227 protein-coding genes, 1 tRNA gene, 1 other RNA gene, 4 pseudogenes and 1 riboswitch (1 of these 234 cut by a window edge) are annotated in these 221,854 nt (G+C 53.1%); of the genes and pseudogenes, 126 read left to right on the top strand and 107 right to left on the bottom strand.

The annotated features are described in order from the left end of the window. The 3 genes and pseudogenes from AB9F27_RS07580 to gloB form a co-directional block, all read right to left on the bottom strand. Positions 1 to 465 (bottom strand): annotated as a pseudogene (locus tag AB9F27_RS07580) (IS3 family transposase) (it extends 640 nt beyond the left edge of the window). 837 nt (positions 466 to 1,302) lie between these two features. After that, entirely contained in the window at positions 1,303 to 3,624 is a 2,322-nt protein-coding gene (gene clpA, locus AB9F27_RS07575) for an ATP-dependent Clp protease ATP-binding subunit ClpA (RefSeq protein WP_039004406.1), read from the bottom strand. A gap of 273 nt (positions 3,625 to 3,897) precedes the next feature. Then, positions 3,898 to 4,662 carry a hydroxyacylglutathione hydrolase gene (gene gloB / locus AB9F27_RS07570; RefSeq protein WP_335586076.1) on the bottom strand — a complete coding sequence of 255 codons (765 nt, stop codon included), beginning with the start codon at positions 4,660 to 4,662 and terminating at the stop codon, positions 3,898 to 3,900. A gap of 74 nt (positions 4,663 to 4,736) precedes the next feature. Here gloB and AB9F27_RS07565 point away from each other — a divergent pair, with 74 nt between their 5' ends. The 9 genes from AB9F27_RS07565 (at position 4,737) to AB9F27_RS07525 (ending at position 12,771) form a co-directional block, all read left to right on the top strand. Then, positions 4,737 to 5,495 carry a methyltransferase domain-containing protein gene (locus tag AB9F27_RS07565; RefSeq protein ID WP_335586077.1) on the top strand — a complete coding sequence of 253 codons (759 nt, stop codon included), beginning with the start codon at positions 4,737 to 4,739 and terminating at the stop codon, positions 5,493 to 5,495. A gap of 348 nt (positions 5,496 to 5,843) precedes the next feature. Beyond that, positions 5,844 to 6,404: a F0F1 ATP synthase subunit delta gene (locus AB9F27_RS07560; RefSeq protein ID WP_039004539.1), complete on the top strand. Its 561-nt coding sequence runs from the start codon at positions 5,844 to 5,846 to the stop codon at positions 6,402 to 6,404. Further along, complete coding sequence (atpA, locus tag AB9F27_RS07555) at positions 6,404 to 7,942, top strand: F0F1 ATP synthase subunit alpha (protein ID WP_039004403.1); 1,539 nt, start codon at positions 6,404 to 6,406, stop codon at positions 7,940 to 7,942. The genes AB9F27_RS07560 and atpA overlap by 1 nt, the downstream gene beginning before the upstream one ends. 29 nt (positions 7,943 to 7,971) lie before the next feature. After that, positions 7,972 to 8,841 (top strand): F0F1 ATP synthase subunit gamma, encoded by an 870-nt coding sequence (locus tag AB9F27_RS07550; RefSeq protein ID WP_039004402.1) that lies wholly within the window; start codon positions 7,972 to 7,974, stop codon positions 8,839 to 8,841. Between the two features lie 17 nt (positions 8,842 to 8,858). Then, the gene (atpD, locus tag AB9F27_RS07545) at positions 8,859 to 10,289 is read left to right on the top strand and encodes a F0F1 ATP synthase subunit beta (protein WP_335586078.1); all 1,431 of its coding nucleotides are present in this window, start codon (positions 8,859 to 8,861) and stop codon (positions 10,287 to 10,289) included. Between the two features lie 56 nt (positions 10,290 to 10,345). Further along, positions 10,346 to 10,750: a F0F1 ATP synthase subunit epsilon gene (locus AB9F27_RS07540; RefSeq protein ID WP_039004400.1), complete on the top strand. Its 405-nt coding sequence runs from the start codon at positions 10,346 to 10,348 to the stop codon at positions 10,748 to 10,750. 105 nt (positions 10,751 to 10,855) lie between these two features. After that, positions 10,856 to 11,206 carry an H-type lectin domain-containing protein gene (locus AB9F27_RS07535; RefSeq protein ID WP_039004399.1) on the top strand — a complete coding sequence of 117 codons (351 nt, stop codon included), beginning with the start codon at positions 10,856 to 10,858 and terminating at the stop codon, positions 11,204 to 11,206. Between the two features lie 48 nt (positions 11,207 to 11,254). Then, on the top strand, positions 11,255 to 11,725 hold the full coding sequence (locus AB9F27_RS07530) for a YcgN family cysteine cluster protein (RefSeq protein ID WP_039004398.1): 471 nt from the start codon (positions 11,255 to 11,257) through the stop codon (positions 11,723 to 11,725). After that, a complete protein-coding gene (locus AB9F27_RS07525; RefSeq protein WP_369757633.1) occupies positions 11,725 to 12,771 on the top strand; it encodes a low specificity L-threonine aldolase in 1,047 nt (348 codons plus the stop codon). The genes AB9F27_RS07530 and AB9F27_RS07525 overlap by 1 nt, the downstream gene beginning before the upstream one ends. Here the strand turns inward: AB9F27_RS07525 and AB9F27_RS07520 are convergent. After that, complete coding sequence (locus tag AB9F27_RS07520) at positions 12,768 to 13,361, bottom strand: 2-hydroxychromene-2-carboxylate isomerase (RefSeq protein ID WP_335586080.1); 594 nt, start codon at positions 13,359 to 13,361, stop codon at positions 12,768 to 12,770. The two genes, AB9F27_RS07525 and AB9F27_RS07520, sit on opposite strands and share 4 nt — an antisense overlap. 105 nt (positions 13,362 to 13,466) lie before the next feature. Between AB9F27_RS07520 and AB9F27_RS07515 the strand changes: the two genes are divergently transcribed. After that, entirely contained in the window at positions 13,467 to 14,483 is a 1,017-nt protein-coding gene (locus AB9F27_RS07515; protein ID WP_039004395.1) for a ribose-phosphate pyrophosphokinase, read from the top strand. Positions 14,484 to 14,492: 9 nt separating this feature from the next. Here the strand turns inward: AB9F27_RS07515 and AB9F27_RS07510 are convergent, their stop codons facing one another. Then, entirely contained in the window at positions 14,493 to 15,425 is a 933-nt protein-coding gene (locus AB9F27_RS07510) for a bifunctional riboflavin kinase/FAD synthetase (protein ID WP_335586081.1), read from the bottom strand. Positions 15,426 to 15,614: 189 nt separating this feature from the next. On the opposite strand from AB9F27_RS07510, the gene AB9F27_RS07505 reads away from it, so the two are divergent. Then, the gene (locus tag AB9F27_RS07505) at positions 15,615 to 16,727 is read left to right on the top strand and encodes a porin (RefSeq protein WP_369757632.1); all 1,113 of its coding nucleotides are present in this window, start codon (positions 15,615 to 15,617) and stop codon (positions 16,725 to 16,727) included. A 19-nt stretch (positions 16,728 to 16,746) separates the two neighbouring features. Here the strand turns inward: AB9F27_RS07505 and AB9F27_RS07500 are convergent, their stop codons facing one another. From AB9F27_RS07500 to AB9F27_RS07490, 3 genes are all read right to left on the bottom strand, one after another. After that, on the bottom strand, positions 16,747 to 17,190 hold the full coding sequence (locus tag AB9F27_RS07500) for a MaoC family dehydratase (protein ID WP_369757631.1): 444 nt from the start codon (positions 17,188 to 17,190) through the stop codon (positions 16,747 to 16,749). 96 nt (positions 17,191 to 17,286) lie between these two features. Then, complete coding sequence (locus tag AB9F27_RS07495) at positions 17,287 to 18,162, bottom strand: TIGR01459 family HAD-type hydrolase (RefSeq protein ID WP_369757630.1); 876 nt, start codon at positions 18,160 to 18,162, stop codon at positions 17,287 to 17,289. Positions 18,163 to 18,226: 64 nt separating this feature from the next. Then, a complete protein-coding gene (locus tag AB9F27_RS07490) occupies positions 18,227 to 19,147 on the bottom strand; it encodes a manganese-dependent inorganic pyrophosphatase (RefSeq protein ID WP_335586086.1) in 921 nt (306 codons plus the stop codon). A 49-nt stretch (positions 19,148 to 19,196) separates the two neighbouring features. On the opposite strand from AB9F27_RS07490, the gene AB9F27_RS07485 reads away from it, so the two are divergent. After that, on the top strand, positions 19,197 to 19,958 hold the full coding sequence (locus tag AB9F27_RS07485; protein ID WP_335586087.1) for a DUF2161 family putative PD-(D/E)XK-type phosphodiesterase: 762 nt from the start codon (positions 19,197 to 19,199) through the stop codon (positions 19,956 to 19,958). A gap of 1 nt (position 19,959) precedes the next feature. On the opposite strand, the gene AB9F27_RS07480 is transcribed toward AB9F27_RS07485, so the two are convergent. Continuing rightward, positions 19,960 to 20,952 (bottom strand): TraB/GumN family protein, encoded by a 993-nt coding sequence (locus AB9F27_RS07480; RefSeq protein ID WP_335586088.1) that lies wholly within the window; start codon positions 20,950 to 20,952, stop codon positions 19,960 to 19,962. Positions 20,953 to 21,140: 188 nt separating this feature from the next. Between AB9F27_RS07480 and AB9F27_RS07475 the strand changes: the two genes are divergently transcribed. The 4 genes from AB9F27_RS07475 to AB9F27_RS07460 all read left to right on the top strand — a co-directional run bounded on the left by AB9F27_RS07475 (position 21,141) and on the right by AB9F27_RS07460 (position 24,911). Continuing rightward, positions 21,141 to 21,428, top strand: a complete 288-nt coding sequence (locus AB9F27_RS07475; RefSeq protein ID WP_039004535.1) for a co-chaperone GroES — start codon at positions 21,141 to 21,143, stop codon at positions 21,426 to 21,428. A gap of 40 nt (positions 21,429 to 21,468) precedes the next feature. Then, on the top strand, positions 21,469 to 23,106 hold the full coding sequence (groL, locus tag AB9F27_RS07470; protein WP_335586089.1) for a chaperonin GroEL: 1,638 nt from the start codon (positions 21,469 to 21,471) through the stop codon (positions 23,104 to 23,106). Positions 23,107 to 23,257: 151 nt separating this feature from the next. Beyond that, positions 23,258 to 24,097, top strand: coding sequence for a DMT family transporter (locus AB9F27_RS07465; RefSeq protein WP_335586090.1), 840 nt, complete (start codon positions 23,258 to 23,260; stop codon positions 24,095 to 24,097). 61 nt (positions 24,098 to 24,158) lie between these two features. Next, positions 24,159 to 24,911 (top strand): alpha/beta fold hydrolase, encoded by a 753-nt coding sequence (locus AB9F27_RS07460; protein ID WP_335586114.1) that lies wholly within the window; start codon positions 24,159 to 24,161, stop codon positions 24,909 to 24,911. On the opposite strand, the gene AB9F27_RS07455 is transcribed toward AB9F27_RS07460, so the two are convergent. From AB9F27_RS07455 to AB9F27_RS07445, 3 genes are all read right to left on the bottom strand, one after another. Next, positions 24,908 to 25,996: a 5-(carboxyamino)imidazole ribonucleotide synthase gene (locus tag AB9F27_RS07455; protein WP_335586091.1), complete on the bottom strand. Its 1,089-nt coding sequence runs from the start codon at positions 25,994 to 25,996 to the stop codon at positions 24,908 to 24,910. The two genes, AB9F27_RS07460 and AB9F27_RS07455, sit on opposite strands and share 4 nt — an antisense overlap. Then, on the bottom strand, positions 25,989 to 26,477 hold the full coding sequence (gene purE / locus AB9F27_RS07450) for a 5-(carboxyamino)imidazole ribonucleotide mutase (protein ID WP_335586092.1): 489 nt from the start codon (positions 26,475 to 26,477) through the stop codon (positions 25,989 to 25,991). The genes AB9F27_RS07455 and purE overlap by 8 nt, the downstream gene beginning before the upstream one ends. A 78-nt stretch (positions 26,478 to 26,555) precedes the next feature. After that, positions 26,556 to 26,777 carry a YdcH family protein gene (locus AB9F27_RS07445; protein WP_039004387.1) on the bottom strand — a complete coding sequence of 74 codons (222 nt, stop codon included), beginning with the start codon at positions 26,775 to 26,777 and terminating at the stop codon, positions 26,556 to 26,558. Between the two features lie 199 nt (positions 26,778 to 26,976). Here AB9F27_RS07445 and AB9F27_RS07440 point away from each other — a divergent pair, with 199 nt between their 5' ends. Continuing rightward, entirely contained in the window at positions 26,977 to 27,390 is a 414-nt protein-coding gene (locus AB9F27_RS07440) for an Hsp20 family protein (RefSeq protein ID WP_335586093.1), read from the top strand. Between the two features lie 22 nt (positions 27,391 to 27,412). After that, on the top strand, positions 27,413 to 27,637 hold the full coding sequence (locus tag AB9F27_RS07435; RefSeq protein WP_039004385.1) for a DUF1150 family protein: 225 nt from the start codon (positions 27,413 to 27,415) through the stop codon (positions 27,635 to 27,637). 99 nt (positions 27,638 to 27,736) lie between these two features. Here the strand turns inward: AB9F27_RS07435 and AB9F27_RS07430 are convergent, their stop codons facing one another. Next, entirely contained in the window at positions 27,737 to 29,443 is a 1,707-nt protein-coding gene (locus AB9F27_RS07430) for a bifunctional sulfate adenylyltransferase/adenylylsulfate kinase (RefSeq protein WP_335586094.1), read from the bottom strand. Positions 29,444 to 29,690: 247 nt separating this feature from the next. Beyond that, on the bottom strand, positions 29,691 to 30,629 hold the full coding sequence (trxB, locus tag AB9F27_RS07425) for a thioredoxin-disulfide reductase (RefSeq protein WP_335586095.1): 939 nt from the start codon (positions 30,627 to 30,629) through the stop codon (positions 29,691 to 29,693). A 236-nt stretch (positions 30,630 to 30,865) separates the two neighbouring features. Between trxB and AB9F27_RS07420 the strand changes: the two genes are divergently transcribed. Then, positions 30,866 to 31,366 (top strand): Lrp/AsnC family transcriptional regulator, encoded by a 501-nt coding sequence (locus tag AB9F27_RS07420; protein WP_039004382.1) that lies wholly within the window; start codon positions 30,866 to 30,868, stop codon positions 31,364 to 31,366. Here AB9F27_RS07420 and AB9F27_RS07415 read toward each other — a convergent pair. The 5 genes from AB9F27_RS07415 to lgt all read right to left on the bottom strand — a co-directional run bounded on the left by AB9F27_RS07415 (position 31,363) and on the right by lgt (position 35,683). After that, positions 31,363 to 32,154 carry a Hint domain-containing protein gene (locus AB9F27_RS07415; protein ID WP_335586096.1) on the bottom strand — a complete coding sequence of 264 codons (792 nt, stop codon included), beginning with the start codon at positions 32,152 to 32,154 and terminating at the stop codon, positions 31,363 to 31,365. The genes AB9F27_RS07420 and AB9F27_RS07415 overlap by 4 nt on opposite strands. Before the next feature lie 369 nt (positions 32,155 to 32,523). After that, positions 32,524 to 32,673: a hypothetical protein gene (locus tag AB9F27_RS07410; RefSeq protein WP_335586097.1), complete on the bottom strand. Its 150-nt coding sequence runs from the start codon at positions 32,671 to 32,673 to the stop codon at positions 32,524 to 32,526. A 270-nt stretch (positions 32,674 to 32,943) separates the two neighbouring features. Continuing rightward, on the bottom strand, positions 32,944 to 33,699 hold the full coding sequence (pgeF, locus tag AB9F27_RS07405; protein WP_335586099.1) for a peptidoglycan editing factor PgeF: 756 nt from the start codon (positions 33,697 to 33,699) through the stop codon (positions 32,944 to 32,946). A gap of 12 nt (positions 33,700 to 33,711) precedes the next feature. Further along, on the bottom strand, positions 33,712 to 34,776 hold the full coding sequence (locus AB9F27_RS07400) for an SAM-dependent methyltransferase (RefSeq protein WP_335586100.1): 1,065 nt from the start codon (positions 34,774 to 34,776) through the stop codon (positions 33,712 to 33,714). Continuing rightward, positions 34,769 to 35,683, bottom strand: coding sequence for a prolipoprotein diacylglyceryl transferase (gene lgt / locus AB9F27_RS07395; RefSeq protein ID WP_335586101.1), 915 nt, complete (start codon positions 35,681 to 35,683; stop codon positions 34,769 to 34,771). Before lgt ends, AB9F27_RS07400 begins: the two co-directional genes overlap by 8 nt. A 102-nt stretch (positions 35,684 to 35,785) precedes the next feature. On the opposite strand from lgt, the gene AB9F27_RS07390 reads away from it, so the two are divergent. The 5 genes from AB9F27_RS07390 to AB9F27_RS07370 all read left to right on the top strand — a co-directional run bounded on the left by AB9F27_RS07390 (position 35,786) and on the right by AB9F27_RS07370 (position 39,035). Beyond that, entirely contained in the window at positions 35,786 to 36,076 is a 291-nt protein-coding gene (locus AB9F27_RS07390) for an accessory factor UbiK family protein (RefSeq protein ID WP_335586102.1), read from the top strand. 308 nt (positions 36,077 to 36,384) lie between these two features. Further along, positions 36,385 to 36,888 (top strand): YbjN domain-containing protein, encoded by a 504-nt coding sequence (locus tag AB9F27_RS07385; protein ID WP_335586103.1) that lies wholly within the window; start codon positions 36,385 to 36,387, stop codon positions 36,886 to 36,888. Between the two features lie 32 nt (positions 36,889 to 36,920). Next, positions 36,921 to 37,727 (top strand): pyrroline-5-carboxylate reductase, encoded by an 807-nt coding sequence (gene proC / locus AB9F27_RS07380; RefSeq protein ID WP_335586104.1) that lies wholly within the window; start codon positions 36,921 to 36,923, stop codon positions 37,725 to 37,727. Continuing rightward, the gene (locus AB9F27_RS07375) at positions 37,724 to 38,065 is read left to right on the top strand and encodes a tRNA-binding protein (RefSeq protein WP_335586105.1); all 342 of its coding nucleotides are present in this window, start codon (positions 37,724 to 37,726) and stop codon (positions 38,063 to 38,065) included. Before proC ends, AB9F27_RS07375 begins: the two co-directional genes overlap by 4 nt. Before the next feature lie 13 nt (positions 38,066 to 38,078). Beyond that, positions 38,079 to 39,035 (top strand): D-glycerate dehydrogenase, encoded by a 957-nt coding sequence (locus AB9F27_RS07370; protein ID WP_335586106.1) that lies wholly within the window; start codon positions 38,079 to 38,081, stop codon positions 39,033 to 39,035. Here the strand turns inward: AB9F27_RS07370 and AB9F27_RS07365 are convergent. From AB9F27_RS07365 to AB9F27_RS07350, 4 genes are all read right to left on the bottom strand, one after another. Then, a complete protein-coding gene (locus AB9F27_RS07365) occupies positions 39,032 to 39,643 on the bottom strand; it encodes a thymidine kinase (protein ID WP_335586107.1) in 612 nt (203 codons plus the stop codon). The two genes, AB9F27_RS07370 and AB9F27_RS07365, sit on opposite strands and share 4 nt — an antisense overlap. A gap of 59 nt (positions 39,644 to 39,702) precedes the next feature. Next, the gene (locus AB9F27_RS07360; RefSeq protein WP_335586108.1) at positions 39,703 to 40,824 is read right to left on the bottom strand and encodes a beta-ketoacyl-ACP synthase III; all 1,122 of its coding nucleotides are present in this window, start codon (positions 40,822 to 40,824) and stop codon (positions 39,703 to 39,705) included. A gap of 117 nt (positions 40,825 to 40,941) precedes the next feature. Further along, positions 40,942 to 44,211 carry a carbamoyl-phosphate synthase large subunit gene (gene carB / locus AB9F27_RS07355; RefSeq protein WP_335586109.1) on the bottom strand — a complete coding sequence of 1,090 codons (3,270 nt, stop codon included), beginning with the start codon at positions 44,209 to 44,211 and terminating at the stop codon, positions 40,942 to 40,944. Positions 44,212 to 44,283: 72 nt separating this feature from the next. Beyond that, entirely contained in the window at positions 44,284 to 45,618 is a 1,335-nt protein-coding gene (locus tag AB9F27_RS07350) for a glycosyltransferase family 87 protein (protein ID WP_335586110.1), read from the bottom strand. A 248-nt stretch (positions 45,619 to 45,866) separates the two neighbouring features. Between AB9F27_RS07350 and aspS the strand changes: the two genes are divergently transcribed. The 3 genes and pseudogenes from aspS (at position 45,867) to AB9F27_RS07335 (ending at position 50,372) form a co-directional block, all read left to right on the top strand. Next, positions 45,867 to 47,642 carry an aspartate--tRNA ligase gene (gene aspS, locus AB9F27_RS07345; RefSeq protein WP_335586111.1) on the top strand — a complete coding sequence of 592 codons (1,776 nt, stop codon included), beginning with the start codon at positions 45,867 to 45,869 and terminating at the stop codon, positions 47,640 to 47,642. Positions 47,643 to 47,752: 110 nt separating this feature from the next. Continuing rightward, a pseudogene (locus AB9F27_RS07340) lies at positions 47,753 to 49,147 on the top strand (DUF1800 family protein). Between the two features lie 4 nt (positions 49,148 to 49,151). Beyond that, on the top strand, positions 49,152 to 50,372 hold the full coding sequence (locus AB9F27_RS07335; RefSeq protein ID WP_335586112.1) for a DUF1501 domain-containing protein: 1,221 nt from the start codon (positions 49,152 to 49,154) through the stop codon (positions 50,370 to 50,372). Between the two features lie 3 nt (positions 50,373 to 50,375). Here the strand turns inward: AB9F27_RS07335 and AB9F27_RS07330 are convergent, their stop codons facing one another. After that, complete coding sequence (locus AB9F27_RS07330) at positions 50,376 to 50,555, bottom strand: hypothetical protein (RefSeq protein WP_039004366.1); 180 nt, start codon at positions 50,553 to 50,555, stop codon at positions 50,376 to 50,378. Between the two features lie 184 nt (positions 50,556 to 50,739). On the opposite strand from AB9F27_RS07330, the gene AB9F27_RS07325 reads away from it, so the two are divergent. Beyond that, positions 50,740 to 51,456 (top strand): GNAT family protein, encoded by a 717-nt coding sequence (locus tag AB9F27_RS07325; RefSeq protein ID WP_335586113.1) that lies wholly within the window; start codon positions 50,740 to 50,742, stop codon positions 51,454 to 51,456. A 4-nt stretch (positions 51,457 to 51,460) separates the two neighbouring features. On the opposite strand, the gene AB9F27_RS07320 is transcribed toward AB9F27_RS07325, so the two are convergent. After that, on the bottom strand, positions 51,461 to 52,177 hold the full coding sequence (locus AB9F27_RS07320) for a response regulator (protein WP_335586380.1): 717 nt from the start codon (positions 52,175 to 52,177) through the stop codon (positions 51,461 to 51,463). A gap of 199 nt (positions 52,178 to 52,376) precedes the next feature. Here AB9F27_RS07320 and mce point away from each other — a divergent pair, with 199 nt between their 5' ends. Then, positions 52,377 to 52,781, top strand: a complete 405-nt coding sequence (gene mce / locus AB9F27_RS07315; protein WP_335586381.1) for a methylmalonyl-CoA epimerase — start codon at positions 52,377 to 52,379, stop codon at positions 52,779 to 52,781. Then, the gene (locus AB9F27_RS07310) at positions 52,781 to 53,065 is read left to right on the top strand and encodes a DUF1467 family protein (protein ID WP_039004363.1); all 285 of its coding nucleotides are present in this window, start codon (positions 52,781 to 52,783) and stop codon (positions 53,063 to 53,065) included. Before mce ends, AB9F27_RS07310 begins: the two co-directional genes overlap by 1 nt. Here the strand turns inward: AB9F27_RS07310 and AB9F27_RS07305 are convergent. Then, positions 53,062 to 53,748 carry an EI24 domain-containing protein gene (locus tag AB9F27_RS07305; RefSeq protein ID WP_335586382.1) on the bottom strand — a complete coding sequence of 229 codons (687 nt, stop codon included), beginning with the start codon at positions 53,746 to 53,748 and terminating at the stop codon, positions 53,062 to 53,064. The two genes, AB9F27_RS07310 and AB9F27_RS07305, sit on opposite strands and share 4 nt — an antisense overlap. Beyond that, the gene (locus AB9F27_RS07300) at positions 53,745 to 54,323 is read right to left on the bottom strand and encodes a nitroreductase (RefSeq protein ID WP_335586383.1); all 579 of its coding nucleotides are present in this window, start codon (positions 54,321 to 54,323) and stop codon (positions 53,745 to 53,747) included. The genes AB9F27_RS07305 and AB9F27_RS07300 overlap by 4 nt, the downstream gene beginning before the upstream one ends. Positions 54,324 to 54,472: 149 nt before the next feature. Here AB9F27_RS07300 and AB9F27_RS07295 point away from each other — a divergent pair, with 149 nt between their 5' ends. After that, positions 54,473 to 54,721, top strand: a complete 249-nt coding sequence (locus AB9F27_RS07295) for a DUF167 domain-containing protein (RefSeq protein WP_039004360.1) — start codon at positions 54,473 to 54,475, stop codon at positions 54,719 to 54,721. 1 nt (position 54,722) lies between these two features. Here AB9F27_RS07295 and AB9F27_RS07290 read toward each other — a convergent pair whose 3' ends face one another. After that, a complete protein-coding gene (locus AB9F27_RS07290; RefSeq protein ID WP_039004359.1) occupies positions 54,723 to 54,962 on the bottom strand; it encodes a hypothetical protein in 240 nt (79 codons plus the stop codon). Between the two features lie 104 nt (positions 54,963 to 55,066). Here AB9F27_RS07290 and AB9F27_RS07285 point away from each other — a divergent pair, with 104 nt between their 5' ends. The 8 genes from AB9F27_RS07285 (at position 55,067) to rnpB (ending at position 60,159) form a co-directional block, all read left to right on the top strand. Further along, the gene (locus tag AB9F27_RS07285; protein ID WP_335586384.1) at positions 55,067 to 55,780 is read left to right on the top strand and encodes a M48 family metalloprotease; all 714 of its coding nucleotides are present in this window, start codon (positions 55,067 to 55,069) and stop codon (positions 55,778 to 55,780) included. After that, positions 55,780 to 56,136, top strand: a complete 357-nt coding sequence (locus tag AB9F27_RS07280; RefSeq protein ID WP_335586385.1) for a YigZ family protein — start codon at positions 55,780 to 55,782, stop codon at positions 56,134 to 56,136. The genes AB9F27_RS07285 and AB9F27_RS07280 overlap by 1 nt, the downstream gene beginning before the upstream one ends. Next, positions 56,133 to 56,486: a diacylglycerol kinase gene (locus AB9F27_RS07275; RefSeq protein ID WP_335586386.1), complete on the top strand. Its 354-nt coding sequence runs from the start codon at positions 56,133 to 56,135 to the stop codon at positions 56,484 to 56,486. Before AB9F27_RS07280 ends, AB9F27_RS07275 begins: the two co-directional genes overlap by 4 nt. Before the next feature lie 82 nt (positions 56,487 to 56,568). Further along, the gene (gatC, locus tag AB9F27_RS07270; protein ID WP_039000214.1) at positions 56,569 to 56,856 is read left to right on the top strand and encodes an Asp-tRNA(Asn)/Glu-tRNA(Gln) amidotransferase subunit GatC; all 288 of its coding nucleotides are present in this window, start codon (positions 56,569 to 56,571) and stop codon (positions 56,854 to 56,856) included. Beyond that, complete coding sequence (gatA, locus tag AB9F27_RS07265; protein ID WP_335586387.1) at positions 56,856 to 58,343, top strand: Asp-tRNA(Asn)/Glu-tRNA(Gln) amidotransferase subunit GatA; 1,488 nt, start codon at positions 56,856 to 56,858, stop codon at positions 58,341 to 58,343. Before gatC ends, gatA begins: the two co-directional genes overlap by 1 nt. A 29-nt stretch (positions 58,344 to 58,372) precedes the next feature. Beyond that, positions 58,373 to 59,035, top strand: coding sequence for a hypothetical protein (locus tag AB9F27_RS07260; protein ID WP_335586388.1), 663 nt, complete (start codon positions 58,373 to 58,375; stop codon positions 59,033 to 59,035). 8 nt (positions 59,036 to 59,043) lie between these two features. After that, positions 59,044 to 59,748 (top strand): N-acetylmuramoyl-L-alanine amidase, encoded by a 705-nt coding sequence (locus AB9F27_RS07255; RefSeq protein ID WP_335586405.1) that lies wholly within the window; start codon positions 59,044 to 59,046, stop codon positions 59,746 to 59,748. Between the two features lie 12 nt (positions 59,749 to 59,760). Then, an RNA gene (gene rnpB, locus AB9F27_RS07250) (RNase P RNA component class A) lies at positions 59,761 to 60,159 on the top strand. Here the strand turns inward: rnpB and AB9F27_RS07245 are convergent. From AB9F27_RS07245 to AB9F27_RS07220, 6 genes are read right to left on the bottom strand one after another with little or no spacing between them, the layout of a single operon-like run. After that, positions 60,160 to 61,170 carry an AbrB family transcriptional regulator gene (locus tag AB9F27_RS07245; RefSeq protein ID WP_335586389.1) on the bottom strand — a complete coding sequence of 337 codons (1,011 nt, stop codon included), beginning with the start codon at positions 61,168 to 61,170 and terminating at the stop codon, positions 60,160 to 60,162. A 13-nt stretch (positions 61,171 to 61,183) separates the two neighbouring features. Next, on the bottom strand, positions 61,184 to 61,486 hold the full coding sequence (locus tag AB9F27_RS07240; protein ID WP_039000208.1) for a DUF4387 family protein: 303 nt from the start codon (positions 61,484 to 61,486) through the stop codon (positions 61,184 to 61,186). Beyond that, positions 61,479 to 62,834 (bottom strand): acyclic terpene utilization AtuA family protein, encoded by a 1,356-nt coding sequence (locus AB9F27_RS07235; RefSeq protein ID WP_369757629.1) that lies wholly within the window; start codon positions 62,832 to 62,834, stop codon positions 61,479 to 61,481. Before AB9F27_RS07235 ends, AB9F27_RS07240 begins: the two co-directional genes overlap by 8 nt. After that, a complete protein-coding gene (locus tag AB9F27_RS07230; RefSeq protein WP_039000205.1) occupies positions 62,834 to 64,339 on the bottom strand; it encodes a tripartite tricarboxylate transporter permease in 1,506 nt (501 codons plus the stop codon). Before AB9F27_RS07230 ends, AB9F27_RS07235 begins: the two co-directional genes overlap by 1 nt. 12 nt (positions 64,340 to 64,351) lie before the next feature. Beyond that, on the bottom strand, positions 64,352 to 64,792 hold the full coding sequence (locus AB9F27_RS07225; protein WP_039000203.1) for a tripartite tricarboxylate transporter TctB family protein: 441 nt from the start codon (positions 64,790 to 64,792) through the stop codon (positions 64,352 to 64,354). After that, the gene (locus tag AB9F27_RS07220) at positions 64,792 to 65,760 is read right to left on the bottom strand and encodes a tripartite tricarboxylate transporter substrate binding protein (RefSeq protein WP_335586391.1); all 969 of its coding nucleotides are present in this window, start codon (positions 65,758 to 65,760) and stop codon (positions 64,792 to 64,794) included. The genes AB9F27_RS07225 and AB9F27_RS07220 overlap by 1 nt, the downstream gene beginning before the upstream one ends. Positions 65,761 to 65,872: 112 nt before the next feature. Between AB9F27_RS07220 and AB9F27_RS07215 the strand changes: the two genes are divergently transcribed. The 4 genes from AB9F27_RS07215 to rpmG all read left to right on the top strand — a co-directional run bounded on the left by AB9F27_RS07215 (position 65,873) and on the right by rpmG (position 69,201). Next, positions 65,873 to 66,541, top strand: coding sequence for a response regulator transcription factor (locus AB9F27_RS07215; RefSeq protein ID WP_335586392.1), 669 nt, complete (start codon positions 65,873 to 65,875; stop codon positions 66,539 to 66,541). Continuing rightward, positions 66,538 to 67,908 (top strand): sensor histidine kinase, encoded by a 1,371-nt coding sequence (locus AB9F27_RS07210; protein WP_335586393.1) that lies wholly within the window; start codon positions 66,538 to 66,540, stop codon positions 67,906 to 67,908. The genes AB9F27_RS07215 and AB9F27_RS07210 overlap by 4 nt, the downstream gene beginning before the upstream one ends. Further along, entirely contained in the window at positions 67,878 to 68,909 is a 1,032-nt protein-coding gene (locus tag AB9F27_RS07205; protein ID WP_335586394.1) for an extracellular solute-binding protein, read from the top strand. Before AB9F27_RS07210 ends, AB9F27_RS07205 begins: the two co-directional genes overlap by 31 nt. Before the next feature lie 124 nt (positions 68,910 to 69,033). Next, a complete protein-coding gene (rpmG, locus tag AB9F27_RS07200; RefSeq protein WP_039000195.1) occupies positions 69,034 to 69,201 on the top strand; it encodes a 50S ribosomal protein L33 in 168 nt (55 codons plus the stop codon). A 168-nt stretch (positions 69,202 to 69,369) separates the two neighbouring features. Here the strand turns inward: rpmG and AB9F27_RS07195 are convergent, their stop codons facing one another. Together AB9F27_RS07195 and AB9F27_RS07190 are read right to left on the bottom strand one after the other, a co-directional pair. Continuing rightward, positions 69,370 to 70,146, bottom strand: a complete 777-nt coding sequence (locus AB9F27_RS07195; protein WP_335586395.1) for a Bax inhibitor-1/YccA family protein — start codon at positions 70,144 to 70,146, stop codon at positions 69,370 to 69,372. Between the two features lie 149 nt (positions 70,147 to 70,295). Further along, complete coding sequence (locus tag AB9F27_RS07190) at positions 70,296 to 70,511, bottom strand: DUF1127 domain-containing protein (protein WP_335586396.1); 216 nt, start codon at positions 70,509 to 70,511, stop codon at positions 70,296 to 70,298. 124 nt (positions 70,512 to 70,635) lie between these two features. Here AB9F27_RS07190 and AB9F27_RS07185 point away from each other — a divergent pair, with 124 nt between their 5' ends. Then, positions 70,636 to 71,562, top strand: coding sequence for a LysR family transcriptional regulator (locus AB9F27_RS07185; RefSeq protein WP_082802149.1), 927 nt, complete (start codon positions 70,636 to 70,638; stop codon positions 71,560 to 71,562). Here AB9F27_RS07185 and AB9F27_RS07180 read toward each other — a convergent pair. Next, on the bottom strand, positions 71,502 to 72,458 hold the full coding sequence (locus tag AB9F27_RS07180; RefSeq protein ID WP_335586397.1) for an NADPH:quinone oxidoreductase family protein: 957 nt from the start codon (positions 72,456 to 72,458) through the stop codon (positions 71,502 to 71,504). The genes AB9F27_RS07185 and AB9F27_RS07180 overlap by 61 nt on opposite strands. Positions 72,459 to 72,797: 339 nt before the next feature. On the opposite strand from AB9F27_RS07180, the gene AB9F27_RS07175 reads away from it, so the two are divergent. The 4 genes from AB9F27_RS07175 (at position 72,798) to AB9F27_RS07160 (ending at position 76,105) form a co-directional block, all read left to right on the top strand. Further along, on the top strand, positions 72,798 to 73,166 hold the full coding sequence (locus tag AB9F27_RS07175) for a helix-turn-helix domain-containing protein (RefSeq protein WP_039000192.1): 369 nt from the start codon (positions 72,798 to 72,800) through the stop codon (positions 73,164 to 73,166). 124 nt (positions 73,167 to 73,290) lie between these two features. Then, positions 73,291 to 74,091 carry a histidinol-phosphatase gene (hisN, locus tag AB9F27_RS07170; protein ID WP_335586398.1) on the top strand — a complete coding sequence of 267 codons (801 nt, stop codon included), beginning with the start codon at positions 73,291 to 73,293 and terminating at the stop codon, positions 74,089 to 74,091. A 143-nt stretch (positions 74,092 to 74,234) separates the two neighbouring features. After that, positions 74,235 to 75,590 carry an 8-oxoguanine deaminase gene (locus AB9F27_RS07165; RefSeq protein ID WP_335586399.1) on the top strand — a complete coding sequence of 452 codons (1,356 nt, stop codon included), beginning with the start codon at positions 74,235 to 74,237 and terminating at the stop codon, positions 75,588 to 75,590. A gap of 47 nt (positions 75,591 to 75,637) precedes the next feature. Next, a complete protein-coding gene (locus AB9F27_RS07160; RefSeq protein ID WP_335586400.1) occupies positions 75,638 to 76,105 on the top strand; it encodes a CAP domain-containing protein in 468 nt (155 codons plus the stop codon). Here the strand turns inward: AB9F27_RS07160 and guaD are convergent. Beyond that, complete coding sequence (gene guaD, locus AB9F27_RS07155) at positions 76,102 to 77,388, bottom strand: guanine deaminase (protein WP_335586406.1); 1,287 nt, start codon at positions 77,386 to 77,388, stop codon at positions 76,102 to 76,104. The genes AB9F27_RS07160 and guaD overlap by 4 nt on opposite strands. A gap of 122 nt (positions 77,389 to 77,510) precedes the next feature. Between guaD and mgtE the strand changes: the two genes are divergently transcribed. From mgtE to AB9F27_RS07125, 6 genes are all read left to right on the top strand, one after another. After that, entirely contained in the window at positions 77,511 to 78,893 is a 1,383-nt protein-coding gene (gene mgtE, locus AB9F27_RS07150; protein WP_335586401.1) for a magnesium transporter, read from the top strand. After that, positions 78,893 to 79,447: a 5-formyltetrahydrofolate cyclo-ligase gene (locus tag AB9F27_RS07145; protein ID WP_369757628.1), complete on the top strand. Its 555-nt coding sequence runs from the start codon at positions 78,893 to 78,895 to the stop codon at positions 79,445 to 79,447. Before mgtE ends, AB9F27_RS07145 begins: the two co-directional genes overlap by 1 nt. A 59-nt stretch (positions 79,448 to 79,506) precedes the next feature. Further along, complete coding sequence (locus tag AB9F27_RS07140; RefSeq protein ID WP_039000188.1) at positions 79,507 to 80,325, top strand: TIGR00282 family metallophosphoesterase; 819 nt, start codon at positions 79,507 to 79,509, stop codon at positions 80,323 to 80,325. Positions 80,326 to 80,328: 3 nt separating this feature from the next. Next, positions 80,329 to 81,279, top strand: a complete 951-nt coding sequence (locus AB9F27_RS07135) for a DMT family transporter (RefSeq protein ID WP_335586402.1) — start codon at positions 80,329 to 80,331, stop codon at positions 81,277 to 81,279. Continuing rightward, positions 81,276 to 83,054 carry an SLC13 family permease gene (locus AB9F27_RS07130; protein WP_335586403.1) on the top strand — a complete coding sequence of 593 codons (1,779 nt, stop codon included), beginning with the start codon at positions 81,276 to 81,278 and terminating at the stop codon, positions 83,052 to 83,054. Before AB9F27_RS07135 ends, AB9F27_RS07130 begins: the two co-directional genes overlap by 4 nt. 83 nt (positions 83,055 to 83,137) lie before the next feature. Next, positions 83,138 to 83,878 carry a YebC/PmpR family DNA-binding transcriptional regulator gene (locus tag AB9F27_RS07125; protein WP_335586404.1) on the top strand — a complete coding sequence of 247 codons (741 nt, stop codon included), beginning with the start codon at positions 83,138 to 83,140 and terminating at the stop codon, positions 83,876 to 83,878. A 366-nt stretch (positions 83,879 to 84,244) separates the two neighbouring features. Here the strand turns inward: AB9F27_RS07125 and AB9F27_RS07120 are convergent, their stop codons facing one another. Continuing rightward, positions 84,245 to 84,586, bottom strand: a complete 342-nt coding sequence (locus AB9F27_RS07120) for a hypothetical protein (RefSeq protein WP_369757627.1) — start codon at positions 84,584 to 84,586, stop codon at positions 84,245 to 84,247. A 33-nt stretch (positions 84,587 to 84,619) separates the two neighbouring features. After that, positions 84,620 to 84,817 (bottom strand): LysR family transcriptional regulator, encoded by a 198-nt coding sequence (locus AB9F27_RS07115; protein WP_335586794.1) that lies wholly within the window; start codon positions 84,815 to 84,817, stop codon positions 84,620 to 84,622. An 87-nt stretch (positions 84,818 to 84,904) separates the two neighbouring features. Between AB9F27_RS07115 and AB9F27_RS07110 the strand changes: the two genes are divergently transcribed. Further along, a complete protein-coding gene (locus AB9F27_RS07110; protein WP_335586795.1) occupies positions 84,905 to 85,534 on the top strand; it encodes a LysE/ArgO family amino acid transporter in 630 nt (209 codons plus the stop codon). 51 nt (positions 85,535 to 85,585) lie between these two features. Next, positions 85,586 to 86,491, top strand: coding sequence for a DMT family transporter (locus tag AB9F27_RS07105; protein ID WP_039000182.1), 906 nt, complete (start codon positions 85,586 to 85,588; stop codon positions 86,489 to 86,491). Between the two features lies 1 nt (position 86,492). On the opposite strand, the gene choV is transcribed toward AB9F27_RS07105, so the two are convergent. From choV to choX, 3 genes are all read right to left on the bottom strand, one after another. After that, complete coding sequence (choV, locus tag AB9F27_RS07100) at positions 86,493 to 87,533, bottom strand: choline ABC transporter ATP-binding protein (RefSeq protein ID WP_335586796.1); 1,041 nt, start codon at positions 87,531 to 87,533, stop codon at positions 86,493 to 86,495. After that, a complete protein-coding gene (gene choW / locus AB9F27_RS07095; protein ID WP_335586797.1) occupies positions 87,530 to 88,363 on the bottom strand; it encodes a choline ABC transporter permease subunit in 834 nt (277 codons plus the stop codon). Before choW ends, choV begins: the two co-directional genes overlap by 4 nt. Positions 88,364 to 88,447: 84 nt before the next feature. Then, entirely contained in the window at positions 88,448 to 89,332 is an 885-nt protein-coding gene (choX, locus tag AB9F27_RS07090) for a choline ABC transporter substrate-binding protein (RefSeq protein ID WP_369754419.1), read from the bottom strand. Between the two features lie 148 nt (positions 89,333 to 89,480). Here choX and betI point away from each other — a divergent pair, with 148 nt between their 5' ends. The 4 genes from betI to AB9F27_RS07070 all read left to right on the top strand — a co-directional run bounded on the left by betI (position 89,481) and on the right by AB9F27_RS07070 (position 93,523). Next, complete coding sequence (gene betI, locus AB9F27_RS07085; RefSeq protein ID WP_335586799.1) at positions 89,481 to 90,065, top strand: transcriptional regulator BetI; 585 nt, start codon at positions 89,481 to 89,483, stop codon at positions 90,063 to 90,065. After that, a complete protein-coding gene (gene betB / locus AB9F27_RS07080; RefSeq protein WP_335586800.1) occupies positions 90,062 to 91,507 on the top strand; it encodes a betaine-aldehyde dehydrogenase in 1,446 nt (481 codons plus the stop codon). The genes betI and betB overlap by 4 nt, the downstream gene beginning before the upstream one ends. A 41-nt stretch (positions 91,508 to 91,548) precedes the next feature. After that, a complete protein-coding gene (gene betA / locus AB9F27_RS07075) occupies positions 91,549 to 93,207 on the top strand; it encodes a choline dehydrogenase (protein WP_335586801.1) in 1,659 nt (552 codons plus the stop codon). A gap of 79 nt (positions 93,208 to 93,286) precedes the next feature. Beyond that, on the top strand, positions 93,287 to 93,523 hold the full coding sequence (locus AB9F27_RS07070) for a DUF465 domain-containing protein (protein ID WP_335586802.1): 237 nt from the start codon (positions 93,287 to 93,289) through the stop codon (positions 93,521 to 93,523). Positions 93,524 to 93,551: 28 nt separating this feature from the next. Here the strand turns inward: AB9F27_RS07070 and AB9F27_RS07065 are convergent, their stop codons facing one another. From AB9F27_RS07065 to AB9F27_RS07055, 3 genes are read right to left on the bottom strand one after another with little or no spacing between them, the layout of a single operon-like run. Further along, positions 93,552 to 94,001: a carbon monoxide dehydrogenase subunit G gene (locus AB9F27_RS07065; protein ID WP_335586803.1), complete on the bottom strand. Its 450-nt coding sequence runs from the start codon at positions 93,999 to 94,001 to the stop codon at positions 93,552 to 93,554. Positions 94,002 to 94,030: 29 nt separating this feature from the next. Then, a complete protein-coding gene (locus tag AB9F27_RS07060) occupies positions 94,031 to 95,431 on the bottom strand; it encodes a short-chain fatty acyl-CoA regulator family protein (protein ID WP_369757626.1) in 1,401 nt (466 codons plus the stop codon). 58 nt (positions 95,432 to 95,489) lie between these two features. After that, positions 95,490 to 96,701: a multidrug effflux MFS transporter gene (locus tag AB9F27_RS07055; RefSeq protein WP_039000219.1), complete on the bottom strand. Its 1,212-nt coding sequence runs from the start codon at positions 96,699 to 96,701 to the stop codon at positions 95,490 to 95,492. Positions 96,702 to 96,890: 189 nt separating this feature from the next. On the opposite strand from AB9F27_RS07055, the gene AB9F27_RS07050 reads away from it, so the two are divergent. The 6 genes from AB9F27_RS07050 to AB9F27_RS07025 all read left to right on the top strand — a co-directional run bounded on the left by AB9F27_RS07050 (position 96,891) and on the right by AB9F27_RS07025 (position 102,456). Then, complete coding sequence (locus AB9F27_RS07050; protein WP_369757625.1) at positions 96,891 to 98,423, top strand: acyl-CoA carboxylase subunit beta; 1,533 nt, start codon at positions 96,891 to 96,893, stop codon at positions 98,421 to 98,423. Positions 98,424 to 98,466: 43 nt separating this feature from the next. Further along, the gene (locus tag AB9F27_RS07045; protein ID WP_369757624.1) at positions 98,467 to 98,826 is read left to right on the top strand and encodes a hypothetical protein; all 360 of its coding nucleotides are present in this window, start codon (positions 98,467 to 98,469) and stop codon (positions 98,824 to 98,826) included. Then, positions 98,823 to 99,212, top strand: a complete 390-nt coding sequence (locus AB9F27_RS07040; protein WP_369757623.1) for a DUF6497 family protein — start codon at positions 98,823 to 98,825, stop codon at positions 99,210 to 99,212. Before AB9F27_RS07045 ends, AB9F27_RS07040 begins: the two co-directional genes overlap by 4 nt. Positions 99,213 to 99,417: 205 nt before the next feature. Continuing rightward, a complete protein-coding gene (locus AB9F27_RS07035; RefSeq protein ID WP_169798703.1) occupies positions 99,418 to 99,555 on the top strand; it encodes a hypothetical protein in 138 nt (45 codons plus the stop codon). Between the two features lie 186 nt (positions 99,556 to 99,741). Further along, positions 99,742 to 100,122: a hypothetical protein gene (locus tag AB9F27_RS07030; protein WP_039000167.1), complete on the top strand. Its 381-nt coding sequence runs from the start codon at positions 99,742 to 99,744 to the stop codon at positions 100,120 to 100,122. Between the two features lie 333 nt (positions 100,123 to 100,455). Continuing rightward, positions 100,456 to 102,456 (top strand): acetyl/propionyl/methylcrotonyl-CoA carboxylase subunit alpha, encoded by a 2,001-nt coding sequence (locus AB9F27_RS07025; protein WP_335586256.1) that lies wholly within the window; start codon positions 100,456 to 100,458, stop codon positions 102,454 to 102,456. A 12-nt stretch (positions 102,457 to 102,468) separates the two neighbouring features. On the opposite strand, the gene AB9F27_RS07020 is transcribed toward AB9F27_RS07025, so the two are convergent. Then, positions 102,469 to 102,921, bottom strand: a complete 453-nt coding sequence (locus tag AB9F27_RS07020; protein WP_335586257.1) for a DUF4174 domain-containing protein — start codon at positions 102,919 to 102,921, stop codon at positions 102,469 to 102,471. A 180-nt stretch (positions 102,922 to 103,101) separates the two neighbouring features. On the opposite strand from AB9F27_RS07020, the gene AB9F27_RS07015 reads away from it, so the two are divergent. From AB9F27_RS07015 to AB9F27_RS06985, 7 genes are read left to right on the top strand one after another with little or no spacing between them, the layout of a single operon-like run. Then, positions 103,102 to 104,055 (top strand): hypothetical protein, encoded by a 954-nt coding sequence (locus tag AB9F27_RS07015; RefSeq protein ID WP_335586258.1) that lies wholly within the window; start codon positions 103,102 to 103,104, stop codon positions 104,053 to 104,055. Then, the gene (gene scpA / locus AB9F27_RS07010; protein ID WP_335586259.1) at positions 104,027 to 106,150 is read left to right on the top strand and encodes a methylmalonyl-CoA mutase; all 2,124 of its coding nucleotides are present in this window, start codon (positions 104,027 to 104,029) and stop codon (positions 106,148 to 106,150) included. The genes AB9F27_RS07015 and scpA overlap by 29 nt, the downstream gene beginning before the upstream one ends. Before the next feature lie 58 nt (positions 106,151 to 106,208). Further along, on the top strand, positions 106,209 to 106,829 hold the full coding sequence (locus AB9F27_RS07005) for a VOC family protein (RefSeq protein ID WP_335586260.1): 621 nt from the start codon (positions 106,209 to 106,211) through the stop codon (positions 106,827 to 106,829). Further along, entirely contained in the window at positions 106,826 to 107,311 is a 486-nt protein-coding gene (locus tag AB9F27_RS07000) for an N-acetyltransferase family protein (RefSeq protein ID WP_335586261.1), read from the top strand. Before AB9F27_RS07005 ends, AB9F27_RS07000 begins: the two co-directional genes overlap by 4 nt. A 38-nt stretch (positions 107,312 to 107,349) precedes the next feature. Continuing rightward, positions 107,350 to 108,030, top strand: coding sequence for a molecular chaperone DjiA (locus tag AB9F27_RS06995; protein WP_335586262.1), 681 nt, complete (start codon positions 107,350 to 107,352; stop codon positions 108,028 to 108,030). Beyond that, positions 108,030 to 109,040, top strand: a complete 1,011-nt coding sequence (locus AB9F27_RS06990) for an endonuclease/exonuclease/phosphatase family protein (protein WP_335586263.1) — start codon at positions 108,030 to 108,032, stop codon at positions 109,038 to 109,040. The genes AB9F27_RS06995 and AB9F27_RS06990 overlap by 1 nt, the downstream gene beginning before the upstream one ends. A gap of 38 nt (positions 109,041 to 109,078) precedes the next feature. Next, entirely contained in the window at positions 109,079 to 109,393 is a 315-nt protein-coding gene (locus AB9F27_RS06985) for an AAA+ family ATPase (RefSeq protein ID WP_335586264.1), read from the top strand. On the opposite strand, the gene AB9F27_RS06980 is transcribed toward AB9F27_RS06985, so the two are convergent. The 4 genes from AB9F27_RS06980 to AB9F27_RS06965 are packed head-to-tail and all read right to left on the bottom strand — an operon-like array spanning position 109,390 to position 114,960. Beyond that, on the bottom strand, positions 109,390 to 110,931 hold the full coding sequence (locus AB9F27_RS06980; protein WP_039000155.1) for a Ppx/GppA family phosphatase: 1,542 nt from the start codon (positions 110,929 to 110,931) through the stop codon (positions 109,390 to 109,392). The two genes, AB9F27_RS06985 and AB9F27_RS06980, sit on opposite strands and share 4 nt — an antisense overlap. 50 nt (positions 110,932 to 110,981) lie before the next feature. Continuing rightward, positions 110,982 to 113,156 carry an RNA degradosome polyphosphate kinase gene (locus AB9F27_RS06975; protein WP_335586265.1) on the bottom strand — a complete coding sequence of 725 codons (2,175 nt, stop codon included), beginning with the start codon at positions 113,154 to 113,156 and terminating at the stop codon, positions 110,982 to 110,984. Between the two features lie 39 nt (positions 113,157 to 113,195). Beyond that, the gene (locus AB9F27_RS06970) at positions 113,196 to 113,888 is read right to left on the bottom strand and encodes an HdaA/DnaA family protein (protein ID WP_335586266.1); all 693 of its coding nucleotides are present in this window, start codon (positions 113,886 to 113,888) and stop codon (positions 113,196 to 113,198) included. Continuing rightward, entirely contained in the window at positions 113,866 to 114,960 is a 1,095-nt protein-coding gene (locus tag AB9F27_RS06965) for an AI-2E family transporter (protein ID WP_335586267.1), read from the bottom strand. Before AB9F27_RS06965 ends, AB9F27_RS06970 begins: the two co-directional genes overlap by 23 nt. A 175-nt stretch (positions 114,961 to 115,135) precedes the next feature. Here AB9F27_RS06965 and proS point away from each other — a divergent pair, with 175 nt between their 5' ends. The 4 genes from proS to AB9F27_RS06945 all read left to right on the top strand — a co-directional run bounded on the left by proS (position 115,136) and on the right by AB9F27_RS06945 (position 119,169). Continuing rightward, the gene (gene proS / locus AB9F27_RS06960) at positions 115,136 to 116,473 is read left to right on the top strand and encodes a proline--tRNA ligase (protein ID WP_335586268.1); all 1,338 of its coding nucleotides are present in this window, start codon (positions 115,136 to 115,138) and stop codon (positions 116,471 to 116,473) included. Positions 116,474 to 116,652: 179 nt separating this feature from the next. After that, positions 116,653 to 117,900 carry a lipoprotein-releasing ABC transporter permease subunit gene (locus tag AB9F27_RS06955; protein WP_335586291.1) on the top strand — a complete coding sequence of 416 codons (1,248 nt, stop codon included), beginning with the start codon at positions 116,653 to 116,655 and terminating at the stop codon, positions 117,898 to 117,900. Beyond that, entirely contained in the window at positions 117,893 to 118,567 is a 675-nt protein-coding gene (locus tag AB9F27_RS06950) for an ABC transporter ATP-binding protein (protein ID WP_335586269.1), read from the top strand. The genes AB9F27_RS06955 and AB9F27_RS06950 overlap by 8 nt, the downstream gene beginning before the upstream one ends. 284 nt (positions 118,568 to 118,851) lie before the next feature. Then, entirely contained in the window at positions 118,852 to 119,169 is a 318-nt protein-coding gene (locus tag AB9F27_RS06945; RefSeq protein ID WP_335586270.1) for a hypothetical protein, read from the top strand. A 36-nt stretch (positions 119,170 to 119,205) separates the two neighbouring features. Here the strand turns inward: AB9F27_RS06945 and AB9F27_RS06940 are convergent, their stop codons facing one another. The 3 genes from AB9F27_RS06940 to AB9F27_RS06930 all read right to left on the bottom strand — a co-directional run bounded on the left by AB9F27_RS06940 (position 119,206) and on the right by AB9F27_RS06930 (position 122,175). After that, positions 119,206 to 119,634, bottom strand: coding sequence for a hypothetical protein (locus AB9F27_RS06940; RefSeq protein ID WP_335586271.1), 429 nt, complete (start codon positions 119,632 to 119,634; stop codon positions 119,206 to 119,208). 42 nt (positions 119,635 to 119,676) lie between these two features. Then, positions 119,677 to 121,638: a DNA topoisomerase IV subunit B gene (gene parE, locus AB9F27_RS06935; RefSeq protein WP_335586272.1), complete on the bottom strand. Its 1,962-nt coding sequence runs from the start codon at positions 121,636 to 121,638 to the stop codon at positions 119,677 to 119,679. A gap of 150 nt (positions 121,639 to 121,788) precedes the next feature. After that, positions 121,789 to 122,175: a DUF1761 domain-containing protein gene (locus AB9F27_RS06930; protein WP_335586273.1), complete on the bottom strand. Its 387-nt coding sequence runs from the start codon at positions 122,173 to 122,175 to the stop codon at positions 121,789 to 121,791. A gap of 166 nt (positions 122,176 to 122,341) precedes the next feature. On the opposite strand from AB9F27_RS06930, the gene AB9F27_RS06925 reads away from it, so the two are divergent. Then, entirely contained in the window at positions 122,342 to 123,697 is a 1,356-nt protein-coding gene (locus AB9F27_RS06925; RefSeq protein ID WP_335586274.1) for an MATE family efflux transporter, read from the top strand. Between the two features lie 6 nt (positions 123,698 to 123,703). Here AB9F27_RS06925 and AB9F27_RS06920 read toward each other — a convergent pair whose 3' ends face one another. After that, the gene (locus AB9F27_RS06920) at positions 123,704 to 124,111 is read right to left on the bottom strand and encodes a hypothetical protein (protein WP_039003311.1); all 408 of its coding nucleotides are present in this window, start codon (positions 124,109 to 124,111) and stop codon (positions 123,704 to 123,706) included. Positions 124,112 to 124,142: 31 nt separating this feature from the next. Next, positions 124,143 to 125,360: a pyridoxal phosphate-dependent aminotransferase gene (locus AB9F27_RS06915; RefSeq protein WP_335586275.1), complete on the bottom strand. Its 1,218-nt coding sequence runs from the start codon at positions 125,358 to 125,360 to the stop codon at positions 124,143 to 124,145. A 77-nt stretch (positions 125,361 to 125,437) separates the two neighbouring features. Between AB9F27_RS06915 and AB9F27_RS06910 the strand changes: the two genes are divergently transcribed. Beyond that, positions 125,438 to 125,713, top strand: coding sequence for a succinate dehydrogenase assembly factor 2 (locus AB9F27_RS06910; protein ID WP_335586276.1), 276 nt, complete (start codon positions 125,438 to 125,440; stop codon positions 125,711 to 125,713). Positions 125,714 to 125,803: 90 nt separating this feature from the next. After that, positions 125,804 to 126,301, top strand: coding sequence for a MarR family winged helix-turn-helix transcriptional regulator (locus AB9F27_RS06905; RefSeq protein ID WP_369754368.1), 498 nt, complete (start codon positions 125,804 to 125,806; stop codon positions 126,299 to 126,301). A 63-nt stretch (positions 126,302 to 126,364) separates the two neighbouring features. On the opposite strand, the gene AB9F27_RS06900 is transcribed toward AB9F27_RS06905, so the two are convergent. The 3 genes from AB9F27_RS06900 to AB9F27_RS06890 form a co-directional block, all read right to left on the bottom strand. Further along, positions 126,365 to 126,793, bottom strand: coding sequence for a VOC family protein (locus AB9F27_RS06900; RefSeq protein WP_039003313.1), 429 nt, complete (start codon positions 126,791 to 126,793; stop codon positions 126,365 to 126,367). 78 nt (positions 126,794 to 126,871) lie between these two features. Continuing rightward, on the bottom strand, positions 126,872 to 128,242 hold the full coding sequence (locus tag AB9F27_RS06895; protein ID WP_335586277.1) for a surface lipoprotein assembly modifier: 1,371 nt from the start codon (positions 128,240 to 128,242) through the stop codon (positions 126,872 to 126,874). Between the two features lie 5 nt (positions 128,243 to 128,247). Beyond that, complete coding sequence (locus tag AB9F27_RS06890) at positions 128,248 to 129,132, bottom strand: hypothetical protein (RefSeq protein ID WP_335586278.1); 885 nt, start codon at positions 129,130 to 129,132, stop codon at positions 128,248 to 128,250. Positions 129,133 to 129,356: 224 nt separating this feature from the next. Here AB9F27_RS06890 and thyX point away from each other — a divergent pair, with 224 nt between their 5' ends. Together thyX and AB9F27_RS06880 are read left to right on the top strand one after the other, a co-directional pair. Then, positions 129,357 to 130,265: an FAD-dependent thymidylate synthase gene (gene thyX, locus AB9F27_RS06885; protein WP_335586279.1), complete on the top strand. Its 909-nt coding sequence runs from the start codon at positions 129,357 to 129,359 to the stop codon at positions 130,263 to 130,265. Then, complete coding sequence (locus AB9F27_RS06880; protein WP_335586280.1) at positions 130,262 to 131,104, top strand: AbiJ-NTD4 domain-containing protein; 843 nt, start codon at positions 130,262 to 130,264, stop codon at positions 131,102 to 131,104. Before thyX ends, AB9F27_RS06880 begins: the two co-directional genes overlap by 4 nt. 21 nt (positions 131,105 to 131,125) lie before the next feature. Here the strand turns inward: AB9F27_RS06880 and AB9F27_RS06875 are convergent, their stop codons facing one another. The 3 genes from AB9F27_RS06875 to AB9F27_RS06865 form a co-directional block, all read right to left on the bottom strand. Next, complete coding sequence (locus AB9F27_RS06875) at positions 131,126 to 131,758, bottom strand: GDSL-type esterase/lipase family protein (RefSeq protein ID WP_335586281.1); 633 nt, start codon at positions 131,756 to 131,758, stop codon at positions 131,126 to 131,128. A gap of 111 nt (positions 131,759 to 131,869) precedes the next feature. Beyond that, entirely contained in the window at positions 131,870 to 132,079 is a 210-nt protein-coding gene (locus AB9F27_RS06870; protein WP_039000949.1) for a cold-shock protein, read from the bottom strand. 250 nt (positions 132,080 to 132,329) lie between these two features. Continuing rightward, positions 132,330 to 132,539 (bottom strand): cold-shock protein, encoded by a 210-nt coding sequence (locus AB9F27_RS06865; RefSeq protein WP_039000950.1) that lies wholly within the window; start codon positions 132,537 to 132,539, stop codon positions 132,330 to 132,332. A 220-nt stretch (positions 132,540 to 132,759) separates the two neighbouring features. Here AB9F27_RS06865 and AB9F27_RS06860 point away from each other — a divergent pair, with 220 nt between their 5' ends. After that, positions 132,760 to 133,092, top strand: coding sequence for an ArsC/Spx/MgsR family protein (locus AB9F27_RS06860; protein WP_335586282.1), 333 nt, complete (start codon positions 132,760 to 132,762; stop codon positions 133,090 to 133,092). Between the two features lie 44 nt (positions 133,093 to 133,136). On the opposite strand, the gene AB9F27_RS06855 is transcribed toward AB9F27_RS06860, so the two are convergent. The 5 genes from AB9F27_RS06855 to thrS form a co-directional block, all read right to left on the bottom strand. Then, on the bottom strand, positions 133,137 to 133,700 hold the full coding sequence (locus AB9F27_RS06855) for a DoxX family protein (RefSeq protein WP_335586283.1): 564 nt from the start codon (positions 133,698 to 133,700) through the stop codon (positions 133,137 to 133,139). A gap of 8 nt (positions 133,701 to 133,708) precedes the next feature. Beyond that, positions 133,709 to 134,461, bottom strand: a complete 753-nt coding sequence (locus tag AB9F27_RS06850; RefSeq protein WP_335586284.1) for a DNA-binding domain-containing protein — start codon at positions 134,459 to 134,461, stop codon at positions 133,709 to 133,711. Then, positions 134,461 to 135,321 (bottom strand): DUF692 domain-containing protein, encoded by an 861-nt coding sequence (locus AB9F27_RS06845; RefSeq protein WP_335586285.1) that lies wholly within the window; start codon positions 135,319 to 135,321, stop codon positions 134,461 to 134,463. Before AB9F27_RS06845 ends, AB9F27_RS06850 begins: the two co-directional genes overlap by 1 nt. A 115-nt stretch (positions 135,322 to 135,436) precedes the next feature. Beyond that, on the bottom strand, positions 135,437 to 135,727 hold the full coding sequence (locus tag AB9F27_RS06840; RefSeq protein ID WP_335586286.1) for a DUF2282 domain-containing protein: 291 nt from the start codon (positions 135,725 to 135,727) through the stop codon (positions 135,437 to 135,439). Between the two features lie 395 nt (positions 135,728 to 136,122). After that, positions 136,123 to 138,072: a threonine--tRNA ligase gene (gene thrS / locus AB9F27_RS06835; protein WP_335586287.1), complete on the bottom strand. Its 1,950-nt coding sequence runs from the start codon at positions 138,070 to 138,072 to the stop codon at positions 136,123 to 136,125. Between the two features lie 224 nt (positions 138,073 to 138,296). Between thrS and AB9F27_RS06830 the strand changes: the two genes are divergently transcribed. From AB9F27_RS06830 to AB9F27_RS06820, 3 genes are read left to right on the top strand one after another with little or no spacing between them, the layout of a single operon-like run. After that, positions 138,297 to 139,055 (top strand): alpha/beta hydrolase, encoded by a 759-nt coding sequence (locus AB9F27_RS06830; RefSeq protein ID WP_335586288.1) that lies wholly within the window; start codon positions 138,297 to 138,299, stop codon positions 139,053 to 139,055. Positions 139,056 to 139,067: 12 nt separating this feature from the next. After that, positions 139,068 to 139,499, top strand: coding sequence for a VOC family protein (locus AB9F27_RS06825; protein ID WP_335586289.1), 432 nt, complete (start codon positions 139,068 to 139,070; stop codon positions 139,497 to 139,499). Next, positions 139,500 to 140,138 carry a hypothetical protein gene (locus AB9F27_RS06820; protein ID WP_335586290.1) on the top strand — a complete coding sequence of 213 codons (639 nt, stop codon included), beginning with the start codon at positions 139,500 to 139,502 and terminating at the stop codon, positions 140,136 to 140,138. On the opposite strand, the gene phaZ is transcribed toward AB9F27_RS06820, so the two are convergent. Beyond that, positions 140,135 to 141,433, bottom strand: coding sequence for a polyhydroxyalkanoate depolymerase (phaZ, locus tag AB9F27_RS06815; protein WP_369757622.1), 1,299 nt, complete (start codon positions 141,431 to 141,433; stop codon positions 140,135 to 140,137). The genes AB9F27_RS06820 and phaZ overlap by 4 nt on opposite strands. Before the next feature lie 106 nt (positions 141,434 to 141,539). On the opposite strand from phaZ, the gene AB9F27_RS06810 reads away from it, so the two are divergent. From AB9F27_RS06810 to phaR, 3 genes are all read left to right on the top strand, one after another. Beyond that, positions 141,540 to 143,360: a class I poly(R)-hydroxyalkanoic acid synthase gene (locus tag AB9F27_RS06810; protein WP_335585843.1), complete on the top strand. Its 1,821-nt coding sequence runs from the start codon at positions 141,540 to 141,542 to the stop codon at positions 143,358 to 143,360. 129 nt (positions 143,361 to 143,489) lie between these two features. Then, complete coding sequence (locus tag AB9F27_RS06805; protein WP_039000961.1) at positions 143,490 to 143,930, top strand: phasin family protein; 441 nt, start codon at positions 143,490 to 143,492, stop codon at positions 143,928 to 143,930. Positions 143,931 to 144,075: 145 nt separating this feature from the next. Further along, positions 144,076 to 144,621 (top strand): polyhydroxyalkanoate synthesis repressor PhaR, encoded by a 546-nt coding sequence (gene phaR / locus AB9F27_RS06800; RefSeq protein ID WP_335585842.1) that lies wholly within the window; start codon positions 144,076 to 144,078, stop codon positions 144,619 to 144,621. Between the two features lie 70 nt (positions 144,622 to 144,691). Here phaR and AB9F27_RS06795 read toward each other — a convergent pair whose 3' ends face one another. The 9 genes from AB9F27_RS06795 to secG form a co-directional block, all read right to left on the bottom strand. Further along, entirely contained in the window at positions 144,692 to 145,531 is an 840-nt protein-coding gene (locus AB9F27_RS06795) for an amino acid ABC transporter permease (RefSeq protein ID WP_335585841.1), read from the bottom strand. Beyond that, positions 145,528 to 146,412 carry an ABC transporter permease subunit gene (locus AB9F27_RS06790; protein WP_335585847.1) on the bottom strand — a complete coding sequence of 295 codons (885 nt, stop codon included), beginning with the start codon at positions 146,410 to 146,412 and terminating at the stop codon, positions 145,528 to 145,530. Before AB9F27_RS06790 ends, AB9F27_RS06795 begins: the two co-directional genes overlap by 4 nt. Before the next feature lie 75 nt (positions 146,413 to 146,487). After that, entirely contained in the window at positions 146,488 to 147,210 is a 723-nt protein-coding gene (locus tag AB9F27_RS06785; protein ID WP_335585840.1) for a transporter substrate-binding domain-containing protein, read from the bottom strand. Between the two features lie 21 nt (positions 147,211 to 147,231). Further along, on the bottom strand, positions 147,232 to 147,402 hold the full coding sequence (locus AB9F27_RS06780) for a hypothetical protein (protein WP_335585839.1): 171 nt from the start codon (positions 147,400 to 147,402) through the stop codon (positions 147,232 to 147,234). Further along, on the bottom strand, positions 147,402 to 148,196 hold the full coding sequence (locus tag AB9F27_RS06775; protein ID WP_039003331.1) for an ABC transporter ATP-binding protein: 795 nt from the start codon (positions 148,194 to 148,196) through the stop codon (positions 147,402 to 147,404). Before AB9F27_RS06775 ends, AB9F27_RS06780 begins: the two co-directional genes overlap by 1 nt. 144 nt (positions 148,197 to 148,340) lie before the next feature. Then, positions 148,341 to 148,775: a TerB family tellurite resistance protein gene (locus AB9F27_RS06770; protein WP_335585838.1), complete on the bottom strand. Its 435-nt coding sequence runs from the start codon at positions 148,773 to 148,775 to the stop codon at positions 148,341 to 148,343. A 5-nt stretch (positions 148,776 to 148,780) separates the two neighbouring features. Beyond that, complete coding sequence (locus tag AB9F27_RS06765) at positions 148,781 to 148,906, bottom strand: DUF1330 domain-containing protein (RefSeq protein ID WP_335585837.1); 126 nt, start codon at positions 148,904 to 148,906, stop codon at positions 148,781 to 148,783. A 42-nt stretch (positions 148,907 to 148,948) separates the two neighbouring features. Further along, complete coding sequence (locus AB9F27_RS06760) at positions 148,949 to 150,592, bottom strand: CTP synthase (RefSeq protein WP_369754383.1); 1,644 nt, start codon at positions 150,590 to 150,592, stop codon at positions 148,949 to 148,951. A 156-nt stretch (positions 150,593 to 150,748) separates the two neighbouring features. Beyond that, positions 150,749 to 151,114 (bottom strand): preprotein translocase subunit SecG, encoded by a 366-nt coding sequence (secG, locus tag AB9F27_RS06755; RefSeq protein WP_335585835.1) that lies wholly within the window; start codon positions 151,112 to 151,114, stop codon positions 150,749 to 150,751. Positions 151,115 to 151,356: 242 nt separating this feature from the next. Here secG and AB9F27_RS06750 point away from each other — a divergent pair, with 242 nt between their 5' ends. After that, positions 151,357 to 152,649 carry an adenylosuccinate synthase gene (locus AB9F27_RS06750; RefSeq protein WP_039003326.1) on the top strand — a complete coding sequence of 431 codons (1,293 nt, stop codon included), beginning with the start codon at positions 151,357 to 151,359 and terminating at the stop codon, positions 152,647 to 152,649. 2 nt (positions 152,650 to 152,651) lie between these two features. After that, positions 152,652 to 152,867, top strand: coding sequence for a DUF2842 domain-containing protein (locus AB9F27_RS06745; RefSeq protein WP_039003325.1), 216 nt, complete (start codon positions 152,652 to 152,654; stop codon positions 152,865 to 152,867). A gap of 76 nt (positions 152,868 to 152,943) precedes the next feature. Here AB9F27_RS06745 and AB9F27_RS06740 read toward each other — a convergent pair whose 3' ends face one another. After that, the gene (locus AB9F27_RS06740) at positions 152,944 to 155,259 is read right to left on the bottom strand and encodes a hypothetical protein (RefSeq protein ID WP_335585834.1); all 2,316 of its coding nucleotides are present in this window, start codon (positions 155,257 to 155,259) and stop codon (positions 152,944 to 152,946) included. Between the two features lie 140 nt (positions 155,260 to 155,399). Here AB9F27_RS06740 and AB9F27_RS06735 point away from each other — a divergent pair, with 140 nt between their 5' ends. Further along, a complete protein-coding gene (locus tag AB9F27_RS06735) occupies positions 155,400 to 156,065 on the top strand; it encodes a thiamine diphosphokinase (RefSeq protein WP_335585833.1) in 666 nt (221 codons plus the stop codon). Here AB9F27_RS06735 and AB9F27_RS06730 read toward each other — a convergent pair. Both AB9F27_RS06730 and AB9F27_RS06725 read right to left on the bottom strand, forming a co-directional pair. Further along, positions 156,050 to 156,958: a DMT family transporter gene (locus tag AB9F27_RS06730; RefSeq protein WP_335585832.1), complete on the bottom strand. Its 909-nt coding sequence runs from the start codon at positions 156,956 to 156,958 to the stop codon at positions 156,050 to 156,052. The two genes, AB9F27_RS06735 and AB9F27_RS06730, sit on opposite strands and share 16 nt — an antisense overlap. A 49-nt stretch (positions 156,959 to 157,007) precedes the next feature. Continuing rightward, positions 157,008 to 157,460, bottom strand: a complete 453-nt coding sequence (locus AB9F27_RS06725) for an Lrp/AsnC family transcriptional regulator (protein ID WP_335585831.1) — start codon at positions 157,458 to 157,460, stop codon at positions 157,008 to 157,010. A 72-nt stretch (positions 157,461 to 157,532) separates the two neighbouring features. Here AB9F27_RS06725 and AB9F27_RS06720 point away from each other — a divergent pair, with 72 nt between their 5' ends. Beyond that, positions 157,533 to 158,132, top strand: coding sequence for a LysE family translocator (locus AB9F27_RS06720; RefSeq protein WP_335585830.1), 600 nt, complete (start codon positions 157,533 to 157,535; stop codon positions 158,130 to 158,132). Between the two features lies 1 nt (position 158,133). Here the strand turns inward: AB9F27_RS06720 and AB9F27_RS06715 are convergent, their stop codons facing one another. Then, the gene (locus AB9F27_RS06715; protein ID WP_335585846.1) at positions 158,134 to 159,507 is read right to left on the bottom strand and encodes an L-serine ammonia-lyase; all 1,374 of its coding nucleotides are present in this window, start codon (positions 159,505 to 159,507) and stop codon (positions 158,134 to 158,136) included. Between the two features lie 175 nt (positions 159,508 to 159,682). Here AB9F27_RS06715 and rpiA point away from each other — a divergent pair, with 175 nt between their 5' ends. The 5 genes from rpiA (at position 159,683) to AB9F27_RS06690 (ending at position 165,706) form a co-directional block, all read left to right on the top strand. Then, entirely contained in the window at positions 159,683 to 160,471 is a 789-nt protein-coding gene (gene rpiA, locus AB9F27_RS06710; RefSeq protein ID WP_039002597.1) for a ribose-5-phosphate isomerase RpiA, read from the top strand. Between the two features lie 3 nt (positions 160,472 to 160,474). Next, entirely contained in the window at positions 160,475 to 161,860 is a 1,386-nt protein-coding gene (gor, locus tag AB9F27_RS06705) for a glutathione-disulfide reductase (RefSeq protein WP_335585829.1), read from the top strand. 62 nt (positions 161,861 to 161,922) lie between these two features. Further along, positions 161,923 to 163,056: an FtsH protease activity modulator HflK gene (gene hflK / locus AB9F27_RS06700; RefSeq protein ID WP_335585828.1), complete on the top strand. Its 1,134-nt coding sequence runs from the start codon at positions 161,923 to 161,925 to the stop codon at positions 163,054 to 163,056. Next, positions 163,056 to 163,937: a protease modulator HflC gene (locus AB9F27_RS06695; RefSeq protein WP_335585827.1), complete on the top strand. Its 882-nt coding sequence runs from the start codon at positions 163,056 to 163,058 to the stop codon at positions 163,935 to 163,937. The genes hflK and AB9F27_RS06695 overlap by 1 nt, the downstream gene beginning before the upstream one ends. A gap of 341 nt (positions 163,938 to 164,278) precedes the next feature. Next, positions 164,279 to 165,706, top strand: a complete 1,428-nt coding sequence (locus AB9F27_RS06690; protein WP_335585845.1) for a DegQ family serine endoprotease — start codon at positions 164,279 to 164,281, stop codon at positions 165,704 to 165,706. Between the two features lie 56 nt (positions 165,707 to 165,762). Here AB9F27_RS06690 and AB9F27_RS06685 read toward each other — a convergent pair whose 3' ends face one another. Then, positions 165,763 to 166,323 carry a peptidoglycan-binding domain-containing protein gene (locus AB9F27_RS06685; protein WP_335585826.1) on the bottom strand — a complete coding sequence of 187 codons (561 nt, stop codon included), beginning with the start codon at positions 166,321 to 166,323 and terminating at the stop codon, positions 165,763 to 165,765. A 47-nt stretch (positions 166,324 to 166,370) separates the two neighbouring features. Further along, on the bottom strand, positions 166,371 to 166,802 hold the full coding sequence (locus AB9F27_RS06680; RefSeq protein WP_335585825.1) for an OB-fold nucleic acid binding domain-containing protein: 432 nt from the start codon (positions 166,800 to 166,802) through the stop codon (positions 166,371 to 166,373). Positions 166,803 to 166,922: 120 nt separating this feature from the next. On the opposite strand from AB9F27_RS06680, the gene AB9F27_RS06675 reads away from it, so the two are divergent. Both AB9F27_RS06675 and AB9F27_RS06670 read left to right on the top strand, forming a co-directional pair. Further along, positions 166,923 to 167,246, top strand: coding sequence for a 2Fe-2S iron-sulfur cluster-binding protein (locus AB9F27_RS06675; protein WP_039002592.1), 324 nt, complete (start codon positions 166,923 to 166,925; stop codon positions 167,244 to 167,246). Continuing rightward, positions 167,246 to 167,944 carry an FG-GAP repeat domain-containing protein gene (locus AB9F27_RS06670; RefSeq protein ID WP_369757621.1) on the top strand — a complete coding sequence of 233 codons (699 nt, stop codon included), beginning with the start codon at positions 167,246 to 167,248 and terminating at the stop codon, positions 167,942 to 167,944. The genes AB9F27_RS06675 and AB9F27_RS06670 overlap by 1 nt, the downstream gene beginning before the upstream one ends. Here the strand turns inward: AB9F27_RS06670 and purD are convergent, their stop codons facing one another. Continuing rightward, positions 167,945 to 169,207, bottom strand: a complete 1,263-nt coding sequence (gene purD, locus AB9F27_RS06665) for a phosphoribosylamine--glycine ligase (RefSeq protein WP_335585823.1) — start codon at positions 169,205 to 169,207, stop codon at positions 167,945 to 167,947. 70 nt (positions 169,208 to 169,277) lie between these two features. Between purD and xseA the strand changes: the two genes are divergently transcribed. Beyond that, the gene (gene xseA / locus AB9F27_RS06660; protein WP_335585822.1) at positions 169,278 to 170,855 is read left to right on the top strand and encodes an exodeoxyribonuclease VII large subunit; all 1,578 of its coding nucleotides are present in this window, start codon (positions 169,278 to 169,280) and stop codon (positions 170,853 to 170,855) included. 6 nt (positions 170,856 to 170,861) lie between these two features. Here xseA and AB9F27_RS06655 read toward each other — a convergent pair whose 3' ends face one another. After that, positions 170,862 to 171,278: a hypothetical protein gene (locus AB9F27_RS06655; protein ID WP_335585821.1), complete on the bottom strand. Its 417-nt coding sequence runs from the start codon at positions 171,276 to 171,278 to the stop codon at positions 170,862 to 170,864. Between the two features lie 204 nt (positions 171,279 to 171,482). Here AB9F27_RS06655 and AB9F27_RS06650 point away from each other — a divergent pair, with 204 nt between their 5' ends. From AB9F27_RS06650 to AB9F27_RS06635, 4 genes are all read left to right on the top strand, one after another. Continuing rightward, positions 171,483 to 173,162: an NAD(P)H-dependent oxidoreductase subunit E gene (locus AB9F27_RS06650; protein ID WP_335585820.1), complete on the top strand. Its 1,680-nt coding sequence runs from the start codon at positions 171,483 to 171,485 to the stop codon at positions 173,160 to 173,162. A 106-nt stretch (positions 173,163 to 173,268) separates the two neighbouring features. Further along, entirely contained in the window at positions 173,269 to 174,348 is a 1,080-nt protein-coding gene (gene ftsY / locus AB9F27_RS06645) for a signal recognition particle-docking protein FtsY (protein ID WP_335585819.1), read from the top strand. 1 nt (position 174,349) lies between these two features. Then, positions 174,350 to 175,252 carry an EamA family transporter gene (locus AB9F27_RS06640; RefSeq protein WP_039002585.1) on the top strand — a complete coding sequence of 301 codons (903 nt, stop codon included), beginning with the start codon at positions 174,350 to 174,352 and terminating at the stop codon, positions 175,250 to 175,252. Between the two features lie 8 nt (positions 175,253 to 175,260). After that, a complete protein-coding gene (locus tag AB9F27_RS06635) occupies positions 175,261 to 175,869 on the top strand; it encodes an inner membrane-spanning protein YciB (RefSeq protein ID WP_039002584.1) in 609 nt (202 codons plus the stop codon). 20 nt (positions 175,870 to 175,889) lie between these two features. Here AB9F27_RS06635 and AB9F27_RS06630 read toward each other — a convergent pair whose 3' ends face one another. Further along, complete coding sequence (locus AB9F27_RS06630; protein ID WP_335585818.1) at positions 175,890 to 176,597, bottom strand: glutathione S-transferase N-terminal domain-containing protein; 708 nt, start codon at positions 176,595 to 176,597, stop codon at positions 175,890 to 175,892. Positions 176,598 to 176,625: 28 nt separating this feature from the next. Then, complete coding sequence (locus tag AB9F27_RS06625) at positions 176,626 to 177,552, bottom strand: alpha/beta fold hydrolase (protein WP_335585817.1); 927 nt, start codon at positions 177,550 to 177,552, stop codon at positions 176,626 to 176,628. A 112-nt stretch (positions 177,553 to 177,664) separates the two neighbouring features. After that, positions 177,665 to 177,743, top strand: a riboswitch (SAM riboswitch). Between the two features lie 71 nt (positions 177,744 to 177,814). Between AB9F27_RS06625 and metZ the strand changes: the two genes are divergently transcribed. Together metZ and folE2 are read left to right on the top strand one after the other, a co-directional pair. Further along, a complete protein-coding gene (metZ, locus tag AB9F27_RS06620; protein ID WP_335585816.1) occupies positions 177,815 to 178,996 on the top strand; it encodes an O-succinylhomoserine sulfhydrylase in 1,182 nt (393 codons plus the stop codon). 80 nt (positions 178,997 to 179,076) lie between these two features. After that, complete coding sequence (gene folE2 / locus AB9F27_RS06615) at positions 179,077 to 180,174, top strand: GTP cyclohydrolase FolE2 (RefSeq protein ID WP_335585815.1); 1,098 nt, start codon at positions 179,077 to 179,079, stop codon at positions 180,172 to 180,174. Positions 180,175 to 180,247: 73 nt separating this feature from the next. Here folE2 and AB9F27_RS06610 read toward each other — a convergent pair whose 3' ends face one another. Further along, a complete protein-coding gene (locus AB9F27_RS06610) occupies positions 180,248 to 182,023 on the bottom strand; it encodes a trypsin-like peptidase domain-containing protein (protein WP_335585814.1) in 1,776 nt (591 codons plus the stop codon). Positions 182,024 to 182,165: 142 nt separating this feature from the next. On the opposite strand from AB9F27_RS06610, the gene AB9F27_RS06605 reads away from it, so the two are divergent. From AB9F27_RS06605 to glmM, 8 genes are all read left to right on the top strand, one after another. Further along, positions 182,166 to 183,122, top strand: a complete 957-nt coding sequence (locus AB9F27_RS06605; RefSeq protein ID WP_335585813.1) for a glycine--tRNA ligase subunit alpha — start codon at positions 182,166 to 182,168, stop codon at positions 183,120 to 183,122. Next, positions 183,119 to 183,652: a DUF6446 family protein gene (locus AB9F27_RS06600; protein ID WP_335585812.1), complete on the top strand. Its 534-nt coding sequence runs from the start codon at positions 183,119 to 183,121 to the stop codon at positions 183,650 to 183,652. Before AB9F27_RS06605 ends, AB9F27_RS06600 begins: the two co-directional genes overlap by 4 nt. A gap of 3 nt (positions 183,653 to 183,655) precedes the next feature. Next, on the top strand, positions 183,656 to 185,743 hold the full coding sequence (gene glyS, locus AB9F27_RS06595) for a glycine--tRNA ligase subunit beta (RefSeq protein ID WP_335585811.1): 2,088 nt from the start codon (positions 183,656 to 183,658) through the stop codon (positions 185,741 to 185,743). A gap of 88 nt (positions 185,744 to 185,831) precedes the next feature. Then, positions 185,832 to 188,423, top strand: a complete 2,592-nt coding sequence (gene ppdK, locus AB9F27_RS06590; RefSeq protein ID WP_335585810.1) for a pyruvate, phosphate dikinase — start codon at positions 185,832 to 185,834, stop codon at positions 188,421 to 188,423. Positions 188,424 to 188,633: 210 nt separating this feature from the next. Continuing rightward, positions 188,634 to 189,341, top strand: coding sequence for a cell wall hydrolase (locus tag AB9F27_RS06585; RefSeq protein ID WP_369757620.1), 708 nt, complete (start codon positions 188,634 to 188,636; stop codon positions 189,339 to 189,341). 87 nt (positions 189,342 to 189,428) lie between these two features. Then, a complete protein-coding gene (locus AB9F27_RS06580; protein WP_335585809.1) occupies positions 189,429 to 190,313 on the top strand; it encodes a dihydroneopterin aldolase in 885 nt (294 codons plus the stop codon). Then, positions 190,310 to 191,305, top strand: a complete 996-nt coding sequence (gene folP, locus AB9F27_RS06575) for a dihydropteroate synthase (protein ID WP_335585808.1) — start codon at positions 190,310 to 190,312, stop codon at positions 191,303 to 191,305. Before AB9F27_RS06580 ends, folP begins: the two co-directional genes overlap by 4 nt. A gap of 15 nt (positions 191,306 to 191,320) precedes the next feature. Then, positions 191,321 to 192,661 carry a phosphoglucosamine mutase gene (gene glmM, locus AB9F27_RS06570; protein ID WP_335585807.1) on the top strand — a complete coding sequence of 447 codons (1,341 nt, stop codon included), beginning with the start codon at positions 191,321 to 191,323 and terminating at the stop codon, positions 192,659 to 192,661. Here the strand turns inward: glmM and AB9F27_RS06565 are convergent. Together AB9F27_RS06565 and ilvC are read right to left on the bottom strand one after the other, a co-directional pair. Then, the gene (locus AB9F27_RS06565; RefSeq protein ID WP_335585806.1) at positions 192,658 to 193,557 is read right to left on the bottom strand and encodes a DMT family transporter; all 900 of its coding nucleotides are present in this window, start codon (positions 193,555 to 193,557) and stop codon (positions 192,658 to 192,660) included. The genes glmM and AB9F27_RS06565 overlap by 4 nt on opposite strands. Positions 193,558 to 193,620: 63 nt before the next feature. Next, positions 193,621 to 194,643 (bottom strand): ketol-acid reductoisomerase, encoded by a 1,023-nt coding sequence (ilvC, locus tag AB9F27_RS06560; RefSeq protein WP_335585805.1) that lies wholly within the window; start codon positions 194,641 to 194,643, stop codon positions 193,621 to 193,623. A gap of 138 nt (positions 194,644 to 194,781) precedes the next feature. Here ilvC and AB9F27_RS06555 point away from each other — a divergent pair, with 138 nt between their 5' ends. Both AB9F27_RS06555 and AB9F27_RS06550 read left to right on the top strand, forming a co-directional pair. Beyond that, positions 194,782 to 195,240 (top strand): Lrp/AsnC family transcriptional regulator, encoded by a 459-nt coding sequence (locus tag AB9F27_RS06555; protein WP_335585804.1) that lies wholly within the window; start codon positions 194,782 to 194,784, stop codon positions 195,238 to 195,240. After that, positions 195,237 to 195,695: an Lrp/AsnC family transcriptional regulator gene (locus tag AB9F27_RS06550; protein WP_039002568.1), complete on the top strand. Its 459-nt coding sequence runs from the start codon at positions 195,237 to 195,239 to the stop codon at positions 195,693 to 195,695. The genes AB9F27_RS06555 and AB9F27_RS06550 overlap by 4 nt, the downstream gene beginning before the upstream one ends. 1 nt (position 195,696) lies before the next feature. On the opposite strand, the gene AB9F27_RS06545 is transcribed toward AB9F27_RS06550, so the two are convergent. Then, positions 195,697 to 196,896 carry a UbiH/UbiF family hydroxylase gene (locus AB9F27_RS06545; RefSeq protein ID WP_335585803.1) on the bottom strand — a complete coding sequence of 400 codons (1,200 nt, stop codon included), beginning with the start codon at positions 196,894 to 196,896 and terminating at the stop codon, positions 195,697 to 195,699. Between the two features lie 41 nt (positions 196,897 to 196,937). Continuing rightward, positions 196,938 to 197,576, bottom strand: coding sequence for a pyrimidine 5'-nucleotidase (locus AB9F27_RS06540; protein WP_335585802.1), 639 nt, complete (start codon positions 197,574 to 197,576; stop codon positions 196,938 to 196,940). A gap of 116 nt (positions 197,577 to 197,692) precedes the next feature. On the opposite strand from AB9F27_RS06540, the gene AB9F27_RS06535 reads away from it, so the two are divergent. After that, complete coding sequence (locus tag AB9F27_RS06535) at positions 197,693 to 198,340, top strand: GntR family transcriptional regulator (protein WP_335585801.1); 648 nt, start codon at positions 197,693 to 197,695, stop codon at positions 198,338 to 198,340. Between the two features lie 14 nt (positions 198,341 to 198,354). On the opposite strand, the gene AB9F27_RS06530 is transcribed toward AB9F27_RS06535, so the two are convergent. Next, positions 198,355 to 200,268, bottom strand: coding sequence for a glycosyltransferase (locus AB9F27_RS06530; RefSeq protein WP_335585800.1), 1,914 nt, complete (start codon positions 200,266 to 200,268; stop codon positions 198,355 to 198,357). Between the two features lie 80 nt (positions 200,269 to 200,348). Next, positions 200,349 to 201,515: a glutamine-hydrolyzing carbamoyl-phosphate synthase small subunit gene (carA, locus tag AB9F27_RS06525; protein WP_335585799.1), complete on the bottom strand. Its 1,167-nt coding sequence runs from the start codon at positions 201,513 to 201,515 to the stop codon at positions 200,349 to 200,351. Between the two features lie 195 nt (positions 201,516 to 201,710). Here carA and AB9F27_RS06520 point away from each other — a divergent pair, with 195 nt between their 5' ends. Further along, the gene (locus AB9F27_RS06520; protein ID WP_039002563.1) at positions 201,711 to 202,169 is read left to right on the top strand and encodes a GatB/YqeY domain-containing protein; all 459 of its coding nucleotides are present in this window, start codon (positions 201,711 to 201,713) and stop codon (positions 202,167 to 202,169) included. A 113-nt stretch (positions 202,170 to 202,282) separates the two neighbouring features. On the opposite strand, the gene AB9F27_RS06515 is transcribed toward AB9F27_RS06520, so the two are convergent. Then, positions 202,283 to 202,795, bottom strand: a complete 513-nt coding sequence (locus tag AB9F27_RS06515; protein WP_335585798.1) for a hypothetical protein — start codon at positions 202,793 to 202,795, stop codon at positions 202,283 to 202,285. A gap of 227 nt (positions 202,796 to 203,022) precedes the next feature. Between AB9F27_RS06515 and AB9F27_RS06510 the strand changes: the two genes are divergently transcribed. Beyond that, positions 203,023 to 203,403 carry a hypothetical protein gene (locus AB9F27_RS06510; protein WP_335585797.1) on the top strand — a complete coding sequence of 127 codons (381 nt, stop codon included), beginning with the start codon at positions 203,023 to 203,025 and terminating at the stop codon, positions 203,401 to 203,403. A 167-nt stretch (positions 203,404 to 203,570) separates the two neighbouring features. Here the strand turns inward: AB9F27_RS06510 and AB9F27_RS06505 are convergent, their stop codons facing one another. The 3 genes and pseudogenes from AB9F27_RS06505 to lipB all read right to left on the bottom strand — a co-directional run. After that, complete coding sequence (locus AB9F27_RS06505; protein ID WP_335585796.1) at positions 203,571 to 205,244, bottom strand: cytochrome c oxidase subunit 1; 1,674 nt, start codon at positions 205,242 to 205,244, stop codon at positions 203,571 to 203,573. A gap of 153 nt (positions 205,245 to 205,397) precedes the next feature. Next, positions 205,398 to 205,820, bottom strand: coding sequence for a cytochrome C (locus tag AB9F27_RS06500; RefSeq protein WP_335585795.1), 423 nt, complete (start codon positions 205,818 to 205,820; stop codon positions 205,398 to 205,400). 127 nt (positions 205,821 to 205,947) lie between these two features. Beyond that, positions 205,948 to 206,616, bottom strand: a pseudogene (gene lipB, locus AB9F27_RS06495) (lipoyl(octanoyl) transferase LipB); the annotation flags it as partial. A gap of 317 nt (positions 206,617 to 206,933) precedes the next feature. On the opposite strand from lipB, the gene AB9F27_RS06490 reads away from it, so the two are divergent. Together AB9F27_RS06490 and AB9F27_RS06485 are read left to right on the top strand one after the other, a co-directional pair. Further along, positions 206,934 to 207,019 (top strand) — tRNA-Leu (locus AB9F27_RS06490). Between the two features lie 151 nt (positions 207,020 to 207,170). Then, on the top strand, positions 207,171 to 207,836 hold the full coding sequence (locus AB9F27_RS06485; protein WP_369757619.1) for a hypothetical protein: 666 nt from the start codon (positions 207,171 to 207,173) through the stop codon (positions 207,834 to 207,836). A gap of 547 nt (positions 207,837 to 208,383) precedes the next feature. Here AB9F27_RS06485 and AB9F27_RS06480 read toward each other — a convergent pair. After that, the gene (locus AB9F27_RS06480) at positions 208,384 to 209,271 is read right to left on the bottom strand and encodes a LysR substrate-binding domain-containing protein (RefSeq protein ID WP_335586656.1); all 888 of its coding nucleotides are present in this window, start codon (positions 209,269 to 209,271) and stop codon (positions 208,384 to 208,386) included. Positions 209,272 to 209,385: 114 nt separating this feature from the next. Between AB9F27_RS06480 and AB9F27_RS06475 the strand changes: the two genes are divergently transcribed. Further along, complete coding sequence (locus tag AB9F27_RS06475) at positions 209,386 to 210,330, top strand: homocysteine S-methyltransferase family protein (RefSeq protein WP_335586657.1); 945 nt, start codon at positions 209,386 to 209,388, stop codon at positions 210,328 to 210,330. A gap of 293 nt (positions 210,331 to 210,623) precedes the next feature. On the opposite strand, the gene AB9F27_RS06470 is transcribed toward AB9F27_RS06475, so the two are convergent. Together AB9F27_RS06470 and AB9F27_RS06465 are read right to left on the bottom strand one after the other, a co-directional pair. Further along, entirely contained in the window at positions 210,624 to 211,229 is a 606-nt protein-coding gene (locus AB9F27_RS06470; RefSeq protein ID WP_335586658.1) for a hypothetical protein, read from the bottom strand. 53 nt (positions 211,230 to 211,282) lie between these two features. After that, positions 211,283 to 212,185, bottom strand: coding sequence for an oxidoreductase (locus tag AB9F27_RS06465; RefSeq protein WP_335586659.1), 903 nt, complete (start codon positions 212,183 to 212,185; stop codon positions 211,283 to 211,285). Between the two features lie 586 nt (positions 212,186 to 212,771). Between AB9F27_RS06465 and AB9F27_RS06460 the strand changes: the two genes are divergently transcribed. Next, a complete protein-coding gene (locus AB9F27_RS06460; RefSeq protein ID WP_335586660.1) occupies positions 212,772 to 213,221 on the top strand; it encodes a hypothetical protein in 450 nt (149 codons plus the stop codon). Between the two features lie 459 nt (positions 213,222 to 213,680). On the opposite strand, the gene AB9F27_RS06455 is transcribed toward AB9F27_RS06460, so the two are convergent. Further along, on the bottom strand, positions 213,681 to 214,799 hold the full coding sequence (locus AB9F27_RS06455; RefSeq protein ID WP_369757618.1) for a hypothetical protein: 1,119 nt from the start codon (positions 214,797 to 214,799) through the stop codon (positions 213,681 to 213,683). Between the two features lie 5 nt (positions 214,800 to 214,804). Next, entirely contained in the window at positions 214,805 to 216,043 is a 1,239-nt protein-coding gene (locus tag AB9F27_RS06450) for a hypothetical protein (protein WP_369757617.1), read from the bottom strand. A gap of 114 nt (positions 216,044 to 216,157) precedes the next feature. Between AB9F27_RS06450 and AB9F27_RS06445 the strand changes: the two genes are divergently transcribed. Then, complete coding sequence (locus AB9F27_RS06445; protein WP_369757616.1) at positions 216,158 to 216,790, top strand: TetR/AcrR family transcriptional regulator; 633 nt, start codon at positions 216,158 to 216,160, stop codon at positions 216,788 to 216,790. A 497-nt stretch (positions 216,791 to 217,287) separates the two neighbouring features. Here the strand turns inward: AB9F27_RS06445 and AB9F27_RS06440 are convergent, their stop codons facing one another. Together AB9F27_RS06440 and AB9F27_RS06435 are read right to left on the bottom strand one after the other, a co-directional pair. After that, a complete protein-coding gene (locus tag AB9F27_RS06440; RefSeq protein ID WP_369757615.1) occupies positions 217,288 to 219,120 on the bottom strand; it encodes an amidohydrolase in 1,833 nt (610 codons plus the stop codon). Between the two features lie 489 nt (positions 219,121 to 219,609). Continuing rightward, the gene (locus AB9F27_RS06435) at positions 219,610 to 220,164 is read right to left on the bottom strand and encodes a hypothetical protein (protein WP_335586672.1); all 555 of its coding nucleotides are present in this window, start codon (positions 220,162 to 220,164) and stop codon (positions 219,610 to 219,612) included. 80 nt (positions 220,165 to 220,244) lie between these two features. Here AB9F27_RS06435 and AB9F27_RS06430 point away from each other — a divergent pair, with 80 nt between their 5' ends. Continuing rightward, positions 220,245 to 220,829 (top strand): hypothetical protein, encoded by a 585-nt coding sequence (locus tag AB9F27_RS06430; RefSeq protein WP_335586673.1) that lies wholly within the window; start codon positions 220,245 to 220,247, stop codon positions 220,827 to 220,829. 34 nt (positions 220,830 to 220,863) lie between these two features. On the opposite strand, the pseudogene AB9F27_RS06425 reads toward AB9F27_RS06430, so the two are convergent. Both AB9F27_RS06425 and AB9F27_RS06420 read right to left on the bottom strand, forming a co-directional pair. Further along, positions 220,864 to 221,316, bottom strand: a pseudogene (locus AB9F27_RS06425) (IS30 family transposase); the annotation flags it as partial. Positions 221,317 to 221,571: 255 nt separating this feature from the next. Beyond that, the coding region (locus AB9F27_RS06420) for a transposase (protein ID WP_369757614.1) at positions 221,572 to 221,854 on the bottom strand (283 nt) is incomplete at its 5' end.

Below are 221,854 nucleotides of genomic sequence, written 5' to 3'. Positions count from 1 at the left end.
GCCGCACGCGATGGCGACCCGAATGGAACCCATTTCTCGGCAAGTAGGCCGCGATCTGCCGGTTGCCGAAGAACGGATATTTCGTGAACACGCGGTCGATTTCATTCTTCAGCTCCAATGTCGCTGCATTCACCCCGACTGGGGCATAATACAGGGATGACCGGCTGACTTTTAGCAGCTTGCGCTGCTTTGTCAGGCTCAAATCTGTGCGGTCTCTGTTGATCATTTCTCAGCGTTCACTCGGGCTCATCGCTTCAGTCCTTGTGAAAAAAAATCATTTTCGACCGCCAGCTTCCCGATCTTCGCATGAAGTTCTTTGACCTCGGCCTCATTTTCTTCCGCTTTCTTGATCTTGTCCGAGAACGCCCCTAGTCAGGCCATCTATTGCGCCGTCCTGTCTCCATGCAGCGCCTCAAGCGCCACCGTAGCTTTGAACTTGTCCGAAAAACTGCGTCTTTTCGTCATTTTTGTATCCTATCGGCGTTGTTGGATACACCTTAGCACACTGTCCGAATTTGCCGGACAACTTCAATCTGATCCAAAAACGATATGGCTGCAAACGGCAACGGGCCTTGGCCCTTTCAGTGCAATGGCCAAGATCCGATGGGCGGTAAAAGAAACAAGCAGCTAAAGGACACATGACTTGAGCAGATGTGAGAAAGACACCGAGACCGTAAGAACAAATGATCGACTAGATCAAAGCATGGAAAACCAGTGTGGAGCTAAGAGTATCTAATTCGCAGTATTGATTCGCACCTAATCTCCGCATCACCATACTGGCCCGCGGCATGCGAAACGCCGCAAACTGAGGTCTGACACATTACCGTACCCGATAACATGTTCAAACCGTCGGAATATCTCTTGCATCAAACGAGGCATCCACACCAGATTATCAGATATGGCTGCCAAAATGCATGGCTTCGAAGTCTCCCCTCCCGTGCAGGTAAGCATGCGAGAAAGGGGAGTTGATGAGTGGCAAAGGCAATTGTAATGGGAAATCCATGGTTGAGACGTTCTTCAAATAGCTCAAGCCAGAATGATTTGGTTCAAACGCTGGGAAACCAGACGCCAAGCCGAAGGCGCAATCTTTCTACGCACCAATAGTTTTTTAAACCCCAACAAGACAGTACGCTGCACTGGGGGGGGGAAAGCGCATTGGCTTTCGAAGGAAAGGCCGCATAAGGCGTTGGGAGTCTGGAATGTAAACGCGACCGGTCCAAGCTACGCAAAAATTATCTAGACTGCTCCTCAACCATCACGGGGATGGCTGAGGATTAGAGAATTAACCTTTAAAGGACTGCATTATTCTGCTGTAAGAAGCGGCGGCTTTTTAGAGGAAAGTTTAGGGGCTTCGGGCTTGAAAACCTGAAGATCAATTTTTCCATTTTTAATTCCGACTTTCACCAAACCGCCTTTGACCAGCTTTCCAAAGAGCAATTCCTCGGCCAATGGTTTCTTGATGTGCTCTTGAATCACGCGACCTAGTGGCCGTGCTCCCATTTTGTCGTCATAGCCAGCTTCGGCGAGCCATTCTGCAGCAGGGCGCGTGAGTTCGATTGCAACGTTTCGATCCAAGAGTTGGGCCTCAAGTTGTAGAACGAATTTTTCGACCACTTGCAGGATGATCTCTTTGCCCAACGGCGCAAAGCTGACAATGGCATCAAGACGGTTGCGGAATTCTGGAGTGAACATGCGTTCAATCGCAGCGGTATCCTCGCCTTCTCGTCGGTCACGGCCAAATCCAATGGCAGCTTTGGCTTGATCAGCGGCCCCAGCATTTGAGGTCATAATTAGGATCACGTTGCGGAAATCCACCGCGCGACCGTTGTGGTCAGTCAGTTTGCCGTGGTCCATCACTTGAAGCAGGATGTTGAAGACATCCGGATGCGCCTTTTCGATCTCATCAAGAAGCAAGACACAATGCGGGTGTTGGTCCACACCATCCGTGAGCATGCCGCCTTGATCGAAGCCGACATATCCGGGAGGGGCGCCGATTAGACGGGAAACCGCGTGTTTCTCCATATATTCGGACATGTCGAACCGAAGGAGTTCAACACCAAGGATATCCGCAAGTTGGTTGGCAACTTCGGTTTTACCCACACCCGTTGGACCTGAAAACAGGTAGTTCCCGATGGGCTTGTCTGGTTCGCGCAGTCCCGCCCGAGACAATTTAATCGCGGACGCGAGCGTTTCAATGGCTGGATCTTGGCCAAAGACAACCCGTTTTAGTCCCTTTTCAAGATCGCGCAGAATTTCGGCGTCATCTTTGGACACATTTTTGGCGGGAATGCGGGCGATTTTTGCCACAACCGCTTCGATTTCCTTGACGCCAATTGTTTTGCGACGACGACTTTCTGGAATCAGATGCTGTGCGGCACCCGCTTCATCGATCACGTCGATTGCTTTGTCCGGAAGCTTGCGATCGGCCATATAGCGCGACGAAAGTTCGACTGCAGTTTTGATCGCGTCCGAGGTGAAGCGCACATCGTGATGTTCTTCAAAATAGGGCTTCAACCCTTGCAAGATTTTGATCGCATCTGGAACTGTTGGCTCGTTTACGTCGATCTTTTGGAACCGACGTGAAAGCGCGCGGTCCTTATCAAAGTGTTGACGGAACTCTTTGAAGGTGGTCGACCCCATGCAGCGCAATTTTCCGCCCTGCAACGCAGGTTTAAGCAAATTGCTCGCGTCCATAGCGCCGCCAGACGTCGCTCCAGCCCCGATGATTGTGTGGATTTCATCGATGAATAGAATTGCGTCTGGATGGTTTTCCATTTCGGTCATGACGGCTTTGAGGCGCTCTTCAAAGTCGCCGCGGTAGCGAGTGCCGGCCAAGAGCGCGCCCATGTCGAGCGAATAAATAGTAGCGTTCGCCAAAACTGCGGGCGTTTCACCTTTGACAATCTTGCGGGCCAAACCTTCGGCAATCGCTGTTTTACCCACGCCAGGATCGCCAACCAAAAGCGGGTTGTTCTTGCGACGGCGGCACAACACTTGGATGCAACGTTCGACTTCATGAGCACGACCGATCAGAGGGTCGACTTCGCCCTTGGCTGCTTTCGCATTCAAGTCGACACAATATTTGGCAAGTGCGCTGTCTTTGGAATCGCCTTCCTCCGCGAGCGGGATGTCCTCATCGGTCTCAGGGGAGCCAGTAACGGGCCGTGCTTCGCCGTAGGCGGGGTTTTTAGCTACACCATGCGCGATGTAATTTACGGCGTCATAGCGAGTCATGTCTTGTTCTTGAAGGAAGTAGGCCGCATTAGATTCGCGCTCGGCGAAAATCGCAACAAGGACATTGGCCCCTGTCACTTCGGTGCGACCCGAAGATTGAACATGGATGGCCGCGCGCTGAATGACGCGTTGGAAGGCCGCCGTTGGGACGGCTTCGGAGCCTTCGACGCTTGTTTCTAACGAAGAAAGGTCGTCTTCGATGAATTCAAGCAATGTGGCGCGCAGTATATCGAGATCAACATTACAGGCGCGCATCACCTGAATGGCGTCAGGCTCATCAAGAAGCGCAAGGAGCAAATGCTCCAATGTCGCTAATTCGTGCTTACGTTCGTTTGCTAAACCAAGAGCGCTGTGGATCGCGGCTTCGAGCGTATTGGAAAATGAGGGCATTCCACTTTCCTTTCTTTGAGATTGCAAACACCAGTATCGGTGTCCTGTTCTTATAGATTTCGGTTTTCTGACGCAGTCTTCAAGAGCAAACACCAAACTTCCCGAATATTTCTCAGTTTCACACCGAGTTGTTACCTTTCAGCTAAGAAAAAGCGTGATTTTTGATATCACATCACCTTTTTTCGATTTCCACGGGGACAACAAGTTTGGCCTCGCACAAGCGCGAGTCGTAAGTTGAGGTCACCGCAGGGGTAGTAAGCACTGAGTTGGGACCTAGAAACCGTTTCTCCGCGTACGGAGTTCGGCGAAAACCTCGACGTTCGAGGCCTCCTGTAAGTTGAGCGTAGCGCGAATGTGGGCGTCTTCATATCGTAAAAATGGATTGGTCGCACGTTCTTGACCCAAAGTTGAGGGAATCGTGGGCAATCCCGCGTCCCGCGCCGCTGAAATCTCGGTGATACGGGTGATCAGGGCGGTGTTTTCGGGATCAACCGTTAGTGCGAAATTTGCATTGTGGGCGGTATATTCGTGTCCCGAATAAAGAAGAGTCGTATCTGGCATTTTGGCAAACTTTTCCATGGAGCCGAGCATCATTTCCGGCGACCCTTCAAACAAACGCCCACATCCCATCACCATCAGGCTGTCGGCGGTAAATATCGCGCCGGTCTTGCGAAAATAAAATGCGATATGTCCGATTGTGTGCCCGGACACGTCGAGAATTTGAACGCTTTCGCCGCATATCGTTAAGACACTGCTGTCCTCGACCGCCAAGGTGAGTGGGGGGAGGCGGTGAGCGTCGGCTTTGGCGCCGATAATGCGCGCCTTCCCGACAGAAAGCGCCTCAAGCCCGTCAATATGGTCCCAATGATGATGCGTGATCAGAACATCCGTCAGCGTCCATCCCTTTTGCGCGAGCACAGCCTCAATGGGCGCAGCCTCCGGAATGTCCACTAAAGCGGTCTCGCCAGTTTCGCTATTGTGAATTAAATAAGCGTAGTTATCTTTCAAGCAAGGGATCGTGACAATCTCGAGGGGCATGGCGTTTTGTGCTCGCTTTGATATGGTTCACGTCAGCTTTGCCGATTTTGGCCGCCGTTCCTAGGGGAAAAGATATGCACCTTGATGTGCGCGACCTGAAAACGTTCTACTACCGAAGCGCTCTGGGGCGGGCGGCGCAAAAGGCGATCCGCGATCAGGTGGTAGAGTATTGGCCCGAAGCCAAAGGGCAAACTGTGGTGGGTTATGGTTTTGCGGTGCCTCTTTTGCGGCCTTACTTGGGCGATGCTCGGCGCATTGTCGGTTTGATGCCGGGGCCACAGGGCGTGATGCCGTGGCCTGCAGGGCAAAAAAACGTCTCGGTTCTGAGCGAAGAAGTGAACTGGCCACTGGATACAGGATCGGTCGACAAGCTCGTCCTCCTTCACGGGCTTGAAACCAGCGAGCATCCGACCGCATTGCTTGAGGAGTGCTTTCGCGTTTTAGGGCCGGGGGGCAAGGCGCTCTTTATCGTGCCCAATCGCGCGGGGCTTTGGTCTCGTAGTGATCGCACGCCTTTTGGGTTTGGGCGTCCCTATTCGTTGATGCAGCTCGAATCACAACTCAAAATGCATCACTTTCTACCTGAGCGACACAGGGCGGCCCTCTTTGCCCCTCCCTCAAGCAAACGTTTTTGGCTCAGAACCGCGCCTGTCTGGGAAAAGACGGGCCGAAAAATTTCATCCTATTTAGCTGGAGGGGTCTTAATCGTCGAAGCAACAAAGCAAATCCAAGCACCAACGCGTCCCGGCCTGCCTGTCGCATTTAAGAGGCCGTTGGGGGTTTTTGAAGGTATCAGAAAGCCCGCAGGGCGACCTGTTGGCGAGGGAATTTAAGGGATTTTCGGGACTCTCCCCTATTTTTCGGAATGTACGGGGCCAAATGACGCAGCCACCGTCAAGCGCGCCGATTCATGGAATCAGATAAAGGGCTTGGAAAACTGACAAATCACAGTCCCAATGTTAGAAAAAAAGCGAAGATTTCTGTCGCTGTCAGCGCACAGCCCTGTTTCACGGGCCAATTGATATAGAGCAAACGCGTATAGAGTGTTGCGACGTGGCAATTGCTCTGCTACATCACAGCCGATTTCAACGCGTGTGTGAACATGCGTTACTTAGGCTGCCTCACTAAGTCCTGCATAACGCGGGGTACCGAAGGAGGCCCAGACTAGCGGAAGGGTGGACGTGTCCGAACCAGCTTCGATCTCCTCTGGCATTGCTACGCGCTATGCCACGGCCGTCTTTGACTTGGCCAAAGAAGGCAAAAAACTCCCAGCCCTTGAGGCTGATTGTAACGCGTTGGAAAGCGCACTTAGTGACAGCGACGATTTTGTGACTTTGATTTCTTCACCCGTGTTATCGCGTGACGAGCAAAGCAACGCTGTGACTGCTATTGCCAAAGCAATGAAACTCTCGCCTATCGTGTCTAACACGCTGGGTCTGATGGCCGAAAAGCGTCGCCTTTTCGTGCTGCCCCAATTGATCACGGCTCTGCGTACGCGGATTGCCGATGAGAAGGGGGAAGTCACCGCCGAAGTGACGGCAGCTAAGAAGCTGACCAAAGCTCAGGCAGACGCGCTTGCCAAAACGCTTAAGGCGTCAGTTGGCAAAGATGTCATCGTGAATGTTGCCGTGGATGAATCCCTCATCGGCGGCCTTATCGTTAAGATGGGCTCAAAGATGATCGACACGTCGATCTCCTCTAAGCTCGCTAACCTCCAGAACGCAATGAAAGAGGTCGGATAATGGCTATCCAAGCTGCCGAAATTTCTGCGATCCTTAAGGACCAGATCAAAAACTTTGGCCAAGACGCCGAAGTGGCCGAAGTCGGCCGAGTATTGAGCGTTGGCGATGGTATCGCTCGCGTGTACGGGCTTGATAATGTTCAAGCTGGTGAAATGGTTGAGTTCCCTGGCGGTATCGTCGGGATGGCTCTGAACCTTGAAGCTGACAACGTTGGTGTTGTTATCTTCGGGTCTGACCGTGACATCAAAGAGGGTGACCTCGTTAAGCGGACAAACTCCATCGTGGACGTTCCTTACGGCGATGAGTTGCTCGGACGTGTTGTTGACGGTCTGGGTAACCCGATCGACGGCAAAGGCCCGATCAAAACAAAAAATCGCGCTGTTGCGGACTCCAAGGCTCCGGGCATTATTCCCCGTAAGTCTGTCCACGAGCCAATGGCGACTGGTTTGAAATCTGTTGACTCGATGATCCCCGTTGGCCGTGGCCAGCGCGAATTGATCATTGGTGACCGTCAAACAGGTAAAACAGCGATCGCGCTCGACACGATCCTGAACCAAAAATCTTACAATGAGGCCGCTGGCGACGACGAGAGCAAAAAGCTCTACTGCGTTTACGTTGCGATCGGTCAAAAGCGCTCCACAGTTGCTCAGCTTGTTAAAAAGCTCGAAGAAACTGGCGCGATCAAATACACAATCGTTGTGGCTGCGACGGCTTCGGATCCTGCCCCTATGCAGTTCCTTGCGCCATATGCTGCGACTGCGATGGCGGAATTCTTCCGTGACAATGGCCGCCACGCTTTGATCGTTTATGATGATCTTTCCAAGCAAGCCGTGTCCTACCGTCAAATGTCCCTCTTACTTCGCCGCCCACCCGGACGTGAAGCTTACCCAGGCGATGTTTTCTATCTTCACTCCAGACTTTTGGAACGGTCTTCGAAATTAAACGAAGATAACGGTTCTGGTTCTTTGACGGCGCTGCCGATCATTGAAACTCAAGGTGGCGACGTTTCTGCGTTTATTCCAACCAACGTGATTTCGATCACCGACGGTCAGATCTTCTTGGAAACTGAATTGTTCTACCAAGGTATCCGTCCCGCTGTGAACACAGGTCTTTCGGTTTCGCGTGTTGGCTCTTCCGCTCAAACAAACTCGATGAAATCTGTTGCTGGTCCGGTTAAGCTTGAGCTTGCTCAGTACCGTGAGATGGCTGCTTTCGCACAGTTTGGTTCCGATCTTGATGCTGCAACTCAGCAATTGCTGAACCGTGGTGCGCGTCTGACCGAATTGATGAAGCAGGCTCAGTATTCGCCCCTTACAAACGCTGAAATCGTTTGTTTGATCTTGGCGGGTACAAAAGGGTATCTGGACAAAATCGCGGTGAAAGACGTGGGACGTTTTGAGGCGGGACTTTTGTCTCACCTACACAGCAAACACGCTGACATCTTGAAATGGATTGCTGATGAGGACCCCAAAATTAAGGGGGACGCAGAAGCCAAGATTCGTGTCGCACTCGATGAGTTCGCTGCTAATTTCGCCTAGTATTTTCGCCTTAGGATAGGATTGGATACATGCCAAACCTGAAAGACCTAAAAAACCGGATCGAAAGTGTCAAATCGACACGTAAGATCACCAAAGCCATGCAGATGGTTGCCGCGGCGAAACTTCGCCGCGCGCAAGATGCTGCAGAAGCTGGTCGCCCTTATGCAGAACGGATGAATTCCGTTCTGGGTGGCCTAGCTGCGGCGGTTGGTGGCTCGTCCTCCGGTCCGAAGCTGCTCACGGGTACGGGTTCAGATCAAGTTCACCTTTTGGTGGTCATGACGTCTGAACGCGGTCTCTGTGGGGGTTTCAACTCTTCTATTGCCAAGCTGGCCCGCGCAAAAGCTCAGGAGCTTCAAGCGGCTGGTAAGACGGTCAAAATCTTGACTGTTGGCAAAAAAGGGCGTGACCAGCTCAAACGCGATTTCGCGGGCTCCATGATCAGCCACGTTGATCTGTCCGATGTTAAACGTGTTGGCTATGTCAATGCTCACAAGATCGCGACCCAAGTTCTTGACCGCTTTAATGTCGGTGAATTTGATGTCGCAACGATCTTTTATAGCCGCTTTGTAAACGTGGTGACCCAAGTGCCAACAGCACAACAGGTGATCCCGGCCTCGTTTGAAGAAACGAGCGAAGCATCAACGCTCTATGATTATGAACCCAGCGAAGAGGCGATCCTTGCGGATCTCTTGCCGCGTGGTGTGGCCACACAGATTTTCGCCGCTCTCCTCGAGAATGGCGCATCTGAGCAAGGTGCTCGGATGTCTGCAATGGACAACGCAACACGCAACGCGGGTGAAATGATTGAAGACCTGACCATTGTGTACAACCGCTCGCGTCAGGCCGTCATCACCAATGAGCTTATCGAAATCATTTCGGGCGCTGAAGCGCTCTAAAGGACCGGAGAAACAAAATGGCAAAAGCGAAAGCTACTGGCAAAATCACAGCTGTGATTGGCGCCGTTGTAGACGTTAAATTCGAGGGCGACTTGCCCAAGATTTTGAACGCTCTTGAGACAGTAAATAACGGCAACAAGCTGATCCTTGAAGTGGCTCAGCACCTTGGCGAAAACACTGTACGGACAATTGCGATGGACGGAACAGAGGGCCTCGTTCGCGGCGCTCCTGTGACGGACCTTGGCGAGCCGATTTCGGTTCCCGTTGGCCCCGCAACACTTGGTCGTATCCTGAACGTCACCGGCGATCCCGTTGATGAAAAAGGTCCGGTCAAAACGAAAGAGCGTCGCGCGATTCACCAGCCTGCGCCTTCTTTTGATGAGCAGGCGACGTCTTCCGAGATGCTCGTAACAGGCATCAAGGTTATCGACCTTCTCGCGCCTTACACTAAAGGTGGCAAAATTGGCCTCTTCGGTGGTGCGGGTGTTGGTAAGACAGTTTTGATCATGGAATTGATCAACAACATCGCCAAAGTGCACTCTGGCCTCTCCGTATTTGCGGGTGTTGGTGAGCGGACACGTGAAGGCAATGACCTTTACCACGAGATGATCGAATCCGGCGTTATCGTTCCAGATGACCTCGAAAAATCGAAAATCGCGCTGGTTTACGGCCAAATGAACGAGCCTCCCGGTGCGCGTATGCGTGTCGCTTTGTCCGGTCTCACAATTGCTGAGCAGTTCCGTGATGAAACAGGTTCCGATGTTTTGTTCTTCGTGGACAACATCTTCCGCTTTACGCAAGCGGGTTCCGAGGTTTCGGCCCTTCTAGGTCGTATTCCTTCCGCTGTGGGCTACCAGCCAACATTGGCGACCGACATGGGCGCGATGCAAGAGCGTATTACATCGACCAAAGCTGGTTCGATTACGTCGGTGCAAGCCGTATACGTTCCTGCGGATGACTTGACTGACCCTGCGCCAGCCACGTCGTTTGCTCACCTTGATGCGACAACGGTTCTTGACCGTTCGATCTCGGAAAAAGGCATCTACCCTGCGGTGGATCCCCTTGGTTCGACATCGCGCTTGCTTGACCCGCTCGTTATTGGCGAAGAGCACTATAAAGTTGCGACAGAGGTTCAGCAGATCCTTCAGCGCTATAAATCGCTGCAAGACATCATCGCGATTCTCGGCATGGACGAGCTTTCTGAAGAAGATAAGCAAACCGTTGCTCGGGCGCGTAAAATTGAACGCTTCTTGTCACAACCTTTCGACGTTGCGAAAATCTTCACCGGTGCCGACGGCAAACAGGTTCCTCTCGAAGATACAGTGTCTTCGTTTAAAGCTGTTGTCGCTGGCGAGTACGATCACCTCCCAGAGGGCGCTTTCTACATGGTTGGCGGCATCGAAGAAGTGATTGCAAAAGCCGAGAAAATGGCCGCTGACGCTGCTTAATGTAACGGGTTTTTGGCGGGTTCCGGCCCGCCAAACAAACTCTGAAGGAGGCCGATATGGCTGAGAAACTGCAGTTTGATCTGGTAACGCCTGAGCGTAGCTTGGCATCGTATGAAGCAACCGAGGTACAAATCCCGGCGGCCGACGGCGATCTCACAGCTTTGGCAAACCACGCGCCTTTGATCACAACGCTGCGCCCTGGTATCCTAAAAGTTGCCAGTGAAACAGGCACGCAAGAGTATCTTGTTACGGGTGGCTTTGCCGAAATTTCGGACAAGTCGACTTCGGTTTTGGCCGAAAAAGCCGCACCCGCATCAGAAGCGACCCAAGAGATGATCGATGAAATCGTTGCCGACGCCAAAAGGGCTCTCGATAACGCACCCGCCGACCAGATCGACATTCTTGCAAAACAGATTGCTGACATCGTTTCTTTGGCGAACCAGCTTGGCCTACGGGCTTAAATTAACTTATTTTGAATTTTAGAGGCCCTGCAAGGATTTGTGGGGCCTTTTGCCTTTTCTTGGCCTTTTTTCTCAATAAACTACCGAGAAGTTTGAGGAACATTCATGCGGCGTTTTCAAAATCACCAACTCGGAATTGATCAAGGCTCCCTTGTGCTGTTTTCGGATTTTCAGCACGATGGAAATATGTGGACGGGCGAGGGCCAACGCGAGCATCGCGAGGCGGTTTCTTTCAGCACCGCCTTCCGCACGCCACCCGTCGTTCAAATTTCGATATCCATGTGGGATTTTGATAGTGCAACCAATCAACGTGGGGATTTAACGACTGAAAAAGTGTCCACTGAGGGGTTCGTCGCTGTGTTTAAAACTTGGGGCGACACCCGCATTGCACGCATTCGCGTCGACTGGACGGCGGTGGGGGAGTTGGAAAATGAGGACGACTGGGATGTTCATTAAGATTTTGGGGCTCTTTCCACGGGCTCCAACTTTCCCTAGAAGGGGCCTATGAACAACAAAATTGATCGATCCGGATTGCGGCCCAATTTTTGGGAATCCATCCCCCTCACGAAAATGAATTCCCGCGAATGGGAAGCGCTTTGTGATGGCTGTGGGAAATGCTGCCTCAACAAGCTCGAAGACGAGGACACAGGGGAAGTGGCCTTTACACGGGTTGCATGCCGTCTTTTGGACGACGACAGTTGCCAATGTGGTCAGTATGAAATTCGCAAACAATTCGTGCCTGAATGTGTCTCCTTGAAGCCCGAAACGATCAAGGATGTCGCCTATTGGTTGCCCGCAACATGCGCGTACCGCTTGCTTCACGAGGGTAAGCCATTAAACGACTGGCACCCCCTTGTTTCGGGCGATCCACAAACCGTGCATACGGCCGGAATCTCTGTGCGTGGCTGGACAATTCCCGAATTTGAAGTCGCCGAAGAAGACTGGGAAGACTATATCATTGAGGACTTGAGTTAATGTTTTTTGCATCAGACAACGCCGGAATGGCCCACCCCGAAGTGATGCAAGCCTTGCTCGACGCTAATACGGGCTTTGCCATGCCCTATGGTGCCGACGCGATCATGGCCGAAGTGACCTCCAAAATCCGCACCATCTTCGAAGCACCCGAAGCCGTCGTGCATCTTGTGGCCACAGGGACGGCGGCCAATTCTCTTATTCTCGCCTGCCTAGCGCGACCGTTTGACACGATTTTTTGCAGTGATGTAGCCCATATCCATGAGGACGAATGCAACGCGCCGGAGTTTTATACGGGCGGCGCCAAGCTCACTTTGATTCCGACGACTGATGGAAAAATGTCCCCGCAATTTCTGGGAAGTGCCATTCGGGGCGAAGGCAATCGCGGCGTGCACGGACCACAGCGCGGCCCGATTTCAATCACCCAGCTCACGGAAGCGGGCACAATATACAGCTTGGACGAAATTGCAGCCATTACGGGCTTGGCCAAATCCTATGGGCTCAAGACCCACATGGACGGCGCACGTTTTGCGAATGCGATAGCCGCATTGGGATGCACACCCGCAGAAATGACATGGCGAGTTGGGGTCAAGGCGCTGTCCTTCGGCGGGACCAAAAACGGATTACTTGGCGTTGAGGCTGCTATCTTTTTTGACCCTAGCGATGCGGCCGAATTTGAGTTGCGCCGAAAGCGCGGCGCACATTTGTTCTCAAAAAACCGTTTCCTTGCGGCGCAAATGTTGGCGTATCTTACTGATAACTTGTGGCTTTCGTCCGCCACTTCCGCCAATGAAAACACAGCGTATCTGGCGGAGGGGCTTGCAAAAGCGGGAGCCGAATTCGTTGGACCTGTAGATGCCAATATTCTTTTCGCGTCCCTTCCTCGCGCTGCGCATCAAAAACTCAAAGAGGCGGGAGCCGTCTATCACATCATGGTCGGCGACCTAGACGGGGAGAATCCAGAGGAGCCTCTCATTGCACGGTTTGTTTGTGACTGGTCGATCAGCCATGAGATGATCGACCAATTCCTTGATATTTTGCGAACTTAAAGTTTGCCCGCGAGGTGGAGATCAAGGTCGTCTAAACGGTCTTGACCCCAAAAAACTTCCCTGTCAGCAACATAGGTAGGGGCGCCAAAAGCACCCGCTTCTACGGCATCCTCAAGGTTGCGAGCATATGTTTCTGCACCACTTAGGAGGCCTGAGTTCACCAACTCAGGGTCGAACCCATTTGCAGCGAGGAGGGCGCGGATGACCCCCTCATCGGCCACGTCTTTTTCCTCGGCCCAACAGGCGCGGGTAAACGCGTGGGCAAGCGCGCCGACATCGCCGCCGGTGTTTTGGGCCGCAATGATTGCATAAGCCGAAGGGGCCATATTTGTGGGCCAATGCGCGGGTTTTATATTCGTGGGCAGGCCCGTGCGCGCGGCTTGGCGACGGATTTCCTGCAGGCGATATGCCATGCGATTTGGATGGCGATCCTTTGGAGGGGTGCCGCCCGTGCGTGCAAAAAGCGCCATAATGTCGAGCGGCTTATAGGTGACCTGCGCCGCGTGTTTTTTCGCGATTTCCTCAAGGCGTGCGCCTGCTAAATAGGTGAAAGGGGAAATCGTCGCGAAATAGTAGTCTATTTTAGTCATATATGGTCTCCAAGGCGGCATTTTCTTTGGCACGACGGTAGCGAGATGTTAAGCCGTGTCAACGTCATGATTCTGATACTGACTTTCAATAGGGACCCCCCTGCCATGTCCACCAAATCTGCTCCCAAACTTATCTCCGGAAATGCGAACCGTCCGCTCGCAACCGCCATTGCACGCCGTATGTCGCTGCATCGTGGTGTGAGCGTCGGCCTTGTCGACGCACGCGTTGAACGCTTTAACGACCAAGAGATTTTCGTCGAAGTTTATGAAAATGTTCGTGGCGAGGATATGTTTATCATCCAATCTACGTCAAATCCGGCGAACGATAATCTGATGGAATTGTTGATTATCGCAGATGCACTGCGGCGCTCGTCCGCAGCGCGGATCACGGCCGTCATTCCCTATTTTGGCTACGCCCGTCAAGACCGCCGCACCAAGGCGCGCACCCCTATTTCGGCGAAACTTGTTGCAAACCTCATTACCCAAGCCGGTATCGAACGGGTTCTTACGCTGGACCTTCACGCCACTCAAATCCAAGGGTTTTTCGATATTCCCGTGGACAACCTCTATGCCTCACCCGTGTTTGCGCTTGATATTGAGCATGAATTCAAGGGCCGCATGGATGAATTGATGGTCGTGTCTCCGGATGTGGGCGGGGTTGCACGCGCGCGCGAATTGGCCAAACGGATCAATGCGCCGCTTTCCATTGTTGATAAACGTCGCGAAAAAGCGGGCGAAATCGCAGAAATGAAAGTGATCGGGGATGTGACGGGCAAAACCTGTATCATCGTGGACGACATGGTGGATACCGCAGGAACCCTTTGCAAGGCCGCAGAAGTCCTGATGGAAAGCGGAGCTAAGGAAGTCCATTCCTACATCACACACGGCGTCATGTCTGGGCCAGCCGTCGAGCGCGTTGCCAATTCGGTGATGAAATCTTTGGTGATTACCGATTCCATTCAGCCTACGAAGCCTGTTGTCGATGCGACAAACATTCGGATTGTTCCGACCGCTCCGATGTTTGCCCAAGCGATTCAGAACACATGGAATGGCACTTCGGTTTCGTCTTTGTTTGACGCTGACACGCTCGGGCCAATTTACGAAGGCACTTATACAACCTGAAAGTTTTGATTAAAGCGCGGCGAGTATTTGCCGCGCTTTAACACAGTCCGCGTCCATTTGCGCGATGAGGGCTTCAAGCCCGTCAAACTTTTCCTCAGGGCGCAAGTATTGAATTAGCGCGACGGAAATATTTTCCCCATAGATATCCCCCTTGAAATCAAAGAGGTAGCTTTCCAAGTTGGGTAGGTTTTCTCCAAACATTGGGCGCACCCCCATTGAGGCCGCGCCACTATATGTTCCCGCATACGGGCCAGTAAGAATATCCACCCGTACAACATAGACGCCGAATTTCGGAGGATGTAGGCCGGCGATTGACATATTAGCAGTGGGATACCCCAGCTCGCGGCCACGTTGATCGCCACGAATGACTTGCCCCTCGATACGATGATAATGGCCCAACATGCGGGCGGCAACTTCGGGTTGCCCAGCGGTTAGCGCCGCACGAATTGCGGAGGAGGAAACTTCATCGCCCCCGTCCGCAACCAGTTCTACGACCGTGACGCCAAAGCCAAACTCTTTTCCAAACGCGATCAAATCGATGGCGTTCCCTGTGCGCCCTTTTCCAAAACGAAAATCCTCGCCGACGGTGACATGACGGGCGCCAATGCCTTCGGACAGGATTTCTTGTGCGAAGGTGCGCGCCGAAAAGTTGGAGAGGGAGGCGTTGAAGTTTAACTCGTACAGCCTTTCAACACCCAGCTTTTCCAAGCGGTGGGCGCGGGCGGTCGCATTCATCAGGCGAAAAGACTCGCCTTTGGTGGCGAAGTATTGGCGCGGGTGGGGTTCGAACGTGAGAATTCCAAGGGGGGCCGTGGGGGCTGCAGCACGTGCAATATCGATAACTTTTTGGTGGCCGCGATGCACGCCATCAAAGTTTCCAATCGCAATGCTCGCGCCTCGGTACTTGGGGTCAATGAAGGTGTGATCACGGAAAATATGCATGCTTGGCACATATCCTCGGACGTTCGCCCGTGCAAGCATTTGTGAGGATTACTAGGGCAACTTACGTTAATGCGAGCTTGATATGGTGTGTTCGAAATACACTTATAGCAAGCTGAAAATTCCCGATATATCGCCATTTTTGGGAACTTGAGTTAGGATAGATCCCAAAGCCAAAATGGATGTAACTTCATGATTTCAAACCTGAAAACTCCACTATTCTCCGCAACTGTACTGTTTGCACTGGTTCTCGCAGGGACGGCAATTGCCCAAGATACCACGATGGACACGGGAGGTGCGTTTGATTTTTACGGCCAAGTAAGTCAGGGATATCTGGGGTATGATGACGGCGAGATTTCACAAAGTTACTTCCCCGTTGACAACGACAACTCTGGTTCCCGTATTGGAGTGAGATATGAAAACACCCTTGGGGCTGGATGGGGCATTGGTGGTCGTTTTGAAGTGGGGATTACTCCAAACTCCACATCGTCTGTAAATTTGAACACGCCGGTGGGGAGTGGGTATACAATCGACAAAACAAATATCCGCCACTTGGAGGTGGAATTTGAAAACGACCTTGTGGGCAACTTCGCGTTTGGTCAAGGATCAATGGCGACAGATGGCATCACGGGAATCGATTTCTCCAACACAACTGTGGTTGCAGGTGTCTCGGTCAAGGATTCTGCGGCGAGCCAATTGTTGCGGAGCGTTGACGGCACCCTCAGTGGAGAAATGATTGCGGACTACTACAAAAATCTGGACGGCAGACGTTTGTTCCGCGTGCGCTACGATACGCCGGATTTCAATGGATTTATGTTCTCGGTGGCGCACGGTCAAGATGTCCTTCACGACGATGATGACAATGTCTATTCCGATTTGGCGGGGCGCTATGAAGGGGAGACGGACACTTATCGCTTTATGGCGGGTGTCGGGGTGAGTTGGATTGGCGAGACCTTCGAAAACCTCGCGGGGTCTGCATCCGTTTTACACAAATCCTCCGGCCTCAATCTGACGGTGGCAAGCGGCACAACGAAGGACATTGGCGACTACAATTACGTCAAAGCAGGTGTTTTGCGTGATTTTTTTGACGCGGGCACAACGGCATTCTCGCTTGATTACTACTTGGGTGCGGATATCCCTGCGGATGGATCATCAAGCAAGTCCGTGGGTTTGGCTGTTGTCCAAAACTTTGACAGGCAAAATTTGCAACTCTACGCCACGTACCGTCGCTACGACACCCAAGGGGTGGCCGTGTCCTATCTAGATAGTGAAGCTTTCTTGGCTGGTTTTCGGTACAGTTTCTAGACTTCATGGGGCGTTGTATTTAGTCGAATTTTTTGGAGGGCGCGAGGACTATTGCCTCGCCTTTCAGTACGGGTTTTCCGTCGATAAGGCATAGACAATCAAGCGTCACACGTCTTTTGGAGTAGTCGATCTGCGCGACGGTAACTTCTGCACGGACGATGTCGTTTGGGCGCACTGGGGCAAGAAACTTGAGGCTTTGGCTTAGGTAAATTGTCCCATGGCCAGGGAGTTGTTCGCCGATCACCGCAGATACTAAACCCGCTGTCAGCATGCCATGCGCAATGCGACCCTCAAAAATGGTGTCCTGCGCATAGGCATCGTCGAGATGGACAGGGTTACGGTCAGTCGACACTTCGGCAAAAAGCTCGATGTCCCGATCTGTGATGGCCTTCTCAACATGCCGCGACATGCCGACTTCCAAGTCCTCGATACAGACGGTGCCTCGGTAAAAGTTGTCCAACATTTGCGTCATCCCTAAACCTATCGCGAAATAAAAATACCAACAGATTGCCTCTGTTGGTATTTTATTACTTTGCTGATGCAGAAAATCAAGTGTTTTTTAACGCAGGAACCCGATGGAATATGTTGGCTGAAAGCCAGAAACATCAAGATATGTCTTTAAACGCTTGGGGTTGGGCTGATCTGTTGTCCCAGTTTCTGCAGCTGCGAGGCCGCCAGTGATGAACAAAGAATCTATGTCTTCCCCCACGGCGCCTTGGATATCGGTGTGAATACCGTCGCCAATGGCCAAAATACGGTCATCCGGAATGCCGCTGTCGATTTCCGCGAGTCGGCGGCGGGCTAGATCATAGATGGGCGGATGTGGTTTGCCGAAATACATACTCTCACCCCCCATTTCGGTATAGAGCGCGGCGAGCGCACCTGCGCACCATTCGCGGCGCTCCCCGCGGTCGACGACAATATCAGGGTTGGCGCACAGAAGTTTTAAGCCGCGTGTTTTGGCGGCAAGAAATGTGGGGCGGTTTACGGCAGGGTCGGCGAGGGAATCTTTGGGGCCGCAGCACACAATGCCTTCCGCCTCCGCTAGGGGAACCGCTGTGATTTCGCGTGCGTCCTTGACGACGGCGATAGGGCGAAAGAAGGCAGCCTTTTCGTCTTCAGTTCCCATGAAATAGACTTTTTCTCCGACAGCGCCGCGAAACATCGCCGAGCGCGCGGAATCGCCCGAGGTAGCGATGGCGTCCCATGCGTCGCGGGGCACGCCAAAGCCATCGAGTTGAATCTCAACCGAAGCGCGGGGGCGGGGCGAGTTGGTGACCAAAATGACTTTTCCGCCACGTTTACGGTACGCTTGCAGGGCTGCCACAGCGTCGGGGATCGCCGCGATTCCATCGTGTACACATCCCCAAAGGTCGACAAAAAGTGCGTCGTATGTTTCGGAAATTTCAGCGAGAGAAGAGACAATGCGCGACATAGAAACATTCCTTTTGATCAAAAAGGGGGCGCACATGGCACCCCCTTAAAAATTGTGAACTAACTCAAACTTTAAGGTTTGGGATGATCTGTTTTTTGCGGCTCATGATACCGGGAAGGACCACGCTGTCGCCAGAAACGGGCACACCGAAGCTTTTTTCTGCGACCGCTTTGACGGTGTCGTTTTGGATAAGCAGGGTGGCTTCTTCGGCGAGAATGTCGACAACAAACAAGAGAACGTGGTCAACATTATCCTCGGCGGCGACGGTCCCACACGAAGTCAAAAGGCTCGCCTTGCGGTCGAGTACGATTGCCGGAGCGGTGGTCTCAAGGACGGACACGCGGAATTTTACGTTGTCCACAGTGAATTCCTTGCTGTCCATACGCAGAAGCTCGGCGTCAGAGAAGCGTGAGATATCGGATTTCGCTGCGAACATTTCGGCGGCATACGTCGGAATGTCGAGGTCCAGTTCACCAGCCAATTTTTCCGCAAGGGCGCGATCTTGGTCGGTTGTGGTCGGGGAGCGGAATTCAAGCGTATCCGAAAGGATGCACGACAGCACGAGGCCCTTGATTGGGGCTGTCATATTCGCCGCGTTGTCGCCCATCAGATTGTGCATGATTGTGGCCGTACATGCGAGGGGGCGGATTGTGATCGAGATTGGGCCGCTTGTTTCAAGGCCGCCAACCAATTTGTGGTGGTCGATGATGGCTTTGATATCCGCGTTATTAATATTTGCAGGAAGTTCGGCTGGGTTGTTGGTATCGACGATCACAACGGGCGCGCCATCGGCAACATCCGTAATGATTTCAGGAGTTTCAAAGCCCCAGCGTTGCAGAACGAAAGCGGCTTCGGTGTTGGGAGTTCCGAGCAAAACGGCCTTGGCCGCCGTTGATTTCACGTCATTCAAGTACCAAGCCCAAATGAGGGCGGAACCGGCGCTATCGGTGTCGGGGGCTTTGTGGCCGAAAACGAGTGTTGTCATGAGATATGTCCAATTTCAAAGGGATTTGAGCGCGTTATAGGGGGAGTCGATGGGCTTGTCACGCATTGGTGGCGCGGATAACGTCACAGTTTTTACGCACGTGGCTTTAGGTCGCGCTCCTTGGAACCTGAAACTGGGAAACACTGTGGCCAAACCGAATGTAAAACCACGCGAAACAGATTTGTATCCGCCAGTGAAAGCCTATCTAGAGGCGCAGGGCTACGAGGTGAAGGCGGAAATCGGGGCGGTTGATGTTGTCGCTGTGCGCGGGGACGAGGCGCCGGTTCTGGTTGAGTTGAAGCTTGGGTTTACGCTCACGCTTTTGCACCAAGGTGTGGCGCGGCAAGCCATAAGTGATGATGTTTATCTGGCGGTGCCGCGCGGCAAAGGGAAACCTTTTTTGACGGCCCTCAAGGGGCATTTAAGTCTGTGTCGACGTTTGGGGTTGGGGCTTATTACTGTGCGTTTGAAGGATGAGTTCGTCGAAGTCCATTTAGACCCCGCGCCCTTTACACCCAGAAAATCCAAAACGCGCCAAACGCGATTGTTGCGGGAGTTTGCGCGGCGGGTTGGTGACCCCAATGCGGGCGGGCAAACGCGGGTTGGTCTTGTGACCGCCTATCGACAAGACGCCACCAAAATCGCCGCATTTTTGGCCAAGAATGGCCCGTCAAAAGGCGCGGTGGTGGCCAAGGCGACGGGTGTTGAGGTAGCGACGCGGATGATGGCGGATGATCACTATGGCTGGTTTGAGCGCGTCGGATTGGGGGTCTATGCGCTTACTCCCAAAGGGGAGCAGGCACACGCCTAGGCTAGTCGATCGGAAACAGGGTGTACCCCTCATTTGCCAGCAGATTCAAAATGCCTGTCTCTCCCGTTAAATGGGCCGCCCCGACAGCGATGAAAAGCCGTTTATCCTTTGCTTCCTCCAAAATGACGGGAATCCAAGCGGCGTTGCGATTAACAAGGGTGACGCGCTCTAGTTTGGCGAAATCCTGTTTTAGCAAGTCTGGATCAAGCCCAGGTGTTGAGAGGGCTGTGCGTCGGCTAAATTCCCAAATCGCACCGTGGTCACCGCGAAAATATCCTTCGCGCAGGGTAATAAAACTGTTCGTGGCGTCGGTTGTCATGGCGATCCCAATGCGCAAAGCTTCCATCGGGTCACCCTCTTCTAGGAGGTTGAAAATGCCAATCGCTGTGTCAAAAGGCTCAAGGCCTTTGGTCGCAACCCGTTTGTCGCGGGTATAGTTTTGAATAAGGGTATCCAAGCCCGCAGGCGCGTCTCCAGAGACGAAATCCATCGCACAAGGCGGGATGCCAAGCATCATCGTGGCATAGCCCGGCCTAAATTTGCTGGCCATGAACGACGGAATTCCCCGCACCCCCATTTCCTTGGAAAACTGTTGCCAAAGGTCTTCGGGAAGTTGGTCGGGAAGGGTTGGTCCGTCTTGAATGAACAAGATTTCCGGATTTTGGGCCATGTAGGTTTTAAGTTTTTTCACGTCGTTCCGCGTGGCTTCGAGCAGCACGAGGTCGGCAGAATCCAGATAGGCCGCGATTTTGAGCATGGTTGCATCGTGACGCGGATCGCCCATATGGAATGTGCCAAATAGGAAAACCTCTTGGTCGCCTTTTTGTGCGCGCCAGAAATTCCCGCTGGGAAATGGCTGCGCATTAACGACGGCGTCAAATGCCGCGCGTTCTTCCGATGGCATCGTCTGGATGAGGTCTTTCCCCTCACAGGTGGCGTGTGCTGGCAAAGAAGCGCCGAAGAAAAGTGCAATAAAATAGATAAAACGCCGCATAAAATCTCCTGTTATCTTAATAGATAGGGATTGATACCCCGCATGGAAATAGGGCGCGCGCGAATAGTGGAAAAATTTGCATAGTTGGCGGTTGACACCTTCGTGAGCGATACATAGGTTCCAGTCGTTATCACTCGACCGTGTTGAGTGACAAAGAATTGAAACCTCGAATGAAGGAGCGTTCTGAGATGGCATTTACACCGTTACATGACCGTGTACTCGTTCGTCGCGTTGAAAGCGACGAAAAGACTGCTGGCGGCCTATTTATCCCCGAAAGCGCAAAAGAAAAACCGGCTGAAGCTGAAGTTATTGCAGTGGGCGAAGGCGCACGCAAAGACAGCGGCGAGCTTATCCCAATGTCCGTAAAAGCAGGCGACAAAGTCCTGTTTGGCAAATGGTCCGGCACCGAAGTCACCGTTGACGGCGAAGAGCTGCTCATCATGAAAGAAAGCGATATCCTCGGCCTTCTCGGCTAAGCGATCCTTTCCCAACATTAATTTTCTGTAGGAGTGTCAAATGGCTAAAGAAGTCCGTTTTAACACAGACGCCCGCAATCGTATGCTTGCTGGTGTGAATATTTTGGCCGATGCGGTTAAAGTAACTTTGGGCCCTAAAGGCCGCAACGTTGTGATTGAAAAATCCTTCGGCGCACCCCGTATCACCAAAGACGGTGTGACGGTTGCCAAAGAGATCGAACTTGAAGACAAGTTTGAGAACATGGGCGCACAAATGGTTAAGGAAGTTGCTTCCCGTACCAATGACGAAGCTGGCGACGGTACAACAACCGCGACAGTTTTGGCTCAAGCCATCGTTAAAGAAGGCTTGAAATCAGTTGCTGCTGGGATGAACCCAATGGACCTGAAACGCGGAATCGACTTGGCTGTTTCCAAAGTTGTTGAAGCGATCAAAGCGTCTTCCCGTCCTGTAAAAGACAGCGACGAAGTTGCGCAAGTAGGCACAATCTCCGCCAATGGCGAAGCTGAAATCGGTCGTCAAATCGCAGACGCGATGCAAAAAGTTGGCAACGAAGGCGTTATCACTGTTGAAGAGAACAAAGGTCTGGAAACAGAAACCGATGTTGTTGAAGGCATGCAGTTCGACCGCGGCTTCCTTTCCCCTTACTTCGTGACAAACCCAGACAAGATGCTCGCTCAACTTGACGACTGTCTTATCTTGCTTCACGAGAAAAAGCTTTCTTCGCTTCAGCCAATGGTTCCTTTGCTTGAAACAGTGATCCAATCCGGTAAACCACTTTTGATCATCGCAGAAGATGTTGAAGGCGAAGCGCTTGCAACTCTCGTTGTGAACAAACTTCGTGGCGGCTTGAAAATTGCGGCTGTTAAAGCTCCTGGTTTCGGCGATCGTCGTAAAGCCATGTTGCAAGACATCGCGGTTCTTACGGGTGGTCAAGTGATCTCCGAAGACCTCGGCATGAAGCTTGAGTCTGTCACAATCGACATGCTTGGTTCTGCGAAAAACATCACCATCACCAAAGACGAAACAACAATCGTTGACGGCGCTGGCGTAAAAGCAGAAATCGAAGCACGCGTTTCCCAGATCCGTACACAGATCGAAGAAACAACTTCCGATTATGACCGTGAAAAACTTCAAGAACGCGTAGCCAAATTGGCTGGTGGTGTTGCTGTTATCCGCGTTGGCGGCATGACAGAAACTGAAGTTAAAGAGCGCAAAGATCGCGTTGACGATGCATTGAACGCAACACGTGCTGCGGTTCAAGAAGGCGTTATCGTTGGTGGTGGTGTTGCTCTTATTCAAGCAGCTAAGTCTCTTATCGGCATGACAGCAGCGAACGCTGATCAAGAAGCGGGCATAGCTATTGTTATGCGTGCTCTTGAAGCGCCTCTGCGTCAAATCGCAGAAAACGCTGGTGTTGACGGTGCAGTTGTTGCGGGCAAAATCCGCGAAAGCAACGACCCAACTTTCGGCTTTAACGCTCAAACAGAAGAATATGGCGACATGTTCAAATTTGGTGTTATCGATCCTGCGAAAGTTACACGCACAGCGCTTGAAGATGCGGCCTCTATTGCTGGTCTCTTGATCACAACAGAATGCATGATCGCCGAGAAACCAGCTCCTGCTGGCGGTTCCGGTGGCGGCATGCCCGACATGGGCGGCATGGGCGGCATGATGTAAGCTTTTAGCTTCATCAGAAAATTTGAAAGGGCCTGCGGAAACGTGGGCCCTTTTCCGTTGCGGCATATGAAAATCGACAGTTTTAAAATTGTTAAAGTTTTTAAAAACTCAATGCTCTTGCCCTAAAAGGCTGATGACGTCAAAAGGCGGTATGCGTCTTTTATTTCTAGTTGCCTTAGTAATGGTGGCCTTTGCTGCTAATTCTGTCCTCAATCGATTGGCCCTTGCGCAGATGGCCATTGATCCCGCAGGCTTCGCTGCTGTGCGTCTATTGTCAGGTGGTGTTTTTCTTTGGGTCGTGGTCCTGATTCGGGGACGCAAACTTGAGTCGGGCGGCGTGGGCGGCGTTGTCTCTCTTGCGGTGTATATGGTCGGGTTTTCCTTTGCTTACATCACTTTAGGCACGGGAGTAGGGGCGCTTATTCTGTTTGGCGGCGTTCAGATCACCATGTTTGTAGGCGCAATTCTCGCGCGCGAAAGCCTTCCAAACGCGCGGTGGATTGGGGCGGCTGTTGCCTTTGCGGGGCTAATGTACCTGCTTTGGCCCTCAGACGAAGCCACGGCTCAAATCTCGTTTTCGGGAGCAGCAATGATGTCTGCCGCTGCAATCGGATGGGGAATTTATTCACTTATCGGGCGTCACGCGGTTGATCCATTGGCGACCACCGCTGGAAATTTCGTTTTCGCGATCCCCCTGTCGCTTTTGGTCGTGTTGTTGAACGCTTCCACGGCCGCATATACCCCCACGGGCATTGCCTTGGCCATAATTTCTGGGGTCGTCACGTCGGGAATGGGCTATGCGGTTTGGTACGCAGTTTTGCCCAAACTCCCTTCTACGGTTGCGGCAATTTCCATGCTGACTGTCCCGATTATCGCGTCCATCGGCGGAGTTTTGATCCTGAATGAACCGCTGACCGTTAGACTCATGGTCGCCACGGCACTGGTTTTGGCGGGTGTTTTGATTTCCCTCAAGCGTCCTTCCGCAGGGTGATCCTCACAGGTCAGGAATTCCCCTCGTATTTTTGCACAACGAGTCTTATATTTTGGCAATGATGAAACGTTTTTTAGTAGCCCTCTTTTTGTTAGTGCCCGCATCTGCCTCGGCTGAATGCGTCATTTTTCTACATGGATTGGCGCGTGGATCGAACTCCCTGTTTGCCCTTGAGCATTATTTGGTGTCAGAGGGTTATAAGGTTGTGAATCAAGGCTACCCTTCAACAAAAATGAAGGTACAGGATCTCGTTGAAATAACCTTCCCACCCGCCGTGGCAGCTTGTGGTGACGAGAAAATTAACTTTGTTACCCACTCTATGGGCGGGATTCTGGTGCGTGTTTGGGTCGCCGAAACCGAACCAGAAAATTTGGGCCGTGTGGTTATGCTTGCACCACCAAATCACGGTTCGGAACTGGTGGATATCTTGGGGGACTTGGAGCCGTTTGAGTGGGTCAATGGACCTGCGGGGCTTCAATTGGGTACTGAAGCCGACGATATGATCGCACGCATTCAAAAGTCGCAATTTGAGCTCGGTGTTATTGCGGGGGATCAAAGCCTAAATCCAATCTACTCGGCCCTGATTGAAGGGCCCGATGATGGCAAGGTCTCTGTTGCCTCGACGCGCCTCGAGTGGGCGGCGGACCATATCGTTTTGCCTGTAAATCATACGTTTATGATGAATAACGCTTTGGTCATTCGACAGGTTTACACCTTCCTTGAGGAAGGAAAATTCGACCACAATCTAACGTGGACACAGGCGGTCGAGGATCTCCTTTTGACCCAAGACCTCCTGCCTGATTTTCTGCGTTAAGGTTTCGCGGTTTTTTTAGGGACGAGGCGGTTAACGTGGCCCATTTTGCGGCCAGATTTTACATCCGCTTTTCCGTACAAATGAAGCGCGGCATTCCCTTCGTCGGCCAAGGTTGAAACGCGGTCCATATCGGTGCCAATCAGGTTGTGCATTTCTACGTCTGCATGGCGGGAACCATCCCCAAGGGGCCAGCCGACCACCGCGCGGATGTGTTGTTCGAACTGGTCGATCACACAGCCGTTTTGCGTCCAATGGCCCGAATTGTGGACGCGTGGCGCGATCTCGTTGACGATTAAACCTTCGGATGTCACGAAAAGTTCGACCCCCATGACGCCAACATAATCCAATGCATTGAGGATGTTTGCTGTCAGTAGAACCGCCTCCATCCGTTGGCTTGATGTTAGGCGGGCAGGGACGGTCGTTGTGTGTAAAATCCCGTTGCGATGGACGTTCTCGCCGGGGTCATAACAGGACACCTGACCATCTATCGAGCGGGCTCCAATGACCGAGACTTCATGCGTAAAGTTGATGAAGCCTTCGAGCACGCTCGGCGCACCCGCCATGTCGGCGAAGGCCGACGGGGCATCAACGGGCGCCATAATCCGAGCTTGCCCCTTGCCGTCATAGCCAAAACGGCGCGTTTTTAGGATGGCTGGCGTGCCGATTGTTGCAAGAGAATCTGTCAGAGCTTCGAGTGTATCAACCGCTGCGTAAGGAGCTGTTTTCAAACCAAGACCGACAAGGAAGTCCTTTTCGGTGATCCTGTCTTGTGAGACGCGAAGGGCCTCGCGGCCCGGGCGAATTGGGCACAGAGACTCGAGGTGATCGAGGGCTTCGGTTGGGATGTTTTCAAATTCGTAAGTTATGACATCTACGCTTTTGGCAAAAGCTGTGAGAGCCGCCAAATCGTCGTAATTGGCCGTTGTGACCTTGGCTGCCACGTCGCCCGCCGGAGGGTTCACTCCAGGTTCAAAAATGTGACAGGCAAAGCCCAGACGCGAGGCGGCGACCGACAGCATTCTTCCAAGCTGCCCCCCGCCCAAAATTCCAATCGTCGCACCGGTTTTTAGCATTGCTTCACTCATCACTTGGTTCTTCCGGAATGGAGGCTGCGAGGTCCTCGCGCCACTGGTCTAATCGCGCGGCAAGGTCAGGATCATTATTGGCCAGAATCCCAGCGGCCATGAGGCCCGCATTGGCAGCCCCTGCAGCGCCAATCGCCATCGTCGCGACGGGAAAGCCCTTAGGCATTTGGACGATGGAATAAAGGCTATCCACACCAGAAAGTGCGCGGGTCTGGATCGGCACGCCAACTACAGGAACACGGGTTTTACTCGCCATCATTCCGGGCAAATGCGCGGCACCACCGGCACCTGCAATAATAACCTGAAGGCCGCGCGACACGGCTGTTTTGCCGTAAGCCCAAAGGCGGTCCGGCGTGCGGTGCGCGGATACAATTTTGGTCTCATAAGGCACGCCCAATTCGTCCAGAATTTCAGCGGCGAGTTTCATTGTTGGCCAGTCGCTTTGGCTGCCCATAATGATCCCAACTTTAACATCTATCATAACATGCCCATTTCAGGGTTTGGGCCCAGTCTTTTGGGCCGAGTGCAATGGAAGCGGCACTATAGCTAACCTGAGCGGCTAGGCAATGATATCGGGCGTCAGCTCGTCTTGGATTGCCGAAATTCGGTCTTTTAGCGACAGTTTTTTGGTTTTCATCCGCCGAAGTTGCAGCTGATCGGCCAAACGAGACTCCTCCAACGCATGAATCGCAAGATCTAGGTCGCGGTGCTCCTGAGTCAAAACGGATAGTTTTACCCGCAGAACGTCGTCTCGGGGCATTTCATTCGCAGTATCCGACATGGGTTTATTAACTTTCGACTCGCATTGATTTTGCCTGAAAATAGCCTGTTTTACCGCCAGCGGGGAAAAATATGTTACCTAAAGACAACGATAAATTAACGCCCCTTGCGACTCACCTCCCGCGTGCCCATATTTAACCTAAGCGGTCGCCGCAAAGCGGGGCCATAAATAGACAGTCGCTTTTGAGAAGGACGCGTCGATGACGAAACTTACACTCGGGTCTCACCCATTTTTATTGGGGTTTGATCAACTTGAGCGCCTTGTTGAACGGACAGTCAAGTCCGGAAATGAGGGCTATCCTCCGTACAACATTGAACAAACCAGCGAAAACAGTTATCGAATATCTCTTGCTGTGGCGGGATTCGATGAGAAAGATCTGTCAATCACAGTTGAGAATAAACAACTGGTGGTTCGGGGGCGTCAATCTGAAGAAAGCGACGGTCGTGTGTATCTTCATCGTGGAATCGCCGGACGACAGTTCCAAAAGAGCTTTGTGCTGGCGGAAGGGGTGGAGGTTGGACATGCGAAAACCGAGAATGGCTTGTTGCACATCGATCTGACGCGCGCTGTACCTGATGTTGTGGTGCAAACAATTGAAATAAATAAGAAATAATCAATCGAGATTGGGGCTGGATATGAATACGAAAATGAAACTACCAAATGACGACAGCCGGATCGTTTACGTACGTCCTGTTGAGGTGGCCTCACTGCCAATGGATATTCGACTGGAAATTCCAGAGCTTACGCGCGTTTATTCGGTACATAAGGCTAATGGAGAACAGGTGGCATTGGTGAATGACCGCCAAACTGCGTTTCACTTAGCGCTGGAAAATGATTTTGTACCGATGACGGTGCACTAATAAGTCCTATGCGCGCAAGGTTTTGTGCGATTCACGTAGGTTATAAAGGAAAATACCCCGGTCGCAAAACCGGGGTATTTTTTTGCTTAGAATAAAAGCTTATGCTGTAATTAGGCCCATGCTTTCAAGTTTAAGAATGACCTGATGCGCACAGTTATCGACATCAACGTTCTCTGTTTCCACAGACAGTTCTGGTGTTAGAGGAACGTCGTAGGGGTCTGAAATTCCAGTAAACTCTTTGATCTTCCCTTCGCGCGCAAGTTTGTACAGGCCTTTGCGATCCCGACGTTCACATTCTTCGATCGACGTGGCGACGTGGACTTCAATGAAGGCCCCGAATTGATCAACTTCTTCACGTACGGCGCGGCGGGTCGTTGCATAGGGCGCGATTGGCGCACAAATGGCGATGCCACCATTTTTGGTGATTTCGCTCGCAACATATCCGATGCGGCGGATGTTTAGGTCGCGGTGTTCTTTGCTAAACCCAAGCTCAGAGCTGAGGTTTTTGCGCACGATATCACCATCAAGAAGCGTCACCGGACGGCCACCCATCTCCATGAGTTTTACCATTAAAGCATTAGCAATGGTCGATTTTCCTGAGCCAGAGAACCCAGTGAAAAAGACGGTAAACCCTTGTTTTGCGCGGGCTGGACGTGTTTTGCGTAATTCTTCTACAACGGTTGGGAAGCTAAACCATTCAGGAATTTCAAGCCCTTCCGAAAGGCGGCGGCGAAGCTCGGTGCCTGAGATGTTAAGAACAGTTACGCCCTCTTCGATCTCGTCCGCAGGTTCGTATTGGGCGCGTTCTTGCACATAGACCATGTGTTTGAAATCGACCATTTCGATGCCCATTTCCTCTTGGTGCACGCGGAATAAATCCTGCGCTTCATAGGGGCCATAGAAATCTTCGCCTTGGCTGTTTTTGCCGGGGCCTGCGTGGTCGCGACCAACGATAAAGTGGGTTACACCGTGGTTTTTGCGGATCAATCCGTGCCAAACAGCTTCGCGTGGACCTGCCATGCGCATGGCAAGGTTGAGGAGACTCATAGACGTTGTGGACGATGGATATTGGTCCAAGACGGCTTCATAACACCGCACGCGCGTGAAGTGGTCAATGTCACCGGGTTTGGTGAGGCCAACAACAGGGTGAATTAGCAAGTTGGCTTGCACTTCTTTGGCGGCACGGAATGTCAGTTCTTGGTGGGCACGATGCAGCGGGTTACGCGTTTGAAACGCGACAACTTTACGCCAGCCCATTTTGCGGAAATAGGCGCGCAACTCGTTTGGGGTGTCGCGACGGGCGCGGAAATCATAGTGCACAGGTTGTTGGATGCCCGTAATTGGACCGCCGAGGTAAATTTTTCCGGCTTGGTTGTGCAAATAATTTACTGCAGGGTGCGCATCGTCATCGGCTCCGAAAACCTTCGCGGCTTCGATGGATTTATTGGGTTCCCAACGGTCTGTCACGGTCAAGGTTGCTAGAATAACGCCTTCTTGGTCGCGCAGGGCGATATCCTGGCCCAATTCGAGGGCTTCAGCAAAGGCTTCGCCAACGTCGAGCGTGATTGGCATTGGCCAAAGCGTGCCATCTGCAAGACGCATGTTTTCAACGACGCCATTATAGTCGTCCTCGCCCAAGAAACCTTTGAGCGGATTGAATCCACCATTCATTAAGAGTTCTAGGTCGCAAATTTGACGCGGTGTAAGGTCCCACGAAACAAGGTCGGCGGCTTCTAGTTTCAATTTCTGCGCGGATTCATAGGAGACAAAAAGCTCTGGGATCGGGGCGAGGCTGGATACGGGCATAGGGTTACTCAATTCCAAAAAGGTAAATGCCCGTCATTCATGGGCGAAGAAGATTGCCGCGAAATAACGCGTTTAAGGTGTGAAATTCAAGCCAGCATCGGCCAGGTTTGCGAGTTGAGGCCAAAAACACATGGATTCGGTTGATTTTGGACGAATTTTCCAAATTTGGATGGTGGAGGGCAAAAATGGTTTCTATTTTGAAGTGGATAGGGCCGCCAGAGGGACAGGTTTCTGGCGGACCCCGTTTTTATTCGCCTGCGAGGAATCGCTCGGCTTCGAGAGCGGCCATGCACCCCATGCCAGCCGATGTCACGGCTTGGCGGTATTTATGGTCCGTTAAGTCGCCGGCGGCGAAAATGCCTGCAATGGATGTTTCGGTGGAGTCCGGTTTGGTCACAACATAGCCCCCCATGTGGGTTTCGAGGACGTCTTTCACCAATTCGTTGCTTGGCGAATGCCCGATGGCCACAAAAACACCCTTGCAAGGGATCTCGGTGATTTCGCCTGTCTTAACATTCTTTGTCCGAACACCCGTAACGCCAGTTGGGTTGTTGTCGCCAACAACTTCGACCAATTCGTTATACCAGAGCGGGAATATTTTCTCATTCTTTTCAAGACGATCAATAAGAATTCTTTCCGCCCGAAGCTCGTCGCGGCGGTGAACAAGTGTAACTTTTGATGCGAATTTTGTTAAAAACAACGCTTCTTCGACAGCTGTGTTGCCGCCACCTATGACAACAATTTCGTCACCGCGGTAAAAGAATCCGTCGCAGGTGGCACATGCCGAAACGCCAAAGCCTTTAAACTTCTCTTCACTCTCAAGGCCAAGCCATTTGGCCCGCGCACCGGTAGCGAGGATCACGGCATCGGCGGTGTAGATCGTGCCGCAGTCACCAACGGCGGTAAACGGACGCTTGGAAGTGTCGAGTGAGGTGATTATGTCGCTAATCACCTCGGTACCCACGGCGCGCGCATGGGCCTCCATGTTAATCATGAGATCAGGCCCCTGAATTTCCGTGTGGCCAGGCCAGTTTTCGACTTCGGTTGTTGTCGTCAATTGGCCGCCGGGTTCGATGCCCTGAACTAGAATCGGTTCAAGCATGGCACGGCTTGCATAGACCGCAGCAGTATACCCAGCAGGCCCAGATCCAATTATCAAAACTTTTGTGTGACGCGTTTCGGCCATTTGGCCCCCCAAATTTCTAGAAATTGCAAAGTTGCCCTAGATATAGACAGTCAATTGGCCCACGGAAACCCTTGGCCGCAGAATTGTTTGACCTGTCGCGCTATGAACTGGAAGTTCCATTTGTTGCGCAGTTGTGAAATATTATTGCGTGTGGGATGGATGTTAAGTACAATCGCGAAAATCCAAGAGTACTTAGGGTGCATTTGGCAAAAATCAAAAGAACAAGAGGAAAACTTATGCCGATAGCCAAGCTCGACCCCATTGACCGCAAAATCCTTGCTGAGCTTCAGGCTGACGGCCGCATGACCAACGTTGAACTGGCGAAACGAGTCGGTATTTCGGCTCCGCCTTGTTTGCGTCGGGTGCGTACCCTCGAAGAATCGGGCTTTATTCGCGGTTATCATGCGGATGTGAATTCGCGTGCCCTTGGTTTTGAGGTTTTGGTTTTTGCCATGGTCGGTTTGCAATCACAGGCGGAGGTTGATCTCTCGGCGTTTGAGGCGCTGTGTCAAGGTTGGCCGTTGGTCAGAGAGTGCCACATGCTCAATGGAGAGGTGGATTTCATCCTAAAGTGCGCGGCGCCAGATCTGTCGACATTTCAATCTTTTCTGACGGGCGATCTTTTGACCGCCCGCAATGTTGCGAGCGTAAAAACATCTTTGGTCATCCGCGGCGCTAAGGACGAACCTGGCGTACCTTTCGAGGTCTTGGAGCAGCGGTTAGCGCAGACTTCCTAAGCGGCAAACCCCGCAAAAATCTGTTCGAGGGCGTCGTCTTCCTCTATTCTGGGAAGACACAAGGTGCCAAAATCATCGACCGTTTCGCAATGGGGGAAAAGCCCCATGAACAAAGGTAGCATTTCGCGGCTGAGGCTCATTTCGGCTGAGTTTCCAGGATGATAGCTTTCGATTTCCAACCCATTAACCCGCAGAATTTGATGTGTTTCAAAAGCCAAATGGTAAACACGTACGGGCGTAAATGGAGTGACGGAAAATACGGTCTCGCCGTTTTGCATGGTCGCGACAGGTGCCAAAACTTGGCCTTTGGTTCGATGTCGCACCGTAAGGCGCGCTTTTGGGCCAAGAATGAGATCTGGCATGGGACGACCGAGCCCGAAACTATCGGCCGCAATACGAGTTAGAAAACCCATCTCAGGCGACTGGCCGCGCGCTCCTGCGAGGGAATCAGGAACCAATGTCGTACTGCCTATCCATAACAGCGTTTGAAAACCGTTTTCGGTGGTTTGCAAACGCATACCGGGCAGGAGATCTTCAACAGCAGTCAGTCCCGCTTCGGTGGAAAAAAGAGATCCACGGGCAATAGCCGCAAAAGCATCTTCAAAAATGGGGAGGGACGGAGCGATTTGCGAGAACTCTTCGACGTCGCCAAAAGAGTTCAGATGGGCGACCTCGTATTTCCGCATCAGAGGCATTGCGCGGAGAGGGCGCCCATTTGAACGAGCAACACGGGTCTTAGGGTCCCGTGGATTCGTCGCGAGGCTGGCGACGGGTTGGTGGGAGTGCATGTAATAGTCCTTTCGGTGCATTACATCTGCATTGGCCCCACCATTGCAGAAATTCTTATGCTCCTAAAATGGTCCAAAATTCAGTCTATTGTCAAAGGTTTGGTTCATTTGAGGTCCGGAGCGTGCGCAATGCCCCTCAAGATCATAGATTGTTTCCGAAGGCGGGACGTTTTCGCCTTAATTGAATTTTTAACGGCGGTATCACCCTGAAAATGCCAAGATTCGGCAGGCCTTCAAGTGTGGGTTGGAAATAGAGCCGGCGCAAAAAGAAAACCACCACAGCCGAGGCCATGGTGGTTAAAAAAGTGCAATAAATCCACTCAAGGGGTCGCTACGCGAAGGGAAAAACGCGCAGTCTAGGGATATAACCTAGGCGCGAACCTGTTTTACTGCCTCTGCTGCACGCAGGCGGCGAGCGATCATTGCGGCGCGACGGTTGCCACGCTCCCATGGCATTGCTGGCTGTGCTTTAGCACTTTCAGCGATTACAGCTTTCATCCAGCGGTTCTCTTTAGCCATGGGGTCTGCTCCTTGTTTAATTCGGTGTTTAACTCGGTGGGCGATGCGCCCGTTGTAATTTCTGACCTCAATATGCGGAGCAAAGTGGCCCTAGGTTGGGACAAATTGTGGAAAACTCGCGCCATTCGGCATTAATCCGGTTGGGTTTTGTTGAAACCGATGTTCCGCCCGTAAAACAAGGGAGTTTGTCGCCAAAAGATATTCCAATTGGTCGTTATGTGCAGGATTGTTTCCGTTATTGCGGCAAAAATGGGGCGCGATTCTCGGTTTTCAGAGCCGGATACAGGAAATGAGGCGCCCATAGTCGGCCTCTTTTTTGTGGACCGAGCGTCGGTAGGAATAGAATCGCTCTGAATCCGAGTAAGTGCAGTGATTTGTATATTCAGCAAAGCCGATTCCTGCCGTGCGCAAAATATGCAAACCGTAAGATGGCAGGTCGAAATGCATGCGATCGCCGACGCCTCCGCTAAAGAAACGACTAAGGCTGTCGTCTTGAAGTATAAACGTGTCAAAAAATTCGGGTCCGACTTCGTAAGCCGCTTGGCTGATGCTCGGACCAATAACGGAGGTCGTGTTTTCGCGCGCCGCTCCGAGGTCCTCCATGGCGTCCAAAGTGGCCTCTAATACACCGTTCATCGCACCCTTCCAGCCGGCGTGTGCGGCACCAATCACTCCCGCCGAATAATCCGCGAATAGGACAGGTTGGCAGTCTGCTGTCAAGATTGCGAGAGCAAGGTTCGGGGTTGCAGTAACGATTGCATCGGCTTGGACCGCTGGCTCATCTGGTCCTTTAGCCACATGCACTTTTGCAGAGTGGACTTGATGTACGCCGCAAAGGTGGTTTGGCGCAACTTGCATCGCTTGGGCGACACGATCGCGATTAACATGGACGGCTTCGCTTTGGTCGGAGGAACCGAATCCACAATTGAGGCCAGAGAAAATTCCCGACGACGCACCGCCTTTACGCGTAAAAAAGCCGTGCCGAAAAGGCGTGAGGCTATCTGCGGTGAGGATTTCAAGGGTCATGGCTAGTTCGCTTTACTCAAGTCCAGGAGGTGCCGCCTGTCCGCGAGGGGTGAGAGAGAGCACTTTGAAGAGGTTCCCCATTTCTTTGGGGTGGGTCAAGCGCCGATGTGCAGCAACATGGCTGGTAAGGGCGGGCCCCGCGAGATTTAGGGCAAGTTTGCGCGCGCGGGGCGTAATGCCGAGCCGTTCCAAAAACACGCCTTGCGGGATCATTTTCGAAACCGTGCATCCCTTTGCCGCTTCGCTTAGCGCCTCAAAATCGACATGTGCGGTCAAGTCCGCTTGTCCGGGTGTCGTGAGGGGCGACACTTTTTCATGCGCGCTGATGGCTTGGAATGTGTCGCCAAGGCTGCGCCAATCACCATAGTCGATGAACAGGGCTGCACCGCCATAAGCCGAAATGCGTGTGGCAATCTCTTGGGTGATCGACGTGGCTGCGGCGCAAATTTCCACCATATCTCCGGTTTTGGTGTCTGCGAGACGCCCCGCGAGGGATTCGATTTCTTGCGGGTCATTCAGGCCAAAGCGCAGGGTTTCATCCTGCCAGCCGATCCGGCGTTCGCACCATGTAGCGCCCTTGGAGCGGATGAATTGGCGGATTGGTAGCGCATCGAAAAACTCGTTTGCGACTAAATATAAGGGTCGGTCGGGGAGGGAGGTGACCTGACGGTGCCACGTCACGTCATACTCCGCCAAGGCATCCGCTTGACGCGCGCGCAGCGGTTCGGAGGCCTCAATCAAATGGATTTTCAGGGCGGAATGAAACCCGTCTATGGATTTGGTTGATCGCAGGATATCGTTCATCAGCGTCCCACGTCCGGGGCCAAGCTCTGCGAGAAGTATTTGATCTGGCTCACCTTGTGACATCCAAGTTTGAGCGAGGCAAAGACCGATCATTTCCCCGAACATTTGGCTGATTTCTGGCGAGGTGGTGAAGTCTCCTGCTTCGCCCAAAGGGTCGCGTGTTGTGTAATACCCTTGGGTTGGGTGCAGCAAACATTCGGCCATATAATCGGCAACCGTGAGGGGGCCGTCAGCGGCGATCCGGGCTTTAAGGTGTTGGGATAGATCAGACATATTTTTTCTTAGCATGGTGGCGTGCCCAAAAGATGAATCCCAATCCGACAGCGATCATGGGCAGGGAAAGTAGCTGCCCTTTTGATACGCCCCAGTCACCAAAGCGCACAGCATATCCAAGTGGATTGTCGGGCGTGATATAGATTGCGTCTGCCTGACGAAAGAATTCTACAAAGAACCGCGCCGTGCCGTAGCCTGCAAAGAAAAGGCCCATCGTTTGCCCCGGTATTTTGAGCCAGTCGCGCTTGAAAACCAGAAAGATCAGGATAGAACCGAGCAAAAGCCCCTCTAGACCCGCTTCATAAAGCTGGCTTGGGTGGCGTGCGCAAAGCCCATCGCCCACCAATCCGGCTGGGCCAAGGCAGTACTGTGCGTCTGTGCCCGGGAAAATAACGGCCCAAGGCACATCACTGGGATGGCCCCAAAGTTCCGCGTTAATGAAATTCGCGAGACGCCCAAGGAGGAGACCAACAGGCGCGGACATGGCGATAACGTCGCCAAGACTTAAACGCGCGATGCCGTTGCGGGTGGCGTAAATCCATGCGGCAACCACCACGCCAAGAAAGCCTCCGTGAAAGGACATTCCACCTTGCCATACGAACAGGATTTCGCTGGGGTGGCTGAAGTAATAGTCGCTGGCGTAAAAGAATACATACCCCAAGCGGCCCCCAAGGACGACGCCCAGGATCGACCACGTTAACAAATCTTCAACCCGCGCAGGCTCCATTATGGGGGTGTTGTCCGGCCAAAGCGTCGGGCGACGCAGGGCCGCAACCACGAGTCGCCATGCAATGAGAATCCCCACAATATATGCAAGGGCGTACCAGCGCAGGGCAAAGCTGAAACCACCAAGATTTAGGGTGAAAATTTCGGGCGAAATTTCGGGGAAGGGGAGGGACGCTATCATGCGCCTATCTGCCTCAGAAAAAACAGGCAAGTCAAGGTTGCGATTGTTCTGAATAAACCCCATATACTAGATGTTATACATCCTTCGACGTTGGAGTGCGTTATGCAAACCCGAAACAAGATCCTAGACGATATTTCGCAACTCATGAGCAATGCCGCCGGAGTTGCGCAGGGCGCGAAAAGCGAAGCCGAGACCGCAATGAAGGGGTTTGTGGATCGTTGGATGGCGGACCGCGATTTTGTGTCCCGCGATGAATTTGATGCGGTGCGCGCGATGGCGCAAAAGGCGCGTGAAGAAAACGAAGTGTTGAAAGTCCGTCTTGATGCGTTGGAAGCAAACCCTGCACCTGCCAAGAAGGCACCTGCCAAGAAGGCCGCGCCCAAAAAGGTGTAATATACCTTTAGAGATTCGAAATTTAGGGCGCATTTAGCGCCCTTTTTACATTTTTAGGCCAAATCTGTGGTTGGGTCGTGCGCGACTTGGGGCTTCAGAAAGCCACGCGCCCCCTAGATGTAGCGCAATTTTCTCTAATTTGACGGCTTATCCACAACTTATTGGGAGTTGGGGTTAAATATTGCTTTACAGGTCGCTTTGTATCCCACACCATATTTTGTGTATTCAATCGACGATCTGCCTTTAATTGGTGTGATCCCCTAAGTTCTTGTGGGTCTTTCTACAAGAAACAACATCTGAGGCCGAGCATGTCCCTATCTGAACAATTTTATCTAGAAGACGATGCGCACCCGATTGATATGGTTGAATCGCTGGCCCAGCATCATGCATGGGAGTTCGAACGGGTTGCGGATGATCAGATCGCGATGGCGGTTGAAGGACAATGGCGGACGTATTCGATAACGCTCGCGTGGTCTGCGCAAGACGAAACATTGCGCTTGATTTGTACGTTTGAGATGGAGCCTCCTGCTGATAAGTTGCCGAAACTGTTCGAAACGCTCAACCTTGTGAATGACGCGTGTTGGACGGGGGCGTTTACATATTGGCACGAACAACGCTTGATGGTCTATCGCTATGGATTGGTGCTGACTGGCGGCCAGCAGGCGGGGCCAGAACAGATCAACACGTTGATCAATGCGGCGGTTAGCTCCTCTGAGCGGTATTATCCCGCGTTCCAATTGTCGAACTGGGGCGATCAATCCCCCGAAGATGCGCTACAAGTTGCCATTGCAGAGGCCTACGGTCGCGCATAACCTTCGCTAAATCAAATTAGGGAATTGAGCGAATGGAAGATATTAAAGCGCGCGGACTTGTCCTTTTGGGCTGTGGTAAAATGGGGTCTGCTATGTTGGCAGGCTGGATCGCAAAAGGTCTTCCCGCAACGTCGGTCTGGATTCTTGATCCGTTTCCGTCGGATTGGCTGAAATCCCTCGGCGTTCACCTCAACGAAGATTTGCCCGCAAATCCTGCAATCGTAATTGTGGCCGTTAAGCCGCAAATGATGGACGAAGCTTTGCCAATTTTAACACCGCACGGCAATGGCGAGACACTGTTTTTGTCGGTTGTGGCGGGACGCCCAATCAAGAGTTTTGAGGCGGCGCTGGGCGCAAATACACCAGTGATCCGCTCCGTGCCCAATACACCCGCCGCCATATCGCACGGGATCACGGCGATTTTTGGCAACGATCATACCAGCCAAGCGCAAATGCAACAGGCCGAGACTCTCTTGTCTGCGGTCGGGCAGGTGGTGCGCCTGGAAAACGAAGGGCAATTGGATGCGGTGACAGCTGTTTCGGGGTCTGGTCCTGCTTATGTTTTCCACTTGATCGAAACACTGGCCGCAGCCGGAGAAGCGCAAGGTTTACCCGCCGATCTGGCCATGCAACTGGCTAAGGCAACAGTCGGTGGCGCGGGTCATCTGGCGGAAATGGCCGACGAAGATCCAACACAGTTGCGGATCAATGTCACGAGCCCCGCGGGAACCACTGCGGCGGCCCTTGCGGTTTTGATGGACCCAGAAACAGGTTTTCCGCCTCTGTTGCAGCGCGCCGTAAAAGCCGCGACAGAGCGGTCCCGTGAGTTGGCCAAATGAGCGAGGTAATCGACTTTGACGCCTTCCTAAAGGTGGATATCCGCAAAGGGACAGTGGTGCGGGCCGAACCATATCCCGAGGCCCGCAAACCAGCGATCAAGCTTTGGATCGATTTTGGCGGCGACATTGGCATTAAGAAAACCTCCGCCCAAATCACTAAGCACTACACGCCCGAAAAATTGGTCGACACCCAAGTCCTAGCCGTTGTCAATTTTCCGCCCCGTCAAGTTGGCAAATTTATGTCGGAGGTACTGGTGCTGGGTCTAGGTGACGAGAATGACGATATTGTCCTTATTCGGCCGGAAATTACCGTTCCGAATGGGGCTAGAATGCACTAAACGCTGAGGCTTCATGCAAAAAATCCTGATTACCCGAACACTAGCTGACCGCGTTCTTGACGCTGCAAAAGCGCGATTTGACGTCACATTGCGCGAGGCGGACGTCCCAATGACCGTGGCCGAGGCCGCACAGGCGCTCAGTGATTACGACGGGATTTTGCCGACATTAGGAGACGCGTTTTCGGCCGATTGCTTTGCGCTCACTCCTGCGCCGCGGTGCAAAATCCTCGCGAATTTCGGTGTGGGTTATAACCACATCGATGTGGGTGCGGCGGCCAAGGTCGGCGTTTTGGTGAGCAACACCCCCGGGGCGGTCACCGACGCGACTGCAGACATCGCTATGACCCTACTTTTGATGGCGGCACGCCGTGCAGGCGAGGGCGAGCGGATGGTGCGCGCGGGCAAATGGCAAGGCTGGGGACCAGTCCAAAATCTGGGAACCCATGTGACGGGAAAAACCGTGGCAATTCTTGGGATGGGGCGGATTGGCAAAGCTATCGCCCGTCGCTGCCACTTTGGTTTTGAGATGGATGTCGTGTTTTTCAATCGATCGTTCGTAGATAATATCGGCCTCCCAGCCGTTCAAAAGCCAACGATTGAAGAGGCGGTTTCCGGTGCAGATTTCGTGATCACGGCGGTTCCAGGGTCACCGGAAACGTATCATTTTATTGATAAGAACATCTTTGCGGCGATGAAGTCCTCGGCCATTTTCGTGAATATTTCGCGTGGCGATGTTGTAGATGAGGCGGCCCTTATTGCGGCCCTTCAAAATGGCGAAATCGCGGGGGCTGGGCTCGATGTTTATGAACAGGAACCTTTTGTGCCAGAAGCTCTGAGGGCGCTCGATAACGCGACGCTCTTGCCGCATTTAGGGACCGCCGCTTTGGAAGTTCGCGAGGCAATGGGTATGATGGCGTTAGAAAACCTATGCGCGGTCGCCGACGGAAACGCTCCGCCAAACAAGGTTTAAGCGACTGATTTCACGTGTTTTCGCGAGATGTCTTCGCCCATGGCCGCGCGCCAGTGACGGCGGCATAGGGACACGTAGGTTTCGTTGCCGCCGATCTGAACTTGGGCGCCTTCCTTGAGCACATTCCCCTGATCATCTTGGCGGATAACCATGGTTGCCTTTTTACCGCAATAACAGATGGTACGTGCTTCGCGCATTTCGTCCGCGAGAGCCAAGAGCGCCGCCGATCCGGGGAACAGTTCGCCTTGAAAATCGACACGCAGACCGTAACACATAATCGGAATTCGCAAGTCATCAACGGCACGGGCCAATTGCCAGACTTGTTCTTTCTCTAGGAATTGCGACTCGTCGATAAACACACAGGCACAGGGGTCGCTTAGCATACGCGCTTGAATTTTCGCAAAGAGATCTTCGCCTGTCTCAAACGTATCCGCATCTTCACCAATGCCAATTCGCGAGGCAATGCGCCCTTCGCCCGCGCGCTTGTCAAACCGCGCAGTCAGCAGATAGGTGTCCATGCCGCGCTCGCGATAATTATGCGCAGCCTGCAGCAGGATCGTCGATTTCCCAGCGTTCATGGTGGAAAAGTGAAAATAGAGTTTTGCCATGGGCGGAAACTATATTGCCGCCCGATTAGGATCAAGTATTAGACCGTTGAAAATGCGATTTAAGCGCGTTCCAAAATGACGGATCCCACGGAATATCCCGCGCCAAACGAGCAGATTATGCCCTTGTCGCCGACCGCCAAGTCGTCTGAGTTTTGGCTAAAAGCAATGATCGACCCCGCCGAAGACGTGTTTGCATAGTCTTGCAGAATATTTGGCTGCTCACTTGCTTCGGGGGTACGCCCAAGCACCTTTTTGCCAATGAAATCAAACATGGCTTTGTTGGCCTGATGCAGCCACATACGCTTTAGGTCGCTAACGTCGATATTTTTGTCCGCTAGGTGGGTCGACATATGTTCGGAGACCATCGGCAGAACTTCCTTAAACACTTTCCGCCCGTTTTGCATGAACTGCATGTCGCGCCGATCCGCAACGCCATCAGGGCGGGAACGGCGCAAAAAGCCATTATTATTCCGAATATTATTGGAGAATTGAGTGGCGCAGCGCGTCGAGAGGATTTTGAAATGCGGCCCCGTTGCCAATTCTTCGCGCTCTAATAATGTTGCCGTTGCAACGTCGCCAAAAATGAAATGACAATCGCGGTCCCGCCACTCAAGGTGACCTGAACAGATTTCAGGATTTACAACAAGGATCGCGCGGGCCGAGCCAGAGCGGATCATATCTGCCGCTGCTTGAATGCCGAAGGTCGCGCTGGAGCAGGCGACATTCATATCAAAACCAAAGCCCTGAATTCCAAGAAGGTCTTGAATTTCAACGGCAATTGCGGGATAGGCGCGTTCCATATTTGACGCGGCACAAATAACGGCATCTACGTCCGCCGCCGTTTTCCCCGCTTGAGCGAGTGCTTTTTTACAAGCATCAACCGCCATTTCCGCCATGATTGCGGGCTCCTCGTCGGAGCGCTGACGAAGCGTGGGGTGCAGAATTTTGGGGTCCAAAACGCCCGTTTTATCCATGACAAAACGGTTTTCAATTCCCGAGGCCCTGACGATGAACTCGCTGCTTGAATGTGATTTGGCTTTGAGGGTCCCCGCTTCGATTTGCGCGGCGTTTTCAGCATTGAATAGGTCGACGTAAGCGTTAAACGCAACGACCAATTCATCGTTTGTTATGACGTTTTCAGGGGTGAAAACACCCGTTCCTGTAATCGCAACATTATACATAACGGCCCCTTATTTACAAAGAGAGTAGGCTGGATTTTGCGCCAGTGGTCAAGGGGCCGCGAGGGCCGCCACACATCCGAGCCCTTGCGGGCTCAGATGTTCAATGGCGAAAACGGCTTATCGCTCTTGCAAGGAACGCACTTCAAGTTCCCCGTCGCGGCGGCTTTGCATCGCAAATGTCACAGCATGGGCGGCTGCGGCTGTGGTGAAATAGGGGATTTTGTCATAGAGCGCCACTGATCGAATTTCACGAGAGTCTTCAACCGCTTGCGTGCCTTCGGTGGTGTTCATGACCAGAGAGATTTCGCCGTCTTTCATGCTGTCCACAATGTTGGGACGGCCTTCGTAGACTTTGTTCGTCAGCTCAAACGGGACGTTGTTTTCCGCCAACCAAGCGCCCGTGCCACGGGTTGCGACAATTTCAAAACCCATTTCGACGAGGGCCACGCAGGCCTCCAGCATCATGTTGGTTTTGTCCATGTCTTTGATCGAAAGGAACACGCGACCTTCGGTTGGCAATTCAACGCCTGCGCCCATTTGCGCCTTAAGGAACGCGCGGTGGAAACTAGCGTCCGAGCCCATAACTTCGCCAGTCGAGCGCATTTCTGGTCCAAGGATCGTATCGACACCCGGGAACCGCGCGAATGGAAGAACAGCTTCTTTTACGGCGAAGGTTTTGATGTTTGGATCAACTAAGTCAAACGCTGACAGCTTCTCGCCTGCCATAACACGCGCGGCGATTGCGGCGATTGGGCTGTTCACGGCCTTGGCCACGAAGGGCACCGTGCGCGAGGCACGGGGATTTACTTCGATCAAGTAGATGTCCCCGTCTTTTTCGGCGAACTGAATGTTCATCAAGCCAACAACGTTCAGCGCAAGCGCCAATTGGCGTGTTTGCACCGCGAGGGTCGCCATTGTTTCTTTGGAGAGCGAGTAGGGGGGGAGCGAGCACGCGCTGTCGCCAGAGTGTACCCCAGCTTCTTCGATGTGCTGCATGATACCCGCGATATGAACATCGGTTCCATCGCAAATCGCATCGACATCGATTTCAATCGCGCCCGAAAGATAGCTGTCGAGCAGGACGGGGCTGTCACCGGACACAACCACCGCTTCCGATATATACCGCTCAAGTTGCGCCATATCCCGCACGATTTCCATGGCCCGGCCGCCCAAAACATAGGAGGGGCGAATGACCAATGGAAAGCCGATTTTAGCCGCGATCATAATCGCCTCTGCATCCGTCGAGGCAATGCCATTATTGGGTTGCAGTAGGCCAAGACGGTTCACAAGCGCTTGGAAACGTTCGCGATCCTCGGCGAGGTCGATGGCATCAGGTGAGGTTCCCAGAATAGGGATCCCTTCGGCTTCAAGGGCGTTGGCAAGCTTGAGCGGAGTCTGGCCACCAAATTGCACGATCACGCCATGCAGGGTGCCGTTCTCCTGCTCAACCCGCAGGATTTCCATCACGTGTTCAAACGTCAAAGGCTCAAAATACAGGCGATCCGAAGTGTCGTAATCTGTTGAAACTGTTTCAGGATTACAGTTGATCATGATCGTCTCGTAGCCCTGTTCGGTAAGGGCATAACAGGCATGACAACAGCAATAATCGAACTCGATTCCTTGGCCGATCCGGTTGGGACCACCGCCGAGAATGACGACTTTTTTCTTGTCACTTGGACGCGCTTCGCACTCGACGTCGCCCATCGCGGGCGCTTCGTAGGTGGAGTACATATAAGGGGTCTGTGCTTCAAATTCGGCGGCACAGGTGTCGATGCGTTTGAAAACAGCCGTTACACCCAAGTTAATCCGTGCGCGGCGAACATTTGCTTCATCGCGGCCCGTAAGAGTCGCGAGGCGTGCATCCGTGAAGCCCATCATTTTCAGGCGGCGCAAGCCCTTCTCGGTGACGGGCAAGCCGCCAGCGCGCACCTCTGCTTCGACATCCACGATTTCGCGGATCCGTGCGAGGAACCACGGATCAAACATTGTGATTTCGTGGATTTCTTCATCTGACAGGCCGTGGCGCATGGCTTGTGCGATCGTCCGCATACGGTCTGGCGTTTGCTTGCCGATTGCTTTGATGACAGCTGATTTTTCGGGGGCGCCCTCGATGATGATTTCATCAAATCCAGTGAGGTCATTTTCCATGCTCGCGAGCGCTTTTTGCAAGCTTTCGTGGATGGTACGACCCACGGCCATAACCTCGCCGACGGATTTCATCGCAGTGGTCAGGTAAGGTTCAGCACCGGGGAATTTTTCAAAGGCGAAGCGCGGGATTTTTGTGACAACATAGTCGATCGTTGGCTCAAAACTCGCAGGGGTCACGCCGGTGATGTCGTTGTCGAGTTCATCCAATGTGAAGCCCACGGCAAGTTTGGCCGCGATCTTCGCGATCGGGAAACCTGTTGCTTTGGAGGCAAGGGCGGAGGAGCGCGACACGCGGGGGTTCATCTCGATCACGACCATACGACCGTCGGCGGGGTTTACAGCCCACTGAACGTTCGAGCCGCCCGTTTCCACGCCGATTTCGCGCAGAACGTTGATCGAGTGCGTCCGCATTATTTGGTATTCTTTGTCCGTCAACGTGAGGGCAGGGGCCACAGTGATGGAATCACCTGTGTGCACCCCCATTGGGTCGACGTTCTCAATGGCGCAAACGATGATGGCGTTGTCGGCGGTGTCGCGCACAACTTCCATCTCAAACTCTTTCCAACCCAGAAGCGACTCATCCACGAGGATTTGGTTCACGGGCGAGGCGTCCATGCCGGTACGGCAGAAATGTTCAAAATCTTCACGGTTGTACGCTACGCCGCCGCCTGTACCACCAAGGGTAAATGCGGGGCGGATGATGGCGGGAAGGCCAATGTCTTCGAGGCTCTCAAGCGCGATGCGCACGCCTTCGTTGAGGTCGGCTTTGCCGTTGGGTAGCTTTGGCGCGGTCACAATGGTCGCGCGTGGGTTTTCAATACCCAAACGATCCATGGCTTCGCGGAACAATTTGCGATCCTCGGCCATTTCGATGGCCTCACGTTTGGCTCCGATCATTTCGACGTTGAATTTCTTTAGAACGCCCATTTCCTCAAGCGCGAGCGAGGTGTTGAGGCCCGTTTGACCGCCCATTGTAGGCAGGAGCGCATCGGGGCGCTCTTTTTCGATGATTTTGGCAACAATTTCGGGGGTGATAGGTTCAATATATGTGGCATCCGCGAGGGTCGGATCGGTCATGATCGTCGCTGGATTTGAGTTCACAAGGATGACGCGATAGCCCTCTTCGCGCAGCGCTTTACACGCCTGTGCACCAGAGTAGTCAAATTCGCAGGCTTGCCCAATAACGATAGGCCCCGCTCCAATGATCATGATGGATTTGATATCGGTTCTTTTTGGCATGGTGCGCCCCCAGACAACAGGTTCAAGCAAATTGTCGTGGGTTATAGACATGGGGCGCGTGGGCGCAAGCCCTTAAGCGGGAATCGCGCTGTCTTTGGCGGAGGCTTGTTGGGTTAAGGCGACGGGGTGTCGATCTTTTGCCAAGAGATAGGCCCAAACCGCGCAATAGGTAGCTAAGCAACTAAAGCCAACCAATTGAGGGACGTTCATAGAATTCGATAGGCCCTCGTAGGTCGGCAACAACCCCATCGCCAAAGGAATAAAGCAAATCGCCAATGTGCGAAGTCCGACACGAAAACCCAAAAAGGCCAAAATCGCGGGGGCAAAGCTGGCGGCGGGCAAAAAATGATAGCCCCATGCGAGAGGGCTCATGAGGGATACAAGGGTCAACGCAAAAGGCCAAAGGGCGAGCGGATTACGATCTCGGGTTTTGTAGGCGACAAGCGCGAGGGTAATTGCTGACAACAGTATTACAAGTTGGCTCAAAATCATCCAGATTGCTGGTTTGGCCATCGCCAGTTGACCGATTTGAATTCCATTTAGAGCATCAGCATCGAGTTCGCTTGCCGCTGATGTGCTGAAAACGAGTTGTTCTTGGAAAAACACATTCGCGATAGAGGTCTCAAGCGCGTAGTTTGTTTTGTTTAAAAATACACCGTTTGAAATGACCCGAACTTGCTCAAGGAAGACCTCGTGCAAGGGCCAGCCAGAAATGAAGATCGACAAAAGGCCAATAGCACCGCCACCAATTATAAAGGACGCCGCGGCGCGATTCTTGCCCTGCGCAAGCCAAAAAATGGCAAAGAAAACGGGGTATAGCTTAATCGCTGCCGCCAAGCCCATGGCGAAACCGCCGATAATAGGCGCGTTCGCCCGTTCACGTTCAAGGCCAAGGAGTATGAGAAAACTGACAAGGATTTGGACTTGGTTCTGAAAAAGCCCGATTGTTCCAAGGGTCGTTGTCATCAAAATAATCATCACGAGCGCCACGTAAACGGGTGCGCGGATTCCCTTCATTCCGGCCAAACAACAAAAACGCCACGCCAAGAATGCCATCCCCCCCATCAGGATCGGATTTATGACGCCCGCAATGGTGGATAACGTGTGAAACGTCGTGAGTGTTGTCAGTTTTGCGAATAATGCCGCCCAAATGGGGGGGTAAATATAAGAGTAAACTGGCGTCGTTTGGCCCTGTGCCGCAACATGAGCGATCCACTCAGGCGAGGGCTTGCTGGTGAAGTATTCGGTGTCTGGGGGGTAGATTTGGTCGAATGCGCCCGCCTGGTAAAACTCTCCGGCCACCCAAAGCGCTTGAAAATCGGCGGCGACATCTGGATTAAACGTCGTGACGGATATGATCGTGGCAATAGAAATCACCAACACGACCCATAAAAAATCGGATTTCATACCCACTACTCCTGCTCGCACGTGCCATTTTTTTGGGCCCAAATAGGATAATGTCCCCGTGGCTTTTGCGGATCACGATAGGTCGCGCGCCCAGTTAAGACCATGTATTCAGGTTGATGGCGGGTTAAAACGGGCAACTGTGTGATGTTTGCACCTTAATCCCGTGCGCTTCTATTGACTTTTCCACCCTAAAACGGTGTATCGGCATTCGAACCACTTCACTTCGTCGTCTTTCAAAGGAAAACGCCATGCACGCCTATCGCAGCCATACTTGCGCCGTTCTGACCAGCGCCAATGTAGGAGACACTGTTCGTCTCTCTGGCTGGGTACATCGCGTGCGAGATCACGGTGGCCTTTTGTTTATCGACTTGCGCGATCATTATGGCATCACTCAGGTTATCGCCGACCCCGACAGCCCCGTTTTTGCTGCCCTCGAAAAAGTGCGCTCTGAATGGTGTATTCGCATTGATGGTACCGTTATGGCGCGCGACGCGGGCCTTGTGAATAAAGCTATTCCGACGGGCGAAATCGAAGTTTTTGTACGTGATCTTGAAGTTTTGGGCCAGTCCGAGGAACTTCCGCTGATGGTCTTTGGCGATCAAGAATACCCTGAAGAAACCCGCCTGAAGTATCGCTACCTCGACCTGCGTCGTGAAAAACTTCAGAAAAACATGAAGTTGCGCTCGGATGTAGTGGCCTCCATGCGTCGTCGCATGTGGGATGGCGGCTTTCGCGAATATCAAACGCCGATCATCACAGCCTCAAGCCCAGAAGGCGCACGCGACTTTCTTGTGCCGTCGCGCCAACATCCCGGAAAATTCTACGCGCTGCCACAGGCTCCGCAGCAATTCAAACAGCTGATTATGGTCTCGGGTTTCGACAAGTATTTCCAAATCGCGCCTTGTTTCCGCGACGAAGATCCACGCGCCGATCGCTCACCCACCGATTTCTACCAACTCGATCTTGAGATGTCTTTCGTGAGCCAGCAAGACGTGTTTGACACAATCCAGCCCGTCCTCACTGGTATTTTTGAGGAGTTCGGCGGCGACAAAAAAGTCGACCAAACGTGGGAGCAAATCTCCTATCGCGACGCAGCGCTTTGGTATGGCTCCGACAAGCCCGACTTACGTAACCCGATTAAAATGCAGGTTGTGTCCGAGCATTTCCGCGGTTCTGGTTTTGCGATCTTTGCTAAAATGCTGGAAAACGAGGGCACCGAAGTGCGCGCCATTCCTGCACCTAAAGGTGGCTCGCGCAAATTCTGTGACCGTATGAACAGCTTCGCTCAGGCTGAAGGTCTTCCGGGCATGGGCTATATTTTCTGGCGTGATCAGGGTGAAGGCCTTGAAGCGGCAGGCCCCTTGGCCAAAAACATCGGCCCAGAACGTACAGAGGCAATCCGCCAGCAACTTGGCCTCGGCCTTGGCGACGCGGCGTTCTTCCTCGCAGGTAAACCAAAAGCGTTCGAAGCTGTTGCGGGCCGTGCGCGCAACGTGATTGGGGAAGAGCTCAAACTCACCGATCCAAACCGGTTTGCCTTTGCGTGGATCGTCGATTTCCCAATCTACGAAGCCGACGAAGAAACCGGAAAAATCGATTTTGAACACAACCCGTTCTCGATGCCACAAGGCGGTATGGACGCGCTAAATGGCAATCCTCTAGAGGTCTTGGGCTTCCAATATGACCTTGCCTGTAACGGCTATGAGCTCCTATCCGGCGCGATCCGGAACCACCGTCCTGAGATCATGTACAAAGCGTTTGAAATCGCGGGGTATGGCGCCGAAGAAGTTAATAAACGCTTTGGCGGCATGGTCAGCGCGTTCAAATATGGCGCTCCTCCCCACGGTGGTTGCGCCGCAGGGATCGACCGGATCGTGATGTTGTTGGCTGAAGAAGCCAACATTCGCGAAGTCATCATGTTCCCAATGAATCAACGTGCCGAAGATGTGATGATGAGCGCCCCGAGCGAACCCATGAGTGAACAGCTTATGGAGCTTGGTTTGCGCGTTATTCCACAGGACTAAATCTGAAACCCTCCGCCTGTTCTATGAATGGGCGGAGGATTCCAAAGAGGATGGCATCACGGCAATTGTTGGTGTTATCCTAAGGCATCGCGCAATCGGGATGCCCTAAAATGGCCTTTGATCCAGAAATAGCTGCTATTCGGTTTGGCACCGGACTTTCCCTTCGGTTTGTACCACCACACTCCCTTGACGCCGTTTTTGCTGAACTTACTGGGCCAGATGTGTTGGCAAAGCAATTTCCCATCGCATCGTTTGAGAGCCAAAGAGCCATGATCCTTGATCTGAAAAGGCTCAGCAAACTCAAAAAGAAAAACAGAGGCACGGAGCTTGAAAAAGAGGCGCAAGCACAATTTTCCAAGCGGCGTAAGTCTATGGCGCGCGCTAACACTCGTTGGTTTAACGCGAGTCTCGCGCGCTATATAGCGTCCCCACATGGGTTTCGCGAACGTTTGGTGCGGTTTTGGGCGGATCACTTCACCGTAGTTGGGAACGACCGATACTACCGACATTTAGTGACACCATTTGTTGAGGATGCCATTCGGCCGAATATTAACGGTCGCTTTTCCGATCTCCTGATCGCATCTTCTCTGCACCCCCTCATGTTGCACTATCTTGATCAAAATCAATCTATTGGACCAAACAGTTACGTGTCGCGCAAACGTAAAAACGTGGGACTTAACGAGAATTTGGCTCGAGAAATTCTTGAACTTCATACATTGGGCGTCGGTGGGGGGTATTCGCAAAAAGATGTGCGGCAATTCGCGGAACTTTTGGCGGGAACGCGCTTTACCTTTGCGGATGGGATGAAATTTATACCCTAACGTGCAGAGCCAGGAACCGAAGAAATTCTTGGGAAAACCTACAGAGGGCCACGCGCGAGTCTTAAATCCATTCATCACGCCCTCGAAGATTTTGCGCGACGGCCCGAAACGGCATCACATCTTGCGCAAAAAATGGCGGTGCATTTTGTGTCGGACACCCCCGATCCTGCACTTGTTGGCGATATCCGAGGCGCCTATCTGGCGTCGGATGGCGAATTGCTCGCCTGTTATCAAGCTATGTTGTCCCATCCCGCAGCGTGGGGAAAAAAATTCACCAAGGCAATGCAACCGTTTGATTTTGTTGCGACATCGTTGCGTGCGCTGGATGTCGATGTGAAGGTTATAACGAGGTTAAACGACAGGCTCACGAATTTGTCTTTTCAAAGTCCGCTCTCACTTATGGGGCAACCTTGGGAACGGCCCAATGGCCCCGACGGGTGGCCCGAAAATGCCAAACAATGGTTTACGCCTCAAGGTTTGGCGGCGCGCATTCAATGGGCGATGATGGTACCTCAGGCATTTGCGGGGTCGCTTGCAAACAGCGAGATTACTCCACTTCAAGTAGCGCAAAATGCTCTTGGTGACCGACTCACGCCTACCGTACAATTTGTTGCAAATTCTGCCGAAACCAAATGGGAGGGGATTGGACTCGTCCTTGCCTCGCCTGACTTTCAGCGGAGATAGAAATATGTCAGCTAAGGACTTCACGCGACGCAAATTTCTGGTTCATTCTTCATTTCTGGGATGCTCTCTTGCTGCCAGTCCTCTGATTACGCCAATTTCCCTCGCTTCGACTCCGAGCGATCATCGGCTGGTTGTCATTATTTTGAGGGGCGGTCTGGACGGTCTGGATGTGGTTGGTCCTTTTGAAAATAAAGAGTATTCTACACTTCGTCCGTCTCTATTGCCGCAACCCAGCTCCGCGATCCCGTTAAACGGTATGTTTTTCATGCATCCCGACCTCTTGGCGCTGCAACCTCTATGGGAGGCAGGAGAACTCGGTTTCGCACATGCTGTTTCCACACCTTACCGAGATAAGCGAAGCCATTTTGACGGGCAGGATGTTTTGGAAGCAGGGATGGTGAATTCTGATGGCCAAATGTTTCGCGATGGCTGGCTCAACCGCCTGCTGCAACACATGCCAAAATCACACGCGCAAACGGCTTTTACTGTTGGACGCTATGAAATGCTTTTGGCCAAAGGGGAGGCCGAGATTTCGAATTGGGCGCCTGATACTCGATTGGATTTGACCGAGCAGGCGAAACGATTGTTGGAAATCTCTTATCAAAACGACCCGTTGTTTCGCAATAATTTGGCCGAAGCGATCGCGTTGACTTCGCCTATGGCGGCGATATCCGAAAGCCTAGACCCTTTGGAAGCCATGCAGAAGGTGGCAAAGGAAGCTCGCAACCTAAGTGGATATGAAAACATTGCCGCGTTTGCGGCCGCACGTTTGCTAGAGGAAACGCGGATCGCGTCTTTTTCGATCAATGGGTGGGATACGCACCGCAATCAAAAAGGCGCTCTGAAGCGCGCGCTTAGAAATCTGTCGGATGTTATTTTGCGGTTAAAGAATGATTTAGGACCCATTTGGGAAAAGACGGCGATTGTCGCAATGACAGAATTTGGGAGAACTGCCCACGAAAACGGGACCAAGGGAACGGACCACGGCACCGGAGGTTTGTCCATTCTGGTGGGTGGTGCCCTGAAAGGTAAGCAAGTGTACGGGGATTGGCCGGGTTTGCGGGAACAAGATTTATACCAAGGGCGTGATTTGAATCCGACGCAAGATGTGCGTGCTTATGCGGCGATGGCTATTCGGGGAATGTTTGGAACAAACGTCGAAACGCTTGAAAAACACATTTTCCCTGGGCTAGACCTTAGCGGTGCAACCCAGATAATTCGGTAATCCTTACAAACTGGCGAGTGTTTCACCGTTCAAATGGGCACCTGCATTTTGGGTCTCGCCATCCCCCATGATTGTCATGGCTATCGCAAATACAAGACTGACCATCCCACCTGCAAACACGCTCCAATCAAAGGCTTTGACAACCTTTGGATTGCTAAAAGCATTCTGGGTATACTCAATCATGATGTTTTCCTAAATTTCCCGACTTACCTCAAAATCGCGTTGGAATGCGGCAGCAGTGGGGCAAAATCGGGTAATTACTGCGATAGATTGCGATGAAAATGAGGTGTTTTGGGTAGAAGAGACGCGCTGGACAGTCGTTGGATTATTGTCAATTGTGGCGAAAACGAAAGAAGGGCCGATAGCGATGACGGAAAATAAGAGGTTTGGTGACGATGTCGGCGGCTGGACGGTTCCTCCACGTCCCGAACCGTTTGAAATGAAGGGTGATTTTGTTGCGCTAGAGCGGCTTAATGCCGATCTCCATGCCGCGGACCTTCATGGGGCGAACTCGGTGGACGACGCTCTTTGGGACTATTTACCGTATGGGCCATTTCCTTCCGCCGCTGATTATCTGCGTTGGGCCCGAAGCGTTGAAGAAAAAGATGACCCATACTTTTATGCAGTGCGAGACCTCAAGAATGGTCACGTTTGCGGTGTTTTGAGCTTTCTGCGGATTTCGCCAGAGGCTGGCGGAATCGAGATTGGGCATATTAATTTTGCGCCCGAACTCCAAAAAACACGTGCGGCCACTGAAGCTTTTTACTTGGCCATGGAGTGGGCCTTTGAGGCGGGGTACCGTCGTTTCGAATGGAAATGCGATGCCAACAACATACCTTCGCGCCGTGCGGCACAACGATTAGGTCTGAGCTATGAAGGCGTTTTTCGGCAAGCCGCGATCGTAAAAGGCAAAAATCGTGACACCGTCTGGTTTGCGGCAATCGATAAGGAATGGCCGGCTCTAAGAGAGGCGTACAAAACGTGGCTAGCTCCGCAGAACTTCAGCGAATCCGGTGCTCAAATTATAAGCCTTAAAGATCTTACAGGCATTGTGCGCGCGTCTTCCGACCCCGTTTTGAAATGAGGACTTAAATGGAGGTGCGTTCCTCTAGGCGTGCGCGTAGCATTGACGATATCCGCTCGACGTCTGTGCGCGTTGAGCGGCCTTGTGCGCGATCATGTGCCAAAGCATTTGCTGCTTCGATCAATTGACCGTCCTGCGCCGTTTGGGCGATTCCGGAAATGAAATGCGCCAGATAGTCCAGCGTGTCCCCATCGGTATTTTGGGCGAGGACCTCTTCTACGTGAGCGAAATCGTCGCGAAGAGCGAGTTTGTCTATGACAATCTGTTCGTTATTGAGGAGGCGCGGCCCAGGGGGGTGATCTTCGGTGGGCAAATGCGCTAGGATTGCATTCTGGAATTGCGCCAAATTGTTTACGGGTTTGGACAAAAAGCCCACCGCTCCAGCGGCAATTGCTTCCTCTTCCAAGCCTGAATCTCCTGAGGTCGCCAGAAGAACTGAAATTGGGGAAGCAGTCTGACTTAATTCAGCCAATAATTCTGCACCGGAGCCGTCAGGCAACCCCATATCAACGATAACAACTGTTGGATTGAAGACTTGAAGGTGCTTTCGCGCAGACCGCAGACAATCGGCGCGTCGAATTCGGGCGCCAGAACGCAAACACAACATGCGCATGGCTTCACTGGCGTACCGGCTATCTTCGACCACCAATACGGTAACTCCAAGTAAGGGGCGCGTGGGTGTTGGCGGTGGGCTGTTCATGAATTTACTAAGATCGTCCATTTCCTTTTCCATTCTAAGTTTGTCTGCGTGGTTTATGCAGAAAGAGCTGGGTGCAGAATCGTATTAAACAAGATTAAGGGATAACGACTCGTTAAAACGGCCGACCCTTTCGTCGTTTTTCTGTCGCACTTGCCCCTATCCCATTGCACGCGGAAGCGCCCTATAGGATAGTGAGACACCTTGAATATGGGAGAAACACATGATTGGTCGCTTAAACCACGTTGCGATTGCCGTGCCGGATTTGGACGCCGCTGTTGCACAATATCGCGACACACTCGGGGCGAGTGTTGGTGCGCCTCAGGACGAACCAGATCATGGGGTGACGGTTGTATTTATTGACCTGCCTAATACAAAAATAGAACTGTTGTTTCCCTTAGGCGAGGATAGTCCGATTAACGGTTTTCTGGCAAAGAATCCGTCCGGTGGGATTCACCATATCTGTTACGAAGTTGATGATATCCTGACCGCGCGCGACCATCTTTTAACAAAAGGCGCACGTATTTTGGGAACGGGGGAGCCGAAGATCGGTGCGCATGGCAAGCCTGTGTTATTCCTGCATCCCAAGGATTTCAACGGAACCCTCATTGAATTGGAGCAAATATAATGGCTATTACTTCCGCGATCGTTCTTTATTCTGTCCTCTGGTTTATGACGCTTTTTGTGGTATTGCCCATTCGGCTTAAATCACAGCAAGACATGGGCGAAGTTGTACCGGGTACGCCGTCGTCTGCGCCCGTGGATCCCCAGCTTAAAAAGCGGGCCATCATTGTGACCCTGATTACCACTGTACTTTGGGCGATCATTTTCACGATTATCGTGACAGACACAATTACCGTGCGCGATATTGATTGGATGAATCGCCTTCCCCCAGAGGTTCCTGCGTCTTAAGGCCTAAGGCGCTGAAACATGTGGGTGAATGTTGCTGCGGCAAGGACGGGTACAAACAGATTGACGAATGGGATGAGCAGGGGGAGAGCCATGAGCGCGCCTGCGATCCAGATTTCGCCTCGGTTTTTTGACATTAATGCACGGCCTTGAACACGGCCTAATCGGCGCATCGCTGCCATTTGGAAATACTCGCGGCCAAGTAAAAAACCGTTCAGTCCTAGGAACATTATGGGGGCGAGGGGGCCAAAAAACGGGAAGACGACAAGACCAACGATATTTAGTCCCACAATGAGACCAAGAAAATTGACCGTATCCACGACCGTATCAGCGAACGGCATTTTGGGGGCGGGGGGGAGCTGCGGATAGTGCTTGTCCTCCACGGCCTCGGCAACTTCATCAAGAAAAAAACCTGTGAAAGCGCTGGCGACGGGGATCATCAAAAACATCGAAAGCAGGATCATCAAGAGGATCGAGGCCCAGCTGAAAATACTTTTCAGGACCGTGATATTTCCAACCCACGGCAAGGTCACAGACTCAGGAACGAACCAATTGATACCCGTCACGAACACGACGTAAATACCAAACAGCAGCAGGAAGGAAAGGCCTACACCCTTCCAGAGGACGAGGCGAAAGCTGCGATCCGAAAGCTGTGCAAGGGATTTGAAAAAATCGCCAAATATCATTCTGTTACCCAAGTGGTGATGGCCGCAAGATCAGGGCGGGGACGGTCCGGAGGCGTAGAAGTTTCGGTGCCTAGATGGATGAAGCCTGCAACGGTTTCTCCCTCTCCAAGCCCAAGCCCCTCTGTGAGGATTTCGGGGTCATAGGCCATCCAGCCCGTGAGCCAATTTGCCCCCCAACCAGAGGCAAGGGCCGCGTTCACAAGTGCTAAACATACGGCACCCGCCGAATAGACCTGCTCCAAATATGGCACTTTTTCAGACGATTTTGGCGAAGACACAACCGCAACGACAAGTCCCGCGTTGGCGAATTGAGCTTTTGATTTCGCTCGTTTTTCATCATCAAGTCCCAGGGCCGCCCCACGTTGATCGGTGAGTTCGGCAAGGCGAGGAAGGGCCGCATCCGCGAGGACGATGAATCTCCAGGGCTCGAGCTTCCCATGGTCCGGTGTGCGCGCAGCTGCCGTTAGGATTGGGTGCAAATCTTGCGCTGATGGGATGGGGAACGTAAGAGTTTTAGCAGGTCGGGAGCGCCGAGATAACAGGAATTCCATTGCGGCAGGATTTGGTTTGGGCATAAGTCCTCGTCGGTGTTTTCTAGCATGTCGGAGTTTTATCCTCAGCTTTCAAGGCGTAACATACGCAGATGTGCCGCAAACACATGGTGCTGGCAAGGCTGCACGCCAAAGTTTCGCATCAAACAGGGGCAGAGAGTGGAGGGCGTTCATTGGATTTAAAGCATCTCGCCATCAGGGGAGCCGAAATTGCAATCGTTGCAACACCTAAAGCCAGCCGAAATCGAATTGTCGAAACGCAGACGGGGTTGCGGGTCTATGTCACGGTGGTCGCCGAGGGCGGGAAGGCGAATGCTGCGATTGTAAAGCTTCTGTCCAAGGCGATGGGCGTTCCCAAAACACGTCTTGTTTTGCTGCGCGGGGAAACGTCAAGAAATAAGGTTTTCCGTGTGATGGAATGATCTATTCGGGGTCTTCGGCCACTCGATAGCTGCCTTCAGGAAGGTTGAGAGCCGATTGTAATTCCTGAAGTTGGGTCATTGAAATGGTGATACGTTGAAGGCGATCTGTTTGCGGATCGACCTGCTCAACCGTGATACAGTCCTGGAACGCATTTATGGTGATGTCGCCCTGAAGAAAGGGGGTGCCCTCGTCGATCAGGGTGATAATAGTGGCTTCAAAATCATGCTCTATTGTAAACATACATTCAGTTTAGCTTTTGACCGAATAATTGCAACAGCAACACAGTGTGGGCTGGAAAAAGACCGTCAACATGTTAAAAAGACGGGATGTTGAAGGTGTTTTCAGTGAAAGTTTTACGAGGTTTAGCGCTTCTTGCGGGTGTTGCGGGATGTGTTTCAACGACCGCTTCGCAAAATGTTCAACCAATTGAGAGGGTTGAACACTTTGGGACTATCCACACCAATGGCAAGGGAATGAGTGAGCAAGACTTTTTGCGTGTCGCGGGGCGTATTGAAATTGTTGCAGAGTCCTTTTGCCATGAGGCCCGAACGCGTGGAAATTGCGATTTCCTGATCGTCATGGACGACCGCGCACACCAACCATCGAATGCCTATCAGTTTCTGAGTGAGAATGGCCGGCCGGTTTTGGCCGTGACAATTTCGCTTTTGGATGAAGTGCAAAATGATGATGAATTAGCCTTTGTTATAGGCCATGAGGCGGCCCACCATGTGGCGGGGCACTTAGAGCAACAGATGGCTATGGCCAGTCAGGGTGCAATGTTGGGGAGTTTCACGGCCACAATTTTGGGGGCCGATCCAGAAGCAATCGAAACCGCACGCGACATCGGTGCCTTTGTTGGGTCGCGTCAATTTTCCAAACAGCATGAACTCGAAGCGGATCAATTAGGTGCCTTGATTGCCTTAGAAGCCGGTTTCGATCCTGAAGTTGGGGTCGCTTATTTTACCCGCATCCCTGACCCTGGTGAAGAGTTCCTTGGATCACATCCCTCTAATGCGGACCGGATCGAAACCGTGCGCTCTGCGGTTTATGGTGCGTAATGTTGCAAATTGAAGGTTTTTTGACAGATCGAGGCAGTAAATATGCGGTAACAGGTGGGGAAATCACAAGTCGCGATGAGGCGCTCGCCTTCCTGAAAACACTCAAAAAGCAAAAGAAATTCGCCAAAGCAAGCCATAATACATGGGCGGTTTTGCTAGAGGATGGTCCTATAAAGGCCGACGACGGCGAGAGTGGCGCTGGGTCAATTATTCTGCGCATGCTGGAGCGGGAAGAGATTCAAAACCATATCATCGTCGTGACGCGGTGGTATGGCGGCACTAAATTGGGGGGCGACCGTTTTCGACGCGTTCAGGATTGCGTCCGTCACTATCTTGAAAATCGGAGTGCAAAATGATTGTTGAGCAATGGAAACGATTTTCGGACCGCGCGAAGTGGTCTTGGGAAGGTTGGTGCATGATTTGGCGCGAAGAGGCCAGTCTGCAACAATGGGTCTGGGCCAATGCCGCCTCCTTTGCCCTCGCGATGATTTTGGATTTGTCCACTGCTGAGCGCGCCCTGATTGTTGCGTTGGGCATTCTTGTGTTGGCGGCGGAATGCTACAACACCGCAATTGAGCGCTGTATCGACTATCTATCGCCCGCGTATCATCCACTGGCAAAGGCGGCAAAGGACGCCGGAAGTGCTGGCGTCACAATTACCGCCATCGCTGCGGGGGCCGCGTGGGTCATCATCCTGATCGGGTAGGGCATTGCGGTCTTGCTCCCCCTGCGCTCGCGAGTTAAATGCTAAATAAGAATTGAACCAATTGAGCTGACGGAGACCCCCTATGTCGATTGACAAGGATACTGCTGCGCGTGTGGCAAAACTGGCCCGCATTCGCGTCGCTGACGAGGCGCTTCCTGCGCTGGCAGAAGAATTCAACACGATCCTCGGGTTTATCGAGCAGCTCAATGAGGTTGATGTCGAGGGCATAGAGCCCATGACGTCGGTCACGCCTCAGCGCCTAAAACGCCGTAAAGACATCGTGACGGATGGCGACATCCAAGAGCAGGTTTTGGCCAATGCGCCGGACTCCCGCGAAGGCTTTTTTGTCGTGCCGAAGGTGGTGGAATAATGACCGATCTAAACAAACTGACCATTTCCGGTGCGCGCGACGGTTTGCGCAAGGGTGATTTTACCTCGGTTGAGCTTACCGAAGCTTGCCTCACAGCAATCGGGAAATCCGGCGCGTTGAACGCGTTTGTGCACAACACACCAGAGATTGCCCACGCACAATCTGCCGCCGCAGATGCGCGGATTGCCACCGGGGATGCTCCTGATATGTGCGGTATCCCGTTGGGTATTAAGGATTTGTTCTGCACCAAAGGTGTTCCAAGCCAAGCCGCTTCTGCGATCCTTGCAGGTTTTAAGCCAGAATACGAAAGCACCGTCACCCAAAATCTTTGGGACAGTGGCGCAGTCATGCTCGGCAAATTGAACATGGACGAATTCGCTATGGGTTCGAGCAACGAGACCTCGGTTTACGGCGACGTGATCAACCCGTGGCGCCGCGAAGGTAGCGCTGCCGCGCTGACACCCGGCGGGTCGTCAGGCGGCAGCGCGAGCGCAGTTTCCGCAGACCTTTGCCTTGCGGCAACAGGTACGGATACCGGCGGCTCGATCCGTCAACCAGCCGCATTTACGGGCATCGTTGGCCTCAAGCCGACCTACGGACGTGTCTCGCGTTGGGGGGTTGTGGCCTTCGCCAGCTCGCTGGATCAAGCGGGCCCCATGACCAAAACCGTGCGCGACGCGGCGATCATGATGGAAGCCATGGCCAGCCATGACGCCAAAGACAGCACCTCGTATGACATACCCGTTCCAAACTTTGAGGCCGCTTTGACGGGCGACATCAAAGGCAAAAAAATCGGTATCCCATCCGAATATCACATGGACGGAATGCCCGCAGAGATCGAAAAACTCTGGGCCGAAGGTACCGAGATGCTCAAAAGTGCGGGCGCTGAGATCGTGAACATCAGCCTACCGCACACGAAATATGCGCTGCCTGCCTATTATGTGATCGCTCCCGCCGAAGCCTCCTCAAATCTGGCGCGCTATGATGGCGTGCGCTATGGCCACCGCGCAAAATTGGCGGCGGGCGATGGCATTGATGACATGTACGAAAAAACCCGCGCCGAAGGGTTTGGCTCCGAGGTTCAGCGCCGTGTGATGATCGGTACTTATGTGCTGTCAGCAGGGTTCTATGATGCCTATTACAACCGTGCGCGCCGCGTTAGAGCCTTGATTAAGAGGGACTTTGACGATGTGTTTGCCGCAGGTGTGGATGCGATCCTGACACCTGCGACGCCTTCAGCTGCCTTTGGCCTTGGCGAAATGAGTGACGCCGATCCCGTAAAAATGTACCTCAACGATGTATTTACCGTGACGGTGAACCTCGCTGGATTGCCGGGTATTTCGGTACCAACGGGGCTAAATTCCGAAGGATTGCCGCTTGGTTTGCAATTGATCGGGCGTCCGTGGGAAGAGGGCGATCTACTCAATACGGCCTATGCTCTTGAGACTGCGGCAGGATTTGTTTCCAAACCAAACAATTGGTGGTAAACACGACGATCAACCGACCAGAGGTAACTATGCGCAACTCACTATCCGTCGTTTCTATGATCGCTCTGCTGGGCCTTGTCGCTTGTCAGTCGGGAGTTCCAGACTCCGGCGTGGGCTTCGACGATTTCGAGGGGTACAATTACAACACTGCGCAAGCTCTTCAAGGCAGTCCCGTTCAGGCGGGGGTGATTTCCGACGAGGACGTGGGGTCATCCAATATTTCTTTGGCGCTCGAAGAAGCTGTAAAGCAAACGCCGGACCTGAACGGCGCGCCAAGTCAGCCTCAGGCCTCTAGAACTGGGATTTCTGACGAGCAGAGCTTCAAAGCTGTTGCTGCGCGCGAAACGATTGCAAGTGATGCTGAGCGCTTGGCAGAACAGCGGGCGCAATATCAAGTGATTAACCCAACGGCTTTGCCATCGCGTACAAGTACATCAAGTGCAACTGCCGTTATCGCCTTTGCGCTCGGAACGACTAATTCAGTCGGCGAGTCGATCTATGCGCGGTCGGGACGGTATTCGCAGGAGAAGTACACAAAGGCCTGTTCAAAATACCTGACGTCCAACGATGCACAGGAAGCCTTTTTGCAGAATGGCGGCCCTCAAAAAGACAGTAAAGGGATTGATCCTGATGGGGACGGATTTGCCTGTGCTTGGACCCCCGCGCCGTTCCGCGCGGCACGGCGCGGGTAATTGTCCCGTTGCAGATAACGCAATGTCCTTCACCTAATTTCGGGCCAAGGCGCCACGGTGGCCCGCCCGACCTCATTCTTTTACACTATACGGCCATGAGCAGTTGTGACGCCGCCCTCGCGCGGCTTTGCTCCCCCGAGTTTGAGGTTTCGGCCCATTTTCTGATCTCAGAAAAGGGGGGCATCCTGCAACTCGTAGCTCAAGAAATGCGTGCTTGGCATGCAGGTGCGGGGTCTTGGGGGGACTGTAGCGATATCAATTCACACTCGATTGGCATTGAGTTGGATAACACGGGCCGCACCCCCTATTCCGAACCCCAGATGGCCGCGCTTGAGGCGTTGTTGCCTCAAATCATGCAAGCGTGGAACATCCCGCCGGAACGCGTGATCGGACATTCGGACATGGCGCCTCATCGCAAGGCCGATCCGGGGCGACGTTTGGATTGGCGTCGACTGACGCTGCAAGGTCTGTCTGTTTGGCCCGAAACGACACCGGATACACCAGCGCCCGATTTTGCCAAATGGTGTCAGGATGCGGCGCGCTTTGGCTATGGCACTGGTCAAAATATGGACGTGAAATGTGACGCATATTTGGCGGCATTCCGTGACCGTTTTCGTGCAGGACACCGTGGCCCTCTGGACAGCGAAGATATGCGGATCATTCAAGACCTTGCACAACGCTTCCCCGTTGACGGCGGGCGCGCAAACGCATAATCCCCAAAGCGTGCGGATGGCTGGATGACCGCGGGGTGGCAACACCGCGAGGAAAGTCCGGACTCCATGAAGGATGGTGCCGGGTAATGCCCGGCCGGGGTAACCCGAGGGAAAGCGCCACAGAGAACAGACCGCCCGTTTACAGGTCGCGCAAGCGATACCGTGGCGGGTAAGGGTGAAACGGTGGGGTAAGAGCCCACCGCGGCGGTGGTAACATCGCTGGCATGGCAAGCCCCACCAGGAGCAATGCCAAATAGGAACCTCACGCGGGGCAACTCGCAGGGCGGCTTCGGCCCAGAAGGTTCGGGTTGGCAGCTTGACCCTGTTGGTAACAGCAGGGCTAGAAGAATGGTCATCCAGCGTCGTGTAATGCGGCGTGGACAAAATCCGGCTTATAGGCCATCCGCACGTTTATTTTTTCCAAGTCAAAACAAGAGGCACGAAGGCACTCAAGAAGAAGAGTCGCCCAACGTGATGCAACGCGACATAGGCGGGGTCGGCGTCAACTATGGCGGCCATCGCGACCATGGTTTCAAGGCCGCCTGGGGCCAAGGCGATGATGATGTCTAAAAAACGGAGGTCGGTGAAATAGGCAATTCCGGTTGCGAATATGATGGAAATCACGAGGGCTAGAACGGTAAAAATCAAACCGCCAAGGGCAGCGCTGCGCAGAAGTATTGGGGTGACGCCACTAAATCGTGTCCCGATGAGTGTACCCATAGTGATGAACGCTGCGATCGTAAAAATAGGAGGTACAACGCCAGGGAGAACGTCGGTTGCATGACCTAGGGTTGAGACGATCATGCCGCCGAGCAGTAGGGCCGCTGGTAGGTTGAATCGAATGAATATCGCGCCAAGGCCTGCGCCAAGGGCAGCAAGAATTCCAAGGTGAAGCGGCGTCAAAATATGGCCCACGGGCGCGCGCATCCCCATATCAGCATCCGTGAAGATGGCCACGGAAAACGGCACCAAAAGAGTGAGAATGAGAACGCGGATTGACTGCACCACCGAGATCACTGCGGTATCAGCGCCAACGTCCGTAGAATAGCCGATGACATAGCTTAAATGCCCCGGACTCGAGGATAGAAACGCGGTGGGGCGGTCCATGTGAAAAACATGTTGAAACATCCAGCCCCCCGTAAGCATCACGACCGCAACGGACACGCACATGCCGACAAGACTTAGGGGCCAAGCTTTAGCCGCCTGAAGAATTTCAGGGGTTACGCTAGACCCAAGAGCGAGGCCGATGATGAGGAAAATTGCGTCCCGCAATATGTTGGGAACCGCGCATTTTACCCCTGCCAATCCCGCCAGTGAAACACAAATGGCAGGCCCCGTCAGAAAGGGGGCAGGCAGGCCGATAAATGTGGCGGCAAGCGCGCCGACGGCCCCGATAACAAGCGCGACAACATATGCTTGCATTTCTAAAGTTCCCTTAATTTATTGATGTTTCTGCAAGTAGCGCAGCCCAAGAAGCGCCGTGCATGTCGCGATCTTCGACGGCCCCTTGAATGCTGGGACGCGGCATTGAGAATTTTATAACGTTCAAGTCAGGGATTTCAAAGCGCTTGATGTCCTCAACCTTCGTGCCAAACACAGAGGCCACACGTTGGGTTGAAAGCCCGTTGCAAATTTGGGTGAAGGCCGGGCCGTTCCCGCAGAAAATATCCACCGTGAGCCAAAAGGGCCCCGCGTTTTTAGACCGAATTTTGTAGGCAATATCGCGCAGTTCAGCCATGTTGAATAACTTCCAGTGAAAAGGCGTCCATGGGATTATCCAAGGTAAGCGTGTGGTTGAGGCAAAAGCCATAGACCGCACCCCGATTGAGACTGGCGGGCGAAAACGGGAAGGCGAAGGTTGGTTGTTCTTCTTCGCGCGTGAGCGGATGGTGCAGCAAATAGGGGTTCAACATCTGGCCGATCTCTTCGGCAATCGCTTGAGTGTTCGCTGTGACAATCGCGAGGATGCCGATTTCGGGCGCGGGGTTTGTGTTGGTTTCGAGGGAACCAAAACTTGCGTTCTGGCCAATCAGGCGCAACTCAATACTGTAGTCCTCTTTATGCAAACCCATCCGGTCTTGCACCTTTTCGCTGCATTTCGCGTGGATGTCGTCGGCCCAGATTTGTGCATTTTCGACATAGTGCTTGTCCCGCAAAAGAACCATCAAAACCGTTTGATATCCCTGAATTTTAGCGCCTTCAAGCTTCACGGTATACGTATCGGAAGGCACCCATTCGGAGCCCTCAACCCGCACGCGTCTTGCATCAAGTGCCATGTATTTTGCGCCAGTTACGTCGAGGTGTCCACCGGGTTCATAGAGGATGAACGGGTCGGAGTTTTCATAGAGCATATGCGCCGAAACAGTATGCGGATTGGCCGCTGAATCTTCGGCCATGGGCGTGACGGTAAAACCGTTCGCGTCAAACTCGATCATCACGACGCCCGATTGTGGGTTGGTCGCACAGAGCGCACCGCATTCGCCGATTTTAGCCCCGTGCCATGCGGCTCCTGCGTGGAGGTTTTTCATCAACGGGAGGGCGGCGATGGTCGCTGTATCGGTGGTGCGCCCCGCGATGATGACGTCCGCGCCAGTTTGGATCGCGGCGGCAATTTGTTCGGCGCCAGCGAGGGCCACGATATTGCTACATTCCGCAAAACTCTCGCGGGTGATTTCGGGGGCCGCGGGGAGGGGGGTGACGCGTCCACTATCAAAGGCGGTCGCGAGGATTTCCGCGTCTTGGGAACTTCGCAAAACTGCAATTTTTAGCGTTTGGCCCAACTCGGCGGCGATCTCTTTTGTGATGTCCAGAAGCCAGTTAACTGCGCTGTCCGTGCCGCATGTCCCTGCGGTTCCGATGACCAAAGGGACGTTTGCTTCTTGGCGGGCAACCATCAATCCCTTCCATTCGATTTTTATCGAACTGCGCGCATATTTCGAGACCCCTTGTCCGAGATATGCAGGGCCTGAATCCGTCGAGCCGCCGTCAATCGCAATGATATCAGGGTTTTGCGCAAGGCCACGCGCAAGCGCCGCCTTGTCGTAGTTCAAGCCAAGTGCGCCTGAAGGGATAAGAACTTTGACCATTAGTCAGTGACCCTTTGCGGTTTGCGCAAGACGTTGCGCAGGAACATCGGTGCGACAAATCCGACGATCGCGGCAACCCAAAGCCCAATCGAGATGTTGGACGAGAACAGATATGTCCATTCGCCATCGGAGAGTGTCATGGCACGCCTTAAGGCGTCTTCCATATTCCCACCCAGAAGGATACCCAAAATCACCGGAACGGTTGGAATGTCCAGCTTGCGCAGCACGTATCCAAGCACACCAAATCCGATCATCAAGAGCAAGTCGAAATAGCTTCCCGACAGGGAGTAGATGCCTACAAACGAAACCATCGTCACACCGGGCAGCAGGATCGCTGGTGGAACCATGAGGATTTTGACGAAGATTTTCACCATCGGAACGTTCATGAGTAAGAGCACAATGTTGGCAATCAAGAGCGACGCAATGAGGCCCCAAACAACTTCGGGCTGGTCAGTGAAAAGCGTGGGTCCAGGGGTAATGTTGAGGGTCATCAAAAGAGCAAGGAGCACCGCCGTTGTTCCTGATCCGGGTACGCCGAGTGTGAGCATGGGAACGAGGGCACCACCGGCGGCCGCGTTGTTGCCCGCCTCTGGTGCGGCAATGCCTTTGGCGACACCTGTGCCGAAACCACCGTCTTTGCCGGCAATCGCTTTTTCAGTCATATAGGCCAAGAAACTGCCGAGGGATGCGCCCGCACCGGGCAAGATACCGGCAACAAAGCCCACACCCGAAGAGCGCAACATTGTCCATTTGGTTTCCCAAATATCTTTCCATGGAACGGTGGTTTTCTCGAGATCTACACCAACAGGGGAATTTTTTCCGTGGTCTTCGATGAAGAAAAAGATTTCCGCAATTGCAAAGAGGCCAACGATGGCAACGAGGAAATCGATGCCGTCATATATGTGGAGATTTCCGCCCGTAAAGCGCGGCATAACGCTGCCGCTGCTGATGCCGACCGTTGATATGCCGAGGCCAATACAGGAAGCAATCGCCGCTTTGGCTTGGTTGTTGCTGGCCATGCCGCCCAACGTACAAAACGCGAGCAAGTAGAGGGCGAAATATTCTGAAGGACCAAAGACATAAGCGACGCGGGCCAACATAGGTGCGAGCAACATAAGCCCGATTGTAGCAAGTAGCGCACCTACAAAGGAGGCCACACCCGAGAGCACAAGCGCATCGCCTGCGCGCCCTGCCTTGGCCATCGGATAGCCGTCGAGGGTGGTCATCAGGGCGGGTTCATCTCCGGGGATGTTAAGGAGGATCGAACTGATCCTGCCCCCATACATCGCGCCGTAGTACACCGAGGTCATAAGGACGAGGGCGGATGTTGCATCAAGGCCCAGCGTGAAGGTCACGGGGATAAGGATGGCGACGCCGTTTGAGGGGCCAAGACCGGGGAGGGCGCCAATGATTGTACCCAGAAAGCAGCCAATGATAGCGAGCATCAACGTGTAGGGAGACAATGCAATTGCGAACCCCATCGCGAGGTTAGAAAAGAGATCCATGGGGCAGGTATCCTAGCCGAAGATCATTTTGGGGAAGGCAACAAGGCCCAAACCCAAAGCGAATTTGAAAACGATAAAGAGCCCGCATGAGAGGCCGAGTCCGGCGAGGGCTGCGTATTTTGGGCGGGGCGAAATCTGGTAGGACAGGATCGCCGCGGTGATGGCCGTGGGGATCAAGAACCCCAAAGGTTTGAGCGCGTAAGCGTAAAGGACCAAAACGAAGGCCGCCGCTGCGATGGCACCAAAGGTAGATAGCGTGGGCCATTCAGGCTCGGCGTCGGGTTTGAAAACCATGAAGAGGGCGCATAGGGCACCCAGAATTCCAACCCCAAAGGGGAAGGCTTTCGGGCCAACAGGGTCAGGCAAAAAGCTGGTCTGGATTTGAGTGGCACCCGCGATATACGCGAGCGCCACAAGCGCCATGACCAGACCAAAAATCCGGTCACTGGCCATTATTGAATAACCCCGATGTCGATGGAGAGTTTACGAATTTCGGCAACGACCTGATCAACATAGTCTTGGAAATCCACACCGACTTTGGTGAAGGGGGCAAGACCATTGGCGGCCATAGCTTCTTTCCACTCGGCGGAATCGGCTACTTGCTGAAGGCGGTCGGCCCAGACGTTGAATTCCTCGTCAGAGATGCCTTTTGGAACGTAAAGACCGCGCCAGTTTACGGCTACAACATCAAAACCTTGCTCTTTTGCAGTTGGGATGTCGTCAAAGCCCGGAATGCGCTCTTCGGTGAGGACCGCAAGAACCCGAACTTCGCCAGCATTCAAAAAGCCAATGATTTCAGACATGTCGCCTGTCATTGCCTGTGTGAAGCCGCCGATAGTTTGCGTGATCGCATCGGCACCACCATCAACACCAATGTATTTTACCTTGGTGATGTCTGTGAAACCTGCGCGCTGCAAAAGCATCAGAGGTTTAAGGTGGTCAAAGCCACCAACCGCAGAACCGCCAGCAAAAGCAACCGAACCTGGGTCCGCTTTGATCGCGTCAACCATTTCAGTTAGCGTGTTGAACGGGCTGTCGTTGGCAACGACGATAACGCCCGGATCCGCACCGATTGCCCCGACAAAGCGTACTTGGTCAGCGGTCATACCGGCGTAAGCATCTTGGGCTAGACGCGTGGTTGTCGCGCTTGAGGCTGCAACCATAAGGTCTGCGTCATCGCCGCGTTCCGCCACGACGTAGTTATATGCAAGGCCGCCACCGCCGCCTGCCATATTGGTTACTTGGACAGGTTTATCCACCGCGCCAATGTCGTACATAATTTTGCCGATTTGACGGCAAGTGAAATCCCAGCCACCGCCGGGGTTGGCGGGTGCAATGCATTCAGCCGCAGACGCAGCCGAAGCCGCACTCATTCCAATTACGGCACTCGTCATGAGCGCCTTAACAAAACGTGTAGTCATAGTATCCTCCCATTTGACATCCGAGCCGAAGCGCGGACATGCTTAAGATGCGCTGTGAAACCTGACATGAACCTGTCATGAGAAAAAACGGTCGCGTTGTGGGGGAGTGCACGTGAGATTTCTGTTGGTTGAGGATAATTTCGAACTGGCGAAGGCTGTGGTCGAATGCCTTGGGTTGGATGGGCACGCGATTGACCACGCCGAGGATATCGCCGCCGCGCAAGCCTGTATTGATGCCGCCTCTTATGACTTGATTTTACTTGATATTATGCTCCCAGACGGAGATGGGCGCGATTTTTTGGCCCGCCATAGACGCGCGAAAAATCGCACGCCGGTGATCGTTTTGACGGCGCGCTCGCAGGTGTCGGATCGGGTGGGCCTACTTGATTTGGGGGCCGACGATTACTTAACGAAACCTTTCGATTTCTCCGAACTTGAGGCGCGTGTGCGGGCAGTATTGCGTCGTCAGGGGGGAGTTGCCAACAATTCCAGAAGCTTCAAGGGGGTGATTCTTGATTCGACCCTCGGGGCGATCATGATCAATGGCGAGAGCCATACGCTGAGAAATCGTGAATTGCGCCTTCTGGAGGTGTTCTTTTCGGCACCGGAGCAGATTTTCAGCAAATCCCACCTCATGGACCGCTTGTTTTCCTTCTCGGACGACGTTTCGGAAAACGCCATTGAGGTCTATATTGGTCGCCTGCGCAAAAAACTCGAAGGATCAGACGCCAAGATCGAAACCGTGCGTGGCTTGGGCTATCGTTTGGTGGCGGAGACGTGACGCAAGGGTTCATCAGGTCGTCCATCCGACGACGGCTTTTGCTGCAACTGTTTATCATTGCGGCCATTCTCTCGCTTGCGTTCGTGTTGATTGTGCGCGCCGTTGCGGAGCGCGCAGCGGCAGATACACAGGACAACATCCTTTTGGCATCAGCCACCTCCATCGCCGATGCGCTTTATTCCGAGCGCGGGCAGGTTGCCGTTGAAATTCCCTATTCGGCACTTTCGATGCTGGGGGCAATCTCGGAAGATCGCGTTTTTTATCGTGTCTTTGTTGGCGACGAGCACCTTACTGGCTATGAGGATCTTTTGCCGCCCTCCCAAATAAACGATCCGTTTTCGACGTTTGATTTCCGTGGAGCAGAGGTGCGGTCCGTCGCTGTGACACGGGTTGTGAGTGCTGGGGGGCGCAAGCGAAATACCACAGTTGTCGTAGCCCAAACACGGCTGGGATTGGCGGCGATCTCGTCGCGGATTTCGGTCGTTGCGGCCTCGGTCGGGGTCGGTTTTTTCCTTTTGGCAACGGTCCTTAGCCTTTTTGCCGCACAATCGACTCTGGCCCCCTTAAACCGCATGACTCAGTCGGTTGCGCGTCGGGGTCCCAACGATTTGCGACCCGTCGAAACTCCCGCTCCGAGCGAACTTGCGCCGCTGGTTGATGCGCTCAATGGGCTTATGGCGCGGCTCAAGGCGTCGTTACTCCAATCGGAGGACTTTATCGCGGAAGCGGCCCACCGTGTACGCACGCCGCTTGCCACTGTGCGTGCGCAAGCACAGGTCGCGTTGCGCCGTTCTGTACAGCCGGAAAACAAGGCGGCCTTGCGCGCGATGATCCGCGCCGTCGACGAAAGCAGCCGTTCCGCAGGACAGTTGCTCGACCACGCGATGGTAAGTTTTCGCACCGATCAGCTTGAGGTGGTGCCCTTGGATTTGGTTGCCATAACGCGCGAAACCGTTTCGCATCTTCTTCCGACTGCCGAGTTGAAGGATTTGCACATCGTAGAAGAATATGTCGCCACCCGTTCGCAGATCAAAGGTGATGAAATCCTGCTTCAGAACGCCCTACGCAATCTCTTGGACAACGCGATCAAATACACCCCTGCCGAGAGTAAAATTACGGTGCGTGTGACCGATACGGACGCTCTGACCGTTTCCATTACCGACGAAGGGCGCGGGTTTGGCGATGCGGATTTGAGCACGCTCACGCACCGTTTTTCACGCGGCAAAAACGTCGATGATATTGTTGGGTCAGGATTGGGATTAACCATCGCGGATGAGGTCGTTGCTGCCCATGGCGGACGCCTTGAATTGAGCTGTAACACGAAAGGGCCGGGTGCATGCGTTTCGTTAATTTTTCCAGCGTCTTAGTTTATTGTATGTCGCTTCAGGCCGCCCTCGGTTTTGAGGTCGAAGAGCATTATGTTCATCAAGGAGCAGGCGCGAACACCTTGCGGATTATTTCCACAGCGGACGCCGAGGTTTTTAACCCAATCATCGAAGCGTTTCAGGCGCAGTATCCGAGCATGACGATTGACTACACCATCGCGAGCAGCACCCAGCTTATGCAGGCGCTTTTTGAAGAGGGGGCAGAGTTTGACCTCGCGATCTCCAGTGCGATGGACTTGCAGACGAAATTGGCCAACGACGGCTTCGTGCAAACCTACCGTTCAGAAGCGACAGATATCCTGCCGAAATGGGCCAAATGGCGTAATCAGGTTTTCGCCTTCACCCAAGAACCCGCCGTGCTGGTGGTCTCGGAAGACGAGTTTTTGGACCGACCCATCCCGACAACCCGCGAAGACCTGATCACGATGCTGCGCGACAACCAAGAGGCGTTTTCAGGGCGGATCGGGACTTATGACGTACGCAAATCTGGGGCAGGGTACCTTTTTGCCACCCAAGACTCGCGCAACACCGATTCCTATTGGCGTTTGACCGAAGTTATGGGGCGGCTTAATGCGCGGCTGTATCGCGGGTCACATGAAATGATTGCGGACGTCGCTGCGGGACGGTTGGCCTTGGCGTATAATGTCGTTGGCAGCTATGCCCAGTCTCAACTCGCAGACACGCCCGGGATACGGATTATAGAGTTTGATGACTACCTCTCGGTAATGCTCCGCACGGCTCTGATCCCGAATACAGCGAAGAATCCTGAGGGTGCGGGCGATATGATCGATTTCCTCGCAAGCCTCAATATGCGCGCAGACCTGACCCTTAAGACGAATCTCCCACCGATCAACGCCCAATCCCTTGAGGACAACAGCGCCGCACGCGTTATTCGGCTGGGACCGGGGTTGCTTGTTTTTCTGGATCACATGACGAAGGAAACCTTCCTGCGCAGCTGGGAGAACTCAATTGAACAGAAATAATGATGTTTCGCGGCTATTTTGTGCTCAATGTGTCGAAGGCTGTTGACTCTGCCCCGCAGACAGCTAAGAACCGGCTTCAAGGAATTAAAGGGCGCATGTCGCGCCTGCGTTGAGGAGCACTATTATGGCGAAGCCTACCACAATCAAAATCCGCCTGAACTCGTCCGCGGGCACAGGCCACTTCTATGTGACTAAGAAAAATGCTCGTACGATGACTGAAAAAATGACGGTCAACAAATACGACCCAGTTATACGTAAACACGTTGAGTACAAAGAAGGCAAAATCAAGTAAGATTTGCTTTACTGAACGATAAGAATTGAGAAAACCACGCTTTCGAGCGTGGTTTTTTTTTGGCCAAACGATGGAGCTATTTCGTGTGCGTCCCTGCCTAGTTACAGGGCACAAAAAAGGGCCAGTCGTGATGACCGGCCCTTTGGTATGTCGTTGGTGTCGCGCGTCTTAGTTGCGGTTGCCAAAGAGTTGCAGCATGAACATGAACATGTTGATGAAGTCGAGGTAGAGGTTTAGCGCGCCCATAATGGCGGATTTCGCCATCCACTCGCTGTCGCCATGTTGTGCGTGCGCGATATAGTCGTTCTTAATTTTCTGCGTATCGTAAGCGGTAAGACCAGCGAAGATCAGCACACCAATCGCGGAAATCGCGAACATAAGCGCGCCAGATTGCAAGAAAAGGTTAACCACCATCGCAACCAAGAGGCCGATCACACCCATCATAAGGAAGGTCCCCATCGCGGAAAGGTCTTTCTTGGTGGTGTAGCCATAGAGGCTCAGACCTGCAAAAGCGATCGAAGTCACCAAGAACACCTGAACGATGGACGCCCCAGTGTACATAAGGAAGATCGAGCTTAGTGACAGGCCCATTGCCGTGGCAAACGCATAGAAGAACAACTGCGCGCCAGCGGCGGACAGTTTGTTAATCATCGCGCTAAAGCCGAATACCATACCCAAAGGAAGGAACATGATCACCCATTTAAGCGGTGAGCCATAGAGGGTATTGCCAAGGGCCGTGAGATATTTGGTATCGGAAATCTGCGAGACGGCTAGGGACGGATCCGTTGTCATCGCCATGTTGCCAATAGCCCAGGCGGCCAAAGCCGTGATCAACAGGCCTACGGACATTGTGCCGTAAACTTTGTTCATGTGGGCGCGAAGCCCTGCGTCGATCGTTGCACTGCGCGTACCTGTGCCTGTGCGGGCCGTATCAAATTGTGCCATTATAGCCTCCGGTAAGAATATACTGGGCTAATGAGTTAGCCCGCCTTCACCGCTAAATATCGGCAATGACGGGCAGAATTTCAAGTTTAACCGGAGCGAATTTCATGTTTTTTCTGCAATATCGTTAAATGTTGCTAAATCAGCGGGTTTTAACGACGCCAAGCCGCAGGAACATCCCAGATTGGGCGGTTTGCTTCTTGGGTGGCGTCGCTGCGGGACAGGCCCAAATCGGTGAGGGCGGCATCATCCAAGCGCGCAAGAGCGCGGCGCTGGCGATATGTGCTCGCAATCATCGACAAAAGGCGCAAAGTTTTTGTTGGGGACTTCAGGGTGATTGGGCCGGAACTTGTAATTGTGTGTGTCATGAGAGGCATCCTTTCGAATCGATGATGATTGATGTTTGATTGATCATTTATATTGATATGTATGCTGGAATCTGTATCATCTGTAAAATGAATGTTTCTTAACTGATATATCAAGGATTGTGATATGCCCCGAAATCTAGACCTTACGTCGTTACGTTCCTTTGTCGCCGTTGCAGAGGCGGGCGGCGTGACGCGGGCCGCGGGTTTTCTCAACCTGACACAATCGGCGGTTTCGATGCAGCTCAAACGTTTGGAAGAATCCCTCGACATGTCGCTGTTGGATCGCTCCTCAAGGACAATTGCAATTACCGCTTCAGGCGAGCAATTGCTGTCCTACGCTCGCCGGATGCTCAAATTAAATGACGAAGTTTTCGCGCTGATGACTCACCAAGCCTATGAGGGCGAAATCGTGTTGGGGGTGCCGCATGACATTGTGTACCCCGCGATTCCAGAAGTTTTGAAGCGCTTTAACGCTGAATACCCGCGCATGCGCGTTCAGCTTTTGTCGTCGGTCACGGTGAGTTTGAAAGAGAAGTTTAGACGTGGCGAGGTGGATATTATTCTGACCACAGAAGAGGGGTGCGATACAGGCGGTGAAACCCTGATGAACCGCGATCTTGTTTGGGTGGGAGCCAAGGGAGGCACTGTGTGGCGTGATCGGCCTTTGAAGTTGGCGTTTGAGCCCCATTGTATGTTCCGCATGGCGGCGCAAAAGGCCTTGGACGCGGCGAATATCCCTTGGGAAATGGCAGTCGAGTCGGATTCAACCCGCACGATCGAGGCTTCGGTTTCGGCGGATCTAGCGGTGCATTCGGTGCTTGATGGCATGGAGGCGCCGCACTTGGAGCAGATACGTCACGGCGGGGCACTGCCCGATTTGGGGTCCAAAAAAGTGAACATGTTCATCTCGGAACTGGCCACCTCGCAAGTCGCGTTGGATTTGGCGGAATTCTTGCGCCAAGCCTATAATCGCGTGTCCGCAGGTTCGGATCACGGGAGCACGACAACCTTACCAGTCGATTTTCGGTCGCGCAGCAGCGCCAGCGCCTGATCCGCTTGAGTAAGCGGCAGTTTGTGGCTGATATGAGGGTGAAGTTTACCGTCCGAATACCAGGCTAAAAGCTGCTCAAGGCTGTCGGTTAGAACTTTTGGGGCGAACTTCAAATACCCCGACCAGTAAAAACCTATCACCGTAATGTTTTTAACCAGCAGAATATTCGCGGGAATCGGCGGGACGGTGCCGCTGGCAAACCCAATCACCAGAATTCGGCCGTCTGGATTGGTCGCCCGCAATGCTGTGTTGAACAACTCGCCTCCGACGGGGTCGTACACAACATCCGCGCCACCGAGATCCTTGATTTGCTGTCTCAAGTCAGGCGATTCGCTGTCGAGCACGTGATCGGCCCCTGCCTGACGAACGGCATCGTGTTTTTCGACACCCCGCACCACTGCGATCACTTTGGCCCCCATGAGTTTGCCCAATTCGACAGCAGTCAGGCCGACACCCCCGGCTGCACCGAGAACCAGTAAAGTTTCGCCCGCAACCAAACGCGCCTTGTGGCTGAGCGCCAAATGTGAGGTGCCATAGGCAACTTGGAACGCGGCCGCGACGTCAAATGGGATTGAGTCGGGAAGGCGAATACACCGCTCGGCTTCGACAACGGCTTGCTCTGCAAGCCCGCCATGTCCGGGGAAGCCTGCGACGCGATCGCCAACTTTGAGGGACTTAACTTGCGCCCCTGCGGCTGTTATCACACCAGAAATTTCCATGCCCGGACAGAAGGGCCGGTCATGTTTTTCTTGATATGTCCCCTCAATCATCAACAAATCCGCGAAGTTGACTCCGCATGCCGCGACGTCAACTAGGACGTCAAATGAGCGCAATTTGGGAGGATCAATCGACCGAATTGATGCCGATCCAAGCTCATCGACGACATATCCAAGCATTATCTATCTCCAGTGGGTTTTGAGAGAGTGTTAACAAATTAGCTCCCCTCTCCCAAGAGTAAAAAAACGTAGGGTATGTTAAATTGTTGAAATATATCTAATAATTTGATAGGAGCCGGGTGTATTCGCTGGGCGGCAAATATGCACCTTTAAGGCGAGGTGCGTTTTTTTGTTAACCTTCCGGTCGAATCCCACTAGAAGTTTTGGCAATAATCGGCTAAAAGTTTTCTCGGAATATTGTTGCTGAGTTATTGGTACACCCGTGCGTGAGGGTGCAAAATGTTTTTGCGTAAAACGAAAACTGAATTAAAAAGTACTCATGAGTTTGAGGAGCGAAATATGAAACATCCCGTTGATATCCATGTTGGGAAACGTATCCGCCACCGTCGATGGATGGTTGGCATGACGCAGCAACAGCTGGCCGAGCGCGTTGGAATAAAATTCCAGCAGATACAAAAATACGAAACGGGTATGAATCGTGTGTCAGCTTCTCGACTTTGGGATATTTCCGACGCGATGGGAATTGAAGTTAGTTTCTTCTTTGAAGGATTGGGGCGTTCCGAGGCTGTTGAGTCCACAGATGCCGCACGTGGCGACTTCATGGCAGACAAAGAAGCTCTGGAGTTGGTGCGGTCCTACTATGCAATTCCGGAAAATCAGCGCCGCCGCTTGTTTGAGTTGGCCCGCGTCTTAAGTGACGTCGCTTAAACGTCTCAAAATTTACCGTTACAGCGCGCCTTTTGGCGCGCTTTTTCGTTGAGGCTCCGATTTTGCTTGATCCACAACTGCTCTCCACGTTACGCGGCAAGGGCGTTGAAAAAATGAGGCTCCCATGACTCTGCCAGAAACCGAAATTCAGTCAATCAAGGACTGTGCCATGGCGATGGCCGATGCTGCACGCTCGGTTACTCTGGCGTATTTCCGCACCGATCAACTGGCGACCGAGAATAAGCTGAACGAGGGTTTTGATCCCGTGACACGCGCTGATCGAGAGGCCGAGCAGGCAATGCGGGGCATTTTGGCCGAGCGGCGTCCCGACGACGCAATCCTTGGCGAAGAGTTCGGCGCGCAGGCCGGAACCAGTGGCCTGACGTGGGTGCTTGATCCCATTGATGGTACGCGCGGATTTATGTCGGGTACGCCGACTTGGGGTGTTCTCATTGCTGTTTCCGACGCGAATGGCCCTTTTTATGGCGTTATTGATCAGCCGTTTATAGGCGAACGTTTTACTGGCGGATTTGGGAACGCGCATTATTCTGGACCGCACCGCACAGGTGCCCTTGGCGTGAGCAAAACGCAAGATCTTGCGGATGCCGTTGTGTTTACGACCTTTCCTGAAATTGGAACGGCGCAGGAAGGCGCAGCGTTTCACCTTGTTGCAGCTGAGGCCAAATTGGTGCGCTATGGAATGGATTGTTATGCCTATGCTCTTCTTGCGGCTGGGCAAATCGACCTCGTGATCGAGGCGGGTTTGCAATCTTACGACATTCAGGCCCCGATTGCCGTCATCCAAGCAGCGGGTGGTGTTGTCACAAATTGGCAGGGAAAGCCGGCGCATGAAGGCGGGCAGGTTCTCGCCGCAGCAACACCAGAACTCCACGCCACAGTGCTCAAACTTCTTGCGTCCACCTAACGACCCACCCGTGACTTGAATTGCTCAAAATCCTCGGTATACTTGTAGGGGTATCGGGTCCTTTGTCCATTTCTGCCGATACATTCACACAGCTTCGCATCTGCGAGGGGCCGAATTGGACGTATTCTGTGTGGAGGTTTTAAATGTATTTATTGATTGAAAACGCGTGTTTGGCCATGACGATGGACGATCATGGGCGCGAGATTTCTGATGCCGACATCCTTGTCAAAGGCGGGGTTATTCAGGCCGTGGGACAAAATCTGCGGGCGGGATTAGCACCGGAAGTCGCGCAAAATCTGTCGACTCATTCTGCAGAAGGCTGCCTTGTGACGCCCGGATTGGTGAACACGCACCACCACCTGTATCAAACCATGACCCGCGCGGTGCCCGAAGCCCAAGACGGGTTGCTCTTTGGTTGGCTCAAAACGCTCTATCCAATTTGGGCGCGGTTCGGCCCTGCAGAAATGCACTCCGGTGCTGTGATTGGCCTCGCGGAATTGGCGCTTTCTGGCTGTTCGCTAAGCTCGGATCACATGTATATTTACCCCAATGGCGCGCGTCTTGAGGATAGCATCGAGGCCGCGCAACGGGTGGGGCTTCGGTTTCAACCCACGCGCGGCGCGATGAGCATTGGAGAAAGCAACGGGGGCTTGCCGCCCGACAGCTTGGTTGAGCGTGAGGCAGATATTCTTGAGGATATGATCCGCGTGATCGACGCCCATCATGACATCCGCGAAGGGGCGATGTTGCGGGTCGGCGTTGCGCCCTGTTCGCCGTTTTCCGTGAGTCGGGAACTGATGCGCGACTCGGCAGTTTTGGCGCGCGACAAAGGCGTCATGATGCACACACATCTGGCGGAAAATCAGGAAGATATCGCTTATAGTCGCGAGAAATTCGGCTGTACCCCCGGCGAGTTTGCGCGAGATTTGGGATGGGTAGGCGAGGATGTTTGGCATGCCCATTGTGTGAAACTTGTGGCCGATGATTTGACATTGTTTGCAGCAACCAAAACTGGAATTGCGCATTGCCCTTGTTCAAATTGCCGCCTTGGATCGGGGATAGCACCCGTGCGCGAAATGCTGGACGCTGGGGTGCCTGTGGGGCTTGGGGTCGACGGGTCGGCGAGCAATGATATGGGGAACTTGATCGGCGAGGCGCGTCAGATGATGTTGCTACAACGGGTGAAAAACGGAGCGGATTCCATGTCGGTGCGCGAAGCTCTTTGTGTGGCCACGCGTGGCGGCGCAGAAGTTCTGGGGCGCAATGACTGTGGCCAGATTGCCGTGGGGAAACGTGCGGACCTTGCGATTTGGGATTTGGGTGGAATTGAAGCCGCAGGGAGTTGGGATCCCGCCGCCATTCTTTTGGCAGGGCCACAAAAAGTTCGGGATTTATATGTAGAAGGGCGTCATGTGGTGAAGGAGTATCAGCTCACGACGGTTGATTTACCCAAGGCGATTGAAACACAAAACCAACTCGCGCGGGCCTTGATGGCGTAGCGCCGCGCGTTATGTTAGTCTGACCTTGCCTCAAGGGAGTAGTTGCGATGAAGGTCCTTTTTTATTGCGTCGTTTTAGCGCTCTCGGCTTGTTCGCCCTCCATAACCCAAGCTCCGGTGCCGCCCACTGCAACGGGTACTAAAAGTCCGGCGATCGTGAATGCTGATAGCTTGCTTTATGAGGCACGCAAGGCCAAGGGGTTGCCCAACGTCACGAAAAATCCGCGCCTGAAAAAGGCAGCCCAAGCCCAGACGTTGGACATGATTGCAATGGCCACGCTCACCCACAAAGGGAGTAATGGTAGCAACAGTCGTGACCGAATGCGTGCGCAGGGCTACAAGGGCTGCTTCTTTGCTGAAAACATCGCCAAAACGTCAAGAGGACTGGAAGGCGCGTTTGATCTGTGGATGACGTCCACGGACCACCGTAACAACATCCAAAACCGCAAAGCCACGGAGTATGGGATTTACGGAGCGAGCGGGTATTGGACGTTGGTTTTGGCAAGTCCCTGTTAACACAGAAGTTTACCGCCAACCCATGTGGCGTCGATTGCGCGATCATCGCCCATCATGATGGTGGCAAAGAGGGCCTCCCATATGTCTTCGGAGTGTTGTGTCCGTTGGGCGATAGCGGGGGTTGAAGCGAGGTTGATCGCGATGATATCTGCCTCCATTCCCACCGCGACATTGCCGATTTTATCGTCTAAATGCAGCGCGCGCGCGGCGCCTTGGGTCGCAAGCCAATAAAGTTGGACGGCGTGCAGGGGCGTTCCCCGAAGTTGTCCGACTTCATAAGCGGCGGCCATGGTGCGCAGCATGGAAAAATTTGAGCCGCCGCCCGTGTCCGTTGCAAGGCCGATGCGGTGTCCGTCAGCCATCAATCCCGCCATATCAAACAGGCCCGACCCAATAAACGTGTTGGATGTTGGGCAATGGATCAGGCTTGCATCAACCTCTTTGAGGCGGTCTTTCTCGCGGTCGGTTAGGTAGATTGCATGGCCGTAAAGGCCGCCTTTTCCTAATAATCCGCAACTCTCATATGTATCGAGGTAATCGCGCGCGTCAGGGAATAAGCTCTTTACCCATTCAATTTCGTCAACTTGTTCCGAGAGGTGGGTTTGCATCAAAACGTCTGGGTACTCAGCCCATAATGCACCCAAGGCTTGGAGTTGTTCCGGCGTTGAGGTCGGCGAAAATCGTGGCGTGATAGCATAGCCTGCGCGTCCCACACCGTGCCACTTCTCAAGTAAGGCTTTGCTGTCATCATAGGCCGATTGCACCGTGTCGCGCAGCCCGTCAGGCGCGTTGCGATCCATGCAGGTTTTTCCCGCCACAATGCGCATATCCCGCTCGGCGGCGGCCGTGAATATGGCATCGACGCTTTCGGGATGGATGGTGCAATAACTCGCGACCGTGGTGGTGCCATTGGCCAAAACGAGGTCGAGATAGCGGTTGGAAATTTCCTGTGCATACCCCGCATCAAAAAAACGTATTTCTTCGGGAAAGGTGTAGGTGTTCAGCCAATCAATAAGGCGTTTGCCCCAACTTGCGATGATGGCCGTTTGTGGGTAGTGGACGTGGGCGTCAACGAATCCCGCCGTCAATAGCCGCTCGCCATAATCGGTGACGCGGGCCGTAGGATGGGTTTTGAGCAAATCAGCGGCGTCGCCAACCGCAGCGATTTTTCCGTTTTCAATGACGATTGCGCCCTTAAAGATATGCCGCGAGGCTTCCTCAAAGGGGTGTTCAAAAGGGTTGCTTTTGAACGAAAGTACTTGTCCTAAGAGTAGGTCCACGATGTTGCTCCAATGCGTGTGTTGGCCCCAGAATAGGCGCGCTAAATTCTGAGGTAAATCACCTTTCCCTCTTCTGCTTTTGAATTGCCATGCCTATGGTGCCCATGACTTGTGAAGGAAGCGATATGAGTGACGATTTTATCAGACCAGAGATGTCGGACGACGATTCTTATGAACTCGACTCGTCGCTTATTGAGCGTGTTTTAGCGGTAGTTCGCTTGGATGATACTCTTGGGTTAACGGCCCTTTTGAAGCCGTTGCATGCCGCCGACGTGGCCGACCTTTTGGAGCAGATCGGGGCGAGTTCACGGCGTAAATTGCTAGCTCTTTGGGGGGCGGGAATGGACGGCGACGTTCTTTCCGAACTCGACGAGGGTTTGCGCGAAGAAGTCATCCATGCACTCGAACCCGCAACCTTGGCCTATGCCATTCGCGACCTTGAGAGTGACGATGTTGTTGACCTCCTCGAAGACCTAGAAGCACCGCAACGTGACGCCATTTTGCAGGCTTTGGGTGACCGTGATCGTGTAGCCGTTCAACACTCCCTGAACTATCCAAGCGAAAGCGCGGGCCGCTTGATGCAGCGCGAAGTCGTGGCGGGCCCAGAGCATTGGACCGTCGGCGAAGCTATTGATTATATTCGCCAAGATCCTGAATTGCCCGAGCAGTTCTATCATATGATCCTTGTGGATCCGATGATGCGACCCGTGGGATATGTGACTTTGGGCAAATTGTTGGGCTCGGCCCGAAATGTGAAATTGAAGGCTTTGTGTGAGGAAAGTTTTCGCACAATTCCTGCCACTCAACCCGAAGCCGACGTCGCCTATGCTTTCAACCAGTATCACCTGATTTCCGCGCCTGTTGTCGATGACTCGGGGCGTTTGGTGGGGGTGATTACCATCGATGACGCAATGATAGTTCTGGATGAGGAGCACGAAGAAGACATCATGCGCCTTGCGGGGGCAGGGGACGGGAGCATTTCCGACCGTCTTTGGGAAACCGCCAAACAACGTTTTCCTTGGCTGGCCGTCAACCTCTGTACGGCTATCTTGGCGTCTCGTGTGATTGTTCAGTTTGAGTCCACCATTTCGCAGCTGGTCGTTTTGGCCGCCTTAATGCCCATCATTGCCTCAATGGGCGGCAACGCAGGGACGCAATCCCTGACCGTGACGGTACGTGCGCTGGCGACAAAAGACCTTACATCGCGCAATATGTGGCGGGTTATACGACGCGAAGCCCTCGTCGGGTTGGTTAACGGTTTGTTATTCGCGGCCGCGCTCGGGGCGTTTGGCTTCTTTTGGTATGGCAGTGCGGCACTGGGAGCGGTGCTTGCCGTGGCGATTGTGATTAACCTGTTTGTGGCGGGTTTTGTGGGTGTTGGGGCGCCCGTTATCCTTGATAAAATGGGTGTTGACCCTGCTCTTGCTTCGGGAACTTTCGTGATGACGGTGACGGATATGGTTGGCTTTTTTGCCTTCCTAGGTTTGGCAACTTTGGTCTTGGTATAGTGGATTTGGCTGCTCGAAAGTCCCAAGCTCGGAAGGACGCCTTCGCGCGCCGAAAACTAGCGTTTGATGCTGTGAACTCTACGCCAGCAACGCGTTTGACTGAGGTGCTTGCGCCATATCGCAAGAAAACACTCGCTGCATATGTGCCTATGCGTACAGAGATAAGCCCGCTTGCAGCGATGGAGGCGCATTCCGGGCAAGTCTGTGTTCCGGTGATCCAAAGCGCAGGAACCGCCCTGAAGTTCGCGCTTTGGACGGCGGATATGGCGATGGTTGAAGGGGCGTTTGGTGCGCGTATTCCGCAGAATATTACCTATGTTACCCCTGATGTTTTGATTGTCCCTTTGGTGGCTTTTGACGATGCGGGTAACCGGTTGGGATATGGCGGTGGCTTTTATGACCGCACATTGCAAGACTTGCGCAGATCGCGCCACGTGGTGGCCATTGGTTTGGCCTTTGAAGCACAGCGTGCCGATGAATTGCCACTTGAAGCCACCGATCAACCCCTTGATTTCATCGTTACTGAGGCCAAAACTCGGACCTTTTCCCGCTAAGGCTTGCTTGGGGTGAAATCCCCATTGCACGGGCTTTCTCAAGGGATTAACCAGACACTATGAGAATACTTTTCCTAGGCGACGTCGTTGGCCGCGCTGGCCGCAATGCAATTACTGAACGTCTGAAGGCTCTGCGCGAAGCGTGGCGTCTGGATTTCGTCGTCGTAAACGGGGAAAATGCAACCTCCGGCGCGGGGCTTTCGCCGGATCACGCGAAGGGTATTTTGGACGCAGGGGCCGACTGCATCACCCTTGGTGACCACTCCTTTGATCAGCGTGACATGCTGACCTACATCGAAAAAGAGCCCCGCATCATCCGGCCTTTGAATTTCTCAAAAGCCGCGCCAGGCAGTGGCGCGCGCCTCTTTGATGGCGGGCGTGGACGTAAAATTCTTGTGACCCAAGTGTTGGGGCAAGTTTTCATGAAACGCGCCTTTGATGATCCGTTTTCCGCAGTCGAAACCGTGTTGAAAAAATATCCTTTGGGCGGACAAGCTCAGGCGATTTTGGTCGATATGCATTGCGAAGCGACCTCAGAAAAAATGGGCATGGGCCACTGGTGCGATGGTCGCGCGAGTATGGTTGTCGGCACGCATACACATATCCCAACGGGGGACGCCCAAATCCTTGATGGCGGCACGGCCTTTCAGGCGGACGCGGGCATGTGCGGTGATTATAATTCCGTTATCGGGATGGACAAAGGCGAGCCGATGCGCCGCTTTGTAACGGGAATGGGCAAGGGGCGCTTCACCCCTGCAGCGGGCGAAGCCACGCTCTCTGGACTATTTGTCGAGACCGATGATCAGACGGGAAAAGCGAAAACGGTGTCCATGATCCGTGAGGGTGGGCGGCTTCAGCCTTCCTCGCCACCGTCCTAACACATGAAATCAGATCGTCTTTTCTTGGTCGCCGCATTGCTCGTTATGGGGGCAGGTTGGGGCGCAACGATTCCGATCTCAAAATACTATGTGACGCAAGGCTTGCAGCCGTTTGGCGTTTTGTTTTGGCAATTGCTGATCGGAGCTTTACTGCTGGGCAGTTATACGCTCGTCCAAGGTAAAAAGCTGCCCCTCACCCGCCGTCATCTGGCGCTTTATACCTTCGTTGGCTTGGCTGGAACGCTCATTCCAGGCTTTTTTTCCATGTTGTCGATGAAGTATCTTCCTGCCGGCATCATGGCGCTCATCATGTCATCTGTGCCGATGCTGGTTTTCCCAATTGCACTCCTAATGGGTCAAGACACCTTTAGCTGGAAGCGCTTTTTTGGCCTTGCACTTGGTCTTGTGGCGGTGGGGTTCATCGTGGCCCCAGAAGCCTCCCTGCCTGAGCGCGCGATGGTGGCCTTTATCCCCTTGGCGCTTATCGGGCCATTTTGCTACGCAATCGAGGCGAATGTTGTGGCCAAAGTTGGCACATTGGGCGTGGGCCCTATTCGGGTTCTTTTGGGGGCTTTCACCATTGGCACGATCTTAGCATTGCCGTTGGCCTTGCTCACAGGGCAGTGGATATCGCCCTTTGAGCCAATGGGCTGGCCGCATTTTGCCGTTGTTTTTAGCGCGGTTATCCATGCGGTCGTTTACGGGGGGTATGTTTGGCTTGTCGGCAGGGCAGGGTCCGTTTTCGCCGCGCAAGTGGCCTACCTCGTGACCGGATTTGGGTTGCTGTGGTCAATTCTCTTCCTCAACGAAACCTATTCCGTTTACATTTGGCTCGCCCTGTCTCTGATGTTTGTAGGGGTTTTCCTCGTACAACCGCGCGCCAAACCGGCGCTTGAACATGCCGCACCTTTGGTAAAAGATGGTGCGACTAGAATAAGGTCTGCAAACCTATGATGTTGTTTGAGTTTTCGCAATTTGGCCAAGCCATTGTGACTTTGGCCGTGGTTGCTATCATGTTTATTCTGTTCTTGCGGGAATACTACCCAACCGAGGTGGTGGCCATCGCGGGGGTCGCCGTTTTGTTGGCTCTTGGCGTTTTGCCATACGACAAAGCCTTGGAAGTGTTGTCAAATCCGGCCCCATGGACGATTGCGGCGATGTTCGTCGTGATGGGCGCTTTGGTACGCACGGGCGCGCTCGAATGGTTTACCCAAAGGGCCGAGCGCAACGTTCAAACGCACCCCGCAATGGCCATTGGCGCGATGATGGCATTTGTCGTCGTGGCATCGGCCTTCGTGTCGAACACGCCCGTTGTCGTGGTGATGATTCCAGTCTTTGTACAATTGGCCAAGAAACTAGGGGTTTCGGCGTCCAAGCTACTTATCCCTTTGTCCTATGGCGCGATTTTGGGCGGAACGTTAACTTTGATCGGGACGTCAACCAACCTTTTGGTGGACGGGGTTGCGCGCGCCAACGGGATGCAAGCGTTTTCGATTTTTGAAGTCACGCCACTGGGCATCGTTTTGGTGGCATGGGGCATGATTTACCTACGGTTTATTGCGCCAAGACTGCTTCCAGATCGTGATAGCATGGCATCTCTCCTGTCTGATAAGTCCAAGAAAAAGTTTTTCAGTGAGGCGGCGATCCCACCCGACAGCGACCTGATTGGCCGTGAAGTATCGGGCGTTCAACTCTTTAAGCGCGACGGTGTGCGGCTGATCGACGTTCTGCGCGGCGATATTTCGCTGCGGGGGAATATGGCCGAAGTCGTGCTTCAGACGGGTGACCGGGTCGTTTTGCGCACGGAAATGCAGGAGCTTTTGTCTTTGCAGCGCAACAAATCCCTCAAGCGGGTGGACCAGCTTTCCTCGGTCGAAACCAGCACGGTTGAGGTGCTGATTACACCGGATTGTAAGATGGTGGGCCGCTCGCTAGGCGCGATGCGTTTGCGGCGGCGGTATGGTGTTTATACGCTGGCCGTTCACCGCCGGAACCAAAATATCGGACGTCAGTTGGAAAACCTCGTGGTGCGTGTGGGGGATACGTTGCTCCTCGAAGGTGCGCCCTCGGATGTGGCCCGTTTGGTCTCGGATATGGCGCTCGCAGATGTGTCACATCCGTCGGAGCGTGCGTTTCGTCGTGGGCATGCACCTGTTGCCATGGCGGCACTTGTGGGGATTGTGGCCCTTGCGGCTTTTGGTGTTGCGCCAATTTTTCTGCTGTCAATTCTTGCGGTGGCTACGGTGCTTTTGACACGCTGTATCGACGCGGATGAAGCCTTCGGATTTGTCGATGGCCGCCTTCTTGCTTTGATCTTTTCGATGCTCGCGATTGGGGCCGCGCTTGAGGCCTCTGGGGCTGTGGAATTGATCGTTAATGGCGTGGCTCCGGGGCTCGCAAAACTACCCCCTTTCATGATCGTTTGGGCAATTTATCTTCTGACGTCAGTGCTCACCGAACTCGTGTCCAACAATGCTGTGGCCGTGGTGGTCACGCCCATTGCCATCGGTCTTGCCTCAGCGTTGGGTGTAGATCCGCGCCCCTTGGTCGTTGCTGTGATGGTCGCCGCCTCGGCGAGTTTTGCGACGCCAATCGGCTATCAAACCAACATGCTGGTTTACGGGCCAGGCGGGTATAAGTTCTCAGATTTTCTGCGGGTCGGGATTCCTCTCAACCTATCCATCGGTATTTTGGCCTCTGCAATCATTCCGCTTCTTTGGCCGTTGTAAGGGAATTCCCCGCGCGCACTTGAAATGCACCCGAGCGCTGTTCTATAAGCGCATCCAACAGAGATTGAACCTAAGAGGCACCAATGGCAGGCCATTCAAAATGGGCGAATATTCAGCACCGTAAAGGACGCCAAGACGCGATCCGATCAAAGCTGTTTTCAAAACTTTCCAAAGAGATCACCGTTGCCGCAAAAATGGGCGACCCAGATCCTGAAAAAAACCCACGTTTGCGGATGGCCGTAAAAGAGGCCAAATCCCAATCCGTTCCAAAGGATGTGATTGATCGCGCGATTAAGAAATCCACTGCTGGTGATGGCGATGAGTACGAAGAAATTCGCTATGAAGGCTATGGCGTAAACGGGGTTGCGGTGATTGTCGAAGCGATGACCGATAATCGCAACCGAACAGCCTCCAATGTGCGCTCCACGTTTACCAAAAGCGGTGGCAATCTTGGCGAAACAGGCTCGGTTAGCTTCATGTTTGATCGCACAGGCGAGATTGTTTACGACGTCAGCGCCGGTGATGCAGACACGGTTTTGATGGCCGCGATTGAGGCTGGTGCCGATGATGTTGAAAGCTCCGAAGAGGAGCACGTCATTTACTGTGTGGACACGGATTTGAACGCAGTTTCAACCGCGCTTGAGGCGGAACTTGGCGAAAACGTGACAGCCAAACTTATCTGGAAGCCAACGATGACAACCGAGCTTGATCTTGAAGGTATGGAAAAGTTGATGAAGCTTGTCGATGCCCTCGAAGATGATGACGATGTTCAACGTGTGACAACGAATTTCGAAGCGAGCGACGAGGTTATGAGCCAGCTTTAAACCCATCAGTTCAATCTGTTTTTAAGGCCGCTGGGGAAACCCATGCGGCCTTTTTCTATGGTGGAAGGAGGGCTTTGGTCGCTGCCAATTTTACCGCTTTTGTAAGGGGGGCGAGCGCCGGAGCAACCCGCCGATTGACCTGCCAAAACAACTGAATATCCAGCGGAGTCGCGGGATCAAGGGCGACCAGACGTCCCTGCGTGAGGTGCCCCTAATCAACACTTCAGGGATCATGCCGCACCCCATGCCCAGCAAGGCGGCATCCACAAAACCCCGTGCCGAGGGGATTTTGTGGTTCTGAGTCGTGATATTGTGACCGAGTTGGCGGTGAACCCATTCCCTTTGCAGCTTATCTTTGTGACTATCCTAAAGCGCAGGAGCTGTGCGGATCGCTTCATCGGTTATGCCCTGTGGACACCATCGCTTGATAAACTCGGGGCTCGCGGAAGCAATGTAACGTAGGCTTTCCAAAGATGCTGAATCGCTGCCCTGAATGGCCGTTGAATGAGAGGTGATCGCCGCCTGCACCTCGCCCCGCCGAAGCCACTCGGCGGAATGCTCTTGGTCGTCGACGATCAACTCATACATGACGCCCTCGCTGGCGACCAATGCGGGCATAAGGCACGACGCGAGGCTGTTGGCATTGGTCGCGATCTTGATGTAGGGCGGCGTTGGGCTCGCGTTTGGGAGGCCTAGATCTTTGCACAAAGTCGCTTCAAGGAGGGCGATACCTTCGGAATGTCAGTGCCAGCGCGCGCCAACCTGTGTCCCCGTGCAGGGTGTTGCACGCAGAACAAATACCGCCCCAAGAAGTTCCTCCAGACCTTTGATCCGCTTTGAAATCGCCGACGGTGTCACCGAAAATTCATGCACCGCAGCTTCAAAACTTCCATGGCGCAAAACGGCAGCAAAGGCTGCGAGTGATTTGGAAACCAACATTATAATTCCTAACTCAAAATAATTTTCTTTAACTAGACACAACCGCTATCGATGGGTATCAAATAGAGAAAATTTGATTGGTTTCCGATGATTGCGTCCACGCCTCCCTTTGCTTTCTCAGTAATTCTCGCGGGTTTTGTCACCAGCTTGAGTCTCATTCTGGCAATCGGGGCACAGAACGCGTTCATTTTGCGCCAAGGTATCCGTCGCTCCCATGTTTTGCCGCTCGTCATTGCCTGTGCAGGGTCGGATGCGATATTGATCACCATCGGAGTCTTTGGCTTTGAGCAAATTGAGAAAATCTTACCCCAAGTACTACCAATCGCGAAATACGGCGGTGCCACCTTTTTGCTTGCCTATGGGGGGATGGCATTTCGCGCCGCGTGGCACGGGGGGCAGGCTTTGGATCCAAGCGCCACAGCGAAGCAATCCCTTTGGAGCGCATTGCTCACTTGTTTAATGATCACATGGCTCAACCCGCATGTTTACCTCGATACGGTCGTCTTGCTGGGAAGTCTTTCCGCGCAATATGAGGGCGGGCGCTATGGTTTTGCCCTTGGGGCCACGCTCGCATCCTTCAGTTTCTTTTTTGCCCTTGGCTACGGCGCTCAGTATCTCGCGCCGATCTTTGCGCAACCCAAAGCTTGGCGTATTCTGGACGTTCTTGTTGGACTCATGATGTGGTCGATCGCGCTAAGCTTGCTTATCGGCGTGTAAGGGTACAATTCGGCGCTTGTACCAACCAAATTATTGGGATCATGTCGACACATGATATCCGCTCCAAATAATACGCTGACCGCAATCCTATGGATGCTGGTGACGGGCCTCTGCTTTATCGCCGTAACGGCCATCGTAAAGGTCGTGGGGAGTGATGTCCCCGCAGCGGAAGCGGCGTTCCTTAGGTATTTGTTGGGGCTGGTTTTCCTCGTTCCGATGTTACCTGCAGTAAAGACCGCATGGAAGCAGGGGGCGTTGGATCGGTCCGCTTTGTGGCTTTTTTCACTGCGCGGCGTTGTGCATACTTTTGGCGTCATTGCGTGGTTCTATGCCATGACGCAGATCCCAATCGCCGAAGTCACGGCCATGAATTACATGACGCCGATTTATGTAACCCTTGGTGCCGCGATTTTCCTGGGCGAAAAGCTCGCGTTCCGTCGGGTCGCGGCGATTATTGTTGCCCTGATCGGGGGCTTGATCATCCTGCGCCCCGGTTTTCGCGAAGTTTCGCCCGGACATATCGCCATGGTTGGGACCGCGCTTGCCTTTGCCGCAAGCTACCTTGTGGTGGGGCGATTGGCGGGGCGCATTAGCCCGACTGTGATCGTGGCGATGCTCTCGATGACAGTTACAATTGGCCTGTTTCCCTTTGCGATGGCGGTTTGGGTAACACCGACTTTAGCGCAGTTGGCTTTGCTTTTCTTGGTCGCAGGTTTCGCGACTGCTGGGCATTTTACAATGACAATGGCCTTCCGTCTGGCCCCCATGGCCGTCACCCAACCTGTTACTTTCCTGCAGCTTTTGTGGTCTGCCCTCCTTGGGGTCGTCCTCTTTAGCGAGCCTGTGGATTTCTGGGTTGTAGTGGGCGGTATATTGATCATGGCGTCTGTCAGTTTCATCACTTGGCGCGAATTCGTCTTAAAACGAGTGGCAGTGAAGACACCGCCGCTCCCCTAAGTCAGCCGCGTGGATCAATGAGTTTTTCCAAAACATTTGCCTGTGTTATTTGCCCGACAATATCGCCTTTTCGAGTCACTGCGAGGGGTTCATCTTGCGTCGAGAGCTGTGTCATTACTTCGAAAAGCGGCGTGTTTTCCGGAACTTCACCCTGTGTGCTGCCCTCGGTCTCCTGAACCATGTCGCCCGCGACAAGGACGTGCAGCGGGTTCATGTGAGCGACGAAATCGGCGACATATTCGTTGGCCGGATTTGAGTAAATTTCCTTGGGTGTACCACATTGAACAATGCGTCCGCCCTCCATAATCGCAATGCGGTCGCCAAGTTTGAAGGCTTCATCCAGGTCGTGACTCACGAAAATAATGGTGCGATTTAGCGATTTTTGGAGGTCGATCAATTCGTCCTGAAGTCGTGCACGAATGAGGGGATCAAGGGCCGAAAACGGTTCGTCCATTAAAAGAATCGGCGCTTCGGTTGTGAAGGCGCGTGCCAGTCCAACCCGTTGTTGCATCCCGCCTGAAAGGTCACCGACTTTGCGAGTTGCCCAGTCGGAAAGCCCAACCAACTCGATGTAATGCGCGATTTGTTTGGTGTAGGTTTCCTTGTCGACCCCTGCGAGTTCAAGCCCAAGCCCGACGTTTTCTCGGACACTGCGCCACGGCAAAAGACCGAATTGTTGGAACACCATCGCCACGCGGTTGAGACGGATTTGGCGCAACGTGTCTTTGTCCGCATGGGTGACATCGACCATACGATCCCCGTCATTCACTGAGACAGACCCGCGTATGACAGGATTGAGGCCGTTGACCGCGCGCAGCAACGTCGATTTCCCAGAGCCAGAAAGCCCCATGAGTACAAGGATTTCACCCTCTTGAACCGAAAGGCTACAGTTATGCACGCCAAGGACTTGTCCCGTCTCTTTTTGAATGTCACTGCGTTCGCCATTCGCATCCATAAGGGGGAGGGCTATTTCGGGATTGTCGCCGAAAACAATAGATACATTGTCAAACGTAACGGCGGTTTTGCGCGGTTGATCACTCATTTGCGTTCGATCCTTAATGCACGGTCGAGCATAATTGCGACGACAACAATGATGGAGCCACTCTCAAACCCAAGCGCCGGGTTCACGGTGTTGAGGGCGCGTAGAACTGGCACGCCAAGGCCGTCCGCGCCTACGAGTGCTGCGATCACCACCATGGAAAGCGAGAGCATGATCGTTTGGTTTAGTCCGGCACGAATTTGTGGAATGGCGTAGGGGAATTCCACTTTCCAAAGCTTTTGTCGCGGTGTTGCACCGAAAGCCTCGGCTGCTTCGAGAAGGTCGGACGGCGTGGAACTGATCCCCAGATGCGTGAGGCGGATCGGCGCAGGGAGGACAAAAATGACGGTCGCAATCAGGCCGGGGACAAGGCCAATGCCAAAGAAAACAATTGCGGGAATGAGGTAGACAAATGTCGGGAGTGTTTGCATGAGGTCAAGGATGGGATGCAGGAATTTGTATAATTTCGGACGGTGCGCCGTGGCTATACCGATGGGAATCCCCATGCCCATACAGGCTACACAAGCGGAGAGAACCAAGGTCAAGCTCTCGGTCGTTTCCTCCCAATAGCCTTGATTGATGATGAACAAAAATCCGAGGACAATCCCGAGACTGACCTGCCACTTGCGCTGCAGGATATAGGCACCAATTGCAAAGAGTGCAATAATTACGAAAGGGTGTGGCGTTTGAAGACACCAGAGGATCGAGTCGATCATGGTTTCCATCACAATCGCCAGCGCGTCGAAAAAGACTTCGCCCTCGCGCTGCAACCAATCAAATATTTTCTCCGCGGTATCGCCGAGGGGGATTTTCTTTTCGGTCAGCCAGCTCATGAAGCCCTCGCCTAGAATGTTGGGGAAGTCGGATGTTAGTCCAAGAAAAACGCCGCCTCCAATTTTGGAAGCGGCGCATTTGGTTTACATCCCAAGGGCGGTTTTAACCGCGGCAACAGCGTCGCCGCCATCCTTGGTAGTGACACCTTCAAGCCAAGGCATAAAGGCGTCGGGATTGCCTGTGAGCCACGCCGTGGCTGCTTCGGATGGGTCCATGCCATCATCAAGGATTGCCCCCATGATTTCATTTTCCATAGCAAGCGTGAATTCGAGGTTTCCAAGCAGAGCGCCAACATTTGCACACTCGGTAACGTAACCTGCGCGCGTGTTTGTATAGATTGTTGCGCCGCCAAGGTCTGGGCCAAAGAAATCATCCCCGCCCGTCAGATAGCCCATGTCGAAATTCGCGTTCATCGGATGGGGTTCCCAGCCGAGAAAAATGATGGGCTCGTCTTTTTTGCTGGTGCGTGCAACTTGGGCCAACATGCCTTGCTCAGAGCTCTCGGCCACTTCGAAATCGGCCAAGCCAAAGGCGTTGTCGTCGATCATGGATTGGATCAAGCGGTTGCCGTCGTTGCCAGGCTCGATACCATAGATCTTACCGTCAAGCGCGTCTGCATGGGCGGCGATATCGGCAAAGTCTTTGATGCCCAAAGCGGAGGCCGCGGCGTTTACGGCCAGCGTGTATTTGGCACCAACGAGGTTTTCACGCACGGTATCAACGGTGCCGGCCTCGCGGTATTTAGCAATGTCGCCCTCCATTGTTGGCATCCAGTTGCCAAGGAAAACGTCGATATCACCCTGCGCCATCGCAGTATATGTCACGGGAACGGACAGCACTTTGATATCCGTTTCATAGCCCAACGCATCCAACACAACCGTCGTCGCAGCAGTTGTCGCAGTGATGTCCGTCCAGCCCACATCCGAAAATGTCACTTCGTCGCAATTTGCCACAGCGCTCGTAGACATCGCGACAAGCGCGATTACGGAAAGTGAAGTTTTAAAAGTTGCTCTTGAGTTCATGTTTGGTGCTCCCTATTTCGGCATTATTTTTTTGTTGATTGACGAGTCAATTAAAAACCAGCATTTCTAATATGGCAACCCCTTGGAGGAAATGATGCCAAAACTTGGAATGGAGCCTATACGACGCGCGGCTTTGGTGAAAGCGACGATTGATGAGGTCGGCCTCGCCGGATCACTCGAAGTCACAGTCAGCCAGATCGCGAAACGGGCGGGCGTTTCCAGTGGTTTGGCGCATCATTATTTTGGGGGAAAAGAGCAAATTTTTCTCGCGGCAATGCGCCATATCCTCAGTGTGTACGGGGCTCAAGTGCGTGTGGCTCTGTCAATTGCGACCACACCAACGGAACGGCTTGAAGGTATTATCCTCGCCAGCTTTGAAGCCAGTAATTTTCGTTCCGAGGTGGTCGGTTCATGGTTGAATTTCTATGTTTTGGCGCACCGTTCCGTTGGGGCAAAACGGCTGTTGTCCATCTATCAGCGGCGTTTGCGCTCCAACCTAATACATGATCTGCGCCCCCTCATTCCCGCTTCTCAGTTGGAAAACAGTGCGCAGGGAATCGCCGCGCTGATCGACGGATTGTATATTCGCCGCTCTCTAGGGGCGCAGAATACGTCCGACCCAATCAGCATCACCAAGATCTATTTGGCGAGCATACTAAATCAAAAGGAAGTCAAATGATGCAGCAACCAATCGCCAGCCATTTTGTCGACGGAGCTTATCTTGAGGATACGTCGGGCACCAAGATTGATGTCATTTACCCCGGAACTGGCGCGAAAATTGCGACTGTCTATTCGGCCACGCCCACTATTATTGACGCCGCCCTGAACAGCGCGGCACGGGCGCAAAAAACGTGGGCGGCCTTGAGTGGAACGCAGCGAGGCCAAGTCTTGCTACGGGCCGCCGAGTTGATCCGCGCTAACAATCATGCCCTTTCGGTTTTAGAGACGTATGATACCGGTAAACCGCTCCAAGAAACGCTTGTTGCGGACGCGACCTCTGGGGCCGAGGCGCTGGCCTATTTTGGCGGGTTGGCCGCCAGCATAACCGGCGAGTACATTCCCCTAGCGGACGGCGATTTCGTCTATACATCCCGCGAGCCGATCGGCGTATGTGCGGGAATCGGTGCGTGGAATTACCCAACCCAAATCGCTTGTTGGAAGGCTGCTCCCGCTTTGGCGTGTGGCAATGCACTGGTCTTTAAGCCCAGCGAAATGACACCCCTTTGTGCACTGAAGATCGCTGAAATCATGATGGAGGCGGGCGCACCTGCGGGCCTCTTTAACGTCATTCAAGGCCTCGGGGATGTCGGGGCCGCCTTGGCGTCGGATTCGCGGGTTGATAAGGTTTCCTTAACGGGTTCTGTGCCCACGGGCCGTAAAGTTTACAGCTCAGCCGCTGCGCATATGAAGCATGTCACTATGGAGCTTGGCGGCAAATCTCCGATACTGGTATTCGATGATGCGGATATCGAAGCCGCTGTTGGCGGTGCAATCCTTGGCAATTTTTATTCATCCGGTCAGGTATGTTCAAATGGTACGCGGGTTTTTGTGCAAAAGGGTATCAAACACGCGTTCCTCGCGCGCTTGAAGGAACGTTTAAAAGGCGTCGTCATGGGCGATCCATTGGATGTAGCGGTTAATTTCGGCCCCATGGTGAGCGAACGCCAGGCAGAGATTGTCGAAGGGTATATTGCAAGGGGCATGGCTGGCGGGGCAACCCTTTTCGCCGGTGGGTCCAGAAATGGCTTCACCATTGCGCCAACCGTTTTCAGCGATGTGACCGACGATATGATCATCGCCAAAGAGGAGATTTTTGGCCCTGTCATGGCCGTATTGGATTTTGAAACCGAAGAAGAAGGTCTTCGTCGTGCCAACGCCACGGAATTTGGCCTTTCGGCCGCCGTTTTTACCCGTGATTTGGCGCGTGGTCACCGCGTGGCTGCCGCTCTTGAGGCTGGGACCTGCTGGATCAACACCTACAATCTCGCCCCCGTGGAGGCCCCGTTTGGCGGTGTGAAGGCCAGTGGTGTGGGACGCGAAAACTCCAAAGAAGCCATCCACCACTACACCCAAGTCAAGTCCGTCTACGTTGCCGCAGGAGGTGTTGATGCGCCATATTGAAACGCGTGTTCAAGTTCAACTTCGAAAGGTAAGGTATTGTTGTGGAAGCTGATTATGTCATCGTAGGCGCGGGGTCTGCTGGTTGTGCTTTGGCCTATCGGCTAGCCGAAGCAGGCAAGGATGTGTTGGTCGTTGAGCATGGCGGAAGTGACATCGGGCCTTTTATTCAAATGCCTGCTGCGCTGTCTTACCCGATGAATATGAAGCGCTATGATTGGGGGTACATAAGCGAACCCGAACCCCATCTGCGCGATCGGAAACTTGCCTGTCCGCGCGGTAAAGTCGTGGGGGGGTCTTCTTCCATCAATGGCATGGTTTTTGTGCGCGGTCATGCGCGCGACTTCGATTATTGGCAGGAATCTGGCGCGACGGGTTGGTCCTATGCCGACGTTCTTCCCTACTTCAAACGGATGGAACATTGGCATGATGGCGGCCACGGTGGCGATACAGAATGGCGGGGCAATAATGGCCCTCTTCATGTGACGCGCGGCCCCCGAAAAAACCCGCTATTCGCTGCATTTGTTGAAGCGGGAAAGCAAGCTGGCTATCCCACAACAGACGATTACAACGGTGAGCAGCAAGAAGGCTTCGGGCCAATGGAGCAAACGGTCTTCGGAGGGCGCAGGTGGTCTGCGGCCAACGCTTATCTGCGGCCCGCTTTGAAGCACAAAAACTGCAACCTGACGCGTGCCTTTGTTGAGCGTGTTGTTATTGAAAACGGCCGTGCGATTGGCGTTGAAGTCATACGGAACGGCACAAAAGAGGTTATTTCGGCGCGCAAAGAAGTCATCCTTTCGGCGTCTTCCATTAATACACCCAAACTCCTCATGTTGTCTGGGATCGGCCCCGCCGAGCACCTTTCTGAGCATGGAATTGAGGTGGTTGCGGATCGCGCGGGTGTTGGACAAAATCTACAAGACCATCTCGAGTTGTATTTGCAATTTGCTTCATTGAAACCCATAACCCTGTATAAATACTGGAATTTGGTGAGCAAGGCCATCATTGGCGCGCGCTGGCTTTTGTCAAAAACGGGCCTTGGGGCCTCAAATCAGTTCGAGAGCGCGGCGTTTATCCGCAGTCGTGCTGGCATTGAATATCCGGACATCCAGTACCATTTTCTTCCGATTGCCGTTCGATATGATGGCAAGGTCGCCGCCGAGGGGCACGGCTTTCAGGCTCATATGGGGCCGATGCGCTCAAAAAGCCGTGGATGGGTAAAACTGGCAAGTTCCGACCCCGCCGATGCGCCAAAAATTCAGTTTAACTATATGTCTGATCCACAAGACTGGGCTGATTTTCGAACTGGAATTCGCCTCACGCGCGAGATTTTCGCTCAGGAGGCCTTCGGTCCCTACGTGAAGCATGAAATCCAGCCGGGCGTGTCGCATCAAACCGATGAGGAGCTTGATACATTCATCCGCGAGGAGGCCGAAAGCGCCTATCACCCCTGTGGAACGGCACGGATGGGGGCCGCAAACGACCCGCTCGCCGTGGTAGATCCAGAATGTCGGGTTATTGGCGTTCAGGGTCTGCGGGTGGCCGATAGCTCGATTTTTCCTCGGGTGACAAATGGCAATCTAAACGGGCCTTCGATTATGGTTGGCGAGAAGGCCGCGGACCATATTTTAGGGGCCGGAATGCTTGCGAAAGATACCTCGAAACCATGGATTAATCCAAACTGGGAAAATGATCAACGATAGGTGGTAAAGTTTGATCCGTATCAAAGAATTTGGGGTGAAACTCAAGCATGTTTGTTAAGAAACCAACAGGAGAAAACATATGTCCCATACCCCACACGAACTCGCGGAAGAATTTCCTGAGCACGTGGAAAAAATGCATGCTTTGAAGTTGAGCGATCCGCATTTTTCCCGCTTGGCCGACGAGTATCACGTATGTAATCGAGAAGTGCACCGCGCAGAAGAAAACGTTGAGCCAACCGACGCGCTAAACGAGCAGGAAATGCGCAAGAAACGCATGGCTTTGAAGGATCAAATCTGGGCAATACTCTCCGCTTAGCTGGTCATAATTTTTCTACGTCGAGAAGCTAACCTTCTGGCTTCTCGACTATTTCTTGAAACTTTTCGAAAAACTTAGCGGTCATTTTCTTTGCGAAACCATCGATAAGGCGACTGCCGAGTTGTGCAATTTTGCCACCAACTTTCGCTTCGACCTCATAGGTGAGTTCAGTGCCTTCGTCGACGTCGCGCAGTGTCACAACGGCTTCACCTTTGGCGAAACCTGCGACACCGCCTTTGCCTTCTCCGGAAATTTTGTACCCGTTTGGCGCATCGACATCCGAAAGGGTAACTGCGCCTTTAAAGGTTGCTTTTACGGGACCAACTTTCTGTTTTACAACCGCTTCAAAACCTTCCTCGGCTGAGCCTGTTAACTCTTCACATCCGGGGATGCAGGCCGCGAGCGTTTCTGGGTTGTTTAGGTGGGCCCAAACCGTTGCGCGGTCGGCCGCGAGGATGCGCGTGTCGCTGAGTTCCATGTCATCTTTCCTTTGAGAATTTGGGCAGGTTATTGAATTTCATAGGGTAGGATACCCCGTGCGTTGTGGTCAACTTTTAGCCGCGCTTCGAGTGGCGGGACCGATCTTTGATGACAATTCGGGCGCTCACATATGCGGCAACTTACGCCGATGGGTTCAAAGGCCCGATCATTTTTCACGTCGAAGTCGTCAGCGTAAACAAGGTGTTCTGCGTGTTTAACTTCACAACCCAAGCCGATGGCATAGCGGCGGACGGGCGCCTTAAACGAGCCTGCTGGCTTTGAAACATCGCGGGCGAGGCAGAAATATTTAAGCCCATCAGGGGTTTGCGCTAATTGTCTGAGAAAACGTCCTGGTGTTTCAAACGCGCGATGCACGTTCCAAAGCGGGCAGGCTCCGCCATAGCGGGCAAACTGCAAGCGAGTGGCGCTATGGCGTTTTGTTATCGTGCCGGCCTGATCGACGCGTACGAAATAGAACGGAACACCTTTGGCACCCGTGCGTTGAAGTGTGGATAATCTGTGGGCGACTTGCTCAATGGATGCGCCAAACTGTGCTGCCAAAAGTTCAAGGTCGTGCCGTGTCTCGCGTGCGGCGTTCAAAAAGGCGCGGTAGGGTAGGAGGACAGCCCCTGCAAAATAGTTGGCGAGCCCGATTTTTGCTATCTCGCGCGCCTCTTCTGTTTGGAACCGTGCCAGATCCAATGTCGCCTCCAGAAGTTCGTTTTGTGTTAGGAAGGCGAGTTGCAAAAGGAGCTGGAATCGTCTCGTTGGTGGCGAAATAAATTTGGAGAGAGTTAGGGTGCGGGTAACAGGGTTGAACCCTCTTAAGACTGTATCACCCTGAAAGTCTACCTGAATACCAAGCGCATTCAGAGCATCCGTCGCGCGGTCTTGCGACGTGATACCCCCATGCTCAGGGTCGGCGACCCGTTCGGCCGCGCGATCAACTGCATCAATGTAATTGTCGCAATAGTGAAAGAAGTCGCGAACTTCTTCCCACGGGCTTGGGGCGATGCGGCTATCTTCGCGCCCCAAAATCTCGTCGAGGGATGCGAGGCGTTCGTGGCTTTGGCGGTAGGCGCGATGGAGGTCCAGAAACGCACGGGTTAGCGCAGGTGCGTTTGACGCGGCCAGACGCATATCCGCGAGAGGTGGTGGCCCGTCAGTGAAAACGGGGTCCGCAAAGGCTTCGCGCATATCACTGACCATCCGTTCGGAATCACCGATGGAAAGCGTTGTAACATCAAAACCAAATTCCTGCGCGAGGGCCAAAACCGCACCCGTACTTATCGGGCGCTTATTGTTTTCCATTTGGTTGAGGTAGGGGAGCGAAACCCCCAGTTTTTCGGCAAACGCCTTCTGAGTTAGCCCCAACTTAGTGCGCGTTTCCCGAAGCTTTACCCCAGCGTAGAGTTTTTGAGTTGCCATTTTCGCCTTTGCTTCCGAGCTTTGCAGTTTTGCCGACCGGTCTTCGGGTTTTGCAAAGTTAACCGATCGTTTGGATTCGACGCAAGACGAAAAGGATAGAAATGACACCCATGACAGAGGAGGCGAGCATGAGGGTGACCAAGGGGAGGGGGCCCGCGTCAGGGCTAAGGAGGGTGCCAGCAAAGGCCGAAAGGGCCGCGCCGCCGCCAATCATGATCGCGCCACCAATTCCGCTTGCCGTGCCTGCGAGATGTGGGCGCACCGACAGCATGCCTGCGTTTGCATTGGGCAACACGAGGCCGTTTCCTAGGCCAATAAATGTCATAAAGGCAAAGAAAATTTCAACTGACCCCTCGGAAAATGCGAAGGTTAAATAAGAGGCGCCCATGCCCGCGGTGCAGAGTAAACTTCCCCACAGGATCATTTTGTCGATGCCAAACCGTCGCGAGAAGCGGCCAGAGATATAATTCCCAGCGAAATAACCGAGCGCGGGAGCACCAAAGTATATGCCTGTCCATTCAGGGGGGAGGAGGTACACTTCGCTAGCAATATACGGTGCCCCGCCGAGATAGGCGAAAAAAGATCCTGATGCAAAAGTGGCGCAGGCAACATAGCCCCAGAACCGAAGGGAGCTGAAAAGTTCTGGGTATTGGCGGACCTGTTCGCGGAAGCTCGCGCTGGTTCTGGATGCGGTTTCGCCTAAATCATAGAAGGTAAGCCAAAGGAGGCCTAGGCCGAGAATGAACATCATCCAAAAGCTGGCTTGCCAGCCAAATTGGGTGTCCAAGACGCCGCCGATCGCTGGGCCAACCATCGGGACAATCGACATGCCCATGGTTAAGTAGCCAATCATTGAGGCGGCTTCGTCTTGTCCAACCATGTCACGAACGATAGCGCGTGAGAGGACCATTCCTGTTACTATTACGGCCTGTAACATGCGGAAAGATAAGAATATCTCAACTGAGGGTGCATAAATACATCCAAGGGTCGCGATAAGGAAGATCACAATTCCGCCTAAGATGATCGGGCGACGACCAAACCGGTCGGAAAGGGGGCCGATGAAGACCTGCAAGATTGCGTTGACGCCTAGATAAAGGGCTACGGAGAGCTGAATGAGGCGGTAATTGGTGTCAAAATGGTCTGCCATGCCAGCGAGGGATGGCAGGAAGATATTCATCGAGAGCGCTGCTAGTCCTGCGAGGAGGATTAACGTTCCGAGATTTGGTGGGGTGGTTCGATCTAAAAGCCGAACGGTGGGTTTCTCATCCATTCGAAAGATGTAGAGGCGCGATTTGAGAATGTCCATTGGCGATGCGCTGAAAGTGGAGATTTGCATATTTGCAGTATTCAATTGAGTGTTGCAAATGAGTTTGCAAATATTCTGAATTCACCTTTGGCTTTTGCCATTGGGTGGGTATGGTCCAGCAATAGATAACGAATCCCGACCGGAGGACGTCCCATGAAAGATGTTGACACCCAGCTCGCTGAGCGCCGCGATCAAGCCCAACTGGGCGGCGGTCAGCGCCGCATAGATGCGCAACACGGCAAAGGGAAATTGACGGCGCGTGAACGTGTTGAGCTTCTGCTTGATGAGGGCAGCTTTGAAGAATTCGACATGTTCGTCGCACATCGTTGCACCGATTTTGGTATGGAAAAACAGCGCCCGGCAGGCGATGGGGTTATTACCGGCTGGGGCACCATCAACGGCCGTATGGTCTATGTGTTCTCTCAGGATTTCACCGTTTTCGGAGGGTCACTTTCGGAAACCCACGCCCAAAAGATATGCAAGATCATGGATATGGCGATGCAAAATGGCGCGCCCATTATTGGCATTAACGACTCGGGCGGCGCACGGATTCAAGAAGGTGTTGCCAGTCTTGCAGGTTATGCCGAAGTGTTTCAGCGCAACATTATGGCCAGCGGTGTTGTGCCACAAATTTCCTTGATTATGGGGCCATGCGCTGGTGGCGCCGTGTATTCACCTGCGATGACCGACTTTATCTTCATGGTCAAAGACACGTCTTATATGTTTGTGACGGGCCCTGATGTGGTGAAAACTGTGACCAACGAGGTTGTGACCGCCGAGGAACTTGGCGGCGCGTCCACCCATACTAAGAAGTCCAGCGTTGCCGACGGCGCGTTTGAGAATGACGTCGAGGCCCTCACAGAGGTGCGCCGTCTTGTGGATTTCCTCCCCCTGAATAATCGTGGAAAGCCACCTGTGCGGCCATTTTTTGATGCGCCGGATCGGATCGAGGAAAGTCTCGATACGCTTATTCCTGAGAACACAAATACGCCCTACAATATGAAGGAGCTGATCCACAAAATCGGCGACGAGGGCGACTTTTATGAAATCCAAGAGGATTTCGCAAAGAACATCATCACTGGTTTTATTCGGCTCGAAGGTTCTACCGTCGGCGTCGTTGCGAACCAGCCGATGGTGCTGGCGGGCTGTCTTGACATTGATAGCTCTCGTAAGGCAGCCCGCTTTGTCCGTTTCTGTGACGCCTTTGAAATCCCGATCCTGACTTTGGTTGATGTACCCGGCTTCTTGCCTGGCACAAGCCAAGAGTACGGCGGTGTGATCAAACATGGCGCTAAATTGCTGTTTGCCTATGGCGAGGCGACCGTTCCCAAGGTGACCGTAATCACCCGCAAAGCCTATGGTGGCGCCTATGATGTGATGGCGAGTAAGCACCTGCGCGGCGATTTTAACTACGCATGGCCCACGGCCGAAATCGCGGTGATGGGGGCCAAAGGAGCAACTGAAATCATTCACCGTGGCGACATCGGCAATGATGAAAAAATCGCGGCCCACACGGCGGACTATGAGGCGCGTTTTGCCAATCCGTTTGTGGCCGCCGAGCGTGGTTTCATCGACGAGATCATTCATCCGCGCAGCACACGTAAACGGGTGGCGCGCGCGTTTGCCTCTCTGCGGAATAAGAAGCTCGAGAACCCGTGGAAAAAACACGACAATATCCCGCTGTAAGTCAGTGTGAAGTGGCCCAACCCTTTAATTAACGGAATGCACCGTGCGCAGAAAATGGCATATTCAACGAACGTCAGATAGTCTCGCGCTTTCGCGACGTGGCGAAGTTGTCTTTGATGTGTCGGCACAAAGTGTCTTTCCCCTCTGTGCGCGCGGTCGGTTGGCGCAGCAGATTCGGCAAGATTTGTGGCGAGCCTTGCAAGATTTGCGCGGGTTTTCCCCAGTGATTTTGATTGAAGGGCAGGGCGCAGAATTGCATGTCACGGCAGGTGGCGAAGTCGCTGCCAAAACCTTCCCAAAACCCGCTATAGAGGCTCAGATTTCAGCACTCCTTGCAGACCCAAAATTGCGGGCGCGGTGGCTGCGCCATGCCGCAATATCCGCAGACGCGGTGGACGCATGAAGCGGCTTTCCATTGTCTTGTGCGGGATCGGGAGCGCGGCGTTGGCTGACCCCATTGCGGTGCCGTCGGGGCAATCCATTGAATTCAAACAGGTGATTTGGGCGGAGGAGGCAGAAACACCGAATGCAATTTTTCGGTTTGTCGCGCCAGAAATCACCCGCGACGGCACTGGCATTGAGTATGACACCGCGGCAGAAGATATTCTGTTTCTGTGTGAAACTTTTGCCCTGCCGCGCGTCTTGGCGGCGAATGTCGGGGGCGAAGTTGGCCTTGTCATTTCGCTTTCTCAACAGGACCTCGCATTTGGTGAGGCAAACCCAGATATCCTTCAGTTCTTTGATAATTTTGTGGTCCGCGACGCCACTTGTGACTGGGGAGATGTCTGATGGGAACTTCGTTAGGCTTATGTAATGGCGGGATAAAACATGCATTCGTGCATCAAATCGCCGCCAAATATCTGCGGGGGGTTTTCTTTTTTAGGCGGGCGGATACTGTGGGGACAAGCTTAACGCATTTCTTTTGGAGAATGCGCGAGACGCTTGGCGCATTCGCTTCGATTGCGTCTTTCAAGAACAGTACAGGGAGACATATATGTCCAATTCTATCAAAGCTCTATTCGCCATTGGTCTTTTGTCTTTGGTTGCGGCCTGTGGCGGCGCTTCCGAAGAAGAAACAGTATACGTTGAAGTTGAGCCAATCGTCGAAGAACCGACAATGTCCAAATACTAAAACACAAGATAGGCAGGGCGTAAGTCCTGCCTTCCCCTCGGCTGCAGTTCGAGGAGCCGAATTCAAATGTCCTCGGATAGTCTCGACCGTTTTTCCCTCAGATTTTTCCATTCTTAGCATTTCCCCGATGAACTTGCCTGCGGCTTCCTCTAAGCTTGCGCGAATTCAAACAAATAGGGGTATTCCATGTTAAAACATCGCGGCTTTCCCAGTCGCCTCACAGGCACTGATTTCCACTTCACTATTCGGCGCGACAATAAAAAAGGCCCAACACCACTCATTCGCCGCGAGCGCTATGCGGATCGCCGCCCCGCAGATCGGCGGGCGGATGCGGGATTTATTCTCGCTCTGTGGACGCACTTCGGTAACGAACCCTTTGAGCGCGGGAACTTGGATTCGGGGCGTCTGAGTTGGTTTTTCGGACGCGAGGTCATCGCCGCCGAAGAGCCCTTTGATCCCAAAAGCTATGAGGCGATGCTCGTAATCAACGAGCCTGTCGCGCGGGCGAATTTCCCAGACGCCTTTGTGAGCGTGGATGAATTTGACCCCGATGACGAGGAGTACTAGGCGTGTTTTTGCTTACTTCTCAGATACATCGGCAGGTTTCGGCCCAACTTAGGGGGAGTGCAAGCAATCGGCTTCCCAGTGCTGCTACTCTCGTGCAGGCTGTATTTGTAGCGGGTCTTTCTATTCTGTGGCTCGCTGCGACGCGCTCCGCGCGTCACCCTTCCCCTTCTGGGCTCGGCTCTCCCCAGGTCGAGCCCATTTTCGGGAAAATACGGCGTACGCGCCTCCCCATTTACGCATCATATCCAACACGACCCAAACATCGCTTGGGCCGTAGGTTTGCTTTTCCGCGCGTTGTTTCGCGCGTATTGGCCCCAAGTTAAGGAAAGTCCCATGTTTAAAAAGATCCTCATTGCAAATCGCGGCGAAATTGCCTGTCGTGTTATTAAGACTGCCCAAAAGATGGGGATCAAAACCGTAGCGATTTATTCAGACGCGGATCGTCGGGCGCTGCATGTGCAAATGGCGGACGAGGCCATTCACATTGGGCCCGCGCCTGCAAACCAATCCTATATCGTCATCGAGAATGTTTTGCGTGCGGTGAAGGAATCTGGGGCGGACGCCGTACATCCGGGCTATGGCTTCCTAAGCGAAAACAAGCTTTTTGCTCAAGCGTTAGCCGATATTGGCGTGGCTTTTATTGGCCCACCTGTGAATGCAATCGAGAGCATGGGCGACAAAATCACCAGTAAAAAAATCGCTCAAGAAGCGGGGGTTTCGACGGTGCCTGGCTATATGGGGGTGATTGCGGACGCGGATGAAGCGGTTAAAATTTCCAATCAAGTCGGCTACCCCGTTATGCTTAAGGCGAGTGCGGGCGGTGGTGGTAAAGGCATGCGAATTGCATGGAATGACCAAGAGGCGCGCGAGGGGTTTCAATCCAGTAAAAACGAAGCCGCTAACAGTTTTGGCGACGACCGGATTTTTATCGAAAAGTTCGTGACCCAACCACGCCACATCGAAATTCAGGTACTTGCGGATAGCCATGGCAATGCGATCTATTTGAACGAGCGCGAGTGCTCGATCCAGCGCCGCAATCAAAAAGTCATCGAAGAAGCGCCGAGTCCATTTTTGGATGAAGCCACCCGCAAAGCGATGGGGGAGCAGTCTGTCGCTCTTGCGCAGGCGGTCGGGTATGCGAGTGCTGGGACCGTTGAATTTATTGTCGACGGAGCGAGTAAATTCTACTTCCTTGAGATGAACACCCGTCTGCAAGTCGAACATCCGGTAACGGAATTGATCACAGGCGTTGATCTTGTTGAGCAAATGATCCGCGTGGCCTTTGGCGAAGTGTTGCAGATCAAGCAAGACGATGTTCAGCGCAACGGGTGGGCCATCGAAAGTCGCCTCTATGCCGAAGACCCCTACCGCAATTTCTTGCCCGCGATTGGCCGTTTGACACGGTATCGTCCGCCCGAGGAAACCGTGAGTGACACCGTTGTCGTTCGCAATGACACGGGCGTCTATGAGGGCGGCGAAATCAGCATGTATTACGACCCGATGATTGCCAAGCTTTGCACGTGGGCTCCAACGCGCGAAACGGCGATCGAGGCGATGCGGGTTGCCTTAGATAGTTTTGAAGTCGAAGGGATTGGCCATAATCTTCCGTTTCTATCGGCCGTCATGGATCATCCAAGGTTTGCGTCGGGGAACATCACAACAGCCTTCATCGAAGAGGAATATCCCGATGGTTTTGACGGGGTTTCCCTGTCCGAAGACGCCTTGCGCCGGATCGCAGCGGCGACTTGCGCGATGTATCGCGTATCTGAAATCCGTCGTGCGCGCGTCTCAGGACGGATGGATAATCACGAGCGTAAAGTCGGTACGGAATGGGTTGTTGCCCTTCAAGATCAAGCGTTTCCTGTCTCGATTTCAGCCGACCCAAAAGGTGCAAATATTTCGTTTGAAGATGGTGAAACTCTGCGCGTGGTAAGTGACTGGGTTCCAGGGGATCGCCTCGCAAGATTGCAAATCAGTGGCGTTGATTTAGTCCTTAAAGTGGACAAAATCACTTCTGGTTTTCGCATTCGTAGCCGCGGGGCGGACATCAAAGTTCGGGTTCGAACACCGCGACAGGCGGAACTTGCGCACCTTATGCTCGAGAAAATTGCACCCGACACCTCACGCCTGTTGCTCTGCCCAATGCCGGGCTTGATTGTGAACGTGAATGTCGCCATTGGAGATACCGTGCATGAGGGGCAGGCGCTTTGCACCGTTGAGGCGATGAAAATGGAAAACATCCTACGGGCGGAAAAAGCTTCGACGGTTGCAAAAATCAATGCACAAGCGGGCGATAGCCTTGCAGTTGACGACGTGATTATGGAGTTCGAATAAAGTGGATGCCCCTTACTGCAAAGCTCGAGGATTAACAACACGACGTTCTTTTTCTTCTTCTAGGCGCAGGGGCATTTTATCGATTGCACGGATCAATTCTCGTGCACTCCACGGATGGGGTTTGCGTTGTGCAATCGTGCCATCTTTGTCCATCAGAACCATCATAAACCCGTGGGGACGGATGGCTATACGTACATCACTTTCTGCCGTGGGATCGGTGTCGACCACCACCACTACATCGCGGGCAACAAGGGCTGGCCACTGCTCTTGCAGCATTTCCAGTTGGCGCACAATTTGTGGATCATCGGGACGCATTGCAAAGAGCAAAATTGGACGCGAAACCCATTTTAGGTCTTCCAGCGTCGTATCCTGTGCGTCAATGGGTTCAAAAGGCCGTACGTCTTGGGCTAAAGCCGAAGAAGAAACCCCCGCTACTGCAAGGAAAACTAAAGTTAAAATTTTCATGTGTCGCCTTCCGTTCGTATCAAACATAGGCACTCTTGAGGCGTTTGCACAGGGGCAGTGGTGGCGGTCTTGTGGTTTTTTTCCTGTTAATCCTATGATTACGGATCGTCTGTAATGTTATTCCTGATCACATATGCGCGGCGCCTGGGGGCCCGCCTGTTTGGTAAAAGGAAGAACAAAATGGATGTCATTCTCCACGTCGGTGCGCATCGCACCGCGACAGCAAGCTTGGCCGTTTTTTTTGAGCAAAACAAGGACGAAGCACGTGAGCAGCGCGTCGCTTTTTGGGGGGGCGACCGCACCAGAAGTGGCCTGTTTTCCGGTCTCATGGCCCATAAAAACAGCATCATGCCCGATACGCCACGCCGTCGCGACCGTGCGACACAACTTATTCGTATGGAACTGGATCGGCTGGAAAAATCTGGCGTGCATCAACTCATCGTGAGCGAGCCTTCGATGATCGGCACAATGATGCAAAACCTCCAAAGCGAACGCCTGTATCCCAACTTTCAGCCGCGGCTCTCACGATTCTTTGATGCTTTTGGCGATCATTGCTGCCAAATCGCTTTTTCATTACGCTCCTATGAAGGTTATTGGACCTCAGCGTTGGCACATGCGATCCCACGTGGACTGGCTATTCCTAGTGAAAATACCGTGGATAGGCTCGTGACACAGCCCCGGCGCTGGAAAACACTTATCAGCGAGGCGAGGGCGGTTTTCCCCTCCGCCGAAGTCCTTGTTTGGCCGTTTGAAGCTATGGCGGGTCATCCGGTTCGCCAAATAGCGCTCATGACGGGGGCAACGTTCCAACCCTCACGGGCAAACGCGCCTTGGGTCAACGCAGCGCCCAATAGGCGGGCTATTTCAAGGGCCCTGATTGAGCGCAATACCCCTGTGATTTCGGGCACTAATTGGCCACCATTTCAGAACCACCATAGGCAAGTGCTGCGCGCCCAGTATCACGAAGACCTTGAGTGGTTAAAAACCAATAACGACACTTTGATATCCTATAGTGAAACCGCTGGGAAACATCAGCGTTTCGATAATTTGACTGACAGTCAGGATGTTGCGGACAACAAGCCCGCCTACCTAAGAGGACACCCCAATGACAGAGAAGAAAGACGCATGGTCTGAACTCGCCGCCCGCGAATTGCGTGGGCGACCAATTGATGATCTGACATGGAATACCCCTGAGGGAATTGCCGTAAAGCCACTCTACACGGCTGAGGATTTGGAGGGATTGGACCACCTCGGTGGCGTGCCCGGAGCAGCACCCTTTACGCGCGGCCCGAAGGCCACAATGTATGCGGGGCGGCCTTGGACTATCCGCCAGTATGCTGGTTTTTCAACGGCCAAAGAGAGCAATGCATTTTACCGAAAGGCGCTCGCTGCTGGTCAGCAGGGTGTCTCGGTAGCCTTTGATTTGGCAACCCACCGTGGGTACGACAGTGACCATCCGCGCGTCGAGGGGGACGTCGGCAAGGCGGGTGTGGCGATTGACTCTGTTGAGGATATGAAGATCCTTTTTGACGGGATTGAGCTGGATAAAGTCAGTGTTTCCATGACTATGAACGGTGCAGTTATTCCCGTTTTGGCGAGCTTTATTGTGGCAGGTGAGGAACAAGGTGTGGATCGTAGCCAACTTTCGGGCACCATCCAAAATGACATTCTCAAAGAGTTCATGGTGCGCAACACCTATATCTACCCCCCCGAACCGAGCATGCGTATTGTCAGCGACATTATCGAATTCACCAGTCAGGAAATGCCAAAATTCAATTCAATTTCGATCTCTGGATACCACATGCAAGAAGCTGGCGCGAACCTTGTGCAGGAACTTGCCTTTACCCTTGCCGATGGCAAAGAATACGTCAAAGCCGCGATAGCCAAGGGGTTAGACGTTGATGATTTTGCTCCGCGCTTGTCGTTCTTTTTCGCCATTGGAATGAACTTTTTTATGGAAGCGGCGAAACTGCGCGCCGCACGTTTCTTGTGGCATAAAATCATGTCGGAATTTGCACCGAAGAAAGAAAATTCTTTGGTGTTGCGGACCCATTGCCAAACGTCGGGTGTGAGTCTTCAAGAGCAAGACCCCTACAACAATATCGTCCGCACAGCCTATGAGGCCATGAGTGCGGTATTGGGAGGGACGCAATCTTTGCATACGAACTCCTTTGATGAAGCGATTGCTTTGCCTACAGATTTTTCGTCCCGCATCGCACGTAACACCCAATTAATTTTGCAAAATGAAACGGGTGTAACGAACGTCGTCGATCCGTTGGCAGGGTCATACTATGTGGAAAAACTAACCTCCGATTTGGCCGATGAAGCTTGGAAACTAATCCAAGAAATCGACGAGATGGGCGGTATGACAAAAGCCGTGGCAACTGGCATGCCAAAGTTGCGCATTGAAGAAGCCGCGGCGCGACGTCAGGCAGCGGTTGACCGCGGTGACGACGTGATTGTTGGGGTGAACAAATTCCGTTTAGCGCAACAGGACCCAATCGATATCCTAGATGTGGATAGCGTGGCCGTTCGGGTCGAACAAGTTGCGCGGCTCGCAAGCATCCGGCAGAGCCGTGATGCCGCCGCCTGTGAAAACGCCCTCGCGGCGCTTGAACAGGGGGCGAAAACGGGTGAGGGGAATTTGCTTGCGCTTGCCGTCGATGCGGCGCGGGCTCGGGCTACTGTGGGAGAAATATCCATGGCCATGGAAAAAACATTTGGGCGTCATCGGGCGGAAGTTAAAACCCTCTCTGGCGTCTATGGCGCAGCATATGCTGGTGACGAAAATTTTGCCGCAATTCAAAAATCGGTTGATGATTTCGCTCAGGAAGCAGGTCGCCGTCCTCGGATGTTGGTCGTCAAAATGGGGCAGGATGGTCATGACCGTGGGGCAAAAGTTATTGCTACTGCTTTTGCGGATATTGGGTTTGATGTGGACGTCGGGCCGTTGTTTCAAACGCCGGAAGAGGCTGCACAGGATGCGATCGACAACGACGTACACATCGTTGGGATTTCCAGCCAAGCTGCGGGACATAAAACACTTGCGCCTAAACTTATCGAGGCTCTGAAAGCGCAGGGGGCCGAAGAAATTATTGTCATTTGTGGGGGCGTAATTCCGCAACAAGACTATGATTTCCTTTATAAATCAGGTGTGAAGGCAATATTTGGCCCCGGCACAAATATTCCACAGGCCGCACAAGAAATATTGCGTCTCATTAAACCCTAAGGCATTTATTGAAGGGGGCGTCATCAAAGAACGCCCCTTTGCCACAGGATTGAAAATTATGCCGCTTGAAATAGATCACTTTGCAATTGCCTGTGAAACCCTTTCACAGGGGGTGGAATATGTGCAAGACACATTGGGAATTGCGTTGTTAGGGCAGGGGCAACACCCCAAAATGGGAACACACAACCGGCTGCTTTCATTCGGGCCAAATATCTATCTCGAAGTCATTTCGGTAGATCCAAACGCGCTTCGCCCCCCTCATCCGAGGTGGTTCGATCTTGATTCCTTCTCTGGAAATCCGCGCGTCACTAACTGGATCTGCAGAACAAATGACCTAAAAGCCGCCATTGCAAATTCCCCTGAAAATGTTGGACAGCCGATGGCCTTTGAGCGCGGAAAATACCGGTGGGATATGGCCGTTCCCGCAGATGGAAAGCTTCCGTATGATGGGTGCTTTCCTGCGCTCATTCAATGGCATGGCAACGCCCATCCCGCTTCTGAATTGGCGGATGTGAACTGCCGTTTTTTGTACGCAACAATTCAACACCCAAATACCACCGAACTCACATCGTCCCTTGAACCTCTTCAGCCACCAAAAGGAATTCGGTTTGTACAGGGTGACTTACCGGCCTTCGCAATATCAATTGAAACACCTACCGGTGAGCGCACTCTCAAATGATCCGCATAGCCACTCCACTTGATATCGACGCAATTCTAGACATCTGGAATCCGATCATCCGCGACAGCGTTTTTACATTCAACTCCCAGCAAAAGACGCAGGCCAACATGGTTGTCCTCCTGGAACAGAAAGAAAATGCTATGGAGCCGTTTATCGTCTCCGAACTAGACGGAAGGATTTTAGGATTTGCGACGTATGGCCAATTTCGAGGCGGGAACGGGTATAGATTTACCGTCGAGCACACGGTCATCGTTGGCGAGGGGAACTCTGGACTTGGGATTGGACGATCTCTTTTACAAGTTATTGAGAAACATGCGAAAAACAGGGGAATGCATTCAATGATTGCAGGCGTTTCCGCAGATAATACCGTAGCAGTTCTTTTCCACGCAGCTATCGGCTATAGTGAAATCGCGCGTCTTCCTGAAGTTGGGAGAAAGTTTGACCGCTGGTTTGATCTTGTGCTGATGCAAAAGCGCCTATAGCCCTGACATTAATCATTTGATCTGATAGGTTTTTCACTATGTCGATTTGGACCCGTATTGCCGACGCACTATCGGCCCTTTCTAAGGGCGAAAGCCTTTACGAAGTTTTCGATCGGCTGAGCGCCCCTCCTGAACGTAGCGTTGGTTTTACGATCGCAGTGATTGCCTTGGGGGCCAAAATGGCGAAGGCGGACGGACAAGTCACGCGCGACGAAGTTGCGGCTTTTCGCGAAGTTTTCCACATTTCCCCTGAAGACGAAGCAAATGCAGCCCGTGTTTTCAACATGGCGCGCACGGATACCGCTGGTTTTCAGGACTATGCCAAACGCATCCGGCGCATGTTTGGGGCCGACCACACCGCCCTTTGTGACCTCATGGAAGGGTTGTTTTACATTGCTATGGCCGATGGGGAATACCACCCTTTCGAAGATGAATTCCTCGTCGAAGTGGCAAGAATATTTGAGATGGATGACCGTGAGTTCCGCGGATTGAGGGCGCGGTTTGTTCCTGATGCAGAGCCTGATCCTCATGATGTCCTTGGCGTTTCACCCGCAAATTCACAAGCAGAGATTCGAAAAGCTTGGCGCGATTTGGTGCGCGAAACGCACCCAGATCGCCTGATCGCACGGGGCGTGCCCGTCGAAGCTGTGAAGCTGGCAGAAAAACGCCTGATTGCGATCAACCACGCGTGGGAAGAGCTAAAAAGGGACGCCGCTTAATGCGCCTTGCAACATATAATACGGAGTGGTTCTCGGCTTTGTTTAGCCGCGACAACAAATTGCTGTATGATGAGGAGCCTTCGCGGCGATACAAGACAACCCGTCGGGAGCAGATCGAGGCGTTAGGCAAGGTATTTCAGGCGCTGGACGCGGATGCTGTCATGGTTATCGAGGCTCCCGAGACTGAAAAGAAACGCTCGACAGTCGCGGCTTTAGAACAATTTTCCGCCGATTTTGACTTGAGAGTCAGCAAATGTGTATGCGGGTTTTCCAACGACACCCAGCAAGAAATAGCCTTGATGTATGATCCGAGGAAACTCTCTGCCGTTCATGATCCACAGGGGGGCGAGCCGCCTCTCTCTCCCCAGTTTGATCAGGAATTTCACATGGATATCGATGTGGACGGCATGGAAGATTCGATTGTTTTTTCAAAGCCGCCCTTGGAAATAACCCTGACGACACAAAGTGGAGAGACGCTTCGTCTTATTGGTGTACACGCAAAATCTAAGGCGCCCTATGGGGCGAAGGACAAAGACGAAGAAATCCGCATTGCGATTGAGAACCGTCGCAAGCAATTGGCGCAATGCATTTGGGTGCGACGCCGCGTTGTCGAGCATTTAGGGCGCGGGCAAGACGTCGTGGTCATGGGGGATTTTAACGACGGTCCCGGTTTGGATGAATATGAAAAACTGTTTGGCCGTTCCGGAGTGGAAGTCGTTTTGGGTGAGGGTGGGAATAACTGCCTTTTTGATCCGCATGCCTCTGCTGGCCTTACCCAGAAATTTGGCGGAACTCCAACAACATCGCGGTTCTACATCGCCCACCAAAAACGCTATCTTGGTTCCTTGCTTGATTACATAATGGTACCGCAATCGTTACGCGAACGCGCGCCTGTTTGGCGGATTTGGCACCCGTTTGATGACCCTAAAATCTATAGTGATCTCCCTTTGCGCGAAGCACTCCTAGTAGCTTCTGACCATTTTCCTGTGTCTTTGGACATTGACCTATAACGCTTAAAGAATCACCAATCATTTGCTAGGGTGGCAACATGAGACATTTTTGTTTTGCCATTGTTGCTGCCTCTTTTGTTGCGTTTCCAAGTATAGCGGAACGGCAGGGAGAACCCGATGGTGCTGACCTATTAGAGCAAGGGTTGCAGCTATTGTTCAAGGAATTACTGTCGCAAATCGAGCCTGCCTTGAAGGATTTTGAGACCTTTGGCGATGAACTTGGGCCAAAAGTTCAGGAGCTCATCGAAATGATCGATGATTTCCGGAATTATGAAGCACCCGAGAAAATGCCGAACGGCGACATTATCATCCGTCGTATTCGCCCTCTCAAGGAGGGGGAAATCGAACTTTAACCTTTAGAAAATTCCACGCTGGCGTTGGATTCTAGGGCTGAAGCCAAAGCATTGAAACGCGAGGCCGCTACCTCCCCAAACAAGTCCTGATATTCGGGGTCGAGATGCAACACCAACTCTTTTTTCTTCGGGTAAAAGCGTAAACTGGCAACCGCATTCAGGTGTTTGGTCCAAAACATCGCCCCAAACCGCATGGCTTTGCCCAAGGTCTCGGCGTCGGTTTTTTGCTTTGGCGTGAGCATTTCAAACAGGGGTGCAAAGCGTGACGTTTCGCTTTTGTTTTTGTAGCGATGCAGTAGGGCGAGCCCCAAAAATATACGTTCGCGATGTTTTAAACCACCAAGGTTTGCGCGGGTGGTGTTGTCAAAACAAACCTCGCCGCGAAAATCCGGATGGGCGCGCCAACTGACATCATGAAGCAAACAGGCCGCCTTAATAAGTCGCTTGGTTTCCTCGGGCGCAGATTTGTAGAGCGGCATGATGAAGTCATACAATTCGCGGCCAAACCCAGGGGAACGCGCATCTTTGGCCTCCGCGGATCGGCAGGCTTCGATTAAAGGGTCACGGCGCCGCACCCGTTTTGGCATTTGCTCATAGAGCATTCCTTCGCGGATTCCATAGCTGGAAATAGCGATTTCTTTTGGTTTGAACGTTTTTAGCAATTGTTTGAGTACTTGGCTCGCGATCGGAACCAGCGCCATACGTTCGGACGACGTATTGGTGCGGCTCGCCAAATCGTCGAGATCGTTTTCGGCAATCCATTTTGCGGTATCGAGTACCGATCTTGGTGTCATCCGATATTCATGGAGAACCGGAAGTGGATAGTTGCGCCGCTCCATGTCTAAACGCGCAATCGCTCGCCAAGAGCCTCCTACGAGAAATAGCCGCTTATCGGTGATCGGCATCTGATTGTGCAGGTCTTCGATCACGGATTTAATATGGGCCTTCTGGCTTTTTTTCGTCTTGAAACCCATGAGCTTCAAGGGGCCGAGGTCGCTTGAAACGCAATAGCCCACGCCGCTGGCTTTCAGTTCCGCAAGCTCCATCGAAGAGCCGCCAATGTCACACACCAGCCCTTTGGCTTCAGGCCAGCCGAGCAGGACGCCCTGTGCTGAAAGGCGTGCTTCTTCTTTTCCGTCGATGACAAATAGGCGGAGGCCAGTTTCCCGAGTTATCTCCTCCCGAAACTCAGGGCCGTCCTCCGCCTCTCGCACCGCGGCCGTGGCGACGGCTGTCAACGGTGCGATGTTCATCCCCTCTGCAAGGCGCTGGAAACGCTTGATTGCAGCGAGGGCACGTTTGCGTCCTTCGGGATTTAGGCGGCCGGTTTCGCCGAGCCCGGCCCCAAGGCCACACATAATTTTTTCGTTGTAGAAGTAGGCAGGGCTGCGCGCCGCACCGTCAAATACAACAAGGCGAACTGAGTTTGACCCAACATCAACCACCCCTACACGCCTTAGCGCATGCGCAGAGGGGGACTCGAAAAGTGGTCGTCCAAATGGGCCCCAGAGATCTTCGGCCAAATCGACGTCACTCATGTGTGTCTCCTTCAATTCTTAGGCACCTTGCCTTGAGAATATGCATATTGTCAATCTTTGGAATGCGCCAATTCTGGCACATCCGCCGCCCCAGCTTTGCCCCTGCCTGAAAGCGAGGGGTTCTCCATAAAGAAGCGGTGACAGTTGAAGGATATCCCGCCTCCTTCATGGGGTGGACGAGTGTAGGACCCATCGGGTGCCAATATCCAACTCTGCGCCACATCCGCCATATTCGCGGCCATGATTTGGCTCACAATCTGGGCCTTTACTGTCGCGTTAGTGATTTGAACCAGAGTTTCAACGCGCCGCACAAGGTTGCGTCCCATCCAATCCGCGGAGGAGATATAGACTTCGGCTTTTTTGCTGGGGAGGCCGTGGCCATTCCCAAAACAAACAATTCGAGAATGCTCCAAAAAACGACCGACAATAGATTTCACCCGAATATTCTCGGACAACCCTTTGATTCCTGGGCGTAATCCACAGATTCCGCGCACAACAAGACTAATCTTCACGCCCGCTTGTGAGGCGGCATAAAGCGCGTCAATGACGTCCGGATCAACCACCGAGTTCATCTTGGCCCAAATTTCCCCTGTTTTGCCCTCTTGCGCGAATTTCGCTTCACGGGCGATTTTTTCAAGCAGCGTGGATTTTAGGGAAAGCGGAGAGATCGAAAGGTTTTCCAACCCGACAGGTTGCGCGTATCCGGAAAGGTAATTGAAGACTTTTGTTGCGTCACTTCCGAGCGCACGGTCGCAGGTGAAAAACGACAAATCCGTGTAAATTCGGGCCGTAATCGGATGATAGTTGCCAGTGCCATAATGCGTATAGGTGACAAGCTGGTCGCCTTCACGCCGCACAACAATGCTGATTTTCGCGTGGGTTTTATAGTTGATGAAACCATATACAACATGGGCTCCTGCGCGCTCTAGGCGGCGAGATTGGCGGATGTTTGCGGCTTCGTCAAAGCGGGCTTTTAGCTCGACAAAGGCAGTGACGGATTTCCCCATATCGGCCGCTTCGCAGAGCGCTTCAACGATTGGGGATTCGCGGCTTGTGCGATAGAGGGTTTGTTTTATGGCCACAACATCAGGATCGCGGGCGGCTTGATCAAGGAAGCGCACGACCATGTCGAAGGTTTCGTAAGGGTGATGCAGGAGCATGTCTTTTTGACGGATCGCCGCAAACATATTGCCGTCATGGTCCTGAACGCGTTCGGGAACACGCGGCGTGAAGCTTGGCCACAAGAGGTCTGGGCGCTCGTCGATCACCAGCTCCGCGAGGTCGGACGCCCCCAAAAGCCCCTCTGTTTCAACGACTTCGTCATAGGAAACATGAAGCTCGTCGGCGATGAGTTTGCTCAGGGCCTTTGGTGCACCGTTCGAGATTTTAAGGCGAATTACCTCACCTCTGCGGCGCCTTTTCAGAGCCACTTCAAACTCGCGGACCAAGTCTTCGGCCTCGTCTTCGACCTCTAGGTCGCTGTCACGCAGGACACGGAAAACACAACTTCCTTTGGCCATGTATCCGGGAAACAAGCTGTCTAAATGTAAGAGGAGCAGCTCTTCCATGGGTAGGAAACGATATTGCCCGTCTTCGCTTGGCAAGGAAATAAACCGTTTGATTTGGGCTGGTACAGGCAAGAGCGCTTTGAGGGTGCGGCCATTTTCTTTGCTCTCAAGCTGCAACGCAAGCGAGAATCCCGTGTTCGCAATGAAAGGGAACGGATGCGCGGGATCGATGGCAAGCGGCGAAAGAACAGGAAAAACCTGATCGATAAAATAGACCTTTAGGTATTTCTTGTCCTCAGCAGAAAGCTCGCTGTTTTTGAGAACCAAAATGCCTTCCTGTGCCATCTCACTTTGGAGAGAAATCCACGTTTCCTGTTGTTTGTTCAACAACTCACGCGCGTCTTTGTGAATCAAAACCAGTTGATCCGCAGGGCTGCGTCCATCAGCGGCGGGGGTGGTGTTGCCAGCAAGGGCCAACTCGCGCAAACCGGCGACACGTACCGTGTAAAATTCGTCGAGGTTCGTTGCCGAAATCGATAGAAATCTGAGCCGCTCAAGGAGGGGAACATTGGGATTCTCAGCTTCTTCAAGGACACGCCAATTGAACGCGAGCCACGACAGCTCCCGATTGAAAAAACGGCGAGGACCCATAAAATCTTGCGGATCTAGGGGAACGGGCGCGGGAAAGGGCGCGGTTAAGAAATCACATTCATTCATACGGACGACCTAAGGGAGTTTTATGACGCTATGATGAAGTTATGCGCCAGTTGTGTGGTTTTTGTCCAGAACATCCAACACTTTGGCGACCAGTGGGCGAGTGATCGCGCGCTTTTCAGAAAGGGCGGTTTGGTCGAGGGCGACACACAACTCACCAATAAACCCGAGCGAGCGTGGGATACGTTTGATGATATAGTCGACGACCTCGGGGGCGACGTGCAATTGGCGATCGTTGAAATGCTTGAGCAAGACTACCGTGAGGAGCATGTCGTCGGGAGCTTGAAGTTGCACGACAGCCGTCCCCTCCATCCGGCTTTTGAGGTCAGGTAGGGCGATATTCCAACGGCTTGGAGCGGTGCGCGCCGTGAGTAACAAGAAATGTCCATTCGCAAGGATTAGGTTGTGCAGATGAAACAACAGGGTTTCGCGTTCGCCATCTTGAGCGATCTGATCTGCGTCCTCAAATGCAAGGGGGGCCTGTGCGAGTTGCTCGATGTTTGAGGCCTCCAGATCGCACGCCTGAAGGATTTGTGCCTGCGTTTGCTCCGCCCAAACGTGAACCAAATGGGTTTTCCCAGATCCTATTTCACCACACAACACGATCTTGCCCAAGGGCCAATCTGTTGGCGCACTTAGGGTCTCCAGAGCATGGGCGTTGGAGGGGGAAACGAAGAAATCTTCGCGGCCAAGGGCCGTCCTTACCGGAAGGTTAAGTGTCAGCTGTCGGGGCATTTTCAGGCTCTTTATTGGATATTTCAGTGCCTTGGTACAGATAGCTTTGGGTGTACCCTTTGATCCCAAATCGCGTCACGACTCCGATTGAGGCAGCAACAGGAACGGCGATAAGCATACCGACAAATCCAAACAAGGTGCCAAAAACAGAAAGCGCAAAGATGAGCCAGACGGGGTGTAGGCCCACTGAGGAGCCGACCAATTTTGGTGTGAGGATATTGCCCTCCACGACCTGACCTATCGCAAAGATGATCGCGACAGAGGCGATGGAGCCCCATTCGCCCCAAAACTGAAAGAGCGCCAAACCAATAGCCAAGCCACCGCCGACAAGCGCGCCAACATAGGGAATAAAGGTGAGCATTCCAGCGACGGAACCAGCCACAAGGCCAAATTGCAATCCCACAAGCATCAAGGCAATGGCGTAATACGTTCCTAAAATGAGGCACACCGTGCCTTGGCCGCGAATGAAGCTCGCGAGCGTCCTGTCGATTTCGCTGGCCAAATGACGAATGGTTGGTGCGTGGTCACGTGGCAAAAGCGCGTCGATTTTTGCGGTCATATTGTCCCAATCAAGGAGCAAATAAAACGCAACGACGGGCACCAAAACCAAAAGCACAATGATGTTCACCAAAGAGAGCGCCGAGGCAAAAGCGCCCTCAATCAACGCGCCACCCTTGGATTTCACGGCTTCGCTCAGGGAGTTGAGCGATTGGCGGATCGTACTTTCACTATTGGCAATATCGGGGAACTTGTTGGTAATAAAATCACGGATGTTGTTGAAATACTCGGGGACTTTACCAATGAGTTCACTGATTTGGATAACTAAAGTCGGAATAATGAGGAGCGCCATCACCACAAAGACAAGAAGAGACAAGAGGGTAATAATCGCTGTTGCAATGACTCTCGAACAACCTAATCTTTCAAGTCGATCCGCAACCGGATCAAGGAAATACGCAATCGCCCCCCCTAAGAGAAAGGGCAGCAGCACATTCCCAAGGGACCAAAGAACGACGAGAAAAACCGCCAAAGCGATGGACCAATACTTGAACTGTTGAGAACTCGAGAGCGCCATTGGAAATCCTTTGTGTTTCGCCCTATGTTGCGCATTGCCCCAATGGTTTCAAGTGTTTCAGACCTTTTAACGATATTGCATGGCAATTACACTGTGGATCACCTTGCCCCATTGAACGTGTGCGCGGTTTGGCATAGAGGATAAAAGACCGAAAATTTGCCAAAAGGGCCTACACATGCGTCTTTCTCGTTACTTTATGCCCGTCCTCAAAGAGACTCCCGCCGAGGCACAAATCGTGAGCCACCGCTTTATGCTGCGTGCGGGGATGATCAAGCAAACGGCCGCTGGGATTTACAGCTGGCTGCCTCTCGGCCTCAAAGTTCTGCGAAATATCGAAAATATCGTGCACGAAGAGCAGGCAAAAGCAGGTCACATTCCGATTCTTATGAGCACTCTTCAACCCGCAGATTTGTGGCGTGAAAGTGGGCGCTATGATGATTACGGCGAAGAGATGCTGCGCGTTCAGGATCGCCACGGGCGGGACATGCTTTATGGTCCCACGAATGAGGAAGCGGTGACGGATATTTTCCGCAGCCATGTCAATAGTTACAAAGACTTACCCCTCACACTCTATCAAATTCAGTGGAAGTTCCGCGACGAAATTCGCCCCCGTTTTGGAGTGATGCGCGGACGCGAATTCCTCATGAAAGACGGGTACACGTTCGATTTGAGCAAAGAAGATGCGTTGCACGCCTATAACCGTCATCTTGTGAGTTACTTGCGCAGCTACGAGCGCATGGGCCTCAAAGCCATCCCGATGCGCGCCGACGGCGGGCCGATTGGCGGCGATTACACCCATGAGTTTCTCGTCTTGGCGGACACTGGCGAGAGCGAAGTTTTCTATGACAGCGAGGTCACCGATCTGTCGTTCGGGGATCGCGAAGTTGATTTCGACAATGTGGCCGAATGCGAAGCCGTGTTGCAAGAATTCACTTCGCGGTACGCCCGCACCGATGAAACCCATGATGAAGATTTATTCAACTCGGTTCCTGAGGAGCGTCGCCGCACTGCACGAGGCATCGAAGTGGGGCAGATTTTCTACTTCGGCACCAAATACTCCGAGAGCATGGGCGCGACAGTTGTCAACGCGGATCAAAAGCAAGTGCCCGTCCATATGGGCAGTCACGGAATTGGCGTGAGCCGTCTTTTGGGCGCGATCATTGAGGCAAGTCATGACGATAAAGGCATCATCTGGCCGGAAGGCGTGACGCCATTCCATGTTGGCATTGTGAACCTCAAACAGGGCGATGACGAAGCTGATGCAGCCTGTGAAGCGCTTTATAAGGCCTTTGTTAAAGCAGGTCTCGATCCACTCTATGATGATCGCAAAGAGCGCGCTGGCGGAAAATTTGCGACAATGGATCTTATCGGTCTGCCTTGGCGGATTACGGTTGGGCCGCGCGGCTTGAAAAATGGTGTTGTGGAACTGACCAGCCGTAAAACCGGTGAAAGCGAAGAAGTCACTCCAGAAGAAGCTATCGCGCGCGTTATCGCGATTTACGCGGCACTTTAAGCGACGATACAGAAGCGCCCCACCGCTCGGGGCGTTTCACATTTGCGGCAATTTCAAGCCGGATATCGCCGAAATTTTGTTTAAACTTGACGGTTTGCAACCTTCCGCCCAAAGTCTGCCCAATCAACAAGGAGCTGCCCGTGGTGCACCAAACTGCCCCCTTTTCCCGTTTTGAATGGATGATCGCTTGGCGCTATTTGCGGGCACGCCGTTCAGACGGTGGCGTCAGTGTAATGACGTGGATCAGCCTTGTCGGCATTTTGCTCGCCGTCGCCGCTCTCATTATCACAATGGCGGTTCGGGCAGGGTTCCGCGCCGAATTCGTTGATACGATCCTTGGGTCAAACGCGCATGTGACCGTCTATAATTCAGAAGAAATCAACGATCTGGGGCAATCCAGTCGCGTAATGCCCGATTATGCCGCGCGTGCCGAAGCCATTGCAAAGGTTCCAGGTGTGACGCGCGTTGCGCCGTTGGTGCGTGGCAATGTCATGGCGAATAGCGGTGATCAAAATACGGGCGCGCAGGTCTTTGGGATTTCGGCCGACGATTTCGCGGGCATTCCTCGTGTAGCCAATCCTGAAACATCAATTGGGGATATTGCACGGTTTGATGAGGGGATCGCCATTGGTCGCGAGATGGCCCGTACTTTGAACCTCGATGTGGGGGATGCGATTACGTTGATCTCGCCAAATGGGGTGAAAACGGCCTTTGGAACCAGCCCTCGGGTGAATGTTTACGAGGTCGTTTATATCTTCTCGGCTGGGCGCTATGACATTGATAACGTTCGCGTTTACCTTCCGTTTGAAGAGGCCCAAAGCTTCTTTAATCGCGAAGGTGTGGCGGATGAATTGGAGGTCATGGTTATTGATCCAGAGGGCGTGGATGACATGACGCCTGCGCTGTTGGCGGCGGGTGGAGAGCGGACGTTGTTGTGGTCTTGGCGGGATCGGTCGGGCGGGTTTTTACGGGCCTTGGCGATTGAGGACACGGTGATGTTTGTGCTGATGGCGGTGCTGGTTTTGATTGCGAGCCTGAATATTGTGTCGGGTTTGGTGATGCTTGTGAAGAACAAGGGGCGCGATATTGGCATCTTGAGGACCATGGGTTTGACCGAAGGGTCTGTGATGAGAATATTCTTTATTTGCGGGGCTTTAGTGGGCGTTATTGGGACAATTTTGGGTGTCATTTTAGGGTGTTTATTCGCACTTTATTTCGACCAGATTTTGGCCTTTGTGAATGGCGCTTCGGGGGGGGATGTTTGGGATGCTTCGGTGCGGGGGATCTATAAATTGCCAGCGAAATTGATGTGGCAGGATGTGGTGAAGGCGGTGTCGTTATCGCTTCTACTGTCTTGTATTGTAACGATTTTTCCGGCTCGTCGGGCTGCGCGAATGAACCCTGTGGAGGCGTTGCGGTATGAGTGATGTTTTGGAACTTGTTGGGATTGAGAAGTCCTATCACACGGGGAAACCCAATCAGATCAATGTGTTGTCTGGGGCGGACCTGAAAATTACGCGGGGCGAGGTTGTTGCGCTGGTGGCGCCTTCGGGGGCTGGGAAGTCGACTTTGCTGCATATTGCGGGTCTTTTGGACAGCGCGAATGGCGGAGTGGTACGGATTGCGGGGCAGGACGTGGCGGGGCTTTCGGAGCGACGTCGGACGGGGATTCGGCGCGCCGAGGTGGGGTTTGTTTATCAATTCCATCACTTGCTGCCAGAGTTCTCGGCGTTGGAGAATATCGTTTTACCTCAGTTTGTTAACGGGACCTCGCAGGGGGCTGCGGAGGCACGGGGGCTTGCGCTTTTGGAGAGTGTCGGGCTCGCGGCGCGGGCGGGACATCGGCCTGCGGAACTGTCGGGCGGGGAGCAACAGCGGGTTGCTTTTTGCCGCGCGTTGGCGAATGCGCCGAAGCTTTTGCTGGCGGATGAACCGACAGGGAATTTGGACCCAGAAACGGCGGAAGTTGTGTTTGAAGCCTTGATGAATTTGGCGCGGGATGAGGGCTTGTCGGCGGTGATTGCGACGCATAATCCCGAGTTGGCAGCGCGGATGGATCGGATCGTTCGGCTTGAAAATGGGCGACTTGTTTAAAGTTTTTAAAGTCGATTTGAGCCGGTTTTTAAAGTTTTTAAAGTGGAATGAAGGGTTTCTTACCGCAGCGCGCGGATTAAGGGAACGTTAATGTTAACAGGGCGCTGCTTATTCGTTTGCTGTGATCGCCAAAGGGTCGTTTGAAATTTCAATCATTTTCGCCCACCATGGAAAAATACGCAAACCATGGAGCAATGAATTTGAAATTCTATCTGTTACTGATCAAAACGATTTTAATTTCGGTGTTTTTGTTTCTGGCCTTCTGAGGGCTCGGCCTTTGCGGGATGACCGATTGCCTAGGGTCAAAAAATCCAGACTTCAATGATAAATTGTCAGGTGCTCTAGTCATTGTGGCAGCTTCCATCCCCTTGCTGACTTCAGCCTTTCTGATGTTTATTAATGAACGAAAGAAACACCTTAGACCATTGGCAAAGGTACTGATTTGGATCGAGATTTTAATCATTGGCGTATTGGGGGCATTTTCTATCGTGGTAGATCTAGGTGATGCCATTTGGGCTGGTTTGCCACTTGTTGGGTACGCGACTGTTTTTGCCTATTTGGTTTTGAATTTTCCGGATCACGGCTCAGTGACGGGCGCGTAATCTTTTCACTAGGCCGGATTGCTCTGCGGGCGTAAATTAGAACAAATACGCAGCTAGATATGTAGGGAATTTGGGCTCAACAATTGTGGCAATACCGAAAATAAATACTGGTAAACTGGACCACGACATACCCACCATAATTCTGACGTGCAGCCAAATTTGTGAAAATTTCCAAAATGTTTCCCCACGTTTTTCCGCTTCTGTAAGGAAGGCTAACTTGGGTTTAAGTTCGTAGTTCACCCTGGCTTGATTTTCTTTAGCTACAAAATTCATGAGAAAAGCGAAGCTCGCAAACCTTAAGAGCTGGGCGAAACTTTCCTGATCTACGGTGTAACGTCCAATAAGTGAAAATTCCCCCGATACAATGGGAATATTGGAGAAGACAAGAACGGAAATTGAAAACAGAAGAGCGGAAATTCGTGCTTTTCTGACACGCGCCCAATCTTGTTGTTCCTGAACATCCATGGCCATTCTCCTTAAGTGCAAGCGTCGCCATGTGGAAGAAAATCAAACATCCAGCTCCTCAACGAACCGTGCATTTTCCTGAATATACTGGAACCTCATTTCGGGTTTTTTGCCCATCAGACGTTCGACAAGATCGGCGGTTTCGCCGGGTTCGTCTTCGTCTATGGTGACGCGAATGAGTTTGCGGGTGAGGGGGTTCATTGTGGTGTCTTTTAGGTCTTTTGCGTCCATCTCGCCGAGGCCCTTAAAGCGGGAGATTTTGATTTGGCCTTTGCCGCCGATGCCTTTTTCGAGGGCGGCGTTTTTCTCGGCTTCGTCGAGGCAATAGAGGCGCTCGGAGCCTTGGACGATACGGAATAGCGGCGGGCAGGCGAGGTAGAGGTGGCCTGCGTCGATCATTGGGCGCATTTGGGTGAAGAAGAACGTCATCAGGAGGGCGGCGATATGGGCACCGTCGACGTCCGCGTCGGTCATGATGATGATTTTTTCATAGCGCAGATCGTCGAGGTTGAATTTGGTTCCGAGGCCGACGCCGAGGGCTTGGGCGAGGTCGCTGATTTCGGCGTTGGTGCCGATTTTATTGGAGGCGGCGCCGAGGACGTTGAGGATTTTACCCTTGAGGGGCAGGAGGGCTTGGGTTTTGCGATTGCGCGCCATTTTGGCGGAGCCGCCCGCAGAGTCCCCTTCCACGATGAAAAGCTCGGTGCCTTCGCGGGAGTTGGAGGAACAGTCGGTGAGTTTACCGGGGAGGCGGAGTTTTTTGGTGGCGGTTTTGCGCTGGGTCTCTTTCTCCTGACGGCGCAGGAGGCGTTCTTCGGCGCGCAGCACGAGGTAGTCGAGGATCGCGCCCGCGGCTTTGGTGTCGTTGGCGAGCCAGTTGTCGAAGTGATCGCGGACCGAGTTTTCGACCATTTTATGGGCGGCTTCGGTTGAGAGGCGGTCTTTGGTTTGGCCGACGAATTGTGGGTCGCGGATAAAGCAGGAGACGAGGGCGCAGGCGCCAGACATCAGGTCTTCACGGGTGATTTGCGCGGCTTTTTTGTTGTTCACCAGTTCGCCGTAAGCGCGGATGCCTTTGAGGAGGGCGGCCCAGAAACCGGCGACGTGGGTGCCGCCTTCGGGGGTTGGGACGGTGTTGGTGTAGGATTGGATGAAGCCGTCGCGGGCGGGGGTCCAGTTGACGGCCCATTCCACGGAGCCGGGGACGCCGAATTTTTCTTGAAAGGTGACTTTGCCTGCGAAGGGCGCGTCGGCGTAGGTGGAGGAGGTGCCGAGGGTTTCGTTGAGGTAATCCGCGAGGCCGCCGGGAAAGTGGAAGGAGGCCTCAAGCGGGGTTTCGCCATCGTCGACTTCGGATTTCCAACGGATTTCAACGCCCGAAAAGAGGTAGGCTTTGGAGCGGGCCATTTGGAACAGGCGTTTGGGTTTGAACTTTTGGCTGCCGAAGATGTCGGCGTCGGGGTGGAAGGTAACCGAAGTGCCACGGCGATTGGGGGCGGCACCGATTTTCTGGATCGGGCCTTGGGGGACGCCGCGCGAGAATTCCATCGCGAAAAGTTCGCGGTTTTTGGCAACTTCGACGCGCAGGTGGTCGGAGAGGGCGTTGACCACGGAGGAACCCACGCCGTGCAGTCCGCCCGAGGTCTCATAGGCGTCGCCGCCGAATTTGCCGCCTGCGTTGAGGGTACAGAAGATGATTTCGAGGGCGGTTTTTGTGGGGTCTTTTGGGTGCGGATCGATGGGGATGCCACGGCCGTTGTCGCGGATGGTGACCGAGTGGTCGGCGTGGAGTTCGACCTCGATGCGGGTGGCGTGGCCCGCGACCGCTTCGTCCATCGAGTTGTCGACGATTTCGGCGACGAGGTGGTGGAAGGCGCGCTCGTCGATGCCACCAATATACATGCCAGGGCGCAGGCGCACGTGCTCCATATCCTCAAGAATTTGGATGGAAGAGGCGTCGTATTCTTTTTCAGGAACGGAGCCAGAAAGAAGGTCGTTTGCCATGATGCGCTGCTCATTTTTGATTTTGGTTGCTGGCTATTGTGACATTGGGATGCGGAGCAAGCAAGCGGTAGCGCGGTGATTTTGTACAAAGGGGGATTCATTTAGGGGACGTGTGTCTGTTGGCCTCCCCGCGAAAGGGAAGCCGCGGGTTTAGAAGATGCCGTTACAGATAACCATGATGACAAGCGCGACCAGCCAGTAGCCAGCGTTCACTTTGCGGGCGTAGTCGGAGTGTTGCGCGAAGGCACCGTTGGCATACCCCATCACCGTGAAGGCGAGAGTTGCGAGGATGACAGTGAGGAGGTGGTTGGAGGCGGCGGTGACGGCAACAAACCAACTCATGAGAAAGAGGCCGAGGGCTTGGCTGATCATCGCGACTTTGGGCATTTCAGATGAATCCCCCAATTTAACGCCAACACCTTCGGCCCATTTGACGCCAAAGAGTTTGGGGGAATACCAAAGCCAGCCCACCACAAAGGATACAATAGCCCCGACAAAAACGGCGGCCCAACTTACGCCCGAAAAAATTTCCTGCATTTTTGCTCCTGTTTTTATGTATGCATTTGTTACGCGTGGCGAAATTGTGCCACAAAATGTCGAAAACGCATAAAGTATTCGTAAGTTCGCCCTATGGTGACGTGAGGGTGGAATTTTACACCTCTCCATTCTTGTATTGCTCAGAAAACAGGCGTAAGCGAAATTCATGCTTAAAGAAATGTCATACGGCGCGCATATGCGTGCAATCGTCGTCCTTGGTTTGCCCCTCATTGGTAGTCAACTTGCGCAGTTTGCGGTCCATATGACCGACACGCTGATGCTGGGATGGTATTCTGTGGATGCGCTGGCGGCGGGTGTTTTGGGTACGTCGTTTGCGTTTATTCTGTTCATTCTGGGATCGGGGTTTGCGGGGGCGGTTGTGCCCCTCGTGGCGGCTGCAGATTCGCAGGGTGATCCGGTGCAAATTCGCCGTGTCACGCGCATGGGCATGTGGGCGGTCGGGTTTTTCTCGGTCGTTGTGATGATTCCGATGATTTATTCCGCGCCGATTTTGATTGCGGCGGGGCAGGACCCCGAGCTTTCGCTTGCGGCGCAATCCTACTTGCGCATCTCGGCTCCGGGGATGTTGCTCGCGCTTTTGGCGACGGTTTTGCGGATGTATCTTTCGGCGCTGGAACGGGCGAACGCGGTATTCTATGCGTCGCTGGCGGCCGTGGGTTTGAACATCGTGATGAATTACGCGTTCATTTTCGGCAACTTAGGCGCGCCAGAGTTGGGAATTCGCGGGGCGGCGATTGCCTCCCTTGGGGTGAACGCGCTTTTGCTGATTTATATGGGGCTTTATGCGATCCGCAAATTGCCCGAGCATGAATTGTTCGTGCGGTTTTGGCGGCCCGATTGGGAAGCTTTTCGCGAAGTTGTGCGCCTTGGGACGCCGATTGGCATCACCAGTCTGGCGGAGGTCGGCTTGTTTAACCTTGCGACTTTGATGATCGGTTGGTTGGGGACGATTCAACTGGCGGCACACGGGATTGCGCTTCAGATGGCGGGGGCGGTTTTCATGGTGCATCTTGGCCTGTCAGCCGCGGCGACGATCCGTGCTGGCCGTGCTTACGGCATCCGTGATGAAGCGCATTTGCGCCGTGGCGCGCTGGTGGCGACGCTGGCCTCGTTTATTCTGTCGCTGTTTGGGGTAGCGCTTTTTGTGCTGTACCCAGAGTTTTTGGTCGGGGCTTTTATTGCGCCTGACGATCCTCTGCGCGGTGAAATCATCGTTATGGGCACGGGTCTGTTGCTACTGGCGGGGATTTTTCAGGTGGCGGACAGTTTGCAAGTGATGTCGCTTGGCTTGCTGCGGGGTCTTCAGGACGCGCGGATTCCGATGTGGATCGCGGTTTTGTCCTACTGGGGATTGGGCGCGCCCGCGAGCTATTATTTGGGCACTGTCATGGGCTATGGCGCGCAGGGCGTTTGGGGCGGTCTTGTGATCGGCCTGTCGGCGGCGGCAGTATTGCTGACGATGCGGTTTTGGATGCGGTCGGTGAAAATCGGGCAAGCCTAGAAGCTGTTAGCCGCGCCCTTTTAGGATGCGATCGGCCTTTTTGCGCACCAAAACCGTGCGCAGATCATGCATCGCAAGCAAGAGCGTATCGGTGATATCGTCGAGATTCTCATCCGTTGCTTTGCTCTGAACCCATTGCGTGGTGATGTTGAGGTAATCCACCGCGCGGTGGATATCATCGATATCGCGCTGCGCCAGTAGGCTGCGCCGATCCGAGAGCCATTGGGTGATCGCGGCCTTCTCGGGGTCCGACAAAGGCCGATCCCCGTGGGGTTTTATCTCGCCATTGCGCACGTTAACCACGGCGATTTGATCCATCTCGATGCGCCGCTGGCGGTTTTCCGTATCAACACGAAAAACCGCAGCCCCGTTTTCACGGATTCGAAAGTAAAACTCGGGCAGCTCACCAGCCATTTAGATATCCTTCACTCGTCAAATTGCCCCGTTAAGAGAGCGCCGCGCAGAATGTTTGGATGCGCGTGCAGGCCTCTATAAGGTTCGTGTCGGAAGTAGCGTAGCTGACACGGAAGTTGGGCGATAGTCCGAAGGCCGCGCCAAACACCACCGCAACGCCCGTTTCTTCGAGAAGAGCGGTTGCGAAGACTTGATCGTCGGTGATTTTGGTGCCAGCGGGGGTGGTTTTGCCAAGGCAACCCGCGATGTTGGGGTAGACATAAAACGCGCCATCGGGTGTGGGGCAGGTGATGCCCGTCGCGGCGTTGAGCATTTCCACTACGAGGTTACGGCGGCGCAGGAAGGTCGCGTTGTTGACCGCGAGGAAGTCTTGCGGGCCGTTGAGGGCCTCGACCGCCGCCCATTGGGACACGGAGCAGGGGTTGGAGGTCGATTGGCTCTGGATTTTGCGCATGGCCGCGATGAGGGGTTGTGGCCCCGCCGCATAGCCAATCCGCCAGCCCGTCATCGCGTAGGCTTTGGACACGCCGTTGCAGGTGAGGGTCCGGTCATAGAGTTTGGGTTCAACCTCGGCCGGAGTGGCGAATTTGAAGTCGTCAAACACGAGGTGCTCATACATGTCGTCGGTCATCACCCAGACGTGGGGGTGGCGCAGGAGGACATCAGTGAGGCCTTTGAGTTCCTCGGCGGAGTAGCCCGCGCCCGTCGGGTTGGACGGCGAGTTAAAAATCAGCCATTTGGTTTTCGGAGTGATCGCGGCTTCGAGCTGTGCCGGTGTCATTTTGAAGCCGGTTTCGATGCCAGCCTCGACGGCGACAGGGGTGCCGCCCGCCAGCAAAACCATATCGGGGTAAGAGACCCAATAAGGTGCTGGAATGATGACTTCGTCGCCTGCGTTCATTGTCGCCATGAGGGCATTATAGAGGATCTGTTTGCCGCCCGTGCCAATGGTAACCTGTGCGTTGACATAAGAGAGGTTGTTGTCACGCTTGAGTTTCGCACAGATCGCGGATTTGAGTTCTGCAATGCCATCCACAGCGGTATATTTGGTTTTGCCTGCGGTGATCGCAGCGATCCCTGCGTCTTTGATGTTCTGGGGCGTGTCAAAATCCGGCTCGCCCGCTCCAAGGCCAATCACGTCCTTGCCTGCGGCCTTAAGTTCGGCGGCGAGGTTGGACACGGCAATCGTGGGGGAAGGTTTGACGCGCGCAAGAGTTTTGGAAAGAAAATCGTCGGGAATGCTGGACATGGGAGGCTCCGGTTTGTATCTGCCGGAACCATGTCTTAGGCTCACATCGATGCGCTGACAAGCAAAAGGACGGGTAGATGAACCAAGAAATCTTGAACGAGACCCCGGAGAATCGGATCAAACGGATGCAAATGCGCAGCTGGCGGCGTGGTATCAAAGAGATGGATATGATTCTCGGACCCTTCTCGGACACCGAATTGGTGGGTATGGACGCGGCGACACTCGATATCTATGACGCGCTTTTGTGGGAAAATGACCAAGAACTCTACACCTGGGTGAACGGCACAAAGCCAACGCCAGAACGGTTTTCGGCGATTATCACGACAGTTTGTGCGCACGCTTTCAAAAAATAAGTCAAAAATTTTCAGATCAATTTCTATGATTTAACCGAATGTTCGGTTTTTGCCGCGAATGTCGTTTCAAAGATAAACGCGGAGAGATTTATGAGTATGCATTCCAAGCTGGCGGTACCAACCGTTCAGGGATTTATGACCGGATACCTAGAGGCATTGGCCCTTGTGGAGCGGCTTCACCGACTACTCCTTGACGTGATCAAGGACGAATTTGAGCGCGTGGGCGTGCTTGAGATTAATGCGGTTCAGGCGCTGTTGTTGTTTAACATCGGCGAGAACGAGGTTACCGCAGGGGAGTTGAAAACCCGCGGGTATTATCAGGGATCCAATGTTTCGTATAACCTGAAAAAGCTGGTTGAGATGGGCTATATGCACCATCAACGCTGTGAAATTGATCGTCGTTCCGTGCGGGTGCGCCTTACGGAAAAGGGGCGGCATATTCGCGATGTTGTGAATGATTTATTTATGCGACACGCCGATGGGCTTGAGTCAAAGGGTGTGTTGGGCGCGGATGGGATTGAGGAAATAAATGTGTCCCTGCGCCGTGTCGAACGGTACTGGACCGATCAAATCCGCTATATTTATTAAGAATTTATGCAGCGCTGTGAAGGGCCCGAAGCACAATGCGCCTCGGGCCTTTTGCACGAATATCTACCAGTGGCCGGTGTTTTCCATGCTCGCCCAAGGTTCAGCGGCGGCGAGGTTCGCGCCTTTTTGCAACAATTCGATCGAGATATTGTCGGGGGAGCGAACAAAAGCCATATGCCCGTCACGGGGAGGGCGATTGATGACGACGCCCGCATCCTTCAATGTTTGGCAGGTGGCATAGATGTCGTCTACTTCATAGGCCAAGTGGCCAAAGTGACGGCCATCACTTGGAAGATCATCGTCGCCATCCCAATTATAAGTAAGTTCAACTGGGCATTCTTCTTGGCCCTCGGCTGCCATGAAAATAAGGGAAAAACGCCCTTTTTCACTATCATAACGCTTGGTCTCTTTGAGGCCAAGGAGCGCAAAGAACGCCATCGATGCCTCGAGGTTTTTGACGCGCACCATCGTGTGAAGATATTTAATACCCATTACAGAAATCCTTTGTTGATTTGTGCATAGAGTGCCCTCAAACGCACCGAAGGTTCAAGGGTTGTAAGGGGCGGGTCGTTAGAAACTGCTGCGAAATCCAAGGCCCAAGCCAAAACCGTCTGCAGAGAATAGGGCGGCGTTAGAGTATTTACGCGCATAGGAAAAGTCGAGGACCGGCGCGAAGCCATAATATTCGAAATCGTCAAAGAACATTGAAAGCGTCGCGACTCCGAGGTGGTCTACGCGCTTCTCACCTTGAGTATACCTTGATTTTTCAAACACTTGCCCATCATATTGGAGAGACAGGCTGGTTGTCGCCGAGAAAAACGGCTTAGCCCAAGTATAGCTGATGCCGCCACCTATGGCGTCATTAGCAAGGTCCGAGGCGCGGCCAAATTTTGGATCGCCAATAAGATTGGTGGTGCTCGCCGTGATATTCCAACTAAATATCCCGCCGGATTCCGTTGCGCGCCGTTGCTGTATAACCGCCAGTACTCTCCCTGTGTCGCGCGCATGGTCGTCCAATCGCGAGTTGGCTTCTGTGAAAAGGGAGAATTGCAAAATACTGCCACTTTCCTGTCTATGGAGTAGGGAATATTTAAGCCAGATCAAGTTGCTCAGAGGCTCGCCGCCATAGCGATAGCGCCCGACCGAAGCCTCAAAGGAATGGGCATTCATGCTTGAGGGGGCCGCGAAGTCATAGGCGGCATAGAGTTTGAAGCTGCTGAAGGCGTAGTCGCTGCCCTTGGCGTCGGGCGCTATGGATATGGCTTCTTCGGACAGCTTGTATTGGCGCGTTTCAATATCGCCGCCAAACCTCAACGTTTTGCTCTCAGAGAGCGGCTTTTCGTATTCCACCCGTCCGCCAACCACGAGGCCCATACCAGAAAGAGGTTTGTTGCGGCCAGAAATAATAAGGGGAAGGCCGCCAATTATCACGACATCGGAGTTGGAGCCGTTGTTGATGTTGGAGGAGGGGCGCAGGGAAAACCGAAAGTCCATTGACCACGGATTTTGACTGCGGACATATTGTAGGTCCCTGATTGCTATGTTTTTTTCTGCCTCGCTAGGGGCGTTTTGCGCGGCACGGCGCAGCCAAATTTGCGCGAAGGTATGCGATCCGTCCGAGGCCAACGCCTGAGCGACCACCAAAGCCGCGTTGTATTTCTGAGAGTCCGTTTTCGCCGCGCCCCACGCTTTTTTCCCAGCTTTTGACGCAGCTTTGAAATCCCCCAAGTTGCGTTCGGCAACGGATAACAAAAGGAGGGCATCCACATCCTGAGCATCGCGAATGAGCAAACCTTTGGCAATTTCGCGTGTCGCCGAATATTGTCCGTTGCGTACGAGATTGCTGGCGGCTGTGACGGCCTCGTCGCGCGAAAGGCGCACTTCTGCTTGCGCAGAAGTCAGGAGTGCAACACAAAGGAAGAGGGCTGCCAAAAAACGCATAATTATTAGTCGGTTACTACAAATACGCCGGTTTCTTGTACGTTACCGAGATCGGAATCATTGATGTCGATATCGCCCGTGATGCGAACAGTACCGATAATTTGTTCCCCGTTTCGCCCCGCAAATATCGCCGTATAATTCCCAGACTGTAATACTTCCTGAGTTCCTGAAGAGCCGGTGTCATATGTCGTAGAGGTGCCATTGATTACACCTCCTGTCGTGATGTCAGCGGTTTCGTTTAGAACAATGCTTTGAAGGGAGCCAATATATGTGCCGTTGACGTCATACTCGTTGCGATTTTCGACAAATCCAGCCACCGCACCCGTCACATCAAAATCAAGTAAATCGACATAGAGTCTAGCGTCACCATCGGCAAAAGTTACGCCCGTAACGCTTCCAGGGACGTCATCGGCTACGCGAATACCGGCATATGAGCCCGTATAAAGCAACTGGCCGCGGCCAACTGGAAGGTTTACGTTGTTCGTATTGCGGGCGATCATTGCACCGCCGTGGCCGTAATTTCTATAGGCAGCCGTGCCCACGGCGCCAGCATGGCCATTGGCGCTTGTGGCGTGAACGGCATAATATTGGAAACGTCCTGTCTCGCCCGTTTGTTTGCTTGCATAGACTTGGAAGCCGTCTAGGAACGTTCCGCCCGTGTTCACATACCGCCCGTCCACGCTGTCGAAGGGGAGGTTGTTGATAACAAGTTCGTCGTTTACCGCGTCATAGACCAAATTGTTCATATCGCCTTCGTCGCCAACATAGACTTCCGTTGCAGACACAGAGGCACCTGAGTCTTCGTCGGAACCATTGCCGCCAAAAGGGGGGGTGCCGGTTGCACAGGCTGACAGTGTCAGGGCGGAACAGAACAATAGGAATTTATACATAAGTTGGACCACTGCTTTCGTCTCAATTTTTGTTAAAAGTCCCCGCAAAGCGTGTGAAAGTCAATGATGGAGAGGCGTTAGGGGCGGTTTTTCAGCATGTGTGGTTTTTCTAGTTCACTGAGCAAATTGTCCCTCAGTTTGTGGCCAAGGTCGCATGGATTCGTATATATAGGGTTGGAAACGAGTCGCATCCCCACAAACGCACATCCCAACGAGGACCAATCATGCCCCTAAGCCCCGAGCAGCTTGCCGAAATTGAAGCCCTTCGCGCCTCCCCGCAACCCACGTTGCGCGCCGTTGCGCCGGGGATGGAAAAGCATCTTTATACCGCGCAAGAGGTGTTGGATCACGGGTTTGTTCGGGTTGTCGACTATATGGGCGACGACGCGGCGATCTGTCAGGCGGCGCGGGTTTCCTATGGGAAGGGCACGAAATCGGTTCAGAATGACAAGGGTTTGATCCGCTATTTGATGCGCCACTGGCACTCGACGCCGTTTGAGATGTGCGAAGTGAAGCTGCATGTGAAACTGCCGGTTTTTGTGGCGCGGCAATGGATTCGGCATCGCACGGCGAATGTGAATGAATATTCCGCGCGGTATTCTATTTTGGACCGCGAGTTTTATATTCCAGCGCCCGAGCATTTGGCGGCGCAGTCGGTGATCAACAATCAGGGCCGTGGCGAGACTTTGACGGGGGATGAGGCGGCGCGGGTCTTGGACATCCTGAAGTCGGATGCCAACCGTGCCTATGACAATTACGAAGCGATGATGTCGGACGAAGGGCAGCAGGGGTTGGCGCGGGAATTGGCGCGGATGAACTTGCCGAGCAATATTTACACGCAATGGTACTGGAAAGTGGACCTGCACAACCTGTTCCACTTCCTGCGTCTGCGGGCGGATAGCCATGCGCAATATGAAATCCGTGTTTATGCGGATGCGATTGCGAAGGTTGTGGCGGATTGGGTTCCGGCGGCCTTTGGGGCGTTTGAGGATTACCGGATGGGCGGCGCGAACCTGTCTGCGCAGGCCTTGGATGTGGTGCGTCGCCGTTTGAAGGGCGAAGAGGTGACGCAGGAGACTTCCGGAATGGCCGCGCGCGAATGGCGGGAATTTGTGGATATGATTGAGGGGTGAGTAGTTTTTCGGAGAGAATGGGAATTGTAAAACCAAGAGTTGCGCTTGAATTGAACGAAATGCCAAGTTCATTGCAGGATGGGCTGTGGGACTTACTTTCCGCTCATTTTTTTAACAATATTCGGGCAACTCCGCGTTCGCAATACAGTGGATTGTCCAATGGCTTTCAAAGCGTGTGCGTATCGATTTGGTATAGTTTCTATCGAGAAAGTGTCGATGATATTCCACCGCGCGCAGACGAGGCTAGAAGCCTAATTAGAGAGCGGTTTTTTGAGTGGAAGTACAATAGAGCTTACGATTTCCTGGAGTTTCTATCTGGCACGTTGATTGAAGATGAAGGGGCGAGTTTCAGATCCAATTGCAACAGCCACTTTGAAAGAGAGCATGCAGCGGTGCGTTTTGTCGGTGAAATTATAGCACCGATTACAAATGAGATTGAGCACGAGGAGCTGGAAATTGCTATGGATCAGTCTGATGTCTTGGGGGTCCAAGAGCACATCAAAAAAGCCTTAAGATTGTTTTCGCAAGAAGCGCCAGACTATGCCAACAGCGTCAAAGAAGCCATTTCTGCGGTGGAATCCGCTGTGAAATTCGTTTCAGGAACATCTAGTTCTGGTGTTCAAAATGGGTTGAAGGCAATAGTAAGGGATTTCGATATGCCAGAGAGTCTTCAAAAAGGTTACGCTGCTATATATGGCTACACGAGTGGGCCAAACGGAATTAGACATCCACTACTTGATCGCCAAGAGGCAATTACGCAAGATGAGGCGCGCTATATGATGGTGTCATGTAGTTCCTTTGCTAATTATCTATTAGCGTTAAAGGCTAGAAGTGAGTGACCCGTTGAGCTTGAGCTTGAGCTAGAGGCTTTCTAGCGTAGTTTCCACGGCAACTGCCAATTTTCCATGCATGTCTGGCCCGTAGTGGACGCCATCCATTTCACTAACTTCAATGTAGTCGCCTGCGTTGAGGTAGGCTGTGCCGTGGCGGGTGGCGATGTCTTTGAGGAGGGCGGGGAGGGCGTTGGAGGCGGTTTCGCCGTTTGCGAATTTCTCGGTGAGGAAGCCTATTTCGCGCACGGGGGGCGGGGCGATGAGGAGGAGTTTGAAGCCGTTGTGGCGGGTCTGCATTTCTTCGGAGAGGGCGGTGGCGACCAAGCCTTCGATGTGGGCGGCGATTTCTGTGGCGGTGAGGGCGAGGTGTGTTTTGACGTCATTGGTGCCGAGCATCAACGTCATATAATCAATCGGGCCACAGCTTTGGAGGGCAATTGCGAGACCAAGGCGGCCATCCATGTGATCGCCCATATCGGTTGGATCGGGGGTGGCAGCGGTACGTCCGGGGAGGCCCGCTTCGACCAAATCCCAACCAAGGGAGGCGGCCACGCGGGTTGGCCAGCGGGTTGCCGCATCATATCGTTCACGGATATCGTCGGCATAAAGCGGGGCGGCGCCATAGGTGTTGCTGTCGCCAAAAGTAAGAAGTGTGGTCATGAGTGCCTCTAAGGATGTTGTATTTCCCACAGAGTATCAAATGCGCAAAAAAAAACACCCTGCGAAATTCGCAGAGTGTTCATTTTCATCATGGCGTGAGCCAAGAAGAATTTAGTCAACCAGTGCCAAGTTATCAGCAGAAGCGCGACCGTCACGGCCTTCTTGAAGGTCGTAGGTAACTTTTTGGTTGTCGGCAAGACCTGTGAGGCCTGCACGTTCAACAGCAGAGATGTGTACAAATACATCGGATCCGCCAGCGTCAGGTGCAACAAAGCCGAAGCCTTTAGTAGAATTAAACCATTTTACGGTGCCAGTAGCCATTTCCGTAGTCTCCTATTTTGGCCGCCCACAACATGCGGCGGTTTGGTGATCAGCCCTTGTTATAAATCGAACCGGCTGCTCAGAAGGAGATAGGCGGAAGAATAGAGTCTGTCGTCACATCATCCGTATGACGGATAATGTGGGAAATCGCAAGGGATTCCTTTGAAATCTTTGAGTTAGCATCCGTTTTTTACCAAAAAAGATTGAAACGGCCCGAAAAAGAACGGGCCGTGTAATCTTTTAGAAAGGTTTAGCCAACAGTCTTGATGTTGCCTGCGGATTCACGTCCGTCGCGACCGGCGACCAATTCGTATTCCACTTTTTGGTTGTCTGCTAGACCAGTCAGACCAGCTTGTTCAACAGCCGAGATGTGAACAAAAATGTCCGATCCGCCTGCGTCTGGTGCGATAAAGCCGAAGCCTTTAGTTGTATTGAACCACTTAACGGTGCCGGTAGCCATCCGTTTTCTCCCTAATCAATCTTACCCAATCGCGGAATTGCGGCGGGCTGTGTCGACAGGTATTTTACGGAGGTGTGCATCCCGAGGGATGCGGGTCTTCCAAAAATCTGTTAACACGTCAAAATCGTTAGCTGAATTCTCATAAAAGGCAAGAAGTTTCGGAAGTTGGGCGCGAAATTGTCGGGAAACACAGTGAAAATCGGAAAAATCGAGGGCTGAGATGAAAGTTTGGACTTTGAAGAATTGCGATACATGTCGCAAGGCTGTGAAGGAATTGGAAGCTGAATTTGGTGCTCTTGAGCGGGTGGATGTGCGGGACGATGGTGTGGCACCCGTTGATTTGGCCCGATTTTATGCGGCATTTGGCGAGGATATTTTGAACCACCGGTCAACCACATGGCGCGGACTTTCTCCTGAAGCGCGCGAAGGGAACCCTCTGACCCTTTTGGCCGCGCACCCGACCTTGATGAAACGCCCTGTGATACAACTGGATGAACGGTTGTTTTTGGGATGGGGAAAAGACGTGCAAGCGGAGTTAATGCAAAGTAAATAGCCCCACCCTAAGGTGAGGCTTGTAAGCTGGTTTTGCTTTAGAGTTTAGGCTTGGGGACGGCGACGCAGGAGAATGCGGTCAACCGAGAGGGGGCCAGCGCCCTTAATGACGAGCACAACAAGAACTGTGATCCAAAAGAGGCGCTGATCAAGGATCCCGCTGTCTGGAGCGCCATCAAACCAAGCGCCGAGGGTTCCGGGCTGGTTGATTCCGCCGTGTCCGTAGAGATCGGTAAGGCTCTGGACAAAGATAAATCCGATCATGCCAATTGCCCCAAGTCGCGTGAAAAGTCCCAGAACGATGAGTGCGGGAAGGATGAATTCCGCCCACATCCCCGCAACCGCAACCGCCCAGTAAAACCACCCGAGTTGGCTTGTATCATAGCTAACAGCCTCGGCGGCCTTGGGGAAAATCTGGGCGTAGGCCCCAGCGGAAGGCGACAAAAATCCGAAAACCCCGTCGCCGAGTTTTGTAAGGGCCGAGTTCCAGTAGTAAACCAGCAAGGTCGCCGCAAAGGTAAAGCGCGCAAGGGTTGGGAGGAGCCATGTGCCCGCAAATTTGGTCAGTAGACGAACTGCGAAGTCATATAATGTGAGGAGCGCGTGCATAAAATATCCTAAATCAGGTCAATATGGGTGATGGCCCCGCCGGCAAGAAGGGCGCCGAGGACCGTTGTGAGATCGAATTCGGGTATTGTGCTGGCCGCCTCAAAGGCAGCCCCGAAGGTCATGTTTTTGCCGAGGGTTTCGATGAAATCCGCCCCGCCAGCTGGTAGGAGAGTCGCTTCGGGGTCAAAGTCCGGACGGGTGAGCAAAACATCCTGCGCGCTGGGGGTGACAGCGGGTGCATCGGAGCGCGTATTCACTAGATAAATCGCGTGAAGCGGCCAAGGCGAGCGCAGGATTTTCACGGCGGGTGCGAGGGTGAGACGCGCCGCCATAAGCGCGTCGGGGGAGATGGATTGCAGGGTCTCGGCCGCGATGGGAGGGGCGTCCGCTGCGTGATATGAGGCGCGAAGAGCCAGTTCAAGACGTGCAACATCGGGCAGATAGGGCAGGTGCGCGACGGGTTCGAATTTGGCTAGAAAGGCAGGCATTTCAGCGCCATAGAACATCATAAGCGGGGAGCGTGGCGGGTGGGCGCGCAAGTAAACACCAGCGACAGCGTCGAAAAACTCTTGGCCGACAATGCGACATAGGACTGGAAAGGCTTGGCCTAAAGCTTCGGTGAGGGAGACCGCGACATTGTTGCGATACACCGAGAAACGCTTACCGGCGGGGGAGCCATCGGGGCCAATCAAACCTTCAGGGGGGGGCGTGTCCGGGTCGAGCAGGGCATGAATGAATTGTGTTTGAGAAACGGTCACCATCACACCGGCACCGTGTCAAGAACCGTCGCGACCCGTTGGGCTTCGGCGGCGAGGGTGGGCCAATCGGGGACATCATTGTCCCACTCGATGAGGCTGGGTTTGGCACCGCCTTTGAGCAAGGTATAGGCGTACATTTCCCACACGGGTTCGGCGACTTCACGGCCATGGCTGTCGATCAAAAGCATGTCGCCATCATCGTCACTGTCCTCCTCAAAACCCGCCAAGTGGATTTCCCCAACCAGATCAAGGGGGAAGGCATCAATGTAGGAATATGGGTCGGTTTTTTGGTTGGTGGCGGAAATAAACACGTTGTTCACATCGAATAATAAGCCGCACCCCGTGCGTTGAGCGATCTCGGCGAGGAATTCGGCTTCGGGGATTTGGCTTTCGGCGAAGGTGAGGTAATTGGACGGGTTTTCCAGCAGCATACGGTGGCGTACGGTGGATTGAACTTGATCGATATGGTGGCAAATCCGCGAAAGCGTTTCTTGAGTATAGGGCAGAGGCAAAAGGTCGTTCATGAAGCCAACATCATGAGTGGACCACGCAAGGTGTTCGGAAAAACTGGCGGGGTTAAGCCATGAAACCAGATGACGCAGGCGTTCGAGGTGGTCTGGATCAAGGGGCTTCTCGCCGCCGATCGACAGGCCGACACCATGCACAGATATTGGGAATTTTTCGGAGAGGGCACGCAGTTGGGCGATGGGGCGGCCGCCCTGACCCATGTAATTTTCTGCGTGAATTTCGAGCCATTCCACGGGGGAGGCATCGGTCATGATCGCGGAAAAATGCTGGGGTTTGTAACCAACGCCGGGGCGATTGGGGAGGGCCTCAAAACGGTGCGGGTTGGAATCGAGCACGGGAGCCTCCGGAACACAAATTATTCTAGGTAGCCTACATCAGAATTGGCTAAGAACCAAATCCGAGTAATTCGGGGAAAATGCGCCCCACCCAGACGGGTGAGGCGAATAGAATTTATGCTGGGATGTCGCGCTCAAGAGCTTCGAGGGAGCCCATGCGGCCTTCGCCTACGTCCATAGTTGCACATGTGCCGGCAGCAACGAGTTTGAAAGCGTTTCCTTGAAAATCAACTTTGGATGTACCTGCACAAGTTGTGCCTGGACCGGCTGCGCAGTCATTTGCACCAGCAAGGGAAACACCATAGCATTTTTCTTTTGCGCCATCCGCTGCAGCAGGAAGAGCGTGGGCAGAAAGTGCAGCAGCAACAGCGCCAGCAGCGGCAAGAGTTTTGAAGTGTGTAGACATTGAGATATCCTTTAAAAAACTGTCATAAAAATCGCAGCAAGCGATTGGGTAAACTCTATGCGAGCCAGGAGGGAACGGGCCACTCACATCGTCGTTATTCACTGGCGCGTGAAGTATCGCGAGGAGGCGGGTGGGAGCGTACGCGTGAAAAATCCTCTTAGTTTTAAGGGGCTGACGACAAATTGTCGCATAAGCGAAAGTTTGGAGGCGCGCGGTACTCCGCCGAATATTTCACCAATGAGGGGGCGTATTGAAACAAATCCGCCGAAATACTGGTGGAAATTGTTTTAAAATTGCGCGGCTTGAGGATTGTTACAGAAAGCGCAGGCGCCTAGGGCGATGGAAAATGGCCCGAAAACTGAAGTTTCCGAGCCATTCCTTAAATTGCGAGCGATTTAGTCGCGCAAATCGGGGGGTGTTGCTTCAACCGCGAGGTCTTCGACGACTTGATCAAGCTCTAAGACCCTTGTTTGCTTTTCACCCAAGCGGCGTAGGGTGACGGTGCGGTCTTCGACTTCTTTCTTACCGATTGCGAGGATGACGGGCACTTTGCCAAGGCTGTGTTCGCGGACCTTATAGTTGATCTTCTCGTTGCGAATGTCGGCCTCAGCGCGCACGCCACGTTTTTGCAGGGCGGCCACAGCTTCCAAGACGAACTCATCCGCATCGGATACAATAGAAGCCACAACCACTTGGCGCGGCGCAAGCCAGAAGGGGAATTTTCCTGCGTGCTCTTCGATCAAAATCCCGATGAAACGCTCAAACGAGCCCAAGGTTGCGCGGTGCAACATATAGGGCGTGTGTTTGGCACCATCTTCGCCCACGTACGTGGCGTTGAGGCGTTCAGGAATGTTTGGATCGACCTGAAGGGTGCCACATTGCCAATCACGCCCAATGGCGTCGGTCAAAACGAACTCAAGTTTCGGGCCGTAAAACGCGCCTTCGCCGGGGTTGAGTTCAAACTCGTACCCTGCTGCTTTACACGCGTTGCCTAGGGCGTCTTCAACGAGGTCCCAGCTTTCATCTGATCCGACGCGCTTTTCTGGACGGGTGGAAAGCTTGATGCGCCAGTTGTGGAAGCCCAACTCACCGTAGATTTGCGAAAGAAACTCGACGAATTTTTTGGTCTCGGATTCGATCTGGTTTTCTGTACAGAAAATATGGCCGTCGTCTTGGGTAAAGCCGCGCACGCGCATGATACCGTGCAGTGCGCCCGAAGGTTCATAACGGTTACAGGAGCCAAATTCCGCCATGCGCAGGGGCAGGTCGCGGTAGGATTTGATGCCTTGGTTGAAGATTTGTACGTGGCAAGGGCAGTTCATTGGCTTGAGCGCGTTCACAGTTTTTTCGCGTGCATGTTCCTCGTCGACTTCGACAATAAACATGTGTTCTTGATAGGCTTCCCAGTGACCGGACGCTTCCCAAAGCTTGCGGTTCACCACTTGTGGTGTGTTCACTTCGACATAGCCGTCAACATATTGCTTGCGGCGCATGTAGTCTTGCAACTCGGTGTAAACGCGCCAGCCATTTGCGTGCCAGAACACTTGGCCCGGAGCTTCTTCCTGCATGTGAAAGAGATCCATTTCGCGGCCAAGTTTGCGGTGATCGCGTTTGGCGGCTTCTTCGAGCATGTGGAGGTGCTGCTTGAGGCCGTCTTTGTTTTGGAACGCCACGCCGTAGATGCGTTGCAGCATCGCGCGGTCACTGTCGCCGCGCCAGTAGGCTCCCGCGATGGACATCAGTTTGAACGCGTCGCCCGGCACTTGACCGGTGTGTTGAAGATGTGGGCCGCGACAGAGGTCTTGCCAGTGGCCGTGCCAATACATGCGCAGGGGTTCGTCGCCCGGAATGGAGTTGATAAGCTCTACTTTGTAAGGCTCATTATTGGCCTGATAGAAATCAACAGCGCGTTCACGTTCCCAAATTTCTGTGGTCACAGGCTCGCGCTTGTTGATGATCTCTTTCATCTTTTTCTCGATGGTTTCGAGGTCTTCTGGTGTGAAGGCTTCTTCGCGGTCAAAGTCGTAATACCAGCCGTTTTTAATCACGGGGCCGATGGTGACTTTAACGTCTGGCCAAAGCTCCTGAACGGCGCGCGCCATGATGTGGGCACAGTCGTGACGGATCAGCTCAACGGCTTGTTCCTCGTCTTTCATAGTGTGGAGCGCGAGGCTTGCATCGGCGTTGATGGGCCATTGCATATCCCAATGTTGGCCGTTCACTGTCGCGGAAATGGCTTTCTTCGCGAGGGATGTGGAAATGCTCTCGGCCACCTGCGCGGGGGTAACGCCAGCATCATATTGGCGGGAATTGCCGTCGGGAAGTGTAAGGGAGATTTGGGCCATCATGGGGCTCCTCGTCAGTTTGGCGCCTACGAAACGCCCGGTTGCGGGTATATGTTCGTGCGTGTTTTGCCGCGCGGGGCGGGTAAAGTCAACGCGGATTTATGGGTAAATCTCAGGCGGGAGGCCGCGATGACAATCGGGCGTCGGCGAATTGAAAGGCTTGAAACCCATGCCCCAGAGCGGCACTGTGGCGGTCACACATCGGCAGTCATTTGGAGCCAAACATGAGCGAGCCACAGTTTCTAACCACCGACACAGGGCGTAAAATTGCCTACTACCTTACAGAGGGCAAAGGGCCCGGCGTGGTGTTCTTGGGCGGGTTCATGTCGGATATGGGCGGCACCAAGGCAGTGTACCTTGAGGATTGGGCCAAAAAAACAGGCCGCGCCTTTTTGCGGTTTGATTATTCGGGGCATGGCGAAAGTTCGGGCGCATTTACGGACGGAAGCATCGGCGAATGGGCCGCAGACGCACAGGCCGCCATTCGCACATTGACGGAAGGGCCACAGATCTTGGTTGGTTCATCTATGGGGGGCTGGATGGCGCTTCTTGTGGCGCGCGCGATGCCCGAAAAAGTCGCCGGACTGGTGGGAATTGCCGCTGCGCCCGATTTTACCGAGGATAGCATGTGGGGCGGTTTTGACGTGGCACAAAAGGCGGAAATGGCCGAAACGGGGCAGGTTGCCTTGCCCAGTGACTATGACGATGGGCCGTATATTATCACTCGAAAGCTGATCGAGGATGGGCGCGAGAACCTCGTGCTGCGCAACTCGCTTTCACTTCCGTTTCCCACGCGATTTTTGCAAGGCACAGCGGATGTAGATGTGGATACTTCGGTGGCGATGCGGTTGTTGGAACATGTTGAGGGCGGTGATGTCCGCCTGACGCTGGTCAAGGGGGCCGATCACCGCTTCTCGACGCCTGAATGCCTAAACCTGATAACAAAGACCTGTGAGAAGGTCATCGCACGGGCGAAATTTTGAAAGGCTGAAATAATGGACCAACGAGTAAGTTTGATAACGCTTGGTGTGGCCGATATGGATGCGTCGGCCGCGTTTTATGAGGGGTTGGGTTGGACGCGGGTGGAAAGTCCGGATGGGGTCATTGCATTTGACCTGATTGGCCAGACGCTTGGGTTGTATCCGAGGGCGGCTTTGGCCGATGATCTCGGCATTCCGGTTGCGGATGTCGGCGGTTTTAGCGGGGTGACATTCGGCCATAATGTGCCCCAAAAAGAAGATGTCGCGCCGTTATTGGAACGGGCAAAACAGGCCGGTGGGACGGTGTTAAAGCCCGCAGTTGATGTGTTTTGGGGCGGACACCACGGGTTTTTCGCCGATCCAGACGGGCATGTGTGGGAAATTGCGCATAACCCGTTTTCACCGCTGGGGCCAAAGGGCGAATTCCAATGGAACGGCGTGAAATAGATGCGTAAACCCGCGAGCATGCGAGGGCTTGAGGCCTTTGGGCGCACGCGGCTGTCGAAGTATTTCTTCATGCGCGATTTTCTGTATTCGGAAATTGGCGCGGTGCACGGGTTTTCAAATATTCCCGACGATCCGGAACTTGCGATTGCGGCAGGGCGTGCGCTTTGTACGCAACTGCTTGATCCGCTTCAGGAAACCTTCGGCGCAATTTCTGTGCGGTCAGGGTTTCGGGCGGCGGATTTGAACCGGTTTGGCAATGAGAACGCGCTGAACTGCGCCAGAAATGACGTGGATTTTGGCGGGCATATTTGGGACAGGAAAGATCCACGCGGCGCCATGGGAGCCTGTGCGTGCATCGTGATTCCGTGGTTTGCGGACCGATATGAAAAGGGGCGGGATTGGCATGATCTGGCGTGGTGGTTGCACGATCATTTGCCCTATTCCGAAATACGGTTTTTTCCAAAACTCGCGGCGTTCAATCTTACGTTTAGCGAGGTGCCAAAGCGGGATATTCGCGGGTGGATTGGCGGGAATTCTGTTGTTCTGCGCGCGGGGGATGCGCCATCTGAGGAGCAAGCGGTGCGCGCAGCACGGTATTTTGATTTCCCGAAATTTCGCGGGCTAGATTTGCCGGATTAGGCTTTGAGTTTGGTCACTGTTGCAGACTTTTGCGCAGGTTTCTCAGCAGCTTTTGGCGTTTCGGGTTTCGCATTCGCATCGATGAAATCAAGGACAAGCGGGCGGATATTGTTGCGCCAGCTTTTGCCTGCAAAAATACCAAAGTGTCCCGCGCCAGGTTCAAGGTGGCTAGCTTTCTTGCTATCAGGCAGGCCGGTCAACAAGTCGAGCGCGGCCACGCATTGGCCCGGTGCCGAAATATCGTCGTTTGCCCCCTCGACGGTTTTGACCGCAACCGAAGTGATTTTTCCGATATCGATGGGCGTACCGTTAACAACGAACTGATTCTTGGCAATTTCGCCGTCTTTGAAAATCCGCTCGACAGTCGAGAGGTAGAACTCGGCTGTCATGTCCATCACGGCAAGATATTCGTCATAGAAACGGTTGTGCGCATCATGGTCGCCGGCTTCGCCTTTTGAGACGCGGGTGATTTGATTTTTGAAAGCTTCTGAGTGGCGCTCGCTGTTCATCGATACAAAAGACGCGAGTTGCAGTAGGCCCGGATAGACCATGCGCCCGACGCCCTTGAATTTAAATCCAACGCGTTGAATTGCGGTTTTTTCGAGTTGGCCCATTGTGACGCGGCGACCAAAGTCGGTAACGTCGGTTGCAGCGGCATCGGGGTCGATTGGCCCACCGATAAGCGTCAGGGTACGGGGTTGTGCGGACGGATCGAGCTCCGCGAGGTAGGCTGTCGCAGCGAGCGCTAGGGGCGCGGGTTGACAAACGGCAATCACATTGGCTTCTGGTCCAATTTCTCGCATAAAGTCAACGAGGTATAGGGTGTAATCTTCAATATCAAACTTGCCTTCGGAGACGGGAATGTCCCGCGCATTGTGCCAGTCGGTGATATAGATTTCTGCGTCTGGAAGAAGGCTCGCGACGGTGCTGCGCAAAAGGGTTGCGTAGTGGCCCGACATCGGAGCAACCAACAAAATTTTGCGCGCCTTTTCGGGGCGACCTTGCACGTTAAACTTAATCAGATCGCCAAAAGGACGCGAGACAACGGATTCAACTGAGACCAAATGATCGCATCCGTCCTCGGCAGGAATCGAATGAATGCCCCAGTCTGGCTTGACCGCCATACGGGCGAAACTACGCTCTGTGACGTCGCCCCATGCGCCGATCCATTGCAAAAACGGGTTGGGAACAAGGCCCATGGCAGGGAAGGCAGCGACGGCTTTTGCAGATGCGCCAAACCACTCGTTGGTATTGCGCATTGTTTCCATCATGTCATAAGTGGCCATATACCGCATATTCGCTCCTTCACAGCGCTGATTTCTCAGGCTAAGCTTGATTTGTGCTGCACGCGCGTCCTGCACTATGCTGCACTTGCAGAAAGATTAGGGTAGAAAAAATCATATGACAACCAATCAGAACGATTCCGACGAAAAATCCTCAGATTCAAACGGAAATGTGACATCTGAACGTCTGTCAGAGAATCTGGCTAAGGTGGAGGCGCTTTCGGCGCGCCTTGTCGCCGCCCTTTCGAAAAAACGTAAAATTGATCCCAACCTCCAAGGCCCAAGTAGCGACCTCTTCATGAAGGCCGCTGCCGCTTATATGGCCGAAATGGTAAATAATCCGTCAAAAATGGTCGAACATCAGGTTGCCTATTGGGGGAAGTCGCTTAAGCATTACGTGGATGCGCAGCATACTTTAGGCGAAGGTAAAATTGAGGCGCCCAAAGATTCTGGGCCTACCGATCGTCGATTTGCAGACCCCGCGTGGGATACGCATCCGTATTTCAATTATATTAAGCAACAATATTTGATGGGCAGCGATGCTGTTTCGCAGGCCGTGGCGGACCTTGACGGGCTAGATCCGTCAGATAAAAAGCGAGTCGATTACTTTAGTCGCCAGATTGTGGATATGTTTTCGCCCAATAATTTTCTTGGGACAAACCCGACGGCGCTGGCCAAAGCAGCCGAGACCGAGGGGCAATCCTTGGTGGATGGGTTGGAAAATCTCGTACGCGATATTGAAGCTAATGATGGCGAGCTTTTGGTAACCTTGGCCGATAAAAAGGCCTTTAAAGTTGGTGAAAATCTTGGGACGAGCAAGGGATCGGTCGTCTTTCGCAATCGCATGTTTGAACTTGTGCAATACGCCCCCCAAACCGAAACCGTCTATAAGACTCCGTTGATTATCTTTCCGCCATGGATCAATAAATTCTATATTTTGGACCTCAAGACCCAGAATAGCTTGATAAATTGGATTACAGAACAAGGGTTTACCCTGTTTGTCGTCTCTTGGGTCAACCCGAACGCTTCCTATAAGGATGTGGGATTGGCGGATTATGTGAATGAGGGGTACCTTGAGGCCATCGCGACGGTCAAAAAGATTACCAAGGAAAAGAGCGTCAATGTTGTGGGCTATTGCATTGCCGGAACGACTTTGTCGCTAACACTTTCGAAGATGAAAAAGGCGGGGGACAAATCGATAAAATCAGCGACCTTCTTTACCACGCTAACGGATTTCTCGGATCAGGGCGAAGTTGGCGTGTTTTTGGACGAAGGCTTTGTTGGTGGGATTGAACGCGAAGTTGCTGAGACGGGTGTTTTGGACTCGCTCTTCATGTCTAAGACCTTTTCGTATTTGCGCTCCAATGACCTGATCTATGCGCCCGCTATCCGGAATTATATGATGGGGGAGGCGCCGCCAGCGTTTGACCTTCTCTATTGGAACGGCGACGGAACGAACCTTCCGGGCCAGATGACGGTCGAATATCTGCGTAACCTTTGTCAAGAAAATCACTTCGCGCGCGGAATCTATGAAATGGAGGGCGAGGTGCTCTCGATTAAAGATGTGGACGTGCCCGTTTGTGCTATCGCCTGTGAAACCGACCATATCGCGGCTTGGACTTCCTCGTATCGCGGCGTGAGTCAGTTCCAGAGTAAATCCAAAACCTTTATTCTGTCTGAAAGTGGCCATATCGCTGGGATCGTGAATCCGCCTAGCAAGAAAAAATACGGCCATTATACCAATGAGGACATGACGCTTACCGCAGATGCGTGGAAAGAAGGCGCAGAGTTTCATGAGGGCTCATGGTGGGAACGATGGGGAAAATGGCTGTCTGAACACTCAGGCGGGCAGGTTCCGGCGCGAATTCCCGGTGATTCGGGCTATCCAGAGCTTTGCCCTGCTCCTGGAACCTATGTTTTGGCACCAATAAGTGATTGATTTATAAGGGTATTGAATAATAATGCTGCGATGCAGCATAAATAGCTTGAAATGCCGCGCTGCAGTATGCATATTGTTTGTACAAGAGAAATTCAGCGGAACTTTCCGCCTGCACTTAGGAGCGAACACATGACACAAGCACAAGATTTCACCAAGATCATGCAAGACATGGTTGGCGCATTCCCAGTAGACACAACTGCATTTGAAGGCGCGTTCAAAAATTCCGCCGCCCTTGGCGACAAAATGTCCAAAGTAGCTTTGACAGCTGCTGAGAAATCTAACGAGATTTCCACAAAATGGACAAAAGAAACACTCGCGAAACTGTCCGCAGTTTCCGCAGTTAAAACTGAGCCAGCTGATTATAGCAAAGCATTGACAGAATTCGCTTCTTCAACTGCTGAAATGGCTTCTGAAAACTTGGCCGCTTTCGCTGAAATTGCGAAAAAAGTTCAAGCTGAAACCGTTGAACTGATGCTTGCTGCTGGCAAAGACATCACTGAAGAAACAAACGCTGCTGTTAACAAAGCAACCGCAGACGTTACGAAAGCTGCAAAAGCGGCCACGAAGTAATTTGAGGTTCTAACCGCGGGTCTCCTCCCTCCCTCCCTCCCGCGCTTCCTCTTAAGGCGAGATCCTCTCGGGTCTCGCCTTTCTTTTTGTTGCTTTCCTTCTGCGCATGCGCAATCCTTCTGCATTGCAGAAGAAGGGGATCCCTGTGAGCGAAGCCGAAAAAACACTACTTATCAAACGTTATGCCAGCCGCCGTCTTTATAATACCGAGACCAGCGATTACGTCACTCTTGACGACATCGCGGGCTTTATCCGCACAGGGCGTGAGGTCCAGATTATTGACCTAAAAAGCGGCGACGATCTGACACGGCAATATCTTTTACAGATTATTGCGGAGAGAGAAAGCCGTGGTGACAATGTATTGCCCGTCAATGTCCTCATGGATTTGGTGCGTAGCTATACAAATCAAGCAGGCAGCGTTGTCCCTGACTTTCTCTCTGCGAGCTTTGAAATGCTCCGCGAGAGCCAGACCAAAGTTATGGGCGGCTTTCCCAGTCCTTTGGCCGGCATCCCCGGTCTTGACGCGCTAAAGGCGCAACAGGAAGCATTTTTGAAGACCATGACCGGCGGATGGACCGCGCCTACATCGGAGCAGCCTGCCTCAAAAGACACCGCGAGTAGCGATAGTGATCTGGCTGACATCAAGAAACAGTTGGCGGAACTGCAAAGTAAGCTGTCAAAAATGAGTTAAGCCGATTGGCTCTGCGGTAGAAATACGCTCATTCTACCGCAAAAAAACCCAGTTTCCAGCGAGTCACGCGTCAGCGAATGATCTGGGGTCTGAACTGAAATTTGCGTCGGACTTCTTGTGGTAAATGGCGGTTGAGATATTTACTGATTGCCCCATAAATCCCAATCACAACAAACGTCAAAAGCACGTAGTACATGGCAAGGATCGGATAGGGGACGAACGGGTTAAACGTTTTGTCCGCAAAATAACTGGCGTAATACAGCGCGTCGCCGCGTTGCTGCCATGCCGGAAAGCCCGAGAAATAGACCAAGGTTGTGGCGTGGAAGAGGAAGATCGCCTCGTTGGTGTAAGCGGGCCACGAGAGGCGCAGCATGGTGGGGAAAATCACCCGCCGGAATTTCTTCCAACCGGTTAAACCGTAGGCATCGGCAGCCTCGATTTCCCCCTTGGGAATAGAGTTCAGCGCACCATAGAAGATTTCCGCAGTGTAGGCCGTTGTGTTGAGGAAAAGCACCAGCAATGCCCCGAGCCAAGCCTTTGTTAACATGCGGGTTTCGAGCGTAATCTCGACGAATCCTAGGTTGAGGTCGATGCCGAGTTTGGGCAGGAGCACGAAGGTCTCATACGCCAAAAAGAACTGAATAAACAGGGGTGAGCCGCGAAAGATAAAGATGAAAATCTCGGCGGGACGGCGCAGAATCCAGCGATGTGAGCTTTTGGCCATGGCCACGGCTGTGGCGGCAAAGAAGCCAAAGATGAGGGCGAGGACGCCGAAATAGATGTTCCAAATCATACCCGAACCAATCAACGTGAATTGATCACACAGAGTGAAGTCGGTTTTGGGCAGAAGCCGTTCACCGTATCCGAGGGAGCGCAGGCCGTAGTTTTGGATGGTTTCGAGGCAACTCATGCCGTGGCCTCGCGTCGCTGGGCTTCGCCGCCTGCGGTTGCCTGACCACGGGAAAGTTTACGCGTCAATTTGGCAAAGGCGATTTCGCTCACTTTGGTTAGTGTGAGGTAGAAGACCATCAAACCAAGGAAATACCAAATGCGCCAATCTGGATGCGGATAGTCGAAGGCATTGGTTTTGTGGCCCCCCATTTCGCGGGCCCAAAAGACGATGTCATGAATGCCTAAAAGGAACAAAAGTGGCGTGGCTTTTACAAGGATCAACCAAAGATTGGAGAGGCCAGGCAGCGCGAAAATCCACATTTGCGGCACAAGAATGCGCCAGAAACTTTGGCGGTGCGACATACCGTAAGCTTCGGCTGTTTCCATTTGGGCACGGGGGACGGCTTGCATCGCGCCATAGAGAACGTTGGCCGCAAAGGCGCCGAACACGATCGCAAAGGTAAAAACCGCGATTGAGAAACTGTAGGTTTCATGGACCCATTGGGCCGAGGAGGAGAGGGGCATTTTGGCATCGGGGCAGACAAGGAAATCACTGCCCTGACGAATGGCGTCGGTCCATTCGGGGCATTTTACCTTGTGGCGCGTCCATTCGACAGCTTGGTCAAGGGCGATGACAAAGAACATAAAGAACGCAATATCAGGAACCCCGCGCACGACGGAGGTGTAACTTTTTCCAAACCAGCGCAGAGGGGCGATGTGGCTACGGGATGCTGTCGCGCCCAAGAAACCAAAAAATAAGGCAACGGGTGCGGTCACGGCCAGCAAGAAGAGGACCGTTAAAAACGAACTGTAAAACGCGAAATGTTTTCCTGTCGTGAGATAGCACGACAGCCATGTCAGGCCTTCGAGGGCGGACGGATCGGAGCAATATGAAAAGATCGGACAGTCCCCTGAGTGGTTTGGCCAAAAGGAAAACGCGCGCCTTTTTTCAAGGCGCGCGTTGACTATTAAGGTTTAGAATACTTGGGCGTCTGCGCCGAACCATTCGGTGATCAAAGCGTTCAACGTGCCGTCAGCTTTCATAGAATCGATGGCTGTGTTGAATTTTGCTTTAAGTTCTGTGTCGCTTTTGCGCATGCCGATGCCGATGCCGCCGCCCAAACCAACGGGTTCACCAACGATAAGCATATCGCCACCGCTTTCCGCCGCGATGGGATAAAGGTAGTCGCCGTCTGCGAAGACTGCGTCTGCTTCACCATTTTTGACTGCAGCGACGGTTTCGTCTGGAGTTGCGAATTCAACCAAGATTGCACCGGATTCTGCAATGTAACCTGCTTGAATTGTTGCGGCTTGTGCAGCAACAACACCAGATGTTAGGTCAACATCTGCGGATAAAGCGAGGTAAGCGGAAGCCGCTGGTGGCGTGTAGTTTTGCGAGAAATCAATGACTTCTTTACGCTCGTCCGTGATGGACATGCCTGCAATGATTGTGTCGTAGTTGCCGGAGTTGAGGTTTGTGATGATGCTGTCCCAATCGTTTTGGACCCATTCACATGTCAATTCGGCACGTTTGCAGAGTTCATTGCCCAAGACGATTTCATATCCGTCGAGATCGCCATTATCGTTGACGAAGTTGTAGGGAGGGTAGGCACCCTCTGTGCCCATGCGAACGGTGTCAGCGAAGGCAACGCTCGTTGTAAAAACTAAAGCTGCGGTCGAAAGAAGGATATTTTTCATTTTAGTCTCCGTGAGGTGTAATTACGTAAGTCTTCCGCCAACGGGGAACCAACGCTTGGTACGCGCATTCTTGGTTCCGTCGTTGAGAAACTGGGTTATGCCCGAAGGGCCGAAATTTAGGGCGATTTTGGAATCAAACTCTAATGGGCGATTCACAAATGTGAGCGCAACAAGGGCACTAGGTGCAGGCATTATGCACTCACCGTTGCGCTGAGAAATTGTTGCAAACGAGCGGTTTTAGGAGCGGTGAAAAGGGTCGACGGCGGGCCTTGCTCTTCGATGATTCCCTGATGCAAAAACACGACGTGGTCCGAAACATCATTCGCCAACCGCATGTCGTGCGTAACCAATATCATCGTGCGGCCTTCGTTTGCCAAGTCTTTGATGACTTTTACAACTTCTTGCTCCAGCTCTGGATCAAGGGCACTTGTCGGCTCGTCGAACAGGAGGGCTTTGGGCTGCATACACAACGCACGCGCGATGGCGGCGCGTTGTTGCTGACCACCAGAAAGTTGCGCAGGATAGGCATCACATTTGTCGCCAATCCCCACTTTTGCCAACAGGTCGCGCGCGCGCAACTCAACCGCCTCACGGTCCTCTCCGAGGACGGTAACAGGGGCTTCCATCACGTTTTGCAGGATGCTCATATGCGCCCACAGATTGAACTGTTGAAAAACCATCGACAGATTGGTGCGAATGCGCGTGACCTGTGCGCGGTCAGCGGGGTGACGCCCCAAACCTTGGCCGCGCCAAGAAATAGGCTCGCCTTCAAAAAGGATATCCCCACTTTGGCTATCTTCTAACAGGTTCGCACACCGTAAAAGGGTAGACTTTCCTGACCCAGAAGAGCCAATCAGCGACACAACATCCCCACGGTTCGCCAAGATGTCCACACCCTTAAGGACTTCCAGCGGCCCATAGGATTTATGCAGGTTGCGGATTTCTATCACAGGAGTTTGTGTGTCGTTTGTTTTAGGTTTTGTCACGGTATTCCAGCTGTTTGGATTTGATTCATTATTAGGAAGGATATTCCTTAAAATTGCAAACAGAAAGGACGATTGACGTAAGGGAACGCAATTTGGTGCGAAACGCCCAATTGTCGGGGGCGCCTCGGTCCAGGAAATTGGGGATTATTGATTGGATAAAACACGTTGACGACAGCGCGCACTGTCCATGTCCGTGATACCCAGTAGGTTTGCGAGCAAACGCATGAGTGTGTCTTCGTATGTATTGCGGACACCATCGGCCAAAACCACTTCCCATAGAGCCTCGATAACGGCCTCGCGCTCGTCGTGTGGCACCGAATCCTTGATCGAGCGGGTAAAGCGGACGGTGTCGGGGGCCGACTTCTCAAAGACTTCGGCTTCCTGACGCAACTCGGTGGTTTGCTCGGGGGTGAGCTCGTAGCGTTTTGCCAAAATACGGTCGATGCGGGCGATTTCTGTGTGGGAATAATCGCCATCGGTGCGTGCTATGCGCACAAGCAACCCCGCAATTGCAATGCGGTCGTCGAGTTTTTGTGGCTCTGCTTCAGGGGCAAAAAGAGAAAATATTTTATCAATCATTTTAGTTATGTTGCTTCCTTTAGGGAGGTTTTAGCAAAGGCAACGCCGTTCGCCGCGACATAGGATTTGTAACCTTCCGGATCGCCCACATCTACATGCGCGATCCAGTATCCTTTGAGACTGTCTGTCATATGTCCCCCCCAATTTTTGGTAGGTTAGGCATTTCACCACCGTTAGACCAGACGCGAATTGTCCTTGGCAGCTTTTACGAAGCCTTCAAAAAGCGGGTGCGGCGCGAAGGGTTTGGATTTTAGTTCGGGGTGGTATTGCACGCCGATGAACCACGGGTGATCTTTCCACTCGACGATTTCGGGCAGTTTCCCGTCTGGACTCATGCCCGAGAACTGAAGGCCGACGGCCTCCAATTGTTCCCGATAGCGCACATCGACTTCATAGCGGTGGCGATGGCGCTCCTCGATGCTGGTCGTGCCATAGACTTCTGCGACTTTGGAGCCTTCTTTCAAAGTGGCCGTGTAGGCGCCCAATCGCATTGTGCCGCCCTTGTCATCAGACAGTCTACGCGCGATTTTATGGTTGCCCTGCACCCATTCCTTGAGGTGGTAAACCACGGGAGTGAAACGTTTTTCACCGGATTCTTGGTCGAACTCTTCGGAGCCCGCATCGGTGAGGTGGGCCACATTGCGTGCAGCTTCAATGACCGCCATTTGCATGCCCAAACAGATCCCGAGATAGGGGATTTTACGGGTGCGTGCAAATTCGGCCGCTTTTATTTTGCCTTCGGTTCCACGTTCGCCAAAGCCACCGGGAACGAGGATTGCGTGAAACCCTTCGAGGTAGGGGGCGGCGTCGGTTGTGTCGAAAATTTCTGCATCGACCCACTCGATTTTCACCTTCACGCGGTTGGCCATGCCACCATGTACAAGAGCTTCGGCGATGGATTTATATGCGTCCTCAAGTTGGGTATACTTGCCGACAATCGCGATTTTCACTTCGCCTTCGGGGTTGAAGGCGCGGTCTGCGACATCAACCCAGCGGGTGAGGTCGAGCGCCGGTGCGGGGTCGATGCCAAAAGCATCAAGGACCGCCGTGTCGAGGCCTTCGCGGTGATAGGCGAGGGGGGCTTCGTAGATCGATTTGAGGTCGTATGCTGCGATCACTTTGTCTTTGCGGACGTTACAGAAAAGCCCGATTTTTTCGCGCTCTTTTTCTGGGATGGGTTGTTCGGAACGACAGACAAGCACGTCTGGGGCGATCCCGATGCTGCGCAATTCTTTGACGCTGTGTTGCGTGGGTTTGGTTTTCAGCTCGCCCGACGCGGCAAGGTACGGCAACAGGGTGAGGTGCATGAAAATACACTCGCCGCGCGGCTTGTCTTGGGCAAATTGACGGATTGCTTCAAAGAAAGGCAAGCCTTCGATGTCGCCCACAGTCCCACCAATTTCGCAAAGCATGAAATCGACTTCATTTTCGCCAATATGAAGGAATTCTTTGATCTCATTGGTCACGTGCGGGATGACCTGAATGGTTTTACCCAAATAATCGCCGCGGCGTTCTTTTTCCAACACAGTGGAATAAACACGCCCAGAGGAGATGGAATCCGTATTACGCGCAGCGACGCCGGTGAAGCGTTCGTAGTGGCCCAAATCAAGGTCCGTTTCGGCGCCATCATCGGTCACAAAAACTTCGCCATGCTCAAATGGGCTCATGGTTCCGGGGTCTACGTTGAGGTAAGGGTCGAGCTTACGTAGGCGAACAGTATAACCACGGCCTTGCAACAAAGCACCAAGAGCCGCCGAAGCCAAACCCTTGCCAAGTGAAGACACAACGCCACCAGTAATGAAAATATAACGAGCCATGTGGCGAACGTCTCCCGTGAGTGTTTTAACTGAGATGAAAACGGCGCAAAAAAGCGCAGCATCACGGGAGTTGAGTTATAACGGATTCTCAAGGAAACCGCAACCCAATCGCAAGATGCTGCGGAGCATTTCTGCTCGTTCTCAATTTATAGTAGCTTATTCGGCGGCGGGGGGTGTAAGCGTTTCGTCGCCAGATGACGGCGGCAGCAAAGAGTCACCTTCACCAAGTGAGGAAGCCGGAGCTTCAATCGGCGCAGGGGCCTTTCCACCAACGCGATCCAAAACCGACCCGGCACCAGCATTTTGTGCTGCAATTACAGTCAAGGTGATCGACGTCATGATGAATCCGCCCGCCAAAACCCAAGTGACTTTGCCAAGGGCTGTCCCGCCGGAGCGCCCCGAGGTGCCCCCGTTGCCGCCACCGCCAATACCCAAGCCGCCCCCTTCGGAACGTTGGATTAGAACGATGCCGATCAATGACAACGCAAGAAGTAGGTGGATGACAAGAACGATATTTTCCATGAAGCAGCCTCGCTTGAGATTTGGAGTTATTTAGGCGGCTTTTCCCGTGCTCGCAACCCTATTCGTTGAAAGCCCTTGGTCGGCCCCGTGAAATCCTCGCGGGTGTTGCTGCATTTCTAGGGGATTCTGCAAAAGAAGTACCCCTGTCTTGTGCTTTGGGGGGTAAACGGTGTTTTAGAGGTTCCCTGTAAGTCCATAGCAAGTTATACGGGCGCGGGTTTTCCAATCACCGGGATAGAATAATGGCAAATGTAGTCGTCGTAGGCGCTCAATGGGGCGACGAAGGAAAAGGCAAGATTGTTGACTGGCTTAGCGAACGCGCAGATGTAATTGCGCGCTTCCAAGGCGGTCACAATGCGGGTCACACCCTCGTTATTGACGGGAAGGTCTATAAACTGTCGCTTCTCCCATCGGGAATTGTTCGGGGTGGCAAACTCTCTGTGATTGGCAACGGGGTTGTTCTTGATCCTTGGCACCTCATCGAAGAGATCGACAAGCTGAGGGCGCAGGGCGTCGAGATTTCACCTGAAAACTTGATGATTGCCGAAAATACCCCTCTGATTCTTCCAGTTCACGGCGAACTGGATCGTGCGCGCGAAGGCCACAATACGGTCGCCAAAATTGGCACGACGGGGCGCGGAATTGGCCCTGCATATGAAGATAAGGTTGGACGTCGTGCCATTCGTGTTGCCGATTTGGCAGACGAGGCCACTCTTGAAACGCGCGTGGATCGTTTGCTTCAGCACCATGACGCGCTGCGTCGCGGCATGGGGCTTCCTGAGGTTGATCGGGCTGATTTGCTCGCGAAACTCAAAGAAATCGCCGAGCATGTTCTGCCTTATGCGGCTCCTGTTTGGAAAATTCTTAACGAGAAACGCAAAGCAGGAAAACGTATCTTGTTCGAAGGCGCACAAGGCGCGTTGCTCGATATCGATTTTGGCACTTACCCCTTTGTGACGTCATCTAATGTGATCGCGGGTCAAGCCGCGACAGGGACGGGCGTCGGACCGGGTGCAATCGACTATGTGCTTGGAATCGTTAAGGCATATACAACCCGTGTGGGCGAAGGCCCGTTTCCTGCAGAGCTGGATGACGCGGATGGCCAACGGCTTGGTGAGCGCGGCCATGAATTTGGGACGGTCACAGGACGCAAGCGGCGTTGCGGTTGGTTTGATGCGGTTTTGGTTCGGCAAACCTGCGCCACGTCTGGAGTGTCCGGCATCGCGTTTACCAAGCTCGACGTGCTTGACGGGTTTGAAGAACTCAAAATTTGTGTGGGGTATGAACTCGACGGGAAGCGGGTGGACTATTTGCCAACTGCCGCCGATCATCAAGCTCGCGTCACGCCGATTTACGAAACAATGCCGGGTTGGAGCGAGAGCACAGAAGGGGCGCGCAGCTGGAACGACCTTCCAGCGGCCGCGATCAAGTATGTGCGTCGCGTTGAAGAGTTGATTGAGTGCCCTGTGGCCATCCTCTCAACCAGCCCAGAGCGCGAAGACACCATCCTTGTCACTGACCCATTTGAGGATTGAGCATGGCATTGAGTTATAAAGCCCGTCGGCGGTGGTCGCTGTTTGCACTCCTTGTGGGGCTCCCAGCGTATATCATCGTTGCGGTTAGTGTTATTGGTCTGTTTGATCGGCCTCCGTTCTGGTTGGAGCTGGTGATCTATGTGTTCCTTGGGGTTATTTGGGCGTTTCCGCTTAAGGCCATCTTTAAGGGCATCGGTCAGGCAGATCCGGACGCTTAGAAAAGAGCGAGCCCAATGAGGTAAGAATCAAAAAAGGCGGCCCAATGGCCGCCCTTTTTGTTTTGTGACGCTGATACTACTCGCCAGCAATACGTGCTTCTGGGTTGAACCGAGTCGACTGCGCGATTTTGAATTGCCCGCGTTTTACTTTTTCGATTTTACCTTGACGCAAGAGGAGGCCAAAGGAACGCAGACCTTCTTCGCGTGAGACACCTTGGTCTTCCGCGAACTGCAAAGCACGACGCATGATGTCGGGACGTGTGAAATGCTCTTTTCCTTCGACAAAGGATGCGTAGGCTGCTGCTGCTTCTAGCAAGTCTGGCAATTCAATTGCGCCAACGCGCTCGGCGAATTCCGCGAAGGATTTGCTTTCCTCAAGATGCTTCGCCGTTTTCGAATTTGCGCGTCCGCCTTCCGACAGGTCTTCGTTCACATCTCGCAATTCGAGCGCCGATTTGCCTACGCGACGTGGCCGTACTGCTGGCCCATCGTGCAGGTCAATGCGTTGCTCAGACACCAAGACCAAAGGTGCGGGGCGATCATCTTTGCTGCTGCCCGCACGACGCTCGGCACGGTTCGGACGAACAACTTCGGCCAAATCTTTACGGTAGGCACCTGTATCGTCGGATTTTGGTTTCGAACCGCCCAAAATCCTCCGATCGGCAACTGTTGCTGCAACCGCCGCTTTAAGATGCGCGATGGCCGAACGACGCCGAGTTCCATCGCTCTCGGCAAACTTCGAATCGCTCTCCTCCATGAGGCGGTTCACATTGTCTTCGTCTGCTTGCTTGCTCAACGAATGATATTGTGTCACCTCGGGGAGAGGTTCAAGCGTGGGGATGTCGTCTGGTGTTTCATTTGTTACAGCCGCAAGTTCGGCCATCAATTCTGCTTCATCTTCCGCCGATAGAATCGACTCTTCAGCCGTTTCATTTGCATCGTCGGTGTCATCGTCAGTAAAAGCATTCTCTTGAGGTGACGCGGAGACGTCGAGGAATTCTTCAACGGCGTCCTCCTCCAAGGCTTGCTCCAAGTCAGTCTTTTTAACATGAATGACGCGTGCGCGTGCGCGTGCTAGAACATTGGATACGCTGCCTTTTGGCGTGCGAGTTGATTCTTCTGTGCTGCTTTCTACCGATGCAGTATCAGGTGCTTCGTCTTGAAGCGCGTCCTGAGGAGCATCGAGCTTGGCCAAATCCGCAAGGTCTTCGTCTCTCTGGGCCTCGGACAAAACGTTTTCTGTTTCCAAACGGGACTCAAGGCTTCCTTCGAAAGTATCGTCCTCTTGGTCTTGGTGTGTGCCTTCTTTGATCGCGCCATCACTATGCGATGTCGAATCGTCTTGGGATATTGTGCCCAAGATGGACGTGATATCCGTTGCGGCGAGGGGCTCATCCCCTTGCTCATTGGTATATTCGTCAATGCTGGCGACAGTTTCAGAAGGTTCAGACTGGGCCATGAAAGCACCAACACTTGCAAGCACTGCCGCATCGTCGTCGCTTGTGGATTCAACGTCCATTGAAACAGCTTCAGGCTCAGAAACATCGACTGAATTTTCCGTCGTGAATTCAAGTTCTTCTTCTGCATCGTTTTCGAGGGAAACCGCCAATTCGGGCATGTCTTCAAGGGTGTCTTCGAAGACATCAGAAACAACAATGTCGGCGTCCTTGACGAGGTCTGCTGTCGGCTCTTCGTCGGTGTCTTCAATTGTTATTTCTAATACTGCTTCAACGACTTGCGAGTCTTCGAATGACTCTTGGGTCGCTTGCTCGTCTGCCACTGGCGCTACTTTAGGCGCAGAAGGGAGGACGATTTCAGCGTCATCTTCAATGTCTTGAAAGGCGCTTGCGATTGGCTTGAAAAGGTCTTCGCTGTTTGCGTCTTCGATGACTTCTGCCGGAGCGTTTGTTGGGGCGCGTGATACGGCGGCCCGAATGCGTTGCAGCTTTGCGGCGACGGATTCTGATCCATCAATTGCTGCTGCCATCACAAAAGGTGCCGTTTTTTGCGTGAGTTGAACTGCAACCGGAGCGGGCATTTTTACCGTTTGGTTGAGGGGGGCGGTGGGATGCGCTTGAGGCGTCTCAGAAACGGGGGCGCTTTCTTTCGTGAATGTAGGGTCTTGCTCGCCCTCTGCCTCACTTTTGCGTAGCACAACGCCGTTGTCGCCAATTTGCGCCTGAACACGACTGCGAACTTCACGTTCTGCAATGCGAGCCAGCATTTCCACGTCTGGAGCGGGGGGTTCCGCACCAAAATAACGGTCTTCTGCCGCTAGGGTCTTAAAATATTCCGCGATGGCCTTCATCGTGGAGAACGAATCGTCGAAACCTTCAAGTGTGCAAGAGAAGGTTCCGTAAGATACGGTCAGGATTTTGCTTTCGCTTATCATGATACTGCTCGCTTTCTCTCTTACTCTGCAACTATATGTTTACCACGTTGCCGATCACACAATTGTTCGGAACTACGTTATTATACGTATCATTTCTGGGCCTAAATATGGCGTGTTTCCAAGAATAAGGCAAAATCACCATGTTTCATCCCATTGTTTCCAAATCTACACCGATCACTTTGCTTGGTGGAGGAGAGGTTACCTCAGACACCCTTTCAGAAGCCCTAACCCGTGCGCCAATTTTAGTGGCATGTGATGGCGGGGCCAAATTTGCGTTAGAAAACAACGTGCAACCCGTGGCTGTTATTGGGGATATGGATTCAATTGACGCGGCTTCAAGAGAGAAAATCGGCGCAGAACGACTGTTTTTAGTAACGGAACAGGACACAACCGACTTTGAAAAAGCACTTTTACGGTGCGAGGCGCCCATTATGCTAGGGGTTGGGTTTACAGGAGCGCGGTTGGACCACGAACTCGCGGCGTTTAATGCTTTGGTTCATCATGATTCGAAAACTGTCATCCTTTTGGGCGGCGAGGATGTGGTTTTCCGCGCTCCCAAGTCGTTGCGGATTGACCTCCCAATTGGATCACGGTTTTCTCTCTTTCCTATGGGGCATGTGCGCGGCACATCCGAGGGGCTTCGCTGGCCAATCAATGGGCTTGAGTTTGAACCTGGTGGGCGGATTGGCACATCGAATGAGGTTTCCGGTCCTGTATCCCTCACGTTTGATGCGCCCCATATGCTTGTAATTTTGCCGCGTTCTGCCCTTAAGGTGGCTATGGACGCGCTTTATTCTGCGGCTTGAAGCGCGGACGCGAGGCGGCTCTCTCGATAGATAATGTAAAGGCCGCTGGCGATGACGATCGTAATTCCCAGTGCCGCGACCCCGTTGGGGAGATCGTTGAACAGTAAGTAACCGTAAACCGTTGCGATTGGAATTTCGAGATATTGCATGGGAGCAAGGGTTGAGGAAGGTGCAAACCGCAACGACCACGTCATCAAAAGATGCGCAACGGTACCAATGCCCCCCATTAGAACAATGATGCCCCATTGGTTGTTCACCGAGGTTGTGATTTGAAAATCCGTCCAGCCGAAATGCGCGCCTACAAACCAAAGCGGCACAACAAGCGCGACACCCACGATGCCGTTGAACGCCTGAAGCGCCATCGGATCGACCTCGCGGGAAATGACGCGGGTAATAATCATGAAAACGGCAAAGGCAAAGGCCACCCCAATGGGCAGGAGCGCGGTCATCCCCACAAGCGCAAAGCTGGGTTGGATCACCAACATCGTGCCAAAGAAAGCAACGCCCGCCGCCAAAATCCGCCGTGGCCCAACTGTTTCGTTAAGAAAGAACCAGCCTAGAAACATCATGATGATCGGCATGATAAAAACAATCGCCAGTGTTTCCGCCAAAGGGATATACCGCAGGGCAATAAAGAGCATGATGGTAGACGCAATGTGCAGAGAGGTACGCAGGAACGTAAAGCCCAAGACGCGGGGCGAGGCCCGCATATCCGTCCGCGCAAACAGGACAATAGGCACAACAATCAGGCTTTGGATAATAAAGCGATAGGCCACAAGCTCAATGACGCCATTCGATCCACCCAGCAGTTTTGCCATAGCGTCGCCCAACGGCGCAAGAATGCAAAAGCCGATGATGAGGAGGATTCCAAGGAGGGGACGATCTTGAGACATGGACGAACTCTAGGTGTTCGCCGTGCCCCTGACCAGCGGATTTGCGCGTCTAGGCGCGGTCATCTTTGGGCGAGCCGATCACTACATAAGTTGTGATCGAATGCACCTGCGGCAGGGTGCCCAATTTCTCGGTGTGCAGCACTTTATAACTCGCGAGGTCTTTGGTTTCGACCCGCAGGAGGTATTCAATCGTTCCAGTCACATTGTGACATTCCCGCACTTCGGCGACCTTCGAAATCGAGCGCTCAAAGGCTTCCTGACTGGTCTTGGAGTGATCATTGAGGCCGACGCCAATATAGGCCGTGAACCCCGCGCCAATGGCCGTTTGATCTATGGTGGCCCGATAGCCCGTAATGACGCCCCGCCGTTCAAGGTCTTGGACGCGTCGCAAGCAGGCGCTGGGCGAAAGGCCGACTTTCTGTGCGAGGTCAAGATTGCTGATCCGACCATTCATAGAAAGTTCGCGCAATATCTTTTGGTTAATGGGGTTAGAATCTATCATATGTTGTGAACATTCTGTCATTTTTGCAAATTTAGCAATCACATGTCGCGTCTGATGTGCAATATCTTGCGAATGGATATAGAAAACATCAAACCCCTCATGGTCTTTGCCTTCGTTATGTCGGTGACACCTGGGCCGAATAACCTGATGCTGATGGCGTCTGGCGCGAATTTTGGCCTCCTGCGCACGGTGCCTCACATGCTTGGCGTTGGGTTTGGCTTTGTCTTCATGGCGGTTCTTCTGGGCATGGGACTGATGCAGGTCTTTGACGTTTTTCCCGAAATGTTGACAGTTTTTAAAGTTTTGGCAGCGGTCTATATGGCCTATTTGGCCTATAAAATCGCAACGGCCCGCCCCCCAAAGGAGCAGGCGGCAAAGGGCCACCCGATGCGCTTTTACCAAGCGGTTTTGTTTCAATGGGTGAACCCGAAGGCAATCGGCATGGCGATCTCTGCGATGTCGCTTTATGCGGCGGACCAGACTTTGGCATCTGTACTATTAGTAGGCCTCATATTTGGCTGCGTAAATCTGCCGTCCGTCAGTCTTTGGGCCGTGATGGGCGTGCAAATGCAAAAGGTATTAACCAACCCAACCCGTATGCGCGTGTTTAACGGCATCATGGCGTTCTTGCTTTTGTTATCGGTCATTCCGGTCTTGAGGGCCAACTTATAACTCAGCAGTTGGGCACGTTCACCGCGAGGCCACCAAGGGAGGTTTCTTTGTATTTCTCGTGCATATCTTCGCCCGTTTGACGCATGGTTTCGATAACGGAATCGAGCGGAACAAGGTGGTGCCCGTCGCCACGAAGGGCCAGAGAAGCCGCCGACACCGCTTTGATCGCGCCTAGTCCGTTGCGCTCGATGCATGGCACTTGAACGAGGCCCCTGATCGGATCGCAGGTCATGCCCAAATGATGTTCCAACGCGATTTCCGCGGCATTTTCGACTTGCTCGGGTGTACCCCCCATAGCTGCAGCAAGGCCCGCCGCCGCCATCGCTGCCGCCGAACCAACCTCGGCCTGACATCCGCATTCCGCGCCGGAAATTGAAGCGTTATGTTTGACCAGCCCGCCAATGGCCGCCGCTGTAAGGAGGAAGTCGGGAATCTGCGAGGGCGAAGCGTTGGGAACGAAATCGAGCCAGTAGCGCAATGTTGCGGGAAGCACGCCCGACGCGCCGTTGGTCGGGGCGGTCACGACTTGGCCGCCGGCGGCGTTTTCCTCATTTACTGCCATCGCAAAGCAACTCATCCAGTCGTTGATGGTATGCGGCGCACTTAGGTTGAGGCCGCGCTCCGCCAGCAAGCTTTCGTGGATCGCTTTGGCCCGTCGTCGTACCGACAAGCCACCGGGGAGGATGCCATCGGTGGCGAGGCCTCGGGTGATGCAATCGTTCATGACGTCCCAAAGGCGCAGGATGTCTTTGTCCAAATCCGCCGAGGTTTTACGCGCGTGTTCATTGGCGCGTTTTAGGTCGGCAATGGATTTGCCCGAAGCGCGGCACATATCGAGCATCTCGACGGCCGTTTGGAACGGGAAGGGGATCGGTTCGCCCGGATCGGTGTTTTTGCCCGCTGCAAGTTCGGCCTCGGTCATCACAAAGCCGCCGCCGACGGAGTAGTAAACATCGCGCAGAATGACGTCGCCTTGGGCGTCAGTGGCCATCAGGATCATGCCGTTCGCATGGCCCGAAAGCACAGTGTCGTAGTCGAATTTGAGGTCCGTCGTTGGGTCAAAAGCAAGCGGCAGGAGACCCTCGGTTGTTATGATTTTTGTCGCGTGAATTTGCGCCAAGGTTTCCTCGGCTTTTGCTGCATCATAGGCCTCAGGTGTGAAACCCGCGAGGCCGAGGATGGTGGCGCGATCAGTGGCGTGGCCTACTCCGGTGAAGGCGAGCGAACCGTGAAGGGAAGCCCGCAGGCCATGTGCCCTGAAGGGCGACCCCCGAAGGCGCTCAAGGAAATGCGCGGCGGCGACCATGGGGCCCATTGTATGGCTTGAGCTCGGGCCGATACCGATTTTAAACATGTCGAAAACGGAGAGAAACATCATGGCCTCGCGTGAAAAGTTTCCTATAGGAAACACGCGCGGGGGGAGGGTGCAAGGGTGCATGCGACACTGTTTGCGCTAAAGGCGGCGAAACCCGTGCATATTTTCGGCAATTGCCTCTCGCCGCGCCGCGTGAGGTTTTGTATAAACACCCCAACTTATGAGGAGTCGCACTATGTCTGGAGAACTTTCCCCTATCGATAAGGCCAAATTCGTCGCCGCCAAACGGGCCGTCGAATATGTCGAGGACGGGATGCGCGTTGGCATGGGCACGGGCTCAACTGCGGCATGGATGGTGCGGTGTTTGGGCGAGATGGTGCGTGAGGAGGGGCTGAATATTACGGCCGTTCCCACATCGACCCGCACCGCTGAATTGGCCCGCAGCGTGGGCATCAAAGTTGTGTCCTTGGACGAGGCCAAATGGCTGGACGTTACGATTGACGGCGCGGATGAATATGACGGTAACCTCAATTTGATCAAAGGCGGCGGTGGCGCCCTGTTGCAAGAAAAGATCGTGGCCACGGCGAGCGATCAGATGGTCGTTATTGCGGATATTTCCAAGCAAGTAGAGACCCTTGGCGCGTTTCCTTTGCCCGTTGAAGTGATCCCCTTTGGCTGGCAAACCAGCAAGGCGTTGATCGAAGAGACCCTTATTGGCCTTGATGTTTTGGGGCGCACGACCAGCCTTCGGATGAATGGCGATGCGGCCTTTTTGACCGATGAGGGGAACTATATTCTGGACCTCCATTTGCACCGGATCGGCAATGCACGTCAGATGAGTCTGGTGCTCAATCAGATCCCGGGTGTTGTGGAAAACGGGCTGTTTGTTGATATTTGTGACGTAGTTGTGATCGGCTATGGGGATGGAAAAGTCGAAGTGCGCGATATAAATAATGGAACAGTTGAGGAGTCCCGTCTTGATTTCGTCGAGAGTGACAACCTTTTTGCGGATCTAGAGGACTAAATTATGACATTCGACTTTGATCTATTCGTCATCGGTGGCGGAAGCGGAGGCGTGCGCGCCGCGAGACTTTCATCGACCGAAGGTGGCGCCCGCGTTGGTTTGGCCGAGGAATACCGTCTGGGGGGCACGTGTGTGATCCGTGGATGTGTTCCGAAAAAACTGATGGTTTACGCGAGTGAATACAAAGATCTTATGGTCGACGCCGCACATTATGGTTGGGACGTTTCGGTTGGCGATTTCGACTGGCATACGTTTCATCCGCATTTGACGCGCGAGTTGAACCGTCTTGAGGGGATTTACGGCTCGATTTTGGACAATAACAATGTTCAACGTTTTAATGCCCGCGCCGAACTTGTGGATGCGCATACGGTGAAATTATCGACGGGCGAACAATTTACAGCCAAGCATATTCTGGTGGCCGTTGGGGGCCGTCCCTTTACGCCCAAATTCTCTGGGTCCGAGCACACGATCACTTCGAATGAAATCTTCCTGTGGGACGATTTACCGAAGTCGGTTTTGATTGTTGGCGGTGGGTTTATTGCCTGCGAATTTGCCTGCATCCTTAAGGGGATGGGCGTCGAAGTCACGCAATATTATCGCGGCGAGCAAATCCTGCGGGGCTTTGATCGTGAGGCGACTGATGTGATCGCGAGCGAGATGATCACCAAGGGGATCGACCTACAGCTGGGCGAGAATGTGGAAAGCATCCTTAAGACCGAAACGGGCCTTCAGGTGACGTCAACTTGTGGTCAAGTGGTTGAATTTGATCAAGTTATCTACGCTACAGGGCGGGTGCCCAATACGACAGGTATGGGCCTTGAGGCAGCGGGCGTTGCGCTGGGCGGCAAGGGGGAAATCCTTGTTGATGACTATTCGCAAACCAATATTCCATCGATCTTTGCCGTGGGCGATGTGACCGACCGCATCAATCTTACCCCCGTCGCCATCCGCGAAGGCGCGGCGTTTGTGGATACGGTTTTCCATGGCAATCCAACCAAGCCTGACCACGATTTGGTGGCTTCGGCCGTCTTTACCCAGCCAGAGTTTGGTACCGTTGGCATGACCGAAGATGAGGCCGCGAAAACCGGTGCGGTTGAAGTCTACACCACGAGTTTCCGCCCCATGCAGACGCTTTTTGCGGGGCGTCAGAACAAAGCCTTTATGAAATTAATAGTTTCCGTTGAGACCCGAGTTGTTTTGGGCTGTCACATTGTGGGCCCGAGCGCGGGCGAAATGATCCAAATGGTCGGAATTGCAGTAAAAATGGGTGCGACGAAGGAAGATTTTGATCGCACATGTGCGGTGCATCCTGTCATGGCCGAAGAATTGGTGACAATGAAAACGCCAACACGCGTTGTTCCTGCCGCCTCTAAGGTGGCAATGCCTTGAAATTTCGGTTAGAAGCCGCATCTAAGTAAGTAGCATAGTTAATTCAGACGTTAGGAAGCTTTATGGCGGGAAATAATGGCGGCCCTTGGGGTGGCGGAGGCGGCGACGATGGTGGCGATAAAGATAATCGTCCCAATAACGGCGGTGGACGTAAACCCGGACAAGACGGACCCCAACTCCCCGAACTTGAGGAATTGGTAAAAAAGGGGCAAGAACAGCTTCGCGTTTTGATGGGTGGTCGCGGCGGCGGTGGTCGCAGCAATGGCGGCTCCGGTGGCGGCGAAGGTCAGGGACCTGCCCTCAACGGAACAACGATTGCAATTGGTGGCCTTGTGGCGCTGGGCCTTTGGGCTTTTGCATCGTTTTACACCGTCAAACCGGAAGAGCAGTCAGTAGAACTGTTCCTTGGTAAGTATTATTCAACCGGCGAGCCGGGCCTGAACTTTGCGCCCTGGCCCTTTGTGACCAAAGAAATCCTAACCGTTTCGCGCGAGCAAATCGTGGAAATCGGCACCGGAGCGCGCGATGGTCTGATGCTCACTGGCGATGAAAACATCGTCGACATCGACTTCCAAGTCGTTTGGAACATCAATGATCCCGCGAAATATCTGTTCAATCTACGCGACCCAGAGGCGACCATTTTGGCGGTGTCTGAATCGGCGATGCGCGAAGTTATTGCCCAATCTAACCTGTCACCGATTCTGAATAGGGATCGCGGGTTGATTGCCGACACGGTGAAAGCACTGGTTCAAGACACTTTGAATTCATACAATGCCGGCTTGAACGTCGTGCGGGTCAACTTCAAAAAGGCCGATCCGCCCAGCGAGGTTATCGAAGCATTCCGCGATGTTCAGGCCGCCTCGCAAGAGCGTGATAAGCTTGAGAAACAAGCGGATGCTTATGCCAACAAAGCTTTGGCGGGCGCGCGCGGGGAAGCTGCACAGGTTCTCGAAGAATCCGAAGCATATCGTGCACAGGTCGTAAACCAAGCCGAGGGTGAAGCCAGCCGGTTCCTCTCGATTCTGGCAGAATTCCGCAAGGCGCCTGAAGTTACGCGCAAACGTCTTTATCTTGAGACAATGGAGCGTGTTTTGGGCCGTGTAGACAAAGTTATTATCGACGGCGACTCTGCGGGGCAGGGTGTTGTGCCTTATCTTCCGCTCAACGAGTTACGTAAAACCGGAGGGACAGAATAATGAAAAAGACAGCATATATTCTACCAGTCGTCGTAGCAGCCGTCGTTCTTGGGTTCATGTCCATGTTTATCGTGGATGAAAAAGAAAAGGCGCTTGTCCTTCAGTTTGGTCAGGTTAAAGCCGTCAAGGAAGAACCGGGTCTCGCGTTTAAAATTCCGTTTATTCAAGAGGTTGTCTACTATGATGACCGTATCTTGAGCCGGGATGTCGAAGCCTTGGAAGTCACGCCGTTGGATGATCGCCGGTTGATCGTTGACGCCTTTGCGCGGTATCGGATCACAGACGTGGAACGGTTCCGTCGGGCTGTTGGTGCGGGTGGTGAACGGGCTGGTGAAGCGCGTTTGGATTCAATCCTTGTTTCAATAATTCGCGAAGTCTTGGGGGGCGTAACGTCTAACGATATTCTCTCTGCGGATCGGATTGCGTTAATGTCGGAAATTCGTGCCGGTGCCGTTTTCGAAGCTCAAACCTTGGGGCTTGAGGTGGTTGATGTACGTTTGAAACGCACAGATTTACCGCAAGCAAACCAAGGGGCAACTTTTGATCGGATGCGCGCAGAACGGGAACGTGAAGCGACCGACGAGCGTGCGCGCGGGAATGAGGCGGCACAACGTGTGCGGGCTCTCGCAGATCGTACCGTGGTTGAATTGGTTTCGGATGCGAGACGCCAGTCCGAGATTATTCGCGGTGAAGCCGATGCCAAACGCAACGGAATTTTTGCGACGGCCTATGGGTCGGACCAAGATTTCTTTGAATTCTATCGCTCGCTAACGGCGTATGAACGTGCTTTCCAAGCGGGAAATTCTTCGATGGTGTTGTCACCTGACAGTGAGTTTTTCAAATTCATGCGGTCGTCCACCGGTGAAGTTCCCGCGAAATAAGGGCGCTATAGATCTCAATTTTAGGGCCCATGTTTCGCGACATGGGCCTTTTTTGTTGGCGGAAGCGAGGCTTTCTCGTGGCGGGAGATTTCGTACCCGTCCCTTGAAAAAAAATGAATCGGCCACACTTTCAAATCAATGGTAACATTGCAGTCACGTTCATTTGTGAGTTCGCGATTTGATTTTGGGTTGCAAGTCCGCGCGCAGAGTTAAAGTAATTGCAAGGAATACGGCAACAAAGTGCTGGATGCAGTGTCGCCGCAGGATGATGTGTAAAATAGGAGCTTAAAGTGAAATCTTTGGCAGTTTCAATTGATCGAGACGTAGAACAGAAATCAAACATGGTGAGAGCGGCCTTGTTCGCAACATTGGCTTTGGTTCTGTTTCTCGCACAGAGCATGGTCGCGTTCGCACGCGGTGCGCCCGAAAGTTTTGCGGATCTCGCAGAATCCATTAGCCCGTCCGTGGTGAACATAACAACCTCAACGACCATTGCGCGCGCCACTCAACCGGGTCCTGTCGTGCCGGAAGGCTCCCCGTTTGAGGATTACTTTCGCGACTTTTTGGATCGTCGTGAAGGGGGCGGGGATCAACCTCAGCGCAGCCAAGCTTTGGGATCGGGTTTTGTGATTTCCGAGGATGGTTTTATCGTCACGAACAATCACGTGATTGACGGGGCGGACGAAATCATGATCGAATTTTTCACGGGTGAGGAATATCCCGCCCGTTTAATTGGCCGTGATCCCAATACGGACATTGCGCTTCTGAAGGTTGAGAGTGACACACCATTACCATTTGTGGTTTTTGGCGACAGTGACAATGCACGTGTCGGTGACTGGGTCATGGCCGTTGGCAATCCGTTGGGACAGGGTTTTTCGGTTTCCGCAGGGATTATTTCAGCGCGCAACCGGGCGCTTTCTGGTAGCTATGACGATTATATCCAGACCGACGCGGCGATTAACCGTGGCAACTCTGGTGGTCCCTTGTTCAATATGGACGGCGATGTTGTGGGCGTGAATACGGCCATTCTGTCGCCCAATGGCGGCTCCATCGGGATTGGTTTTTCGATGTCATCGGCGGTTGTCAGCAAAGTTGTAAATCAGTTGCAAGAGTTCGGTGAAACCCGTCGTGGATGGCTGGGTGTGCGCATTCAGGACATCGATTCTGACGTGGCCGAGGCACTTGGACTTCCTGACGCGACGGGTGCTTTGGTGACGGATGTTCCAGAGGGTCCTTCGGCTGATGCTGGTGTCAAAGCTGGAGACGTGATTACATCTTTCGATGGTGTCGAGGTTGAGGATACCCGTGCATTGGTGCGCCGCGTTGGAGAAACGGAAGTTGGTAAAGCGGTTGATATGGAAGTGTTCCGTGAGGGTGAAGCAAAGACGCTCACGATCACTTTGGGACGTCGCGAAACTGCGGAAGGAAATGGCGATACTGTCGTGCCGTCCCCTGAGGCTCAAGATCCCGTTGAGATGGAAATTCTTGGCGTTACTTTGACTGAGCTTACGGATGAGGTGCGCGAGGCACTTGAATTGCCAAGCAGCGTCAATGGTTTGCTCGTGAAAGGCATCGACGAAACCAGTGAAGCCTTTGAAAAAGGTTTGCGGGCGGGGGATGTGATCTCGGAGGCAGGCCAGCAAGCCGTGAATTCGCTTCAAGACCTTGAAGACCAAATTGAAGATGCCAAAGATGCAGGGCGCAAATCCTTGCTTCTTCTTGTGCGTCGTGACGGTGAGCCGCGCTATATGGCGGTTAACTTGTCATAATTTTCGGATCACTAGGGTCTGATCTTGGGGCGTCGCATGAAAATGCGGCGCCTTTTTCAGTCTAGGATGTAGTTTGACAAGCCAAGTTGCTGGCCCGCTTCGAGTGAGACGATAGAGCTGTTGAGGCCCTGAATTTCTTGGTATTTTCGAACGGCTTGGCGGGTCGGCGAATCCATTTCACCGTTGATTGGTCCCGCGTAATACCCGCGCACGCTTAAGGCGCGTTGAAGGTTGAGGATGAAATCCTCGCCGATAGTCTCCGAGCAGGGTGTCTCAAACCAGATTTCATCCCGCTGGCGGGTGATCTCTTGGCGGGTTTCGACGCGATAGATCGCAGGTTTCGTGATCGTTCCGCTCGCATCGACCTCTTCGGGTTCAACGAGAAATTTCTCGGTGGTTGTTTGGATGGTTGCAGGCGTTTCGTCGCGCGCCCAACAGCTTCCCTCGCGGGCATTTGGCGGAGCGCTGGCTTGGCTGACAGCTAGCTCGGGCTCACTCAGGCTCGCCACGTGGACGCCCTTGTCAACGCAAGCGGACAGGCCAAACGCCGCACTCAAAAGCACGGCGGTCGCACGAAAATACCCGAGTTTCGGGTTGGTCATATTGATTTTGCTCATTCTGCTCTTCTCTGCGGCGGATCTTTTGCCCACCTGCAGGAGCAATCTTAGCGTGGTTTGAGCGACGCGAGAACCCGTGTCGACTTGGTTTGTGGCGCAGGTTGCACCGTTGCATCAGCGCGCAGCAGATCGTCGAGCATATAAGAGATGTCCTCCACCACTTCGGCGACCACATGAATGACGGTATTTTCCCGCTGAATACGCCCCGTTACCCGCAGCAAACGCCCCGCCACCACCGCGCGACGATAGCGTTCGTAGATATTCTGCCAGACCACGATATTGGAAACGCCCGTCTCGTCTTCCAGCGTTAAAAAAATCACGCCTTTGGCGGTTCCGGGCCGTTGGCGCACCAAAACAAGCCCCGCAACAGCCACCCGCGCCCCCGCAGGCGGCTCCTCTAGACGCGCGTGCGGCAAGCAGGCCGGAGGGCGCGGCCATGTATTGGGTTGAAAATGGGGGGCGGGGTTAAATATCTGCATGAGAACAAATATAGAACATTTGTAAAATTTAACAAGTGTTCGTGAGCCAGCGGCAAAAGAGGGTGGCGCAGGGCAGGCACCTTAGATATTCACGTCCCCAACTGTTAAAGGAAAAGATACATGGCCAAAATAACATACATCGAGCACAACGGCAAAAAACACGAAGTGGAGGTGGCCAATGGGCTATCTGTCATGGAAGGCGCGCGCGACAATAACATTCCCGGAATCGAAGCCGATTGCGGCGGCGCTTGTGCCTGTTCCACATGCCACGTTTACGTGGACGAAGCATGGTTAGAAAAAATCCCAGGCAAAGACGCGATGGAAGAAGACATGTTGGATTTCGCCTTTCAGCCAAACCCCACGACCTCCCGCCTGACCTGTCAGATCAAAGTGACGGACGCTTTGGACGGGCTTGTGGTGCAAATGCCAGAAAAACAAATCTAATGGTCAGGGGCGCGCTCTTTGCACTGGCTTTTGTGGCGACACCTGCTTCGGCGGATGTAATCACCAAAGCCGAATATAGCGCCCCAACACAGCGCTATGATCACGGTATTCTTGGGGATTCCACGGAATACGGCGCGCTTGTTCTAACGATGTCTTCGGGCAAAAAAATGCGCCTCACTTTGCCCGAGGACCACGTGTTCGAAGATATCGCGCCCCGACTCGTGGATGTCGATAACGACGGTGCGCCCGAAGTTGTGGTTATTGAAACCGATAAGCATAAGGGGGCTGCTTTGGCCATTTATGACGCGTCGGGCAAAGTGGCCGAAACGCCGCATATCGGTCGCACGCACCGTTGGCTTGCCCCCATTGGCGGTGCTGATTTAGATGGGGATGGCCTCGTTGAACTGGCCTATATCGACCGCCCCCATTTGGCGCGAGTGCTTACGATCTGGCGCTTCCAAGATGGCGCATTGCATCCCGTTGCGACGCGCGAAGGTCTTACCAACCACAGCATCGGCCAAGACTATATTTCAGGTGGCATTCGCGACTGTGGCGATGGTCCCGAGATGATTACAACGACGAGTGATTGGTCGCAAATTGTAGCTTCGACTTTGGTGGGTGGCCGCATCGAAAGCCATGTATTGGGCCCGAATTCGGGCGCCAATTCTTTTTCAAATGCAATGAACTGCCGCGATTAACTAAAGCGCGCGATACCCAATATCGCGGCGGCAGAACCCTTCTGGCCAATCAATCTGATCCACCATTTTATAGGCCCGTTCCTGCGCTTCTTTGAGACTGGCCCCGCGAGCGGTGACGTTCAACACACGTCCGCCATTGGCCGTAATTTTGCCGTCAATCTCTTTGGTTCCCGCATGGAAGGTCATGTTCATGCTGTCTTCGTTCAGGGATTTGAGGTCGCGAATTTCGGACCCTTTTGCATAGGCATTCGGATAGCCATTGGCAGCCAAAACCACCGTCAAAGCGTGATCGTCGGCCCAGTTGACCTGTGCTTTGTCGAGTTCACCGCGCGCACAGGCGAGCAATAAATCGAGAGCTTGAGCCCCCAAGCGCATCATTAAAACCTGACATTCAGGATCGCCAAAGCGGGCATTGTATTCCACGAGACGCGGCTGACCATTTTCAATCATAAAGCCCGCGTAAAGCACCCCCTGATAGGGCATGCCACGTTTTGCCATTTCGGCGACTGTGGGCTTGATGATCTCGTCCATGGCTTTTTGCGTCACAGCGTCGGTCATTACGGGCGCGGGAGAATAGGCGCCCATGCCACCGGTGTTGGGGCCTGTGTCGCCTTCGCCCACGCGCTTGTGGTCTTGGGCCGTGCCTATGGGCAAAACATTTTCGCCATCGCAAAGGATAAACCAGCTGGCTTCCTCGCCCATCATAAATTCCTCAATCACAACTTCCGCACCTGCCGCGCCAAACTCGCCTCCGAACATGTCGTCAATGGCGGCAAGGGCCTCAGCTTCGGTCATGGCAACGATGACGCCTTTTCCTGCGGCCAAACCGTCGGCTTTGACCACGATTGGTGCGCCTTGTTCTCGAATATATGATTTCGCGGCCTCGGCTTCGGTGAAATGCGCATAGGCCGCAGTAGGGGCGCCGGAGGCCGCGCAGATTTCCTTGGTGAAGTTTTTTGACGCTTCAAGTTGCGCCGCTTTTGCCGAGGGGCCAAAACACAAAATTCCCGCATTGCGCAGATCGTCGGCAACGCCAAGGGCAAGCGGTGCTTCGGGGCCGATTACCACGAAATCAATCGCGTTTTCCTCAGCAAATGTCACGACTTCGACGCCGTCACAGGGATCAATGGCAGCGCATTCCGCCATTTGTGCGATGCCCGCATTTCCGGGCGCAACGATCAACCGATCACACTTGGGGTTTTGTTTTATCGCCCATGCCAGTGCATGCTCGCGCCCACCGCTGCCTAAAATCAAAATGTTCATTGCGTCCCCCGCTTGGCCTTTGTTACGGGGCGTTCTAAGGTGCCTCACACCAAGAAACAAGCGAGCAGACATGTCCGACCTTATTGACGACCCCGAACCCGGCCAAAACGCCCCAGAATTCAGCGTAACCGAGATTTCGGGCGCCATAAAACGCACGATAGAGGGCGAATTTTCCCGTGTACGTGTGCGGGGCGAAGTGGGGCGGGTGAGTCGGCCTCGGTCGGGGCATATTTATCTCGACCTAAAAGACGATCGATCTGTTTTGTCTGGAATTATCTGGAAGGGCGTTTCCGCCAAGCTTGCAACCCAGCCTGAGGAAGGCATGGAGGTTGTTGCGACGGGCAAACTCACCACGTTTGGCGGGCAATCCAAGTATCAAATGGTGATCGAAGACATCGCCCCCGCCGGTATGGGCGCGTTGATGGCGATGTTGGAAAAGCGCAAAGCGCTGCTTATGGCGGAAGGGCTTTTTGATCAAGGGCGCAAGCGCGAGTTGCCGTATTTACCAGAGGTGATCGGGGTTATCACCTCACCTTCAGGGGCGGTTATTCGCGATATTCTGCATCGTTTACGCGACCGTTTCCCGCGCAAAGTTCTGATTTGGCCGGTCGCGGTGCAGGGCGCGAAATGTGCGCCTGAAGTTGTGGCCGCGATCGAAGGTTTCAATGCTATGACGCGGGGCGGGGCGATTCCCCGTCCTGACCTCATAATTGTCGCACGGGGCGGGGGCTCGATTGAGGACCTCTGGGGCTTCAATGAGGAGGCCGTCGCACGGGCCGCCGCCGCCAGTGAAATTCCGTTGATTTCGGCCGTAGGGCATGAAACCGACACAACATTGATCGATTTTGCCTCCGACAAACGCGCGCCGACACCAACGGCGGCGGCGGAACTTGCGGTGCCAGTGCGCATGGAGCTTTTGGCGCATATCGATGCTCAAGGCGGGCGGCTTTTGCGGGCAATCAGCCAAGGTGTTTCCCAGCGGAGGCAACGTTTGGCGGATGTGTCCCGCGCGCTCCCACGGCCAGAAAGTTTGCTCGAAAACGCAAGCCAGAGATTGGATCGTGCAAGTTTACAATTGGGGCCCAATCTAACCAAAGCTGTTCAATCTAAACGTTTGAAATTGCAGCAGGTATCCGCTCCACTTCAACCTGCTGTTCTGCGCAGCCAGATCAAAAGCGCACAAGATCGACTGGCGCGCTGGAGCCTTGGGCTTGCCCCTAGCCTTGCCCGTGGAACATCGCACAAACGGCAGGGGTTTGATAAGGTGGCCGTGCGCTTGCGGCCGGAAAATATTGAGCGCGAGATCCTGCGCAAGAAAGATCGCTTAGAGGGCGTTTCCAAACGATTTGTCGCGCTTGCTCGTACGCAAACCGATGCGCGGCGTGAGCGTCTCGACGGATATGAGCGGATGCGGCAAAGCCTAGGATATACTGAGACGCTTAAGCGGGGCTATGCCGTCGTGAGGGGCGAGGATGGAACCCTTGTGACCACTGTGACTGCGGCAAAATCCGCAGGGGTTTTGGAGGTTCAATTCCAAGATGGGCGCATGTCTACGGGGGCTGTTTCTTCCACGCCGAAGTCTGAATCGACTCTCCAAAAAGCCAAAAAGAAAACCAATCCGCCGGGCGGGCAAGGGACTTTATTTTAGCACCCTTTAAACGCCGACGTCCGGCCCCTTGCAATACAGCGGGGTGGAACTGCGCGCGGTTTCATAAAGCTCGTCAGATGTGGGCGCATTTTCATAATGCGCAATCAAACCGTTGCTCCCCACTGAAAACGACCAACATTGCGGCACCGTCGGCCCATCGTAAATAAAGCATATTTCGTCATTTTGCGCGAACCAAGTACCGTCCTGGCATTCCCCATCATTGAACGACCAGCGCACGTGATTGTCCGGTAAATACTCCTCGACTCCAAACACTTGCCCGTTTTTTGAATAGGTCAACGTCTTGCCCGTTACGTAGGCTGAAAAGCTTTTTTCCCCAAGAGTTTCTAAATCCAAAACATCCGTCGCAAGGGCGTGTTTTGGAATAGAAACAAGAGCTAGTATGGCAAGGGTGCGCAACAACATTCAATTCACCAGTTTGGTAATCGGATGCGCGAACTATGCCAGAAAATACTGAAGGGCTCCAGAAATATTCAATTTGATTACAATCGTAGTTAATCCGGGCCGATGCGAAACAAAGCACAACGTTTCCGAAGTGTTTTGTGTCGCTTTTGTTGTGGTGCGTGCCCAATCGAACCTTATGATGAGGCAATAATATGGGAGAACGGTGTGGACCAAAAAACAGGCGTGTGGAAGTCCGCTAAGGGCAAGGGGCGCACGACGCCCAAGGGCCGTCAATTGGACGATGCTGCTTTGAGCGAGGTTCGGACACTTTTGGCAGATGTGCCGCGTCGCCGCGATCTGCTGATTGAATTTCTACATCTTATTCAAGACGCGTATGGCCATCTTTCTGCCCCTCATTTGCGGGCGTTGGCCGAGGAAATGCGCGTTTCAATGGCGGAGATTCAAGAGGTCGCGAGTTTTTACGCGCATTTTGATGTTGTGCGTGAAGGAGAGGCCGTTCCGCCTGCGCTGACAATTCGAGTTTGCGACTCGCTGTCTTGTGAAATGGAGGGCGCGCAGCAATTGATGAGCGCCCTGAAGGCAGGAAGCGATCCCGCTTCTGTGCGGATTTTGCGCGCGCCCTGTATGGGCCGTTGTGACATGGCACCGGTTGCCGAGGTCGGGCATAATCACATTGATCATGCGACGCCCGAGAAGGTTTTGGCGGCTGTGGCTGCGCGTGATGTCCACACAAAAATTCCCGAATATGAAGATTATGGCGCCTATGTTTCAGGCGGTGGATATCGCGTTTTGCATGCGTTGCGTGAAAATGGTGACCCAGAGGCGACGGCGGAAACCGTTTTTGAATCTGGGTTGCGTGGCCTTGGAGGCGCGGGCTTTCCGTCAGGCAAGAAGTGGGGGTTTGTCTTCGCGGAAACGGGGACCAAGTATTTGGCTGTGAATGGCGACGAAGGGGAGCCTGGAACGTTTAAGGACCGTGTGCACCTAGAAGCCGAACCGCATCTTTTTCTAGAAGGTATGTTGATCGCCGCATGGAGCATTGGCGCGGAAAAAGCCTTTATTTATCTGCGGGATGAGTATCCTGCGGCGTGCGAAATCCTGAAGCGGGAAATCGCAAAACTTGTCGAGCAGAAGATTGTTCAAGAGGGTTATATTGACCTTCGCCGCGGCGCTGGCGCCTATATCTGTGGTGAAGAAAGCGCGATGATCGAGAGCATTGAGGGCAAGCGCGGATTGCCACGCCATCGTCCGCCATTTGTTGCGCAGGTCGGGATTTTTAACCGTCCAACATTGGTTCACAACGTGGAAACCCTCGCTTGGGTGGCGCGTATTCTGCGCGAAGGGCCGGAGGTTTTTTCGGGGGTTGAGCATAACGGGCGGGTTGGGCTGCGCAACTACTCCGTTTCGGGGCGGGTCGCTAAACCGGGTGTCTACCTTTTGCCTGCAGGATCGACCGTAACCGATATTATTTCTGCGGCGGGCGGCATGAAACAAGGCCACATTTTCCACGCGTATCAACCCGGCGGGCCGTCGTCGGGGTTGCTTCCTGCACACTTAAACGACGTTCCACTTGATTTTGACACGCTTCAGCCACACGGAACGTTTATCGGATCGGCCGCCGTTGTTATTCTCTCGGATCAAGATCGCCCTAGGGACGCCGCGCTCAATATGTTGCGGTTTTTTGAGGATGAAAGTTGTGGGCAATGCACGCCGTGTCGCGTTGGCTGTGAGAAAGCCGTGAAGTTGATGCAGGCGGATCATTGGGATCAACCATTGCTAGAAGAACTCTGCCAAACGATGGTCGATGCGTCGATCTGTGGTTTGGGCCAAGCCGCGCCAAATCCGATCCGACTTGTGATGAAGCATTTCCCCGACGAAATTTAGCGTTTCACGGACGTAAAAAAGGTGAAGAACGTGTGATTTCGCTGCTCCCCTCTTTCATAGGGCGGGGCAATGGCTTAGGTGAAGAGGATCACCAAGAGGCCGCTCAATGTCGTTTTTTAAAAAGCTCAAGAACCGTCTGGTAAAATCTTCGTCAAAACTTGACGAGGGTTTGGATGCAATCGTCGCCGAAACCGTTGAGGCACAGCCCGAAGTGGTCGCTTCCCCAGAAGTGCAGCCCTCAAGCCCCCAAGAGGTTGCAGCACCAAAAATCGAAGAAGTCGTCGTGAGCGCGCCGGCCAAACCAAGTCTTATGGGGCGTATTCTTGGACGCGAAAGCGAAAAGAATATACCGCGCCGTGAACTTGATGACGAGATGCTTGAGCGGTTGGAAGAATTGCTGATATCGGCGGATATGGGGGTCGATACGGCCCTGCGTGTGACGGCGAATATGGCCGAAGGGCGCTTTGGCAAAAAGCTTTCAAGTGCCGAGATAAAATCGCTTTTGGCGGATGAAATTACCCGCATCATGGAGCCCGTGGCCAAGCCGCTACCGATTTATACCAAAAAACCACAGGTCGTTTTGGTTGTTGGGGTAAATGGCTCTGGCAAAACCACGACCATTGGAAAATTAGCGAGCCAATTCAAAGCGGCGGGCATGAATGTTGTCATCGCTGCGGGTGACACATTTCGCGCGGCGGCCGTGGAGCAATTGCAGGTTTGGGGCGAGCGTGCAGGCGTGCCCGTTTTGACGGCACCAGAGGGAAGTGACCCCGCGAGCCTTGCGTTCGATGCTATGACCAAAGCAGAGGCCGATGGGGCCGATCTGTTGTTGATTGATACCGCTGGGCGTTTGCAAAACCGTGCGGATCTCATGGAAGAACTGGCGAAAATTGTGCGGGTTATTCAGAAGAAAGACCCAACAGCGCCCCATAATACGCTCCTCGTCCTTGACGCAACGACAGGGCAAAACGCGTTAAACCAAGTGGGGGTTTTTCAACAACTCGCCGATGTTTCGGGACTTGTGATGACAAAACTGGACGGCACGGCAAAAGGCGGTGTTCTTGTTGCTTTGGCTGATAAATTCGGGTTGCCGATCCATGCAATCGGTGTCGGAGAGCAAATCGACGATCTTGCCGCATTTGACCCCGAGGAGTTTGCCCGTGCCCTAACTGGGGCGGATATTTAGGTTGACTGAATGGCTTATTTCCCTTGAGGGAACCGAAATGGGGCATAGGGTTGCCCTTGGTTTGGCCCTTTTGGCTGCCGTTTTACATGCTATTTTCGGTGCGCTTCAAAAGGGTGAGCACGATCCGTGGCTTTCGCGTGGGGCGATTGATTTTAACTACGGCGTGATGGCTGCTCCCTTTGCATTGTTTGTCGTTCCGTGGCCTGAGCCACACATGTGGCCCATTTTTTTCGGCATGTTTGTTATCCATATTGGGTATAAGGCCATGCAGGCGCAAACCTATGTTTTGGGTGCTTATACAGTGGTTTACCCGGTGGTGCGCGGGATGGGGCCGCTGTTTACGGTTCTTGGGGCGGGGCTGGTGTTTGGTGAACATTTCGCGTTCGGTCAGTGGATCGGTGTAGTGGTTTTGTTATGCGGGATTTTTGGGTTGGGGCTCTACAATCTGATGTATCTAGAGACCAATCGCGAGACCCTGAAAGCGGCGCTATTGATGGCGACCGGCACCGGAATGTTTGTCGCGCTTTACACGACCTACGACGCCTATGGAATTCGCGCAACGGCCAACCCATTCACCTTTCTCGCGTGGTTTTTCTTTATTGATAGCCTTGCGATCCCGCCCTATGCTGCGTGGCGTTATTCAAAAATGCAGGTGAAACCGCGTTTGAAGCCTTTGATGAAACGCGGAATATTGGGGGCATTTGTCGCCTTTTTTAGCTTTGGGTCGATCATGATGGCGACGCGGCTTGATAGTGTCGGCGAGGCTGCCGTCTTGCGCGAGACGTCAACAGTATTTGCCGCCCTTATCGGCTGGCTGGTGCTAGGGGAAAAGGTTGGGCCGCGACGGCTCATTCTTATGTCATTGATTGCCGTTGGTGCAGTCATTGTTGAAATGAACGGTTAGGAAGAATGATGACGGAAAAAACGGTAAACCCCTTTGTAAAGCTAGGCTTGGAGCTTGGTCCAGTCGTCCTGTTCTTCGTTTTCTATGGCCGCATCAAGGATGAATTCTTCACAATTGGCGGCGTGGAATACGCTGGGTTCATTGTTGCAACGGCGCTTTTCATTCCCCTGATTTTGGCTTCAACGGCAATTTTGTGGTGGCTGACAGGCAAGCTGTCAAAAATGCAGCTAATGACAGCCGTTTTGATCGTGGTTTTCGGTGGAATGTCCGTTTATTTCAACGACGAACGCTTTTTCAAAATGAAGCCCACCATGATCTATCTTTTGTTCGGCGGTATTCTCGGGATCGGCCTTTTACAGGGCAAAAGCTACCTTCGTTCGGTCATGGAAGAAGTCCTTCCTATGCAGGATGAAGGCTGGATGATCCTCACGAAACGGCTGACTGCCTTCTTTGCTGCGCTCGCAATTACGAATGAATTTGTCTGGCGCACGATGAGCACGGACGCGTGGGTGAATTTTAAAACCTTCGGCCTCACGGCTGCTGTATTCGTGTTTTTTATGTTTCAAAACAAACTCATGCAGACCTACGCGGTAACGGTCGAAGATCAAGATACATGACGGTCGCCCTAGGCCTACGCCTAGGGTTTTTTCTTGAAGAGAAGGTCGTGGGATTTTTTGTCACTTTGAAGATTTGACCGCTTTTCAGCGGCCAATGCCCGACCTTTGATGACGCCTTTACGCGCGCTGACTTGGTCCAGCCAACGGGCGAAATGTGGTTTGTCTTCTAGGGTTTGTTGCTGGCCTTCCCAAAGGCTGGCCCAGCCCCAAATCGACATATCAGCGATGGAATAGAAGTCGCCAGCAACATATTCGTTCTCTGCAAGACGCCGATCCAAGACGCCATAAAGACGTGCGGTTTCATTGCGATACCGGTCTTTCGCATAGGGCAGATCATTTGGCGGTTCCATTGCGGGCGCGTATTTTAAAAAATGATGCGCTTGCCCTGCCATGGGGCCAAGGCCGCCCATTTGCCACATAAGCCATTCGGTTACAGCGATTTTTTCACGCGGAGTCTCGCCCCCGAACTGTCCGGTTTTCTGAGCAAGATATTGCAGAATTGCCCCACTTTCAAAGATCGAAATGGGCGCACCATCGGGCCCGTCAGGATCGATAATCGCGGGCATCCGGTTATTTGGGGCAATTTTAAGGAAGTCGGGTGCGAATTGATCGCCTGCACCAATATTAATCAGATGAAGTTTGTAGGGCAGGTCCATCTCTTCGAGAGCGATTGAAATTTTCCAACCATTTGGGGTCGGCCAGTAATATAGGTCTATTGGGATTGTCATCATTCGCTCCTTATCCTCGGAGCAATGATCATCTTTTGGGACTAGATAGCAAGGGGGCGCGGGTAAAGAGACGAGACCATCGACGGGATTGCGAACGCGCGCAAGCCGCGGATAAATCGGATATTGATAGACTGTCTGGCGCGTGGAGAAATTGGCGATAGAGTGGAAACATTCCAGGTCGAAGGTAGGTTGACCAATGACAGATACGCCGGAGCGGAGGCGCAATCGGAAACCCTTGGCGTCTCAAAGCGGCAAGGGTGTTTGCACAGTCAAGTTGAAGGTCCAGCCAATTCGCGCGGGCAGGGGAGAGGCCATGCCCCAAGCTACGAGAAAAGGGGCGATGCGGTGCAATGGCCGTTTCAATCAGTAAATCGTAGAGATCATTTTCGCGACTGGTAATGTTTAGAACTTCGCAACTTTTGCCCGCTGGAGTCTGCATCGCAATTTGGGCCACGGAACTTAGCTCAGCCCCAGCCATTAAGACAATACGGTTTAGGGCGTTTTCCGGGAGTTTCGCAAGCGCAGCCAAGAGAACACGCGCTCCAAGGGAATGTGCCATCACGTTGATTTTGCGGTTGGGGGCAAGATGGTGCAGAGTAGTAATCACAGCAGCCAACGTATCTGCCGCAGGGATCGCTTGCTTGTAAGCTTGCCAAATTGTGCCGCGCGCATGCCACCCAAAGGCGATGCACTGCCCCTCTTCCTTTGTCGCTCTGCCAAATCCGAGGTGATGGGGCCAAGAGATACAGGTTCGTTTTTCATGACGCGGTCTTAACGCAAAAATCTGGGCATGCGGATCATGCTTCTCTTCAAATGGCGAATATCGAAAACCATGCAGCATAATCGTTATGGGGCCCGTTGATGGGCCTTTGAGCATGTTCTCGACAGATTTGCACGCCGTTGCGCACACTGGGTCAGCCGCTCCAAACGGAGCGTTTATTCGCAAAACGGGCATAGCGTCCTCGCGTCGTGGTCTATCATTGGGATAAATCCACTGTATATCAGGAGCATGAATTTCTCGTTACGACTGCGTGACGGGCTTGACGAAAGCGCCGCAGGCCCCTATTCAGGCGTCCTGTGGCGATTTGTTCTCCTGATTGCGGGCCACGTTAAATATGCCGCTAAAGAGGTCTGGGACGTACCCCCTCGCTTCTTTTTGCGCAGGGGGTTTTTTTGTGTTTTCACGTAAGTGGAGACAGGCACAAAGGGTTGAGACAATGACTAAAGACTGGAACGCGCGCACGAAAATGGTTCATGCTGGAAGCCGCCGCAGCCAATACGGTGAAGTTTCCGAGTCGATTTTTATGACCCAAGGCTTCGTTTACGACTCAGCCGAGGCCGCCGAGGCCCGCTTTGTAGAGGTCGGAGATGACGAGTTTATTTACGCACGATATGGCAATCCGACCGTTCGGATGTTTGAGGATCGTATCTCCGCCATCGAGGGTGCAGAGGACGCATTTGCAACGGCAAGTGGTATGGCGGCCGTAAACGGCGCATTGATGTCTATTCTCAAATCTGGCGATCACGTGGTGAGTTCGCGGGCGCTTTTTGGCTCCTGTCTCTATATTCTCGAGGAAGTTTTGCGTCGTTTCGGGGTGGAAGTGACCTTCGTTGATGGTGCGGATTTAGCGCAATGGCGTGCCGCTGTGCGGAAAGACACTACCGTCGTGTTCCTTGAATCCGTGAGCAATCCGACCCTAGAAGTCGTAGATCTTAAATCTGTTGCCGAGATTGCCCATGCCGTTGGGGCGACCGTCATCGTGGATAATGTTTTTGCGACGCCTGTGTTCTCTCGCGCCATTGAATTCGGCGCGGATGTCGTCGTGTATTCTGCGACTAAGCATATTGACGGCCAGGGCCGATGCCTTGGTGGTGTTGTGCTTGGGAAAAAGGAATATGTCCGCGGCCCACTAGAAACGTACCTAAAACACACTGGCGGTTCGATGAGTCCTTTTAACGCTTGGGTTATGCTCAAAGGGTTGGAGACTTTGGATTTGCGGGTCCGCGCACAGGCTCATTCCGCAGAGGTAATCGCCGAGGCCTTAGAAGGGCACGAAAAACTGGAGCGCGTATTGTTCCCGTTTTTAGACAGCCATCCCCATCAAGCGATTGCCAAAGCGCAGTTTGAGAAGTGCGGCACAGTCCTTTCTATTGATCTTAAAGGCGGGAAAGATGCCGCGTTCAAATTCCTGAACGCGTTGGAAATTTGCATTATTTCCAATAACCTAGGTGATGCAAAAAGCATTGTGACGCATCCGGCGACCACAACCCACCAACGTCTTCCTGACGATCAAAAGGTGCTTTTGGGAATTTCCCCAGGTTTGGTGCGTGTCAGTATCGGCATTGAAGATACCAATGACTTGCTGTCCGATATTTTGAACGCACTGGATGCCGTTTAGGCCGCAATTTTTGTCGGCATAGGGTTGGAACTCTTGGGTAAAGCCGCGTAACGTTGCTTTACCTGAAGGGGGGGGAAGGAATGAATACGGACATGCAAAAAACGCTTTTATCGCGCGATCAAGCGAAGGCTGCGCTCGAGACCTTAAGGGAATGGGCCGCACATGTATCGCCAGTAGAAGTGGCCGAATTGGACCCCGCGATTGGACGGCTTCTTCCAGAGAGGGCGTTGGAGAATTACCCAGCGCTTGCAAGAGCTTATCCAGAGGAGTTCACAACGGATGACGCGTATCGTGCGACTCTCCCTGATCTACAGAACGGCCCTGAAAGCCTCATTCGCGGCTCTCGGCGCCCCATTCAACACGTGGGAATTTCGAATTTTCGTCTCCCCATCCGCTTTCAGGCACGCGCAGGCGGCGATCTGGCTCTAGAGACCTCCGTGACAGGCACGGTCAGCCTAGAGGCTGGTAAAAAAGGCATCAACATGTCGCGCATCATGCGCACGTTTTACAAATACGCGGAAAGTGTCTTCAGTTTTGACGTTATTGAAGCCGCTCTCGCGGATTACAAAACCGATCTTGAGAGTTTTGACGCGCGCATTCAAATGGCGTTTTCTTTTCCTGTAAAGAACAAGAGTTTGCGGTCAGGGCTGGCAGGTTATCAGTATTACAATATAGCATTAGAGTTGGTCGAGACCGCCGGTAAAGTTGTGAAAATCATACATTTGGACTATGTCTACTCGTCCACTTGCCCCTGTTCGCTTGAACTATCCGAACATGCGCGCCAAACACGCCACCAATTAGCTACCCCACATTCACAGCGGTCCGTCGCCCGTATCTCCGTTTTGCTTAACTCTGAAAAACCACGTCTTTGGTTTGAGGATTTGATTGATTTGTGCCGTGTTGCGGTGCCGACGGAAACCCAAGTGATGGTGAAGCGAGAAGATGAGCAGGCCTTTGCCGAACTCAACGCGGCAAACCCGATTTTTGTCGAAGATGCCGCGCGTCTGTTTAGTGAGCAACTTCAGAATGATGAACGCATTTTGGACTATAGAATCGTCGCGAGCCACCAGGAAAGTCTACACAGCCATGATGCTGTGAGTGTTCTGACAGAAGGGCAAACGTTCGAGGCCCAAAGCTTCGATCCGAAACTGTTTTCGACGTTATTCCACGTTGGCTGATGACACAGGCCCAGAAAAGAAAAAGGGCGCAGCCAAAGTTTTGGGTGCGCCCTAAGTTATTGAATTTTATCCTTTAGTTCCAGCATCGCACCAAGACGGTCATGTCAGACGCGCGTGCCGTTAGGTCCACTGGGTGGAGCGCTCCGCCTTCTGAGGACGTCGTCGAGGCGATGCCGTTGTCAGCCAAAATCTTGAGGATCGCATTCGCTGAGGTCGAGAAACTTACGTTTTCCGGCAAAGCGCGGCCGTCCTTAACTTCGGTTGAGCGCAACATGCCGATGACCGTTCCGCCTGCATTAACTACAGGGCCCCCTGCGTCGCCCAATAGGGACACTAGATCTAGCCGCTGGGTGTTCACCTCTCCGTCAAGGCCACGAACGTCTGCTAATGCGCCGAACGTCATTGTCGGAGCCCCCAGAGCGCCCTCGTAAGAATAACCAGAGACGGCGACTTCCGATTTCAAACGGGGGGAGGCATTGGCGAAAGTCGCGAAGCCAAGCGGTGCTAGTTTTTTCTCAGGTTTCAAAATGGAAATGCCGAGAGCCGGGTCAGTGAAGATAACGTCAGCAAGTGTTAGGTCATCCAATGTCAGTTTCGCGCAGGTTCCCGCAAACTCGCTCGTGGTCAAGACTGTGCCTGTTGCGTCCAGATAGAAACCAGAGCGCGACAGGATTGGTTGACGAATTTGGAGGCCAGACAGAAGGTCAATCTTCTGCTCGTTTTGATCTGTACCAGCGAAGTCATCAAGCGCCGTGTCACCCAATGATAGGAGGCTCGTCATCATCACACCGATGATGCGGTTCATATTTGCCTTGTCGCCAGCAGGCCAAACGAGGGTGAAGCCCTTAATTGTGCCGTTTTCCAAGGCAGCATAGGTATAGGAGTTGATTTTTGCATTGTTGCCTCGCAAAACAAAGCTCGCATCCTTGCGCTCGCGCTCTCCTGTTAAAGGAACAATTTCAAGAGTTTGCATGATTTCATACAGGCCAAACAACGTCGCCTGATCGCCCTTTTGCGAGATCAGAGAAACGGAAACGCCACTGTCGCCTTTTGGCAGGAAGTGAACGAAAGGCGCGGTATAGCTGTCAAATTCGACCAAATCCATTGGCAGATCTATAGAAATTCCCGCTTTGGGGTCGCTATAGTTTTCCATCCCTGCATTTGTGAACACTTCGTTGAATTTCGCGCGTAATTCGCCGCGTTGGTATGTCGTCAGGATACCCGTCGTGTCATAGCCCATCGCCGCTTGATATTCGGCCATCGCACGCCGCGTTCCGGCACCAAAGGAGCCGTCAATGGCACTGGTGTAAAAGCCTTCCCATTGCATGGCTTCTTGAAGTTCCATTTTTTCTTCTCGTGACAGGGCGTTTTCGTTTGCGCGCGCCTGACCCGGGGTTTCGTCCGGAAGGGTGATGATTTGGCCTACGGGCTCGGTCGGAGTTAGTTCGGTGCTTGTAGTGGGTTCAACGGTTGTCGTGGGTTGAGTAAGGGAGTTGCCTCCAAGGGGCCAAAACTGTTGTTGATAGCCGCGGCTGTCTGCCAAATAACTGTCCCTCGGGATCAAATTTTCCTGCTTCAATCTTTCAAGTTCCTGCGCCGCAGTCGCTGCCGAAAACGGGCCGATCGAAATTACATACCAGCCAGAGCTGACACGAAACCCGCCCACATTCGGATAGGCACCTGAAAAGGCGCGCACACGTGTCTGTGCCTCGTTCAGGGTCGGGTGGGCTTCAATCTGAATCCATGTATTTTCTTGGGCCTGTGCCTGATTTGGGGCCGCGAGAAAAACAAGAAGGGTCGAAATAAGAAATATTGAAATGGCTGTAACCAGTGGCCGGGCATGAGTCATGGCGGTCGGGTTTCCCTTTGGTGGATATCTGTTGCGCTATTTGTCTTGTTTTGCGCATTGCGAGCCAATAATGCAAGAGCAAGCAATTGACCCTTCGCGAAGGGTTGCGTATTTGGAACGGGAATTTTCATAAGGATCCGCCATGTCCGCCGCTTCAAACTCAAAAAACAAACCTGGAAGCTTTCAGGAGATCATCCTGCGTTTGCAAAACTATTGGGCGGAGCAGGGCTGTGCCGTTTTGCAACCCTATGACATGGAAGTCGGCGCGGGAACGTTCCACCCTGCCACGACGTTGCGCTCGCTTGGCAGCAAGGCATGGGCCGCGGCCTATGTTCAGCCGTCGCGCCGCCCGACTGATGGGCGTTATGGGGAAAACCCAAACCGCTTGCAGCATTACTATCAGTATCAAGTCGTGATTAAACCAAGCCCCCCCGAGCTTCAGGAACTCTATCTTGGGTCCCTCGCCGCTATCGGGGTGGATATGGAAATCCATGACATTCGCTTTGTTGAGGACGATTGGGAAAGCCCAACCCTTGGCGCATGGGGTCTTGGATGGGAAGTTTGGTGTGACGGCATGGAAGTCAGCCAGTTTACCTATTTTCAGCAAGTTGGCGGTCATGATTGCCACCCAGTGTCAGGCGAGTTGACCTATGGGCTCGAACGTTTGGCGATGTATATTCTTGGCGTCGATCACGTGATGGACATGCCGTATAACGACCCCGCGTCGCCTACCGCCTTGAGTTATGGCGATGTGTTTCGCCAAACCGAGCAAGAGTACAGCCGCTGGAACTTTGACATTGCCAACACAGATGTGCTTTTGCAGCATTTCTTGGATGCGGAAGCCGAGTGCAAAACGATTTTGGACCAGCCCTATGTTGATCCCAAAACGGGCAAGCGCATTGTCATGGTGCATCCGGCCTATGATCAAGCGATTAAAGCCAGCCACTTGTTCAACCTTCTCGATGCGCGCGGCGTGATTTCGGTAACCGAACGTCAGGCCTATATCGGACGCGTGCGGACCTTGTCCAAAGCTTGTGCAGACGCCTTTGTGCAAACCGAGGCCGGTGGCTGGGTTGCACAAGAGCAGGCGCAATCATGATCGGGAAACTCATTGCAGGTGCAATCGTGATTACAGCATTGATCGCCGGCGGTGCGATGTATTATTTGCAGGAATATGGCTTTTACGAAACCGTTGAGGCTTCGTCCGAGAATGCCAATATCCAGATAACCAACCTCGTCACCCAAGCTCCCGAACCTATGCTTATTTCAGGGTTCGAGGGGATCGACGCTGACAGCTCCCCGATCCGATATCGCGCGTGTTTTACAACGCCCATGTCGAATGCCATGATGACAGAAACATTCCAAACCTATCCCGCAGCCGAACCGCTGGTGGCTCCCAAACAGTTTTCCTGCTTTGACGCCCGCAAACTTGGAGCCGACATCGAAACGGGCACCGCGACCGCCTATTTGGGCCAAGCAAATATCATTTATGGCATTGATCGTGTGATCGCCGTCTACGACGATGGGCACGCCTATGCCTGGCACCAAATCAACACCTGTGGCGAGCATGCTTTCAACGGCGATCCCGTCCCCGCATCCTGTCCTCCCGTACCTTCTGAGAAAGAATAAATCATGGCCGACCTACTGATCGAACTCTTCTCCGAAGAAATTCCCGCACGCATGCAAACCCGCGCTGCGGCGGATTTGAAGAAACTTGTAACGGACGGGCTGGTTGACGCGGGCCTGACCTACGCGTCAGCGGGGGCCTTCTCAACGCCACGACGGCTCGCGCTATCCGTCGAAGGCCTCCTCGCCGAGAGCCCCGACACCATTGAAGAGCGCAAAGGCCCGAAAGTCGGTGCGCCGGAAAAAGCAATCGAAGGCTTCCTGCGCGGCGCAGGGCTCACGATGGACGATCTGCAAATTCGCGATGACAAAAAAGGCCGAGTCTATTTCGCGGTGACCAAAAAGGCGGGGCGGCCTGCGGCTGAGATTGTCGCGGAAACGCTCGAAGCGGCAATCCGCAATTTTCCGTGGCCAAAATCCATGCGCTGGGGAACAGGGAGTCTAAAATGGGTGCGTCCGTTGCACTCTATACTTTGTATTTTGAGTGACGAAACTGGCACCACGGTCGTATCATTGGATGTCGACGGCATCAAAGCGTCAGACGTTACATTCGGCCATCGTTTTATGGCACCAAAATCACTCAAAATTGCCCATTTCGACGATTACCAACGCAAGCTGAAATCGGCATACGTCGTGCTCTCATCTGAAGAACGCGCAGACCAGATTTGGAACGATGCTACCAACGCGGCCTTTGCTCAGGGATTTGAAATCGTTGAAGACAAAGGATTGTTGGCAGAGGTCGCAGGGCTAGTGGAATGGCCTGTTGTCCTGATGGGCGATATTGCCGAAGACTTCCTCGGGTTGCCCGTTGAAGTCCTGCAAACCTCGATGAAAGAGCACCAAAAGTTCTTCTCTGTGCGCAATCCAAAAACAAACCGTATCGAGAAATTTGTCACCGTGGCAAATCGAGAAACCACGGACAACGGCAAAACCATCCTCGCGGGGAACCAAAAGGTTCTGTTTGCGCGGCTTTCGGATGCCAAATTCTTCTGGGAAAATGATCTACGGATCGCCAAATCTGACATGGCGTCGTGGACGAAGTCGCTCGCGAATGTCACCTTCCATAATAAGCTTGGAACGCAGGCCGACCGGATCGACCGGATTGAAGCACTCGCGCGGGATTTAGCGTCAGTCGTTGGTGCTGATGTCGAAATGACAGCCCTTGCAGCACAGGTTGCCAAAGCCGATCTTTCGAGTGAAATGGTCTACGAATTTCCGGAACTTCAAGGGCTTATGGGACGTTATTATGCCGAGGAAGCCGGACATCCGCAGCCCGTCGCGGATGCCTGTGAAGCGCATTACTCGCCCCTTGGTCCCAGTGACAATGTCCCAAGCGAGCCGGTCTCTGTGGCTGTTGCCCTCGCCGATAAGTTGGACACTTTAACTGGGTTTTGGGCGGTAGATGAGAAACCAACGGGGTCAAAAGATCCGTTTGCCCTGCGCCGCGCCGCACTTGGTGTGATCCGTTTGGTCTTGGAAAACAACGTGCGTTTGCCGTTGGAACGCTTTGTGGACGCGCAACTCGCACGTCACGAAAATGCGCTCAATTCAGGTGAGGCCGCCCCGACAGAGAGCCTACTGGCTTTTTTCCATGACCGTTTGAAAACATACCTCAAAGACCAGGGTATTCGCTTTGATGTTATCGACGCTTGTTTGGCGATGCCTGCAAATGATGATCTTACACTTCTTGTGAAGCGCGCTGATGCCTTGGCTGCGTTTTTGAAAACTGATGACGGTGAAAATCTTCTTCAAGGGTTTAAGCGAGCCAACAATATTCTCTCGCAAGCCGAAGAAAAAGATGGTGTGGAGTACTCCTATGGGGCGGATGTGAAATATGCCCAAGCGGACGAAGAGAAAGCGTTATTTGCAGCACTAGACACTGGCGAGGCTGCGATCTCTCCGGCCATCGAGGCCGAAGATTTCGCGGGCGCAATGAGCGCCATGGCCGGGCTCCGAGCGCCGATTGACGCATTCTTCGACTCGGTTCAGATTAATACCGACAGTCAGATCACACGGCGCAATCGTTTGAATTTACTAAATCGGATTCGCACGCTGTGCCTTACGGTTGCGGATTTGGGTAAAATCGAAGGTTGAAGATCGCAAGAAATCCGCTTAGGGCGCAAATTTGGCGTCCTAAGCGGCAAACGGTACGTCAAAGCTTGCCAGCCTTCGTTCAAACGTTATGGTCTGGGAGACAAGGAGTGCTGCGGTGCAGAAAAATGCGAAAACTTTAGAGTTCACACAGATCACGACAACTGCGCCGATAGCTACCAAACGGCACGGCGGGCGCGCTAAATGTCTTCAGAGACTGGTGCGATTGGATATGCCAATTCCTCGCACACTTGCGCTTTCCTTTGATGCTGTGGCCGGAATTGCAGCCGGAATATTACCCGATACCACAGCCATGATGCGGGATTTTGGCGACGGTACCCTTGTTTCCGTGCGACCAAGTTCCGAAGATCCCGATTGGGGCGGTCCGCGCGCCGTTTTAAACATTGGAATGAATGACGCACGCCATGCACAGATGGAATTGTCGGTAGGGAAAGCGAGCGCGAATGCCCTTTATTTGCGCTTTATTCAAGCTTATGCCGTTCATGTCGCACGCCTTGATGCCGACATGTTTGAGGATCAACCCTTTGACAAGAACGACCCTGATGGGGACAGCGCCTTGCAATCTGCTTTGCGCGCCTATGAGGATGAAACGGACGAGAAGTTTCCGCAAGACCCAGCCCAGCAGCTCGCCGAGGTGCTCCGTTCGATGGCGCGCGCATGGTCTGGAACCACGGCACGTCTTCTGCGCAGTGCAAAAGGTGCCCCGGAGGACGCGGGTCTTGGGTTGGTCGTACAAGAAATGGCCTTGGGTGTTGGTCATGACAACAGCGGCTCTGGCGTTATTCAATTTGTCGACAGCGAAACAGGCCTTCCGCAGATTACAGGACGCTACAAATGCCAGAGCCAAGGCCGTGATGCGCTTGGCGCTCAAAGGGACGCGTTGTTTTTAAACAAAGACCCGCGAGGAGATTCGCTTCAAGATATGTTGCCTGAGCAATTTGATCGCCTTGTTGAATTAGGCGGAATGGCGCGGCGCAGTTTGCGAGAAGAAATGCAAATCGAGTTCACGATTGAGGGCGGTGTTTTGCATATTCTGGATGCGGTGCGGGTTAACCGGCGCGCCCGAGCCGCGTTGCGCATTGCCGTTGATCTTGCGCGTGATGACGTCATTGCGCGTGAAGAAGCGATCATGCGGATCAACCCACATTCGCTGACAGAACTCTTGCACCCTCATGTGGATCCTCTTGCCGAGCGCGACATCCTTGCGCGCGGTATTGGTGCCAGCCCCGGTGCGGCGCTGGGGCGGATCGTGTTTTCAGCGACGGCAGCACAAGCGGCTGCGGCAAAGGGGGATGCTGTGATCCTCGTCAGACGTGAAACCTCCCCCGAAGATATTCGGGGCATGCACGCTTCTGTTGCTGTTGTGACTGAAAAAGGTGGGATGACCAGCCACGCGGCTGTGATTGCACGCGGATTGGGTTTGCCTTGTATCGTTGGTGCGTTCGATCTTGTGATAAATTCCAAGGATAAAACACTCACCACACCCAACAATCGCCGCTTTGTCGAAGGCGATCTTCTCACGGTTGATGGTTCTTTAGGGGAAGTGCTGGCGGGGGAGCCAAAATTGCTCGACGCCGCCTTGGACGACGCCTTTACGACCCTCCTCGACTGGGCGGATGATGCCCGTGATATCGATGTGCGCGCCAACGCAGACACCCCCGCAGATGCGAAAACGGCCCGCCGATTTGCCGCGCAGGGCATCGGATTGTGTCGAACGGAGCACATGTTCTTTGAAGACGACCGGCTAACGGTGATGCGTGAAATGATTTTCGCCAACGGGCCAGAAGACCGCCGCGCAGCGTTGGATCGCTTGATGCCTATGCAACGCGCTGATTTCATAGAGCTTTTTGAGATTATGAAAGGACAGTCGGTTTGTATTCGCCTTTTTGATCCCCCCCTACATGAATTTCTCCCTTCCACACGCGAAGGTATTCATGAACTCGCAGAAGCATTGGACTTGCCGTTGTCGACGGTGACCGCGCGGATTGAAGCTTTGACGGAGTTCAATCCGATGTTGGGGATGCGGGGCGTTCGGTTGGGGATCACAATTCCCGAAATCTACGATATGCAAGCGCGCGCTATTTTCGAAGCCGCCGTTGAAGTGACACGACGCGGGGATACGGTTGTTCCTGAAATCATGATCCCGTTGGTGTCCGCGCAAAAAGAAGCGGAATTGGTGAAATCACGAATTGATTCCGTGGCTGCGGCAGTGCGCTTCACGGAAGGCGTGGATTTCACCTTTCGCTTGGGCGTGATGGTCGAAACCCCTCGTGCAGCGTTACGCGCTGGGGATATCGCCCTAAACACCGATTTCTTAAGTTTCGGAACAAACGATTTGACACAAATGACCTATGGGTTGTCGCGGGACGACGCCGCACGGTTCATGTTTGATTATGTCCGTCTGGGTGTTTACACTGAAGACCCTTTCCATGTTCTGGACACGGACGGCGTTGGCGAGCTCCTGACAATCGGTGCGGAACGCGGCCGCGCTGCGCGTCCTCAGATCGTTCTGGGCATCTGTGGCGAGCACGGTGGGAATCCAGAATCGATTGCCTTTTGTCGGCGTGCGGGATTCGATTATGTGTCGTGTTCACCCTATCGCGTTCCGGTTGCACGCCTCGCTGCTGCACAGCTAGCGATTGCAGACAAGTGGCGGTCCTAGAGGCGTTTCTTTAGCTAAGATATTGTTTTAATTTATATAAATTTGAGCGAAACTGATTGCCGACAGTTGTTTCCATATTTGGGGGTAATCGGGGGTTTCTCGCACGTTTGTCGCAGTAAAGATTCAGGTGTAGACAAGCCCACCTTTTTTGCCTACATCACCTGCCGGTCGGGGCCGTGGGGGCTGCTGATCCACAGGTGTGGGTTGAAAATGGGTGAAAATATGTTTTTCCAGATGATTAAAACGACGCTTCCAAGGGCTGCAACCAAGTCGGTTTGCGGCCCTCTATTGCGCGGACTCGTCCTGTGCGTTGCCATGGCTGGTCCCGTTTGGGCAAGCGACACGGTGACCGGAACAAAGACCCTTCCGCACAGTACACACCAATCTGAAAAAAATCCCAACTCCTTTCTCAAGTTTTTTATTGGCCGCAGTCAGAAAACAGCAAAAACCAAAAGTTTTGAGTATAGCAAATCCTGGTTGGCGTCCCAAAAGCCCGCTTCGGGCGACGATCAGTGGGCGTGCTTGAGTGAAGCGCTCTATTTTGAGGCGCGTGGCGAAAGTGTTAAAGGGCAATTTGCGGTGGCCGAGGTTATTTTGAACCGTGTCGAAAGTGCAAAATACCCAAATTCTGTCTGCGGTGTGATTAAGCAGGGCACAGGCAAGAAATACCAATGCCAATTTACCTATACTTGCGATGGGAAAAAGGAACTCTATAACGAGGCCTCCGCGCGAAAAAGCACGCAGAAGATAGCCGCAGCCTTATTGTCTGGCGCTGTGCCGCGCTCCTTGACCAAGGGCGCGACCCATTATCACACTAAGGCCGTCAAACCGTCGTGGTCCAAGAAATTCCCTCGCGTCGCAGCGATTGGTGTGCATTATTTCTATCGCCAACCCGGGGCTGGGACGAATAAATCCTAAGCTGCGCTCACATCCGCCGTTAACGATGATTTTACTGGTTTGCTCGCTAGTCGCGCTGTACATATCCGACAACAATCGGGATTACACATGACAGTTGAGCCTAGCGCACATTTTTTACATCCAATTGAGCGATCCTCGGTGCTGCGCCCCACGGGTGTTTTGGATCGTATTTCCCTGCGCGATCACATTGTGGCCGTTGAAATTGGGGCCTTTGAAGTTGAGCGCGCAGTCACACAGCGGTTGTCCTTCAACGTCGTGGTTGAAGTTTCGGATGTCCAAAAGCCGCTCGATGATGATGTCGATAAAATTCTTTCGTATGATCGTGTTACGGACGCTATTTCAATTGCTCTCACACGGTCTCGCGTAAATCTGCTTGAAACATTGGCAGAAGATATTGCCACTTTGATTTTGGCCGCCCCCCAAGCACAGCGGGTTTTCGTACGCATTGAAAAACTGGATCGTAGCGCAGGGAAACTTGGTGTCGAGATTGTCCGCGAAGCTCTTACCGTGGGGGAAGCGTATTCGGATTGGTCGGGTTTGGCTCCGCTTATCGTTGCCGTTCCAAATCACCTGTCACTCTCTGAATGGGTCTCGATTTTTCACACCCATGCCCATCCAGTTCTTCTCCTGCCAGAAATGTGCCTTGAGTTTGGGGCGACACAAGACGAGATTGCCAACCAACGGCTGGAGTTATTGGCGTGGGACAGCGCGGCTTGGACCCTCTCATCGCGCAATGAGCACGTCGGTGTCGTTGGGAGCCGTACGGAAATGGAGTGGGGTTTCGGGCAGGGGCGTGTCAACGTTTGGGCGCCAATGAAGCAAGTTCTCGATAGCCCTCATCCGCCCCAGAGCTTTGACGCTGAGAGGTTGGCCTTTTGGCTGGCAAAGCAGCAAGCCGGGCAGGTCGTCGGATTGGACTGCCCGATTGGCGTTGAAATCACAGACCCCACCCAGTTTTTGGACCTGTCATGACGTTTTACTACCGCGCCATTCCGCGAACCGACCAAGCAAAGCCAGAAGGCGCTGTTTCCCTTGCGGGTGGTTGGTGTTGGTTTGACCAAGTGGAAGTCCTACAAAGGGGGCGCGCCATGCACCTCATTGCCGCGCGTGAAACCCCACATGACGTTCTGCAACGCATGACCTCTCCGCGCGCTGATATTGCGTCCTTGGACATGGGGCGCCCCAATATTATGGGCATTTTAAACGTGACGCCCGACAGTTTTTCTGACGGAGGCAAGTTTGCGTCAACTGCCTCGGCAGTTGAGAAGGCAGAGCGAATGATTTCTGACGGCGTCAACATTATAGATATCGGCGGGGAGTCAACGCGCCCCGGAGCGCTCGACGTTTCGATTTCTGATGAGATCGCGCGGGTGGTTCCTGTTATTGCGACCATTCGCGCTCAAAGTGATATTGCGATTTCAATTGATACACGCAAATCAGACGTCGCGCAGGCGGCCATGCACGCAGGCGCAACATTTGTGAATGATGTGTCCGCGATGGGTTTTGACGCCAAGATTGCGACTGTCGCTGCGCAGGCGAAGACCCCGATTTGTTTGATGCACGCGCAAGGGCAACCAAAAGACATGCAAGTCGACCCGCGCTATGAGAACGTAGTTCTGGATATTTACGACTATCTTGCTCATCGGATTGAAATTGCCGTTCAGGCAGGTGTCGAGCGCGCGCAAATTGTTGTTGATCCCGGCATTGGTTTTGGCAAAACTCAAGGCCATAACCTTGCGATTTTACGCGGAATTAGCCTGTTCCATTCCCTTGGTTGCCCCGTTCTCTTGGGCGCGTCGCGGAAAAAATTCATCGGTGATATTACGCAAGAACCAATTGCAGAACTCCGTGTCGGTGGGTCACTTGCTGTAGCGCTCAAAGCGGTATCACAGGGGGTTCAGATTTTGCGCGTCCATGATACAAAAGAAACAAAGCAAGCCATACGGCTCGCACAAAAAATCTAATGTAAAAGGTGACTTATGGGCGATTTATTTGGAACGGACGGTGTGCGTGGTCAGGCAAACTCCTACCCGATGACAGCAGAAGTGGCGCTGAAATTGGGTGCGGCGGCCGGTCGGTACTTTCGAACAGACGGCCAAAATCGCCACCGCGTTGTGATCGGCAAGGACACACGGCTTTCGGGATACATGCTCGAAAACGCCCTGACGGCGGGCTTGACGAGTACGGGAATGAATGTCCTTCTTTTGGGGCCGGTGCCCACGCCCGCTGTAGGCTTTTTGACCCGCTCTATGCGGGCTGATATTGGTATCATGATTTCAGCAAGCCACAACCCGCACCAAGACAATGGGATTAAGTTTTTTGGGCCCGATGGTTTTAAACTTTCTGATGGCGCGCAAAACCAGATTGAAATGATACTTAAAGGCGAAATTGCCCCCGTAAAGCCAGAAAATATTGGCCGTGCGCGTCGTGTAGAAGACGGCTTAGGCCGCTATATTGAGTATGCGAAAACAACATTCCCATCCCGCGGAAGACTCTCTGGTCTGAAGGTCGTCGTGGATTGTGCCAATGGCGCAGCCTATCGCGCAGCACCCGAAGTGCTTTGGGAGCTCGGCGCGGAAGTTATTCCCATTGGTGTTTCTCCTAACGGATTTAATATTAACGATAAATGTGGTTCAACGCATACTGAAACAGCCGCGCAAGCTGTCGTGCAGCATGGTGCCGATTTAGGCATATGTTTGGACGGTGATGCTGATCGGATCATGATTATCGATGAGAACGGGAAGGTCGCAGATGGCGATCAAATAATGGCTTTGTTGGCAGACCGATGGGCGCTCGACGGACGTCTTTCCGGGGCGACGTTGGTGTCGACAGTCATGTCTAATTTGGGGCTGGAACGCTTTCTTTCTGCACGGGGTATAAACCTCCTGCGAACGAATGTCGGTGACCGCTATGTCGTTGAGGCGATGCGCGCAGGGGGCTTTAATCTGGGTGGAGAGCAGTCGGGGCACATTGTGATGACAGACTACGCCACCACCGGTGATGGGTTGATCGCAGGTCTTCAGTTTATGGCAGAGATGGCGCAGTCTGGAGACAAGGCGAGTACCCTGACGCAAAACTTCACTTCCGTGCCTCAAATGTTGAGAAACGTCAAATACAAAGGTAATATTGACCCATTATCACTTGAAAAAGTTGCATTAGTGATTGCCGATGGTGAAGCCAAACTGGCAAAAACGGGCCGTCTTGTTATCCGTAAATCTGGCACTGAGCCTCTTATTCGTGTTATGGGCGAGGACGAAGATCTCTCGAGGTTGACCAATGTTGTCGACGAAATCGTCGGGGTTATTGAATCCGTCTGCTAGGCGCGCCATTTTTGGCTAACGGCGACACCAAATAGGATAAGCCCCAGAGCTGGCAACAGTTGTGGGGGCATTGTTTCACCTAGCAATGTGACGCCGAAAACAACCGACCAAATCGGGACTTGATAATTTGAGAGGCCGAGAAAAGACGGCCCCGCCTCGCGAATGACAGAAACGAGGAGGAGGGTGGCCAAGGCCGTCGGGAAGAGTCCCAAATAAAGGGTCGCGAGAACGGGACCAATGGGGAACTCAGTCGGCACACCGTCAAACCAAAGCGCCAAACCCACGCTGACAGCCGACGCCATCAAAAGCGCCGCGGCACTAAAGCTTTTGTGGGAAACAGGTGGGGCGCGCCGCGTGATAATGGAGCTACACGCATAGGACGCGGCGGCGAGGAAGCACGCCAGCCGCCCAACACTTTCTATTTGGGTTCCCGACGAGACAAATGCGTCCTTTCCAACAAGCAGCGCAACACCCGCAAAGCCGATCAAAAATCCAATAGCTTTTCGAACTGTCAGTCGATCACTTGGTACAAAAATATGCGCCAGAGGTAACACAATCAGAGGAACTGCAGCCATGGAAACACCTGCAAATCCGGAAGTAACATAGCCTTGGCCCCAAGATAGAAGCGCAAACGGCACCGCATTTGCAAAGACACCAAGCCCTAAGGCCGAAAGCCAAATGTGCCGTGCATTTGGGCCTCTCGTATCTGGCAATCCGGTGCCCGCCAAGTAAGTAACTACACATAGAACACTGGCGGCAATGGTAATTCGAATGGCCGCGACCCAGAGAGCAGTAAAGCCTGCAATCGCGAACTCAATGAACATAAAGGATGCGCCCCAAAGAGCACCAAGGAGAAGAATCCGTCCCCAGTTTTTAAGTCCTGCTTGGGCAAACATAGCGCATCCTCTCAACGAAAAAAGACGCCGCGATGGGCGCCTTTTCCCAAGTATTTAAATGGTTTAGTTCTTTTCGTGGTCGACAAGTTTGCCTGCGGAAATCCATGGCATCATGCCACGAAGTTTCGCGCCAACTTCTTCGATTTGGTGCTCGTCGTTCATGCGACGTGTCCCCTTGAAGAAGGGCTGACCAACAGCGTTTTCAAGCATGAAGTCGCGTACAAACTTACCAGTTTGGATGTCTGTGAGAATGCCTTTCATCGCCGCTTTGGTTTCAGCGTAAGGAAGAACGCGTGGGCCTGAAACATACTCACCATACTCAGCAGTATTGGAAATCGAGTAGTTCATGTTGGCAATGCCGCCTTCATAGATCAGGTCAACAATGAGCTTGGTCTCGTGAAGACATTCAAAATAAGCCATTTCAGGAGCGTAGCCAGCTTCAACAAGAGTTTCAAAGCCCATGCGGATAAGCTCAACGATACCACCACAGAGAACAGCTTGTTCGCCAAAGAGGTCAGTTTCGCATTCTTCGCGGAAGTTGGTTTCGATAACGCCAGAACGACCGCCACCGATTGCGGAACAATAGGAAAGACCGATTTCGAGGGCTTTGCTTGTCGCGTCATGGTCGACAGCAACGAGGCAAGGAACACCGCCGCCTTTAACGTATTCGCCGCGAACCGTGTGGCCTGGGCCTTTTGGCGCCATCATGATGACGTCGATGCCTTCTTTGGGTGTGATCAGACCAAAGTGAACGTTCAAGCCGTGGGCAAATGCGATGGCTGCGCCGGGTTTGATGTTGTCGTGCACGTATTTTTTGTATGTTTCTGCCTGAAGCTCGTCGGGCATTGTGAACATGATAACGTCACACCAAGCAGCAGCTTCGGCGATTCCCATAACTTTCAGGCCTTCGCTCTCGGCTTTTTTCTGGGATGGGGAGCCTTCACGGAGGGCAACGACGAGGTTTTTCGCACCCGAGTCACGCAGGTTGAGCGCATGCGCGTGGCCTTGCGAACCATAGCCGAGGATGGCAACTTTTTTGTCTTTGATCAGGTTAATGTCGCAATCGCGATCGTAATAAACACGCATGTCGGTGCTCCTTTTGTTAAGCAATGTAGTGTTGTGGTGAAAATAGCGAATTTCGCATGGTATTCTTTGTCGAAATGAATAAAATGTCCTCATGTTTGGTGTTTTCTATTCGCCAAATTTTTGTTTTTAGGAAATTTCATGCTTACCGATGAAATATCACGCAGAATTCTTCGGCATATGCAGGCCGAACCTGATTTGCCGATGGCCGAACTCGCTCAAAGGTCGGGACTTGCGGCCGGAACTTGTGCGCGGCGGCTTGAAAAACTGCGTGAAGCAGGAATTTATCAAGGTGTTCAAGCCATTATCAACTGGGCGGCCCTTGGATATAGCGTTGAGGTTTCGCTGCGGGTGACGTTGGACAAAACTCAGTCGCGGGCGTTTGACGAATTCATTGAAGAGGCACGTAAAATACCGGAGGTTTCGGAAATTCACACATTCCTCGGTCGGGTCGACGTGAGGCTTGCGGTTCTTGCACGTGATATGGCGCATTATCAGGAAATATATAAAACGCGTATCCTGACCCTGCCACATATTGCGGATATTGAGGCGCTTATGCAGGTCGCTGCGATTAAGATGTCGGAGGATTTGCCCCTATGATTGACCTTGATGAAATCGATCGTAGCTTGCTGCGCGCTTTGGCGAAGGATGCCAGTCAATCCGCTGGAGCCTTGGGGAAACGGTTCGGCCTGTCCCAACCCGCCACATGGCGCCGGATTAAACGTTTAGAAGACGCCAAAATTATTGTCGGACGTCGGCTTGTGCTGAATCGAGAAGCGCTGGGATTTGGAGTAACGGTGTTTTTGGGTGTAAAACTGGCCACCAAGGGACGGGTTAGTCTTGAGGATTTTGAACGCGCGGTCACGGCGATTCCTGAAGTTCAGGCCGTGCACCACGTGTTGGGAATGTATGATTATCGCTTGCGGGTCGTGGCCCGCGACCTTGCCGATTTTGAGCGTGTTTTGCGACGGCGCGTGATGACCCTTCCGGGAATTGGCAATGTTGAGGCCAATGTTCTTTTGAGTGAAGAGCGATGTCCGGGGCCGATTGGCTAGCTTAACGCATGCCCAGGCCAGCTTTCATAAGGGTTTTCCGAATGGGCGCGACCGAATAGAACGTGTTCAAAGCGCCAGCCCGTAAGTCGCGTAACCCCTGCGCACCAACCATTGAGGCGCGGTTCAATAGATCGACGCCTGTGACGCGTATTTGGGCTTCCCGATGGCGCAACCTGTTATATTTTTCGAGCATTTTCGGGGTCCCAAGGGCCGTTGGATCGGATGTCGCGAGGTCGAGGAGGACGCGTAAGTCGCCTAAACTCATGTTTAAGCCCTGTGCACCAATCGGTGGAACAACGTGGGCTGCCTCGGCCATCAGCGCCGTGCGTTGGCCATACATTGTGGCGGCGATTTGGCTGATGATCGGCCAACTGCTGCGCTGGCTTTCAAGGGTGAGAGGGCCGAGAATACCTGCTGATCTCAAGGTGATTTTCTCTTCGAACACCTCTATTGATAGGGTTGCAAGGCTGTCGATCTTCGCGGCTTTTTCCATCCAAACAACAGCGGAAAAGTGTTTTCCATCGTGATCGGGGAGGGGCACGAGGGTAAAGGGGCCTCCGCTTCTGTGTACTTCGGTCGAAACATTTTCGTGCGAAGGTGCATGCGAAACGGAAAAAACAAGCGCCTTTTGACCGTAACGAATTGTTTTTACAGGGATATTTAACGCCGCGCGCACATTTGAACTTCGTCCATCCGCCGCGATAAGGAGCTTGGTCGAAATAGACGACCCATCCGTCAGGCGAACAATGGCGGAAGTTTCGCGGGTTACAACATCTTGGGTTCCAACCCCTGCGCGAAAGGTTACATTCGCAAGCGTTTCAATTTTCGCCAAAATCTCACGGCGCAGAAGCCAATTTGGTAAGTTCCAGCCGAAAGGTAAGTCACTGATATCGCTGGCGTTGAAGTCCTTGATAAGGCGCGCTTCTGGCAATTCTCCACCCGCATCGACGATGCGCATCGTTTGCAAGGGGGCCGCATGGGGCGCGAGCGAATCCCAAAGGCCCGCATCGATCAAAGTCTGGCGAGCCGGTTGCAAAAACGCCGTCGTGCGCAGGTCTGCTTGTGGGTTAGACGATTCAGTTATCGGTGGCGTCGGGTCAACGCAGATGACGGAAAAACCCGCCGCTCCAAACGCCGCCGCGGCCGTAAGACCGGCAATTCCGCCGCCCGAAATTAAAATATCGGTGTGGGATCTATTCATGCCTTAGATGTAAGCTTCAAAAGGGCGCACGAAAACCCCTCCTAGACCAACTGCGACAGAAAAGTCGTTAGGTCGGAAGTATGATAATGAATGTGATCTTGGGGCGATTGCTCGGGGGCCACATGAATCGTGCGCATTCCCATCGCATGGGGTGCAATGAGGTTGCGCGTATCATCCTCAAACATTGCTGCGGAGGCAGGAATGGTGCCATCCTTTGAAAATATGGTTTCGAACGCAGCGCGCTCGGGCTTGGGGCGAAAATTTGCGTGCTCCACGCCGTAAATTGCATCGAAAATACCATCGAGGCCCCGCGCCTTTAGAACCCGTTCGGCATAGGGCGCGGTGCCATTTGTATAGACGATTTTACGTCCGGGAAGTGCTGCAATCCGCTCTGCTAACGCCGGAGCAGGGCGCATATGTGACACTGAGATGTCATGGACATGGGACAAATAGGGCGCGGGATCGACGCCATGTTCATCCATTAATCCAGTCAAAGTAGTTCCGTATTTTTGCCAATAGTGCTGGCGAAGGTAATTGGCCTGTTTTTCATCAACGTTGAGAGCGGTCATAACAAAATCGGTCATGCGAACTTCGACTTGGTCAAATAGCCGATCTGACGGCGGATATAGCGTATTGTCGAGGTCAAAGACCCAATGTTTGATGTGGGAGAATTCAGCCATTGGAGATTTAGTTTGATTTTGCATAAACGCATTGTAGGGAGTTGTGATTGAAGCAGCAACGGGGTTGATCGCGATTGCCGCACGGGAGTAGGGTGCGGATACGCGAGGGGAAGCACATGAGTGAACACAAAAACGGCCAAAAAGATGCGTATGCGCTGGTTTTAGGCGCAATCGACGTCGGAATTTATCGGCCGGGGGATCGATTGGTTGAGAGCGAATTGGCTGAGCAGTTTGGCGTTTCCCGCACGCCCATTCGAGAGGCCCTTCAACGGCTTGAAACACAATCCCTTTTAACCCGCGATGGTCGCAGTTTGATTGTGGCTTCCCTTGATCACAATCAGTTAGCGGAATTATATGTGGTGCGGACCGAGCTTGAAGGGCTCGCGGCCCGTTTAGCAGCACGCCATGCCGCGCCCGAAGAAATCCGTGTTTTACGCGAAATGGTTGAAGAGGATCGCGGTTTTTTAAGCGATCCGGAAGCGCTGTCGTTGGCCAACAGAAGATTTCACAAGCAAATTCACCTCGCTTCGCACAATCGCTACCTCGTTCAGCAGTTGGATTTGGTGCATCGCACCATGGCTCTCCTTGCGACCACCTCTTTGGCGGTCAAAGGGCGGGGCGAAACGGCGCTCAATGAGCATGAAGCCATTGTCGCAGCGCTGGAAAAACGGGACGGTGAAGCCGCACATTTGGCGCTCAAAAGCCATATTTCAAAGGCCTTTGAGACGCGCCTCAAACTTGATGCCTTGAGCGTCCGGATTTAATTATGGCGTTTATTTCAAACTCTATTTGACGATTTCACTACCTTTTCCGCGTAAAGGCCATGCTCTGTTTTATCCCAATAGAACGGGCGAACAATAAGTTCATAGATGCCTTTGTAAGACGCTAAAGCTCCTAGCGGAAAATAAAAGTGAAGCGTCGGAACCCACCACAGAAGATGTCTGTGTCGTGGGCCCGAAACCGCCATCATTCCAACAGAAATTGATAGGATCTCAGATAGGAAAAAAATAATCCCGAGCGCGATTATCGCGTTGCTAGGGAGGATCATTTTAATCGGGTGATGATCGAAAAAGGGAACGAGCCAAAAAGACCACAATAGGGGGGCCAAAATATACTGGCTGAGGGTGCCTAGAAACAGGAGTTGGACGCCAAGAAAGCGCCATGGACCCAAGTCCTTTAGTAGTTTCGCAGGATTGCGCATGTGGACCGCCCATGTGATTGCATAGCCTTTAAGCCATCGAGAACGTTGCTTAATCCACGGCCAGTAGCGGCAATTCGCTTCCTCATAGGTGACTGTTGGGAGAACTTCCGTTCGATATCCGTGCCGCGCAAGGCGAATTCCAAGGTCCGCATCCTCAGTGACATTATGTGCGTCCCAACCCCCAAGTTTTTCAAGCGCTTCGCGTCGAAAAAAAAGCGTTGTACCGCCAAGAGGAATAGCAAAGCCTATTTTCTGAAGCCCTGGCAGAATAACGCGAAACCATGTCGCATATTCGACGGTAAAGCATCGCGCCAGCCAGTTCGTTTGCGCATTGTAAAAGTCTAAAACGCCTTGCAGGCAAGCAACGTCTTGTCCACGTTCATGAAAACGTCGAACCACAGTATGGATCTGCCCCTCCTCAGGGGCGTCTTCGGCGTCATACACTCCGATGATTGTCCCTCGGCAAAAATCCAACGCATAATTCAAGGCCCGTGGTTTGGTCCTTACCGCCCCAGTTGGCACGGTCACCACACGGGCCCATTTGGGCAAATCGGCCTCGGCGAGGGCCTGTGTTGTCGTGTGGTCATCGGCTTCTACGACGAGGCAAATGTCCAACAATTCCTTTGGGTAGGACAGTTTGGAAAGGCGTCGGATAAGCTGGCTTGCAACTTTTCGCTCTTTGTAAAGAGGGACCATGATGGACACTACGGGAAGGCGCGCAATTGACGGAGATTTATGGTGTCGAAACCCTGGCGTTTCCTTTTTTCTGAAATTTGAGACTTGGGTTGCCGCTGCTGCGAATTTTAGGGCGGAACATGCAATCAGAGTAAGAACTGCCCAACCAAAAAAAAGGGAAATAACGAACTTTGGAACTAACAATATTCCCATGATAATAAAGAGAATAAGGGCAGTTGCGAACCGCTTCTTCTGTGGTGTATGCCAGTTGCGGCAACTTTCTTCTTCGCGGACACAGGTCTCTGCGCTATACGTTAAGTAGGTTTGCCGAACCCGTTCTAAGGCGCTAAAAACTTGAACTTCCGAGGCAATTGCCATTCTTACAGGGCCAAAATCTTCAGGCAGGTTGCGAAGCACGTTCTCAAATTCGGCAGGGCGGGCGGTGCAGATAATCGTCACGATCCCGACCCGTTTCCAAGGCAAGAAACGCCCTTTCAAGCATACTTTTGCGCCAATGGCGTCAATAAGGCGGGCGTCCGGCTGCTCAAAGTTCAAATCTACGAATTGCGCCCCCCATTGCTCTGAGAGTCCGCGATAAAGTTCTTGGTCAGTCACGAGGTCGTGGGCGATCAAAATATCGCCTATTTGGACTTCTTGTCGTGCCTGCAGTGCCAGCGCTTTCACGAGGTCACTGGGCGAAAGAGCGCCGTTTTGCACGAGGATTTGGCCAATAGGAGTCCGTCCACGCTCGGCTCTTGGCTGATGTGGAGCAACCGTAGAGAACGGTCGCACAGTGCGAAGTTGGGTCAGTTGCATGGTGCAGGCGACGTCCTATGAGGGCACGCCTACATTTACTGGGAATGGTTAATGTGCGATTAACCGACGCGTAAAGAGTGCTACTTTTCCATCGCTTTTACAAAACGCTCAAAGAGGTAATAGCTGTCTTGCGGGCCGGGAGAGGCTTCGGGGTGGTATTGGACCGAAAATACCGGTTTTCCGTCGACTCGAAGGCCGCAATTGGAACCGTCAAAAAGGGAAATATGGGTCTCAACGACGCCTTTGGGAAGGGATTGAGAATCGACCGCAAATCCGTGGTTCATTGACGTTATTTCAACTTTTCCGGTGTCTTTATCTTTAACAGGGTGGTTTGCACCGTGGTGGCCGTGGCTCATTTTGACTGTTTTTGCTCCCAAGGCCAAAGCAAGCATTTGGTGGCCAAGGCAAATACCGAAAACGGGAATGTCGGCCTTGAGAATACCTTGGATCATTGGCACGGCATAGACGCCCGTTGCCGCGGGATCACCGGGACCGTTTGAAAGGAACACACCTTCGGGGGCGTGGGCCAAGATTTCTTCGGCGGTCGCGGTGGCGGGAAGCACTGTGACGTCGCAGCCAGCGGAGGCGAGGCAGCGTAGAATGTTGCGCTTGGCGCCGAAGTCAATCGCAACGACTTTGTGGCCGGGCTTCGTGGTTTTTGAGTATCCGTCAGGCCAAGCCCAGCGTTGCTCATCCCAGGTATAGGACTGCGCGCAGGTCACTACTTTGGCGAGGTCGAGGCCTTCTAAACCTTTGAACGAGCGCGCTTTTTCTACGAGATCGGCGATATCAAAAACGCCGTCCTCAGAATAGGAAAGAGCCACATGCGGCGCGCCTTGTTGGCGGATTGCGCGGGTGAGGCGGCGTGTATCAAGGCCACCAATTCCGATGCGTCCGCGCCGTTTGAGCCAGACGGTCAATTCTTCGGTTGCGCGCCAATTGCTGGCGTCGGTGGGGTCCCATTTGACCACCATTCCGGAGGCAAAAGGATCGGCAGTTTCGTCGTCTTCGGGGGTGACGCCAGTATTGCCAATATGGGGGAAGGTGAAGGTGACGATTTGGCCCGCATAGGAGGGGTCGGTCATGATTTCCTGATAACCGGTCATGGCTGTATTAAAGCAAAGCTCTGCGATCTCGGTGCCCTCGGCTCCAAACCCATAGCCGTAAAACAGAGTGCCATCCGCAAGCGCAAGGCAGGCAGTGGGATGTGGTGAAGCGGAAGGTTTATACGATGTGGCGGCAGACATGGGCGACTCCTTAGGCAAATCGGGCGCAAACTTGTCGGAAACTAATGGCGGACGGCAACAGGGTCAAGGGGGCAAAAGAAAATAGATTAGTGTTAATATTCAATATGTTACCAATATAGACGGAGGTTGAAAGCTTAGAGATCACAGAGTATTGTCCTAGGTCTTAACTTTTCGGAAACCAGGGGATGGAAACCGATGGACATGAGAACAAGAATTACGACGGCGATGAAAGAGGCGATGAAGGCAAAGGAAGCGGCTCGGCTTTCCACGCTACGTCTTATCAACGCTGCAATTAAAGATCGTGACATCGCTTTGCGCGGTGAGGGCGACGATTCTGGGGTGGCGGGAGATGAAATTCTCGGAATTCTGGGAAAAATGGTCAAACAGCGTCAGGAAAGTGCGCGCGCCTATGAAGAAGGTGGTCGTCTTGAATTGGCGGAGAAAGAGCTGCAAGAGATTGTAGTCATTGAAGAATTTCTGCCGCGTCAACTTGATGCGGATGAGAGCGAAGCCGCTGTTGTGGACGCTATTAAATCGGTCGGGGCTGAGTCTATTCGTGACATGGGCAAGGTCATGGGCGTGTTGAAATCCAAGTATACAGGGCAAATGGATTTCGGACGGGTTGGACCGCTGGTCAAGGACAGACTGGGCTAAAACAGCCGTAAGTTTTCCATATGATTTGCATATGTTTTTCATATGCGCGTTTCTTAAAAAGGCAGGGCTCCGTTTGGGCCCTGCCTTTTGAGTCTGCGGTGTAGATAAATCCGCTAGAGGCCGAGCTGTTGGCTCAGCTTTTTGAAGTCCTCCCAACGGGGAAATCCTCGGTACTTGGTGGAGCCATAGGTGGTGCCGTATTTATAGGGAAGGAAAGCGACAAACTCGCCAGCTTCATCGAGCATATCCAAACCGTAGACCGAACCAATATGATATTGATAGCGGACGACTTTTTCTTTTTGGGAATAGAGCTGGCCGTTCCACACCCATTTGCAGGTGAGGACGTTGATCTCCTCGGCGCCGTCAACCTTCCACACCCCCTTGCACACACGCGGCCCTTCGGGATGGTAGCTGAAGGACAGCAGGCCGCCGTTTCGAGCCTGATAAATTTGGCCGTTGGCATGGGTATCAAAGCTGTTACCGGAAAGCATCCGTGCGATCTGAAGCTCATTGGCGAGGGGACCCGAACCGGGAACATCGTTTCGCCCGCCAGAGCAGGCCGCCATGAGCAGTAGACTCAAGGCGCCGGTTTTCAGAATGAACCTCCAATTGGCCGAGACGAACAAAGGTATTCCTTTAGTGGGGCGCACGACCCTCTTGCCGTGGACGCCATCATCACATCCCTTAGGTTAATGTGAGGTTATTGCGAGGGGGGGGGGAATTGGGTTCAAAAGGCGACCGCGGCGAATTTCTGGGTTGTTGACAGAACAAATGTAGCCGTGCTCTTGTATTGCCTCGTATGCGTCTCAAAACCAAGAATGGAACAGAAGAAGGAAAACATAAGGAGATTGAAATGAAATTTGCAGTCTATTTATTTGCCGCGACTATTGCCGCACAGAGTGCTTTTGCCTCTTGTCCTAGTTCACCACCAGAGACCGTTTGGAATACCCACGATGGAGATCAGCACGTTAACGCGGAGTATCTGCAAAAGATACTTGCGGGTAACTCCGTCAAATATGGTCGCGAAGGCACCGAGTATTACAACAATAATGGAACATATATTTTTAGTACCTCGGCGGGCGAACTCAGAGCGCCCAGCTACAAGTATTATGAAGATGGCTCGCGCTGCATCAATACAGTTACCCCGCGGTTCGATCTTTTTGTTGTCAACGATAGACGCCTGATTTTGATTACGAATGACGGTACGCGCTTGGAAGGCCAAATAAGAAGATAGCTTCTTCAGGGTGAAGGAAGGTTGAATTCAAAACCTTCAAGAGGTTGCCGGAACGCGCGAGAAGACCGCCTTTGTTTGACGGTATAAAGCGACAGAATCGAAATTTGACAACAAAAAAGGCCCCACCAAGGGAATGGTGGGGCCTTTTTATTATGGGGTCGGCGATCTTAGTGTGAGTGGGGTTTGTCCCAGACGCTTTGATCAACCAGTTGCTCGAATGTGTGCTCTGGGGGTGGGCAAGGAAGGGTCCATTCCAGAGTGTCGGCGTATTCATTCCAGTAGTTGTTCACCGTGATTTTTTTACCGTAACGCAGCGAGTAGACCATGATGCCGATAAAGAAGATGAACGAAGCGAAGGAAAGGAACGCGCCGTAGGAGCTGATTTTGTTCCAGTAAGCGAAGGCTTCAGGATAGTCGATGTAGCGACGTGGCATGCCCTGACGACCCAAGAAGTGCTGTGGGAAGAAGGTCAGGTTTGCGCCGATGAACATCATCCAGAAGTGCAGTTTACCGGCCCATTCAGGATATTCACGGCCTGACATTTTACCGAAGTAGAAGTAGACGCCGGCGAAGATACAGAACACGGCTCCAAGGCTCATCACATAGTGGAAGTGGGCCACAACATAGTAGGTGTCATGATAGGCACGGTCGACGCCCGCTTGGGAAAGAACGATGCCCGTTACGCCACCAACGGTGAAGAGGAACAGGAAGCCGAGCGCCCAAAGCATGGGGGTTTTTAACTCGATTGAGCCTCCCCACATAGTGGCAATCCACGAGAAGATCTTGATGCCCGTGGGCACCGCGATCACCATTGTCGCCATCATGAAGTAGCTTTGTTGGCTAAGCGACATACCCACAGTGTACATGTGGTGTGCCCAAACAACGAAGCCCAGAACCCCAATCGCGACCATCGCGTAGACCATTGGCAAGTAACCAAAGATCGGTTTCTTGGAGAAGGTTGCGATGATGTGGGAGACGAGACCAAAACCGGGAACGATGATGATATACACTTCGGGATGCCCAAAGAACCAAAGGATGTGTTGGTACAGGATGGGATCGCCGCCGCCTTCGGGTTGGAAGAAGGTGGTGCCGAAATTCCGGTCGGTGAGCAACATGGTGATCGCGCCAGCCAGAACGGGTAGGGCCAGAAGAATCAGCCATGCAGTGACAAAGATCGACCACGCAAAGAGCGGCACTTTGTGCATTGTCATGCCGGGGGTACGCATATTGAGGAAGGTGGTGATCATGTTGATCGCGCCAAGGATCGAGCTAGCGCCCGAAACGTGGACCGCGAAGATCGCCAGATCCATCGAGTAGCCGCCCTCAGAGGTGGAAAGCGGTGGATAAAGCACCCAGCCAACACCAGAACCGCTTTGACCGTTGCCACCCGGGGCAAACAGTGAGGCAATACCAAGGCATGTGCCAACGACATAAAGCCAGAACGAAAGGTTGTTCAACCGCGGGAACGCCATATCGGGCGCGCCGATTTGGAGCGGCATGAAGTAGTTACCAAAACCACCGAAAAGGGCGGGGATAACCACGAAGAACATCATCAAGACACCGTGGTAGGTGATCAAAACGTTCCAGAGGTGCCCGTTTGGCGTACAGAGTTCAGATGAATCCGCGAACAGACGTGCGCCTTCGAGGCACATATACTGAACACCGGGGTTCATGAGCTCTAGGCGCATATAAACGGTGAAGGACACCGATATGAACCCGACCGCCGCGGCGACGAAAAGATACAGTAGTCCGATATCTTTGTGATTTGTAGACATAAACCAGCGGGTAAAGAAACTCCGCTCGTCGTGATGTTCGTCGCTAGTCATAGCTGCGTCGGCCATGTCCTGCCTCCCAGTGCTTTTATAAATTGGACGCGCAGGGGCAGGCCCTGCGCGACGTGTTCCGCTCATGTCTTAGAGCGCTTCTGTTTTGTGGGCAATCATCTAGACGTCCCGACGCCCTTTTTTTTCATCGTTTCCGACGAAATACGGAATTTATTCCGATGCGGGACCCATTGTTGCAAGGAAGGCCGCAACATCTTCGCCGCCCTTTTTCAATTTAAAGGTCATTTTTGTTTTTGCGCCCGAATCGCCTGTGACCTCTTGGAGGTAGTCTTTTGGGTTTCCAGCATACTCAGCGATGGCTTCTTCGTCCCAGACGATGCCCGCTTCATTTGCTGCAATAAGGCCGGAACCATATTTGAAATCTTCTTCGGACCCCATAACACGACCGACGATACCATAAAGATTTGGACCCGTTTTGCCGCCTTTGAGGAGCACTTCATCGCCATTTGCGATCATATGGCAAGACTTACACTGCTTGAATGTTTTCTCGCCTTTTTCGATATCGCCTTCAGCAAACGCAGGGGATGCGATTGCGAGGGATGCGATCGCGGCCAAAATATGAAATTTTGTCATTAGGAACCTCTTTAGTGAGTTAAGTGTTCGCGCTGTGCCCGCATATCATAGGGAATCGACGCCGAATTAAAGGGTAAAAAACCTTCTGCGACCATTTTGTCATTTTATTTCGACGAACAGGGCGGCCTTAGGCTTCATAGGGCGCGACGCACCGCTCAAAACAGCGCTTGAGGGCCACATCGACATCGCCCATTTCGACGGGCAGCCCTAAATCTACGAGGCTTGTGACCCCGTGTTCACGTATGCCACAGGGGACAATGCCGTCAAAATGCGACAGGTCGGGTTCAACGTTGATCGAGATGCCGTGAAAGCTGACCCATTTGCGCAGGCGCACACCAATAGCGGCGATTTTGTCTTCTTGGAGGGAGCCGTCGACATTGAGGGGGCGATCAGGGCGCGTGACCCAAACCCCGACTCGGCCGGCGCGGCGCTCGCCTGTGACGTTTAATTCCGCCAAGGTGTCAATCACCCATGCTTCGAGCTGATTGACAAAGCAGCGCACGTCATGGCCGCGTTTGCCGACATCAAGCATCGCATAGGCCACCCGTTGGCCAGGGCCGTGGTAGGTATATTGTCCGCCGCGTTTGCTCTCGTGAACGGGGAAACGGTCGGGATCGGTGAGGTCTTCGCGTTTTGCGCTGGTGCCTGCCGTATAGAGGGGCGGGTGTTCGACCAGCCAGATGGCTTCCTCGGCCTCGCCACGGGCAATCGCGTCGGCGCGTTGCTCCATGAAGGTTACGGCCGCCTCATACTCCGTGAGACCCTCAGATAGAATCCATTCAACCACCGAAGTCTCCTCATATGCGTTTTCTGCTTTTTCCGGCCGCTTGCGTGGTCAGAAAAGGTACGGTTTCAGACGGACAAAACCGCGTGCCCTCAGGTTAAAGGTTTCCCATGGAATCGTGCAAGAGTGCAATGGTTCGAATTCTGGGGGCGATGGGAGGGATTTCGTGGTTCTGCGGGTAGGGGAGGCTTTGTCGCGCCCTCATTTTTAAGGGATTTGTACAGAGGGGGAAGCAGAGGTGGAAGTTTTCTGACTATTGGCGCGTTTTCCTACTTCACATCCCCGAATCCCTTGGCTATACCCCGCCCCAGACTACCAGAATATCACGTGCGGTCGTGGCGGAATGGTAGACGCGCAGCGTTGAGGTCGCTGTGGGGTAACACCCGTGGAAGTTCGAGTCTTCTCGACCGCACCAATATTTTCCCCTTAATCAGTGAAGTTCCTTATTTATATAAGGATATACAGGGGGTTATGGTGGGCATTTCGTACTGAAATGCGCTATAATCCATTGAAATTGACATGTCATTACGAACGAATTACGAATTTTCCGAGCGGGAGAATTTGAAATGGCGTCTTTTAAAAAGCTGCAAGCCGGCAAATGGCAGGCGCAAGTCGCCATGCAAGGTATACGAAAATCAAAGTCATTTGAGAAGCGGGTTGATGCCAAAGACTGGGCCGCGCGCCAAGAGTTCTTGATTCGAGAAGGAGAGGTTTCGGTGTCGACCGAGACCATGCGCGATGCATTGCTGCGATATGCGCGGGAAGTCTCGCCGTCAAAGCGGGGCGCGAAGTGGGAGCAGCTGCGGCTAGAGAAGATCGCAAAAGGATCTTTGGGCAATGTTATCCTGCGTGAAGTTCTCCCTATCGATATTGCGAATTGGCGCGACATGCGATTGCGTGAAGTGGCGGCCGGCACCGTAAATCGGGAAATGAGCCTTCTGTCGGGCGTGTTTAGCATTGCGCGCAAGGAGTGGGAAATCAAGGCGCAAGTGATGCTGATGTTGTTCAAGGCGGCGCAGGGCGTAAACGTCGCCGCGATGAAAGAACTGCTCAAGCAGGCAGAGCGCAGCGAGCTAGAAAGTCTGGCGGGCAAAGCGCGCGGCGACGGCAAAGCCAAGGAAAAACCGCTGGGCAAAAAGGGGCAACAAAGCAAAGACGCGCGCGAGATCACCACCACCGCCGAGGGCGGGGTTGCGGCGCATTTGCCGAGTTATTCAGAATTCAAACATTAGGGGGCCGAGGTGGCGCTAGATTTTCCCTTTGCTTGCCTTGATTGGGAGGAAAAACTCAAAGCGGGGGAAACGCCGATTTGTGATCTGCCGATCGATAGTAAGAAGGCTGACCAGGCAGAGGCGATTTACAATTCCCTGCGGCTTCCGGATGTGATCGGCCAACCGTGTGCCCGGCGTTGGAGAAGACGGGGGGTATGCAGGGCTGAAAATAAAAGAACATAAGGCTGAGCAATGGCCTCTGCATTGAAAAATGGCCTGTAAACATTTTTGAGGCTACCAGTGCGGCTCAATTATCTTTGCCTCCTGTGTCATCCCCCCTTCGCCTTAACTGGCGAAGGGGGGGGCGAGCAAGTCGCAAGAGCTAACATTCGCTGCATTGTAGAAAACTGGTAAAGTGGGCTCAGACCCGCCGTTCGCTGCGTTCGGTTCCAACTTCCGCTATGCGGGACAAAGTGTGAATTCGCTGCAACCGCGCCAAGGGCTGTTTTGGCGTGTAGACAAGGAAACTCCGTGTATTCCCTTCGCGGTAAATTTGGCTCGTAACAGGTCACCCGCGAGCCTGTAGCTCCAACCAGTTTGTGAACACTTGCAGTCTCGGATTTATGTTCGGCGTTGCCTCGGACACCACATAGAGACCTTGCGGACGGTCAACCTCAATCGGGCTTAATCGAACGAGGCTACCGGCAGCCACATCCGCTGCGGTCATTTTCAAATCCGCAAGGATCACGGCTTGCCCCGACAGGGCCGCGTCAAACATGAATGCGCGGCTTTCGTACACGATAACTCTCTCAGGATTGGCAATTTTCGACCCTGACGCCTTGGCCCAAGCAGACCAATCTTCGCGCCATCGCCGACCACAGGCCAGTGGTAAGGCTAAAATATCACCTGCTGACAGGGGCATCTGACACCCGTCTATCAATTGCGGTGCACAAACCGGACTGACAACATCGTTGCAGATGAGCACGCTGGACATTCCGTCCCAATCGCCTGCGCCATATCGAACGGCGGCGTCAAAACCGGAGTTGCGAAGGTCAACATAATCGAACGAAAGCGATGGTATGATCTCGATGCTAGGGTGTTGTCTGTGAAAATCAGGCAGGCGCGGTAGCAACCAACGATTCCCGAAAAACGGGGCAATTGTGATTTTCAATGTTCCTGCTAGGTCAGGCTTGCGAGCCTTTGCTACGGCATGTTCGATTGCATCTAATGCCCTTCCCAATTGTTCAGACAGTGCGCGACCTTCTTCCGTCAATTCAATCTTTCGGGTCTTGCGCCGGAACAAAGCGGTGTTCAACTCAAGCTCCAAACCTTTGATTTGGTGCCCAACGGCAGCGGGCGTCACACACAACTCTTCCGCCCCCATTTTGATGCTCTCATGGCGGGCAGCGGCCTCAAAGGCGCGCAGTTGGTTAAGTGATGGCAAGCGTCGGGTCATGACTTATACCTTAGAAAACCTAGGCTATAAGTCAATTTATGATCGTTTGTCAGGTGTGGCCGCCAAAACCTATGCTGTGGATACAGTCCCTTTTTGACGCGACAGGAGGACAACATGACACAAATATCACCCCGACTCCCCCATCACACAGACGACATTTTCTTGACCGATGGCGGAACCGAGACTTGGCTTATGTATAAGCGCGGCTTTGAACTTCCGGAATTTAGCGCCTTTCATCTTCTAAACGACAAGCGCTCAGCGGCCGCATTGCGGGAATATTACACCGCCTTCGCCAATGTCGCCGTAAAACTCGGAACGCCTTTCATCTTTGACAGCCTGACCTATCGGGCAAGTCGGGATTGGGGTGCTTTGCTTGGTTACTCCCCCCAAGGTCTCGCTGAAATGAACCATAAATGTTTTGAACTTTACCGCGAATGCGCCGCAGAGGCTGGTTTGACAGCCGAAAACACCGTTATCAGTGGGTGCATTGGACCGAAGGGCGACGCCTATAAAACAAACCAAGAACTATCAGCCAAAAGGGCCGAAGCCTACCACAGAGAGCAGATCGCTACGTTCAAAGTCGCAGGTGTTGATATCGTCACAGCCCTAACCTTGAACACGACGGCGGAGGCAATTGGCATCGCAAAGGCAGCAGCCGAGGCAGGCATACCGTCGGTTCTTGCTTTTACGATTGAGAAAAACCGCAAACTTCGGAGCGGTGAAACATTGAAACAAGCGATTGAAATAGTCGACGCCGCGACCTCAAGCGCACCGGCCTACTACATGATCAATTGCGCGCACCCCGTCGATTTTGGCCCCGCACTTGCCAGTGAGCCTTGGGCAAACCGCATCCGTGGACTTCGGGCCAACGCGTCGTCGTTGGACCATGGGACCTTGTGCCAATTGGGCCATCTCGACGAAGGCAATCCTGATGAATTGGCGAGCCAGTACGTTGAAATCCGGGCCGCCCACCCGAATATGAATGTGTTTGGCGGATGTTGCGGTACGGACTATGTGCATGTCGAAAAAATCGGACGGGCGCTACTGGCCGCTGCGTAGGCCATCCGAGATACACATCTGAGAATACATCGGCTTGTCCTCTCTGTACTGCCTCAGTTTTTCATTCCGAATGCAAAGCGGCCTTTGGTAGCATTGCAGATCACGTAGCCGACATTGGTACAACGTGCAGCATTTTGCAAAATGGGCTCTTTCCGGACTTTAGCTGCAAAATGAACCGAGGTCGGGTATGCGGACGAAGTGCGAATTCGCTGCAGCTGCGCCAATGGCGGCTTAATACATTTATCGACAATTATGATCTCATTTTCTGTCTGATCTTCAAAGGCTGGGTAAGATCAGGCCACCACCAGCATATTGCCGCCAAGAGACGCCAAATCTCGGAACTGGATTTTCATACCAGCCGAAAAATTGTTTCCCTCCACGCAAATCATCTTGAGATTAGGCGCATTGCGAGCCCATTCCAAGATCGGGCGGGCACCTGCATCTCCAACAGAGCATCCTACAAGTCCCAATTCTGTCATGGTCGCCGGGAAGGCGGTGGCTAATGTGGCAGCACCAACGTCTCCCAATTCAGGGTTATAGCTTGCGCTGAAGGACCTAAGGGAAAGCGCATTTCCAGCATTAGCTCGCAACATTCCGTCCGCTAAAACCTGTGCATCTGCTTGGTTTAATCCTGCGCGCCGCAGATGCAGATCAAATCCGGCCTGTGATCCGATTGCTGCTTCCAACCTATCAGCGGCAGCCAGACAACCAGGCGTTCCAATTGATCGCAGAGCAGTGATAAGATCGGTTGGGTTCATCTGAGCACTTTCGTTTCCTGCGGCTTTGGCCGGCGTGGGCAAGACCGTAGCATAGGTTGCAATACCGCAAACGCCTGCAAACGCAGTTGATAGCACTCTGCGCCGAGACACGCGCGGCGGTTCAAATTTCTGATCTCGCATAAACCTTGCCTCATCAAAAAATGTTATACTCTCGGCCGATGTTCTGGCGGCTCTTAAGGAAAGGCAATGCCCGTCACGTCCTGCCCAACCTCCCACAGCCGCTTCGCAACGCCAGCATCCCGCGCGGAGGCATCGATCTCGCCAATCGCAGGCAAACCGCCCAATTCGCCCGGACCATCTGGCCCATAGTAGTCCCCTTGCATAACATTCGCCCCTGTCGCGGCGAGCAATGTCGGTAGCGAACCCTGCCAAGCCTCCATGAAAGTCATTTTCGCAAGCATTGCAGGATCAACATGTCGTTGCAGTTCCGTTTTTGTGAACCCTGGATGACAGGCGACGGATAGCACGGACGCCTCTTTTGCATCAATGCGGCGCGCAAGTTCCAAGGTGAACAGAAGGTCAGCCAATTTACTTTGGTAGTACTCGCGCTTTTGATCGTAGGTTTTTTCCAGCCGCAAGTTGTCAAAATCAATCTGCGCGCCCCTGTGTGCAATGCTGCTGAGCGTCACAACCCTTGAACCAGCCGTAGATTGCAAACGATCAAAAAGGAGCCCGGTCAGCGCAAAATGACCCAAGAAGTTGACCCCGAACTGGCTCTCGAAACCGTCTTCAGTCTTGCCCGCAGGCGGCATCATCACGCCAGCATTGTTGATAAGAACATCCAGCTTTGGATGGGATATTCTAAATTGTTCTGAGAACTGCTTTACGGACGCCAAACTTGCCAGATCGACAATTCCGGCCTCAACATGTCCAGCCACCCCTTCAGCTTCGATGCTTTTGATGGCTTGCTCGATCTTATCGGGGTTTCGCCCTGCTATAACGACGTGTGCACCGGCTTTCGCCAGAGCCAAGGCAGCGTAGTAGCCTATTCCAGAATTTCCCCCTGTAATCAGGATTGTCTTGCCGTCTTGGCTTGGGAGATTTTGGTCAATCCAATGTTGGAATTCTGAGGTCATTTAAGAAGCTTTCTACATTGGGGTTTTTGCCTGTATATCTGCGTAACAGTTCCAACTTTAAATGTCAGCTTCTTGTGGTTCACTGACATTGGTCGTTTCCGCAGCATCCGTTAGAATGGGCTCAGACCCGCCGTTAGCTGCGCAGTGCACTAAGGTCTGGTTTGGGCCGTTCGCACCAGACTGCGGTTCGTTTGAAAGCTGAAGCTGCCTTTTTTCTAACTACAAGTGCCAAAAAAAACACAACATGCATTCTGAAGCGCCGTACTTATCTTTCATCAATATCCGAGCAGAATATACCCGTAAAGTACGCCCCTAGGCAGCCTATCCCCTTCGCTCTAATCGGCGGGGGCTATTATTGCGTTCAAACCCCATGAAATTGCACCGGCGCCTCAGAGCTCCCAGTGCGGCACACCCGAAAATACACCAAAACTTATAAGGCAATCTGATGCCCAAAATAAGTGAGCGTCAGGTGTGCCCCGCCTAACGGCTACGTAATTGACAGAGATCATACCCGTAATTTGGCCGTCAGGTTAGCATGTGGTGTCTCGTTTTGAGGGATGTTCACAAAGCTAAATGGAGAATGAGGATGTTTAAGAACACACTTTTCGGTGCGGTATTGGTGGCCTTTGCAGCAAGTGGCGCGTTTGCGGCTGGGGATTTGAGCAGGGCGAACGTGATTACCGTCGAAATCGAGATGGGGACGAATGACGATGGCATGTACTTCAAGCCCAACACGTTCGAATTCGAGACTGGTCAGGCCTACAAACTCAGGATGATCAATGTCGACGAGATCAAGCACGAGGTTTCGCTGAATGAAATGGGTGAGAGGATTTTCACCCGTAAGGTTGAAATCGAGGATGCCGACGGCGAACTTGTGGCCGAAATCAAAGGCTCGGTCCGCGAGGTCGAGGTTGGTCCGCACAAAACGGTGGATTGGTATTTCGTGCCAATTCAGCCTGTCAGCCTGACCGAAATCAGCTGCGAGCTGGAAGGCCACAAGGAAGCTGGGATGCGCGCCGACGCGTCCATCAACTGAGATTTGACCGGGAGAGGTGTAATTCGCGGATTTCTCTCGGTTTCGCTTTTGGGGTATACTCAATCAAGTTCCGAATTGTGCTTTGGCGGTCTCGACGCTTGAAGCAGTGAAGCGGGACTTGTTTCCCAAGCTGGTTATTGATCAGTTCCTGACGCCAAGGGCGGCGTTTAACCTTGAGGTGGAGCAAAGCAATATGGCTTCGCATCCGCGTGATTCTTTGGAGGGTTGGATGGACGAAATTCTAAATCAGCCGAGCTAGCTAACATAAATGGGTTCGACTTCGGGTGCTCAATAGGCTCAATGCTGCGCCATGTACATTATGTAACTAAGGGCGGAGAGCGGTCAATCGCTGCGATCTGTGTAGAGGTCTGCTAAGCGGGACAAAACCGACATTCGACCTTGCCGCACCAAAGACCGCTTTTATAAAGCAGTCAAATGGTGTGGCTCGACTTTGTTCTGCTACTGCGAACAACTATTCAGGTTTATCGGAAGTGCGGATGTTGCAACTTCAGTTTCTGCTGTCGTTTCCAAATGATCAAGAAGGTCGTGAAAGTTGTTTCCGGCGACATCCTCAAGCTCAGTGCTGGCATGAACAACGAGTTCGCTTTGGGTCCACACGTCATTTGGGGTGAAGCTCCAAGAAGTTTCGCCTTCACCAACATGAACCGTCCCATCTACGATTTGACCATCTCCAGCCGCTACTTGAATGTCCTTGCTCAAAAGGTGGCGATCAAAGGGGCGGTCAAAAGCGATGTACAACGAATCTGTTGTTCCAACACATGGCACTGTTGCTTGCCAAAGGCTCACATCTGGTCGTTCTCGAAGGGCTAATGAAACCGAAAACGTTCTGGAAAAAGGGGGTAAAACAGAAGCCCCATCTGCTGATGGCCAACCGCCCTCGACAGATAACGTATAGAGTTGCCCCGCGCGCAAGGCAGGGCCGAGTTCCACATTGGTTGCGACCTTACGCTTGATACGCCCGGGGTCAATCAGAACTGTCAGCCGCGTTCTGTCTTCATTCCAAAGTTCCTGTTTGAATCGCATGAAAGCGGCATCATCGACGTTGCCCGCTGCATCGCGAAGCTTGATATAGTCGAAGGCAACCTGTGGCGACATCGGTGTCGAGAAGTGAATATAAAACCGAAGCACATTTTCAGGTAGTATGTCGCCGCTTGGGTAGGTGGCGGTGACCAAAGCATCAACCGCGAGACCATCGGGCGGAATGGAGAATGAGACGAAGTCGTCATTTGCCTCGGATATCCGAATACGCGCGACATAGTCTTGGCCCGTTTCAAACCCAAAGGCAGGCAAAAACGTGAGGGCATCATCGGTCCGTGTGTATTGACCAGTAATTGCTATGCGACCCTCGCAGCAGGGTTCAGCGGGGCCCACAAAAACTTCAAGCAGTTCCGATGGACGCACCTGCGCCCAATGGATGCCGATCAAAGGTAAAATTACCGGCTCTGCCCCATCTTGCGGTAGCGTCAAATCCTGTGATTGCGCAGCTGAACTCATCATATTCACCAATAGGAAGGTCGCCAAGAATTTGGCGACCCCGTTGTTTATACCTTGTATCATAGTTGTCACTGCGTCCGCGTTGGATCTGGTGCATAATCAGGGAAATCAAACTCCGCTTTCATGTTGTGAATACGGTTGGGGAACCACGTTGGGTTGGTATCGAGGTTCAGGCTACCCGTGTAGAGATCGCGGGTGATCGAAGCCAACATGCCCTCGCCGACCTGTGTCATGTGCATCGACATCCCGTCGAACATGACTGCTTCACCCACTGGGCCATAGGGCATCACGGGATGCAGATCGAGCTTACCGCCGCGTTCAAAGTCGTTGTGATCGACAACTTTCGCGTCTTGCAGCCCGGCGATCGGGATGACCTGCGGCGAGCGGCTGTCATTGGTCACCAACAACATCGTCTGCCCCTGCATCTGGAACGGGATCATATCCAGCGGCTGGCCGTTGCCATAGTCCATGATCGTGTTGGCAGCGATCTTCGCACCGTCTTGAATGTCCTCCAGCGGCACCAGCACGATCGGGCTGCAAGTATAGGCGGCGACCAACTGCGGTTTCCCGTCGATCTCTTGCACAGACATAGCTCGGATAGGGGCGCGGCTTTCGTACTGGTCGTGGGTGACGTGGTACATCTCAACATTTGTGATGCCTTGGCTGCCATCGAACGGGTAGGACATTCGGCGCAGCGATGACAGGAAGTTGTCATGGGCCACACCAGCAACGAAAAGCTCCCCCTCGTAATATTCCATGTCCATGATTGCAAGTGTGCGCAGCGGGATTTCACCCTTGGCGATGTCCCGTGTTAACGGTGGCATCGGACCCATCCCACGAACGCCAAACGTGGTCTCGCCTTCGGGGAATTCCATCAAATCTTGCTTTTGGAAGTCAAACGAGGCGAGGTCTACAAGGCTAATCTGTTGATCCTGTGTCACTTGGATAATTGCGGGCCGCGAAGCAGAACTGCCAATACGCGTCACCGAGATGTAAAGGTCTTGGGTGATCGGGTGGGACGCCATGTCATTGAGTTCGATTGCATGGATACCGACACCAAGCAGTTCAGCGATTTTCGCATCGATGTTGGCAATCGAGCTTGGCATGATCTGCTCTGGACCACCCGTTGCAGGCATTTCGAAAGCGTAGATAGCACCATTGTAGTTGTCGCCCACAAAGAGCGTGCCGTCCTCGGTAAATTCAAGCGCACCAGCGAACTTAATATCCAATGATGTGTCAGCAAGAGCGCTGGTTCCAATCAGCAACGCCGCTGAAAGTGTGATGGCAAACTTGTTTTGTTTCGACATGTTGGTCTCCCGTTTGGTGTTTGCGTCGACGGCGTGTTGACGCATAAGTACTTGTATTGTACTGATCAGTAGATAATAATACTGCACAAGATGAGTCAAGGAGTTTTATACTGAATGGTAGAAAACAGTAAGAAACGCAGTCCGGGCAGACCGCGAAAATTCGACGAAGATGAAGTGCTGGACAAGGCGATAGATGTATTCTGGGAGCTAGGATATGAGGCGTCGGATACAGAGACACTCGCCAAACGCACAGGCCTGACAAAGCCGAGCCTTTACAATGCCTTCGGGGTTAAGGAAGACCTGTTCGTTGCGGCCATTAATCGTTACAGGCAAACGCGATCAAAGGCGTCCTTGGACGCCATGGCAAAAGCAGAGGCGCCTAGCGAAGGGATACGGGATTACTTCATTAACCTCGCAAACAATGTCGCTTCGCCAAATCACCCGTCCGGCTGCCTGATCATGTCCATCGCCATGCCCTTGATGGACCGACTTCCCAAAGTCGCCGCGGTTTTGGATACGGCACCCAAGGAAAGTTACGCGCGTATGTCGACCTATTTTGAAGAACAAATCGAAAAAAGCAACTTGCCCAAAGACTTTGACTCCGCCTCCGCGATTTCCCTGATCATGGACTTGGGTGCCGCGATGATCATGCAGGCACGCGCCGGAGCGCCACTGGAGGCTCTTAAGGCCAAGGCAATCCGCAACACCGATCTTGTTTTGATCACCGGTCAGGGGTCTCTACGATAGAGGAACCCAACGCGACCATCCGTTATGGGAGTTCGCCGCAGATCCCGTTGTTGCAGGCCACATTGTGTTACTGGGCGACGCAGCCCAATTGTCCAGTCCGCGCACGGGCTCGTGCAGCCATGAACACGATGTTCGGTCTGTTTAGCTAATCAAAAACGAACATTTAGCGGCAGTGCCTGTCGCGCTACCGCTAGAGCCAACCGATCCCAAAAGCAGCCATTCATGCACATCGCAGCATTTGTAGGTTTGGGCTCGAACCGGACATTCGCTGCGCTTTGCACCAATGGCAGCTTTGGGCCGTTCACGACACCTACGCTAGGAACTGTTAGGAAGTTCGAGTGCGAATGCAGCATTCGTCATTCAGTGCGGTTTTCCGCAATCCAGCCATTCGACCCACGAACACTGAAAGCAACCGGCCGATGGCGGCATCCAGTGGCCGATTCAAGAGATCGCGGCAACACACTCAGCGGAAATTCAACACTACCCCCTTTATCAAGCTATTCTACGGCCATGGCCTCTGTGGCTGCAATCGCGAGTTCCAAGAGTTTATGGCCCCCATGCGGGTCATCTCCCGAGGGAAAGAAATTTCGGAACATTCCCGGTCGCAACTCTCCCTGATCCTCTCCGACGGGTGCTTCAAAGATGACTTTGTCCTCCTTGATTGTCACCAAAACACTAAGCGTGTCCAGATCCTCCGGATCAATTACTGTCGGGTCATTTGAAAGTATGACGAAATCGGCAAGCTTGCCGACCTCCAGGGAGCCCTTTTTGTCTTCTTCGAAATGCTGCCATGCTGGCCAGATCGTCATTGCCTTCAGAGCTGTCATGACATCCACCCTTTGATCCGGACCAAGAATATCACCCGAGCGGGTTCGGCGTGTCACGGTCGCATCCAGCACGCGCATACTGTCCGGGTACGCGACTGGTGCGTCGTGGTGTGTTCCGAACATCATTCCACGTTGGCGGACCCAGCCCGTTGGAGAGATATTGTCCGCGTTGACGGGACCGACCGTATGTTCGCGGTGCCAATCCCCCCAATAGAATGTGTGCATCGGGAAAAGGGACGGAAAAAGCCCGAGTCGTTTGACCGAGTCCACCTGGTCTTCGCGCATGAACTGACCGTGAATGAGGACTGGTCGATTTCCAACCGGACCGTATTTTGCAAGTGCTGCCTCGGTCGCCGCGATCAGCATATCAGAAGCGCCTTCACCATTGGCGTGTGTGAGAATCTGGAGGCCGTTCGAGTAGGCCCAGTCCATCACGTCATTGACCTGTTCCATTGTGGCGGAGGAGTAGCCGGAATAGCCGGGAGGATAATCGCCTACCGGATCGTAATAGGGGCGGTCCCGCAAGGCTGTAAACCCTTGCGGCGATCCGTCGATTGTGAGTTTCGCGCCCGCAACCCTTAAGCGGTTAATATAATCCTGGGAAACGTTTTCAAGGATGAAATCGCGGTCCACAAGTACATCCGGATAGGTCACGACGTCGATCTCAAAGCCGCCTTCATCCGCGATGCTCCGCATAACTGCAACCGTCGCGGGAATAGATCTACCCTCTTGTGCGGTGGTATAGCCAAAACTCGCCCATAACTCGGTCCCGGCTTTTGCGAAGGCCCTGAAGCCGTCCTCGCCCAGACCACCAAGCATTTTGACCAGAACCGCGTAAAACGCGTTCTCCTCAAGTACGCCGGTTGGTTCTCCTTGAGAATCGCGGCGGTAAATCCCGCCCGCTGGGTCAGGTGTATCTGCTGTCACACCTGCCATCTCGAGAGCCTTGGAATTGGCCGCGCCCAGATGAGAGGATTGGTGAACAAGCAGTATCGGCACATCCATGGAAATCTTATCAAGATCTTCGCGGGTCGGATGTCGGAGTTCCGCAAGCTGGGACTGGTCATATCCGAATCCGATGATCATTTTTACTGACGCAACAGTTTCGGCATTATCCTTCATCCAGCCGCGCAGGGTCTCCTGAAGTTTCGGGATATCGGTGACCTCGCCGTCGGGCGGGGCGAGCAGGTTTGCCGAAAGCCGCTGGAGACCTCCGTTCACGACGTGACCATGGCTGTCAACGAAACCGGGAAGCATTGCGCGACCGTCGAGTTCGAAGATCTCGGTGCCTTCTCCCTTGTGCAAGGCGACGTCGGCAAGAGATCCCACAGCTATGATGACACCGTCTTTCACAGCGATGGCTTCGGCTGAAGGTTGCGCGTCGTTGATGGTCAGGATTGGCCCACCGGTATAGATAGTGTCGGCGATTTCCTGTGCGTTCAAAAAAGCAGGTAGAAGAGCAAATAGTGTCGTTGTAACAAGTCTCTTTAACATGAATCCCATAGCTATTTCATCCTTCCAGTTGATTGGCGACCCCACCTAAACGGTATCGTAAGGACTATAAAAGGCAAAGCGGTTTATTCGATTGCCTGCGCCCATCAGACAGCAAACGGAAGGATTTTTCCGGCGCACTTATGGATCGAAGCTAGGCGGATAAGATGATGCTAAGTCCACGAATGGCAGTTTCGTTGAAATTGTACGCAGCAGTGGGACTTCAGCTCAGTGGCTGGAATGGGCCGTTCGCTTCGTTTGCATAGGGGCTCTGACTCAATGTTTTTTTGTGCTACCGCGGCATTTGGCGCTAAGGGCGGACAGCTGACATTCGCTGCAAGTGCGAACCAGGTGTGCCGGAACGTTTGAAGCCGACATTGGGGAATCCTAGAAACGGGAGTTTTCTCTGCGCTGTCGCAAGTCGGCTTCGAGCCCATTGTACCTTTTTTCTGCTGTGCGGCTAACGTCTGCTTTGCGAAATATATGGGCGACCGACGCTAATCACGTCGCAATTCTTCTTCCAGATATCCCTTTGAACGCCCAAAAGACAACCGCAAGCAGAACAGACACAAAAGCAGCCATTGTTAAACCCGATTTCACAATGGAAGCGACACTTGCCACTGGGACAGTGTTGGCAGATATTTCTGGCCAACTCAGGATCATGAGGCAGATGCCGATGTTTTCTAGATAGTCACCGATAGCTGCCCCAATCGAAAACCAAATTCCGATCTGAACAAGTTTGCGGTCCACGCCCCTTAACCCCAACCATTTGAGCAATGATACCAAAGTCAGCGCCATGAGCGCGGGATACGCTAGATCGAGCGGAATCTGTCGCGTGAGATAATACCGCCTCCCGCTAGATCCTAGGGCAGAGAGCAGTGAATTTGCCTGTTCAGCCGAATATCCTCCGGGGCGCATGTCGAAAGGGCGAAGGCCGGACAAAGTCTCGATGTGCGCGAGTGTGATAAAGATCATCAACAGATAGATTCCGCTGGCAGCGAAACTGAAGAGAGCCGCTTGCCGCCCATACTTCTTAGTTGGTATCATCATATTCATTGGTTGTTCTCCGTACAATTAACACCGTCGTACTGAGTGCGAGCAAAGCTGGCATTATCGTTTGATAAGGAATTCGCAACTTGGACCTTTTTACTTTTCTGACGTGTCTCCCGAACGCATTGGATAAAGACATTGGGCGTGAGTTCGCGGCAGCATGGAGTGTGGAATATGTCGAAAAAGGGTGTCGTATAGCGACGCAGGGCGAACCAGACCCCATGGAGCGCATCATTCTTGATGGACAAGCCACCAGTCAAATCACAGATCCCGAAGGTCGAGCCGTTTGCGTTAGCTTTCACACTGGTCCATGTGTGGTCACACCAAATGTCGCGAGAACCAGAAACGGGATCTCGCTCGTATCAATAAATTTGATTACGGATGCACTGGTTGCACAAATGGACAGCCGCGCTTTGACTGAGCTTATGTTAGCATCGGAGCCAATTCGCGAATGGGCAAACGGCATATTGCAACACGAACTGGCCCGTAAGGCTGATCGGGAGTGGTGCCTTGCGGCACTTGGCGGCGCAGACCGCCTTGCGTGGTTTCGGAAAGATTTCCCGCGTCACGAAGGGCTTTTCGGCCATTATTTGATAGCATCCTTTCTCGGTGTAACACCGGTCACACTAAGTCGGCTTCGCAGTGCCGAGCGAAACGCGACGCTTGACTGAAGGTTCTATTGCGAGGACCAATTGCCCGGTGGCCTCAACTGATCGACGCAACACATGCATTGAAACGCTCTGCGGGAGTTTCGTATCCCAGCGTCTTTCGGGGTCGCTCATTGAGCTGTCTTGCGACAGCGCTCAGCTTTGCTTGACTATGTATCGACAAATCCGTGCCCTTTGGGAAGTACTGTCGTAGCAGGCGGTTGGTATTTTCGTTTGAACCGCGTTGCCACGGCGAATGGGGTTCGCACAAAAACACGTCGATATCCGTCGCCAAGGTGAAGGCCTTATGCTTCGCAATTTCTGAACCACGATCCCAAGTCAGGGAGCGATACAATTCTTTGGGCAGTTTGCGTGACTGTTTGATCAACGCTTGAATGACGCTAGCGCTATCTTTCTTACTGATTTTTGCCAACATGACAAAGCGCGTGTGGCGTTCGACCAGAGTGGCAATGAAGCTGTTGCCAGAACCTGCGATCAAATCGCCCTCCCATGTGTGGATGCCCCGTTCAATGCAAGAGATTCTTTCAACAGTTTGTACATGTGATCGGGTACGGTCATGTGTCAGGCCTCAGTTTGCGACGTTTCACATGCCGCGGGCCGGTATGGCGATGCGAAGGTCGGGTCCAAATCAATGCCACGAGCTATTAACTCTCTGGGAGGGCCTGGTTTTCCTAACCTCGATCTAGTCGATCATTTTGTCCTTACTGTCTCAATGTCCTTCTCACATCATACCGAGCGTTGCAGTTTACACTGCCGCGATCGGATCTCGATAATCTTGTTGCTTCGTCATCATGGCCCAAATTGTTCGGGCGGTTTTGTTTGCCAGCGCAATTGCCACGAGCATACGAGGCTTGCGTTCCAACATCTGTTCCAACCATGATCCTTTGGGTGGACCGTTTTTGATCGTCCATCTGATACGGGTCATGGCCCCAATAATCAGCAATCGTCGGATATCGCGTTGGCCCATTTTTGAGGTGCGGCCTAATATTTGCCGCCCGCCTGTGGATTTCTGGACAGGTACCAGCCCA

This window comes from Falsihalocynthiibacter sp. CO-5D18, from assembly GCF_041205445.1.
Classification (GTDB): Bacteria; Pseudomonadota; Alphaproteobacteria; order Rhodobacterales; family Rhodobacteraceae; genus Falsihalocynthiibacter; species Falsihalocynthiibacter arcticus.
This window is presented reverse-complemented; position numbering and strand designations above follow the sequence as displayed.

What these genes read in the sequence shown, in the direction of transcription:
- clpA (WP_039004406.1), bottom strand. Translation starts at nt 3,624, where the DNA reads ATGCCCTCATTTTCCAATACGCTCGAAGCCGCGATCCACAGCGCTCTT.
- gloB (WP_335586076.1), bottom strand. Translation starts at nt 4,662, where the DNA reads ATGCCCCTCGAGATTGTCACGATCCCTTGCTTGAAAGATAACTACGCT.
- AB9F27_RS07565 (WP_335586077.1), top strand. Translation starts at nt 4,737, where the DNA reads ATGCACCTTGATGTGCGCGACCTGAAAACGTTCTACTACCGAAGCGCT.
- atpA (WP_039004403.1), top strand. Translation starts at nt 6,404, where the DNA reads ATGGCTATCCAAGCTGCCGAAATTTCTGCGATCCTTAAGGACCAGATC.
- AB9F27_RS07550 (WP_039004402.1), top strand. Translation starts at nt 7,972, where the DNA reads ATGCCAAACCTGAAAGACCTAAAAAACCGGATCGAAAGTGTCAAATCG.
- atpD (WP_335586078.1), top strand. Translation starts at nt 8,859, where the DNA reads ATGGCAAAAGCGAAAGCTACTGGCAAAATCACAGCTGTGATTGGCGCC.
- AB9F27_RS07540 (WP_039004400.1), top strand. Translation starts at nt 10,346, where the DNA reads ATGGCTGAGAAACTGCAGTTTGATCTGGTAACGCCTGAGCGTAGCTTG.
- AB9F27_RS07535 (WP_039004399.1), top strand. Translation starts at nt 10,856, where the DNA reads ATGCGGCGTTTTCAAAATCACCAACTCGGAATTGATCAAGGCTCCCTT.
- AB9F27_RS07530 (WP_039004398.1), top strand. Translation starts at nt 11,255, where the DNA reads ATGAACAACAAAATTGATCGATCCGGATTGCGGCCCAATTTTTGGGAA.
- AB9F27_RS07525 (WP_369757633.1), top strand. Translation starts at nt 11,725, where the DNA reads ATGTTTTTTGCATCAGACAACGCCGGAATGGCCCACCCCGAAGTGATG.
- AB9F27_RS07520 (WP_335586080.1), bottom strand. Translation starts at nt 13,361, where the DNA reads ATGACTAAAATAGACTACTATTTCGCGACGATTTCCCCTTTCACCTAT.
- AB9F27_RS07515 (WP_039004395.1), top strand. Translation starts at nt 13,467, where the DNA reads ATGTCCACCAAATCTGCTCCCAAACTTATCTCCGGAAATGCGAACCGT.
- AB9F27_RS07510 (WP_335586081.1), bottom strand. Translation starts at nt 15,425, where the DNA reads ATGCATATTTTCCGTGATCACACCTTCATTGACCCCAAGTACCGAGGC.
- AB9F27_RS07505 (WP_369757632.1), top strand. Translation starts at nt 15,615, where the DNA reads ATGATTTCAAACCTGAAAACTCCACTATTCTCCGCAACTGTACTGTTT.
- AB9F27_RS07500 (WP_369757631.1), bottom strand. Translation starts at nt 17,190, where the DNA reads ATGTTGGACAACTTTTACCGAGGCACCGTCTGTATCGAGGACTTGGAA.
- AB9F27_RS07495 (WP_369757630.1), bottom strand. Translation starts at nt 18,162, where the DNA reads ATGTCGCGCATTGTCTCTTCTCTCGCTGAAATTTCCGAAACATACGAC.
- AB9F27_RS07490 (WP_335586086.1), bottom strand. Translation starts at nt 19,147, where the DNA reads ATGACAACACTCGTTTTCGGCCACAAAGCCCCCGACACCGATAGCGCC.
- AB9F27_RS07485 (WP_335586087.1), top strand. Translation starts at nt 19,197, where the DNA reads ATGGGCTTGTCACGCATTGGTGGCGCGGATAACGTCACAGTTTTTACG.
- AB9F27_RS07480 (WP_335586088.1), bottom strand. Translation starts at nt 20,952, where the DNA reads ATGCGGCGTTTTATCTATTTTATTGCACTTTTCTTCGGCGCTTCTTTG.
- AB9F27_RS07475 (WP_039004535.1), top strand. Translation starts at nt 21,141, where the DNA reads ATGGCATTTACACCGTTACATGACCGTGTACTCGTTCGTCGCGTTGAA.
- groL (WP_335586089.1), top strand. Translation starts at nt 21,469, where the DNA reads ATGGCTAAAGAAGTCCGTTTTAACACAGACGCCCGCAATCGTATGCTT.
- AB9F27_RS07465 (WP_335586090.1), top strand. Translation starts at nt 23,258, where the DNA reads ATGCGTCTTTTATTTCTAGTTGCCTTAGTAATGGTGGCCTTTGCTGCT.
- AB9F27_RS07460 (WP_335586114.1), top strand. Translation starts at nt 24,159, where the DNA reads ATGAAACGTTTTTTAGTAGCCCTCTTTTTGTTAGTGCCCGCATCTGCC.
- AB9F27_RS07455 (WP_335586091.1), bottom strand. Translation starts at nt 25,996, where the DNA reads ATGAGTGAAGCAATGCTAAAAACCGGTGCGACGATTGGAATTTTGGGC.
- purE (WP_335586092.1), bottom strand. Translation starts at nt 26,477, where the DNA reads ATGATAGATGTTAAAGTTGGGATCATTATGGGCAGCCAAAGCGACTGG.
- AB9F27_RS07445 (WP_039004387.1), bottom strand. Translation starts at nt 26,777, where the DNA reads ATGTCGGATACTGCGAATGAAATGCCCCGAGACGACGTTCTGCGGGTA.
- AB9F27_RS07440 (WP_335586093.1), top strand. Translation starts at nt 26,977, where the DNA reads ATGACGAAACTTACACTCGGGTCTCACCCATTTTTATTGGGGTTTGAT.
- AB9F27_RS07435 (WP_039004385.1), top strand. Translation starts at nt 27,413, where the DNA reads ATGAATACGAAAATGAAACTACCAAATGACGACAGCCGGATCGTTTAC.
- AB9F27_RS07430 (WP_335586094.1), bottom strand. Translation starts at nt 29,443, where the DNA reads ATGCCCGTATCCAGCCTCGCCCCGATCCCAGAGCTTTTTGTCTCCTAT.
- trxB (WP_335586095.1), bottom strand. Translation starts at nt 30,629, where the DNA reads ATGGCCGAAACGCGTCACACAAAAGTTTTGATAATTGGATCTGGGCCT.
- AB9F27_RS07420 (WP_039004382.1), top strand. Translation starts at nt 30,866, where the DNA reads ATGCCGATAGCCAAGCTCGACCCCATTGACCGCAAAATCCTTGCTGAG.
- AB9F27_RS07415 (WP_335586096.1), bottom strand. Translation starts at nt 32,154, where the DNA reads ATGCACTCCCACCAACCCGTCGCCAGCCTCGCGACGAATCCACGGGAC.
- AB9F27_RS07410 (WP_335586097.1), bottom strand. Translation starts at nt 32,673, where the DNA reads ATGGCTAAAGAGAACCGCTGGATGAAAGCTGTAATCGCTGAAAGTGCT.
- pgeF (WP_335586099.1), bottom strand. Translation starts at nt 33,699, where the DNA reads ATGACCCTTGAAATCCTCACCGCAGATAGCCTCACGCCTTTTCGGCAC.
- AB9F27_RS07400 (WP_335586100.1), bottom strand. Translation starts at nt 34,776, where the DNA reads ATGTCTGATCTATCCCAACACCTTAAAGCCCGGATCGCCGCTGACGGC.
- lgt (WP_335586101.1), bottom strand. Translation starts at nt 35,683, where the DNA reads ATGATAGCGTCCCTCCCCTTCCCCGAAATTTCGCCCGAAATTTTCACC.
- AB9F27_RS07390 (WP_335586102.1), top strand. Translation starts at nt 35,786, where the DNA reads ATGCAAACCCGAAACAAGATCCTAGACGATATTTCGCAACTCATGAGC.
- AB9F27_RS07385 (WP_335586103.1), top strand. Translation starts at nt 36,385, where the DNA reads ATGTCCCTATCTGAACAATTTTATCTAGAAGACGATGCGCACCCGATT.
- proC (WP_335586104.1), top strand. Translation starts at nt 36,921, where the DNA reads ATGGAAGATATTAAAGCGCGCGGACTTGTCCTTTTGGGCTGTGGTAAA.
- AB9F27_RS07375 (WP_335586105.1), top strand. Translation starts at nt 37,724, where the DNA reads ATGAGCGAGGTAATCGACTTTGACGCCTTCCTAAAGGTGGATATCCGC.
- AB9F27_RS07370 (WP_335586106.1), top strand. Translation starts at nt 38,079, where the DNA reads ATGCAAAAAATCCTGATTACCCGAACACTAGCTGACCGCGTTCTTGAC.
- AB9F27_RS07365 (WP_335586107.1), bottom strand. Translation starts at nt 39,643, where the DNA reads ATGGCAAAACTCTATTTTCACTTTTCCACCATGAACGCTGGGAAATCG.
- AB9F27_RS07360 (WP_335586108.1), bottom strand. Translation starts at nt 40,824, where the DNA reads ATGTATAATGTTGCGATTACAGGAACGGGTGTTTTCACCCCTGAAAAC.
- carB (WP_335586109.1), bottom strand. Translation starts at nt 44,211, where the DNA reads ATGCCAAAAAGAACCGATATCAAATCCATCATGATCATTGGAGCGGGG.
- AB9F27_RS07350 (WP_335586110.1), bottom strand. Translation starts at nt 45,618, where the DNA reads ATGAAATCCGATTTTTTATGGGTCGTGTTGGTGATTTCTATTGCCACG.
- aspS (WP_335586111.1), top strand. Translation starts at nt 45,867, where the DNA reads ATGCACGCCTATCGCAGCCATACTTGCGCCGTTCTGACCAGCGCCAAT.
- AB9F27_RS07335 (WP_335586112.1), top strand. Translation starts at nt 49,152, where the DNA reads ATGTCAGCTAAGGACTTCACGCGACGCAAATTTCTGGTTCATTCTTCA.
- AB9F27_RS07330 (WP_039004366.1), bottom strand. Translation starts at nt 50,555, where the DNA reads ATGATTGAGTATACCCAGAATGCTTTTAGCAATCCAAAGGTTGTCAAA.
- AB9F27_RS07325 (WP_335586113.1), top strand. Translation starts at nt 50,740, where the DNA reads ATGACGGAAAATAAGAGGTTTGGTGACGATGTCGGCGGCTGGACGGTT.
- AB9F27_RS07320 (WP_335586380.1), bottom strand. Translation starts at nt 52,177, where the DNA reads ATGGACGATCTTAGTAAATTCATGAACAGCCCACCGCCAACACCCACG.
- mce (WP_335586381.1), top strand. Translation starts at nt 52,377, where the DNA reads ATGATTGGTCGCTTAAACCACGTTGCGATTGCCGTGCCGGATTTGGAC.
- AB9F27_RS07310 (WP_039004363.1), top strand. Translation starts at nt 52,781, where the DNA reads ATGGCTATTACTTCCGCGATCGTTCTTTATTCTGTCCTCTGGTTTATG.
- AB9F27_RS07305 (WP_335586382.1), bottom strand. Translation starts at nt 53,748, where the DNA reads ATGATATTTGGCGATTTTTTCAAATCCCTTGCACAGCTTTCGGATCGC.
- AB9F27_RS07300 (WP_335586383.1), bottom strand. Translation starts at nt 54,323, where the DNA reads ATGCCCAAACCAAATCCTGCCGCAATGGAATTCCTGTTATCTCGGCGC.
- AB9F27_RS07290 (WP_039004359.1), bottom strand. Translation starts at nt 54,962, where the DNA reads ATGTTTACAATAGAGCATGATTTTGAAGCCACTATTATCACCCTGATC.
- AB9F27_RS07280 (WP_335586385.1), top strand. Translation starts at nt 55,780, where the DNA reads ATGTTGCAAATTGAAGGTTTTTTGACAGATCGAGGCAGTAAATATGCG.
- AB9F27_RS07275 (WP_335586386.1), top strand. Translation starts at nt 56,133, where the DNA reads ATGATTGTTGAGCAATGGAAACGATTTTCGGACCGCGCGAAGTGGTCT.
- gatC (WP_039000214.1), top strand. Translation starts at nt 56,569, where the DNA reads ATGTCGATTGACAAGGATACTGCTGCGCGTGTGGCAAAACTGGCCCGC.
- gatA (WP_335586387.1), top strand. Translation starts at nt 56,856, where the DNA reads ATGACCGATCTAAACAAACTGACCATTTCCGGTGCGCGCGACGGTTTG.
- AB9F27_RS07260 (WP_335586388.1), top strand. Translation starts at nt 58,373, where the DNA reads ATGCGCAACTCACTATCCGTCGTTTCTATGATCGCTCTGCTGGGCCTT.
- AB9F27_RS07245 (WP_335586389.1), bottom strand. Translation starts at nt 61,170, where the DNA reads ATGCAAGCATATGTTGTCGCGCTTGTTATCGGGGCCGTCGGCGCGCTT.
- AB9F27_RS07240 (WP_039000208.1), bottom strand. Translation starts at nt 61,486, where the DNA reads ATGGCTGAACTGCGCGATATTGCCTACAAAATTCGGTCTAAAAACGCG.
- AB9F27_RS07235 (WP_369757629.1), bottom strand. Translation starts at nt 62,834, where the DNA reads ATGGTCAAAGTTCTTATCCCTTCAGGCGCACTTGGCTTGAACTACGAC.
- AB9F27_RS07230 (WP_039000205.1), bottom strand. Translation starts at nt 64,339, where the DNA reads ATGGATCTCTTTTCTAACCTCGCGATGGGGTTCGCAATTGCATTGTCT.
- AB9F27_RS07225 (WP_039000203.1), bottom strand. Translation starts at nt 64,792, where the DNA reads ATGGCCAGTGACCGGATTTTTGGTCTGGTCATGGCGCTTGTGGCGCTC.
- AB9F27_RS07220 (WP_335586391.1), bottom strand. Translation starts at nt 65,760, where the DNA reads ATGACTACACGTTTTGTTAAGGCGCTCATGACGAGTGCCGTAATTGGA.
- AB9F27_RS07205 (WP_335586394.1), top strand. Translation starts at nt 67,878, where the DNA reads ATGCGTTTCGTTAATTTTTCCAGCGTCTTAGTTTATTGTATGTCGCTT.
- rpmG (WP_039000195.1), top strand. Translation starts at nt 69,034, where the DNA reads ATGGCGAAGCCTACCACAATCAAAATCCGCCTGAACTCGTCCGCGGGC.
- AB9F27_RS07195 (WP_335586395.1), bottom strand. Translation starts at nt 70,146, where the DNA reads ATGGCACAATTTGATACGGCCCGCACAGGCACAGGTACGCGCAGTGCA.
- AB9F27_RS07190 (WP_335586396.1), bottom strand. Translation starts at nt 70,511, where the DNA reads ATGACACACACAATTACAAGTTCCGGCCCAATCACCCTGAAGTCCCCA.
- AB9F27_RS07185 (WP_082802149.1), top strand. Translation starts at nt 70,636, where the DNA reads ATGCCCCGAAATCTAGACCTTACGTCGTTACGTTCCTTTGTCGCCGTT.
- AB9F27_RS07180 (WP_335586397.1), bottom strand. Translation starts at nt 72,458, where the DNA reads ATGCTTGGATATGTCGTCGATGAGCTTGGATCGGCATCAATTCGGTCG.
- AB9F27_RS07175 (WP_039000192.1), top strand. Translation starts at nt 72,798, where the DNA reads ATGAAACATCCCGTTGATATCCATGTTGGGAAACGTATCCGCCACCGT.
- hisN (WP_335586398.1), top strand. Translation starts at nt 73,291, where the DNA reads ATGACTCTGCCAGAAACCGAAATTCAGTCAATCAAGGACTGTGCCATG.
- AB9F27_RS07165 (WP_335586399.1), top strand. Translation starts at nt 74,235, where the DNA reads ATGTATTTATTGATTGAAAACGCGTGTTTGGCCATGACGATGGACGAT.
- AB9F27_RS07160 (WP_335586400.1), top strand. Translation starts at nt 75,638, where the DNA reads ATGAAGGTCCTTTTTTATTGCGTCGTTTTAGCGCTCTCGGCTTGTTCG.
- mgtE (WP_335586401.1), top strand. Translation starts at nt 77,511, where the DNA reads ATGAGTGACGATTTTATCAGACCAGAGATGTCGGACGACGATTCTTAT.
- AB9F27_RS07140 (WP_039000188.1), top strand. Translation starts at nt 79,507, where the DNA reads ATGAGAATACTTTTCCTAGGCGACGTCGTTGGCCGCGCTGGCCGCAAT.
- AB9F27_RS07135 (WP_335586402.1), top strand. Translation starts at nt 80,329, where the DNA reads ATGAAATCAGATCGTCTTTTCTTGGTCGCCGCATTGCTCGTTATGGGG.
- AB9F27_RS07130 (WP_335586403.1), top strand. Translation starts at nt 81,276, where the DNA reads ATGATGTTGTTTGAGTTTTCGCAATTTGGCCAAGCCATTGTGACTTTG.
- AB9F27_RS07125 (WP_335586404.1), top strand. Translation starts at nt 83,138, where the DNA reads ATGGCAGGCCATTCAAAATGGGCGAATATTCAGCACCGTAAAGGACGC.
- AB9F27_RS07115 (WP_335586794.1), bottom strand. Translation starts at nt 84,817, where the DNA reads ATGTTGGTTTCCAAATCACTCGCAGCCTTTGCTGCCGTTTTGCGCCAT.
- AB9F27_RS07110 (WP_335586795.1), top strand. Translation starts at nt 84,905, where the DNA reads ATGATTGCGTCCACGCCTCCCTTTGCTTTCTCAGTAATTCTCGCGGGT.
- AB9F27_RS07105 (WP_039000182.1), top strand. Translation starts at nt 85,586, where the DNA reads ATGATATCCGCTCCAAATAATACGCTGACCGCAATCCTATGGATGCTG.
- choV (WP_335586796.1), bottom strand. Translation starts at nt 87,533, where the DNA reads ATGAGTGATCAACCGCGCAAAACCGCCGTTACGTTTGACAATGTATCT.
- choW (WP_335586797.1), bottom strand. Translation starts at nt 88,363, where the DNA reads ATGAGCTGGCTGACCGAAAAGAAAATCCCCCTCGGCGATACCGCGGAG.
- choX (WP_369754419.1), bottom strand. Translation starts at nt 89,332, where the DNA reads ATGTCTACGAGCGCTGTGGCAAATTGCGACGAAGTGACATTTTCGGAT.
- betI (WP_335586799.1), top strand. Translation starts at nt 89,481, where the DNA reads ATGCCAAAACTTGGAATGGAGCCTATACGACGCGCGGCTTTGGTGAAA.
- betB (WP_335586800.1), top strand. Translation starts at nt 90,062, where the DNA reads ATGATGCAGCAACCAATCGCCAGCCATTTTGTCGACGGAGCTTATCTT.
- AB9F27_RS07070 (WP_335586802.1), top strand. Translation starts at nt 93,287, where the DNA reads ATGTCCCATACCCCACACGAACTCGCGGAAGAATTTCCTGAGCACGTG.
- AB9F27_RS07065 (WP_335586803.1), bottom strand. Translation starts at nt 94,001, where the DNA reads ATGGAACTCAGCGACACGCGCATCCTCGCGGCCGACCGCGCAACGGTT.
- AB9F27_RS07060 (WP_369757626.1), bottom strand. Translation starts at nt 95,431, where the DNA reads ATGGCAACTCAAAAACTCTACGCTGGGGTAAAGCTTCGGGAAACGCGC.
- AB9F27_RS07055 (WP_039000219.1), bottom strand. Translation starts at nt 96,701, where the DNA reads ATGGATGAGAAACCCACCGTTCGGCTTTTAGATCGAACCACCCCACCA.
- AB9F27_RS07050 (WP_369757625.1), top strand. Translation starts at nt 96,891, where the DNA reads ATGAAAGATGTTGACACCCAGCTCGCTGAGCGCCGCGATCAAGCCCAA.
- AB9F27_RS07040 (WP_369757623.1), top strand. Translation starts at nt 98,823, where the DNA reads ATGAAGCGGCTTTCCATTGTCTTGTGCGGGATCGGGAGCGCGGCGTTG.
- AB9F27_RS07035 (WP_169798703.1), top strand. Translation starts at nt 99,418, where the DNA reads ATGTCCAATTCTATCAAAGCTCTATTCGCCATTGGTCTTTTGTCTTTG.
- AB9F27_RS07030 (WP_039000167.1), top strand. Translation starts at nt 99,742, where the DNA reads ATGTTAAAACATCGCGGCTTTCCCAGTCGCCTCACAGGCACTGATTTC.
- AB9F27_RS07025 (WP_335586256.1), top strand. Translation starts at nt 100,456, where the DNA reads ATGTTTAAAAAGATCCTCATTGCAAATCGCGGCGAAATTGCCTGTCGT.
- AB9F27_RS07020 (WP_335586257.1), bottom strand. Translation starts at nt 102,921, where the DNA reads ATGAAAATTTTAACTTTAGTTTTCCTTGCAGTAGCGGGGGTTTCTTCT.
- AB9F27_RS07015 (WP_335586258.1), top strand. Translation starts at nt 103,102, where the DNA reads ATGGATGTCATTCTCCACGTCGGTGCGCATCGCACCGCGACAGCAAGC.
- scpA (WP_335586259.1), top strand. Translation starts at nt 104,027, where the DNA reads ATGACAGAGAAGAAAGACGCATGGTCTGAACTCGCCGCCCGCGAATTG.
- AB9F27_RS07005 (WP_335586260.1), top strand. Translation starts at nt 106,209, where the DNA reads ATGCCGCTTGAAATAGATCACTTTGCAATTGCCTGTGAAACCCTTTCA.
- AB9F27_RS07000 (WP_335586261.1), top strand. Translation starts at nt 106,826, where the DNA reads ATGATCCGCATAGCCACTCCACTTGATATCGACGCAATTCTAGACATC.
- AB9F27_RS06995 (WP_335586262.1), top strand. Translation starts at nt 107,350, where the DNA reads ATGTCGATTTGGACCCGTATTGCCGACGCACTATCGGCCCTTTCTAAG.
- AB9F27_RS06990 (WP_335586263.1), top strand. Translation starts at nt 108,030, where the DNA reads ATGCGCCTTGCAACATATAATACGGAGTGGTTCTCGGCTTTGTTTAGC.
- AB9F27_RS06985 (WP_335586264.1), top strand. Translation starts at nt 109,079, where the DNA reads ATGAGACATTTTTGTTTTGCCATTGTTGCTGCCTCTTTTGTTGCGTTT.
- AB9F27_RS06980 (WP_039000155.1), bottom strand. Translation starts at nt 110,931, where the DNA reads ATGAGTGACGTCGATTTGGCCGAAGATCTCTGGGGCCCATTTGGACGA.
- AB9F27_RS06975 (WP_335586265.1), bottom strand. Translation starts at nt 113,156, where the DNA reads ATGAATGAATGTGATTTCTTAACCGCGCCCTTTCCCGCGCCCGTTCCC.
- AB9F27_RS06970 (WP_335586266.1), bottom strand. Translation starts at nt 113,888, where the DNA reads ATGCCCCGACAGCTGACACTTAACCTTCCGGTAAGGACGGCCCTTGGC.
- AB9F27_RS06965 (WP_335586267.1), bottom strand. Translation starts at nt 114,960, where the DNA reads ATGGCGCTCTCGAGTTCTCAACAGTTCAAGTATTGGTCCATCGCTTTG.
- proS (WP_335586268.1), top strand. Translation starts at nt 115,136, where the DNA reads ATGCGTCTTTCTCGTTACTTTATGCCCGTCCTCAAAGAGACTCCCGCC.
- AB9F27_RS06955 (WP_335586291.1), top strand. Translation starts at nt 116,653, where the DNA reads ATGATCGCTTGGCGCTATTTGCGGGCACGCCGTTCAGACGGTGGCGTC.
- AB9F27_RS06950 (WP_335586269.1), top strand. Translation starts at nt 117,893, where the DNA reads ATGAGTGATGTTTTGGAACTTGTTGGGATTGAGAAGTCCTATCACACG.
- AB9F27_RS06945 (WP_335586270.1), top strand. Translation starts at nt 118,852, where the DNA reads ATGACCGATTGCCTAGGGTCAAAAAATCCAGACTTCAATGATAAATTG.
- AB9F27_RS06940 (WP_335586271.1), bottom strand. Translation starts at nt 119,634, where the DNA reads ATGGATGTTCAGGAACAACAAGATTGGGCGCGTGTCAGAAAAGCACGA.
- parE (WP_335586272.1), bottom strand. Translation starts at nt 121,638, where the DNA reads ATGGCAAACGACCTTCTTTCTGGCTCCGTTCCTGAAAAAGAATACGAC.
- AB9F27_RS06930 (WP_335586273.1), bottom strand. Translation starts at nt 122,175, where the DNA reads ATGCAGGAAATTTTTTCGGGCGTAAGTTGGGCCGCCGTTTTTGTCGGG.
- AB9F27_RS06925 (WP_335586274.1), top strand. Translation starts at nt 122,342, where the DNA reads ATGCTTAAAGAAATGTCATACGGCGCGCATATGCGTGCAATCGTCGTC.
- AB9F27_RS06920 (WP_039003311.1), bottom strand. Translation starts at nt 124,111, where the DNA reads ATGGCTGGTGAGCTGCCCGAGTTTTACTTTCGAATCCGTGAAAACGGG.
- AB9F27_RS06915 (WP_335586275.1), bottom strand. Translation starts at nt 125,360, where the DNA reads ATGTCCAGCATTCCCGACGATTTTCTTTCCAAAACTCTTGCGCGCGTC.
- AB9F27_RS06910 (WP_335586276.1), top strand. Translation starts at nt 125,438, where the DNA reads ATGAACCAAGAAATCTTGAACGAGACCCCGGAGAATCGGATCAAACGG.
- AB9F27_RS06905 (WP_369754368.1), top strand. Translation starts at nt 125,804, where the DNA reads ATGAGTATGCATTCCAAGCTGGCGGTACCAACCGTTCAGGGATTTATG.
- AB9F27_RS06900 (WP_039003313.1), bottom strand. Translation starts at nt 126,793, where the DNA reads ATGGGTATTAAATATCTTCACACGATGGTGCGCGTCAAAAACCTCGAG.
- AB9F27_RS06895 (WP_335586277.1), bottom strand. Translation starts at nt 128,242, where the DNA reads ATGCGTTTTTTGGCAGCCCTCTTCCTTTGTGTTGCACTCCTGACTTCT.
- AB9F27_RS06890 (WP_335586278.1), bottom strand. Translation starts at nt 129,132, where the DNA reads ATGTATAAATTCCTATTGTTCTGTTCCGCCCTGACACTGTCAGCCTGT.
- thyX (WP_335586279.1), top strand. Translation starts at nt 129,357, where the DNA reads ATGCCCCTAAGCCCCGAGCAGCTTGCCGAAATTGAAGCCCTTCGCGCC.
- AB9F27_RS06875 (WP_335586281.1), bottom strand. Translation starts at nt 131,758, where the DNA reads ATGACCACACTTCTTACTTTTGGCGACAGCAACACCTATGGCGCCGCC.
- AB9F27_RS06870 (WP_039000949.1), bottom strand. Translation starts at nt 132,079, where the DNA reads ATGGCTACTGGCACCGTAAAATGGTTTAATTCTACTAAAGGCTTCGGC.
- AB9F27_RS06865 (WP_039000950.1), bottom strand. Translation starts at nt 132,539, where the DNA reads ATGGCTACCGGCACCGTTAAGTGGTTCAATACAACTAAAGGCTTCGGC.
- AB9F27_RS06860 (WP_335586282.1), top strand. Translation starts at nt 132,760, where the DNA reads ATGAAAGTTTGGACTTTGAAGAATTGCGATACATGTCGCAAGGCTGTG.
- AB9F27_RS06855 (WP_335586283.1), bottom strand. Translation starts at nt 133,700, where the DNA reads ATGCACGCGCTCCTCACATTATATGACTTCGCAGTTCGTCTACTGACC.
- AB9F27_RS06850 (WP_335586284.1), bottom strand. Translation starts at nt 134,461, where the DNA reads ATGGTGACCGTTTCTCAAACACAATTCATTCATGCCCTGCTCGACCCG.
- AB9F27_RS06840 (WP_335586286.1), bottom strand. Translation starts at nt 135,727, where the DNA reads ATGTCTACACACTTCAAAACTCTTGCCGCTGCTGGCGCTGTTGCTGCT.
- thrS (WP_335586287.1), bottom strand. Translation starts at nt 138,072, where the DNA reads ATGGCCCAAATCTCCCTTACACTTCCCGACGGCAATTCCCGCCAATAT.
- AB9F27_RS06830 (WP_335586288.1), top strand. Translation starts at nt 138,297, where the DNA reads ATGAGCGAGCCACAGTTTCTAACCACCGACACAGGGCGTAAAATTGCC.
- AB9F27_RS06825 (WP_335586289.1), top strand. Translation starts at nt 139,068, where the DNA reads ATGGACCAACGAGTAAGTTTGATAACGCTTGGTGTGGCCGATATGGAT.
- AB9F27_RS06820 (WP_335586290.1), top strand. Translation starts at nt 139,500, where the DNA reads ATGCGTAAACCCGCGAGCATGCGAGGGCTTGAGGCCTTTGGGCGCACG.
- phaZ (WP_369757622.1), bottom strand. Translation starts at nt 141,433, where the DNA reads ATGCGGTATATGGCCACTTATGACATGATGGAAACAATGCGCAATACC.
- AB9F27_RS06810 (WP_335585843.1), top strand. Translation starts at nt 141,540, where the DNA reads ATGACAACCAATCAGAACGATTCCGACGAAAAATCCTCAGATTCAAAC.
- AB9F27_RS06805 (WP_039000961.1), top strand. Translation starts at nt 143,490, where the DNA reads ATGACACAAGCACAAGATTTCACCAAGATCATGCAAGACATGGTTGGC.
- AB9F27_RS06795 (WP_335585841.1), bottom strand. Translation starts at nt 145,531, where the DNA reads ATGAGTTGCCTCGAAACCATCCAAAACTACGGCCTGCGCTCCCTCGGA.
- AB9F27_RS06785 (WP_335585840.1), bottom strand. Translation starts at nt 147,210, where the DNA reads ATGAAAAATATCCTTCTTTCGACCGCAGCTTTAGTTTTTACAACGAGC.
- AB9F27_RS06780 (WP_335585839.1), bottom strand. Translation starts at nt 147,402, where the DNA reads ATGCCTGCACCTAGTGCCCTTGTTGCGCTCACATTTGTGAATCGCCCA.
- AB9F27_RS06770 (WP_335585838.1), bottom strand. Translation starts at nt 148,775, where the DNA reads ATGATTGATAAAATATTTTCTCTTTTTGCCCCTGAAGCAGAGCCACAA.
- AB9F27_RS06765 (WP_335585837.1), bottom strand. Translation starts at nt 148,906, where the DNA reads ATGACAGACAGTCTCAAAGGATACTGGATCGCGCATGTAGATGTGGGC.
- AB9F27_RS06760 (WP_369754383.1), bottom strand. Translation starts at nt 150,592, where the DNA reads ATGGCTCGTTATATTTTCATTACTGGTGGCGTTGTGTCTTCACTTGGC.
- secG (WP_335585835.1), bottom strand. Translation starts at nt 151,114, where the DNA reads ATGGAAAATATCGTTCTTGTCATCCACCTACTTCTTGCGTTGTCATTG.
- AB9F27_RS06750 (WP_039003326.1), top strand. Translation starts at nt 151,357, where the DNA reads ATGGCAAATGTAGTCGTCGTAGGCGCTCAATGGGGCGACGAAGGAAAA.
- AB9F27_RS06745 (WP_039003325.1), top strand. Translation starts at nt 152,652, where the DNA reads ATGGCATTGAGTTATAAAGCCCGTCGGCGGTGGTCGCTGTTTGCACTC.
- AB9F27_RS06740 (WP_335585834.1), bottom strand. Translation starts at nt 155,259, where the DNA reads ATGATAAGCGAAAGCAAAATCCTGACCGTATCTTACGGAACCTTCTCT.
- AB9F27_RS06735 (WP_335585833.1), top strand. Translation starts at nt 155,400, where the DNA reads ATGTTTCATCCCATTGTTTCCAAATCTACACCGATCACTTTGCTTGGT.
- AB9F27_RS06730 (WP_335585832.1), bottom strand. Translation starts at nt 156,958, where the DNA reads ATGTCTCAAGATCGTCCCCTCCTTGGAATCCTCCTCATCATCGGCTTT.
- AB9F27_RS06725 (WP_335585831.1), bottom strand. Translation starts at nt 157,460, where the DNA reads ATGATAGATTCTAACCCCATTAACCAAAAGATATTGCGCGAACTTTCT.
- AB9F27_RS06720 (WP_335585830.1), top strand. Translation starts at nt 157,533, where the DNA reads ATGGATATAGAAAACATCAAACCCCTCATGGTCTTTGCCTTCGTTATG.
- AB9F27_RS06715 (WP_335585846.1), bottom strand. Translation starts at nt 159,507, where the DNA reads ATGTTTCTCTCCGTTTTCGACATGTTTAAAATCGGTATCGGCCCGAGC.
- rpiA (WP_039002597.1), top strand. Translation starts at nt 159,683, where the DNA reads ATGTCTGGAGAACTTTCCCCTATCGATAAGGCCAAATTCGTCGCCGCC.
- gor (WP_335585829.1), top strand. Translation starts at nt 160,475, where the DNA reads ATGACATTCGACTTTGATCTATTCGTCATCGGTGGCGGAAGCGGAGGC.
- hflK (WP_335585828.1), top strand. Translation starts at nt 161,923, where the DNA reads ATGGCGGGAAATAATGGCGGCCCTTGGGGTGGCGGAGGCGGCGACGAT.
- AB9F27_RS06695 (WP_335585827.1), top strand. Translation starts at nt 163,056, where the DNA reads ATGAAAAAGACAGCATATATTCTACCAGTCGTCGTAGCAGCCGTCGTT.
- AB9F27_RS06690 (WP_335585845.1), top strand. Translation starts at nt 164,279, where the DNA reads ATGGTGAGAGCGGCCTTGTTCGCAACATTGGCTTTGGTTCTGTTTCTC.
- AB9F27_RS06685 (WP_335585826.1), bottom strand. Translation starts at nt 166,323, where the DNA reads ATGAGCAAAATCAATATGACCAACCCGAAACTCGGGTATTTTCGTGCG.
- AB9F27_RS06680 (WP_335585825.1), bottom strand. Translation starts at nt 166,802, where the DNA reads ATGCAGATATTTAACCCCGCCCCCCATTTTCAACCCAATACATGGCCG.
- AB9F27_RS06675 (WP_039002592.1), top strand. Translation starts at nt 166,923, where the DNA reads ATGGCCAAAATAACATACATCGAGCACAACGGCAAAAAACACGAAGTG.
- AB9F27_RS06670 (WP_369757621.1), top strand. Translation starts at nt 167,246, where the DNA reads ATGGTCAGGGGCGCGCTCTTTGCACTGGCTTTTGTGGCGACACCTGCT.
- purD (WP_335585823.1), bottom strand. Translation starts at nt 169,207, where the DNA reads ATGAACATTTTGATTTTAGGCAGCGGTGGGCGCGAGCATGCACTGGCA.
- xseA (WP_335585822.1), top strand. Translation starts at nt 169,278, where the DNA reads ATGTCCGACCTTATTGACGACCCCGAACCCGGCCAAAACGCCCCAGAA.
- AB9F27_RS06655 (WP_335585821.1), bottom strand. Translation starts at nt 171,278, where the DNA reads ATGTTGTTGCGCACCCTTGCCATACTAGCTCTTGTTTCTATTCCAAAA.
- ftsY (WP_335585819.1), top strand. Translation starts at nt 173,269, where the DNA reads ATGTCGTTTTTTAAAAAGCTCAAGAACCGTCTGGTAAAATCTTCGTCA.
- AB9F27_RS06635 (WP_039002584.1), top strand. Translation starts at nt 175,261, where the DNA reads ATGACGGAAAAAACGGTAAACCCCTTTGTAAAGCTAGGCTTGGAGCTT.
- AB9F27_RS06630 (WP_335585818.1), bottom strand. Translation starts at nt 176,597, where the DNA reads ATGACAATCCCAATAGACCTATATTACTGGCCGACCCCAAATGGTTGG.
- AB9F27_RS06625 (WP_335585817.1), bottom strand. Translation starts at nt 177,552, where the DNA reads ATGCCCGTTTTGCGAATAAACGCTCCGTTTGGAGCGGCTGACCCAGTG.
- metZ (WP_335585816.1), top strand. Translation starts at nt 177,815, where the DNA reads ATGACTAAAGACTGGAACGCGCGCACGAAAATGGTTCATGCTGGAAGC.
- folE2 (WP_335585815.1), top strand. Translation starts at nt 179,077, where the DNA reads ATGAATACGGACATGCAAAAAACGCTTTTATCGCGCGATCAAGCGAAG.
- AB9F27_RS06610 (WP_335585814.1), bottom strand. Translation starts at nt 182,023, where the DNA reads ATGACTCATGCCCGGCCACTGGTTACAGCCATTTCAATATTTCTTATT.
- AB9F27_RS06605 (WP_335585813.1), top strand. Translation starts at nt 182,166, where the DNA reads ATGTCCGCCGCTTCAAACTCAAAAAACAAACCTGGAAGCTTTCAGGAG.
- AB9F27_RS06600 (WP_335585812.1), top strand. Translation starts at nt 183,119, where the DNA reads ATGATCGGGAAACTCATTGCAGGTGCAATCGTGATTACAGCATTGATC.
- glyS (WP_335585811.1), top strand. Translation starts at nt 183,656, where the DNA reads ATGGCCGACCTACTGATCGAACTCTTCTCCGAAGAAATTCCCGCACGC.
- ppdK (WP_335585810.1), top strand. Translation starts at nt 185,832, where the DNA reads ATGGTCTGGGAGACAAGGAGTGCTGCGGTGCAGAAAAATGCGAAAACT.
- AB9F27_RS06585 (WP_369757620.1), top strand. Translation starts at nt 188,634, where the DNA reads ATGGGTGAAAATATGTTTTTCCAGATGATTAAAACGACGCTTCCAAGG.
- AB9F27_RS06580 (WP_335585809.1), top strand. Translation starts at nt 189,429, where the DNA reads ATGACAGTTGAGCCTAGCGCACATTTTTTACATCCAATTGAGCGATCC.
- folP (WP_335585808.1), top strand. Translation starts at nt 190,310, where the DNA reads ATGACGTTTTACTACCGCGCCATTCCGCGAACCGACCAAGCAAAGCCA.
- glmM (WP_335585807.1), top strand. Translation starts at nt 191,321, where the DNA reads ATGGGCGATTTATTTGGAACGGACGGTGTGCGTGGTCAGGCAAACTCC.
- AB9F27_RS06565 (WP_335585806.1), bottom strand. Translation starts at nt 193,557, where the DNA reads ATGTTTGCCCAAGCAGGACTTAAAAACTGGGGACGGATTCTTCTCCTT.
- ilvC (WP_335585805.1), bottom strand. Translation starts at nt 194,643, where the DNA reads ATGCGTGTTTATTACGATCGCGATTGCGACATTAACCTGATCAAAGAC.
- AB9F27_RS06555 (WP_335585804.1), top strand. Translation starts at nt 194,782, where the DNA reads ATGCTTACCGATGAAATATCACGCAGAATTCTTCGGCATATGCAGGCC.
- AB9F27_RS06550 (WP_039002568.1), top strand. Translation starts at nt 195,237, where the DNA reads ATGATTGACCTTGATGAAATCGATCGTAGCTTGCTGCGCGCTTTGGCG.
- AB9F27_RS06545 (WP_335585803.1), bottom strand. Translation starts at nt 196,896, where the DNA reads ATGAATAGATCCCACACCGATATTTTAATTTCGGGCGGCGGAATTGCC.
- AB9F27_RS06540 (WP_335585802.1), bottom strand. Translation starts at nt 197,576, where the DNA reads ATGGCTGAATTCTCCCACATCAAACATTGGGTCTTTGACCTCGACAAT.
- AB9F27_RS06535 (WP_335585801.1), top strand. Translation starts at nt 197,693, where the DNA reads ATGAGTGAACACAAAAACGGCCAAAAAGATGCGTATGCGCTGGTTTTA.
- AB9F27_RS06530 (WP_335585800.1), bottom strand. Translation starts at nt 200,268, where the DNA reads ATGCAACTGACCCAACTTCGCACTGTGCGACCGTTCTCTACGGTTGCT.
- carA (WP_335585799.1), bottom strand. Translation starts at nt 201,515, where the DNA reads ATGTCTGCCGCCACATCGTATAAACCTTCCGCTTCACCACATCCCACT.
- AB9F27_RS06520 (WP_039002563.1), top strand. Translation starts at nt 201,711, where the DNA reads ATGGACATGAGAACAAGAATTACGACGGCGATGAAAGAGGCGATGAAG.
- AB9F27_RS06510 (WP_335585797.1), top strand. Translation starts at nt 203,023, where the DNA reads ATGAAATTTGCAGTCTATTTATTTGCCGCGACTATTGCCGCACAGAGT.
- AB9F27_RS06505 (WP_335585796.1), bottom strand. Translation starts at nt 205,244, where the DNA reads ATGGCCGACGCAGCTATGACTAGCGACGAACATCACGACGAGCGGAGT.
- AB9F27_RS06500 (WP_335585795.1), bottom strand. Translation starts at nt 205,820, where the DNA reads ATGACAAAATTTCATATTTTGGCCGCGATCGCATCCCTCGCAATCGCA.
- AB9F27_RS06485 (WP_369757619.1), top strand. Translation starts at nt 207,171, where the DNA reads ATGGCGTCTTTTAAAAAGCTGCAAGCCGGCAAATGGCAGGCGCAAGTC.
- AB9F27_RS06480 (WP_335586656.1), bottom strand. Translation starts at nt 209,271, where the DNA reads ATGACCCGACGCTTGCCATCACTTAACCAACTGCGCGCCTTTGAGGCC.
- AB9F27_RS06475 (WP_335586657.1), top strand. Translation starts at nt 209,386, where the DNA reads ATGACACAAATATCACCCCGACTCCCCCATCACACAGACGACATTTTC.
- AB9F27_RS06470 (WP_335586658.1), bottom strand. Translation starts at nt 211,229, where the DNA reads ATGCGAGATCAGAAATTTGAACCGCCGCGCGTGTCTCGGCGCAGAGTG.
- AB9F27_RS06465 (WP_335586659.1), bottom strand. Translation starts at nt 212,185, where the DNA reads ATGACCTCAGAATTCCAACATTGGATTGACCAAAATCTCCCAAGCCAA.
- AB9F27_RS06460 (WP_335586660.1), top strand. Translation starts at nt 212,772, where the DNA reads ATGTTTAAGAACACACTTTTCGGTGCGGTATTGGTGGCCTTTGCAGCA.
- AB9F27_RS06455 (WP_369757618.1), bottom strand. Translation starts at nt 214,799, where the DNA reads ATGATACAAGGTATAAACAACGGGGTCGCCAAATTCTTGGCGACCTTC.
- AB9F27_RS06450 (WP_369757617.1), bottom strand. Translation starts at nt 216,043, where the DNA reads ATGTCGAAACAAAACAAGTTTGCCATCACACTTTCAGCGGCGTTGCTG.
- AB9F27_RS06445 (WP_369757616.1), top strand. Translation starts at nt 216,158, where the DNA reads ATGGTAGAAAACAGTAAGAAACGCAGTCCGGGCAGACCGCGAAAATTC.
- AB9F27_RS06440 (WP_369757615.1), bottom strand. Translation starts at nt 219,120, where the DNA reads ATGGGATTCATGTTAAAGAGACTTGTTACAACGACACTATTTGCTCTT.
- AB9F27_RS06435 (WP_335586672.1), bottom strand. Translation starts at nt 220,164, where the DNA reads ATGAATATGATGATACCAACTAAGAAGTATGGGCGGCAAGCGGCTCTC.